The following is a 203,738-nucleotide window of genomic DNA, read 5'->3' as shown; positions in this document are numbered from 1 at the left end:
ATCTGGCAGATACTGCTGGCGTCCGAATTGGCCGTTTCCACGTCGATCGCGATGAACCTGTAGGTCTTCGACAAGACGGCCCCGAGGGCGCGGAAGGAGTCCGGCGCCGAAGCGCGAAGAGCATTTGTGACCATGTCGGACCCGGTTCGGATTTCAGTGGCTTGAATGCGCAATGCATCCTCCGGGCGTTGCAGAGTCAACCGGCGGCGGTACCGCCGCCGCAAACGTCGGGCAAGCGCGCCGCACCGAGCCCCGGCGTTGCTGCTTGTGCCCGGTGCAGGACACCCTGGGCGCGGTCCTCTCCGTAGGGCGGAATGTGGCCGTGGGCCGAGAAGCAGACACCCGCGAAGTCACGAGCCAGAAGGGTCGTCTGGCCAGGGTTCGATATGATCGCCGCCGCTACGACCGATGTCCGAATGTCTTCCTCTCAGCCATTGCCCCGCCGCTACCGTCTTTCCCTGGCTCTGGATACCAATGGGTCTGAACCCTCGAAAAGACTGCGCAAGGCCCCCCTACCCAGCAGATCAACCGTGACGCCGTTCCAGGAAACCGCTGAGGAAATCCAGCACCTGCCGTGCGGCGAAGCTCTGGTGACGGGTCACGGAATGGCTCAGCTCGATCAGCGTTTCGATTCGGCTCCTCGGCTCGAACGCCCGCATCACCAGATCGCCATCGTCGAGCTCGCGCTGCACCGTCATCTGCGGCAGGATCAGGATCGCCGAACCGCGCCGGGCCAGTTCCTTCTGCAACTCCAGCGACGAGGTGGTGAAGGCCGCCTCGAAGGGATCGAACCCATGCGTGCGCAGCCGCGTGTCGAAGATCCGGCGCACGCCGAAGCTGCGGTCGGGAAGCGCGAGCCGATGGCCGACGAGGTCCGCGATCGAGAGCCGCTCCTGCGCCGCCAGCGGATGGTTCGGAGACAGGATCGGCTCGTGGCGCACCGGCATGCGGAAGCGCGTCATCACGCGCGCATCGGCCGGGGCGAACATGGTCACCGCCATGTCTGTCTGGCCGGTCGCCACCGCATCGAGCGCCCCCTGCGCCGAGGAGACCACCACTTCGATCGAGATGTTGGGATGCATTCCCGAGAATTCGGACAAAGCTGGCGCCAGGATCGAGCTGATCGCCGCGCCGTTCACATGCACAGACACATGGCCCCGCCGCAACCCCTTCAGCTCGTCGATCATCTGCTTGGCCGTGGCCAACTCCCGCGCCACGTCACGTGATTTCGCGGCGATCACCTCACCCGCTGCGGTCAGCCGCACTCCGCGCGGGGTGCGCTCGACCAGCGGCGTGCCGAACGCGCGCTCGAGCTTGTCGAGCTGCCGGGCCACCGCGGTGGGCGACACGCCAATCGCCTCGGCGGTCTGGCGGATCGACCCAGAGCGCGCCAGCTCCTGAAACAGCTCGATGGTCATCATATCCATGGCGCTCTCCGGTCAGTGCAACGATTTTCGTAGCACAGTGACTTTGTAATTTCAGTTTTCAGGACACTCGATCTGCTCTTTCATCTGTCGTCAAGATGTGACGAAGACCACACTGACACTCATAACGACAGGGACCCCAATGACTCTTACGCTCCGCGCTCTTGCCGGCTCCATCTCGGCGGCTGCCCTCATCGCTGCGGCACCGCTTGCGGCCCATGCCGCCGGCGACGTCAGCTTCATCCAGGCGGTCGAGCCTGCCGGTCTCGATCCGACCGTCGGCTCGCCGGTCGCCGCAGGCCAGGTCACCTGGCAGAACATCTTCGAGGGTCTCGTCACCATTGATCGCGACGGTGCGTTGCAGCCGCAGCTCGCCACCAGCTGGGAGATCTCGGAGGATGGCCTGACCTATACCTTCCTCCTGCGCGAGGGCGTCACCTTCCACAACGGCGCGGTCTTCGACAGCAGCGTCGCCAAGTTCAGCCTGGAGCGCATCCTCGCCGAGCAGTCCACCAACGGTCAGAAGGCCCTCTTCACGGTGATCGAGGCGGTGGAGGCCCCGGACGCACAGACCCTGGTGCTGCGCCTGTCCGCCCCCTCCTCCGATCTGCTCTATTGGCTCGGGTTCCCGGCGGCGGTGATCGTCGAGCCGGGCTCGGCCGAGACCAACACCAGTGCCCCCGTCGGCACCGGCCCGTTCAAGCTCGACGAGTGGCGTCAGGGCGACCGCGTGATCATGAGCGCCTATGACGGCTACTGGGGCGAGGCCCCGGCGCTCGACCGGGTGACCGCGCGCTTCATCGCCGACCCGCAGGCCCAGGTCGCGGCGCTGCGCTCGGGACAGGTGGATGGCATTGCCGAGTTCGGCGCGCCCGAGCTTTTCGAGCAGTTCACCAAGGATGCGGGCTTCGTCACCCATGTCGGCACCGGCGAAATGGAGATCGTCGCGGGCATGAACACGGCCAGGCCGCCCTTCGATGACGTGCGCGTGCGCCGCGCGCTGATGATGGCGGTGGACCGTAACATGCTGATCGAGGCGGTGAAATCCGGCTACGGCACGCCCATCGGCTCGCATTTCTCGCCTGCCAGCCCGTTCTACGAGGATCTGACCGGCGCGTTCCCCTACGACCCCGAGGGCGCGAAGGCGCTGTTGGCCGAGGCGGGCTACGGCGACGGCTTCGAGTTCACCTTCAAGGTGCCGACCCGCACCTATGCGCAGCGCTCGGCCGAGATTCTTCAGGCCTATTTCTCGCAGATCGGGGTGACAGCGGAGATCGAGAGCTCGGACTTCCCGGCGGCCTGGATCCAGGACGTGTTCAAGGACACCAATTACGACATGACCATCATCGGCCATGCCGAGCCGCTGGACATCAATATCTACGCTCGCCACCCCTATTACTTCAACTACGAGAACCCCGCGTTCGACGCGACCATCGCCGAAATCGCCGGGGCCGCAACCCCCGACGCCCGCGCCGAGGGCTACCACAAGGCGCAGGAGATCATCGCGCAGGACATGCCCGCGCTCTTCCTCTTCTCCGAGCCGAAGCTGGGCATCTGGAAGGCCGGTCTCGAAGGCGTCTGGGAAAACGGCCCGGTGCCGTCCAACGACATGACCGAGGTGCACTGGGCCGAGTAAGGCCGGCGCATCGGGGCGGTCCCCCATCCCTGGCCGCCCCGCCCTTTTCCCGAAAGACCACAACGACAAGAACTGGCCCCTTTCAGGGGCCGAGAGGTACCATGCTTGCATTCAAGAGATTGGCACGGCAGATCGGCGGCCTCGCGGTCGTTCTCGCGATCGCGTCGCTGGTGATCTTCCTGCTGATCGAGGCCGCCCCCGGCGATCCTGCCTCGATCATGCTGGGCACCAACGCCTCGCCCGACACCGTCGCCGCGCTGCGCGCGGAGCTGGGGCTCGATCGCCCGCTGCTGCTGCGCTACCTGTCCTGGCTGGGCGGGGTATTCACCGGCGATCTGGGCAACTCCTACACCTATGGCGTGCCGGTGGCGCAGTTGATCGGCGACCGGCTGGCGGTGACCGTGCCGCTGACGGCGATCGCCACGCTGCTGTCGATTGTCATCTCCCTGCCGCTCGGAGTCTGGGCCGCCAACCGCCCGAACGGGCCGGTGGACACGCTCGCCTCGCTGTTCTCGCAGGTCGGCATCGCGGTGCCGAACTTCTGGATCGGCCTGCTGCTGATCCTCGGCGTCGCCCTGGGTCTCGGCTGGCTCACCCCTGGCGGCTTTCCGGGCTGGCAGGCCGGTGCCTGGCCCGCACTCGAGGCGTTGATCCTGCCTGCCATCGCGCTTGCCATCCCGCAGTCGGCAGTGCTCACGCGGGTGACCCGCGCGGCGGTGATCGAGGTCACCAACGAGGACTTCGTGCGCACCGCCCGCGCCAAGGGCATGAGCCGCACGCGCGCGCTCTGGCGTCACACGGTGCCCAATGCGCTGCTGCCGGTGGTCACCATGCTGGGGCTGCAAATTCCCTTCCTGATCTCCGGCGCGGTTCTGGTCGAAAACGTGTTCACCCTGCCGGGCATCGGCACGCTGGCCTATCAGGCGCTGTCCCAGCGCGACCTCATCGTGGTGCAGAACGTGGTGCTCATGTTCACCCTGATCGTGATGGTCGTGAACGTCATCGTCGACGCGCTCTACGCCGTGCTCGACCCGCGCCTGAGGGGCCGGACATGAGGAAACTTCCCTTTTCGCTGATCGCGGGCGGGATGATCACCGGCGGACTGCTGGCCGCGGCGCTGCTGAGCCGGGTCTGGACGCCGGCCGATCCCACCGCGATGAACATTCTCAACCGCCTCAAGGCTCCGGGCGAGGCCGGGCTGCTCGGCGCCGACCAAATCGGCCGCGACGTGCTCTCGATCATCATGGCCGGGGCATGGACCTCGCTGGGCATCGCCGTCACCGCGACGCTGGTGGGCGGCGCCATCGGCACGCTGGTGGGCGTCTCTGCCGCTGCCAAGGGCGGCGCCTTCGAGCGCGTTTCGATGGCGGTCAACGGCGTGCTCTTTTCCTTTCCACCGATCCTCTCGGCGATCCTTCTGGGCGCGCTGATGGGTCCGGGAGCGCTGACGTCGATCACCGCCATCGGCGTCTTCATGATCCCGGTCTTCGCCCGCGTGACCCGCGGCGCGGCGCTGCAAATCTGGTCGCGCGACTTCGTGCAGGCCGCGCGCATGGCGGGCAAGGGTCCGGCGCTGATCACACTTCAGCACATCCTCCCCAACATCTCGGCGCAGATCATCGTGCAGCTTGCGATCCAGACCGGCCTTGCGATCCTGTCGGAGGCGGGGCTCAGTTTCCTCGGCATGGGTGTCGCCCCGCCAACCCCGAGCTGGGGCCGGATGCTGGCGGATGCGCAGACCTTCATCTCGGCCGCGCCGCACCTCGTGCTGGCTCCCGGCCTTGCCATTGCCGCGGCGGTGCTCGGGCTGAATCTGCTCGGCGACGGGCTGCGCGACCTCACCGACCCAAGACGGAGGCAGGCATCATGATGCTGTCTGTTCACGACCTGCGCGTCTCCTTCGCGCGCGAACATGGCGATCCGGTCGAGGTCGTCCACGGCATCAGCCTCGATCTGGCCAAGGGCGAAACGCTGGGCATCGTCGGCGAAAGCGGCTCGGGCAAGTCGGTGCTCTCGCTGGCCACCATGGGGCTGCTGCCGCGCACCGCAAGGGCAACGGGGAGGATCCTGCTCGACGGCGAGGACATCCTGACCATGTCCGAGCGCCAGCTCTGCCGGGTCCGCGGCCGCAAGATCGGGATGATCTTCCAGGAACCTATGACCGCGCTCAACCCGTCGATGCGGGTCGGCGCGCAGATCGCCGAGGGACTGCGGCTGGCCCAGGGCCTGTCGCGGCGCGACGCCCGCATCGAGGCGCTGCGTCTGCTCGAGATGGTGAAGATACCGCGTGCCGCCGAGCGCATCGACAGCTTCCCGCACGAGATGTCGGGCGGACAGCGCCAGCGCATCGGCATCGCCATCGCGCTGGCGCTGAAGCCGGAGCTGCTGATCGCCGACGAGCCGACCACCGCGCTTGACGTGACGGTGCAGGCCGAGGTGCTCGACATCCTCGACGAGCTGGTCGCCGAGCTGGGGATCGCGCTGATCCTGATCTCGCACGACCTGGGCGTCATCGCCCGCATCGCCGACCGCACGCTGGTCATGTACCGCGGCGACGAGATGGAACAGGGCGAAACCGAGCAGGTGCTGCGCCGTCCCACCCACGCCTACACGCGCAAACTCCTCGCGGCGATGCCGGGACGGGTGCGCGCCTCGCTGGAGCTTTCCGATGGCTGAAATCCTCAAGGTCCAGAACCTCTCGCGCCACTACACGCTGAACGGCAGCACCATCCGGGCGCTGGATGACGTGACGCTCGGTCTCGACGAGGGGCGCATCCTCGGCGTGGTGGGCGAAAGCGGGTCGGGCAAGTCGACGCTGGCGAAGCAGGTGATGGCACTCGACACACCGACCTCGGGCGAGGTGCTGCTCGACGGGCGAAGCCTCTTTGCCCTGTCGCCGCGCCAGTTGCGCGCAGCGCGGCGCAATTTCCAGATGGTCTTCCAGGACCCTTACAGCTCGCTCGACCCGCGCCACGACGTGGGCCGCATCATCGCCGAGCCGCTGCACCTCGACCCCGCCGCACCGAAGGGCGCCGAGCGGCGCGAACTGGTGGGTGAACTGCTCGAGGACGTCGGTCTCTCGGCCTCGGACGTGACCCGCTACCCGCACGAATTCTCCGGCGGCCAGCGTCAGCGCATCGCCATCGCCCGCGCGCTGATCACCAAGCCCCGGCTGCTGGTCGCGGACGAGGCCACCTCGGCGCTCGATCTGACGGTGCAGAAGCAGATCCTCGAACTGATCCTCAAGCTGCGCGAGGAGCACGGCATCAGCGTGCTCTTCATCACCCACAACATCGGCGTGGTCGACGAGATCTGCGACGAGGTGGCGGTGATGCAGCACGGCAGGCTGGTCGAGACCGGTCCCGCACGCGCTGTCCTGGATGCCCCCCGCGAAGACTACACCCGCCGTCTCCTTGCGGCCGAGCCGACCCTCGAGGTCATCGGCCGCAGGTCCCGCCGCGTGGCGGCACGCTGACCGCCCTCCTCCCAGAAAGGTCCCTTCCATGTCTGACATCCTGGACAAATCCGCGCGCGAGACGCTGGCCGCCTTCGCCGCCAAGAGCCTGTCGCCGGTCGACTACATGACGGCGCTGATCGCCCGCGTCGAAGCCAGCGAGCCGAAGGTCGGCGCGCTTTACGCCTTCGAACCCGAGCGCTCGCTGGCCGAGGCGAAGGCCGCCGAGGCGCGCTACATGGCCGGTGCGCCGAAGGGCGCGCTCGACGGCATGCCGGTGACAATCAAGGAGCTGATCGCGGTGAAGGGCGAGCCGGTCCCGCTCGGCACCGCCGCCATCGACCTCGTCCCCGCCGAGGACGATGCCCCCACCTCGGCACGGCTGCGCGAGGACGGGGCGATCATGTTCGCCAAGACCACATGCCCCGACTACGGGATGCTCTCCTCGGGACTGTCGAGCTTTCACCAGCTGGCGCGCAACCCCTGGAAGCTCTCCGAGAACCCCGGCGGCTCTTCGGCCGGGGCCTCGGCGGCCGGCGCGGCGGGCTATGGCCCGTTGCACGTCGGCACCGACATCGGAGGCTCGGTGCGGCTGCCGGCGGGCTGGACCGGCCTCTTCGGCTTCAAGCCCACGCTGGGGCGGATCCCGATCTATCCCTATTACACCGGCCGTGCCGCCGGCCCGATGACCCCCACGGTGGATGACGCCGCCCTGCTCATGCAGACCATCACCCGCCCCGACTGGCGCGACGCGACCTCGCCGGCCTACGAGCCGATCAATTGGGACGTGGCCCCCGCGGATGTGCGCGGCATGAAGATCGGCCTGATGCTCGACGCGGGCTGCGGCATCGACGCCGAGCCAGAGGTCATGGCCGCCGTGCAGGCCGCCGCCGAGGCCTTCGCCGCGCATGGGGCAGAGATCGTACCGATCGCTCCGGTGTTGAGCCGCGAGATGCTCGACGGGCTCGACGTGGCCTGGCGCGCGCGGTTCTGGGGCATGATGGAGGCGCTCTCGCCCGAGAAGCGCGCGATGATCCTGCCCTATATCCGCGAATGGGCCGCCTCGGGGGCCGCAGCCTCGCCGGTGCAGGTAGCGCAGGGCTTCGACCAGACCTTCGCGATGCGCAAGACCGCGGCAGAGGCCTTCCAGAAGGTCGATGCGATCCTGTCGCCGGTGAACCCGAACGTCAGCTATCCCGCCGATTGGGCCTCTCCGACCAACGACCCCATCCGACCCTTCGAGCACATCTGCTTCACCGTGCCGTGGAACATGGGCGAGCAGCCGGCCTGCTCGATCAACTGCGGCTTCTCGGCAAGCGGTATGCCCATCGGCCTGCAGATCGTCGCCCCCCGCTTCCAGGACGCCAAGGTCTTCGCGCTGGCCAAGGCCTACGAGGGCTGGCGTGGGCCGATCACCAGCTGGCCGCGCTACGACCGCGAGCTGGCGCTGGCCTGACGGCTCCTCGGGCGCACCCTCCCATGCGTCGAGAGCCCCCGCCGGGGCTCTCGACAATGCGCCTCAGGAGGCGCGCGCTTGAGCGCGGCGCAGCATCGGCCTGAGATAGGGCCAGACGATGCTCAGCACCGCCGCGGCCAGAAGCGCCGCCGAGATCGGCCGGGTGAAAAAGGCCAGCGCCCCGTCCGCCGAATAGGTGAACCCCTTGCGCAGGTTCGATTCCAGCATCGGGCCGAGGATGAAGGCCAGCAGGAAAGGGCTTACCGGCAGGCGCACCATGTCCATCACGATCCCCAGCGCCGCAAAGCCAAGCAGGAACAGGAAGATATAGGTCCCGCCGACGTTGACGAAGACGCCGACGAAGCTCAGCACCACGATCGGCGGGTAGAGGTAGTGGTAGGGCACCTTGAGGATCGCCGGGAAGAGCCGCATCCCGAAGAACTGCACCAACACCACCAGCACCGCCGAAAGCAGCGCCGTGCCGAAGACCATGTAGACGATCTCGGGGTTGTTGGTGAACAGCAGCGGGCCGGGCTGCACGCCGTGGATCATCAGCCCGCCGAGAAGGATCGCGGTGGTGCCATCGCCGGGTATCCCCAGCGCGATCATCGGGATGAGCGAGCCGCCGACGCTGGCGTTGTTCGAGATCTCCGAGGCAAAGACCCCGTCGATGCACCCCTTTCCGAACTTCTCGGGGTGCTTCGAGGCGCTCTTGGCCTGCGCATAGGCGACCATGTTCGACAGCGCCGCCCCCATGCCCGGCAGGAATCCGATCCAGATGCCGATGCCGAAGGAGCGCACGAGGTTCCACAGGTTGTCGCGGTACTCGCGCAGGCTGACCCCGAACCCAGAGATGCGCCCGGCATCGACGCTGGGCAGGTCCTGCGTGCCCTTGGCGAAGTCCATGACGATCTGTTTCAGGGCGAAGATGCCCAGCATCATCGCAATGAGGTCGAAGCCGCTCGACAGGTACATGTTGTCAAACGAGAACCGCGCCGTGCCGTCGATCGGCGCGAAGCCGACGCAGGCGAAAAGCAACCCGAGCGAGGCCGAGGCCATGCCTTTGCCGACGTTCTCGCGCGAGAGCGAGGCGACAAGCGCGATGGCACAGAAGCCGAGCGAGAAATACTCCCACGGCCCCAGCTTCAGCGCGAGATCGGCCAGCACCGGGCTTGCCACCGCGGCGACCAGGATCGAGAAGAACGTGCCGAGGAAGCTGGCGGTGATCGCCGCGCCAAGGGCTTTCACGGCCTCGCCGTTGCGGGTCATCGGGTAGCCGTCGAAACAGGTGGCGATCGCAGAGGGCGAGCCGGGGATGCCAAGCAGGATCGACCCGATCATCGCGCCCGACACGCCGCCGATCCAGATCGCCACCAGCATGGCCAGGCCGGTACCGGGCTCCATGCCGAAGGTGACTGGCAGCAACAGCGCCACGCCAAGGCCGCCCGAGAGGCCCGGGATCGCTCCGAGGATGACGCCGAGGATCGAGGCACCGAGGATGATCGCAAAGGTGACCGGGTCGAAGAGGCTCAGGACTACATCGAACATGGCGGCCTCAGAACATCGAGGCTTCGGGCAGGTAGGACCCCAGCCCGAGCGTGAAGAGAAGATAGACGGCCAGGGTGCAGCCAAGGCCCAGAACCGCACCCCGCCAGACCGCGCGCCGCTTCGGCCCGGCGATCAGCCAATAGACGGCGAAGACCAGCAGCGGCGTCACCGCGTAGAACCCGAAGAGCTTCATCGCCAGCGCGTAGAGTGCCAGCAGCACGAAGAAGATGCCGCCGCGGCGGATCTGCGCGCGGTCCACCGGGATGGTTTCCTCAGCGATCTCGCTGCGCCCGGCGCGCAGGAAAATCCCAAGGCCCGACAGGATCAGCACCGCCGCGCCGAAATAGGGAAAGAGGCGTGGTCCGGGGTCGTCGGTGAAAGACGTGTAGGTGATCCGGCTGGTCAACCAGACCACGATCAGGCCGAGCCCGATCAGCGCGAGGCTGGTGATACGATCCGTGCGTTGCATCTGTGTCTGCTCCTCCCTTGCGGCGGCCGGTCCCGAAGCGGGGCCGGCCCCTGTTCGTCACTTGCGGGCCAGTCCGAGGTCCTGGGCAAGCGTGCCGATCTTCGCATCCTCGGCGGCGATCAGCGCCTGCGCCTCCGCGACATCGTAGGCGCGCACCTTGCTCGACATCTTGTCGAGCTGCTCGATAACCTCGTCATTCTCGGCCATGCCCTTCACCGCGGCGTTGATCTCCTCCACGAGCGCCGGGTCCATACCCGCCGGCCCCCAGAGCACGAGCGGCGCGACCCAGCTGGCATTCACCCCCTGATCCAGCGCCGGCACGAAGTCGGGATACTTGGGATCGGCCTCGGCATCGATCATCGCCAGCACCTTGAGCTTGCCCGCCTCGACATATTGCGCCGCGGCGCCGGCCCCCATGTTGCCGATGTCGATATGCCCGCCCTGCAGTGCCGCGACCTTATCGACCTCCGAGGACGCCTCCACCAGCTTGAACGCCACATCCTCGGCGTCCATGATCTGCCCGGCGATGAAATGCGAGGTACCGCCGAGCGCCACGCCAAAGGTGTACTCGCCGGGATGCGCGCGGGCGTCCTCGACGAAGTCCTTCATGTCGGACCAGGGCGCATCGGGGGCCACCGCGTAGACCTGCGGCGGGTAGCTCTGGCCGATGGCGATGGTGGTGAACTCCGAGAGCGGATGGTCGTAGCGCCCGGTGTGATAGTTCACCAGCAGCCCGGTGTGGGTGAAGATCAGCGTCTGGCCGTCGGGCGTGGCGTTGCGCACGGTCTCGAAAGCCACGGTGCCGCCGCCAGCAGGCTGGTTGACCACCACCACCGGTTTGCCGATCTGCGATTGCAGGTAGTCGGCAAAGACGCGGCCCATGACGTCAGAGCCGCCGCCGGCCTTGGCCGGGATCAGCAGCTGCACCGGCCCCTTCGGCCAGTCTCCGGCCAGCGCCGCGCTGCCGACGACAAGACCGAAGGTCGCGGCGGCAAGTGTCTTCAGGTACTTCATGGTTTTCTCCTCCCCTTGAAAATGATCGTGATTGCCGCCTCAGGACGCCCGCCGAAAGGCCCCGATCAGCGCATCCACGATGAGGCCGCGGGCCTCCGCCGCCTCTTCCAGACCGTTGGTCACGAAGCCGTGCCGGCTGTTCAGAAACTTGCGCAGGCGCACGTCCACTCCGGCCTCGATCAGCATTTGGCCGTAGCGCAGCGCCTCGCCCGCGAGCGGATCCCGTCCGGCCACCAGCACCACGGCGGGCGGCATTCCCGGCAGATCCGCGGGATCGGCGCGCACAACCGAAAGGTAAGGGTTCAGCGCATCCTCGGGGCTGCGCAGGATCAGCTTGTTGAAGGAGCGCATCCGCTCGTAGGGCAGCACCTCATCCTCTGATCCCGGCGTCTTGTCGGCGGGATCGGTGGCCGCGTCGAGAAACGGATAGTCGAGCACCTGCAGCACCGGGACGAAATCGCCGGTCTGGTTGGCGCGCAGGTTGATCGCCGCGGTCAGGTTGCCCCCCGCACTGTGCCCGCCGATGGCGATGCGGGCGGCGTCGACACCGAGTGCCGCGGCATTGCCGAAGGCCCAGGCGCAGAGGTCGTAGCATTCCTCGAAGGCGACCGGGAAGCGGTGTTCGGGGGCCAGCCGGTAGTCCACATCGAGCACCTTCGCCCCGGTACGCAGTGCGACGTCAGCGCAGAAGATCGTGTCGCGCACCTCGTAGCCGCGCACGAAGCCGCCGCCGTGGAAGTTGATGAAGAGCGGCGCGTCCTCGCTCGCGCCCGGCGGCGCCACCAGCATCGCGCGGCAGTCACCGTGGCGGGTCGGGATCGCCAGCTCGGAGACCGTGACACGGTCGAGCAATGCCCGTTTCTCCGGCGTATTCTCGAACACCAGCGTCGGGTTGTTGCGCAGTCTTTCGGCCAGCTTTCCGCGGTCCTGTTCGGTCATCTCTGTGGTGCTCACGTCGCTCTCCTGTCTGGCATCGGGCATGGGGCGTCCGGCCCCGCGCGCGGCGCGGCCGGAAGGGTCTGGAAATCATGGGTTACTTGAAGCCGAGCAGCCGCGCCGTTGCGGCCATGCCGGCATCGGCCTCCGCCAGCCGCGCCTCGCCTTCCGCGCGGCCATAGATGCCGAGCGGCATCTTCATCTTGTCGAACTGCGCGACGATCTCGGGATCGGTCAGGACCTCGGCAAAGGCGGCGTTGATCGCCTCGGCAATGTCCTCGGGCAGGCCCTTCGGCGCCAGTGCGAAGAAGGTGAAGCCGAACACAACGTCCGGATAGCCCTGCTCGTCGAGCGACGGCAGGTCGGGCGTCATCGGATCGCGGCCCGGCTCGCCAGAAAGCGTGCCAAGGATGCGCACCTTGCCCGCCTCGGCGTATTGCAGCGCCCCCGCGGTGTTGACGAAGGCCGCGTCGACCTGCCCGCCCTGCACGGCGATCAGCTTGTCACTGTCCGAGCCGGCATCAACCACGCGGAAGGCGGCACCGCTGTCCTTCTGGAGCAGCCCCGCCATGAAATGCGAGGCGCCGCGGATCTGCACCGCAAGCGTCACCTCGTCGGGAAGCGCCTTGGCCCGCGCCACAAGGTCGGGCACGCCCGCGGTCTCGCTGTCTGGCCCGGCCACCAGCGCATAGCTGCCGCCGATCGGCATGACCGCGGGGGCGCTGAACTCTTCGGCCGGAGAATGCGCGTATCCGCCCGTGTGAAAGGCCGACAGCAACCCCGAGTGATAGAACAGCAGGGTCGCGCCGTCGGGCCTTGCATTGCGCACCGTCTCGGCGGCCACCGCCCCGCCGCCGCCGGGCTGGTTGACCACGATCACCGGGCGGCCGATCACCGACTTCAGCTTGGCCGCAACGACCCGCGCGGCGGAATCCGTCCCGCCCCCCGGTTTCGCGGGCACCACGAGCTGCACCGCGCCCTGCGGCCAGTCGGCCGCGGCGGCTGGCGTCAGCGAGGCCGCCAAAGCGATCCCCGACAGGATCAGCGTCCTGCGCGTCAGCCGCGCCACGAATTGCAATGACATGGTCACCTCCTCCTTTTCTCCTCCGGTTCGAAGCTGTAAGGACAAAAGGCATAAATGAATAATAAAGAATGACGCGCATGCATAAGAGAGTGTGATGACCAGAGACATCGATACCCATGCCCTGGTCCAGCGCCTTATGTCGCGTGGCAAGTTCCGCCACATGCAGGCGCTCATCCGGCTGTGCGACCTGCGCAGCATGGGGCGCGCCGCCGAGGCGATGGGGATTACCCAGCCCGGCATGTCGCAGCTTTGCTCCGAGCTGGAACGGCTCGTCGGCCTGCCATTGTTCCTGCGCCATTCGCGCGGCGTGGACCCGACCGAACTGGCACGCGATCTCGAGCAGGTGGCCCGGCGCATCGTCACCGCGGTCGAGGAAAGCGCCGAGACCATCGTGCTGCGCCGCGACTTCGACGCGACGCTGGTGCGCGTCGCCACCACCGTTGCCGCCGCCGGCGGGCTGCTGCACGACCTGCTGCCGCTGTTCGTGCACCGCCACCGAAGCGTGCAGGTGCAACTGAGCGAAGTCATGGGCATGGGGCAGGAAGCCGCATTGGCCAGCGGCGAGATCGACCTGCTCTGCTGCCGGTCGCCAGAGGTCCTGCCCGATGGCTGGAGCTTCCTGCCGTGCCGCGTCGACCAGATGGTGGTGATCGCCGCGGCGAACCATCCGCTCGCCCGGAAGGCGCGGATCAGCAGCGACGATCTGGCCAGCGCCCTGTGGCTGCCCAACCATATCTCGACCCTCGCGCGGCACGAGTTCGAGCGGCTCGCGCGTGAACACGGGTTCGAGAAAGCACCGCAGGCGCGCGTGGTGTCGCGGCAGATGGCGCTGTCGTGGATGCTGCTGCGCGAGGGCACGATGATCACGCTGATGCCCCGCAGCGTGGCGCTGCCCTGGATCGTCACCGGACAGATCGTCGTTCTGCCGACCGGGATCGACGCCCCGCTTGCGCCGCTGGGGTTGGTTTGGGACCCCGCGCGGGCGCAACGCGCCACCCGCACCTTCGTCGATTTCATCACCGCGCAGAGCCGGCCCCAAGACAGCGCGCCGGCAACAGACAGGACAGCAGAATGACCGACAGCCTCAGCCATTTCGACCGCGTGCCGCCCGCCGCCCCCAGCGCCCATCTCGTCTGGGAGGCGCTGGTGGACATCGCGCCGCGCGAAGACCTCGGCACCGGGCCGGCGGGTCACCGCTTCATCGTGCCGATCACCGGCGGCAGCTTTCGCGGCGCGGCGGGCTACGAGGGCTTTCGCGGCACGGTTCTTGCGGGCGGTGCCGACCGGCAGCTGCTGCGTCCCGACGGCTGCAAGGAACTGGATGCGCTTTACGAGATGCGGTTGGAGGACGGTGGCGTCATCACCGTCCGCAACAGCGTGGTGATCGACGAAAGCAGCGCCGGCCCGCGCTACGCCATGTCGCGCATCACCCTGACGGTGCCACAGGGACCATGGGAAGGGCTCAACAAGCGGCTGTTCATCGGCACCCTGCAAAGCGCCCGTCCGGAGCGCGAGGCGGTGATCATCCGCGGCTGGTGCGTCGACACCGGCCCCAACGCAGCCACGACCTGAACGGAGACCAGCGGGCCCGCGCGCCAGGGGCGCGGGTCACTCCACCATGCGCGGCTGCGGCGCGAAGACGCTGAGCTTCAGCCAGGTCTTCAGCCGTGCCTCGAGTTCCGGGACCGCATCGATCTGGATGTGGCCCCCGGCGATCTCGTCCCGGAGCTTCGACAGGCCCATCCAGACCGAGGTCATCGCCCTCAGGTCGGCGGTGACGAGGATGTCGATCTCGAAGCCGGGATCGAATTTGCACAGGTCCGTGTCATCCTTGCCGACGACCAGCCACCAGTCGCGCAGATTTTCCCCGATTTCCGGGTACAGAAATTGAATCGTGCAACGTCTGTCGGGGCGCGGATCGGGCTCGAAGTTGCGCCTTATGTCCCACATCAGCAGCGAAGGATCGAGATTGCGCAGCGACAGGCGCGATTCGACCCAGCGCTGCCCCCAGGAGCCTATGCCGAGCACGATCGGGCGCAGTTCCTCGCCAGCCTGGGTCAGGTGGTATTCCTGGGTGCCGCGCTCGCCCGGCACCGTCTTGATCACACCGGCCAGTTCCAACTCCTTGAGTCGTTTCGACAAAAGGCTGGGCGACATCTTTGGCACGCCCTTGCGGATGTCGTTGAACCGGGTCGATCCGCAGAGCAGCTCGCGCACGACCAACGGCGTCCATCGCGTGCAGAACACTTCTGACGCCATCGAGATCGGGCAGAACTGGCCATAGAGGTTGGTGATCTCCATGCCCCGACTATAGCAGAGCAGGTACATTTCCTGAACTATCGCGGCGCGCAGCCTTCTGCATTCTGAAGGGACGACAGGGAATGAAAGGATCACCGACATGACCCAGATCGATACAATCCACCGTCCCGTGGCGCGCGACCTTGCCACCATCGCGGACGCATTCGCCGAGCACTGCGGACAGAAAGCCATGGCCCGCGACACCGAGGAGAGCTTCGTCGCCGACAGCTACGTCAGGGCGGCCGAGCTCGGGCTGCTTGATGCCGGGGTGCCCACGGAGCTTGGTGGCGGCGGCGCGGACATCCGCGCGCTCAGCGACATGCTGCGGCGGCTTGCGCATGGCTGCTCGTCGACCGCGCTTGCCTTGTCCATGCACACCCACCAGGTCGCCTTTCCGGCATGGCGCTGGCACCATCAGCAGGCCACGCGGGACAAGACCGAACCCCTGCTGAAGCGGGTGGCGGCCGAAAAGCTGGTGCTGCTCTCCTCGGGGGGCGGCGACTGGATCGGAGGGTCGGGCAAGGCCGAGCCGGTCCCGGGCGGATACCGGATCACCGCGCGGAAGATGTTCGTCTCGGGCGCGCCCGCGGGCGATCTGCTGATGACCAGCGCGATCTCGCCCGAGAACGGCGGAACCATCCTCCACTTCGGCTGCCCGATGGCCGCGCCAGAGGTCACGGTGCTCGACACCTGGCACACGCTGGGGATGCGCGGCACGGGCAGCCACGACGTGATGATCGAGGGGCTTTTCGTCCCGGAAGACAAGGTGGCCGTGAAACGGCCGCGGGGCAAATGGCATCCGCTCTTCTTCATGCTCGGCACCATCGCCTTCCCGCTGATCTACGCGGTCTATCTCGGCGTTGCCGAGCGGGCGCGCGACCTTGCGGTGGAGATCGCCGCGCGGCGCCCCGCGACCGCGCTGCTGCGCGACCGGGCCGGGCGGATGGAGACGGCGCTCATTACGGCGCGGCTGGCCCATGCCCACATGGTGGCGACCAGCGAGCTGAACGCGCCCTCGGCCGACACCGTCGCGCAGGTGATGACCGGGCGGCGGCTGGTCGAGGAAAACGCGATCCGCACGGTCGAGTTGGCGATGGAACTTGCCGGTGGCGCAGGCTTCTACCGCAAGGCCGAGCTTGAACGGTTGTTCCGCGACATCCAGGCCGCCCGCTACCACCCTCTGCAAAAGGAGATACAGGCGGAGTTTGTCGGCGCACTTGCGCTCGGTCACCCCGTCGAGAGCATCTTCTAGGCACCCGGCGCGGTCGAGCGGGGTGCACAGCGACCGGCCTGGCCCGATCACTGGGCCGGGCCACTATTGCCAGAACCCGCGATGCCCCTCGGCGACCTCTTCCTCGATCTCTGGAAAGGGGCCGCGCGTCTCGACCCTGCGCTGCCCCGCCGCGAAAACCGTCTCGCAGGACAGATCGAGCGTGAGGTTCTCGGGGTTGTCGCCGGTCAGAACCGCCAGGCGCTTTTCGGTCATGCCGTAGACAACCGTGCCGATCCCCGCCCAGTAGCAGGCCCCGGCGCACATGCAGCAAGGTTCGACCGAGGTGTAAAGCGTGCAGCCTTCGAGGACCTCTGGCGCATAGAGCCGGCTGGCCTCCTGCGCGACCAGCAATTCGGCGTGCCCCACGCCCCGGTCTTCGCCGTAGGCATTGCCCCGCCGGATCAGCACCGCACCGTCCGGCCCGACAAGCATCGCGCCAAAGGGGTGATTTCCGGCTTCGCGGCTTTGGTGCGCGATGCGGATCGTTTCGCGCAAATGCCTTAGATCGTCGTCTTTCATGACCACTCCTGTCTCTGGATCGTGCGAGCCCTAGCGCATCGCGGTGCCCTGACAGGAATAGAATATATCGCACCCGCTGCGCGGAAATTCAGTACGCGCCGCGCGACCTCCGAGATCCCCGGCCTTTGGTCCGGCCTGCGCGACGGGGCTGCGCACCTTCAAGACGCGCGCAGCCCCCGGTCGGCTCAGTCGCCTGCCGCCAGCTGGCAGAGCGTCAGGCACAACTCGGTGGCGACAGCCATGTCCTGTACAGAGATCCATTCCAGCGGTCCGTGGATGTTCTGCATGCCGGTGAATAGGTTCGGCGTCGGCACGCCCATCTCGGTCAGCCGCGAGCCGTCGGTGCCGCCGCGGATGGGGATCGACACCGGCTCGAGGTCGAGCGCCCGGCAGGCCGCGCGCGCTAGATCGATCGGCCGCGTGTCGTCCTCCAGCCAGTAGCGCATGTTGCGGTACTGCGGCCGGATCTCGCAGGTGATCGTGGCGCGCGGCTCGGTGGCCTGCACCGCCTCGCAGACCTGACGCAGCAGCGCGCCCTTGGCCGCGAGACCGTCGCGCTCGAAGTCGCGCAGGATCAGCCGGATTTTCATCTCCGACGAGCCGCCGGTCATGTCGGTGACATGCACGAAGCCCTCGCGACCGCTGGTGGTTTCGGGGGTCATCACCGCCTGCGGCAGCGTCTGGACGATCTTCGCGGCCAGATGCGTGGCATTCACCATCTTGTCCTTGGCGAAGCCGGGGTGGATCGACACGCCGGTGACCGTGACCTCGGCGGCATCGGCCGAAAAGGTCTCTTCCTCGATCTCGCCGACGCGGCCACCGTCGAACGTATAGGCGAACTCCGCCCCCAGATCCTCCGGCAGCGCCGGTGAAACGCCGCGGCCGATTTCCTCGTCGGGGGTGAAGGCGATGCGGATCGGGCCGTGCGGAATATCGGGGGTGGACAGCAGGTGGCGCACGGCAGTCATGATGATCGCGACACCGGCCTTGTCATCGGCGCCCAGCAGCGTGGTGCCCGACGCGGTGATGATGTCATGGCCCTGCTTTTCCGCCAGATAGGGGAAATCCTCGGGCGAGAGCCGCAGCGCAGGATCGTCGGGGAAGGTGATCTCGCCGCCGTTGTAGCCCCGGATCACCCGCGGTTTCACGCCGCTGGCGTTGAACTGCGGCGCGGTGTCCACATGCGCCAGAAAGCCGATCGTAGGGCCGGGCACCGTGCCGGGGATGGTCGCCAGCACCACACCGTAATCGGTCAGCCGCACGTCCTGCGCGCCCATGGCGGCAAGTTCGGTTTCGAGCAGCCGAAGAAGGTCGAGTTGGATCGCGGTGCTGGGAGAGCTGGGGGAATCCTCGTCGCTCTGGCTGTCGATGGCCGCGTAGCGGACCAGCCGCCCTCGAGCTCCCGGTCGAAATCCTGTGGCATCTGCGCTCCTGCCTGGTGATGTCTTCGGAGCCGACAGGGACGCGCGCAAGGCCGAGAGTCAAGCTTTCCGCAACTGCGGGCGCGCCCACATTGCCCGGCGCTTGGATCAGACCTGCGGCGCTGCGCGGTTGAGCCAGCCACGCAGCGCGTTCACGTCTTCCTGCCGCAGCGAATGCCCGGCTCCGGGGTAAACCCTTTGCGTCACATCGGCCCCCAATTCCTGCAAGCGCGCCGTGCTTTGGGCAAAACGGGCCAGCGGGATATGCGGATCGCGCTCGTGGCAACTCATGTCGATCCGCAGGCCATCCACGTGGTCCGGGTAGTCGAAGCGCTTGGGCGCAAAGCCGTAGAGCGCTTCGCTCGGCGGGCCCGCGTCGTCACCGGTGCCGACCAACGCGCCGGAATGGCAGAAAACCGCGGAAAGACCCTGCCCTTCGCGTGCTGCGAACTCCAGCGCCAGACAGCCGCCTTGGCTGAAGCCGAGCAGGCAGATCGCGCTGCGCGCCAGCCCTTCCTCCTCGAGTGCGGCGATGCTGTTCCGGACGGCGGCAAGGCCGCGGTCGAGCCAGGGCGCGATCTCTGCACTGGGAGCCAGGAAACTTGTCGGCCACCAGGAGCGCCCCGGTGCCTCTGGTGCCAGAAGCGCCACCTGCGGCAGCGCCAATGCCTCGCCCAGCCCCAGCATGTCCGCTGCTGAACTGCCGCGACCGTGCACCAGCACCAGCCCGGCGCTGGCCTTGCTGGCCGGAGCACCCGCGCGCCTCATCGCACCGGCCTCAGCTCGGGCAGGACGCGCTCGAGCCGATCGCGGATCGGCTCGTATTGCGCCGGCAGCTTGAGCCCGCTGCCAAGGGCCTCGGGAGCCTCGTCCACCGCAAAGCCCGGCGGATCGGTGGCGATCTCGAACAGCACGCCGCCCGGCTCGCGGAAGTAGACCGCGTTGAAATATTGCCGGTCGATCACCGGGGTCACGTCGAAACCGGCGCTGGCGAGGCGGTCGTGCCAGTCCAGCTGGACCTCGTCGCTTTCGGCGCGGAAGGCGACTTGGTGAATGGTGCCCGCGCCGCTGCGGGGCAATGTCGGCGCGTCAGAGCGGATAATGTCGATCACCGATCCGCGCCCCGCCCCCTGCGCGACGAAGCGCAGCCGTTCGACACCGCCGGTCGTCTCGCCACCCGCGGCACTGTAGCCGAAGTGCTCGGTCAGCACGCGTGCCGTGACATCGGGATCAGCCTCCCAGAGCGTCACCGAGTGAAGCCCCGCCAGCGCCTCGCCGGAGGCCTCCGTTTCGATCAACTCGACCGGCGCGCCATCGGCGTCGCGCAGCAGGAGCATCCGCGCGCCGAAGCGCTCGACCGGCCCGTCGAAATCCACCGCGGCAAGCGCGAGCCGCTCCATCCATCCCTCGAAACTCTGCCCCGGCACCGCATAGGCCACGGCGCTGGCCATGCCGGGACCGGCCCGGCCGGGTCCCGCATCGGTGAAGGGAAAGAAGGTCATCAGCGTGCCTGGGCTCCCCGCCGTGTCACCGTAGTAGAGATGATAGGTGTCCGGCGCGTCGAAATTGACGGTCTTCTTGACCAGCCGCTGGCCGAGGCATCCCGCATAGAAATCGAGATTTGCCTGCGGGTCGCTGCAGATGGACGTGACATGGTGAAGTCCGGGTATCGCACCTTGGGGCATGGCTCGCCTCCTGTCCTCGCTTGGCGCGGAACGCGCCCGCCGCCGAAGAGGTAGCAGCCCGCGCGTCTTCGGTCGACGCATTGCGTGGCTGCCGGAGACGAATTCCGGCGAATTCCGGCGAATTTTGCCGGACCCGCCCGCGATCGGTCTGTTCCAGACCATGCGCACCCGGCGAAAAAAACTGCCATCGGCCCGGCTCGGCGATCCACCGGACGTGAGCGCCGACGCGGGCGGCGCAGCGGGGCCACCACCGGCGGCGCGGCGCAGCGGCCGCACCGTCAGGACCGCCCCCGCGCAGGTGGTTCGGCGAGGTGACGCCAGACCTCGGGCACCACCACCGATCGCTCGCCCACCGTCGAGGCCACGCGCTTGACCGATCCTGCACGGATGTCGCCGACGGCGAAGATGCCCGGCTGCGTCGTCTCGAACGACAGGTCGCGCCGGGCGGCAGCACCCGTCACAATGTACCCGCCCGCGTCCAGCGTGACCAAATCGCCGAGCCAGCGGCAGTTCGGCGCGGCCCCGGCCGTGACGAAGACCGCGCAGGCCGGAATGCGCCAGCGCCCCGGCACCACGGGTTTCAATCGTGACCTCCTCGAGCCGGTCCTTACCGGCAACGCCGCAAGTCCGGCTTTCCAGATGGACGCTGACGCGGGGATCTGCTGCAAGTCTGCTGGAGAGGTGGTGGGACATCGACACGGCCAGAGAGGTCCCGCGCGCCAGCAGGTGAAGGTGGCTCGCCGCGCGTCAGGAACATCGCCGCCTGTCCGGCGGAATTGCCGCCGCCGACCACCACCGCCTGTGCATCGCGGCAATGGCGGGCCCCGATCTCGGTCACGGCATGGTAGACGCCCCTGCCCGCGAAGCGCGTCATCCCCGGCCCCGCAATCTGGCGATACTGCACGCCGGTGGCCACGAGCCACGACCACCGCGCGCGCGCAGACACGGGTCCGGCAGTCGAGCGTGGCGCAGAACAGGCCGTCCTTCTGCCGCTCAAGCCGCGTGACCCACCGCGGCCAGGCAAAGCGGGTGCCGAACTTCAGCGCCTGCACCTCGCCGCGCCAGATCAGGTCGGCACCGCTGATGCCGGTGGGGACCCCCATGTAGTTCTCGATCCGGCTGGAAGTGCCCGCCTGCCCGCCGATGGCCAGTTCCTCGATGACCAGCGCGCGCAGGCGCTCGGCCCCCGCATCGACGGCGACCGCAACCCCGGCGGGACCGCCACCGACGATCAGCGCATCGAAGACCTGGCCCGGATCGGCCCGGAGATCGAGCCCGAGGCGCTGCGCCACCTTGAGCGGCTTTGGCACCTCGATCATGTCCCCTTCGCCGAAGACAACGGCCGGCACACCGGGCGCGATCCCGCAGTCGCGGGCAATCGCCTTGGACTGGGTACCGGCAAGGTTGAACGAGCGCAGCGGGATGCGATTGCGTCCGGCGAACTCCTCGATCCGGCGCAGCGCCTCGTCCTGATCCGCGCCGATCAGCGTCAGCGGCGTCCCGGCGTAGGGATGCAGCATCTCGACCTCGTCCTCGAGCACGAACAGAAACCGGTCGGCAGGATCGACGAGCCGTGCGATCCGCGCTCCAGCTTCAAAACGCACCTCCGCGCCCGGCGCGCGCAGCGCCGCGATAGGCTCGGGATGCAGCGGGGTGCGCTGCATCTGCCGCAGGTCAGGGCCAAGACTGTCCATCACGCACCTCCAGGAACAGGCAGGCAGATCGTCGACATCGCGCCGTAACCGGCGCTCGTCCGCGTCGAGCGAGCGGCGCACCGAATGGCCCGTCGCTGTCCGATGCCGCGAAAGGCGGTTGGCCGACCTGTCTCGGCTGTTGCGCTGTTCCCGCTGCGCACATCGTGGCACGCGCCCGCTCATTGCCCGCGCCGCCGCAAGCGTCCCGGAGATATTCCCTCCAGCCTTATGAAGATGCGGGTAAAATGGTTGTGGTCCGAAAACCCGCAGCTCAGCGCGATCTCGACCAGCGGCAGCTTTGTCATCAGCAGCAGTTGCCGCGCCTGCGCCACCCGCGGCCGGAGTACCCATTGATAGGGTGACAGGCCAACGGTCTCGCGGAAGGACTTGGCGGTCACCGCATCCGAGGGATGCGACAGCTCGGGAGCGGACCGGATGACCTGAGGAGACTTCATCTCTGCAGGGAGTACGCGCATCCACATGCGGAGGTGGCCCGCTTCGGGCGAGCCGAGGGCGGTTGTCGCGATGTCTCGCGGGGTAAACTCGCACGGCGGGCAATATGGCTGGACCGGGGATCGGCTCGCCGGGCTTGGGTTCACGGCTTGCGCTTGACCTGCGTGGACGCGACCTGTCCGACAGTGAGAGGTTCTACGTCGAGGACATCGCGGACTCTGTGGCAGACCTGCGCGGGCTGCTCCAGATCGCGCGCTCGCGTCACCCGGATGTGCCGCTCTTTGTGCTTGGCCACAGCGCCGGCGGCGTCATCTGCTGCACCTACGCGCTCGACCACCCGGACGAGATCGACGGATTTATCCGCGAGAGCTTCGCGTTTCAGGTGCCCGCCCCCGGAGTCGTGCTTTCAGCGGTCAGGGGGCTCAGTCATCTGGCACGAAAGCTTGGCGTCCTAACGCTGAAGAGGAAGGATTTCACCTGCGATCCCGAGGCCCTCCACGTACTCGAAGCGGACCCGCTGACCAAGGACGAGCGCCAGCCCGCCGCGACGGTGGCCGCGCTGGTTCTCTCGGGCGAGAGGCTGCATGACAGTTTCGCGCGGATCGCCCTGCCGGTGCTCATCCTGCATGGCACCGAGGATCGCGCGACGGTCTGCCGGGGCAGCGAGTTTTTCCTCACCAATGCAGGCTCGAAGGACAAGACCCTGAAGCTCTACGACGGGCATTTCCACGACTTGCTGAACGACATCGGCAAGGAACAGGTGCTGGGAGACATCGTGGGTTGGATCGAGGCCCGCCTGCCGGACGGAAGCCCGCGGCAGCAAGGCGCTGGAACGGGGCAGACGCGAGGTGAAAAGCGCGGTGGGCTGCTGGCAGTGGCTCAGGCTGGTTCGAAACGGCGCATCAAATTCGCCCGATTTCGTACGGTTCGGCGTGCGCATGCCCGGCGGCGCAACTTTACAGTTGACAGAATCCCCCTGAATGCGCGCCATTAGATCAAATCAAATGACCATTCAATTTACATGACTTAACTTTCCGATCCCGAAAGGGGAGCACTTGGCGCTATCGGGCACGAACCAGGGGCAGGCACGGCCGCACAACCGCCGGACGGTGCTCGAGGCAATCCGGCAGCATGGACCAATTTCGCGCGCGGACATTGCACGGCGCGTCGGACTGACGACCCAGACGGTCTCGACGATCACCTCAGAACTGCTCGATCACGGCTTTCTCAGCCTGCGGCCAGGCGCGCGCAAGGGCCGCGGCTTCCCGGCCCCCTGCTTCGAGATTGCCCCCGAAGGTGCCTTTGCGATCGGGGTCTCGATCTCGCCGCGCGGGCTCGAGGCCGGCTTGATGGACCTGGCAGGCAACCTGGTCTCGGGTCGCCGGGTGGCGGCCTCGCGTCTCTCGGCGAAACAGGCCTTCGGAGCGATCCGCGAACTGGTCGATGACCTGGCATCGGGCCATGCAGAGGAGCGGATCCTCGGCGTCGGCATCTCGCTGCCAGGTCCCTTCGGGATCGAGGCGATGAGCTTCGTCGGCTCGACCACCATGGAGGGTTGGAGCGAGGCCGACATCCGCGAGGGGCTGCACGACACACTGCCCTACCCGACCTTCGTAGATGGCGACATGTCGGCCGCCGCCCATGGCGAGCGGCTGTTCGGCCGGGGCACGGAGTTTCGCGATTTCTTCTATCTCTACATGGGCGTCGGACTTGGTGGCGCGATGATCTACAACAACCAGGTCATGCGGGGCGCGCATGGCAATGCCTCGGAAATCGGTCACATCCCGATCGTGCTGAACGGCGAGCCTTGCTCCTGCGGCAACCGCGGCTGTCTCGAGCGCTACTTCTCGCTGGAGGCCTACGACCGCCGCGTGCCCGAGATCGGCGAAGCCGCCTGGCTCGACGAAATCCGCCCGATCTTCTGCGCCGCCATCGTCACGATAGAGAACATGTACGAGCCCGAAACCATCGTGCTGGGCGGACAGGCTCCCGACGGGCTGCTCGCCCGCCTGCTCGCGCTCGCGGACGATCTTCCCGTGTCGCTGGGCGCGCGCTCGGACCGCAAGGTGCCGCGGATCGTCCCCTCACTGGCGGGGTCCGACGCGGTCATCCGGGGGGCCGCCTCGCTCGCCGTCAACCGCGTCTTCGCACCGGGCGAAACCCCGCCCGACCGCAGCGGCAGGGACGCCGCGCCCGACCTGTTCTCCAGCCGGATGGAAAGAGAGACCCGATGACCGAGCCGCTTCTCAGCCTGAGCGCCATCACCCGCAACTACGGTGCCGTGCAGGCGTTGCGCGGCATCGACATGGATGTGCGCGCGGGCGAGGTCGTGGCGCTGCTCGGCGACAATGGCGCGGGCAAGTCCACCCTGGTCAAGATCATCTCGGGCGGGCTGAAACCCACCTCGGGCAGCATACGCTTCGACGGCCAGGAGCGTCATTTCACCGACCCTTCCGAGGCCAAGGCGGCCGGAATCGAAACCGTCTACCAGGACCTTTCGCTGTGCCTGAACGTCGATGTCGTGGCGAATTTCTTCATGGGTCGCGAAATCACCCGCAAGGTCTGCGGCATCCCGATCCTCCAGGAAAAGGAAATGGAGCGCGTCACCGGCAAGGCGATCTCGGACGCGGGCACGCGCATCCCCTCGCTGCGCACCAACGTCGAGCATCTGTCGGGCGGGCAGCGCCAGGCGATCGAGCTGAACCGTTTCGTGCATTTCGGCGGCAAGCTGGTGCTGCTCGACGAGCCCTTCGCCGCGCTGGGGGTCGAACAGACCGCGCGCGGGCTGAAGATGATCCGCGACGTTGCGGCCCGCGGCGTCGGCGTGATCGTCATCACCCACATCATGGCGCAGGCCTTCCAGGTCGCCGACCGGATCGTCGTGATCCGTCACGGCCGGGTCGCCGGCGACATCGAAACCGCAAAGACAACCCCGGATCACGCCGTCGAGCTGATCACCGGGGGAACCTTGTCCCTAGCCGGGAGGGACACGGCCAAGCTGGATCATATCCCGGTCCAACAGGAAGAGGACTGACGACGATGAAGATGACACGACGATATCTCATGGGCGCGGCGGCAGCCGTCGCGTTGGCATCATCCGCCCAGGCCCAGGACAAGGGGACCGTCTACTATATGGTCCCGACACTGCTGGACGAGTTCCAGACCACTTCGGTCGACGCGATCGAGAGCTTCTTCAAGGATGTCGGCTACGAGGTGGTAACGCTGAACGCCGACAACAAGACCGACGTGCAGCAAAGCCAGATGGCCGACACGATCCTTCTCAAGCCGGCGGCGATCGTCCTCGCCGCGGTGGACTTCAATGCGCTCACCCCCTCGATCGAGGAGGCACGAGCGGCGGGCATCCCGGTGATGCAGTTCGACCGGCAGATCACCTCGACCGTCTCGGACCTGACCTCGGTCGCCGGCACCATCGAGATCGGCCATGTGGCCGCCGATGAGATCAAGCGGCTGCTGACCGAGAAGAAGGGAGCGGTCTCGGGCAAGATCCTTCAGGTGCTGGGCGATCCGGGCGACCCCTACACATTGGATATCCAGAAGGGCTTCGAGGAGATGATGGACGGCACCGACGTCGAGATCATCACCCATCCCGCCATGCAATGGGAGGCGTCCAACGCTGGCTCCATCGTTGCCGATGAGCTGTTGGCGACGCCCGACATCGACCTGATCTTCGTCCATGCAGCGCATCTTGCGGTGGCGGCCGTGGCCTCGCTCGAGGCGGCGGGCAAGCAGCCGGGAGACGTCATGCTGGTCTCGTCGAACGGCGCGCCGGTCGGGCTCGACCTGATCAGGCAGGGCTGGGAGCAGGTCGAGGTCGAGCAGCCGCTCTTCGCACAGGCCGCGGCGCTGGCGATGTTCGCCGACAAGGTGGTGAACGGCGAGGAGATCGCGCCGGGCACCTATGACGTGCTGGGGCTGGAGTCGGTGGTGACGATCGAGGACTGGGGTCCGAACATCAAGATCCCCGGCGCCGCGATCACCGCCGGGAATGTCGACGACTCCAGGTTCTGGGGCAACCTGCAGGCCCCAAGCGATCCGATTTCGCCCGTCGAGTGAAAGGCGCTTGCGCAGGGTGCCGGGCCGACCAGCGTTGGTCCGGCGCCTCTCTCCCCTTGCTGATCTCTGCGAAAGGCCCCCGATGACGCCCGCGCGCCGCCGCACCTTCGAGTTCCTGCTCGACAATCTCGTCTGGCTCATGCTGATCACCGTGCTGGTGATCTTCTCGCTGACGATCCCGCACTACTTCCAGTTCGGCATCTTTGCCAACATCCTCGAACAATCCACCTACGTCGGCGTGATGGCGATCGGCCTGGCCATCGTGATCATTGCCGGGCACCTCGATCTGTCGGTGGAATCGACCGCCGCGCTCGCTGCAATGGTCACCGGGCTGCTCTTCGCCTCCTCCGGCATCGGGCTTGGCCTGTCCTTGGGGCCACCCATCGTGATGATCCCTGTCTCGATGGCCATCGCCGTCGCCGTCGGCGTCGTCATCGGCTTCATCAACGGCTTCTTCGTGATCAAGGTCGGCATGTCCGCCTTCATCGTCACGCTCGCCTCCTTCATCTGGGTGCGCGGGCTGGTGGTCGCGATCTCGGGCGGGCGGTCAGCCCAGAGCCTGGACAGCGCGATCCGCATCATCGGCGTCGAGCGCATCTTCGGTATCCCGCTGCTCGCCTGGATCTCGATGCTCTGCTTCGTGGTCTTTTCCTTCATCATGGCGAAGACCCCGTTCGGCCGCTACGTCACGCTGGTCGGCGGCAACGAGACAGCCACCTACCGCGCCGGCATTGCTGCCCCGAAAATCCTGTGGAGCTCGTTCATCCTCGCCGGGGCGCTCGCGGGCCTGGCCGGATGGCTGCTCGCGATCCGCACCTCGGGGGCCACGGCGAACCTTGGGACCGGCATGCTGTTCAATGCCTTCGCCGCTGTGGTGATCGGCGGCGTGTCGCTGAAGGGCGGCATCGGCAAACTGCCGGGCGTCTATGCCGGCGTGCTGCTGATCTATTCCATCCACACCGCGATCAACCTGATGCGGCTGCCCGCGCATTGGACCCAGGTCATCCTCGGTCTGCTGGTGCTGGCGGCGGTGCTGCTCGACACGCTGAAACTGCGACTGAGGGAGAAACTGCTGTGACAGGTCGGCTCGACGGGCGCGTGGCCCTCATCATCGGCGGCGCAAGGGGGATCGGCGGAGGCATCGCCACGCGCTTCGCCGCCGAGGGCGCTAGGATCGTCATCGCCGATCTGGAGGATGCGGACGGCATGGCGCTGGCCGCGAAGCTGGGGGCGTCCTATCATCACGCGGATGTTTCTGACCCGGCGCAGGCCGAGGCCATCGTCGCCGCTGCGCTCGACCTGCACGGCAGGCTCGACATCCTCGTGCAGAACGCCGGCATCTACCCCTGGACGCTGATCGAGGACACCAGCCCCGAGGAGTGGAACCGCGTGCTCGGCGTCAACCTCGGCGGGTGCTTCCTGGCCACGAAGGCGGCGGTGAAACCGATGAAGGCGCAGGGCTACGGCCGGATCGTCCTGACGTCCTCGATCACCGGACCGCGCGTGACCTCGCCGGGGCACGGTCACTACTCGGCCTCCAAGGCGGGGATCAACGGCTTCATCCGCGCCGCGGCGCTGGAATTTGCCGGCTGCGGCATCACCGTGAACGGCATCGAGCCTGGCAATATCCTGACAGAGGGGATGCAGGCGCACCGCTCGGCCGCTTTCATCCGCGACATGGAAAGCGCCATCCCCGTGGGCCGCATGGGAACGCCGAAAGACATCGCCGCCGCCGCGACCTACCTCGCCTCGGAAGAGGCGGCCTTTGTCACCGGCACCACCATCGTGGTCGATGGCGGCCAGCTTCTCCCAGAGGGCAACGATTTCCGGCTGACCGTGGGATGAGCCCCGCTGCGCGGCTCATCAACGCGGCGGGCACCCTGACGCGGCTCTCCGGCGCGCCGCTTGCACCCGGAGTGCTCGAAGCGATGATCGCGGCGGAACGCTTTGCCGTCGACATGGTCGAACTGCACGCCGATGCCGGCGCCCGCATCGCCGGGGCGACCGGGGCCGAATCCGGCCTTGTCACCGCCGGGGCATCCGCCGGGCTACTGCTTGCCGCAGCCGCCTGCCTGGCGCGCGACGACGTGGCGCGGATGAACGCCCTGCCCCGCACCGGCCCTCTGCGCGAGATCGTCGTCGCCCGCTCGCAGCGCAATGGCTACGACCACGCGCTGCGCACCGCCGGAGCGCGCCTTGTCGAGGTCGGCTTGCCCGACCCCGCGGCCGGGGCAGGCACACGCGATGCGGAGCCTTGGGAATACGCCGCCGCGCTTGGCCCGCGCAGCGCCGCCCTGCTCTTCGTCGCGCGGCCCGGCAATCACGATGCGCTCGCCGAGGTCGCGGCGGTCGCCCGCGCGCACGCCGTGCCGATCATCGTCGATGCTGCCGCGGAACTCCCTCCCGCCGCGAACCTGCGCCGCTTTCTTGCAGATGGGGCCGACCTCGTCGTCTTCTCCGGCGGCAAGCTTCTTGGCGGGCCCGCCGGGACCGGAATGCTGGCCGGTCGACGCGATCTTGTCGCCTCAGCCGCGCTGCAATGCCTGGACCTCGACCTGCCGATCTCCGAGTTCTCGCCCCCGGCGGGCTTCATCGACATGTCCCGCTACCGGGGGCTGCCCCGGCATGGGGTTGGCCGCGCCGCCAAGCTGGGAAAGCATGAGATCGCCGGATTAATGGCCGCGCTCGATCACTTCCTCTCGGTTTCGGACGCACAGCGCCACGCGCACTGGCTGAGCGTCTGCGACCGGATCGCCGACGCGCTTCCAGAGCCCCGCATCCGTGTCGTGAATCGCGACAACCCTGACCGTATCCCCTTGCTTGAGATCGATTTTTCCAGTCCCGCGAAGGCCTGCGAAATGGACTGCAGGCTGCGGACCCTGTCCCCGCCGGTCCATCTTGCCAAGACCCCTCGCGCGCCCTCCTCCCTCGTCTTGAACCCGGTCTGCCTGCGAAACGAGGATATCGCCGTGGTCAGAACGGCCCTCCGCGCCGTGCTGCCGCGCCCCTGGGACACCTGAGCCGGCGCCCGAACGCCACTACTGCGATCTTGCCCCTCCTGGACGGAGGAGCCTGTTTTGGAGCGGCCCGTCCGAGCGGTGTTCAAGCCACGCCACGGCGCAAGCCCGTGCCGCGCGGCCAAGCGATCGACGCGGCCCGGCCACCTGTGGGTGCCCCCTGAGGGGCCTCACGGGCGCGCCCATTGGCGGCCGCGGGAAGACGGACCCGAGGACACAAGCCCTCCGGCACTTTGCCCGCAGACAATCCAGAAGGCGGCTTACCCCGGCGTCGTCACTTCTTGCCGAGAAACTGCCCGACGATCGCGGTCAGAACGCCGCCGCCGGCCGCGCCGCCCAGCAGCTGGCCGATCAGCGCCCCGATATCCATGCCCCCGGCGGCAGTCGCCGCATCGGCCGCCGCCGTTGGATCGCCACCTCCCAGGATCGCGCCAATGGCCGAGCCACCGAGAATGCCGCCGATGGCCCCCGACAGAAGCTTGGGCAGGACGGCCATGCCAACGGTCTTGACCAGCTGGCCCGCAACGCCGCCGCCGACCATACCTGCAATTGCCTGAACAATAAGAGCTGCAATACCTTCCATGAAATTCGTCCTTGTGGTTGCCGCGATCACAAATTGATCGCCCCATGATAGCGCAGCGGTTTCATTGCCGTAAGGTAAACATTATTTTCACAATCCCTTTCCGCCCTGGACTGCCGGTGAGCCGTGCCTGCGGATCTCTCGGTGTTCGCATGAGCCACGACGGACTTCTCCCCGCGCGGAGTGCCAACGGCCCGCAGGGCACGGCAACCCGCTACGCACGAGCCGCTGGCCGCAGACGTGACGGCGCGTATACTAAGGCTTGGCGGCTCGCCAGATCGACGCAGAAACGGGTCCGAGAGACACGGGATCGTGGTTTTGAATTGAAAAAATCTAGAAGAGCATCGCTCGGGCAGAAAATTCCATACCCGCGGCTCAAACGCATAAACCACTGCCTAGAGCAAGGTTTATGGCGGAGAGGAAGGGATTCGAACCCTCGAGACGGTTCCCCGCCTACACACTTTCCAGGCGTGCGCCTTCGACCACTCGGCCACCTCTCCGCCGACCGCTTTACCGGAAAGTCGCGACCGGGTGCAAGAGCCGTAATCCGAAAAAATTTGCCCCGGCACATGGCCGGGGCATTCCGTAACGTCAGCGCTTACAACCCAAATCACATGTTTGGATAGTTCGGGCCGTCACCGCCCTGCGGAACGGTCCAGGTGATGTTCTGCGAGGGATCCTTGATGTCGCAGGTCTTGCAGTGCACGCAGTTCTGGAAGTTGATCACGAACTCCGTCCTGCCGTCCTTCTCGACGAACTCGTAGACCCCCGCCGGGCAGTAGCGCTGCGAGGGACCCGCGTATTTCGGCAGGTTGTCGAGCACCGGCACCCGCGCGTCCTTCAGCTTCAGATGCGCCGGCTGGCTCTCCTCGTGGTTGGTGAAGGAGAAGGCGACGTTGGTCAGCCGGTCGAAGCTCAGCTTGCCGTCGGGCTTGGGGTAGTCGATGGGCTGGTGGCCCGCCGCCATCTCGGTCGAGGCGGCGTCGCTCTTGCCATGCTTCACCGTGCCGAACAGCGAGAAGCCGAAGCTGTTGGTCCACATGTCAAGCCCGCCCAGCGTCAACGAGCCCAGCAGCCCGGTCTTCGACCACAGCGGCTTGACGTTGCGCACCTTCCACAGGTCCTTGCCGATCGCGCCCTCGCGCACCTCGGTCTCATAGGCCGTCAGCTCGTCCGAGGCGCGGCCCGCGCTGATCGCGGCATAAGCCGCCTCGGCCGCCGCCTTGCCCGAGAGCATGGCGTTGTGGTTGCCCTTGATCCGCGGCACGTTGACCATGCCCACCGAACAGCCCAGCAACGCGACGCCGGGCGCCACCATCTTCGGCATCGACTGGAAGCCGCCCTCGGAGATCGCCCGCGCGCCATAGGCCACGCGCTTGCCGCCCTCGAGCAGCGCCGCCACATGCGGGTGATGCTTGAAGCGCTGGAACTCCATGTAGGGGTAGAGGTGCGGGTTCTTGTAGTTCAGGTGCACCACGAAGCCGACGTAGACCTGGTTGTTGTCGAGGTGGTAGATGAACGCCCCGCCCCCGGCATTGCCCCCGAGCGGCCAGCCCATGGTGTGCTCGACCCGGCCCTCGCTGTGCTTGGCGGGGTCGATCTCCCAGATCTCCTTCATGCCGAGGCCGAACTTCTGCGGGCAGTGACCGTCGGAAAGGTTGTATTTCTCGATCACCTCCTTCGAGAGCGAGCCGCGCACACCCTCCGACAGGAAGACATATTTGCCCAGCAGTTCCATGCCCGGCTCGTAGCCCGGCCCGGGGGTGCCGTCGGCTTCCTTGCCGAACTCGCCCGCGACCACGCCGCGAATCTCGCCCTTCTCGCCGTAGACCAGCTCCGAGCAGGCCATGCCGGGGAAGATCTCGACCCCGAGCGCCTCGGCCTGTTCGGCCATCCAGCGGCAGACGTTGCCCATCGAGACGATGTAGTTGCCCTCGTTCGACATGAACTTCGGCATCGGCCAGTGCGGGATGGTGACCTTGCCGGCCGCGCCCAGCAGGTAGAACTTGTCTTCCCGGACGGGCACGGTGATCGGCGCGCCCTTCTCCTTCCAGTCGGGAATCAGGGCGTCGAGCCCGCAGGGATCCAGAACGGCGCCCGACAGGATGTGCGCGCCCACTTCCGAGCCCTTCTCGAGCACAACGACGGAGAGATCCGCATCGAGCTGCTTCAGCCGGATCGCGGCCGAGAGCCCCGCCGGCCCCGCCCCCACGATCACAACATCATATTCCATCGACTCGCGCTCGACTTCGGCCATGCCGATCCTCCGCTGGCTGCTTGCTGTAATTATCTTGCGCATTGGCGTAGCGCGGCACCGCGGCACAGGTCAATCTAAAGGCGGCATAAAAGGTATCTGTCGCGACCTTCGGAAAATAATAGTGGACAGCGCCGCCCCGGCGAACCACCCGCAGGCCCGTGACGCCCCAGGCGCAGCCCGCCCTTGCCAAAGACGTGGACAATCCCCACTCTTGCCAGAACCGACCACACATGGTTTTAGACGGCAAACGCAAAGGGGCCGGGGACAGGCCCCCGGGACAGTTCCGGAAAGACTCAATGGAAAAGATACTGATGACCCGCGCGGGCTTCACCGCGCTCGAAACAGAATTGAAAACGCTCAAGTCCGTCGAGCGTCCCGCCATCATCAAGGCCATTGCCGAGGCGCGCGAGCACGGCGATCTGTCAGAGAACGCCGAGTACCATTCCGCCCGCGAAAAGCAGAGCTTCATCGAGGGCCGGATCAAGGAGATCGAGGGCGTGATCTCGCTGGCCGAGGTGATCGACCCGACCAAGCTCTCGGGCTCGGTGAAATTCGGCGCGACGGTCACCGTCGTCGACGAGGACACCGACGAGGAGAAGACCTGGCAGATCGTCGGCGAGCACGAGGCCAACATCGAGAAGGGCCTGCTCAACATCAAGTCGCCCATCGCCCGCGCCCTGATCGGCAAGGAGGAAGGCGACAGCGTCGAGGTCCGCACGCCCGGCGGCGAAAAGAGCTACGAGATCCTCTCGATCGCCTACAAGTAACCTCCGCAGCTAAGGGTCGCGCCCCATCATGGCAGACAGCAACGACAGCCGTTCCGCGCCGCTCGGCATGCTCGACGGCACCGGCAAGCGCCGCCTGAGCGCGGTCGAGATCGCCGCGCTCCTGGCCAGCCTGCTCTGGCTGCTGCTCTCGGGCGGCTACGTGTTCGTGCTCGGCACCGAGGTGCCGGGCGGGCTGGGCTTCGTGCTGGCGGTCATGGTGGTGTTCCTGCCGGTCGCGATGATCTGGGTGGCGGCGCTGACCGCCCGCGCGGCGCGTATCATGCGCGAGGAAAGCACCCGCCTGCAGGCCGCCATCGAGGCGATCCGCAAGTCCTACCTGACCCAGGCGCAGACCGGGCGCAACGACCCCTCCGCCAGCACGCTTGCGCGCAAGCTCGACGAGATCGGCGCAGCGCAGCGCAAGATCGAGACCACGCTGGCCATGCTCGGCTCGACCCGAGCCGCCCAGGCGGCGCTGCAGCAGGTTCAGGCTCCGGCGGCGGCCGCGCCCGCTCCGGCCGATGACCAGCCGGCGCTCTCGCTCGGCACCCCGGCCGAGGCGCTGGAGCCGCCGCTGGTCAATGCCGACTTCATCCGGGCGCTGAATTTTCCCGACACGGCCGAGGATCTCGAGGGATTCGCCGCCCTGCGCCGGGCGCTGAAGGACCGGCAGGCGGCGCAGCTCATCCAGGCCTCGCAGGACGTGCTGACGCTGCTGTCGCAGGATGGCATCTACATGGACGACCTGCGCCCCGACCTTGCCCGCCCCGAGGTCTGGCGCGACTTCGCCAAGGGCAGCCGCGGCCGCGCCGTGGCCGCGCTCGGCGGGGTCCGCGACCGCAGTTCACTGGCCCTCAGCTCGGGCCGGATGAAACAGGACGCGATCTTCCGCGACGCCGCGCATCACTTCCTGCGCCTCTACGACCGCGCCTTCGTGCGCTTCGCCGAGACCGCCTCGGACAGCGAGATCGCAGAGCTTTCGAACACCCGCACCGCCCGCGCCTTCATGCTGCTCGGTCGCGTCGCCGGTGCCTTCGACTGATCCCTGCGCCCGCACGCCTGCACGTTTTCTTCTAGGTCCAAATATCCCGGGGGAGACCGCCGCAGGCGGGCGGGGGCAGCGCCCCCCCTGCTTCACGCCTGACCAGGGTGCTCGCGGCAGCTTTGCGGCGCTGACACCTCCCGCGCCGCAGCAGACCGGAACCTGCATCAGCGCAGATTGCATCTCCCCCGGCCCTTGGCTAGGCCTTGCCCGGCAGATCGACCGGAGACCACAATGGCCGCGCCCACCCAAAGTTCCGACTACTGGCAAGGCGTGCGCGCCGGGCTCCCCTTCCTGCTGGTGATCGCGCCGTTCGGCACGCTTTTCGGGGTTCTGGCCACGGAGGCCGGGCTCAATCTCTTCGAGACGCTCACCTTCTCGGTGGTGGTGATCGCCGGGGCCGCGCAGTTTGTCTCGCTGCAGATGCTCCAGGAGCATGTGCCGGCGCTGATCGTGCTGGCCTCGGCGCTTGCGGTGAACCTGCGCATGGCGATGTATTCCGCCGCAATCACACCGCATCTCGGCGGGCTGCCGCTGTGGAAACGGGCGCTCGGCGCCTATTTCCTCATCGACCAGACCTACGCGGCCTCGGCGCTGCATTTCGAACGTCACCCCGGGAAGACCCTGTCCCAGAAATTCGCCTTCTTCCTGGGGACGATGACCCCGACCTGCCCGCCTTGGTACGGGTTCACCCTGCTCGGCGCCTGGCTGGGCGAGGCGGTGCCCGCCGACTTCGGCCTGGACTTCGCGCTGCCCATCGCCTTTCTCGCGATGATCGCCCCGGCACTGCGCACCGGCGCGCATGTGGTGGCGGCCTTCACCGCCACGCTTGGCGCGCTGCTTCTGGCCTGGATGCCCTACAACCTCGGGGTGCTCTGCGCCGCCGCACTCGGCATGATCGCCGGGGCCGAGACCGAACGGAGGATGCAGAAATGATCGATCGCACAGACCTCTGGCTGGTGATCCTCGGACTGGGGTTCGGCAGCTACACGCTGCGCTTCCTGTTCCTCGGGCTGGTCGGGAACCGCCCGCTGCCCGAATGGCTGACCCGGCACCTGCGCTACACCGCCGTGGCGATGATGCCGGCGCTGGTGGCGCCGCTGGTGGCCTGGCCAGCCGCAACCGGCGGCCAGACCGACCCCGCGCGGCTGCTCGCCGCCGCGGCCACGCTGGGCGTCGGCCTGATCAGCAGGAACGTGATCCTGTCGATCCTCAGCGGCGCGGTGACGCTTGTGGCGGGCAGTTACTGGTTCGGCTGACCGTCCGGACCGGCGCTCTGCTCGAAGGCGGCGACGGCAAGCTGCTTGTCGTCCGAATCCTCTTCGCGCAGCACCCGGTCGGTGACGCCGGGAAATTGCGCCAGCTGGTCTGCAAGGCTGTTGGGGAACCAGGTCCGGCTGATGCCCTCGAAGCCGGGCAACTGGCTCAGAATCGTGGACGTCGCCTGGGTGCAGCGGGTCTGCGACACCGGGCCATAGGCCTGCACCGCGCGCAGCGCCTGCTCCGCGACCTCGGGCGGGACCTCGACGCTCTGGATGCGGACGCGGTAGGTCTCGCGCGCGTGGGCACGGGCATAGAACTCGGCGACCTCTGGGGTCACGCCGTAGAGCACGTCGTCCACCTCGGGGACATTGCGCGCGCGCACCGATCCTGCCGGATCGAAGACCACACGCTGCGAGGGCGCGCTGATCATCAGGCTTGAATGCGCCCCGCTGTCCGAGCGGTTGTTGATCATCGTGTAGAGCGTCAGCCTGCTTGGCCCGCTGTCGACGTAGCGCGCTGCAGCCACCTCTTCGGGCGTGGCATTGGGATAACGCATGGCCGGCGTAGAGCAGCCCGCAAGCGTCAACGCTGCGAGGCCCGCCAGGAACGTGGCACGATGGTACATGGAAGCCGACTCTCTCTGGTCAGCGGGCGGCTCCTCCGCCGCCCGGCCGTGGCTGAATTTCTCCTCCCGCGATCCCGAGGGATCAGGAGTTGAAGACCGCCAGGAACAGGAGGATCGCGATGATCACATAGACCGTGCGGATCACGAACTTGATGAAGCCGTTAAAGGTCTGTTCCTGCGTGGTGATGTCCATGCTGCCAGGCTTGTAGTCTGCCATGTGTCCGTCCATTCCTCGGGCGTTTCTTCTCCGCTCAGAGGCTTAGCGGATTCTGCATCACCTGTCACCTGTTCTTGAGCCGCCGTGAGCCCCCGCGCCGGCTCAGCCGCGTGCTGCCTGCCACAGCCAGGCACCGGTCTCGCTCAGCGTTCGCGTGGCCCGCCCCTCGCGGTAGAGATGCTGGCAATGCGCCATCGCCTCGACCAGCGCGAGCCCGTATTCCGCGTCGCCGATGCTGCGCTTGAACAGCGGCGCAAAACAGTCTCCGGCACTCTTCGGCCTGTCCAGATAGGCCTCCAGCCGCTCCAGCGCACCGTGGTGATTGTCGATCAGCTGGCGCATGCGGAAGGGCAGCCCGGTAAAGGGCAGCTTGTGCCCGCCGAGCACGAAATGCGCCTCGCGCGCCAGCGTGGCAAGCCGTTCGCAGGCCTCGAGCCACTCGCCCACGGGATCGGCCTCGGGTTCGGTTGCATAGACGCCGAGGTTGGAGCTGATGGTCGAGAGGATCTGGTCCCCCGCCAGCACAAGGTCGTCATCCATCGACCAGAAGGTCGCGTGTTCCGGGGCGTGGCCATTGCCGATGTGCACCTGCCAGTTGCGCCCCCCCATGCGCAGCGCGTCGCCCTGCCGGATGCGGCTGAAGCCAAGCGGCATCGGCCAGACGCAATCGGCGAAGTTGAAGGGCCGTTCGGTCCGGCGCCGCTCCAGCACCTGCGGCTCCATGCCGCAGCGCTGCCAGTAGGTCACCTGCTCGGGTGGCGGTGCCTCCTGCGCGTCGAGCTGCAACATGCGCGAGAACAGCCAGGCGGTGCGCGTGGTCACGAGCTCTGCGCCGCGCTGCTGGAACCACCCCGCGAGCCCCATGTGATCGGGATGGTGATGGGTCACCACCACACGTCGCACCGGCTTGCCACCGAGCGGCCCGGCAAGCAGCGTCTCCCAGACCCGCAGCGCCCGCGGGGTGTGCATCCCGGTGTCGACCAGCGTCCAGCCATCGCCATCGTCCAGCGCGTAGACATTGACGTGGTCGAGCTTCATCGGCAGCGGCAGGCGCATCCAGAGCACGCCCTCGGCAACTTCCAGGGCCTCACCCCAGGCGGGGGGTGCGTCGTAGGGGTAGTGCAGCGCAGGCTTCATCAGGCAGCAAGATCCTCGGCAGTAATGGACATCAGCTCGGCATCCCCCCGCGAGACATGGGCCAACAGGCTGGCGTGTTCGGGCAGGAGCCGCGTGACGTAGAAGAGCGCAAGACGCGCATGGGCTCCCGAGGGGTCTGCCATGGCAGCGCGCAGATGGAAATGCCCCCCGAGTACGCGGGCAAAGGCGCGCAGGTAGGGCACCGCCACGCCGAAGCGCTCCGCCGCCGGCCGGGCGACCAGGGATTCGGTGGCCTCGCGCAGGCTTTCGGCGGCCTCCCAGACCGCGGCGGCAAGGTCGGGCATCACCACCTTGGCCGCTTCGGCCTGCGCCTCGATCTCGTCGAGCAGCCGCGCCGCCGCCTCGCCGCCGTCCATCAGCTTGCGCCCCACGAGATCCATCGCCTGAATGCCATTGGTGCCCTCGTAGATCGCGGTCACCCTCACGTCGCGATAGAATTGCGCGGCGCCGCTTTCCTCGATGTAGCCCATGCCGCCATAGACCTGCACGCCTGCCTCGGCCGCCTCGCAGCCGACATCCGTGCCGAACGCCTTGGCGATGGGCGTCAGGAAGGCCGCACGCGCCATCCATTCCTCCTCGCCGGTGGCGCGGCCCATGTCGATGGCCACGGCACAGGCCAGCGCGATCGACCGCGCCGCGAGGATATCCGCCTTCATCCCCGCCAGCATCCGCCGCACATCCGCGTGGCCGACAATGGTCCCGTCGGGCGAGCGCCCCTGTCTGCGCTCCATCGCGTAGGCGAGCGCGTGCTGATAGGCGCCTTCCGCCGCGCCGATGCCCTGCCCGCCGACGCCCAGCCGGGCGTTGTTCATCATGGTGAACATGGCGCGCATGCCATCGCCCGCCTCGCCGATCAGCCAGCCGGTCGCGCCCTCGAAGCTCATCACGCAGGTCGGCGAGCCGTGCAGGCCCATCTTGTGCTCGAGGCTGACCACCTTCAGCGCGTTCGCCACACCCGGCGCGCCATTTGCGTCCGGGATGTACTTCGGCACGAGGAAGAGGCTGATGCCCTTGGTCCCCGCAGGCGCATCCGGCAGCCGCGCCAGCACAAGGTGGCAGACGTTGCCGACGAAATCGCAATCCCCCCAAGAGATGAAGATTTTCTGCCCGGACACCGCGTAGGTGCCATCGCCGCTCGGCACCGCCTTGGTTGAGAGCGCGCCGACGTCCGAGCCCGCCTGAGGCTCGGTCAGGTTCATCGTGCCCGACCATTCGCCGGAAATCAGCCGTGGCAGGTAGAGCGCCTTGATCTCCGCGCTGGCGTGATGCTCGAGCGCCTCGATCTGGCCCTGCGTCAGCAGCGGGTTGAGATGCAACGCCAGGCAGGCCCCCGACATCATCTCGTTGACCGCCGCGCCCACCGCCACGGGCAGCCCCATGCCGCCGAACTCGGGCGGCGCCGAGACCGAGACCCAGCCGCCCTCCGCCAGTGCCGCATACCCCTCGGCGAAGCCGGGCGAGCTGCGCAGCACGCCGTTCTCCAGCACCGCGCCCTGCAGGTCGCCCGCGCGGTTGAGCGGGGCCAGCACCGCGTCGCAGATCCGCCCCGCCTCGCCCAGGACGGCCTCTACCATATCCGCGCTCGCCTCCTCGTAGCGCGGCGTCGCGGCCACCTCGTCGTAGCCGACCACCTCCTTCAGAAGAAAGGTCATCTCAGCGACGGGCGCACGATAGGGCATGGCAGGTCCTCCGATCCTAGTTGGCAAGGCGGGTCCCCTCGGGTAGGGAGGATCCCACGATTTCGGTGCGACCCTAAGACTATGGCTCGCCCCGAACCAAACGGAACGCAGCGTCACGGATAGCCCGATGCCCGATACCTCCACCCTGCGCCTGCCCGCCGATGACGCGGGGATCGCCCGCGCCGCAGACCTGCTGCGCGCCGGCGAGCTCGTCGCCTTCCCGACCGAGACGGTCTACGGGCTCGGCGCGGATGCCCGGATCGACGCGGCCGTTGCAGCGATCTACGAGGCCAAGGGGCGCCCCAGCTTCAACCCGCTGATCGTGCATGTGCCCAGCATCGAGCACGCCAAGCAGCTGGTGCATTGGTCCGGTACCGCCGAGAATATCGCGCAGGCCCTCTGGCCCGGCCCGCTGACGCTGGTGCTGCCCCTGCGCGAGGATGCCGGCATTGCCGACCGCGTGACCGCGGGCCTCAGCACGCTTGCCGTGCGCCTGCCCGCCGCGCCGCTGGCGCGCCGGTTGCTGACTGAATTCGGCGGCCCGCTGGCCGGCCCCTCGGCCAACCGCTCGGGGCTGATCAGCCCGACCACCGCCGACCACGTCCTAGGCACGCTCGACGGGCGCATCTCGGCGGTGCTCGACGGTGGCCCCTGCCCCGTCGGCGTCGAGAGCACCATCCTCGGCCTCGCCGGCCGACCGACCCTGCTGCGCCCCGGCGGAATCAGCGCCGAGCAGCTCTCCGAGGCGCTCGGCCACCCGGTCATGCGTCGGCAGGAGCGCGAGGCCATCTCGGCCCCCGGCCAGACCGCCTCGCATTACGCGCCGCGCGCGCGGTTGCGGCTGAACGCCGCCGACTGGCGCGAGGGCGAGGCCCGGCTCGGTTTCGGTGACATCGACTGCGATCTGAACCTCTCGGTCGCCGGCGACCTCGACGAGGCGGCCTCGAACCTCTTCGCGCATCTTCACACGCTTGACGCGGAAGGGGCCGAGGTGATCGCCGTAGCCCCGATCCCGCATGTCGGCGCGGGCGTGGCGATCAACGACCGGCTGAGCCGCGCCGCCGCGCCGCGCTGAGGCGCGGCGCCTCTCTTTCAACTTTCGACAAATACTCGGGCGCCGCGCGGGCCAGTGCCTCCGGCGGGAGCTTTTGCAGAAAGATGAAATGAGGTCGGTGGCGAGGGGCGCGCCCCGCCCGAGCGAAGAGGCCGCGCGCTTTCAGGCCCGGCCGCCCTCGCCAGAGAGCGCCAGGGCCGCGATGCCAAGGCTGTCCAACGCAGCGCCCCACTTGGCGGCGTCGGGCGTGCCGAAGACCAGCTCGCGGCTCGCCGGGCAGACCAGCCAGGCGTTGTCGGCAAGTTCGCCTTCGAGCTGTCCCGGTCCCCAACCCGCATAGCCGAGCATGGCGATCCACTCGTGCGGGCCGTCGCCGCGCGCGATATGTTCGAGCACGTCGAGCGTGCCGGTCATCGAGAATCCGTCGTCGACCTGAAGCGTGGTCAGCTCCGAACGGTAGTCGTCGCTGTGCAGCACGAAGCCGCGGCCCATCTCGACCGGGCCGCCGAAGTGTACCGGCACCTGTCCGGACCCCGGCTCTGCCTCGATTCCCAGCTGCTCGAACAACCCCTCCAGCGTCACGTCGGCCGAGGGCTTGTTCAGGATCAGCCCCATCGCGCCCTCGTCGGAATGGGCGCAAAGGTAGATCACCGCATGTTCGAAACGTTCATCGCCCATGCCGGGCATGGCGATCAGCACGGAGCCGGTGAGGTCGGTGGCGCCGGAGGCGATCTGGGCGTGCGTCATGAGGACCTTTCTGCGATCTGCCCAGCGAGTGTGACCTTCCGGCACTGAGGGTGCAAGCACACATCCCGCTTGAAACACCGCGCTCTCGCTGCAATGTGACTTGGCAGGAGCGCGGAGAGGGACCATTTGACATCTATGATCCGCAATATCTTCAGAGTCCTGACCTGTCTTGGCGTGCTCGGCATGGTGCCGCTTGCCGCACCGGCGGCGCGCGCCGAGGAGCCCGTCGTGGCCGAGCTGCGTCCCGGCTGGCGCCTTCCCGATGGCGACCACATGGCGGCGCTGCACCTGCGTCTTGCGCCCGGCTGGAAGACCTACTGGCGCGCGCCCGGCGAGGCCGGCATCCCGCCGGTCTTCGACTGGAGCGGCTCGGACAATGTCTCGCGGGTCACCGCGCTCTGGCCGACGCCGCATGTGTTCCGCCAATCCGGTGCGCGCTCCGTCGGCTACAAGGGCGAGCTGGTGCTGCCGCTGCGGATCTCCGGAAACGGCGGGCCGGTGACGCTTGAGGCCAACATGATGATCGGCGTGTGCAGCGACATCTGCGTGCCGCAGACGCTGCATGTGGAAGCTGTGCTGCCCGACAGCACCAGCGTTGATCCGATGATCGCCGCCGCGCTGGCAGAGGCGCCCTTCACCGCCCGCGAAGCCAAGGTGAGCGCCGTGCGCTGCACCGTGAGCCCGGCCAAGGGTGGCATCAAGCTGCGCGCCGAGATCGACATGCCGGCCATCGCGGGCTCCGAAGAGACCGTGGTCGAGGCCGGCCACCCCGAGGTCTGGGCCTCTGAGCCGAAGACCCGGCGCAGCGGCGGCACGCTGGTCAGCGAGACCAAGCTGATGCACATGGAGGGCAAGCCCTTCGCGCTCGACCGCTCGAAACTGCGGTTCACAGTGCTCGGCCACGACCAGGCGGTCGATATCCAGGGCTGCGGCTGAGCAAGCTCCGTCGGCGGAAACTAAGGGCGCGTCAGCCCTCGGCCCGGCGCCTGCGCAGCCCCATCGCCAGCACCGCCAGCCATACCAGCCCCAGCAGCAGCGCCACACCGCCGACGAAGAGCGCAAAGCCAGCCACCTGCTCGGGCAACCCTGCAAGCAACGGAAGGCGCAGCGCCTGGGGCAGCGCGCCATGAACCAGCAGGCTGCCCATGGTGGCCCCTAGCCAGCCCAGCACGATCAGGCCAAGCCCCAGCACCAGTGCCCGCACGCGGCGGTGACGGTGGCGCGCGCCGCGGCGGGCGGCGGCGACGCGGCGGGCGATGTCATGCTGCGCCGCCAGCAGCGCCGGCACCACCAGCAGCACCAGCAGCATTCCGAAGCCCAGCCCGTAGACCAGCGTGATCACCGTGGGCTTGAGGAACTGCGCGTCCGAGCTGCGCTCGTAGAGCAGCGGCGCAAGGCCGAGGACGGTTGTCGCGGTGGTCAGGAAGACCGGGCGCAGCCGGTCTGCCGCGCCGTCGATGATCGCCTGGAAGATCCCGCGGTCCGGCGCGTATTCATCGATCTGGCTGACCAGCACGATCGAATCGTTGATGATGATCCCGGTCATGCCCAGCAGCCCGACCACGGTGAACATCGACAGCGGCACATCCCAATGCGCATGGCCGTAGATCGCCCCGACAAGGCCGAAGGGAATCACCGCCATCACCACGAGGGGCCGCGTCCAGCTGGCGAAGACCCACGCCAGCACCAGGTAGATGCCCAGCAGCACCAGCACCAGCCCAGTGCCCGCGTCGGCGAGGAAATCCTGCTCATCCTCGGCCAGGCCCGCGACGTGGTACTCGACCTGACGCTCGGCAGCGATGGCGGGGAGGATCTCGTCCTGCAGGGCTTTCATGATCTCGGCGGCGCGCTCGGCATCATCCTCGGAGATGTCGCCGGTGACCGAAACCGTCCGCAGCCCGTTTTCGCGGCGCACGGTGGAGAACCCGCTCGAGCGGTCAACCCGCACGATGTCGGCAAGCTGCACATAGGCCCCCTCGGGCGTGCGGATCTGCGTGCGTTCAAGGAAATCGGCGGTCTGCTCGCTTTCGGGCAGCTCCACCCGCACCTCGGCGCTGCGCGGGCCGACCGGGAAGGTCGCCGCCTCGATGCCGCCGATGCGGTTGCGCAGCACCCGGCCCAGATCATCCACCGTCAGCCCCAGCGCCTGTCCCTGTGGCGTCAGCTCGAGCACCAGCTCATCCTTGTCGTAGGACAGGTTGTCCTCGACCGCCGAGACCTCGGGGAACCGCATCACCGCGGTCTTCAGATCCTCGGCGGCATGTTTCAGCGTCGCGGCAACGGCACCGTAGAACTGCACGTCAAGCGCATCTCCGCCCGGCCCCGAGCGCCAGCCGCGGAAGCTGATCACCTCGACCAGCGGGTGCTGCTCGACCCGCTCCTGCAGGTCGGCGACAAACTGGAAGCTGGAGTAGGGGCGGAAGTCGGGCTCGATCAGCTCGATGGAGATCGCGCCGAGCTGGTCGGCTTCCTTGTTCTCGGCCTCGGCCAGGGCCCGGCCCGAGTTGCCACCGATCTCGGCGATCACGTAGTCGAGCGGGTTGCGGCCGTATCGCTCTTCATACTCGGCCCCCAGCGCCTCGGTGGCGCGTTGCAGGGCGCGCATCTGTTCCAGCGTGTCCTCGCGCGTGGCCCCCGGTGCCATGGCGAAGTTGCCGCTGACCGAGGGCTGCTCGGGCGAGTTGAAAAAGCGCCAGACCACATCGCCGCGGATGAAACTCGCGGCCTGCGACGCCAGCAGCAGCACCGCCGCGGCAAGCACCACGTAGCGTGCTGCGATAACCCCCGCCATCAGCGGGCGGAACAGCGTCTCGCGCATCCATCGGAAGCCGCGGTTCACCATGCGCGAGGGCCAGTCGTACCAATGCTCCTCGGTCGACTTGGCGATGGCATGGGCCATGTGGTTGGGCAGGATCAGGAAGCATTCGACCAAGCTCGCCAGCAGCACGACGATCACCGTGAAGGGAATGTCCGAGATCATCTCGCCGAAGCGTCCGCCGATCACCGTCAGGCCGAAAAAGGCGATGACCGTGGTCAGTGTCGAGCTGAACACCGGCAGCGCCATGCGCCGCGCGGCGGTCTCGGCGGCCTCGACAGGGCCAAGCCCGCGCCGCCGGTGCAGGTGATCGGCGTGCTCGCCCACCACGATGGCGTCGTCGACCACGATGCCCAGCGTGATGATCAGCGCAAAGAGCGAGATCATGTTGAGCGTCAGGCCCGAGGCATACATCAGCGCCAGCGCCGCCAGCATCGAGGTCGGAATCCCCGCCGCCACCCAAAGTGCGGTGCGCGCGTTGAGAAAGAGGAACAGCAGCCCCACCACCAGCGCGAGACCCGACAGGCCGTTGTGCAACAGCAGATCGAGCCGGTTGGTGATCGCCTCGGCGCGGGTGCGGATCAGATCGACCGTGGTTCCCTCGGGCAACACCGACTGGAACTCTCGCGCCACCTTGGCCACGGCATTCTGGATCTTGATCGCGTCGCCCTCTGCCGAGCGCTCCACCTGCACCGAGATCGCCGGGTGGTCGCCGACGTAATAGGCGCGTTCACGGTCGATCCCCTCCTCGCGCAACAGCGCCACGTCGCCGACGGTCAGCTTCGTGCCGTCCGGCTCCGAGCGCAGCACGATGGCAGAGATGTCGCGCAGGGCGCGCTTCTCGACACCGGCGCGGACGCGGGCATTGGCGCCGCTCACGTCGCCCGCCGGGGCAGCATCCACTTCGGCCGAGATCGCCTCGGCGATCTGCTGCATGGTGACGTCGTAGCCGAGCAGATTGGCGGTGGGCACCTCGACCACGATCTGCGGCGCCGCGAGGCCGCGGATGGTGGTGCGCGTGACCCCCTCGGCAAAGAGCCGGACGACGAACTCGTCGGCGAAACGCCCGAGCTGGCCCACCCCCACCGGGCCGGTGATCACCACATCGGTCACCCGGTCGCGCCAGCCGCCCGAGGTCACCTGCGGATCGTCGGCCTGCTCGGGCAGGTTGTCGACGGAATCCACCGCCGTCTGCACATCGTCCAGCGCCCTGGCCATGTTGTAGTTGGGCTCGAACTCCAGCTCGATCCGCGCCGAGCCCTCGCGCGAGAGGCTCTCGGTCGCCACCACGCCCTCGACCGCCAGCAACACCGGTTCCAGCAGCTGCACGATGGCATTGTCGATGTCCTGCGCCCCGGCGCCCTCCCAGGCGACGCGGACATCGACCTCGTCCTCGATCACGTCGGGAAAATACTGCGCCCGCATGTTCGGCACGGCCAGCAGCCCCGCCCCGATGAGGATCACCAGCAGAAGGTTGGCGACCGTCCGATGGCGGGTGAAATAGCTCAGGATGCCGCTCGCTTGGCCGGCAATCGGTCCGGGGAGGTGCCGCATCGGCTCAGCCTCCCATGCGCGCTTCGAGCCGTTCGATCACCTGCGCGGGGACCATCGGCTCGGAAATCTGTGCCAGCAGGCGCTGCTTGGCCTCGGCGGGCATGCGCTCGTTGCCCTCGATGAAGGCCACCAGCCGCGCGCGGCGTTCCTCGGTCAGCTCGAGCATGCTTGCCTCGGCCTGCACATCGGGGCCGGTCGGCCCGCTCGGCGCATCGGTGTTGAGCGGGCGCACCTTGATGCCGGCACCGAGCAGCGGTGAGCGCTCGGCCACCACCAGCCGCCCGCCCAGCCCGGCGGCGCGGATGATCACCGCATCCCCCTGGCGCCGCAGCAGTTCGACTTGGACCGCCTCCAGCCGGTCCTCGCCGTCCAGCACAAGCACGTCGCCCGTCGGGCCGAGCGCCGTGGCGGGCAGCAGCGCGACCTGCTCAAGCGCCGGCTCGGCGATCTTGACCGTGACGAAATCCCCCGGCTTGAAGCCACGCGGAGCGTCCAGCGCGGCGAACAGCAGCCGCCCCGTCTGACCCTCGCCGACGGCCGCGCCCTCGCGCGTCAGCGTCCCCTCGCTGCTGACCGAGGCACCGTAGAAATCCAGCGTCACCGTCACCGGCAGCTCGCGCGGGCGATCCGAGGCGTTGAGCAATTGCAGGTATTGCTGGGTCGAGACGCGGAAGGCCACTTCCAGCGCGGCGGGATCGACCAGCGTCGCCAGCTGTTCGTTGGCCGAGACCCGCCGCCCGCCAACCACCGCGACATCCTTGAGCTGGGCATCAAAGCCGGCGCGGATCTCGGTCTCGTCGAGCCGCCGCTGCGCCTCGTCGAGCGCGATATGCGCACGCGCCAGCGAGGTCGTGCTCTGGTCCACCCGCGCCTCGGCCTGCGCCAGCGCCTGCCGCCGCGTGACCACCGCCTGCCGCGCCGAGGAGGCCGAGAGCTCGGCCTCTTCGACCAGCGCCGAGGTGCCGACACCGCGGGACTGAAGATCGGCCTGCCGCTGGTAGGCGCGCTGGCGCAGCTCGGCCTGCTCTTCGGCGGCGGCGAGCGCATCCTTTTCCAGTTCGACCGAGCGCAGCGCCTCGCGCCGTTCGGCCTCGGAGTCCTGCAAGGCGCTCTGCGCCCGCTCCAGTTCCGCCTGCATGTCGGCCGGGTCAATCCGCGCGAGCAGCGTTCCCGCCTCGACCCGCCCCCCCTCGACGAACTCGGGGGCGAGATCGATCAGCGTGCCGCCCACCGCGCTGCGCAGCTCGAGCGTGCGCCGGCTCTGGATCTCGCCGAATGCGGTCATCACCGGCGCGACGCTCTCCAGCCGCACGGGAACCGCATTGACCGCGAAGACCCGCTCGCGCGCCTGCGGAATGCGCGGGGCGTCGGTCAGATAGACCTGCACCGCATCGCGGACCAGTATTCCGGCCCAGGCCAGCAGGCCCAGCGTCAGCGAAAGAAGAAAGAGCCCGACGAGGCTCCGGCGTAGAAACCGCATGTGATCGTCCCGCGAAATGGAGAGGCACTGCCCCCCTGTCTGGCTGTCTTCACTTTACGCCCACGGCCCGGCGCAATCCAAGCCGTCACTGTGATACGCGGGACCGTATCATTTCCGTCGCTTGTGCTCCTCGAGGCGCGGAAAAATCTCGACGAAGTTGCAGGGCATGTGCCGGTAGTCGAGTTGCCAGCGCAGGATCTCGTCCCAGGCGTCCTTGCAGGCGCCGGTGCTGCCCGGCAGCGCAAAGAGGTAGGTGCCCCCCGCGACCCCTCCGGTTGCCCGCGACTGCACCGCGGAAGTGCCTATTTTCTGCATGGAAACCATGGTGAAGACCGTCCCGAAAGCGTCGATCTCCTTTTCGTAGACATCCCGATGCGCCTCGACCGTGACGTCGCGCCCGGTCAGCCCCGTACCGCCGGTCGAGATGACAACATCCACCTCGGGGTTCGCGATCCAGCTGCGCAGCCGGTCCGAGATCGCCGCGCGGTCGTCCTTCACGATTGCGCGATCCGCCAGCAGATGCCCCGCATCGGTCAGCCGCTGCACCAGCGTGTCGCCTGATCGGTCCTGATCGAGGCCACGGGTGTCGCTCACGGTCAGCACCGCGATGCGGACGGGGATGAACTCTCGGGTTTCGTCGATGCGGCTCATGCGGGCTCTCTCTGGGCAGGGGGGGCAGGTCTGCCGACATCCATAGCGTCAGGGACAGGGCTGCGCCACAGGCAGCCGAGGTACGGCGAAGATATGGGCGAAGCGGCGGGCGGCCTCGTCGGTGGCGAGGCTGCGGGCAAAGCGCACCCAATCTGCCTCGGTCTCGGGCAGCGGACAGCTGCCGCCCTGCGCCAACCGCGCCTTGGCGAGCGCCGCGGCGAGCGCATCCTCGCGTTCTTCCAGCGTCAGGGGCGGATAGGTGTTGTCGCCGGCGAAGGCCGCCGCGCGCAGCAGCAGGCTGGCCAGCCGATCGCGCTCGGCCAAGCTCAACAGCTCTGGACAGAGCTGCACCGCCGCGGTGATCTCGACCAGCCGGGCCAGCGCGCATCCGGCGGGGCCATGCCCGCTCTGATCCTCGGCCCGGACGCCGCTGCCGTCGCGGCGGGTGACGATGACCGGCCCCGGCAGTTCGAGGATCTCCAGTCCCGGCGACGGCTCCTCGACATCATCCATGTGGTCGCGGAAGAGCGCGGTGTAATCTGGCGTGAAACCGTCGGCGGCCGCGGGGCCCGCCATGGCCAGCAGCAGCGCGCTGATCGCGGCCCCGGCACCCCTGCGCCCGGCCCGCACCGGTCTCATCCCAGCGCCTTCAGCTTGGCCTGAAGTTCCAGCAGGTCGGCCCAGGCCTGGCGCTTTGCCGCCGGCTGGCGCAGCAGGTAGGCCGGATGGAACATCGGCAGCGCCGGGCGGCCCTCGGCCTCGGCCCACTTGCCGCGCAGGCGCGTGATGCCGCGTTGGCCAAGCAGCGCGTCGCAGGAAATGTTGCCCATGACCACCAGCAGGTCGGGATCGGCCAGCTCGATGTGCCGCGCCAGGAAGGGCGTCATCATGGCAATCTCGTCGGGACGCGGATCGCGGTTCTGCGGCGGACGCCAGGGCAGCACGTTGGTGATATAGACCGACGCGGCGCGGTCGAGGCCGATGGCCGCCAGCATCCGGTCGAGCAGCTGCCCGGCCCGACCGACGAACGGTTTGCCCTGAAGGTCCTCTTCACGGCCGGGCGCTTCGCCCACGATCATCACCCGCGCACCCGCGACACCATCGCTGAACACCAGGTTGCGCGCACCGCGCTTCAGCTCGCAAAACTCGAAATCCGCCATCGCCGCCCGCAGCGCTTCGAGGCTGCCGGCAGCCTTGGCGGCCTGCTGCGCCACCATCACGGGATCGGGACCCGCGGGTTCGGCCGGAGGCAGCGGCACGGCGGATCTCTCGGGCGTCGCCGCAACGGGCCGAGCCCGCGCCGCCTGCTCCGCCGCCTCCAGCGCAAAACGGTCCACCGGCGCTTCGCCGATCGCCTCGTCGGCGCCCAGCTCAAGCTGCCAGTCCAGCGCCGCGCGCGCCCAATGCCAGTCGATCCCCGAATCCATGCGCCGACACTAGCCGAGCGCGGCGGCAGAGCAAATCTCCTCTGGCTTCATTGTTCCGAAAATACGCATGTCCCGCCCCGCGGTCTGGGCGGCGCCCTGCGTATTTGGGGGACAATGAACGGGGCGGCCGCGCGCCGGCCTCAGGACCGCGGCTTCTTGCGGGCGCGGATCAGAGTATTGTGGCTAATGATCTCGTAGCCCAGCCGCTCGACAAGTTCGCGCCGGAGCTGCTCGATCTCGGCGCTCTCGATCTCGATCACCTCGCCGGTGTCCACGTCGACAAGGTGGTCGTGTTCGGCCGCCGGGGTCACCTCGAAGCGCGCCGGCTCGTGCTCGAAGCTGAGCTTGCGGATCAGCCCCGCCTCCTCCAGCGCCGCCAGCGTGCGGTAGACCGTGGCGAAGGAGACCGAGCCGTCGATGACCTTGGTGCGGGCGAAGAGTTCGTCGGCGTTCGGGTGGTCCTCGGACTCCATGAGCACGGACATCACGATCATGCGCTGCTGCGTCACGCGCAGCCCCGCATCGCGCAAGGCCTGGGCAAAGTCCGTTGAGACCGCGGTCATGGGCAACTCCTGTTCAGAGCAGTTTGATAGCCCCGGACCCGCCACGAGGCAACCACGCCGCCAAGGGAGCGGCACAAGCATGCACATAAATGAGAACGACTCGCAACTACCTTGACTTTTGCGAATGCCTCGCATTTACATTTGAAGACAGTTCCCCGACGGAGACCCCAGATGCCCGCGACGCCCCGGTTCATTCCCGCATGTGCCACCCTCGGTCTGCTGCTTGCCCTGCCCGTCGCCGCCGAGGCGAAGATGAAGGTCGTCACCACCTTCACGGTCCTGGCCGACATGGCTGCGCAGGTCGCCGGCGACGCCGCCGAGGTGGTCTCGGTCACCAAGCCGGGGGCAGAGATCCACGGCTACGAGCCGACCCCGCGCGACATCGTGCGGGCGCAGGGGGCCGACCTCATCCTGTGGAACGGGTTGAATCTCGAGCTGTGGTTCGAGCAATTCCTGTCGAACCTTCGGGATGTGCCCTCGGTGACCCTGTCCGAGGGGATCGACACCATCCCGATCTCGGCGGGTGCCTACGAAGGCAAGCCCAACCCCCATGCCTGGATGGGGCTTGGCAACGCGGAAACCTATATCGACAACATCGCCGCCGCCTTCGCCGCGCATGACCCCGACAACGCCGCGATCTACGCGGCCAACGCCGAGACCTACAAGGCCGAGCTGCGCACCACGCTCGAGCCGCTGCGCGACCGCATCGCCGCCATCCCCGAGGACAGCCGCTGGCTGGTCACCTGCGAGGGGGCATTCAGCTACCTCGCCCGCGATTTCGGCATGAAGGAGCTCTACCTCTGGCCGATGAACGCCGACCAGATGGGCACGCCGCAGCAGGTGCGCGCGGTGATCGACGGGGTGACAGAGAACCATATCCCGGTGGTCTTCTGCGAGAGCACCGTCAGCACCCGCCCCGCCGAGCAGGTGGCGCGCGAAACCGGCGCGGCCTATGGCGGCGTGCTCTACGTCGACAGCCTCTCGGAGCCGGACGGGCCGGTGCCAAGCTACCTCGAGCTGCTCGCCGTCACCGCGCGCACCATCGCCGAGGGGCTCGAGGCCGGGCGCGCAGCGAAATGACCGGGGCGGAGCGCGCAATAACCAACACGGGCACCACGATGGACGGCATCCGCGTCTCCGACGTCACCGTCACCTACCGCAACGGCCACACCGCGCTGCGCCGCGCCAGCTTCGAGATCCCGCGCGGCACGATCACCGCGCTGGTCGGCGTCAATGGCGCGGGCAAGTCGACGCTGTTCAAGGCGATCATGGGCTTCGTGCCGGTGGCGCAGGGCGGGATCACCCTGCTTGGCCTCTCGGTCAAGGAGGCGCTGAAGCGCAACCTCGTCGCCTACGTGCCGCAGTCAGAAGAGGTCGACTGGAGCTTCCCCGTGCTGGTCGAGGACGTGGTGATGATGGGCCGCTACGGCCACATGGGTTTCCTGCGCCGTCCTGCAAAAGCCGACCATGCCGCGGTGGACGCCGCGCTGGCCCGCGTCGGCATGACCGACTTCCGCTTGCGCCAGATCGGCGAGCTCTCGGGCGGGCAGAAGAAGCGCGTCTTCCTTGCCCGCGCGCTGGCGCAGGAGGGGCAGGTGATCCTGCTCGACGAGCCCTTCACCGGCGTCGACGTGAAGACCGAGGAGCAGATCATCGCGCTGCTGCGCGAGCTCAAGGAAGAGGGCCGGGTCATGCTGGTCTCGACCCACAACCTCGGCACGGTGCCCGAGTTCTGCGACCGCACGGTGCTGGTCAAGGGCACGGTGCTGGCCTTTGGTCCGACCGAGACCACCTTCACCCGCGCCGCGCTGGAAGAGGCCTTTGGCGGGGTGCTGCGGCATTTCACCATCGAGGGCGCCGACCTGCACGACGACGCCGACCCGCGCCGCCTGTCGATCCTCACCGACGACGAGCGCCCGCTGGTGCGCTACGGCGGCGAGATGCGGCGGGCCCGCCGGGAGGAAAGGGACCGGGAGGAGACGGAATGAGCCTGCTCGAGCCCTTCACCTATGGCTACATGACCAATGCCATGTGGGTTTCGGCGCTGGTGGGCGCGGTCTGCGCCTTCCTGTCGAGCTACCTCATGCTCAAGGGCTGGTCGCTGATCGGCGACGCGCTTTCGCACTCGGTGGTGCCGGGCGTCGCGGGGGCCTACATGCTCGGCCTGCCCTTCGCGCTCGGCGCGTTCATCTCCGGCGGGCTGGCGGCGGCGGCGATGCTGCTGCTCTCGGACCGATCCGGGCTGAAGAGCGACGTGATCATCGGGCTCATCTTCACCTCCTTCTTCGGGCTCGGGCTGTTCATGGCCTCGGTGAACCCGATGGCGATCTCGATCCAGACCATCACCATGGGCAATATCCTCGCGATCACGCCCGCCGACACGTTGCAGCTCGCGATCATCGGTGTCGTTTCGCTCGCGGTGCTGCTGGCGAAATGGAAGGACCTCATGGTGGTCTTCTTCGACGAGGGCCACGCGCGCTCGATCGGGCTGCGGCCGGGGCTGCTGAAGGCGCTCTTCTTCACCCTGCTCTCGGCCTGCGTGGTGGCGGCGATGCAGACCGTCGGGGCCTTTCTGGTGATCGCCATGGTGGTGACGCCCGGCGCCACCGCCTACCTGCTCTGCGACCGCTTCCCGCGGCTGATCCTGACCTCGGTGGCGATCGGCACGGTGACCAGCTTCGCGGGGGCCTACCTCAGCTATTTCCTCGACGGTGCCACCGGCGGGATCATCGTGCTCTTGCAGACGGCGATCTTCCTGCTGGCCTTCACCTTCGCCCCCAAGCACGGACGGCTCGCCGCGCGCCGCAAGGCCCGCGCGGCGCTGGAGGAGGCCGCATGATCGAGACCCTCACCCTGCCCTTCCAGTTTCCCTTCATGCAGAACGCCTTTCTGATCTGCGCCATCGTCGCCATCCCCTGCGCGCTGCTGTCGTGCTTCCTCGTGCTGAAGGGCTGGGCGCTGATGGGGGACGCGATCAGCCACGCGATCCTGCCCGGCGTGGTGCTGGCCTATCTGCTGAACCTGCCGCTGATCCTCGGCGCCTTTGCCGCGGGCATGGTCACGGCGCTGGCCACCGGGTTCCTTGCGGGCAACAGCCGGGTCAAGCAGGACACGGTGATGGGCGTGGTCTTCTCGGGCATGTTCGCTCTGGGGATCGTGCTCTACACGCAGGTCCACACCAACGTGCACCTCGACCACATCCTCTTCGGCAACATGCTGGGCGTCGGCACCGGGGACCTCTGGACCGCGGGGCTGATCTCGCTCTTCGTCGCGGGGGTGCTGCTGCTGAAATGGAAGGACCTGCTGCTGCACGCCTTCGATCCGGCGCAGGCGCGGGCGAGCGGCCTGCGTGTGGGGCTGCTGCACTACGGGCTCTTGACGCTGATCTCTCTGACCATCGTGGCGACGCTGACCGCGACCGGGCTGATCCTCGCCGTGGGGCTGCTGATCGCGCCGGGGGCCATCGGCTTCCTGACCGCGCGCAGCTTTGGCAGGATGATGGCGGCGTCCTGCGCGGCCTGTCTGACGGCGATGCTGGCGGGGACCTACCTCAGCTTCTTCCTCGACAGCGCCCCGGCCCCGACGATCATCCTGATCCTGACGGCGTTCTTCCTTCTGGCGCTGGTCCGGCGCGCGATCCTCACGCGCCGGGCCTCGGCCCAGATCTGATCAGGGCGCCGGGAAGGCGATCTGCACCTTCATCGCGCGGCTCTTGTCGGCGGCCAGTTCGAAGGCCTCCTGTGCCTGCGCCACCGGCAGCACGCCGGTGAGCAGCGGCTTGAGATCGAGCCGCCCGCTGTCGATCAGCCGCGCCGCCGTGGCGAACTCGGGATCGAAGCGGAAGCTCCCCATGAGCCGCAATTCCTTGGCGACGATCACCGTCATCGGCAGCGGCGTTTCCGGCCCGAGGCCCACGGTCACCATCTTGCCCCGCGGGCGCAGGATCGCGCAGCCCGCGACCACCGCCGCCGGTGCCCCCGAGCATTCGAACAGCACGTCCACCTGCCCCTTGCCCGCCTGCAACGGCTCCAGAGCGCCGTCAGTCCCGGCAAGGTTGATCACCCGGTCCGCGCCCATCACCTTCGCCACCTCGAGCGCAGAGGCGGAAATATCCGTCGCCACGATCTCCTCGGCTCCGGCGAGCTTCGCCGCCGCGATGGTCAGGCACCCGATGGGACCGCAGCCCGAGACCGCCACGCGCTTGCCGATCAGGCTTCCCGCCTGCGCCACCGCGTGCAGGCAGACCGCCAGCGGCTCGGACATGGCGGTGAGCGCAAGGTCGGCCTTGTGCGACAGCCGCACCGCCTGCCGCGCCGGCAGCGTCAGCTGCGCGCGGAAGAACCCCTGCTCGTGCGGAAAGCGCATGGCCGAGCCGGCAAAACGCATGTCGAGGCAATGGTTGGCCATACCGCGCAGGCAGTACTCGCAATCATTGCAAGGGCGCGAGGGGTTGATCGCCACGCGGTCGCCTTCCGACAGCCCGCTGACCCCGGCGCCAACGTCGGTAATGATCCCCGAGACCTCGTGCCCCAGCGCCATGGGCTCGCGGATGCGGATCGTGCCGAAGCCACCGTGCAGGTAGTAGTGCAGATCCGAGCCGCAGATGCCGCCATGGCTGACCGCGATACGCACCTCGCCCGGTCCGGGGGTCGGGGCGCCCTGCATGGTGTCGAGCCGCAGGTCCTTCGGGGCGTGGATGACGACGGCCTCCATCAGGCGCGTCCTGCGGGCATCGGGGTCGCGGATCGGGTCATGGGCTGTCTCCTCTGCGGCGCGACGGGCGCCTGTTCTCGCGGACAGCTAGACAGGCGCGGGGACGGGTTTCAAGGCGAAAGACCGGGCGCACCCCGGCTCACGCCAGAGGCGTGACCACCGCCTTGATCAGCGCGTCGCGGTCCTTGGCCAGCAGCGGAAAGCGCTCCGGCAGATCGGCCAGCGCGATGCGCTCCGAAAGCAGCGCATCGGTGTCGATGTCGCCCGCCGCGATCGCCGCCATCACCCGCTCGAAATCGGACTTCAGCGCGTTGCGCGAGCCGATGATCCGGGTCTCGCGCTTGTGGAACTCCGCGTCCTCGAAGGTGATCTGATCCTTCACCACGCTGACCAGCACGTAGGTCGAGCCATGCGCCAGAAGCGGGAAGCCCGCCTCGATGGCCCTGGCGTTGCCGGTGGCATCGAAGATCAGGTCGAAGCCGTCCGACAGGTCTCCTTCCAGAATGGGCTCACCCGCCACATGCAGGTGCTCGAACCCGAAGAGCCGCTGCGCCTGTTCGAGCCGCGCCGGGCTGAGGTCCATCAGGTGCACCTCGGCCCCTTCGAGCCGGGCAAAGAGCGCGGTGCCGAGACCGATCGGTCCCGCCCCGGTGACCAGCACCCAATCCCCGGCCTGAATCCCCGAGCGGCTGACCGCATGGGCGCCGATGGCGAGGAATTCGACCATCGCCGCCTGCTCGGGCCGCAGCCCCTCGGCGGCATAGAGGTTGCCCGCCGGCACCGCGATGCGCGCACAGAGCCCGCCGTCGCGGTGCACGCCCAGAACTTCGATGGACATGCAGCAGTTGGGCTTGCCACGCTTGCAGGCCCGGCACTCGCCGCAGGAAAGATAGGGGTTGATCACCACCAGATCGCCCGCCGACCAGCCCGCCGCATCCTCGGCGACATGGCCCGAAAGCTCGTGACCGATCACCCGGGGATAGTTCAGGTAGGGGTGCTTGCCCTCGAGGATGTGATAGTCGGTACCGCAGAGGCCCACCGCCGCGATGTCCACCAGCACCCAGCCCTCGGGCGCGCTGGCAGGCTTCGGCCGCGCCTCGAGCGCGAATTTTCCGGGCTCCACGCAGGTGCCGCAGAGCATGGTCTCGGTATGGCTGTTCATTGCGCCGCCTCCAGGTTGCGCGGCCGCCAGTCGGTCGGCAGCTCGCCCTTGATGATCAGCGACAGGATATCATCCTTGTGCACCTCGTCGATGGGGTGGGCGCCGACAAGCTTGCCCTTGTTCATCACCACCACCCGGTCGCAGAGGTCGAAGACGTCGTGCATGTCGTGGCTGACGAGGAAGATGCCGATCCCCTGCGCGCGCAGCTTGCGGATGAGATCGGCGACCATCGCCGTCTCCGACGGGCCGAGCGCCGCGGTGGGCTCGTCCATGATCAGGATCTTCACGTCGAAATAGATCGCGCGGGCAATCGCGATGACCTGCCGCTGGCCGCCCGAGAGGCTCGACACCGGGTCCTTGAGGTTGGTGAAATTCGGGTTCAGCGTCGCCAGCACCTTGCGCGCCTCGGCCAGCATGCGCTTGTCGTCGAGGTTGCCGAAGCGGGTCTTCAGCTCGCGCCCAAGGAACAGGTTCGCCGGTGCGTCAAGGTGATCGGCCAGCGCCAGCGTCTGGTAGATGGTCTCGACCCCATGCGCCCGCGCGTCCTGCGGCGAGCCCATCTCGACCACCTCGCCGCCGATGCGGATCTCGCCGTGGCTCGGCGCCATGGCCCCCGACAGGATACGCATCAGGCAGGACTTGCCCGCGCCGTTGTGGCCGAGCACGCCGACCACCTCGCCGGGCATCAGATCGAGCGAGACGCCGTTGACGGCCACCACGCCGCCGAAATGCTTCTCGATGCCGCGCATCTCGACAAGGGGGGCCGGAGCCCCGGGGGCGGGCTGTGTCTGGCTCATGCTGGGCAGTCCTCGAATGGGGTCTTCAAACGGATCGGCCGGGGCCGCGCGGGCCCCGGCCGGATGGCTCAGTAAAGGACGTTCTGCGCCTCGGGGGCGTCGATGTTGTCCTTGGTGACCAGCACCACGCCGGTGTCGATGAAGCTCTCGACGGTCTTGCCCGCCAGCACGTCCATCACCGCGTTGACGCCCAGCTCGCCCATCTGGAACGAGCCCTGCACCGCGATGGCGTCGAGCGTGCCCGAGCGCACGAACTCCTGCAGGTCGGCGTTGCCGTCGAAGCCGAAGGCGGCGATCTGACCCGCCTTGCCCGCCTGCTCGATGGCGCGGCCCATGCCCACGGCGGTGGGCTCGTTGGCGCCGAAGATGCCCACGAGGTCGGGGTTCGCCGCCAGCACGTCGGTGGTCTGGTTCAGCGCGTTGGCCATCTGCGACTGCGAGTAGTACGGCCCGACGATCTCCAGCGAGGAGTTGGCCTTCAGGTAGTCGCTGAAGCAGCCGACGCGCCCGATCTCTGAGCCGACGCCCGCGACATAGGACATGACCGCGACCTTGCCCTCGGTGCCGACCTTGTCGATCATCGCGCTGGCGACCAGCTCGCCCGCGGCGCAATTGTCGGTCGAGAGGAACGCCTGGTAGGTGCCCTTGGCGCTATCGGCCAGCGCAGAGTCGATGATCACCACGGGGATCGCCGATTCAAAGGCGCGCTTCACCGCCGGGGCCAGCGCCTCGGGGTCCGAGGGGGCCAGCACGATGCCCGCGACGCCGCGGTTGATGGCGTTCTCGACGAGGTTCACCTGATCGGCGATGGCGCTCTCGGTGGCCGGGCCGTCGAAGCTCATCGTGTGCTCGGACTGGCCCTCGATCGCCGCCGTGGCGCCGAGGTTCACGTTCTGCCAGAAGTTCGAGCTGGTGGTCTTGACGATCACCGCGATCTCGCCCGCCTGGGCGGCGCCCGCCGCGGTGAGCGCCAGCGCGCTTGCCGCCATGAGCTTGGTCAGTCTTCCGTTCATCCTGTCTTTCCTCCCTAGATGACAGTCTTCGTTGGAAAATTCTGGGATCTTCAGCACCGCGCCACGCCTCAGCGGCGGTTGCGCAGCTGGTCGATGTAGACGGCGCCGATGACGACGAAACCGATGACAATCTGCTGGATGAAGGACGACACGCCGCCCATGTTCAGCCCGTTCCGCAGCACGCCGATGATGAAGGCGCCGATCATCGTGCCCGAGATGCCGCCGACGCCGCCCATCAGCGAGGCACCCCCGATCACCGCCGCGGCGATGGCGTCGAGCTCGTACATCACGCCCTCGCTTGGCTGGGCGGTGATCAGCCGCGACATCAGCACGTTGCCCGCCACCCCTGCCAGGGCGCCCGAGAGCGTGTAGGCAATCAGCTTGGTGCGGTCGACCAGCACGCCCGAAAGCCGCGCCGCCTCCTCGTTCGATCCGGTGGCATAGATGTGACGGCCGATGGCCCGGCGGCGCAGCATGTAGGAGGCCACGATGGCGACGATGACCAGCAGGATCGCCGGATAGGGGATGCCGGGGAAGATCACCTTCGGAAAGCCATTGGGCTGCATCTCGACCACGCGGAAGAGCGCGCCGTTGCCAAGCACGCCAAAGGCCTCGCCCAGTTGCGAAATCGGTGCCGCGCCGGTCAGCTGAAGCGCCGCGCCGCGGGCGATCAGCATCATGCCGAGCGTCGCCACGAAGGGGGTGATCTTCATCTTGGTGACGACGAAGCCGTTGAAGAGACCGCAGGCCGCGCCCATGCAGACGCCGAGCATCATCGCGGGCACCACCGGCACGCCCGCCTTGACCATCATGCCGGTGACGGTGCCCGAAAGCGCCAGCACCGACCCCACGGAAAGGTCGATCCCGCCGGTGATGATCACCATGGTCATGCCGATGCCGAGCAGCCCGATCACCGAGGTCTGCAGAAGGATCGTCAGCGTGTTGTTCACTGACAGGAAGGCGGGGCTGGCGAAGGCGAAGGCGATCACCAGGATCGCCAGCGTCAGCAGCGCCGAGACGCGATGAAAGGCGGTCGCCGAGTTGCTGGGCAACAGACGGCTCCAGGCGCCTTGCGACGGCTGCGAGATATTTGCCATGGGTCCTCCCGGTGTCTTCCGACAGTGCCGATCCGCGGCGCCTCCTCCGCTCGGCACAAAATTATTAAAAACAGGGTGTCGCGATGCTTGACCGCGGTCAAGTGTTTTTAATAATTTAATTCATCGGTAAAAAACCAACCGGAAAGACGGGCAGCCACCGAGGAAGACCAGATGACATTCGTTCCGCCACACCGCATTGCAGGCCGCTGACGCATGGCCCGCAGTGACAACCGCTTCCGCGAGACCTACAACGCCCTGCTCGACTTCTGCGCCGAGCTGTCGCCAACGGACACTCTGCCGTCGGAAAACCTGCTCGGCGACCGGCTCGGCGTCAGCCGAACGGTGGTACGCGCTTGCCTTCAGCGGGCGTCGGACGACCGGCTCATTCGCTGGGACGGGCGTGACAAGACCCTGCTGCGCGCGCCGCTGCCCGGCGACCGGATGCCGCTCGACATGCAGACCGAAGACCCCGAGACGCTGGAGCAGCGCTTTCTCGAATGGATCCTGCGCTTCGACGTCCCGGCGGGAACGCCGCTCAACGTTGCCGCCCTGTCGCGCGAGTTCGGCGTGACGCCGCAGCTCTTGCAGGAGTTCCTTGCCGGACTCAGCCGCTTCGGTCTTGTCGAGCGGCGCAAGAAGGGCGGATGGCTGCTGCTCGGCTTCACCGCCAGCTTCGCCGTCGAGCTGTCCGAGTTCCGCAGCCTGCTGGAGCTGAACGCGGTGCAACAGCTCGTCACCCTGCCCGGCAGCCACCCGATCTGGCCGAGGTTGGAGGCGCTGCGCGAGGACCACCTTTCCCTGCTCGACCGGATCGAGACCGACTTCCATGACTTCTCGCCGCTCGACGAACGCTTTCACGCAACGATCAACTCGGTGGTGCAGAACCGCTTCGTGGCCGAGTTCCAGAAGGTGATCGCGCTGATTTTCCACTACCACTACATGTGGGACAAAACATTGGAAAGACACAGGAACCAAGCCGCGATCGGCGAACACCTGGCGCTGCTCGACGCGCTGCTTCTGCGCGACGCGGCGGCCTCGGAGCGGGCTGCGCGGCGGCATCTTCTGACGTCGAAGACAACGCTGCTCTCCTCGCTTCGAGACCACCGGCTCGGCTGAGGGTCAGACGAAAAGCGCCTCTGCGCCCGCGGGCAAGTCGCGCTGGATCGCATCGAGGTTGCGCGTCAGGCTCGACGCTTTTGCCGTGCCCAGCAGCACCGAGGCGGTGGCCGGATGGCGCAGCGCGAAATGCAAGGCGGCGGTGGCAAGCGGGATGCCGTGGCTCTCGGCTTCGGCCTGCAGTGCGGCGACGCGGTCTAGCACCTCCTTCGGCGCGGGACCGTAGTCGTAGGTCGCGCCCTCGACCGGGCCCGTCGCAAGGATCCCCGAGTTGAACACCCCGCCCAGCACAAGACTCGTGCCCGCTTCACGGCAGCGCGGCACCAGCGCCTCCTCGGCCGAGCGGTCGAGCAGGGTCAGCCGCCCGGCCAGCAGGATGGCGTCGATCGGCCCGTGATCCATCACGTCGAGGCAGACCTGGCACTCGTTGACACCCAGTCCGAAGGCGCCGATCTTTCCCGCCTCCTTGAGCGTGACCAGCGCTTCGTAACCGCTCCCGAAAAACGCCTCCATATGCCGCGCGTTGGTGTCTTCGCCATGGGTATAGGCCCCGATATCGTGCACGTAGGCGATGTCGAGCCGAGTAACCCCGAGCCGCCCGCAGGCCTGTTCAAAGCTCTCACGGATGCCGTCGCCCGAGTAGTCGTAGCGCATCAGGTTGGGCAGCGGCTCGATGTAGCTGTCGGCCTCGGCGATGGGCTCGGGCGCGGGCGAGAGCACCCGGCCAAGTTTCGACGACAGCGCGTAGCTGTCCCGGTCGCGCCCCTTCAGGAAGCGCCCGAGACGGGTCTCGGACAGGCCCCGGCCGTAGTGCGGTGCGGTGTCGAAATACCGGATGCCCGCGTCCCAGGCGGTTTGCAGGACCGCTTCGGCCTCGGCATCGCTCACCTTCCGGTAAAGATTGCCGATGCTGGCACAGCCGAAGGAAACTTCGGTCACCTCGACGCCCGTCTTGCCGATCTGTCTGGTCTTCATGCGGTTTCCTCCCTGCCTGCCAGCGCGGCCTCGAGCCGCGGCTTTGCCGTGCGATCCCCCTGCCCGCGCGCCCAAGTGACAAAGGCGGCGATCCGGCGATCAAGTTTCTCGGAATGGTTCTGCGCGATGTCTGCCAAGGCGTGGTCGAGGAAAGGGTTGGCGAAGCGGTCCAGCGTCTCGGCCACATAGGCAGCCGCGGCCGCGCCCTCTCCCGCCGCGGCAAAACCGGGCAGCACCTCGTCTTGATAGAGTCCCTCGAGCGCCGCGCGGCGGCTGGGATCGGCCAGCACGTCGCGCACCAGCGCCGGGCCGTCGCACCCCTCGTCCAGCCAGCGCGAGACCATCCAGCTGTGACCGAGGTTGAGCACGAAAAGCTTCAGCCGCGCCACTTTGTCCAGATCGCCAACCACCTGCACATCGGGATGGGCGCAGGGCAGGATCAGGCCGGGGCGGTCCTCGATCGCCCAGAGCGCATATGGCTCGGCCACGGCCCCGGCGGGCTCCAGCGGCTCCGAGACGATGCGGTCCACCAAGGAATTGACCCAGAGCACATCGGTACTGAGCCAGTCACGGAATGCCTGCGGCAGGTGCGCCGAGGCGGCGAGCACAAGTTCGCGCAGCACGTCGCCGTTGTTCTGCACCAGCTCGGTCGGCATCACCTGGATCCGCGTGCCGCCCGCCTCGTGGCGCGCCAGCAGCAGCCGGGACAGCTTGCCCGGAAAGGACATCTCCTGAAGCGGGCGCGTCTCGCCGGATGCATCGGCGGGCTGGGCGCGGAAACCCGCGTCGGCGGTGTTGGACAGGATGATTTGCACCTCATCCACCATCATCTCCAGCAACAGGTCCATATCGCTGGCGGTAGAGAGCGTCCGGGCGACGCTCGTGACGCGCCGCTCCTCGTCCACCGTGCGACCGTCCCGCAGCCCCTTCAGGCGCACCGGATAGCCGCCGGGCTGAAGCAGGCCACCCAGCCGCGCGGCACGCGCGGGGTCCCCCGAAGATTGCACCACCGTGACCGGACCCAGCGCCTCGCCATGCGCCAGCGCCTCGGACAGGAAAAGATCGACATGGGCCTGAAGAAAACGGCTCGTCCCGAATTGCAGGATCGGCGTACTGAGCATGGTTCTCCTCCTCCCTGCTCCGCGGGGCGCACCCGCATTTGGTTTTTTATTATTGAGTACCTACGTCGGGTCAAGGGCTAGTTTCCACACCCAAACCCCCCGCAGCGACGGCAGGACCTGCGCGGGCCGGCGATGCGACGCGATATGTCGCAGGATTGTCATGCAGGCGTCACGTGGCTGTGATCACCCTCCTGTCTGAAGCGCCCGACACCCAAAACCGTGCAACGGGCCAAGCCCTCCAGACTTCGGAGCATTCCTGTCGTGAAAACGATCTTCTCCACCACCTCTCTCGCCCTGATCCTCGCCACGGGGGCCGCCAGCGCGCAGGAGCTTCCGCAGGCGAACGACGCCTGGTTCACCGCTGGTCAGGACGCCATCCAGGCGATCATCGACCGCGAGATCAACACCGGCCGCGCCAAGAACGTCATCCTGCTCGTTGCAGACGGCAATGGCGTCGGCACCAACTACGCCACGCGCCTCTATGCCGGTCAGCAGGAAGGCCAGTTCGGCGAAGAGCACGTGCTGCCCTACGAGACCCCGGACTTCCACAGCGCGCTGGTGAAAACCTACAACATCAACGCCCAGACCCCGGACTCGGCCCCGACCGCGGGCGCGATGAACACCGGCGTGAAGCAGCGTTTCAACCTGATCAACCTCGGCGGTGACGCGATCCACGACGATTGCGCGACCGTGACCGGCAACGAGCTGACCACCTTCGCCGAGATCGTCTCGGGCATGGACAAGTCGGTCGGCATCATCTCGACCGCGCGCCTCACCCACGCCACCCCCGCCGCCGTCTATGCCAAGACCGCGAACCGCGACTGGGAAGACGAGGTCCCCGAGGGCTGCACCGCGCAGAAGGACATCGCCGCGCAGCTGATCGACCAGATGGACGCCGGGGTCATCGACCTCGCCATGGGCGGCGGCCGCCGCTACTTCGCGGGCAAGGACGTGACGCTGGACGAGGGCGGCACCGGCCACCGTCCCGACGGCCAGAACCTGATCGAGAAGGCCACCACCCTCGGCGCGCAATACGCCTGGAACACCGAGACCTTCAGCAGCCTGAACCTCGACGGCTCGAAACCGGTGCTGGCGCTGTTCAACGACAGCCACATGGAATACGAGGCCGACCGCGCCGAGGACGACGAGCCCTCGCTGGCCGAGATGACCAAATCGGCGATCGAGTACCTGTCGAACAACGAGAGCGGCTACTACCTCGAGATCGAGGCCGGTCGCGTCGATCACGGCAACCACGCCGGCAACGCCAAGCGCACCATGATCGACGGCGTCGCCTTCGCCGAGGCCGTCGCCATGGCCGACGAACTGACCGACGATGCCGACACGCTGATCATCGTCACCGCCGACCATGAGCACGGCATCGCCTTCAACGGCTACTGCGGCCGCGGCACGCCGATCGATGGCCTGTGCTACGCCGTCGCCCAGACCGGCGACAAGCACAGCGACGAGCTGCTGCTCGCCGATGATGGCAAGCCCTACACCGTGGTCGGCTTCCTCAACGGCCCCGGCGCGGTGCTGAAGGCGGGCGAAGGCAACGACTACACCGGCAGCCGCGACGAGCTCACCCAGGACGAAGCACAGGACCTCGACTACATCCAGCAGGCGCTGATCCCCTCGTCCTCCGAGATGCACTCGGGCGTGGATGTCGCGGTCTACGCCAAGGGTCCGTGGGCACATCTCTTCGACGGCACGATCGAGCAGAACGTGATCTTCCACGTGATGAACCACGCCGTCGCCGCCGAGTGATGCCTGCCTGATAGACTTCGCGGGGGCGGGCTGACCGCCCCCGCAGCCGTTCCTGCCCGAAAGCCCCTTGCCATGCTGACCCGCCGCACTTTCCTTGCCTCCGCGCTCGCCGCGCCCTGCCTCGCCGCGCCCGCCGCTGCCGATCTTCTGAAGGTACGCGACCTCTACCAGGTCAAGGGGCGCGGTCTGTCCGATCTCGCGCAGCAGAGTGTCGGCCAACGGCTCGAGATCGAAGGCTTCATGGCCCCGCCGCTGAAAGCCGAAAGCCGTTTCTTCGTGCTCACCAAGATGCCGATGGCGGTCTGCCCGTTCTGCGAAACCGAGGCGGAATGGCCGAACGACATCATCGCCGTCTACACCAAGCGCATCGTCGACGTGACGCCGTTCAACGTGAAGATCACCACCAGCGGCGTGCTCGAAGTCGGCGCCTACACCGATCCCGACACCGGCTTCGTCAGCCTGCTGCGGCTGGTTGACGCGACCTACGGCTGACCTGCGCATGTCCCTTCCGCTGATGATTTCAGGCCTTGCCGTGCGCAGTCCGCGCGGCCGCATCCTGCTCGAGCTGCCCGCGCTCGCTGCCGCGCCCGGCGCGTTGATCGGCATCCGCGGCGCCTCGGGCGCTGGCAAGACCACGCTGCTCTATGCCCTCGCCGGACTGCTCGACCGCGCCGAGGGATCGGTGCGCTGGGGCAGCACCGACGTACTGGCGCTGGGATCCGAGGGACGCGCCCGCTTCCGCGCCGGGAATATCGGAATGATCTTTCAGGATTTCATGCTCTTCGAGGAGCTGAACGCACAGGACAATGCGGCGCTGACAGCGCTGTTCCGCCCACGCGCGGAGCGCGCCGCGCTGCGGGACCGCGCCAAGGCCCGGCTGGCGTTGCTCGGACTGGCTGAAGCGGAACATCGGGTCACCAGCTTTTCGGGTGGCGAGCGCCAACGCGTGGCCATTGCCCGCGCCATGGCCTCCGAGGCCCCGGTGCTTCTGGCTGACGAGCCTACCGCAAGCCTCGACCGCGGCACCGCCGACCGGCTGATCGACGACTTGGTGGCGCTGGTCCGCACACAGGGGACCACGCTGATTGCGGTCAGCCATGACGCGACCCTGCTGGAGCGGATGGACCGGGTGCTGACCATTGCAGGCGGCAGGCTGGTCTCCGACGAGGGAGGGATATGCGCGTGATCTGGGACTCCCTGCCCGGTGCGGCGCAGGACCTTGCGTTGCTGATTGCCCTGCTGGTGCCGGCGCTGATCACCGGCCTTTTGGTGCTGCGCGGCTACGCCCCCTGGCCGCTGCTGCGCGGCTTTCTCGGGCGGTTCCGCTGGAGCGCCCTGCTTTTCGTGCTGCTCATCGCCATCTCGACCGGCATGGGCATCGGGCTTCTGGCGCAGGAACGCGGCCTGCGCCGCGGCACGGCGCAGGCCGCCGACAAGTTCGACCTGATCGTCGCCGCGCCCGGAAGCGAGTTGACCGCGCTTTTTGCCTCGGTCTTCCTGCAGCCCTCGGACATGGGGCTGGTCTCGGGCAACGCCTTCGCCGAGATCGCCGGGCACTCAGAGGTCGAGATTGCCGCGCCGCTGGCCTTCGGCGACAGCCATGGCGCGGCACCGGTGGTCGGCACGACGGCCGAGTTCCTGCGCCATCTCTCCGGAAACCGCGTCGAAGGACGGCTCTGGCACGATCATGCCGAGGCGGTGATTGGCGCGCTTGTACCGCTGGAGATCGGCGAAGGCTTCACCCCCGCACATGGCATCGGCGATGCCGCCGAGCCCGAGGCACACGGCGGGGCACCGGACGGAGATGAGGTGGATCACGGCCAGACCGATGCGCATGCGCACAGCCATGACCATGGCGGCGCCCTCACCGTTGTCGGCCGCATGGCACCGACCGGCTCGCCCTGGGACCGCGCGATCCTGATCCCGGTCGAATTCGTCTGGGAAATCCATGGGCTGGCAAACGGTCACGCACCGGAGCGCGAAGCGCAGATCGGCCCGCCCTTCGACGCCGAATATTTCCCCGGCACCCCCGCCGTGGTCGTTCGCGCGCGCGCGCTCTGGGCAAATTACGCCCTGCGCTCCGAGTTCACCCGCGACGGCGAGACCATGGCCTTCTTCCCCGGCGCGGTGCTTTCCGGCCTCTACCGCGTGATGGGCGACGTGCGGCAGGCGATGTCGCTGATGGCGCTGGTCACCCAGGGTCTGGTTGCGGCAAGCGTTCTGACCGGGCTCTTCATCCTCACCCGACTGTTCCGCCGCCAGATCGCCTTGCTGCGCGCGCTCGGCGCGCCGCGGCGCTTCGTCTTCGCCACGGTCTGGGTCTTCTGCGCCGCGCTGCTGCTGTGCGGCGCGCTGCTCGGGCTGCTGGTCGGCTGGGGGGCCGCAGAGCTGCTGTCCCGTGTGGTCAGCGCGCGCACGGATATCGCGATATCGGCGCTGCCCGGCTGGACCGAGCTGCATCTGCTGGCCGGCTTCGTGTCCCTGTCGATGCTGCTCTCGCTGCTGCCCGCCGCGGTGGTGTTGCGCCAGCCGGTGGTCGACGGGCTGCGCAGCTAGGAGACCCGCCACGCGCGCAGGGGTCTCGGCACCCCTGCGCCGTCCCCTCCGCCCCGCCCTATGTGCCCCGCTCCCTTCGCCCTGACCGAAGCTGGACGTTGCGCCCTGCGCGGCGAGCGGCTATGCCGTTTCTGCTTCGGTTCCGGGCGGCCTGCCGTCCGGTGAATAGGGAATGCGGTGCGGGCCCCGGCCCAACTCCGCGACTGCCCCCGCAACTGTAGGCGGAGAGCGACGCCGGACCCAAGTCACTGCCCTTTTCGGGCGGGAAGACCCGGCCAAGCGATGACCCGCGAGTCAGGAGACCTGCCGAAGCCGATCACCCAGTCCCGGTGCGGGGAGCGCCGCGGGCAACGGACCTTCCGTAGAGGTGGCATCGCGCTAACCGTCTGCGGGAGAGGACTCCCTTCCGACGACAGAAAAAACGGAGAAGGGACAATGAAGCAACCTTATCTTTCGGGCCTGCGCGCCGCGACTGCCCTAACGGCAGTCAGCCTGTGCGGCGCGGCCTTCGCTCAGGACGGCTACGACCTCGGCACGCTCACCCTCAGCGCCAACCGGGGCGAGAGCACCGAGCTTTCGCGCAGCGGCGTGACGGTGGAAGTGGTCACCAAGGAAGACCTCGACCAGAGCGGCGAGACGCTTCTCGCCGACTACCTCGCGCGGCTGCCCGGCGTCAGCGTTTCGACCAACGGCGGGATCGGCGGGCTCACCTACATGCGCATTCGCGGCCTCTCGAGCCGCTATGTCGGCGTCTATGTCGACGGCATCGACGTCACCGACACCTCGGCACCGCAGATCCAGTACGACTTCGGCACGCTGACCACCGCCGGCATCAGCCGCATCGAGGTGCTGAAGGGCTCGCAGTCGGCGCTCTACGGCTCGGAGGCGATCGGCGGCGTGGTGAACATCACCACCAACCGCGCAACCGAAGAAGGGCTGACGCAGAGCGTCGAAGCCGAATACGGCAGCTATGACACCCGCAAGCTGGGCTACAACCTCAGCTACCTCGGCACGCGCGGCAGCTTCGCCTCGTCGCTGAGCTACATCAAGACCGACGGCTATTCCGCCGCCGACGAGGATGCCGGCAACGACGAGGCCGACGGCCACGAGGCTACCCGCCTCAGCTTCTCGGGCGATTACGCACTGACCGACACGGTGACCGTGGGCGGCGCGGCCTTCTGGGAAGAGAGCACCCACGATTACGACGAGTTCGGCCCGATGGACGGCGTCACGCATGACGAGAAGGTCGAGGGCGAGCAATATGGCGCGCGGGCCTTCGCGCGCGTGGAGACCGGCGCCGTCAGCCACGAATTCTCGGCGCAGATCTTCGAGAACGACCGCACCGACACCTACGAGGGCTCGGATACCGACTATCTCGGCCAGCGCAGCGGGCTCGGCTACGAGGGCCAGACCGAACTTGGCGCCGCAACCCTCACCTTCGGCGCCGACTACATGCGCGAGAAGTTCGAGGTTCTCAGCGCATGGGGTGACAGCGATGGCGACTACGAGACTTTCGGCATCTGGGCACAGGCCGACTGGCACCTGAGCGACAAGCTGGAGCTGGTCACCGCCCTGCGCCATGACGATCACTCCGAATTCGGCGGCAAGACCACCGGGCGGATCTCGCTGGCCTATCTTCCGAACCCCGACCTCACGCTGCGTGCCAGCGTCGGCACCGGCTTCCGCGCGCCCTCTCCATACGAGCTCTACTCGACCGGCTCGGGCGACCCGGACCTCGAGCCAGAGACCTCGGTGAGCTACGAGCTCGGCGTCGAGCAGCGCTTCGGCACCGGCTTTGTCGGGGCGACCCTGTTCCGCACCGAGATCACTGACCTCATCGACTACAACTATCCAGGCTACGTCCAGATCGACGGCGACAGCTGGACGCAGGGCGTCGAGCTGACCGGCGGGCTGCAGTTGACCGACCGGATCGACCTTGCCGGGGCCTACACCTGGACCGACAGCGAGGATGCGCAGACCAAGGACCGGCTCATCCGCGTGCCGCTGCGCGACCTGTCGCTCTCGCTCGATGCCGAGGTGACCGATGGCTTCCGCGCCGGGTTCACCGTGCAGCATGTCTCGGGGTTGACCGACTCCACGGGCGATCTGGACGACTACACCGTCGCGAACATGAACCTGCGCTACGAGCTCTCGGATAGCGCCGAGCTTTACCTGCGGGTCGAGAACCTCTTCGACGAGGACTACCAGGTGGTGACCGGCTACGGGACCTCGGACCGCGCCGCCTACTTCGGCGTCCGGGCGAGCTTCTGATGCTGCGGCGCGCGCTGATCGGCCTCCTGCTCGCCGCGGCTCCGGCCGCGGCGCAGGACGCACCGGCGCGCGTCGTCTCGATGAACCTATGCACCGACCAGTTGGCCATGCTGCTTGCCGCCCCCGGCCAGCTGGTCTCGGTCTCGACCCTGGCGCGCGACCCGATGAGTTCCGCGATGGCGCGCGAGGCCCTGGCCTACCCGGTCAACCACGGCCAGGCCGAGGAAGTCTGGCTGATGCAACCCGAACTCGTGGTGGTCGGCGCCTTCACCGCGCAGGCCGCGGCGCAGATGCTCGAACGGCTCGGCACTCCGGTGCTGCGCCTTGAGCCGGCCTACGGGCTGGCGGATGTGCCAGCGCGGCTGCGCACTCTGGGCGCGGCGATGGGCCGGCAGGCGCGCGCCGAGGCGCTGATCGCCGATTTCGAGACCCGGCTGACGGCGCTGCGCGAAGAGCTGCTGCGCCGCCCCTCCGCCGCGCTCTACTATGCCAACGGCTACACCACCGGCGATCAGACGCTCGCCGGGGAAATCCTGCTGGCCGCCGGTTTCGACAATATCGCGGGGGACCGCGGCGGCGGGCAGCTGCCGCTCGAGGCGCTGGCCATGGCCGAACCCGAGGCGCTGATCACCGCCCGCCCCTATCCCGGTGCCTCGCGCTCGGAAGAGATCCTGATGCACCCCGTGGTTCGACGCCTGCGCGCCGCCCATGCCGCCAGCGCGACCACCGGCAGCGACTGGATCTGCGGCACGCCGCATGTGCTCGGGGCCATCGACCAGCTCGCGGCGTTCCGCCGGGAGCTTGAAACGGAGACCGAATGACCCGCGCCCTCGCGTTTCTTCTGCCGCTGGTGCTGGCGCTCTCGGCGCTGTCGCTGTCGCTTGGCCCGGCCGACGTGAGCCTGCCCGAAAGCCTGCGCGCGCTGCTTCTCGGCGGCGACGGCCCCCTGCCGCTGGTGATGCGCGAGATCCGCCTGCCGCGGGTGCTGCTGGCGCTGATGATCGGCGGCACACTCGGGCTGGCGGGCGCGGCGATGCAGGGCTACCTGCGCAACCCGCTGGCCGAGCCCGGCCTGCTCGGCGTCAGCGCCAGCGCGGCGCTGGGGGCGGTGCTGGCGATCCAGACCGGGGTTTCCGCCGCCTTTGCGCTCGCGCTGCCCCTGAGCGCCCTTGCCGGCGCGGTGGTGGCGGTGCTGATCCTCATCGTGCTTGCCGGGCCGCGCGCCGAGACGCTGACCCTGATCCTCGCAGGGGTCGCCCTGTCGGCGGTCGCGGGGGCGCTCACGCAGCTGGTGCTGAACCTCTCGCCCAACCCGTTCGCCGCCAGCGAGATCGTGTTCTGGATGATGGGCTCGCTCGCCGACCGCTCGATGCTGCACGTCTGGCTGGCCTTGCCCTTCATGGCCGTGGGCGTGCTGCTGCTGGCCGGGGTCGGGCGCGGGCTCGACGCGCTGACGCTGGGCGAGGACGCGGCCTCGTCGATGGGGATCGACCTTGCGCGCCTGCGGCTGCGGGTGGTGCTGGGAACCGCCTGCGTGGTCGGCGCGGGCACCGCTGTGGCGGGGGCGATCGGCTTCGTCGGCCTGGTCGTGCCGCACCTGCTGCGCGGCGTGGTGGGCGGGCGGCCCGGCCCGCTGCTCTGGGTCTCGGCGGCGGGCGGAGCGGCGATGCTGCTGGCGGCCGACATCGCGGTGCGCCTGGTGGCCCCGGACCGCGACCTGAAGCTCGGGGTTCTGACCGCGCTGGTCGGCGCGCCCTTCTTCCTCCACCTCGTCTGGCGCAGCCGGGGAGAGCGGGCATGAGCCTTCTGTCCCTCGAAAACCTCTCGGTAACCCTGCGCGGGCGCAAGGTGTTCTCCGATATCTCGCTGACCATCGGCCCCCGCGAAGTGGTCGGCCTCATCGGCCCCAATGGCGCGGGCAAGACCAGCCTGATGCGCGCCGCGCTGGGGCTGATCCCCTCGGGCGGTCGCAGCTCGCTGGCCGGTCTGACACCGCAGCAGCGGGCCAAGGCCGTCGCCTGGATGCCGCAGGCGCGCGAGATCGCCTGGCCGGTGAAGGTCGAGGACCTGGTGTCGCTCGGCCGTCTGCCGCATGGCGATCACGCGCAGGCCCCGGTCGAGGCGGCGATCGCCAAGATGGGGCTGGAGGGGTTGCGCAAGCGGCGCTCCACCAACCTCTCGGGCGGCGAGCAGGCGCGGGCGCTGCTGGCCCGCGCGCTGGCGCAGGAGACACCGCTGCTGATGGCCGACGAGCCGACGGCGGGGCTCGACCCGGCGCATCAGATCGCCACGATGGAGGTTTTTGGAACCCTCGCGGCCGAGGGCCACGGAGTGCTGCTCTCGCTGCATGATATCGGCCTGGCGGCGCGGCATTGCACACGGCTGGTGCTGCTGGCCGAGGGGCGGCTGCTGGCGGATGGCGCGCCGGAAGCGGTGCTGACCGATGAGCTGCTGGCACGGGGCTTCGGGATCACCGCCTACCACGCGCAGACGCCCGACGGGCCGGTGTTCCAGCCGATGCACCGGGCGCGCTAGGCGCAGGGCTTGCCGGGTGCGCCTTGGGCGATACCTTCCATGCAGGGCCAGACCGGAGGACCAGCGCGATGAAACACCACGAAGGCGGCTGCCTCTGCGGCGCGGTCCGGATCCGGGCAGAGGGTGAACCCTACCGGGTCGGCCTCTGCCATTGTCTCGACTGCCGCAAGCATCATGGCGCGCTGTTCTATGCCGCCGCGATGTTCCCGGACCACGCGGTCACGGTGACCGGCGAGACGCGCGGCTACAACGGGCGGCACTTCTGTCCGCTCTGCGGCTCATCCGTGTTTGCGGTGGACGGGGACGAGATCGAGCTGCATCTCGGCACGCTCGACGCGCCGGGACAGCTGGTTCCGAGCTACGAGAACTGGACGGTGCGGCGCGAGCCGTGGCTGCCGGAGTTCCCGCTGGCGCATCACTACACGGGCAACCGAGAGGGCACGGGGCGGCGCGAGGATTAGGCTGGTGATCCGGGCGATGATCCGCCCGGACCCGATGCGTGGGCCGGAGCCTCAGGCGATCTCGACGCCGAGGTGCTTGGCGACGGCGAAGATGTCCTTGTCGCCGCGGCCGCACATGTTCATGACGATGATGTGGTCTTTCGGCAGATCGGGCGCGATCTTCATCACGTGGGCCAGCGCATGGCTCGGCTCGAGCGCCGGGATGATCCCCTCGAGCGCGCAGGAGAGCTGGAACGCCTCGAGCGCCTCCTTGTCGGTGATCGCCACGTATTCGGCGCGGCCGGTGTCATGCAGCCAGGCGTGTTCCGGCCCGATGCCCGGATAGTCGAGACCCGCCGAGATCGAGAAGCCCTCGAGGATCTGGCCGTCGTCGTCCTGCAGCAGGTAGGTGCGGTTGCCATGCAGCACGCCGGGGCGGCCGCCGGTGAGAGAGGCGCAATGCTCCATCTTCTCGTTGACGCCCTTGCCGCCGGCCTCGACGCCGATGATGCGCACGTCCTTGTCGTCGAGGAACGGGTAGAACAGGCCCATGGCGTTCGAGCCACCGCCGATCGCGGCGATGATCGTGTCGGGCAGTCGGCCCTCCTGCTCGAGGATCTGCTCCTTGGTTTCCTTGCCGATGATCGACTGGAAATCGCGGACCATCGCCGGATAGGGGTGCGGACCCGCCACCGTGCCGATGCAGTAGAAGGTGTCGCGCACGTTGGTCACCCAGTCGCGCAGCGCGTCGTTCATCGCATCCTTCAGCGTGCCGCGGCCGGAGGTCACCGGGACCACCTCGGCGCCCAGAAGGCGCATGCGGAAGACGTTGGGCTGCTGGCGCTCGACGTCATGCGCGCCCATGTAGACGACGCACTTCAGGCCGAACTTGGCGCAGACCGTCGCCGTCGCCACGCCGTGCTGGCCGGCACCGGTCTCGGCGATGATGCGGGTCTTGCCCATGCGCTTGGCGAGAATGATCTGGCCCAGCACGTTGTTGATCTTATGCGCGCCGGTGTGGTTCAGCTCGTCGCGCTTGAAGTAGACCTTGGCACCGCCGAGGTGGTCGGACAGGCGCTCGGCGTAGTAGAGCGGCGAGGGGCGGCCGACATAGTGCTTCCACAGCCAGTCCATCTCGTCCCAGAAGCTCTGGTCGGTCTTGGCGCGCTCGTACTGATCCTCGAGCTCGAGGATCAGCGGCATGAGCGTCTCGGACACGAAGCGCCCGCCGTAGATGCCGAACCGGCCCTTCTCGTCGGGGCCCGTCATGAAGGAATTGACCAGATCGTCCATCGCGTCTCTCCCGCAGAATTTTCTCCTCTCTAAAGCAAGCGCGCGGCCAATGACCAGAGGTCACGCGCGTGGCCAGCGGAAATGGCGCGGGATTTGTCCCGCGCCCCGCGCCTCCGGTCCGCAGCCGCTGCGCCCCTAGCCCTCGCTGGCCTGGTCGAGAAGGTAGCTCTGGATCTCCGCGCCATCGGTGCCGCCGGGATTGCCGCGCAGCTCGTCGGGCACGATCCATCCCGGCTCCACCCCGGTCATGTCGGGAAGCTGGTGGGCGATGCCCTTGTGGCAGTCGATGCAGGTGCGCTGGCCGGTCAGCATGTACTGGCTGTGGATGTTCGCCGCCCGCGGCGACTGTTTCGACAGGTCCATGGCCACCGCGGTGTGACAATTGCGGCATTCCAGGCTGTCGTTGGCCTTCAGCCGCGCCCATTCGCGCTTCGCAAGAACGATCCGGTGCTCGAGGAACTTCTGGCGCGTGTCGATGGTGCCGAAGATCTTCCCCCAAACCTCCTTCGAGGCCTGCATCTTGCGGGCGATCTTGCGCGTCCATTCGTGCGGCACGTGGCAAGCCGGGCATTCGGCGCGCACCCCCGAGCGGTTCGAGAAGTGCACGGTATGCGAGAGCTCTTCGTAGACGTTGTCCTTCATCTCGTGGCACGAGATGCAGAACTCCTCGGTGTTGGTGATCTCCAGCGCGGTGTTGAAGCCGCCCCAGAACAGCACCCCGCCGATGAAGCCGCCAAGCACCAGAAAGCCTAGGCCGAGCGTGGTGGCGGGGGTAGTGACCACCCCCCAGAACCAGCGGAATATTCCCGTGATGAAGCGCATGTCATTCGCTCCCCGCGCCGGTCGCGCCCATCTCGGCCATGTCGGTGAAGCTGTTGCCGATCAACGCCGCGGTGTCGGCCTGCGGCACGTGGCACTGGGTGCAGAAGTAGCGCCGGGGCGAGACGTCGGCGAGCATCTGTGCGTCGCGCGTCATGTAATGGGTGATCGAGATCATCGGTGCGCCGGTGCCCAGCGAGGTTTCGCGCTTGTGGCACGACAGGCAGCGGTTGGCATTGACCGAAAGCTCGTAGCCCTCGATCGAATGCGGGATGATCGGCGGCTGCTCGGGATAGGCCCGCATGAGCCGCACGTCGTCGGTCACCATGCGTTCGAGCGGGGCCGCTGCGACCGGCTCCATCGGGTTGGGGCTGGGGCCGGTCAATTCGCTGACCGGCTCGCGGACGGATTGAGCAAGGGCCATGCCGCCGACAAGCGCGACGACGAGACCGAGGGTCGTTGCCAACTGTCGCATCACACTGCCTCCACCCGGACCGCGCATTTCTTGAAGTCGGTCTGTTTCGAGATCGGATCGGTGGCGTCGAGCGTCACCTTGTTGATCAGCTGGCTGGCGTCGAACCACGGCACGAAGATCACGCCGGGCGGCATCCGGTTGCGCCCGCGCGTCTCGATCCGGCTGCGGATTTCGCCGCGGCGCGAGATCACCCGTACCTCCATGCCCTGATTGAGCCCGCGCTCGCGCGCGTCCACCGCGTTCATGAAGACCTTGGCCCCCGGAAACGCCTTGTAGAGCTCGGGGACGCGCAGGGTCATCGAGCCCGAGTGCCAGTGCTCCAGCACCCGGCCGGTGACCAGCCACATGTCGAACTCGTCGTCAGGGCTTTCGGCGGGCGGCTCGTAGGGCACCGAGATGATCACCGCGCGCCCGTCCGGCCGGCCATAGAACTCGACGTCGGCCCCCGCCTTCACGTAGGGGTCGTAGCCTTCGCGGAAGCGCCAGAGCGTCTCCTTGCCATCGACCACCGGCCAGCGCAGGCCCCGCGTCTCGTCGGCCTGGTAGACGTCGTAGGGCGCAAGGTCATGGCCATGGCCGCGTCCGAAGGCGGCGTATTCCTCGAAAAGCCCCTTTTGCAGGTAGAAGCCGAAATCCCTGGACTCCTGGTTCTCGTAGTCCTCGCGCAGTTCGCTCAATGGGAACTGGTCGACCTGCCCGTTGGCATAAAGCACGTCGAAAAGGGTCTTGCCCTTGTACTCGGGGTTGGCCTCGAGAAGCTCCGCCGGCCAGACCTCGTCGGTGGTGAAGCGTTTCGAGAACTCCACCAGCTGCCAGAGGTCCGAGCGCGCTTCCCCCGGCGCGTTCACCATCTGGTGCCAGGCGGCGGTGCGGCGCTCGGCATTGCCGTAGACACCCTCTTTCTCGACCCACATGGCAGCGGGCAGCACGATGTCCGCCGCCATGGCGGTGACCGTGGGATAGGCATCCGAGACCACGATCATATTGTCGGGGTTGCGGTAGCCGAGATAGGTCTCGTTCGACGAGTTCGGCGCGGCCTGCAGGTTGTTGTTCACCTGTACCCAGTAGAAGTTGAGCTTGCCGTCCTTCAGCATCCGGTCCTGCAGCACAGCATGGTAGCCCGGCACGGTGTTGAGCAGCCCATGCGGCAGCTTCCACAGCTCCTCGGCATGTTCCACATGCTCGGGGTTGGTCACCACCATGTCGGCGGGCAGCCGGTGGGCAAAGGTGCCCACCTCGCGCGCCGTGCCGCAGGCCGAGGGCTGGCCGGTCAGAGAGAAGGGCGAGTTGCCCGGCTCCGAGATCTTCCCGGTCAACAGGTGGATGTTATAGACAAGCTGGTTGGCCCAGACGCCCCGCACATGCTGGTTGAAACCCATGGTCCAGAGCGACATGACCTTCTTGTCGGGGTCTGCGTAAAGCTCGGCCAGATCTTCGAGGAACCCCGGCTCGACCCCCGACAGCTCGCTCACATAGTCGAGCGTGTAAGTCGAGAGGTGCTGCCTGTAACTGTCGAAATCCGTCGGCTCCATCTTCGCGGCGTTCTGGTTGCCCGTCGCCGCCTGCTCCAGCGGGTGCTCGGGGCGCAACCCGTAGCCGATGTCGGTCTGACCCTTCATGAAGGTCGTGTGCTTGTCGACGAAGTCCTGGTTCACCCGGCCGGTTTCGATGATGTGATGCGCGATGTAGTTGAGGATCGCCAGGTCGGTGCCCGGCTTGAAGACGATGGGAATGTCGGCCAGGTCCATCGAGCGGTGGGTGAAGGTCGACAGCACCGCGCATTTCACCCCCGGCGTGCCGAGCCGCCGGTCCGCCAGCCGGGTCCAGAGGATCGGATGCATCTCGGCCATGTTCGAGCCCCAGAGGACGAAGGCATCGGCATGTTCGAAATCGTCGTAACAGCCCATGGGCTCGTCGATCCCGAAGCTGCGCATGAAGGCGACGGCGGCCGAGGCCATGCAGTGCCGCGCGTTCGGATCGAGGTTGTTCGACCGGAAGCCGCCGCGCATCAGCTTGCTCGCGGCGTAGCCCTCGAGCACCGTCCACTGCCCCGAGCCGAACATGCCCACGGCCTCCGGCCCCTTCTCCTTGAGCAGGGACTTGACCCGCTCCGCCATCGTGTCGAAGGCCTCGTCCCAGCTCACCGGCTCCAGCTCGCCGTTCTTGTCATAGACGCCGCCCGACTTGCGCATGAGCGGCGTGGTCAGCCGGTCCTCGCCATACATGATCTTGGACAGGAAATAGCCCTTCACGCAGTTGAGGCCGCGATTGACCTCATGCTGCATGTCGCCGTGGCTGGCGACGACCTTGCCTTCCTTGACCCCGACCATGACGCCGCAGCCGGTACCGCAGAAGCGGCAGGGGGCCTTGGACCATTTGATCTGAAGCGCCTCGACCCCGCCCGACACGGGCTGGGCCAGCGCCTCCTGCGGAAGGCCCGCGGCACTGGCCGCCAGCGCGGCGGCCTGCGCCTTGAGAAGTTGTCGACGTGTAAGGTCTAGGGGCATGTGTCGTCCTCCCGGTCTTCCGCGTGCTCGAAGACCATGTTGGCTGCCAGGACACCCGGCATCAGGTTGATACGGGTCAGCGTGTCGCCAAGCTGGCCGGTGCTGGTTCCTTCGATGGTGACAATGAGCCGTGTGGCATCGCCGCCGTGCACCTCGACCCCATCGATCGCGAGCACCTGCGCCCGCACCGCCTCCATGTCGCTCGGCGCGGCGGTGACGACGGCAGAAGAGACATGCCAGCGCGGCCCGGGGGTACGAGGGTCAGGCATCGGCGGGAGCCTTGATGGGAACGGCTTCGATGGCATCCGCCGGACAAGGCGCGATGCAGGCGTTGCACCCGGTGCAGGCCGACGCGTCGAGGTGGGGCAGGAACGGCCCGCCGATGCGCGGGATCAGGGTGATCGCCATTTCGGGGCAGGCATCGCGGCAGGTCATGCAGGTGATGCCCGCCCGCACCAGGCAATCCGGACCGATCTGCGCCACATGCACCATCACGGGGATTGCATCGAACACCGGCTCGGGGCAGATCTCGGCGCAGGCGCCGCAAAAGCTGCATTCGCCCGCCCCGGGCAGCAGCATGACCCCATCGACCGCCAGCCCGAGCACGTGCTGCGGGCAGGCTTCGACGCAAAGCCCGCAACGGGTGCAGGCGCTCAGGCCGTCATGGCTCACCGCTGGCGGCAGCGGGTGCCACGGGGGTGGGACAGGGTTGCCCCGGAGAAGCTGGCGACGGGATATGCTGGCTTTGGCAGTCACGACACGGCACCGGCAGCGCTAGTGAACCGGCGGGCCTGGCGGCCCGGTCAGAATCTGGAACATCCACACAAGAAACCCGTAGCCGCCGACCACCGCGATCGCGGCAATGGGCCAGACACCGAAAGCGAGCAGCAGAAAATAGAACCACTCTTTGAAAGAACGCTCCCGCTTCGGAGGATCCTGTGGGCGCACGCTATCGATCATAGCGGAGCTCCCAATTTGTTAAGCAAAGGTATTGGTACGTCAGGCGAAATGCGACTCAACCGTAACAGAGGGCGGCGCAGCTGAACAGCAAACAGTGGTTGCATCAGATCCGGTGGCTCCGATCCGCTCATGCTACTGCGGCGCGCTCTTTCTGCCCGGATTGGCGCGGTCCGGCGGCAGTCCGCACCTGCATGGGCAGCCGGAACCGCTTCGCGGCCATGTGCGGCTTGCCAAGCCGCGCGCCACTTTCTACCTTCGCCGAGGCGCCGGCCTTTTCGCCGAATTCCGCGCTTCAAACACTTTGTCACAAGTCATTTGCCTGCGCGCCCTGCCCCGGCGCCATGATAACGATTGGAGCCACTTGGATGCGCTTGAAGATTTACACCGATCCTGCCTACGCCTCCCCGGTCAACCCGATGCGTTGCGCCATGCTCCTGCCGTTTCACGGCAACGAGGAGAGCACCTTCTGGTCGGCCGGCACCAATGTCTTTGACAAGTACAGGAAGAACGGCGCGGGGTATTTCGAGCTGACCGACACGATGGAGGAAGCGGAATACGTGGTGTTGCCCAGCACCTGGCACCGCTATCTTGCCGACGGCACCACCGAGGTCGCCCTGCGTTTCGCCCAGAAGGCCGCCGATGCCGGCAAGCGGATCATCGTGTTCCACGAACGGGACCACGACTACAAGTTCCCTGCCTCCAATGCGCTGCTGTTCACCCCGACCATCGAAAAGGACCGGCAACCGCACGAATACGCCCTGCCCGCCTGGATGCCCGATCACACCAACGGACCCGCGCCGCTGCGCCAGAAGCAGGAGCGCCCGTCGATCGGCTTCTGCGGGTTGGTTCTCAGGCCCAACGCGAAATCCCGAGCGGTGCAATTCGCCCGCAGGCAGCTGCCCTATTTTTCCGAGCGGCGCATGGCGGGCTATTCCGCCTCGCTGAAGAAAAGCTACGAGTACAAGTTTCTGCGTGCCAAGGCGGTGCAGACCCTGCTCGACCATCCCGGCATCGACACCAACTTCGTGCTGCGCGGCAACTTCTTTGCCGGAGCCACGAAGAAGGCGACCGAAGCCGCGCAGATGGAGGCCAAGAAAAGCGCGCTCGAGGAGTTTCTCGGCAATCTGGCGGACAGCGACTACAGCCTCTGCGTGCGGGGTGTCGGGAATTACTCGCTGCGATTTTACGAGATCATGGCCGCGGGCCGCCCGCCGCTGTTCCTCGACACGACCTGCATCCTGCCCTACGACTTCCTGCTCGACTGGCCGAAGGAACTGGTCTGGGTGCCGCTGGAGGACCATCACCGCGCGGGTCAGATCCTCGCGGACCACCACGCCGCACTCAGCCCCGAGCAATTCGTCGACCAGCAACGGCGCATGCGCGAGATCTGGGAGGAGTGGCTTTCGCCCGACGGCTACTTCCGCAACTTCTACCGCCACTTCCGCCCGCAATGAGCCTTCAGAGGTAGATCAGTTCGTAGACGTAGGACTTCGGACCCTTGCGGCTGACCCAGATGCCTTCGGGCGGGGCGGCCTCGGGCTGCACCTGCGCCTGGTCCCAGGGCCGTCCGAAAACCTCATCGCTGTCCCAGTGACCGGCGATCCACCCGAGCCGCTCGTGGCGGAAGATCCAGTGTTCGCCATCGGTCCGCTTGAAACCGACACGCCCATGCGGCCCGGTGTGGCGCTCGAAACGATAGATCAGCCCATCGATCTGCCGGTGCAGCTCGAAGCAGGCGGGGGACATGGCAGAGGCGTGTTCGCGGTTCATGCGGTCAGCTTCGCCCTCACCGTCCGCCAAGACCAGCGCAAACAGAGCGACCCGCGGCGTTCCCCCGCCGGGCGCGCGCGCCGATCACATGGCCCAGGCTTCGGTGAAACTCTCGACCCCGAATTCGCGGTCAATGTTCGGCAGGTCATGCGGGCTCAGCAGCAGCACCCCTGTCGTCGCGGCCAGCCGTCGCGCGCTCGGGGTGAACCCGGCGGTGGCCAGCACCCCCGCCCCGGCAAGCCCGTAGTAGTTCTTGCCGGTGAAAGCCTCCTGGATCGCCTTGTTGCCGACGGGCGAATTGTAGCGCTTCACCTGGAGCCCGATCACCAGCGCGCCCTTGCGCGCCACGATGTCGATGCCCTGATCGTAGCCGCGCTTGGTGACATCCGCATCCCATCCGAAATGACGCAGCTGCGCGGCGCACCAATGCTCGAACTCGGTGGGGTCGCTGGGATAGTCATTGGCGTCAAAACCGCCCTCGCGCGCCTCGCCCTCGACCCGCTCGACCTCTGCCAGAACGTAGTCGACCACCGCCGGCTCGATCCGGCGGTAGTCGAAGGAGAGATCGACGCTGTCGAGGAATTCGAGCACCGTTTCCTGCCGCTCGTCGGCCACCACGCGGTTGTAGTCGTTCTTCTTCACCGCCAGCCGGAGGTTGCGTGACAGCGCCGGGGCATGGGCCTCGACGTGACGGGTCAACTCCTGCCGCTTCGCGCGGGTGAGCGACAGGCCGAGCGCCTTGAACACCAGCACGAGCACCGCGACATACCCCATGACGATCACCGGCAGCGCCCGCGTCGTGGCCACATGCGCCTCCAGCGCATAATAGGCATACCCCGCGCAGAGCAGCGCCAAGAAGGTCACCGCGCCCAGGATCGTTTCGTACTCTTTCCTCATCTGCTGCCGCCTCGGTACGTTGTTTTCCGCCTCCTAACGCGAGCGGAACATTACAGCAACATATGACGTGAGAGTCGGCATCTAAGCGCTTATCACTAAGGGGTGAATCCCCTTGGATGGTATGCCGGGAGAATTCTTCTTCCAAAGCTCCGGCGGACCCGGCGGAGGCCGCCGGATCCGCGCTTTGATCACGCCTTGGCGGCCAGTCCGCCGGCGCGGATTTCCGACAGCGTGCGATAGGGCGTCAGCGCCTCCGCGGCGATGTCGAGCTCGAGCACGGCGCCATGCGGCGCGGCCAGTGCCCGCTGGAAGGCGGCAGCAAACTCCTCGGTCCGCGTGACGTGTTCGCCGTGCATCCCGTAGGCCCGTCCCAGCGCCGCGAAATCGGGATTGACGATGGTCGTTCCGCTGACCCGCGCGGGGAACTCCCGTTCCTGGTGGGCACGGATGGTGCCGTAGGTGCCGTTGTTGAGCACCAGCACGATCACCGCCGCCCCGGCCTGCCGCGCCGAGGAGAGCTCCTGCCCGTTCATCTGGAAATCCCCGTCCCCGGCAAAGCAGATCACCGTCGATTCGGGTCGCGCCAGCTTGGCGGCAATGGCGGCCGGAACCCCGTAGCCCATCGCGCCGGATTGCGGTGCGAGCAGCCGCATTCCCGGGCGGAACCGGAAGAAGCGCGTCGGCCAGACGGTGAAATTTCCTGCGCCGTTGGTCAGCACCAGATCGGTGCCCAGCACCGCGCGCATGTGCTTGCAGACCGCCACCATGTCGACCGGGCCAGGCTGCGCCGGAGCCTTGTCGATGAAGCCGAGATAGGCCGCCCGCGCCTCGGCGCGCCAGGCTTTCCAGGTGCCGGCGACCTTGGCGGGGAGCGCCTGCGCGAAGCGCCCCGGATCGGCGTGGACACCGAGTGTCGGCTGGTAGACCTTGCCGATCTCGCGGTCCGAGGCATGGACATGGATGATCTTCTGCAGCGGCTGCGGCACAGAGAGCAGCGTGTAGCCGTCGGTCATGTTCTCGCCGAAGCGCGTGCCGAGCGCCAGCACCACGTCGGCGTCCTTCAGCAGCGCGCGCACGCCCGCCGTCATGCCCACACCCGCGTCGCCGCAGAAGCAGGCACAGGCGCTGTCGACCTGGTCCTGGTACCGGAACGAGGTGATGATCGGGATGTCGGAGGCCTCGGCGAAGCTCTGCAGGGCCGCACGCGCCGGGCCGGTCCATTCGGCACCGCCGACCACGATCAGCGGCCGCTCGGCGCCCTTCAGCAGGGCCACAGCCTCGACCACGGCGTCGGCCGCCGGCTCGGCTTCGTAGACCTTTGCCGGACCGCTCAACGGCGGCGTGTCGGTCTGCGCCATGAGCACGTCCTCGGGAAGCGCCACGACCACCGGGCCGGGCCGGCCGGTGGTGGCGGTGATCCAGGCGCGCGAGAGGATCTCCGGGATCCTTTCGACGTGCTCGATCTCGGTCGCCCATTTCGCCATTGTGCCAAAGACCGCGCGGTAGTCGACTTCCTGGAAGGCCTCGCGCTCCTTCATGTCGGTTGCCACCTGGCCGACCAACAGGATCATCGGCACGCTGTCCTGCATCGCCGTGTGTACGCCGATCGCCGCGTTGGTGGCCCCCGGCCCGCGGGTGACCATGCAGATGCCGGGGCTGCCAGTCAGCTTGCCATGCGCCGCCGCCATGAAGGCCGCGCCCCCTTCCTGCCGGCAGAGCACGAAATCGAGCTTGCCGCCGGTGTCATGCAGCGCGTCGAGCACGGCCAGATAACTCTCTCCCGGAACGCCGAAGGCCCGCGTGGCTCCCAGGGCCATCAGGCTCTCGACCACCAATTGTCCACCGTTGCGCATCGTCTCCCGCTCCCTCTCAGATCGCTTTTCGAGATTTCTGCGCGCTGCATCGGGGGGATGCAAGCACCACCGCACGCCGATCCGCCACCGCTTTGCGCGGCACGCGGAAATGCCGCCGCTCAGAACGCTTTGTTCCGGTGTATATGGCACATCCCAAATGGCGGGGTGCGCCGGGGTCTTATTTATAAGAGCTTTAGGAGCCGTTGGCTTTACGCAGGGGCACCACATTGCCCCCCGGTTCCGCCGCTGGTGTGCGTGTCTGTGTGCGTGTCTGCCCTTTTTGCTGGCCCGTGTGCGCGCCGCCAAGCAGACCAGCCAATGCCTGCCCCCATGCCGCACCGGCAGCATCAGCGGCAGCGGCCATGTGGGTTTCATCCGGGTGGGTGTAGATGCTCATGGTAATTGCCGGGCTGCTGTGCCCGAGGCGCTTGGCCAAAATGGCCGTGGGCACCCGGCCAAGCATCTGCGTGGCGCTGGCGTGGCGCAGCCCGTGCATGGGGCTTACATCCGGCGATATACCTGCCGCGTCACGCATGCGGGCCAAGCGCCGGGTCATGCTCTTGGGGTTCTGAGGCTCGTGCTGTGCGGTAAAGGCGCGCGGCCATACGTAGGCGTTGGGCGACCAGTCGGCCCGGTTGCGACGGGCGGCTGCTACCATCTCGTCATGCAGGCTGCGCAGGATTGCGGCCTCGGGCTCGGACAGGGGAAAGGCGCGCAGGGAGCTATCGGTTTTGCCCACGTTCTGCACGGCAACGTAGGGCTTGCCCTCGGCATCATATTGCAGCGTCACGGTGCGCCTGATGTGCATGTGCGGCTGCTCGCCAAGGTCTAAGTCGCACCAGCGCAGACCGGCCAGCTCTGAGCGGCGCGCGCCGGTTGAGGCGGCTATAAGGACCAGCGCACGGTCGGGCATGTTGGTGGCTTGCTGCGCCATGGCCATCACTTGGTCGGGCGTGGGGCACTTGAGCTTCTGGCGCTGCGGCCCGCTGGTGCGGAACTCAGCTGAGGTGGGCATGGGGTTGGTCTGGTAGGTGCCGCGCGCCACCAAATCGCCGAACATTTTGCGGGCGCAGGCGCGGGTGAGGCGCACGGTAGCCGGGCTCTTGCAGCGGGCCACATGTTGTATGGCATTGCGGCAGTCTGCGTTGGTTATGTCACCTAGCTTCATGTCGCCCAAGGTGGGCAGCAGATGCGCGCTGGCAAGCCGGTATGCGGCGACGGTGCTTGGTGACAGCCCGCGCTGCCCGCTTCCTGTTGCCTCTGTTTGGGCGAACTGGGAGGCCAGCCATTGCTCCCGGTACTGGGCAAAGGTCATGCGGCCTTCGCTCCCCTTGCCCGGCTGTAGCTCCAACGTGGCGGCGAACTTTTTGGCTGCGGCCAGTGTAGGGAACGTCTTGGCGCGCGCCTTGCTGTCGCGTGTGCCCGCAGGTCGCCAGCGCACTTGGAAGGTGGTTTTGCCCGCTTTGGTGTGCGTCCGTGAGATACTCGCCATGGGTTTTAGCCTTATTTTGTTATGCTTTGAGGCCAAGTGTGGGTCTAAACATGTGTGCGTGTAAAGGCTGAAGGTTACAACACGGGAAAGGTCGAGCAACAGCGCAACTGAAAGCTGATTGTGCTATTTTATCAGTTGTATACCGGGCCTGTCAGATTGCCCCATGGTTGCATTAAGGCCACACTGTGAAAGCGCCCCTGATGTGGTGTCAGGGGCGCCTTCTGTAACCGCTGGGGGCAGCGGCGATGCATGTGAACGTTGGTGAGCCCAATGTGCATCTGAACCCGCCTCCTGCGCAATCGCAGCGGAGGCTGAATTATGAACAACACGCAGATGCATTATGGGCGCTCCCCCAGTGCCGTTCACATTGGCCTGTCGCACCGTGAGGTGCTGGCTCTGTTTTCTGCCAAGGCGCGGGGCAAGCGGCCCGGTGTGCAGATGGCACTTGCCACGGCTCATAGCTGGCTACCCAAGGCGAAGGGGGTCACGTGCAGCGCCGCCGACGTCCTCGGGCATCAGCTTGTGGGTGGGCATGGCCAGCCTATCCAGTGCGGCAAGTGTGATTGCTACGTCTCAGCCGATGGCGTTCTGGCTTACGTGGGTCTGTCTGCCGCCGAGGTGGTACTTGGTTTCAGCGGCAGTCCTGTGCGGCTCCTGCCGCGCACCCTCGGCCTGCCGGTTTGCTCGTCCTGTGTGGCCAAGTATGGCGGCGCTAGTGAGCGGTTGGCCAACTCGGTCCTGGGGGTGGCGCTGAAACGCAAGGCCGCCTTTTGTGGGATGCGCCCTGCGGTTCCGGTTCGGATTACCAAGGGGGAGCCGCAGGGGGTGTGCAAGGGCAATGTCGTGCCGCTGCATGCGTGAGACGGGCGGCGGTTACGCACACGCCTACAGTCGCGCCCGCAGGCCACGGCCTCAATACGGCCCGAACAAGTCTCCAGAATTTCTGAAACGCGCACCCTAAGCTATCGCATACGGCCCACTGATCCCTTAGGATTCGCGCAAGTGATATTTCTGGGGTGCGCAATGGGATTTAGTAGGTTGGCGTGTTTGCGCTCGAAGGCGCGATCTATGGGCCAGAAGCTCACGCAGCTAGCGAGACAGCTGAGATTTCGGTTTCTTCAGGAATACGCCCTCCTCTGCCACAAACTTGCAAAGATGCACTTCAGGTTTGCCGAATGGCGCAAGCACAATAGCACTCGCCTAGTTATTGTGATCTGGGCTGCTCTAGCAGCCCTCTCGCTAGCCACTGTCACCGACGTGCAGCAGCATCTCGGCCCGTTGTTCACAACTGAGGCGCGCTTAGCTGCGTTCACGTCCGCCCTGATCACTCTGGGCGGCGCTCTGGTTGGTGCGGCTGCGATTGTGTCCTCGCTCGTCTTGTTTTCGATGCAGGTCAACATTGAGCGCATGCCACATGGCCTATTCCGAAAGCTGAGCCAAGACCCGCGCCTGCTGGCTGCCTTCGCTGGAACCTTCATATTTGCGCTGGCGATCTCTGGCATCTCGCTCTTTGTGAGTCAGGAGAGGATTGGTCTCGTTACGCTCGGAACCGTATGGCTGATCGGACTGATTTTAGCACTCTTTCTATACGGCTACCGCCGCGCACTCCTCCTGGTTAACCCACTTAAACAGCTTGAAATAATTGTACTCCAATCCGAGCGCGATCTCCGCATGTGGGGCAAGCGCGCGACACGAACCGGCCCCCTCATTGCTGGTGAGGCACCACAAGTCGGGGAACCTGAAAAGCATAAGTTCGACACCGCGCGTCTGATCTTCTTTCAGAAGAACCCAAGCTGGACGCTCGAGGCCACGAAAAGTGTTCAATATGCTGTCTCGTTTGCACGGCGCTACGCCGAGCAAGGCGACCACGAGGTCAGCGCCGCAGCCATCAATGCAATATTGGCCATAAACAATGCCTACATCAGCACGAAGGGGAGAACGTTTATTGCGAGCAATCCCTTTGCAGACGCAGACCTCTCAACTGATGCCTTCATCAACCACACTCTGGAGTGCCTTCGGCAAACAGGCCATATAGCGGTAGCACGGGGCGACGAACAACTTACCCGCCAAAACCTCCAAGCAATAACGCGCTTGGCCATCTTGTATCTCAACATCAGCTATTCTTCTTCGCGCGCATCGCGAACCCACACGCATCTAGCGACCAACTATCTTACTAATGAAGTCCAGCAGCTACTTCCGCTGAACAGACCTGATATCATTATGGAAGGCGTCCGCCAAATGGGGACGTGTGCTGCAAGACTGATGCGAACAGAGGAACCCGACAGCATTCTCGATCTCGTGCGTGACATAGGAAGCATCGCTTGCACGGGTGTCACACGCGAGAACTACCGACCGATCATCTCCACCGGGGTCGCACAATTGGCAATGCTAAGCGGTCAGCTCCTAACGCTCAAAGAGCATGACGTTGGTTTAGCCGCCGACGCGATACGCAATGCCATGGCGAACATCTCGCGTCTTGTCATCAGCCTTCCGAGTGTCGGGCCGTTCGATCATTCCTCGCACTACCTGTCTCCCTTCTACTCTGGTGCGCTGTTGAACAGGCTGGTGAAAATCGCAAACGGACTGGCCGAAGCGCCAGCGGACGACGAAGCAGCCAAGAACGTTATCTGGAATCTGAGCAACTGGGCAGATGGCACCCAAAGCTCAGCGAAGGAGCAGATGCTCTACGCTATCGAGAAACGCTCGAACTTTGCCTTTGAGACCTTCACCTGGCTCCACCATATGGCGAATGTCCTTATTTCCGCCGCCGCCTCTCCCGCCTGCGATGCATCTTTGAGCAATGACCTTCGAAATATAGCACAGCGACTCTTAGGGGTCTTTACCTTCATCCCAACAGACAAAGAAACTCTCGGGTTCGTCGGCTCTTACGACATAGCAGAGACGCTGTATGAAGCGGCATCCTTTGCCGAAGATAACGATGCCTCTGAAGTTTCCGAAGCGGTCGCCGGCTACCTGCTTTCCTGGGCATTTCGTGCAAGTACGCACAAAACGGGATGGCACACGTTGGAACATGCAATCTACGCACTAGCTACGCTTGCTCTAAAATCTCCTGACCCGACTTTCCGATCGGCTGTGCTGTTGGGAAATATCAAGAAGAAGCTCGATTTGGGAGCCGCACCAGATCCTGCCATAAGAACTGACGTAGCGAAAAATATTCGAGACTGCGCGAATACGCTCCACTCTGGCGCACACCATACTTCACTCATTGAGGAGGATATGTTGGAGGTGGACCATAGCAAGCTTGAGCCACTCCTGCGGGATATTGCTGATCTTCTTGCCCCCTTACCCTGAAGTAATTTGCAACCTTTATGAATCGCATCTCCACACCAACCAAACGAACTTAGAAGTCGAAAATTTGGCGAACGCCACACGAGTCAGATTAGCAAACCCAGTTTCCACAGTCGGCATCGTTCGATGACTAAACCTCATCACCTACAATTCGTGTCTCATGCAGCGGCGTCATACTAAGGCTTGGCTTTGCAGCTAAGGTTCGGCCAGCCCCACGATGCCAGAAACTTATTGTAGCCCAGACACTTAAATGCCAATTGGCCGGGCCAATTTGGGTGATTTTGTGTTGCCAAGGGAGGGGCGGCGCGGCACCATATGCGGGCTTTCGGTTCTTATGGGACCACCGGGCGACGGCCCGCCAAAGTACTTCTCACACCCATCGCCGCTAAATGGTAGCGGCCCTGAGCGTATGCCGCGCTCAGGGCCGCGATCATAAACCTTGTCACAACCAAGGAGAATGACTTGCCTAGCTCCCATATTGCCTCAGCCAAAACAGCCAAGCAACCTGATATAGCCGCGTCTATACAAAAAGGCGGCAATGGCGGCGGCATGCTTGAGGCCGCGCTGGCATTGGTTGCTTTCGGCTTCCGGGTGTTTCCGACCTACGTAACCAAGGCAGGTCAAAAGGCGGGCATCATTGGCAAGCGCAATCGCCTGTACAACGGCCAGCGGTGGTCTAACACCGGGGATGCCGAGGTGGTGCGCCGGTACTGGGAATACAGCCCGCGCGCCATGATTGGCATCCCCACCGGCGAACTTCTCCCCTGCGGCAACCGTCTCATGGTCATTGATGTGGATGTGCCCTCACCGGGCGGTCACAAAGCCGATGGCGTTGCAGCCTTCAAAGCCCTCTGCGAGCCCCATGGCGTTGCCCCTGTGACCGTAACCGCGCGCACGGCAAGCGGCGGCTGGCACCTGTATTTCACCGTCCCGGAATCCTGCCATGTGGTTAACGGTACTGAGGTGTTGCCGGGCGTCGATGTCCGCGGCATGCGCGGCATGGTTATAGCCCCGCCCTCGCGTCACAGGCGCACGGGGTCATACCATTGGGTAAGAGGCCGTGCGCCCGGCGAGGTGCCCATTGCCCCCGCCCCCGCATGGCTGCTCGCCGTGCTCAAACAGGAAGGGCAGCGCAAGCCCAATGGCGTCGGCTCTGACCTGGGGAATACGATCACCCAACAGGTCATGCTTGAGCCCACGCCCATCGTCCTGCCCGCTCCCGCTGCGCATGCCGAAATGCTGTGGGCCGATCAGGGCCATGGGTATGTGGGCGTCACGCGCTTCGATGCCCTGCCGTGGGTCACCACGGCTGAGATGGCTGCGCTGCTTGACCTGCTGGATCCCGATCTCGGCCACGACAACTGGTATCAGATCGGCATGGCCCTGCACCTCATGACCGGCGGTGGCCCCGCTGGCCTTCAGCTTTGGGAGCAGTGGTCAGCCAACGGCGACAAGTACAAGCCCGCTGACGCGGAAAGGGCCGATCCGTCAGAGTGTGAGTACCGCTACGGCACCTTTGAGACGGACAAGGATACCATGGTCGGCTTCGGCACCATCGTACGCGTCCTTAAACAGGAAGCGGCCGATGCCATGACGGCATACGAGCTTCTGGCCGAGGTGGGTGTCGTGCCCAGCTTGCGCACTGCGGCGCTGGCCGACCGCTGGCATCGTGCCCAGCAACAGGCCGCCGCACACGCGGCTATGGATGCCATTTCAGCGAAACTTAGCGGAGGTAGCGCCATGGCGTAGCACAGGCAGGGACGGCCCCCGTGTCCTTAAACCGTGGGCAAACAAAGGGCCGCAACTAGTGCGGCCCCAAGTAGCTCATCTTTCACACGGATATAGTACCCACCATGTCTGCAAATGAAAACACCCCCGAGGGTCAAGTTGTGCTGCCCGATGGCCGTATCATTTATGCACAAAACACGCGTCTTAACTTCAACCGGGTGCGCGACACCCACATGCACATCAACAACCTTAGCGGCAACAACGCCATCCTCACGCCCGGCAACGAGTTGGACACGCTGCTGGCGGCGATGAACGGCATCTTCCACGTAATACGGTCCCGTGGCGGAAAATCATGTGTGCTCATGGCGAAAGCCAAGCGCATGAAGCACCTGCGCTTCACCCAGTTTGAAGCAATGACGGTCGGAAACTTTCGCAGCGCGTGGGGCAATATCACGGTTCTTACCAACCCGGAGGAGGAGGAGAATAAGCACAAGTACGTGCCTCTCAGTTCCTACTGGTACAACCGCACCCGGAACTTCTACACCAGCATCGGCTTCTATCCCGGCGAGGCTCCCAGCGTTGACGGAAACTTTAACCTCTGGCGCGGCTTCGGCTATGCCCCCAAGCACAGCGACTGGTCGCTTATGGCATACCATATCCGTGAGGTCCTGGCCGGGGGAAACAAGGAGTACGCCGAGTATATTCTAAATTGGGCCGCATTCACCTTGCAGAACCTTAACCGCAAGGCCGAGGTCGCACTGGTCTTCCGTGGCAACAAGGGCAACGGCAAGGGCACCTTCGCCAACGCACTGGTCGCCCTGTTCGGAATACACGCCATGCACGTAACCAGCTCGCAGCATGTCACGGGCCGCTTCAACAGCCACATGCAGGACAAGAAGCTGATCTTTGCCGATGAGGCGCTGGCACCCGATGACCGGCAGGCCGAGGCCGTTCTAAAGGGCCTCATCACGGAGAACGTGCTCGCGGTGGAAGCCAAGGGGGTGGATATCATGTCGGATGAGAGCCACGTGAACTTGGTTATGGCAGCGAACCAGCGCACCGTTGTACCCGCCACGCTGGGGGAGCGCCGCTTCGCCTGCTTCGATGTGTCGGACAAGCACAAGCAAGACCATGCGTACTTCGGGCGGCTGAACGAACAAATGGAGGCGGGCGGCTACGAGGCCATGCTGTACGACCTGCTCATGCGCCCGCTGGCCAACTGGCACCCGCGCTCACATATCCCCATGACCGCTGCGTTGCGTGAACAGATGTTCAGCGGCATGAGCAGCGTCGAGCAGTTCGTCCTCTACATGCTGGAAATGGGCACCTTGCCCACGGGCACTGTGGAGAACGCCAGGACCAAGGAACTTCAGGTGCCGGTAAGCTGCCGGGGCAAGAAAGAGGTGGAAGGGCTGGAGGAAGCCTACGGCAGCTTCTGCAAGCTGCACGGCATCGGACGTAAAGATAAGAACCCGTTCACCAAGGAACTTAAGACCATTTTTGAGAACATCGGCTTTGCGCGGAAGCGTGTCAGGCAGGGACCGCTCTATCTGGCCCCCCTGCTTTCCGAAGCCCGCTACGCATGGGACATGAAGTACCAGCCCTACCCGTGGGATGACGGCGGGGAGTGGTCCCAGAGCATGCAGTGGGAGGAGGACGGCTCAGACGGCGTTTCGGCCAGCTACGCCCCGAACAAGCGCCGCCACTGATACCTTGGCAGCTCCCTCGGTTTTTGCTTGCTTGCAGGGTGCAGCCATGCCCTACTAAAAAGGCAAAGCTTCTCAGGACATTTTGGCCACCGGGTGTCGGGGGTGTCGGGGCGGTGTCAGCAGACCAAATTTGCTGACACCTTTTTTGCTGCGCAAGTACAACCATTTACATCATCGGGTGTCGGGGGTGTCGGCACAGGGACTTTTCTCGGTTTTTTGCTAATAGAGCAGCCGCTGCACCACTGGCTGCGTTTTTTCTATTTACTCTATTCTCCTGACACTCCTAACACCAAATAGAATAAGTATAAGAAAAGAAGGACAAAAAAGGGTGTCGGTAAAATCCGTGTACCGACACACTACCGACACCCCCGACACCAAACATGGTTAAGCCGTTGTAAAACCAATGGCTCCGACATTGGCACGGCCCCTGCTTCACTCGTTCCCCTGCACCCGATAGGCTGGTCGCGCTACGGTGATGTCAGCCAACCTTGGCGGGCCCGCCAGCATCCGCTTCCTGTGGCCGGTTGCTGGCGGGTTTCGTGTCTCGCAGTTAGGCACACCGTCCTCGGCCTACACCACCCCTGCCGCGCCCCTTGGTCTTTGGCTTGCCATGTGCTCGCCTCACATCGTCACCGCTTCGCTTGCCGGGTGTACGCCGGGCGGCGGCAGCGGACAGCGCATGCAGTGGCCCTGTTCTTGGTGTTCGGCTTCACTATGCTGGGCGGGGTCACCGAGGACGCGGGTATGCGCGCCCGTGGGACGGTGACCTTAAGCTAGGTGGGGCGGGCTAGCCCCGCCACGCTGCCCTCTGTGCGCGCCGCCTGTGCGTTGTGCTGCGCGCCCGCCCCTGCCTGCCTGCCATGCCCTAGCATCGGCCATGCGATGCCCGCCTTGCTTGCCGCTGCACTGAGGCCCGACGCCGTTGCGCTGCGCACGAGGTCACGTGTTGCGCCAGAGCAACTGATCGCAGCGCGGCCGAGCATGGGGCTTCAGATAGACGGGGGGGCGTCCAAATTATAGGGGCCTCGGGGGTGTCCACACCGCGCAGGGGGCTCTTCTTTGCACTTTGAAGAGTGCCAAAAGGCTCGGCTCTGCCGAACCCCAAGCAAGCCTTTCCCGCACTCAAAACCAGTTCAGGCTAACTCACCCCACCATGGGACGGCGCGCCCGGCAATTTCGCTATAGTCAAAGGTGTCCTTAGGGCCGCTTTTCGCTGCAAACCCCTCAATTATCCCAGAGAGCTGATAACCATGGTATTTCTCCTCGACCGATAGCCTGATGCCCTCTCGGATAGCATCTATTTCGTACCATCTGAGGCAAGATTCGAACTCAGCATAGCCCACAAGAGCAACAGGAATCCTACGCGCCTTCGGAATTCCCAACCTATCGGCTTTATCTCCTGCCTTCACGAATATTTCCTGAATGAACGCGTTCCCCATCACTGTCCAAGGATCATATTGCAGCACCACTCCGACCATCTCTGGTCTTGATATGGCATAAAGCTCTGCCTGAGTGCGCCAAATCTGCACAATACCCTTTACGATATCATCAAACGCGTCGGCGCAATCTCGCCAAGGGTCAGGAGACGTCAAAACTCTCTGCGGAATTCTTCTGATCTTGCATTCAACGGTGATGCCCGCCTCACCATTGCGATCAAGAAGAAAAAGATCCGCACTTTTCCCATATGAAGTTTCCCGTTCTCTCTCCACATAGTTCTCAGGCCCCGCGAAGTGCTCCAACAACTGGAAACACAAATCTTCAAATTTATCCCCCGAAACCCTACGCGCATCAGGATCACTAACTATGTCGTAGTACAGGCCATCGGTTATTCGCAGAAGCAAACACTCTCTGGACGGAACGAAGAAACCCTTACTTCCATCACGCGCCAAATACTCGAAGAGTGGCCTCTCCTTAATGACACTGCGTCGAAACACTCTGGGCAAATCCGAGTCCCTCAACTCGACAGAATATCTCATCTGCCCCTCAAAGTTAGAACCGATCACGCGAGACACGCTTGCAATTTCTGCCCTACTAGCCCCGACACCCTCAATCCGAGCATAACTAACGCCGGGACTATCTTCAGTTCCGGCATAAATTGCCAGCACGACCTTCATAAATAGGTCCAACTCGATATCGTACTTCGCCTCGAACACCTCCCTAGCTTCTGGTGTTACATATACATGCCAAGCCCGAGCCAAACGGAACATGTTGTCATAGCCAATCTGCCAATCGTACTGTGGCCAAAACAGCCTAGGCAAAGCCGCAACTATTTTATTATCCTCTATATCCTTGACACTTTCCACATTTGCGAGAGCGTTGTACGTACCCAATAATTTAGCAATACTCCCCCAAGCCTTTAAATCAAGACGCCGAACTGGTTGCCCACCTGCGCCGCCCAGAACCAACTTCTCGTTGAGCACAGCATCCACGCTCCAAGGCGGCACAAATAACCTGCCACCTATAGCGTGATCAGCTGGCGCACCAGGAAGCGCAGCATGCTTGAGTGCAGCCTGATCTCGACCAGTCCTGAATGCCTCGATTGCCCACGCCATGATAAGCAAATCTTCCAGCGAAAGAGGGGTTAGTAGGTCCCAAAGTTTTTCCTCCCAATACCGTTGTTTTTGACGAAACGGACTTTTGCCAGACACCAAGGACTCTCCTGCGGACGCAACTCTGAAATCCTCCGGACGCTACTGACTCGGTGGCCCGGAAACAAGCAGCCGCCTCTACTCAGTTTGCAAAGCGAAATGGGTGACGTAATGTTGTACCAATGGTACGCGAGACACCTTCAATGCCCACCAACAAGCCGCCCAAAAAGTCTGGTCGCCCATCCGGCCCCGCCGCCCGCGCCCGCAAGCTGACCGATCACCTCGGCATTGACCTTCCTTCTGACCTCACCGCCAACGGCAAGCTCCGGTTCGCGATGCTGGCCAGCGAGGTTCAGCGCACCTACGACAACCTAACCCCGGCTGACATTGAGATGGTCCGCAAGGCCGCGCTCGGCCGTGACGAGGCTGATTTCTGCAAGGCTCAGGCCGATGCCGCAAAGGCGGCGGGTGACGTCAAAACCTACTTGGCGATGAGCAGTGCGATGCGGCAGCAGCTTCGCGTGATGCAAAGCGCGCTGGAATGCCTCGGCCTTACTGGCAGCCGCCGTGGGGTGGTCAGCCGCAGTCGCGCCAACGCCGCAGGCGTCTTGGCGGAGACCAAAGATGCCGAAAGTGGGTGGGCAAGCATCCTAAACTAGCCTCCACAGGAGCCGCCCATGGGTCGCACCCGTCCTAGCAAGCGCATACGAGACGCAGAGGAGGCCCCCGGTGTTCCACCCGCAGGAGAACCCTGAGACGGTGCGCAGTCACACCTCCCAGAGCCGCCAGCACCGCCGCAAGTTGCAACATGGCACGGCGCGCGCACTCACCTTGCGCGAGGCGCACTGGCTGGTTCGTGAGGCGGCAATTCGCGATTGGCCCCTGTCGCTGGTGCGCGCCTCGCCGGGGGAGGCTTACGAAGACCTATACGCTCTTGCCGCGCAGGAGGAGGCACCCGAAGTCAGGCAGCGGTATCGGATCTTCAATGACCGGGCCAGAGTTGGCGGTATTGGGCGCTAGTGTAAACTAACACCCTGAGTATACAGCATTATTCATTCACGCCCTTTGCCCATTGAAGTACCCTTTTGTTAGCCCCCGCAACATTAGGTGTGCCAGATGGGACCACAGTTTGCGTCACTTATCCCTGCCCAACCGACCGCAGCCGATGCCATTGCGCTTGCGCAGTATCAGGCCGATGCACTGCACACGTTGGAGCGCGTCAGGTATCTCCTGCGTCACAGCAAGAACGCGCCCAAGCTGGTAAAGCCTCAGCTACGGGAGGTTGAGGAGGTTCTGCTCGGCGACCTCCTAGCCACTGGCATGGACCCGGCGCTCTTGGCTGATACGGGGGTTAGCAAATGCTCCTAAAGAAGCTGCGTCCGCTTTCGTACGATCTTGGCGATGGCTGGGTCATTTCTGCCAGTGCTCATGTTGCGCGGCATATGAGCGGTGAGCTGCGGCGGCAGTGCTTGGCTTTGGGCATCCGCAACAAGACACCGCTTGATGACGTCATGGGCATTCTTGAGCAAGGGCACCAACTGGCAGACTTGGTGCTGCGTCTGCTGGTCGAAATTGACGCGGCCATCTTGGAAATCCAGCAGGTTATGAACACGCTTGGCGCGGCGGCTGCGGGCGAGGAGTGGCAGCCAATAGATGAATCTGCTGTTGGCCCGCCTAGCGAGAGCGTCCCTTTGGCAACGGATGTTGAGGCATCGCTGCGCACCCTGCGCATGATGCAGCCCGATGCCGATGTGCCCGAGCTTTCCGAGACGCTTGAGGTGCTTAAGGTGGCCCTTGGCCATCTTACGCAAGAGCGGGACATTGTTGCCGCCCGCGCGGAGGAGATGGACGCGCACATGCGCGAACAGGTTACGCATGCGGTGGCGCTGTCTGACGATCCTAGCGCGGCAGAGCGCAGCCATATGCTCCAAGCAGCATTTGAGATGGCACGGGAAAAAGGCGTCTCCACGCAATCCGCTTGGCAGAAAGTATTAGAGGTGGGCCGACCGACTCTGCCTGCCCGCGAAATCCTGGCCAAATACGAGCCGGTTGCGGACATGGAGAATGTTCTGCCTCGCCTCCCAGTGTCTGAGGCCAAGAAAGCCGCAAAAGCTTGGGTGCAGGCTCGGGCGAGCGAGCGCAACGCACTTCTGAAACGGCGCAAGGCCACGGCTCAAAAGGCTGTGCTGGATAACGTGGCGACAATTTGGGAGGGGTCACGCGCATGAGGGGACAAATATCGCAAAAGGCCATGCTCGACGCCATTACCGAAATGTTCATAGAGGAGCGGGATTGGACCAAGCAGCAACTGGAGAACATTGACGGTAACGCCCTTTTACGCAGTGCGGCAATGACCATGGCGCGCGAGAACCTTAAATCCATCCGAGCCCGCTTCGAGCCCGTTGGCACCCGCAAGTCTGAGACGGTAAAGGGCCATCCCCCCGCCTCTCTCAAGCGGCATTGGGAGGGGTCTAGCCGTGGGTAATTCGGCCGTCTCCATAAGCAAGCACGAGCTTCGGCATTTGCTCAGCACTGCCGCTGCGGTGTGTGAGTTGGCCCCTTCGCGTTATAGCGAGGCCACGGTTGAGATAGCCATTCGCAGCGCCAGCGGGCACGTGATTTGCAAGGTGGGCGACGTGTTGGCCAGCACTGCGGATTTCGAGGTCAGCCGCCGCATTGCTGCGTTGTGTGCCATTGGCCCGGCTGCGGCGGTAAAGGATGCCGTGCAGTATCTCCGAAACGACGAGTTTGGGGCGCTGGCTGAGAAGGCCGGGTTGTCGCCTGCTGACGTTGTCTTGGTGCGCAGCATGCCGGGGGCCAACGCTGACGTGCGCTTGGCCAAGAATGTTTTGGCGGTGCAGCACATGGAGGATCAGCTTGGCGTGAGCCGGTTCCAGCGGTTGGCCAAGGCGCTGCGCGATGGCTTCAACCAAGGCATACTGGAATGGCGGCTGTGCGATCTGGTGCCGCAGGAGGTTGCCCAGCGCGCATGCACGGCGGCGGCTGACGCGCTGGCCGAGGTCATGGGGGCGGAAAGCCAAGAGGACACCTCACGTAAGGAAGTTGCCAAAATCGTTGCGAGAACAAACGCCGAACAAGCTGTGCGAGAAGCAAAGGGCAAGCCATGACCAGCACCGCCATACCGGAACAAATTGACCTCGCCTTGGCCATCCACGAGGCGGCGCATGCGGTCGCTTACGCTACCCAACTTCCCGATAGGCCGGGGGCGGATCGTATTACGATCCACTGCGGCACGGACGCGCGCGGGTTTTACGCTGAGTGCAACGGCTACTGGCGCAACAACGATGGCAGTATGCGCAAGATGCCGTTCCACCCCTTAGGCGTCTGTGCTGGCCCTGCGGCTACCGCGCTGTTTGACCCACGGGTGCAGCTTACCCGCCATGAGGCGCTGCGGCTTGGCGCGGGTCTGTTTCCTGCGCTGGCTCACGAGCGGGTGGCCATTGCGCCTGACGACTGGGAGCAGGCGCAGGCCATGGGTCTCAGCCCGGCGGTGCTTAACGCGCACATGCGCGCTGCTCTGCTTATGTGCATCACCTTTGAGACGCTTATCCTCACCGTGGGCCGCGTCATAGAGCGCCAGTTGGTTACCGAGGGTCTGCCGGTGGCTGAGGTCTGCCCGGTGTTCTTGCGGCAGCACGTTACGGGGGTGGCCAACCTTATAAACTTGGGTAGCACGACGCTGTTCTACAGCAGCGCCGAGGTCTGTCAGCACTTGGCCTCCGAGATAGGCAAAGCGGCTGCGGTTTACACGCTGGCCTTGGCGAAACCCTTCACGGAGGCGGTGCAATGAGTACGGAACTCAACTTCGTGCAGGAGCTCGAACCTGGGGATGTGATTCAGCTATGGGCTCGCGCGCCCATAGCCGGTGGCGGCACCGTCACAGGGGTGGTGCGCGGGAGTAATTACTACGGGATCACTGTGCAGCACACGCAGGGGCAAGGCGGGGCAGAGGTCACCTACCCATGGGCGCGCGGCAAGGAATGGTGCGCGGCACGTCGGCCTAATCCTGCCCCGCTTGGCGGGGAGGGCGCGCAATGAGGCGTGTGGCAATCCTTAAAGCCCGCCTTGGCAGGCTCCGTCACATGGTGCCCAGCAATTACCGTGCGCGTCTGACGGAATGCGATGGCCTGCCGGTGGTTGAGGTAACCAACTTACTTACAAACAAGCTCGTGGAGGTTGTGCCCGCCGAGCAGTATCTGGCGCGGCTTGCGGGCAGCGATGCCCGAGGGTCTTACCGCAAAATGCTGCGCCCGGAGTGGCGTGGTTCGCAGCTTACACCGCGCGGCAGGATGACGGCATGGGGGACTGAATAGCCATGGCTGACGTACACCACAGGCTACAGATTGACGTTGTGGGCGCGGAACGCCTCAACGACGTGCGCAAGACGCTCACTGCGTACAACACCGTGATCCGCAAGGTGAACGGGCAGACGCAGCAGTTTGGCAAGAACCAAGATGGTCTTACGCGCAAGCAGCGGCAGTTCAACCAAGCCATGCAGAACACCGGCTATCAGGTGCAGGATTTGGCTGTTCAGCTTGGGGGTGGTGTAAGTGCCACGCAGGCACTAGGGCAGCAGCTCCCACAGCTATTGTCTAGCTTTGGCGCGTTGGGCATTGGCATTGGCGCATTCGTGGCGGTTGCTGCCGCGCTGGCCCCTGTGTTGTTGGACATGGGCAAGAGCATTGAGGAGATTGCGGCGGCGTCTGAGAAGGCGTCCAAAAGCTTGGATACCTACACCAGCAGCCTCAACAACAACCTTGGCAGCATCACCAATGTTGTGAAGCAGACGGGCACGTTCAACGAGGATTTGGCGGACCTCGATAAGACGCTGTTGCAGATTGAGAAGCGGCGCGCGTTCCTTGATATGACGGAGCAGCTTAAGGCGCTTGGCGATTTTAACCCTGACACGGGGTGGTTTGATTTCCTTGACTACCGTTGGGAGCGCATCAGGGATTCCATTGGTGGCACCAATGAGCAGGCGCAACAGCTTGAGTATAGGTTCCGCGATCTTGCCAAGGCGTCTAGCCTTACGGAGATGGATGCTGCTCTAGCTGGCATCGAAGGCCAGATGCTTCGCATAGCTGGCAGCACGGACAAGATGAACGCGGCGCAGCTTGAGGCGTACAATCAGGTTGCTAATGCGCGGCGCAACATCGCGCGCTACGAGGCGACTGAGGAAGCCTTGCGGGCGCGCAATACCAACTTGCTCAAGGAGCAGGTTGGTCCTGCCAAATTGGTCCGCGACTACTTTCAGGACATTATTGATATTGAGGGCAGCATTGGCGGCCAGCTCAGCGGGTTGGTGTCTAACGTTGACGCTATTCTCAACAACCAGAAGCTTTCCAGCGAGGAGATTGCGGCATCTGTTGCCAGCCTCCTTACCTCTTACGATGGCATGGAGCTTTCGGCGCGTGAGCGTATAGTTATTGAGCGCGCGCTCTCGCTGGTAATGGACCAGCAGGTAGGCACCAGCGCCGCCATTGCTGAAAACTTCAACCGTGCCGCCGCTGCTGTCTCTGCGCTTAAGGCCAGCTTTGAGGGGCTGGCGCTTCAGAACATCATTGACGAGACGCAGCTACAGGTTCTCGAGGCTGGCGGTGACGCTATTGACGTGCAGATTGCTGGTCTGCGCAAGGCGGTGGATCTCAAGTACGAAGAAGCCATGGCCAACGCCAAACTTGAGGAACAAGCGGCGGCTGCGGCGGCTTACCGGGACAAGGCGTATACGGAGCTTGAGAAGCAGGAGGAAATCCTGCGGCGGCGCAAGAAAATTGAGGACGAGGCGGCTGCTGCCAGCAAGGCGGCATCTGCTGCCACTGCGGCTGCTGCCAAGGACGCTAAGGAGCGGGTGCAGGAGACCACCAAGGCGCTTGAGGCGTTCCGCAATAACATCAAAGCCACCCTTACTCCCATTGGCAAGGTGCGGGCTGAGATTGACCAGCTTGAGATGGATTACGACGCGCTACGCAAGGCCAAGCTGTTGGATGACGCAGACGTGGAGGCGTACAAGGCCAAGCTGGCAGAGCTGCATGCAGAACTGGGGCGGCTTGAGTTGGAACTTAGCGGGGTCACCGACGTAGTTGGCATTTTTGCCGATGGCATTACCGGCATGTTCGACAGCCTCATTGATGGCACCAGCACGGTTGGCGATGCCTTTAAGGATATGCTCAACAACATCCTGCGCGACATTGCCCGGTTCCTGCTGAGCCAGCAGGTGCAGCAATTTAGCAATCTGCTTCTTAGTGCACTTGGCGCGGCCTCGGGCTCTGGCACGGTGACCACCAGCCCCTCGCCGGTGCCTAACGCTGCCACGGCAATATCCCCCTTGGCTCGGGTTGCCGTACCGGCGCTGCCTGAGTTTGCCATCCAGCCCGCCGCCCGGCGCATCTCGGCCTCGGCGTTTATAAACTCGGCTGGCACCCCGCGCACGGCTGAGGCGGGCGTTGTTATTAACGTGAACAACAACAATGGCAGCCAAATCACCATGGCCGAGGGGCAGGACAGCATGGGCCGCAAGACCGTTGATATGTATATAGATAACCGTGTGCGCACCGCCATGGCCAACGGCAGCATGGATCGCACCATGCGGGCCACCTATGGCTTGCGGAGGATCGTCTAGTGGCCAGCCACAGAGACCTCCTACAGCGCCGCCTAGAGGCTCTGCGCGCCCGTGTGTCCCTGCCCTACGACGCGCGCTTGGTTCAGGTAGGTACGGGCATGTATGCGGTTGACCTCTACCAAGGCGGCTGGCGGTTGTCCCGGCAGGAAGCCAACGCTTGGCTTACCGAGATGGAGCGGTTGGCCAAGGCGGGCGTGTGATGCACCCCGCCACGGCATATCATATGTTAACTGCGGTCTGGCATACGCGACCCCGCCCTTTGCCGCATACGGGCGGCGCGCACACGGAACCTTGTGTGCGGGTTTGGTGCGTGTGGGGCTCCCACCCTCAGCTCTAAGTTCATTCCCTGTTAAGGCTTATTTTGCCCAACGTGTCCTCACGCTTTGTTAAGACCCCGGCTGTAGTTCTCGAAGCCATCCCAGCGGCCATCACGCTGGCGAAAGGGACGGTTCGGGCGCGCCGCAGATGTGTCCTTCCGACCACCCGGCACCGGCGCCGTCGCCGGGGCGTAGGCTCGACGATCACTTGGCGACCGGCATCCGACAGGGCGCAGGTTGTCCCCGCTCTCCTTTGGCAAAGGACCGATATCGCGATGACAGAGCTTCATAGCCACGTGCTCGATCCCGGGCGCAACCGCAACGGCGAGGACCCGCTCGTGCCTTTCCTGCTCGGGGCCCGGCACATGCCCGTGGCGATCTCGGTGCGTGACGTTCTGCGGCTCGATGCGCATCGGCTGCAAATCCTGCTCGTCGCGCAGAGGCAATGGCGCGCCGAGCAGCTGCCCTTCACCCTCTGCGATATCACTGAATCCTTCCGCACCGGACTGCAACAGCTCGGGTTGCCGCCCGACCACTTCGACAGTCAGGGCCTCAAGACTGGTGAGGAGCTCGTGCAATGACGACGAAGGTTCTCGCAATCGACGATTCCCGCACGATCCGCAACCTGCTGCGCATCTCGCTCGAGGGCGCCGGGTTCGAATTCCATTCCGCCTGCGACGGCGTCGAAGGGGTCGAACAATTCTCCGAGGTCGAGCCCGACGTGGTGATCACCGACATCAACATGCCGAACATGGACGGCTTTGGCGTGATCGAGACGCTGCGCAGCGGCCCCAACCGCACGACCGTGCCGATCATCGTGCTGACCACCGAGAGCGGCGCCGACCTCAAGGCCCGCGCCCGCGCGGCCGGCGCCACCGGCTGGATCGTGAAACCTTTCGACGACGCATCGCTGGTCTCGGTGCTGCGCCGGCTCACAGGACACATGGTGTAAAGATGTCGGGAAATTCGATCCGCGATACATTTTTCGAAGAGTGCGAAGAGCTTCTTGAAGCGCTTGTCGAAGGGCTCTCCTCGATGGAGCAGGACCCTGACGACATGGATGTTGTCAACGCCGTGTTCCGGGCGGTCCATTCGATCAAGGGCGGGGCCGGTGCCTTCGCGCTCGACCGCCTGGTCAGCTTCGCCCACACCTTCGAGACGGTGATGGACAAGGTGCGCAGTCAGGAACTGAAAGTCACCGAGGCACTGATGCACCTGTTCCACCGTTCCGGCGACCAGCTCGCCGATCTGGTGGAAGCGGCACGCGACGACCGCGAACCCAATGCCGAATCCGAAGCCGCCATCCTCAAGGAACTCGACAGCTATCTCGGCGAGGCGGACAAGGATGACAGTTTCAGCTTTGACGCAGTGACGCTCGACTTCGGAGCCGCCCCGGCGGATCCCGACCTGGCCGACGACGCCACAGAGACCGAGGCGGCGCTGCGGCTCTTCCACATCCGTTTCAAACCCAGCCCGGCGCTCTACGCCAACGGCCATGAGCCACTCCTGCTCTTCGATGCGCTCGCCGAACTCGGCGATCTCCGCGCTGCCGCCGACCTCTCCGGGCTGCCGGATTTCGACGCCTTCGATCCCAATGACGCGGTCATCGCCTGGACGCTGCAGCTCGAAACCTCCGAGCCCGAGACGGTGCTGCACGAAATCTTCGAGTTCGTCGAATCGCTCTGCGACCTCGACATCCGCGAAGACGACGGCGACGCGCAACCGCCGCTCAGCGTGGTACCGCCCGACGACGAGGGCATAGCGCCTCCGCCGCCGTCCCCGGTCCGGGACGGGCCCGCACCGGGTGCCGAGATTCTTGACCCCCGCGCCGATTCCCAGCGCGGCGAGGCGCGCGGCCCCCGCCCCACCCTGCGGGTCGATCTCGAACGGGTGGACCGGCTGATCAACACGGTGGGCGAGCTGATCATCAACCAGGCGATGATCTCGCAGCGCATCGAGGAACTGGACCTGCCCGCGGTGGCCCATCTCACCAATGAGCTCGAAGCCTACAAACTCCTTGCACGGGACATCCAAGAGGGGGTCATGGCGATCCGCGCTCAGCCCGTTAAGCCCCTGTTCCAGCGCATGTCACGCATCGTGCGCGAGGCGGCGGAAGCGACGGGCAAGAAGGCAAGGCTGGTCACGGTCGGTGATTCGACCGAGGTCGACAAGACGGTGATCGAGCGGCTGGCCGATCCACTGACCCACATGGTGCGCAACGCCGTCGACCACGGCCTGGAAAAGGCCGATGTCCGCGCCGCCGCCGGAAAGGAAAGGGTGGGCACGATCCGCCTGTCGGCCTCCCACCGCTCGGGCAGTGTCTTCATCGAGATCGGCGACGACGGCGCCGGGCTGAACCGCGCGCGAATCCTGGAAAAGGCCATCGAGAAAGGGCTTGTCTTGCCCGAGGCGGAGCTGTCGGAATCCGAAATCGACAACTTGCTCTTCCTGCCCGGCTTCTCGACCGCAAGCGAAGTGTCGAACCTTTCGGGCCGCGGCGTCGGCATGGATGTGGTAAAGAATGCCGTTGCCGCGCTCGGCGGCCGGGTGTCCATCGCCTCGACCCCCGGTTCCGGCACCACCTTCACCATCGTGCTTCCGCTCACCCTCGCGGTGATGGATGGCTTTGTGATTTCGGTCGCCGATCAGACCATGGTGATCCCGATCGCCTCGATCATCGAAACGATCCGCCCCAGCCAACGTGACCTGCACGCGGTGGGAACCAAGGGGGTGGTGATCCTCGTGCGCGGCGCTTACGTCCCGGTGGTCGACGTCGCCTTCAATCTCGGCCTTGCCGCGACGCGCAAGGAGGCGGGCGAAGGCGTGCTGCTGCTGGTGAGCACCGAAAGCCAGGGGCTCACCGCCCTGCGGGTCGAGGCGATCCATGATCAGCGCCAGGTGGTGATCAAGAGCCTCGAGAGCAACTATGCCGCCATCCCCGGCGTTTCAGCCGCCACCATTCTCGGTGACGGCAAGATCGCACTGATCCTTGACCCCGAAGAAGTGGTCAAGTTGCAGCCCGCCGCCCCCTATTTTCCCGCAATTACCCCCCCGAAACTGGAGCTTCACCATGCTTGACGCCAACGAGGGACCGACCGAGGCGCAGTTTGAATTCATCACCTTCTCGGCGGGCAACCAGAGCTTCTGCCTCGAGATCATGCAGATCCGCGAGATCCGCAGATGGACCCCGGTCACCAAGCTGCCGCACACGCCCGACGATGTGCTGGGGGTGATGAACCTGCGCGGCGCGGTGATCCCGATCTTCGATCTTTCGGCGCGCTTCGGGCTCGGGGTGACCGCGGACAATGAGCGCAACGTGGTGATCGTGGCCGCCGCGGGCGGGACGACCATCGGTCTCCTGGTTGAATCGGTCTCCGAAATCCTCTCGGTTGCCAAGTCGTCGATCCAGGAAACGCCCGACATGAAGTCCGATGCGGCGCGTCAGGCCATCCTCGGCGTGATCTCGGTCGGGGAATCCATGGTGCGGGTCGTCAATCTCGACGCGGTGCTCGATCAGGAAGGCGGGGCCGCCGCATGAGTCTCGTTGCCGCTGACGCGCTGCCGGGGGAATTTGCTTTCACCGATGCGGACTTCGAGGCGCTGGCCCGGCTCGCGCGCAGCGAGTTCGGCCTCAGCCTCGCCGTCAGCAAGAAGCCCCTGGTCTACTCCCGGCTCGCGCGGCGTTTGCGGGCACGCGGGCTCGGCTCCTTTCGCGATTACATGGCATTGCTCGACCTCGAGAGTGAGAGCGCGGAGCGGCTCGAACTGGTCTCGGCGCTGACAACGAATGTCACCAGCTTCTTCCGCGAGAAGCACCATTTCGAAACCCTGTGCGAGGCGCTCATCCCCGAGCTTGGGCTTCAACGGCGCGTCCGCATCTGGTCCGCTGGCTGCTCGTCTGGACAGGAACCCTTCTCGATCGCCATGACATTGCTGAACTTCCTGCCGCCTGGCACGCGCGACACCCGGATTCTAGCCACCGACATAGACCCGGCGATCCTGCGCAAGGCGCGCCAGGGACGCTACGCCGCGGAGGATTGCGAGACGGTTCCTGCTGACTACCGGCACCGCTGGCTGCGTCCCGTGGCCGGCGAGCCCGAGATGGTGGAAACGGGCCCAGACCTCAGGGCGCTGATCAGCTTCGCGGAGCTCAACCTGATCTGCGATTGGCCCTTCAACGGACCTTTCGACGCGATTTTCTGCCGAAACGTCGCGATCTACTTCGACCAAGAAACGCAACAACGGCTCTGGACCCGTTTCAGCGGCATGTTGCGCGCCGGAGGCTTTCTGTTCATCGGCCACTCCGAACGTCTGTCCGGCCCAGCCCTGGCAGAATTCACCACCGCGGGTGTGACCACCTATCGCAAACGCGCCTCGCATGGCCCGTCACGGCCAACCTAGGAGAATAAGATGAGTTTGAAGGATTCGCTGCGCATCATGGTGGTCGATGACATGGCCACGAGCCGCGGGCTGATTACCCAGGCGCTCGATGAGATCGGCATCAAGAACTACCTGACCGAAAACGATGGCAGCAAGGCCCTTGCCCGTATGGCCGGCAGTCCGGTTCACCTGGTGCTGTCGGACTTCAACATGCCAAATATGGATGGCCTTGCCCTGCTGAAAGCTGTTCGGCAAAACCGCGCAACGCAGAAGGTCGGCTTCATCCTGGTTACCGGAAAACCGACGCCAGACATGGTGGCGCAGGCGAAACAGCTCGGTCTCAACAACATGATAAAGAAACCCTTCACTTCCCTTGCGATGAAGCAATGCATCGAAAGCGTCGTCGGAAAGCTCTGAAGCCATGACCGCCTCGACCTCGGCCCCGATGACCGCAAATGAAGCGACATGGTTGCTGTCTCGCGAGATCAGACACCTCCAGCAGCGTCTGGAGAGGCTCGAGCATGGCATGGAGCATATCTATTCGGGCAATGCGGATTCGCGCCTCGGGTCCGTGGCGATCACCGCCTTTCAGGAACTAGATATGCTGGCGCAATCGACTGACGCGCTTGCCGGCTATGTCGAACGCCTCGCACGCCTTCTGGACGGGGAAGCCGCGTTGGATCTTCGCGAGGCGCTCTCGATCATTCCCCTTCGTGATCTCCGGCACCGGCTCGGCGGCGCGCAGGGGGACGGGCTGGAACCCAATGCCCCCGAGCTGTTCTGACGTGGCCGTGCATCTGGACATCGCGGCGATGCCTGCACTTGCTCCGATGCGCGACCGGCGGCGACCGATGGAAGCCGCAGGTCGGGACTGGCAAACGCCCGAGCCGCGCCGTGACCCGCGAAGCGGGGTCCTGCCACGCAGTCTCTGCGCGATGTGGATGGGCCTTCCTGCCGCAAACTGCGTCTCCTGCGCCCTGCCGCCGTGGCGAAGGCGGGCCGCCATGACCCCGGCGACCGCACGGCATGGCCCGGGCGAGACGAATTCCGTGCCGCGATCACAGCCGACACCACAGGCCGCAAAGGAAAAGACCGATGTCGAAGATATCCCTGATCCTGGCCCATCCGGACCTGGGACTGCGGCGGCAGATCGCGGCCGGGCTGCGTCCATCTCCGCATATCGAGCTGATCGCCGAAACACATGACCTCATGACCACCTACACCGCGGTCGAAGAGCAGGAGCCGATGGCGGTCCTCATCGCCGAGCGGCTCGCCATGCTGCCCGAATTCGAGGTCATGCGCGCGCTCTTCGCCACGCTCGACGTGCGCTGGCTGGTCATCAAGACCCGCAGCGTGACCGGGGCCGCCCTGCCTGCAAGCCCCTGGGACAAGCGCTCCGATCTCTTCGCAATCGATCCCGAAGTGCCCTCCGAGGAACTCATCGGCACGCTGCGCTCGCTGACCCGCACGGCACGGCGACGCGGCATCCTGCCGGAACCACCGGCGGCGCCGAGCCTGCCAGGCGGGGCGCTGAGCAATCGTTTCATACTGCTGGGGGCTTCGACCGGCGGCGTCGATGCGCTGCTGACCGTCCTCTCCTATTTTCCCGCCGACTGCCCGCCCACTTTCATCGTGCAGCATACCGGCGGCGGCTTTGGCGAAAGCCTCACGCGGTTGCTCGACCGGCAATGCGCCGCACAGGTGCGGCCCGCGCGGGACGGCGAGCGGGTGGATCACGGCCAGGTCGTGATCGCCGCCGGCAGCCGCGCGCATCTGCATCTGGCCGGTGGCGCGCCGATGAAGATCGCCTTGCGCGCGGGAGAGCCGATTTCCGGACACATGCCCTCTGTGGATGCGCTTTTCACCTCCGCGCTGCCCGGCGCCCCGCGCGCCGTGGCGGCGCTGCTGACCGGCATGGGCCGCGACGGCGCCCAGGGTCTCAAGGCGTTGCGCGACGCCGGAGCCAGGACCTTCGCGCAGGACGAGGAGACCTGCATCGTCTATGGCATGCCCCGCGCCGCGCGCGATCTCGGCGCGGTCGAGACCAGCCTTCCGCTTCCGGGGATCGGCCCCGCGCTGCTGCGCGCCTGTGCCACCCCGGCCCCCGCCTCGCATGGAAGGATGACCGCAAGATGACCGAAGCCGCTGAAAAGCTCGTGAATGTGATCCAGGGAGAATACCGGATCTCCTCGTCGCGCTCCGAAGTGCTGTCGACAGTTCTGGGGTCCTGCGTGGCGGTGTGCCTGACCGATATCGAGGCCGGGGTCGGCGGCATGAACCATTTCCTGCTGCCGCAACGCGCCGGCAAGGAGGGGGAGAACGTGCGCTATGGCGCCTACTCGATGGAACTGCTCATCAACGGGCTGCTCAAAAGCGGGGCGCATAAGACCCGGCTGGTCGCCAAACTTTTCGGCGGTGCGAACATGCTCAGCCAGTTGCGTGACATCGGCGGCTCGAACGTCGCCTTCGCCAAGGAGTTCTTGCAGAACGAAGCCATTCCGCTGGCTTCTGAGAGCACCGGCGGCACCTCGGCCAGGCGCATCCGCTTCTGGCCCGCCGACGGTCGCGTGCGGCAGTTCATCGTGCCCGGTGAAATCGAGGCAGTGGCCCCGATCACCCCACCGAAACCGCCGCAGACCGAAATCACCCTGTTCTGAACCGTCGCGGCAGGCCGCGGCACGACCGGGCAATCTTGTCGGCGCAGCCTTGCCCGGTCAGATCGGATCGATCTCGGCGAAGGCGTTGCGCAGCGCCTCGGACCAGTCGTGGCTCATCTTCTGGAAAGCCTCGTCGCTGGGTTCGATGCGCCGCCGCCGGGTTACCGCCAGCGCGTCGCGCTCGATCACCGCGAAATCGAGCGGCATGCCGACGCTCAGGTTCGAGCGCAGCGTCGAATCCATCGACAGCAGAACCGCCTTCTCGGCGTCGGCCAGCGTGGTCTCGGAGGAGATCACCCGGTCGAGGATCGGCTTGCCGTATTTGTGCTCGCCGATTTGCAGGAAAGGCGTGTCGGGCGTCGCTTCGATGAAATTTCCTTCGGGATAGACGAGGAACATCCGCATCGGCCCGCCCTTGCGCTGCCCCGCGACGATCATCGAGGCGGTGGCGCTCTGGTTCATCCGCTCCATCTTGGACGACACTTCGGAGGTGACATCCGAAAGCGTCGCCCCGACGATCTCGGCGACCTGCAGCATGCCCGGCGCGCGCAGGATCGCGCGCGGCGAGTCAGGCTCCTCGTTGGCTTCGGTCAGCCGGGCGATCACCGTCTGGGTAATCGACAGCGAGCCCGCGGTCATGATGCCGATGGCACGGTCGCCTTGCTTCTCGAAAAGGAACATCTTGCGATAGGTCGCAATATTGTCGAGCCCGGCATTGGTGCGCGTGTCGGACAGCAGGACCACGCCCGCATCCAGCAGCAATCCCACGCAATAGGTCATCTGTCCCCGAGTCCCTTCCGATTGGCAACGCACCGATATACCGCCGCCCCCCCGCCCCCGCAATCCTGCTCTAAGGGATAGGGTTACGGCGCCGTGAGTGCCTGTTCATGATTGCGGCGGCCAGCGGCACCTATTGCTGTTGTTGCTGCCCGGACTGGACCGCGGTCACCATGACCTCGACGTCGAGGTGTTCCTCGGGCGTGGCGCCTTGCACCAGCCCCCGGATCGGCGCCGCGTCGAGCGCATCGTAGCCCGATCCCAGGCGCACGTAGCGCGCGTCGGGGCAGCAGGCATTGGCAGCGTCGAACCCGACCCAGCCCAGTTCGGGCACCCAGATCTCGGCCCAGGCATGGCTGGCCTCATGCGGGCTTCCGTCCGCGCTCGCCTGCAGGTAGCCGGTCACATAGCGCGCCGGCATCTCCGCCACATGGGCAACTGAGATCAGCGCATGGGCGTGGTCCTGGCAGACGCCGACCCCGCCCGAGAGCGCCTCCGAGGCGGTCGTGTGGGGCTGGGTCTCGCCGGGCTTGTAGGCAATCGCCTCAGAGACAGCACGGCTGAGCGCATGGGCGCGGTCGAGCGCGCTGGCGCCGTCCAGCCCCTTCAGCGCGACGGCGGACAGCATCTTCAGCTCGGCATCGGCTTCGACCTGGCGCGTCGGCCGCAGGTAGGCCGAGGGCGGGATGCGTTCGCGGTGCTCGCGCAGCACGCCGTAGAGGTCCGCCGTCTCGACCTCACCCTCGACTTCGACGGTCAGCTCGGTGAGCGGACCGCGCCAGGTCGCAAGGCGGATCATGTCGCCCGCCCCGTCGACGAATTCGGCCCCGGTCTGCGCCCCGTGCGAGGTGACGGTCCACGCCAGGACGCGCTGGCTTGCGCAATCGGCGGGCCAGAGTTTCTGCGACTGGACGATACCGCGCACCGGTTCGTCGAACCGGTAGCGCGTGATATGACGGATCGAGAGTCTCATGTCGGCATCCCGCTCAGGTAGACCTCGTGCACCGTGGTCGCGACCTCGGCATTGCGCGACATGAAGCGTGCGAGGAATTCGTGCAGCCCCTCCTCGAAAATTTCCTCGACGGTCGCCGCACGCAGATCGTCGAGCAACTTGTGCGCCACCTCCTGCGCCGCAGTGGCAGTCTGGTAGCTCTCGGCGAGATTGTCGAGATGCTCGCAATACCATTGCACGCAGGCGCGCAGCGAGCGCGGGAACCGGCGGTTGAGGATCAGCAGGTGCGCGATCTTGGCGGCGGTGATTTCGCCCTGATAGCTCCAGTTGAAGGCGCGCTGCGCGGTCATCGACTGCAGCAACAGTGCCCATTGGCTCTGATCGAGCCCAGAGCCGACGTAATTCACCGTGGGCAGCAGCACGTAGTATTTCACGTCGATCAGCCGGGCGGTGTTGTCGGCGCGCTCGATGGTCGTGCCGATGCCGGAGAAATCGTAGCCGTCGTTGCGCAACTGGGTCGACATGAAGGCGCCGCGGATCAGCTGGCAGGCGCGCAGCGTCCATTCGGTCAGATCGGTCACCATCAGCTTGCTGCGCTCGGTGCGGTGCAGCTGCTGGAGTTCCTGGAAGGATCCGTTGATCGCGTCCCAGACCGGCGCGGTCAGCGCGGTGCGCACCACGCGGGCATTCTCGCGCGCCGCCGACAGGCACGAGTAGACCGACGAGGGGTTGTCGGAGTCGAAGAACAGCCAGGTCTCGATATTGCGCTGGTTGGTCTCTCGATACTTCTCGAGGAAGGGCTCGAGCGTGCCTTTCGCCAGCAGCACAGCCTCCCAGTCGTTGCGGTACCCGCCCGTGGCATTGGGCAAGAGCGCGTTGCGCGCCCCGACCTCAAGCAGGCGGGCGGTGGTTTCGGTGCGCTCGATGTAGCGCGCCATCCAGTAAAGATGTTCTGCAGTCCGGCTCAACATGTCGTCACTCCGCCAATACCCAGGTGTCCTTGACCCCGCCGCCCTGCGACGAGTTCACCACCAGCGAGCCTTCCTTCAGTGCCACGCGGGTCAGCCCGCCCGGCACCAGTTCGATGGTCTCGCCGACCAGGCAGTAGGGACGCAGATCGACGTGGCGCGGTGCGATCCCCTCCTCGACGAAGGTGGGACAGGCCGAGAGCGCCAATGTCGGCTGGGCAATGTAATTGTCGGGGTTCTTGCGGATCTTCGCGGCAAAGGACTCGATGGTCGACTTGTCGGACTTCGGCCCCACGAGCATGCCGTAGCCCCCCGAGCCGTGCACCTCCTTGACCACCAGCTCGGACAGGTTCTCGAGCACGTACTTGCAGTCATCTTCCTTGGCACATTGCCAGGTCGGCACGTTTTCGAGGATCGGCTCCTCGCCAAGGTAGAAGCGGATCATCTCTGGCACATAGGTGTAGATCGCCTTGTCGTCGGCAACCCCGGCACCCGGGGCCGAGCAGATGGTGACCCCGCCCGAGCGGTAGACGCTCATCAGCCCCGGCACGCCCAGCATCGAGTCTGGCCGGAAGCACAGCGGATCGATGAAGGCGTCGTCGATCCGTCGGTAGATCACGTCGACCTTGCGGGGGCCCTCGGTGGTCTTCATCCAGACGAAATCGCCCTCGACAAAGAGGTCCTGCCCCTCGACCAGCTCGACGCCCATCAGGTCGGCAAGGAAGCTGTGCTCGTAATAGGCCGAGTTGAAATGGCCCGGCGTGAGGATGACAATGTTGGGCTCGCCCTGGCATTTCTGAGGGGCGACCGAGGCCAGCGTCTTTTTCAGCAGCCCGGCGTAGCCATCCACCGGGCGGATGCGACTTTCCATGAAGAGCTGCGGGAACATGCGCATCATGATCTCGCGGTTCTGCAGCATGTAGCTGACCCCCGAGGGCGTGCGGCAGTTGTCTTCCAGCACGTAGAACTGGTCCGGCCCGGTGCGCACCAGATCGACGCCGACGATATGGCTGAACACGCCGCGCGGCGGGCGGAAGCCGATGGCCGCCTTCTCGAAGGCCTCGTTGTTGGTCACCAGGTGCTCGGGGATCCGGCCCGCGCGGATGATCTCGCGCCGGTCGTAGACATCGGCCAGGAAGGCATTCAGCGCCGCCGCCCGCTGCCGCACGCCGCGGTCGAGCTTGCGCCACTCCTCGGCGGTCATCACGCGCGGGAACATGTCGAAGGGTATCAGGCGCTCGGGATCCCCGCCCTCGCCGTAGACCGCAAAGGTGATCCCGACCCGGCGAAACAGCGCCTCGGCCTCGTTCTGCTTCAGGCTTCGCAATTCGGCCGGCATCGACCGATACCATTTCTCCAGGTTCTGATAGGCCGAGCGAACCTGCTCGCCGTTCAACATCTCATTGAAAATCGCTGGCTTCGTGGCGCTCATGACAATCCCTTTGCTCTGAGGCTCACGTTCTCCGTTTCGCAGGCAGAGGAAAAGCCCCCCGCGCGCAAAATAGAACACTGCCCCATTTTACTTGCCCAAAAAACCGGCAAATAGCCCGTCACGAATCTGATCTCCTGAGCATTCGCCTTAGTTTAGCCGGATAGCCCCCCAATTCCCCATATATTTCGACCAAATATTAAGCACACGGAGTGGCGAAAGCCCTCGGATTAATCACACCCCGCCAGCGCCCGTCTCCACCACGGAAAGCGCGTGGCGGCGGGTCACGGCTCCGTTATCCGAAAGGAGCGCCGAGTGTCGGCGCGTCAACGGGGAGCCGTGGCGGCCCAAGCTCAACAGGGCAGCCGCCTGTGGCACAACGATAATCGAAGCGGAGGAGGACCCGCCCAGATCGCCGAACACGAGCCGATCCGCGCGGAGCCCTGACCCCGCTCTATAGGGATGTTGAACATGATCAAAGCAATGAAGTTTTCTACCGTTGCAGCGCTGGCACTGATTTCCGCCGGTGCCGCTCAGGCGGCCGATTGCCCGATCAAGGTGGGCGTGCTGCACTCGCTCTCCGGCACCATGGCGATTTCCGAGACCACTCTGAAAGACACCATGCTGATGCTGATCGACAAGCAGAACAAGGCCGGCGGCCTGCTGGGCTGCCAGCTCGAAGCCGTCGTGAAGGACCCGGCCTCCGACTGGCCGCTCTTCGCGGAAAAGGCGCGCGAGCTGATCTCCAACGACAAGGTCGACGTGATCTTCGGCTCCTGGACCTCGGCCTCGCGCAAGGCCGTGCTGCCGGTCATCGAAGAGCTCAACGCGCTCTACTTCTACCCGGTGCAATACGAGGGCGAGGAAAGCTCGAAGAACGTCTTCTACACCGGCGCCGCCCCGAACCAGCAGGCGATCCCGGCCACCGACTACTTCCTCGACGAGCTTGGCGTCGAGAAGTTCGCGTTGCTCGGCACCGACTACGTCTACCCGCGCACCACGAACCGCATCCTCGAGGCCTACCTGAAGTCGAAGGGCATCGCCGAAGAGGACATCTTCGTCAACTACACCCCCTTCGGCCACTCCGACTGGTCGACCATCGTGTCGGACGTGAAGGCGCTCGGCGCCGACGGCAAGCAGGTCGGCGTGATCTCGACCATCAACGGTGACGCCAACATCGGCTTCTACAAGGAACTCGCGGCGCAGGGTGTCTCGGCAGACGACATCCCCGTGGTCGCCTTCTCGGTGGGCGAAGAGGAACTCTCGGGCCTCGACACCTCGAACCTCGTCGGCCACCTCGCCGCGTGGAACTACTTCATGTCCGCCGAAGGCGAGGCCAACGCCGAGTTCATCAAGGAATGGCATGCCTTCATCGGCGACGAGAAGCGCGTGACCAACGACCCGATGGAAGCCCATTACATCGGCTTCAACATGTGGGTGAACGCGGTCACCGCCGCCGAGACCACCGATGTCGACGCCGTGCGCGGGCACATGTGGGGCCAGGAGTTCCCGAACCTGACCGGCGGCACCGCCGTGATGGGCGTGAACCACCACCTCTCGAAGCCGGTGCTGATCGGCGAGATCCGCGCCGACGGCCAGTTCGACATCATCTCCTCGACCGAGCCGGTGCCGGGCGACGCCTGGACCGACTACCTGCCCGAGTCCGCGGTGCTGGAGTCCGATTGGAAAGACCTCGAGTGCGGCATGTACAACACCGAGACCAAGACCTGCGTGCAGATTCAGTCCAACTACTGATCTGAGCCGAACGACAGCGGGCGCGCGCCAGATCGCGCGCCCGCTGCACCACTCCGCCAATGTCTGAACTCTGTTCCCGGGGGCCGTCCATGCCGCGCGCGCTTCTCTCTTTTCTCGCGCTCCTGCTCTGCCTGAGCCTTGCGCCGCTCGCAGCCACCGCGCAGAACACGGGCCTCAAGGCGATCCTCCAGCAATATTCCGGCGAGGTTGCCAAGCCCGGCCGCCAGACCGTCGACACGCTGATCGCTGCACTGGTTGCCTCCGGCGACGCCGCCGTGCCCGCCTTCCTGCAAAACTGGGCCGATCGCGAGGTCTACCAGCGCAGGACCGACGGAGAATTCTTCTACGCCGAGAAGCAGGGCGACGCCTACGCGTTGACCGACATCGCCACCGGCGCGCCCGCCGGCACCGCCCCCGCCGCCGAGATCGAGCAGATCCGCCCCAACGGCGGCGTGCGCCGCACGATCAGCACCGCGCTGGTGCAGTTCCAGCTCTCCGACCCCAATATCGCCAGCCGCATCGCCGCGCTCGACGCCATCGCCCGCAGTCCCTCCGCCGACCAGATCGAGCCGCTGCGCGCCTCCATCGAGACCGAGCAGGACCCCGGCGTGCTGGCCCGCAAGAAACGCCTCGACGGCATGCTCACCGCCAGCTTCGGCACCACCCCCGAGGCGCGCATCGCCGCCATCGGGGCACTGTCCTCCGAGCTCAGCGTCGACGTGCGCGCGGTGCTCAACCAGATTCTCACCACCCGCGCCGGCGTCGCCGAGAGCCTGCCCGAGGGTGCCAATATCGCCCGGGTTCTGAAACCCGGCAAGGCGCTGACCGAGGCCGAGGCCTACGCCCGCCTCGTCTCCGCCGAACTCGCCCAGCCGGTGCAGAGCCGCGAGCAGATCAAGGCCGCGCTCACCGCCAACCTCGTGGATGGTGCCGTCGGCGGCGTGCCGCTCGGCCAACTGGTCTCGGAAGCGGGCCGCGACCGCGCCTATGCCGCCCTCGCGGCAGAGGGGCTCGTGCCGGCCCGCGTCACCGCGGAGGACCGCGCCGCCGCCCTCGCTTCCCACGTCTTCTATGAGGAATACGCCGAACCGGACGCGGCCATCACCGGAGCCGCCGAAGACGCGCTCGGCGCGGTGCGCACCCGCGTCGGCCTCTGGCAGGCGGTGGACTTCGGGCTCGACTCGCTGTCGCTGGCCTCGATCTACTTCCTCGCCGCCATCGGCCTTGCGATCACCTTCGGCGTCATGGGGGTGATCAACATGGCCCATGGCGAGTTCATCATGATGGGGGCCTATACCGGCTACGTCGTGCAGCAGCTCATCCCCGACTACACGCTGTCGCTGATCGTCGCCCTGCCGCTGGCCTTCGTGATCACCTTTGCCGCCGGCGTCGCGATGGAGCGGCTGGTGATCCGCTGGCTCTACCACCGTCCGCTCGAGACGCTGCTCGCCACCTTCGGCATCTCCATCGCGCTGCAGCAGCTTGCGAAGAACATCTTCGGCACCCAGGCCCGCCCGCTCACCTCGCCGCATTGGCTCGACGGGGCGTGGATCATCAACGACGTCGCCGGCATCGCCAATATCCGCATCGCGATCTTCGTGCTGGCGCTGGTGTTCCTGTGCCTGATCCTCTTCATCCTCAACAAGACCCGCATCGGGCTCGAGGTCCGCGCGGTCACCCAGAACCCCGGCATGGCCGCCTCGATGGGCATCAACCCCGACAAGATCAACATGCTGACCTTCGGCCTCGGCTCCGGCATCGCCGGTATCGCCGGCATCGCCATCGGCCTCTATGCGCAGGTCACCTCCGAGATGGGCGGCAACTACATCGTGCAGAGCTTCATGACCGTGGTCGTCGGCGGCGTCGGCAACGTCTGGGGCACGCTGGCGGGTGCCGCGCTGATCGGCATCCTGCAAAAGGGCATCGAGTGGATGAACCCCAGCAACACGCTGGCGGCGCAGACCTACATGATCCTCTTCATCATCCTCTTCATCCAGGTCCGCCCCAAGGGCATCGTCGCCCTCAAGGGCCGCGCGGCAGGAGACTGACCATGCCCTGCACCCAACACCCGCCCGTTCTTCTAGGCAGAAATATCCCGTCGGAGAGCCGCACCGCGGCTCGGGGGCAGCGCCCCCTCCCCCGCCTGGCCAAGGGAGCCGCCGCATGACCAGTTTCTTCGCGCAGAACAAGTCCGTGGCCTGGGTCCTGCTGGCGCTCGCGCTCTTCGTGCTGCTTGTCACCGTGCTGGCACCTGCCACGGGGACCGGGGTCCTCTCGACCTCCTTCGTCAAGACGCTGGGCAAGACGCTCTGCCTGATGCTCGTCGCCGTGGCGATGGACGTGGTCTGGGGCTACACCGGCATCCTCAGCCTCGGGCACATGGCCTTCTTCGGGCTCGGCGGCTACATGATCGGCATGTGGCTGATGTATGCCCGCACCGAGCTGATCATCGCCGAGAGCCTGCGCGCCGCGCCGATCCCGCCCACCCCCGAGGAGATCCACGACGCCATCGGCCAGCAGATCTTCGGCGTGGTCGGCAGCGCCGACTTTCCCTGGCTCTGGGGCTTCGCGCACAGCCTGCCGCTGCAGCTTGCCATGGTGGTGCTGGTGCCGGGCCTGCTGGCGCTGGTCTTCGGCTGGCTCGCCTTCCGCAGCCGCGTCACCGGCGTGTACCTGTCGATCCTGACGCAGGCGATGACCCTGGCGCTCTCGCTCTACCTCTTCCAGAACGAGGCCGGGCTGCGCGGCAACAACGGGCTGTCGGGACTGCAGAACCTGCCTGGGCTCGACGTGGTGCCGCAGGCGACGATCTCGATCTGGTTCTTCTGGGCCTCGGCGGCGGCGCTCGGACTTGGCTACCTGCTCTTTGCCTGGGTGGTCTCGGGCAAGATGGGCTCGGTGATACGCGGCATCCGCGACAACGAGAACCGGGTGCGTTTCCTCGGCTACCATGTGGAAAGCTACAAGCTTTTCATCTTCACGCTCACCGGCATCGTCTCGGGCCTCGCCGGGGCGCTCTACTATCCGCAGGCGGGCATCATAAACCCGGCAGAAATCGCCCCCATCGCCTCGATCTACCTCGCGGTCTGGGTCGCCATAGGCGGGCGCGGGCGGCTCTACGGCGCGGCGCTCGGGGCTGCCGTGGTCTCGCTGCTGTCGAGCTGGTTCACCGGCGGCGGCGCGCCGAACGTCAACCTCGGCTTTTACACGATCAACTGGACCGACTGGTGGCTGGTGCTGCTCGGCCTCAGCTTCGTCGCCGTGACGCTGCTTGCGCCCAAGGGCATCGGCGGCATCTTCGATCTCTTCAGCCGCCGCCACCCGGTGCCCGAGCGCGTCGGAGACTTCGGCCCTGATCAGGGCGCACGCCGCACCGTCGAAGGGGAGGAAGAGAAATGAGCACCCTGCTCGAAATGTCCGGCGTCTCCGTCAGCTTCGACGGGTTCAAGGCGATCAACAACCTCTCCTTCCGCATCGGCGAGCCCGAGCTGCGCGCCATCATCGGCCCCAACGGCGCAGGCAAGACCACCTTCATGGACATCATCACCGGCAAGACCCGCCCCGACGAGGGCCGCGTGCTCTGGGGCGAGAAATCCGTCTCGCTGCTGAAGATGAGCGAAAGCCAGATCGCCCGCGCCGGCGTCGGGCGCAAGTTCCAGAAACCCACGGTCTTCGAGGCCCAGACCGTGCGCGAGAACCTCGCGATGGCGCTGAAGAACAAGCGCGGACCGTTCGACGTGCTGTTCTACAACAAGACCCGCGCCGGGGCCGAGCGGATCGACGCCATCGCCGAGGAGATCGGCCTGTCGGACCAGCTTGGCCGCATTTCGGGCGAGCTCAGCCACGGCCAGAAGCAATGGCTCGAGATCGGCATGCTGCTGGCGCAGGACCCGCGCCTCTTGCTGGTCGACGAGCCCGCCGCAGGGATGACGCCGGCCGAGCGTGAACACACGACGGACCTCCTGCGCCGGGCGGCGACGAAACACGCGGTGGTGGTGGTCGAGCACGACATGGAATTCGTGCGGCGGCTCGATTGCAAGGTGACGGTGCTCTGCGAGGGCTCGGTGCTGGCCGAGGGCTCGCTCGATCACGTGACCGCCAACCAGGACGTCATCGACGTCTACCTGGGACGATGAAGACACACGCGGAACTGCAACGTCCTTCGAAGGACGTTGCAAATCTCTTCGAAGAGATTTGCGGACGGAGCGAGACGCCATGCTGAAGGTCGACAACCTCACCCTGCACTACGGGCAGAGCCAGATCCTGCACGGGATCGGCCTCGAAGCGGAGCCCGGCAAGGTCACCGCGGTGATGGGCACCAACGGCGTGGGCAAGACCTCGCTGCTCAAGGCCATCGCCGGGCGCCACCCCTACTCCAGCGGGACGATCAGCCTCGACGGCAAGCCGCTCGAGCACCTCAACGCCTATCTGGCCGCCCGCGCCGGCATCGCCTACGTCCCGCAGGGGCGCGAGATCTTCCCGCTGATGACCGTGCAGGAAAACCTCGAGTCGGGCTTTGCCTGCCTGCCGCGCGCCGAGCGCGGCGTGCCGGCGCATATCTTCGAGCTTTTCCCCATTCTCAAGGACTTCCTGCACCGCCGCGGCGGCGATCTCTCGGGCGGCCAGCAGCAGCAGCTCGCCATCGCCCGCGCGCTGATCACCCGCCCGCGCGTGCTGCTGCTCGACGAGCCGACCGAGGGCATCCAGCCCAACATCATCCAGCAGATCGGCCGGGTCATCGCGCAGCTGCGCGACCAGGGCGACATGGCGGTGGTTCTGGTCGAACAATACTTCGATTTCACCTGGGGGCTGGCCGACAGCTTCTATGCGGTCACCCGCGGGGCCGTATCGCTTTCCGGACAGGCCGGGCAGATCGATCGCGAGGCTCTGCTCGAAAAAGTCTCGATCTGATCCCGAAACCCCCTAAGTTGCCGCGTCGCGGCGTCTTTTTTCCTTGCCTAAAGCGCTTTGAGCCTCAAGTCTCCCCTCAGGAGATTGTTCATATGTTTATGGTGGTGAAGGGGTTATCCAGGGAGGAGGACTTGCCGCATTGTGGCAACCACGCGCTTCGGCGCCCGTCCTCGTTCATGTTTTGCGTCTCGCGCGCCCATCCCCTTCCGCCCGCTGGTTTGACGACCAACATCAGGAGGAAAACGATGACACCCATCAAACGCCGCGCTCTCGGCGGCACCGCCATGCTATTGGCGCTGACCGCCGGGATGGCCCATGCCGACACCATCCGGTTCTGGACCATCGAGGAGCAGCCCGAGCGGCTCGCCAAGCAGGAGGCCATGGCCGCCGCCTTCACCGAGGCCACCGGACATGAGGTCGAGGTGATCCCGGTCACCGAGAGCGAGATGGGCACCCGTGCCACCGCCGCCTTCGCCGCCGGCGACATGCCCGACGTCATCTACCACCCGCTGTCCTACGCCCTGCCCTGGGCCGAGGCCGGCATCCTCGATCCCGATGCCGCCACCGACGTGATCGAGGAACTGGGCGGCGCCACCTTTGCCCCCGGCGCGCTGAAGATGGCCGAGTTCGACGACGGCTTCGCCTCGGTGCCCGCCGACGGCTGGACGCAGATGATCATCTACCGCAAGGACCTCTTCGACGAGGCCGGGCTGGAGCCGCCGACCAGCTACGCCGCGGTCGAGGCCGCGATCGAGAAGCTGCACAACCCGCCCGAGATGTACGGCTTCGTCGCCGCCACAAAGGTGGACGAGGCCTTCATGAGTCAGGTGCTGGAACATGTCTTCCTCGCCAATGGCGTCTCGCCGGTCGGGTCGGACGGCTTTGCCGAGCTCGACGAGGCCACCACCATCGAGGTGCTCGACTTCTACAAGGCAATCGCCAAGGCCTCGCCGCCGGGCGATCTCTACTGGGACCAGGCGCGGACGATCTACTTCTCGGGCAATACCGCGATGACCATCTGGTCGCCCTTCATCCTCGACGAGCTGGCCGGCCTGCGCGACAGCGCGCCCCCCACGATCACCGATGATCCGACCTCGGCCGAGCTCGCCGGGAAGACCGGCATCGTCACCAATTTCTCGGGCCCGTCCAACCCCGACGGCGCCGCCTTTGCCGAGCTGAACTTCCTCGGCATTACCGGCGATGCCAATACCGACGTCGCCGAGGAATTCGTCAAGTTCTCGATGGACGAGGGCTATCTCGACACGCTGGCCATCGCCCCCGAGGGCAAGTTCCCGGTCCGCCGCGGCACCGACGAGGACCCCGAGATGTTCGTCACCGAGTGGTCGAAGCTGCCGGTCGGCGTTGACCGTCAGGCGGCGCTTGGCGACCTCTACGGCGAAGACACGGTGAACGAGCTTGTCGCCGGCCTCGACGTGGCGCAGCGCTGGGGTGCCGACGTCGGCCAGATGGCACTGGCCTCGAAGATGGTCAACAGCCAGGCGGTGAACCGCGTCGTCCGCGCCTTTATCGACGACGAGATCGACGCCGCCGAGGCGGTCAGCCAGCTCAATGAAGAGCTGGGCGCGATCCAGTAAGCGATTGATACGGCGGGGCGCTTTCCCGGCGCCCCGCATCTGTTGACGTGCAAGACCGGAGGGTGTCCATGATGGAACCCGTTCCACCGAAGGGCATGGGCCCGCTCGCCCGCCGCGAGGCGCGGCTAGCCTGGGGCCTGCTCTTTCCCACCCTCGCCGCCGTGGCGCTGGTGGTGATCCTGCCGCTGCTGGCGGTGTTCTGGATCGCCTTCAAACCCATCGGCCTCGCCGAGCTGCGCCCGCCCGCGCCGGTGGTGCGCGAGGACATCCGCGGCGACCTCGAGGAGGGCGATCCGGACGCCTACCTGCGCTACCGGCTGCGCAATTCGTCCCAAGATCAGGCGATCACCGGCGTCACGCTGACCGACACATGGCCCGAAGGGCTGAGTGCCACCGAGATGGATCCGCGCTGCACGCTCGACGGCGCCACGCTCACCTGCGATCTCGGCGACTGGGAGGGCGGCTTCCGCGACCAGATCCGCATCCCTGTCGCGGCGGACCCGTCTTATTTCGAGGGGCCCGACGTCGAGGCGAGCGAGCCGGTCATCACCGGACGCGCCAACAACGTCCTGACCTCCTTCTCGGGCTTCACGCTGGAGAACTTCGCGCGCATCTTCAACGGCGCCGAGTTCTGGTCGGTGCTCGGCGTGACGCTGTTCTACACCGTTTTCGGCACCGCCGGCGCGCTGATCCTCGGGCTCTTCGCCGCGATGCTTCTGGACAAGAGCTTCACCGGACAAGGCATCCTGCGCGGGCTGTACCTCTTTCCCTATGTTGCCCCGGTGATCGCCGTGGCCTTTGCCTGGATCCTGCTTTTCGACCCCTACTCCGGCTCGGCCAACGCCCTGCTGATGCAGATGGGCGTGACCAGCCAGGCGATCAACTTCTTCGGCGAGCGGCCGCTGGCGCTGATCATGGTGACCCTCTTCGAGATCTGGCGCTACTTCCCGCTGTCGTTCCTCTTCATCCTGGCCCGCATGCAGTCGATCGACACCGACATGTACGAGGCCGCGGACATGGACGGCGCCTCGCCCTTCCAGAAGTTCCGCGACCTGTCGCTGCCGCAACTGCTGGGGATCCTGTCGGTGCTGTTCCTGCTGCGCTTCATCTGGACCTTCAACAAGTTCGACGACATCTTCCTGCTCACCGGCGGCAACGCCGGGACGCGCGTGCTGACGGTCAACGTCTATGAGCAGGCCTTCGCCCTGTCGAACATCGGCGCGGGCGCGGCGGTGGCGGTGGTGATCTTCCTGTCGCTGATCCTCTTCTCGCTCCTCTTCTTCCGCGTGATGAGCCGGGAGGAGGGGCTGTGAGGCGCTTTTGCCATGAACCTGCGGGCGTGACCGGCACCGGACCGGGGGCCAGCCCCCGGACCCCCGGGATATTTCCGCCTAGAAGAACGAGGGCGCGCGCATGAAACTGCTGCGTTTGGGATATGTCACCGCGCCGCTGCTGGGGGCGCTCTGGGGGTGCGTCATCGCGACCACCGTGGCGGTTGCCATGAGCTTTGCCACCGGCGCGGGATTTCGCCCCTCCTGGCAAGCGCTGCCCTGGGGCGCGGTGATGGGGCTGGCCTGCCTGCGCGGCGGCCGCGGCACAGCCGTGCTGCCGCTGGCGGTCGGGGCGGTCATGCTGCTGGCCGCCGGGCTCGCCGGCGTCTCGCCCATCGCCATCGATCCCGAAGCCGCGCTGCTGGCACGCTGGTCCGGAACCTTCGCCACGGTGCTATTCAGCGGGCTGGGGCTTTGGAAGATCCTCGTCAAGGTGACTCCCGGCAAGCTCACCCGCCATGTCTTCGAGGCGGCGGTGATCCGGTTCCTCACCGGCTTCGGCTACATCTTCTTCACCGCCATCGTGGTCATCCCCTTCTACGTGATGGTGATGACCTCGCTGAAGAACCAGGCGGCGCTGGTGCAGAACCCGCTGGATTTCTCGCTCGACCTGGATCAGGGGCTGGGTCTCTTCCGGTCCTACGTCGAGCTGATGCGGGATTACGATTTCGGCAGCTACCTCTGGACCTCCTTCTACGTGTCGGTGCTGACCGTGCTGATCACCCTCGCCTTCGCCATCCCCGGCGCCTACGCCGTCGCGCGGCTGCGCTTCCGCGGCCAGACGCTGTTCTCGCGCTCGATCCTGCTGATCTACATGGTGCCGATGATCGTGCTGGCGCTGCCGATCTACATCGCCTTCTCGATGACCGGGCTGCGCAACACGCTCTTCGGCATCGTGCTGATCTACCCGGTCACCACCATCCCCGTGGCGCTCTACATGCTGCAGGGCTACTTCCGCGGCCTGCCGTCCGAGGTCGAGGAGGCCGGGCTGATGGACGGGCTGTCGCGGCTTCGGGTGATCTGGAGCATCACCCTGCCGCTCTCGCTGCCGGCGCTGGCCTCGGTCTCGCTCTACGTCTTCATGATCGCCTGGAACGAGTTCCTGCTGGCCTTCATGCTGCTCGACGATCCCGGCAAGTTCACCCTGACCCGAGGCATCGCCTCGCTGAACTCGTCCGAGGTGCCGCGCCAGCACCTGATGGCCGGCGCGGTGATCGCCACGCTGCCGATCATGGTGCTGTTCCTCGGACTCGAGCGCTTCATGACCAAGGGGCTGACCGCCGGCTCGGTGAAAGGATGACCCGGGCAGCGCCCCGCCCCGGACCAACGAGGAAAGACTGACATGGCAGGCATCGAGCTCAAATCCGTCGAGAAATGGTACGGCGACGCGCAGGTGATCAAGGGCGTGGATCTCGCCGTCGAGGAGGGCGAATTCATCATCTTCGTCGGCCCCTCGGGCTGCGGCAAGTCCACGCTGCTGCGGATGATCGCCGGGCTCGAGGAGACCTCGCGCGGGCAGATCGTGATCGGCGGGCGCGACGCCACCGCCGCGCCGCCCGCCGAGCGCGGCCTGGCGATGGTGTTCCAGAGCTACGCGCTCTACCCCCATATGTCGGTGCGCGAGAACATGGGCTTCTCGCTGAAATCCGCGGGCGCGCCGAAGCAGGAGATCGCGGCGAAGGTGAATGAGGCGGCGCGGGTGCTGAAGCTCGAGCCGCTGCTCGAACGCCGCCCCAAGGATCTTTCGGGCGGCCAGCGCCAACGGGTGGCGATCGGCCGATCTATCGTGCGCGATCCCACCGCCTTTCTCTTCGACGAGCCGCTGTCGAACCTCGATGCGGCGCTGCGCGTCGAGATGCGCTACGAGATCGCCAAGCTGCACCAGGCACTCGGCGCGACGATGATCTACGTCACCCATGACCAGGTCGAGGCGATGACCCTCGCCGACCGCATCGTGGTGCTGGAAGCCGGGCAGATCAGCCAGGTCGGCAGCCCGCGCGCGCTCTACGAGCGGCCGGGCAACCTCTTCGTCGCGCAGTTCATCGGCTCGCCGAAAATGAACGTCCTGCCCGCCGAGGTGGCGGGTCTCCGGCTTGCCGAGCCGCTGCCGGATGCCGCACGGCACCTCGGCATCCGCCCCGAGCACATCGCGCTCACCGCGCCGGGCGCGGGCCAGCTCGACGGCACCGTCGACGTGCTCGAGTATCTCGGCGCGGACACCTACGTGATCGTCGACTGCGGCGCGGCGGGCAGGCTCACGGTGCGCGCCATCGGCAGGACCGACCTCACCCCCGGCACGCCCTGTGGCCTCGCCTTCGAGCCGGCGCGGATCCACGGCTTCGATGCCGAGGGGTGCGCGCTGCGCTGAGGGCTTTCTTCTAGGCGAAAATATCCCCGGGGGAGTCCGCGTCAGCGGACGGGGGCAGAGCCCCCGATTGCGCCGCTTGCCGCAAGGCCCGCCCGCGTGCCATCACTATTCCAGCGAGGGGGAGGAGAGGACAATGCGCAAGATGGGCATGGCGCTTGTGGGGCTGACCCTGCTGGCGGGTCCCGGAGCCGCGGCCGAGTTGCGGCTGCCGCGCGCCGTGGGCGATGCGGATTACATCGAGACGACTGCCGAGGAAGTCGCGCTCGGGCAGCTGCTCTTTTACGACCGCATCCTCTCGGGCAACCGCAACATTGCCTGCGCCACCTGTCACCACCCGCGCTTTGCCACCTCGGACGGGCTGAGCCTCGGGCTCGGCGAGGGCGGCGTCGGGCTCGGCCCCGACCGCCACGCGACCGCGGACGATACGCCCGAACAGCGCATCCCGCGCAACGCCACCGCGCTCTTCAATCTCGGTGCGCATGAGTTCACCGTGCTGTTCCACGACGGCCGGATCGAGGCCGACCCGTCGCGCCCCGGCGGTCTGCGCACCCCAATGGCCGAAGACATGGAGCGGGGGTTCTCGGGGGTGCTCTCGGCGCAGACCATGTTCCCGGTGCTCTCGCCGGACGAGATGGCCGGGCACTATTCGGAAAGCGACGTCTCCAAGGCGGTGCGCTCGGGGCGGATCACCGGCGCGGGCGGGGCCTGGGATCTCATCTCGCAGCGGGTCGCGGCGATCCCGGACTACGCCGCGCGGTTCGAGGCGGTCTACCCGCATGTGGGCGCGGGCGCGCCGATCCATTTCACCGACATCTCCAACGCCATCGCCGCCTTTGTCGCCTTCGAGTGGCGCTCCGACGCCAGCCCCTTCGACGCGGCCCTGCGCGGCGAGACGCCGCTTGCAGGCACCGCGGCTGACGGCGCGGTGCTGTTCTACGGCACAGCAGGCTGCGCGGAATGCCACTCCGGCCCCTTCCTCACCGACCATGATTTCCATGCCATGGGCGCACCGCAGCTTGGGCCGGGCAAGGCCGAGCGCTTCGAGCGCCACGCCCGTGACGACGGTCGGATGCGGGTGACCGGGCGCGAGGCGGACCGTTTTGCCTTTCGCACGCCCTCGCTGCGCAATGTCGCGAAGACGGGGCCGTGGGGCCACGCGGGCGGCCATGACGACCTGACGGCCTTTCTCGCCGATCACGCCGCGCGCGCCGGGGGACTGGGTCGCTACGCGCGCCATGTCGTCCTGCCGGATCTGCCCGAGACCAAGCCCGACTGGGCGGTGATGGATGACCCGCAGGAGGTGCAAGCGCTGGTCGCGGCGGCGGGTCCGGGTGTGACCCTCAGCTCGGGCGAGGTTGCGGCGCTGCTGGCTTTTCTCGAAACGCTGACCGATCCGGTTGCGCTGGCGGGCCGCCTCGGCGTGCCCCAGACGGTGCCTTCGGGCCTGCCGGTGGATCGCTGAGCCGCTATCGCCGCTCGATCCGCATCACCTCGCCGGGACGCACGGGCTGCCAGTCGCCCTGCGTGCCATCGGGCCAGATCACCCGCAGCTCCGCGCCGCTCTGCCCGCCGAGCCCGAAATGCAGCGGCAGCGCGCTGCCACCCGCGTGGCCGCCCCCCACGGTGATCTCTTGCGCCTGGATGCCCGCCGCGCTGCGCAGCTCGACCCAAGCGCCGACGGCCAGCCGGTTGACCCCGGACTGCACGGCCGCGACCCCGACCCAGCTACCCGCCCCCGCGGTCACGTTGCGCCAGAGCTCCATTGGCGCACGGCGGTTGACGACCGCGATATCAATGAGCCCGTCGCCGTTCAGATCGGCCAGCGCCGCACCGCGCGCGCGGTGCATCGTGGCGATCCCCGCTTCGAGCCCGGCTTCGCTGAACTGCCCGTCCGGCCCCTGCACCAGCAGCGAGTTGGGATCATCCATCGCCATGCCCGGCATCTGGTCGACGTTGCCCTTCGCGATGAAGAGATCGGCCCGCCCGTCATTGTCCACGTCGCCAAACTCGGCGTGCCAGCCGGTCGAGGGCCGGCCGTCGCCGCCGGTATAGGGCCGGTGCGCCGTCGCCCCCTGCGCGTAGGGCGCGTCTTCGAAACCGCTGCCCCGGTTGAACTGCAGCAGCTGGTCGCCCATCGAGGTCATCATCACCTCGGGCAACCCGTCGCCGGTCAGGTCGCGCGAGGCGATGCCCATGCCCCAGAGCGAGACCTTCGCCCAGTCGCTGCGCTCTGCGAGCGGCGCGAGGCGGAACATCTGCTCGTAGCCGCCCTTCACGTAGTAGTGCCGGTCGTTCGACAGCCGCAGTTCGGGCGTGCCGCTGCGCTGCCAGTCCGAGATCAGCGCCGAGAGCGTGCACCAGCCGGGCTCGATGGTCTCGACCTTGCCGAAGCTGCCCTTGCCGGGGCGGATCAACTCGCTGCTGTCGCAGGCCTCGAAGGGGCCATCGGGATCGAAGCGGTCGACGTAATTGCCGGTGAAGAGCGTCGGCCAGTCCTGTCCCGGCTGCCAGGTGGCGGTAAAGGCGGTGGACCAGGCGTCGCGCTGCGGCAGCTGCCAGGCCTCGGTGACATCCTCGAAGCGGCAATCGCCAAGCCCGCGCAGCACGCGGTTCGGCCCGACGCGCAGCACGAAGAGGTCGAGGTGACCGTCGCTGTCGATGTCCAGCGGGTAGGCCCCGGTGACCCCGGTCATCTGCGGCAGCGCGCCGTGCTCGAAGCGCAGCGCCCCGCCCGTCTCGGAGCGGTTGACGAAAAGCCCGGCAGAGGAGGTGCCCCCGGCAGCGAAAAGTTCGGGCAGATCGTCGCCATTGCAGTCGAAAGTCGCGACACCGCCGCCGACGAAATGCTCCCAGCCGCCCGAGTAGATGTGCTCGGCCGGCAGACCGGCACTGTCATCGACAAACCTCGGCCCCGCCGCCGCCAGCGACGGCACCAGCGCAAGACAAAGCACCGCCCGGATCATTGTGCCGCCATGTCGCGGCCCGCGCCGAGCATCTGCTCGGTCAGCGTCTCCAGCGCCAGCGCCGCCGCACCGCGTGCCCAGACCATGTCACCCCAGGCATGGATCTCCACCTTCGGGGCCTCGCGGCCGGTCTCGATCATCATCGTCTTCATCTCCGTCAGCGTGCCCTCGGCATAGAGGTAGTCGTAGCGCATCCGCTCCCCCGACAGGATGATCAGTTGCGGATCGAAGAGGTTGGTCACATTGGCCAGCGCCAGCGACAGGTAGCGACCGGCGCGGCGGAAGATCGAATGCGCCGCCGGGTTGCCCGCCTTGGCCTGGCTGAACAGGCTCTCGAGCAGCGCCCGCACCGAGCGGGTCTCGAGGTCGGGCAGGTTCAGCGCGGTGCGCGCCTCGCGCACCAGTGCGTAGTCCGCGACATAGGCCTCGAGGCAGCCGCGCTGGCCGCAGCGGCAGAGCGCACCGTCGAGGTGCACCTTCATGTGGCCCAGCTCCATACCCATGCCATGCGCGCCGCGATAGAGCCGGTGGTTCATCACGAAGCCCATGCCGACGCCGTGCTCGATGGTCACCACGGCGAAATTCGACATCGTCCGCCCCGCCCCGAACCAGAGCTCTGCAAGGGTCACGAGGTTGGCGTCATTGTCGATATGCACGGGCAGTCCGAGCCGCTGTGCAAGCGCCGGGCTCAGGTCGGTGTCGCGCAGGTCGAGGATCGGCGACCAGCGCACCAGCCCGGTTTCGGCATCGACGAAGCCGGGCACGCCCAGACCGAGAGCGCGCAGCGACCCGGCATCGATCCCCGCCGCGGTGCAGAGCTCGGTCATCAGCGCCTCGGTCACATCGCCCACGATCGCCACCGACAGCTGCCCCGGCGTCCGCGGCATCGAGGCGGTCGCGATCACCCGTCCGGACAGGTCGGCAAGCACGGCCGTGTGCTGGATGTCCGAGAGCTTCACTCCCATCACGTGATGCACGCCCGGTCGAACCTGAAGCGCCACCGCCGGACGGCCGCGACCGCTGTCGCCGATCCGCGCGGCCTGCACCTCCTCCAGAAAGCCGGTCTCGATCAGCTCCGAGGTGATCGTGGTCACCGAGGCCGGGCTGACACGAAGGTCCTTGGCGACCTGGACCCGCGGCACGCGGCCAAGCGCGCGCACGTGCTCGAAGACCTGCTGCCGCAAGGGGCGCTGCACCGAGTCCGGGGACTGAAGAAGGGGGCCGCAGCCGATGATGTCCGCTTCGTCGCTCATGCCTCAGCTGTATCCAGAATTCATTTAAGTCGCGAACAAAATTCATCTTCAAATCCGCGATACGAGTGCCAGATCGGCACTTCATAGCGGCTCATGGCCAAATTTTGCTCTGCACGGCAATATGCGCGGGTAAATTTAATTTGACAACTGAATTTAAGAGGCTCAGGCTGACGCAGCGTCGAGGGAGAACGACGCAGCCCCACCGGGGCACCTAGGGAGGAAAACATGTACAAGACTTTGCTGGCCTCTGCGGCCATCACACTCGGGCTTGCCGTGACGGCATCCGCCCAGACCGTCGGCGTGTCCTGGTCCAACTTCCAGGAGGAGCGCTGGAAGACCGACGAGGCGGCAATCAAGTCTGCGCTGGAGGCGGCGGGGGCGACCTATATATCGGCCGACGCGCAATCCTCGTCCTCGAAGCAGCTGTCGGACGTCGAGTCGCTGATGGCGCAGGGCGTGGACGCGCTGATCATCCTCGCGCAGGACACCCAGGCCATCATCCCCGCCGTCGAGGCCGCCGCCAACGAGGGCGTGCCGGTGATCGCCTATGACCGGCTGATCGAGGACAGCCGCGCCTTCTACCTGACCTTCGACAACGTCGAGGTTGGCCGGATGCAGGCCCGCGCCGTGCTCGAAGCGGCCCCCGAGGGCAACTACGTGATGATCAAGGGCTCGCCCACCGATCCCAACGCCGACTTCCTGCGCGGCGGCCAGCAAGAGGTGCTGCAGGAGGCCATCGACAGCGGCAAGATCACCATCGTCGGCGAGGCCTATACCGACGGCTGGCTGCCCGCCAACGCGCAGCGCAACATGGAACAGATCCTGACCGCCAACGACAACAAGGTGGATGCCGTGGTCGCCTCGAACGACGGCACCGCCGGCGGCGCCGTGGCGGCGCTGACCGCGCAGGGCCTCGATGGCATCCCCGTCTCGGGGCAGGACGGCGACCATGCCGCGCTGAACCGCGTCGCACGCGGCACGCAGACCGTCTCGGTCTGGAAGGACGCACGCGAGCTGGGCAAGGCGGCGGGCGAGATCGCCGTGCAGCTGGCCGGCGACACCATGGCCAGCGACATCGATGGGGCAGCGGAATGGACCTCTCCGGCGGGCACGACGCTCTGGGCGAAGTTCCTCGAGCCGGTGCCGATCACCAAGGACAACCTCAGCACCGTCGTGGATGCGGGCTGGATCAGCAAGGACGCGCTCTGCCAGGGCGTGTCGGGCGGCCCGGCGCCCTGCAACTGATGCAGGCACCTGCCTGACGCATCTGCCCCCGCCGCGAACCACGCGGCGGGGAACCCGACCACAGACACCGCTCCAACACCCAGAGGTCACCATGGCAGAGGCGAATGCCTCCGGCGCAGGGGCCGGCCGCAGGAACATCTTCAAGACCCTCGAGTTCGACACCCGCCTGCTCGGCATGGTCGGCGCGTTCATCCTGGTCTGCATCGTGTTCAACGTCCTGACGGACGGCCGTTTCCTGACGCCGCGCAACATCTTCAACCTGACGATCCAGACGGTCAGCGTGGCAATCATGGCCACCGGCATGGTCTTCGTCATCGTCACCCGCAACATCGACCTGAGCGTCGGCTCGCTGCTCGCCACCTGCTCGGCAATGATGGCGATCACCCAGACACAGGCCCTGCCCAGCCTCGGGCTCGATTATGGCAACCCGGTGATCGCGCCGGTCGCGATCCTTGTCGGGCTGCTCACCGGCGGCCTCATCGGCGCCTTCCAGGGCTGGATCGTCGGCTACCTTTCGGTGCCGGCCTTCATCGTCTCGCTCGGCGGGCTGCTGGTCTGGCGCAACGTCGCCTGGTACCTGACCAGCGGCCAGACCATCGGACCGCTCGACGACACCTTCCAGACCCTCGGCGGCATCGGCGGCACACTCGGCGTCACCGGCAGCTGGATCTTCGGCGTGCTCGCCACGCTGGTCGCCTGGGCCGCCATCGCACAGGCCCGCAAAGCCCGGATCAATCACGAGTTCCCGGTGAAGCCGCTCTGGGCCGAGGGCGTTCTCATGGCGCTTTCGGCGGCGGCGATCCTCGGCTTCGTCGCCATCCTCAACGCCTATGAGGTGCCCAGCCGCGTGCTGCGCCGCGCCTTCGAGGCGCGCGGCGAGACCATGCCCGAGGGCTTCACCGCAGGCTACGGCATCCCCTTCTCGGTGTTGCTGCTGATCGCCGTGGCGGTGGTGATGACCGTCATCGCCCGCCGCACCCGGCTCGGACGCTACATCTTCGCCACCGGCGGCAACCCCGAGGCGGCGGAGCTTTCCGGCATCAACACGCGGCTGCTGACGGTCAAGGTCTTTGCCCTGATGGGCGTGCTCTGCGCGCTGGCGGGCATGGTCGCCTCGGCGCGCCTGTCGTTCCACTCCAATGACATCGGCACGCTCGACGAGCTGCGCGTCATCGCCGCCGCGGTGATCGGCGGCACCGCGCTGGCGGGCGGCATCGGCACGATCTACGGCGCCATCCTCGGCGCGCTGATCATGCAATCCTTGCAATCGGGCATGGCCATGGTCGGCGTCGATGCGCCCTTCCAGAACATCGTCGTGGGCGTCGTGCTGGTGCTGGCCGTGCTCATCGACATCCTCTACCGCAAACGCACGGGAGACAGATGATGGTCAGCAGAACCGGAGCGCCCCTCGTAGAGATGCGTGACATCTCGGTCTCCTTCGGCGGCATCAAGGCGGTCGACCACGTCACGGTCGATCTCTACCCCGGCGAGGTGGTCGGCCTGCTTGGCCACAATGGTGCGGGCAAGTCGACGCTGATCAAGTGCCTGTCGGGCGCCTACCGCATGGACAGCGGCGAGATTCTCATCGACGGCGAGAAGGTCGAGATCACCAACCCCCGTGACGCCCGCCGCTACAACATCGAGACGATCTACCAGACGCTGGCGCTGGCCGACAATCTCGACGCCGCCTCGAACCTCTTTCTGGGGCGCGAGCTGGTCTCGCCCACGGGGCTCGTGGACGATGCGCAGATGGAGGCCGAGACCCGCAAGATCATGGCGCGGCTCAACCCCAACTTCCGCAAGTTCCAGGATCCGGTGAAGGCGCTCTCGGGCGGGCAGCGGCAATCGGTGGCCATCGCCCGCGCGGTCTATTTCAACGCCCGCATCCTGATCATGGACGAGCCCACCGCCGCGCTCGGCCCGCAGGAAACGCAGATGGTCGCCGAGCTGATCGAGCAGCTGAAGGCGCAGGGCATCGGCATCTTCCTCATCGAGCATGACATCCACAACGTGATGAAGCTCTGCGACCGCGCCTCGGTGATGAAAAACGGCCAGCTCGTCGGCACGGTGAACGTGGCCGAGGTCACCGACGAGGACATTCTCGGGATGATCATCCTCGGCAAGCAGCCGCGCCCCCACGGCGCGCAATGACACACCCCCATTTCCACACGAGGCATTCATGACGGGCTTCTTCCGAGACATCCCGAAACTCACCTACCAGCCGGACGCAGACAGCGACTTCGCCTTCCGCCACTACGATCCCGACGAGATCGTCATGGGCAAGCGGCTGGAGGACCACCTGCGCTTCGCCGTCGCCTACTGGCACAGCTTTGCATGGGAGGGCGGCGATCCCTTCGGCGGGCGCACCTTCGACCGGCCGTGGTTCGGCTCGGAGATGGAGAAGGCCAAGCTCAAGGCCGACGTCGCCTTCGAGATGTTCGACCTGCTCGGCGTGCCGTTCTTCTGCTTCCACGACGCCGACGTGCGCCCCGAGGGCGCGGATTTCGCCGAGACCACCCGCAACCTCGAAGAGATAACCGACTATTTCGCGCAGAAGATGGAAGGCTCGAAAACCCGGCTGCTCTGGGGCACGGCGAACCTCTTCACCCACCGCCGTTTCATGTCGGGCGCGGCCACCAACCCCGACCCCGAGGTCTTTGCCTGGTCCGCCGCGACGGTGAAGACCTGCATGGACGCCACCCACAGGCTCGGCGGCGAGAACTACGTGCTCTGGGGCGGGCGCGAGGGCTACGAGACGCTGCTCAACACCGACCTTTCGCGCGAGGCCGAGCAGGCCGGGGCCTTCCTGTCGATGGTCGTCGATTACAAGCACAAGATCGGCTTCAAGGGCACCATCCTGATCGAGCCGAAGCCGCAGGAGCCGTCGAAGCACCAGTACGATTACGACGTCGCCACGGTCTACGGTTTTCTCAAGCGCTTCGGGCTGGAAAACGAGGTGAAGCTCAACATCGAGCAGGGCCACGCCATCCTTGCCGGGCACAGTTTCGAGCACGAGCTGGCACTGGCCGCCTCGCTCGGGCTCCTTGGCTCGATCGACATGAACCGCAATGATTACCAGTCCGGCTGGGACACCGACCAGTTCCCCGACAATGTGCCAGAGGTCGCCCGCGCCTATTACGAGGTGCTGAAGGCGGGCGGCTTCACCACCGGCGGCACCAATTTCGATGCCAAGCTGCGGCGGCAGTCACTCGACCCCGAGGACCTGATCCTCGGCCATGCCGGGGCAATGGATGTCTGTGCCCGCGGGCTGAAGGCGGCGGCGGCGCTGCTCGAGGATGGTGCGCTGGAAGCGCGGCGCGCCGAGCGCTACGCCGGCTGGAACCGGCCCGAGAACAAGGCGCTGCTCACCTCCGACCTTGCGAGCATCGAGGCGCGGGTGCGGGACGGGGGCCTCAACCCTGAGCCGCGCTCGGGGCGGCAGGAGCGGCTCGAGAACCTCTGGAACCGCTACGTCTGAGGCCAGCACCCGGCGCGTCACACTTCTGCCGACTTGCCCCGCGAAGTTCGGGCTTGCGCCCGGAGTGCGACTCGCATGTCATTCTGGGACCGACACTTTTCCAACCGGAGGTCGCCCCGATGTGCAGGATCGCCTGTCTTGTCCCGCTGCTGATCAGCCTTGCCGCCCCGCTCTGGGCGCAGGGGACGGTGGTCGATCTGGACGCCGCGGAGCGCAGCCGCCCATTCCGCTGGCCCGAGCGTCCCGGCTGGCCCGCGCGTCCCGACCGTCCCGGACATCCGCATCGTCCCGGCTGGCCGGGATCGGGCGGCATCACCGGCTGGGGGGGCTATGGCGGGCTTGGCCTTTCCATCGACCTCGGCACCCGCGTGCCCGGCGCCGATGGCTCGGTGCGCGAGCCCGTCATGACCATTGAGCGCGACAGCCCCGCCCGCACCAAGCAGATCCGCAACTCGCCCGGCGCACCCGTCGTCAGCGGCCCGGCCGCCGATGCGCCGCAGCTCGCCGCGCGTGCCGCGCAGCCGCCCATCGTCGAGCGCGCCCCCGCCACCACGTCCCCGGCCCTGCCAGCGCAGGCGCTTCAAGGGGTCGGCGAACTCAACGGCGGCGGCTCGGCGCTCGGACAGGTGCTGAGCTCGGACGGCGAGAACTACGTGCTGCTGCTCACCCTGCCCGACACCCGCATCACCTGCCTCGGCCAGCTCGACGGACCGCCCGCGCTCTTTCCCAGCATGGGCTCGGCGCTGGCCTGCACCGACGGGGCGCAGGGCAACGCGCTCTTCGCCACGCCCGAGGAAGGCATCGGCAGCAGCGCCAGCTTCACCCTCGACGGCGGACGCGGCGGCTACCTGATCTTCCCCTGAGCTAGGCGTCCGCCAGCGCGAAGCTGCGCGGGAAGGACGCGGCAAAGGTCGCGCCATGGCCAAGCCCTTTCAGCACCTCGAGTTGCACATGCAGGTCGGCCCGCGCTGCGAGACGCGCGCCCGTCGCCATCGTGTCGGGGTTGGGGCGCGGCTCCGCCGGCTCCGGCGTGCCCGAGCGGTGCTCGCTGTCGCCGAGCATCATGAGCACCTCGGCGCCCCCTTCCGCCAGCCTTGGCGCCCCGGCCTCCATGGCCTGCAAGGCGCCGCCACCGAAGCCGCTGGACGGGCTGATCGCCATGTAGGCACGGAAGGCCTCGGGCGCCGAGAGCAGCGTGGCCAGCACGAAGACGCCGCCGTAGGAATGACCCCAGAGACTCCGCCGCGCCGGATCGAGCGGCGCGCGCTCGGCCAGTGCCTGCGCCAGCGGACCAAGCAGACGGGCGCGGAATGCCTCCTGCCCCCCGAACTGCCAGTCGCGGCCGCGGCCGTGCGTCGGCTGTTCCAGCGGCACGGGTGTATAGTCGCGGGCGCGGGACGCGCCGTCGAAGGCCGCTTCCACAGGGTAGCCAATGCCGATCACCGCCAGCCCCGGATGCGCCGCGAGCCGCGCGGCATCCAGCCGGCTGAAGGCGGCGTTGCCGTCCAGCATCCAGAGCGACGGCCAGCCCTGCGCCGGGACCTCGCCATGGGGACACGCCAGGAACAGCCGGTAGCTCAGCCCCTCTGCGACCACGTCGAACTGCGTCAGCGTGTGGCTGGCGGGCGGGGCGTCGAACAGCGGGAACTCGGCGGGGCCTTGCCGCATCTGCGCCACGGCCGGAACGGCGGGGCAGGATGCGAAGGCGGCAAGCGTGGTCAGAAAGCGTCGGCGACCGGGGATCATTCACCATCTCCTTGATACGGAAGGGGCTGGCGAAAGGCTGGCTCTGCGCCCGCTCTATCCGAGCGGTGACGGGCTGGCAATCGTCACGGCTACGGTCAGTCGACGTGGCGCAGGAACAGCGCGGCGCAGCGCGGCGCCTGCAGGGCCCAGCCCATCTGCGCCTCGGTTTCCACGGCGCAGGGGCGCAGGTGGCGCAGCCGGGCCAGCGCCTCGTCGGTGGCCTCGCCGGCCTCGATCATCAGCCGCAGCGCCACCATGCCGGACCGCCCGCAGCCGCCCCGGCAATGCACCAGCACCCGGCCACCGCCCGAGAGCGCCTGCCGCGCCTGCGCGCTGACCTCGGGCCAGCGCCTGAGCATCTCGTCGGGAGGGGTGCCGAAGTCGGGGATCGGCAGATGCACCCAGCGCGAGCCGTGGTCCTCCACGTGAATGCCGAGCGCCGCCGCCCCAGCCGCCTCCAGTTCCGCGCGCGTGACGAGCGTGATCACCATGGCCGGGCGCCACTCGGTCACATGCTCCATGTCGCCCGGGAAGTCCCCACCCGACCCCGGCAGGGGCGAGATGGCGAGAATGCCATCGAGGACAGAGAGCGCATGGATCATCATCGGATCAGATATCCCCGGAGAAAGTGTCGCAGGCAGCGATATTGCCCGCCTCGTAGCCGCGCGCGAACCACCCCGAGCGCTGCGCGCTGGTGCCATGGGTGAAGGTATGCGGCTGCGGCACCCGTCCGGCCCGTTTCTGCAACAGGTCGTCGCCGATCATCTTGGCGGCATTCAGCGCCTCTTCGACGTCGCCGGGCTCGAGGATGCCGTCCACATGGGTCGCCCAGACGCCGGACAGGCAGTCGGCCTGCAACTCCAGCCGCACGGTCAGCGCGTTGGACTGGGTCTCGCTCGACTGCTGCCGGATCTCCTCGACCTGCGGCAGGATGCCGAGCAGGTTCTGCACGTGGTGCGCCACTTCATGGGCGATCACATAGGCGGCGGCGAAATCGCCCTCTGCGCCGAGCTGCTGCTCGAGCGTGGCGAAGAACTCGGTGTCGAGATAGGCCTGCTGGTCGAGCGGGCAGTAGAACGGTCCCGTCGCGCCGCTGGCACCGCCGCAGGGCGAGGCGGTCTGACCGGAGAAGAGCACCAGCACCGGCGGCACGTAGTCGCGGCCCGCCTGTTCGGGCAGCAGCTGGCTCCAGACCTCCTCGGTTGTGGCCAGCACCTGCGAGGCGAACTCGCCGGCCAGCTTCTCCTGCGGCGTCAGTTCGCGCGGCTCGCTCGAAGTCTGCACCGTGCTGTTGTTGAGCAGCGGGGTGACATCGACGCCTGCGAAATAGCCGATGGCCAGGACGATCAGCAGCGCGATGCCGCCGAGCCCGCCGCCCATGGCGACGCGGCCCCCGGACCGGCGCCGGTCCTCGACATTGCTGCTTCGGCGCACTCCTCTGAGACGCATGACAAAATTCCTTTTATGAAAATACGTGCGGCAGCCCAGATTGTAGGGCGTGCCGCGGTTTTGTGAAACAGAATTTCCCGCCTTGGGCGACCCGTCCCTCCGGCGGGCGGGATCAGACGAGCTGCCCCGGATGCGCCTTGGCCCAGTCCCCCAGGAACCCGGCGAGATCGGGCCTGCCGACCATCGCCATGGCCTTGCGCGGCAGCGCAACCCCATGCTCGAGCAGCAGCTTCAGACAGGCGAGATGGTCGCGCTCCGCGGTCTTCGGCGCGTTCTCGGCCCCGTGCAGCAAGGTGCCGAGCAAGGTGCCGCCATGGGCGTTCACGTGGCTCAAGTCCGGCCGCAGGTCCAGGAAATACGCCATCACCTCGGGATACCCCTCCCAGGCGGCCGCCTGTACCGGCGTCACGCCATCGCCGGCATCCGCTGCGTCATAGGGCAGCCCGAGCGCCACCAGCGCGGTGATCTGCGCCAGCCGGTCCGGGCGGCCCGCAAGCCCGCGCAGCAGCCCGTCGTAGGCCGGTGGCAGCGCCTCGGGATCGATGTAGGTGCCCGTGGTGATACGCCCCTCGGCGGCCTCGGCCAAAAGCGCCTCTTCCCGCGACAGAGCAGCGGCGAGGCCGCGCGCCTCCAGCGCCTCGACCAGCGGGCGGCACCCCATCACCTTGGCATAGGCATAGGGCGAGACCCAGCGCCACTCGCGCGCGGGGTCCGCCCCGGCCTCGAGCAGCAGGTCAACCATGCGCCGGTCGCAGCCCCGCCGCGCCGCCTGATGGAGCGCGGGAATGGTCTGCGTGTCCTCATCGAGCCGCGCGCCATGGGCGAGCAGAAGCTCCACCGCGCCATGGTCGTTGAAGTCGAGCGCGCGCAAGAGCGCGTTGGTGCCCCGCGGCCTTGCGCCATGGTCGAGCAGCAGCTTCAGCCCGTCCGGTGCGCCCATTTCCACCGAATGGTAGAGCGACTCGCCATCGTCGGGAGAGGCCCCCTGCTCCAGCAGCCAGCGCGCCAGATCAAGGTTGCGCGCGACGCAAAGCGCGCCGTAGAGCGCCGAGAGCTTCTCTCCCCCTGCGCCCTCCTGCGCGTCGTTCACATCCGCCCCCTGCGCGACCAGCAGGGCGGCGATCTCCCGCGTCGCGGGGCGCAGTTCGGGATGCACCTGATGCCAGCGCGAGAAGGCGAGGTGCAGGATCGGGCTGCGCGGCCCGAACCGCTCGGTGGCCAACCGGGGCATCTGCGCCAGCGCCCTGCGCACACCGGGCAGGTCGGCCAAAGCGCATTGCAGGCCGAAGTGGCCCTCGGCAAGGTCGGGTGTCTCGGCCAGCAGCGCCTGCACCACCGGCATCTGCCCGTGAAACAGCGCAATCTTCAGCCGTTGGATTCGCGCCGCGCGGTCAAGACCCTGCGTTTCGGCCGCCAGCTTGAGCTTGGGCCAGCTTTCAAAGCCGCGTTCGCGCGCCACGACCTGCAGGAAGTCGGCGCGCTTGAGCACCCGCCCGTCATTGCGCGGCGGCAACGCGCGCAGGCGTTCGCGCGCGCCGCGCTCGCCAGCCTCGTAGGACTTGTGAAGTCGGCGCGCCTCGCGGCGCAGGTCGTCGATGGATGGGGTCGGCCCCCAAAAGGGCTCAGCAAAGAGCATGCCGGTATCCTCCGTCATCGCCCGAGTGTCCGCTGGTCTGGGCAGGAGTGAAACCGAAGATTTGGGATCGGCTCTCAAAGGCAGGTGCGCGCGCTTTCCGCGGACGGGGCGGCCCCCTGCGATCGGGCCTGAGGGCGTCATACCAGAGCGGCGGCGCATGGGGAAGTCCCCGCGCAACACATGTGGAGGGATCGTCGCCGCCCCGACGCCCGGCTTTACCTCGCCCCTCCCCCACCTTACCTTGGCCGCAACCGAAGGAGCGCCACGGATTCCATGACTGACGACAGCCCCAAGTACCAGGTACTCGCGCGCAAGTACCGCCCCGAGACCTTTGCCGATCTCGTCGGGCAGGATGCCATGGTGCGCACCCTGAAGAACGCCTTCAAGGCGGACCGCATCGCGCAGGCCTTCATCATGACCGGCATCCGCGGCACCGGGAAGACCACCACCGCGCGGATCATCGCCAAGGGCATGAACTGCATCGGACCGGACGGCACCGGCGGGCCGACCACCGAGCCCTGCGGTCAGTGCGAGCATTGCAAGGCGATCATGGAGGGCCGTCACGTCGACGTGCTGGAAATGGACGCGGCCTCCAACACCGGCGTCGGCGACATCCGCGAGATCATCGACAGCGTGCACTACCGGGCGGCCTCCGCGCGCTACAAGATCTACATCATCGACGAGGTGCACATGCTCTCGAACAGCGCCTTCAACGCGCTGCTCAAGACGCTGGAGGAGCCGCCCGCCCACGTGAAGTTCATCTTCGCCACCACCGAGATCCGCAAGGTGCCGGTGACGGTGCTGTCGCGCTGCCAGCGGTTCGATCTGCGCCGCATCGAGCCCGAGGTGATGATCGCGCTGCTGCGCAAGATCGCCACTCGCGAAAGCGCCGAGATCACCGATGACGCGCTGGCGCTGATCACCCGCGCCGCCGAGGGCTCGGCCCGCGACGCCACCTCGCTGCTCGATCAGGCGATCAGCCACGGCGCCGGGGAGACCACCGCCGACCAGGTCCGCGCCATGCTCGGCCTCGCCGACCGCGGCCGGGTCATGGATCTTTTCGAGAAGATCATGCACGGCGACGCGCCGGGCGCGCTGACCGAGCTCTCCGAGCAATATGCCGAGGGCGCCGACCCGCTGGCGGTGCTGCGTGACCTGGCCGAGCTGACCCATTGGATCTCGGTGGTGAAGATCACCCCCGAGGCCGCCGAGGATCCCACCGTCGGCCCCGACGAGCGGCTGCGCGGCTCGGCGCTGGCGGCCAACCTCGGGATGCGGGCGCTCACCCGCATGTGGCAGATGCTGCTCAAGGCGCTGGACGAGGTCTCGCAGGCGCCCAACGCGATGATGGCCGCCGAGATGGCGGTGATCCGGCTGACCCATGTGGCCGAGCTGCCCTCGCCCGAGGAGCTGCTGCGCAAGCTGCAGGACACGCCGCCCCCGCCGCCCGGCCCGAACGGCCCCGGCGGAGGTTATGCCCATGCGCCCGCGGGCGCCGCGACGGGCGGCAGCACGCAGGCCTATGGCTCCCAGGTGCAGCCGACCCATCCCGGCCCCTCCGGTCCCAGCGCGATCTACGGCAACGCCGTGCCCGCGGTGGCACAGAACAACGCCCTCGCCCGCTATCCCACCTTCGAGCACGTGCTCGAGCTGATCCGCGCCAACCGCGACGTGAAGCTGCTGGTCGAGGTGGAAAGCGGCCTGCGCCTGGCCGCCTACCAGCCCGGCCGCATCGAGTTTACCCCGGCTCGCAACGCCGCGGGCGATCTGGCGCAGCGCCTCGGCACCGCGCTGCAGCGCTTCACCGGCGCACGCTGGGGGGTGTCGCTGGTCAATGGCTGCGAAACGCCGACCATCGTGGAAAAGCGCGACGCCGCCGAGTTCGCGCTGCGCGCCGAAGCCGCGCAACACCCGCTGGTGCAGGCCGCCATCGCCGCCTTCCCAAAGGCGAAGATCGTCGCGATCCGCACCCCCGAGGCCGAGCAGCAGCAGGCCGCGGTCGAGGCGCTGCCCGAGGTCGAGGACGAGTGGGATCCCTTCGAGGAGGAGTGATCGGCACCTGAAGCGGGAACCCGCGCGCCGCTGCCGGGTTTGACTTCTGTCATATCCCGGAGGACCCGCCATGAGTTTCGACCCGCACAAGGCCGTGCACAAGGCCACCCTGCCCGCCCTGCGCGACCGCCTCGGCGATGCGCTGCCCGCCTCCCGCCGCGACCGGCTCGCCCCGATCGTCTTCGCCGGCGGGCTGCTGGCGATCGGCGCGCTGCTGATCAAGGCCAAGCCGCGCATCGGGCACGTGCCCCAGCCCAAGCAGTTCGGCGACCTGCCCCGGCGCTCGCGCGCGCGCCGCGCCGCGCTGACCACCCGCGATCACGTCGCCCCCTTTGCCCCCACCAATGTCACCGACTCCCTTGGCCGGTCGCTGATGCTGGGCGGCGCGGCGCTGCTGCTGACGCGCCTGCTCGACGAGGCCGCGGGACGCGACGGCAAGTAGAGCCGCCGCAACCGCGCGCAGCAGCGCCATGCCGTTCACCTTTGCGCAATTTCGCGCGGCGCGGCCTGTCGCGACCGCGCCCGGCCCTTCATTGTTCCGCAAATACGCCTGCCCCTCCCTTGCCGCCTGCCCCCGCCACCCGTATCTAGAAGGCAACATCCGCACAGGACCCATTACAGGAGAAGACACATGTTCAAAGGATTGGGCGGTCTTGGCGACATGGCCAAGATGATGAAGGCCGCGCAGGACATGCAGAGCAAGATGGCCGAGCTGCAGGAAGGCCTGCATACCACCATGGTGACCGGCGAGTCCGGTGCCGGTCTGGTGAAGGCGACCGCCACCGCTAAGGGCGAACTCAAGGGGCTCGACATCGATCCGTCGATCTTCAACAGCGACGACAAGGAAGTGGTCGAGGACCTGATCCTGGCCGCGATCAAGGACGCGCAGTCCAAGGCGCAGGACCGTGCCGAGCAGGAGATGCGCAAGCTCACCGAAGAGCTGGGCCTGCCCGCCGACATGAAGATGCCGTTCTAAGACGCCTGCCTCAGGCACCGGGACCGGCCGGACAGAGCGGAGCGCCGCGGGCCCTCTGCGCAGTCCGGCGGGTCGTGGTCTGCCGCCCATAAGGTCACTCCCCCATGCCCGACCGCAGCGAGATCGATGCGCTGATCGAGATGATGGCCCGCCTGCCGGGCCTCGGACCGCGCTCGGCGCGGCGCACCGTGCTGCACCTCATCCGCAAGCGCGAGTTGCAGCTCAAGCCGCTGGCCGAGCTGATGACCAAGGTCGCCTCGACCGCGCGCGAATGCCTCAACTGCGGCAACGTGGGCACCGCCGAGATCTGCCCGATCTGCGCCGACGAGCGCCGCGCCAACGGGCAGATCTGCGTGGTCGAGGACGTGGGTGATCTCTGGGCGATGGAGCGCGGCGGCAGCTTCAAGGGCCGTTACCACGTGCTTGGCGGCACGCTCTCGGCGCTCGACCGCGTCGGCCCCGAGGAACTGCGCATTCCGCAACTGGTGGCTCGGGTGGACAGCGAGGCGGTCACCGAGGTCATCCTCGCGCTCAACGCCACCGTCGATGGGCAGACCACGGCGCATTACATTGCCGACCAGCTCGAGAGCCGCGTGGCGCTCACCTCGCTGGCGCAGGGTGTGCCGATCGGCGGCGAGCTGGATTACCTCGACGACGGCACGATCACCGCGGCGCTGAACGCCCGCCGCAAACTCTGAAACGCGCTGCCCGCGGGTAACACGCCTGTGACCCCCGGCATCTGGGCGGAGCGCCTGCTTGGAGCTAAAGCCAGACCATGACATCCGCGCCCTCCCTCCTCCGCCTCGCCCTTCTCGCCGCTCTCGTGCCGCTGGCCGCACGCGCCCAGGAGGCCAGCGTCCCCGCGCTCGACCCCGCGCCGCTGACGCAGGCCGATCTGCTGTCGCGCGAGATCGGCTTCGGCATCGGCCATACCGCCCTGTCCAGCCGGCAGGACGGCTTCTTCCTTGGTGGCTACGCCGCCGGCGGCAGCAGCGCAGCCGACCATGCCCAGGACTCGGATTACAACAGCCGGGGCCTGGTGCTGGGCTGGGGCTGGAGCAACGGCCTGTCGGCCTTTGCGGGCTATGGGCAGGGTGTCTCCTACCTCGAGGATGATGTGCACGAGGCGCGCATCCGCTCGTATTTCCTCGGCACCGGTTACAGCGGCGAGTCGAATGGCGTCAGCTATGGTGGCACGCTCTACATGGGGCGCACCCACAACAAGCTGTCCAGCCCCGCTTCGGCGAGCGGCAGCACCGACCATGACGGCCGCATCCTCGGCCTCAGCCTGCGCGGCGAGACCATGCTGAAAGAGGGCGATGCGCCGGGCACGGGACTCGACTTCGTGATGACCGGCGACGTGCTGCGCCACGCCACGGGGAATTATGATCTGGTGCGCAAGGGCGGCGAGATCGAAAGCCGGGTGACCTATTCCAGCGCCTTCCGTGCCGAACTCGGGGCACCGATGCGCGCCGTGGGCGGCACGCTGCGCCCCTATGCCGCCTACACCGTCTTCGGCGGTGATCAGGACAAGCTGACCTATGTCACCGAGGCTGGGAGCCGCAGCTTCGTGGCCAGCGAGCTTCTCGAGCAGGACCAGCTGGCGCTGGGTGTCGACTATGGTGCCGCGGGCGGCCACGGGCTGGGCGGGCGACTGGAGGCGGCATCGAACCTCGATGGCGACGCCGCCCTTCGGCTGAACCTCAGCTTCAACTTCTGACCCGCAGGGGCAGGCGCTCTAGACGAGCGCCTCGGCCTCGCCGTCGCCCTCGCGATCCAGCACCCGCGACGCGGCCCGCGCGGTGACCAGAAGTGCGGCCACATCCTGCCCGCGGTCCTGCCGCAGCACGCAATCCGCCAAAACGACCCCGGCAAACCCCGCCTCGGCCAGAAGGCCCTGAACATAGGCGCGCGAATGCGCGAAGCGGCGGCTTTCCCGCAGCTGCACAGGCGCCTCGCCGAGCTCCAGCGTGAACGCCAGATGCCCACCCGGAGCCAGCGCCCCGGCGCACCAGCCGATCACCCGCTCCAGCGCCCCGAGGTAGATGAACACATCTGCCGCGACGATGAGGTCGAAGCGCGGCAGGATCGCCGACATCGCCCCGATGTCACGCTTTTCGAGCCCGTCGTAGAGACCTTTGACCTCGGCCTCGGCCAGCATGCCCGACGAGATGTCATAACCGTCAAGACGGGTGCAGGAGGAGCGCAGGACCTCGCCCATGAGCCCGGTGCCACAGCCAAGATCCAGCGCGTGTCCAGCCTGCGTGAACCCCTGCGCCCGCAGCGCGGCAAGCAACAGTTCCGGTCCGCGGTAGTTCAGCTTGCCCACCAAAGAGCGCTCGAAGCGCGGCGCGTATTGGTCGAACAAGAGCTCGACAAAGGCCGGAGGCATGCTTTCGGCCACCGGCACGCCGCGCAGCAAGTCTCGGCGCAGCCCCGCGCCAAGCGGGTCGCGCGGATCGGCGACAACCGCCTTGTCCCAGGCCTCGGCCGCAGCCTCGACCTCGCCCACCGCCTCGAAGTATTCGCCAAGCCGGAACCAGCCGGCCGCCCAGCCCGGCACGATGTCCATCGCACCGCGCAGGACTTCGATCGCCCCGCCGTAGTCGCCCAGATGGGCCATCGTTTCAGCAAAACCCGCGCGCCGTTCGGCAAGCGGATCACCACAGGGAAAAGACGTTCCCAGCATCGTTCATCTGTCCAAAGGGCCCGCTCATTTGCCGGTAATGGCCACGCGGCGGGCGACACGCTGCACCGTGCTCGGGTGCATCTTTTGCAGCCGATATCCGCTTGCGCGAAACCCGTCAATCCGCCGCATCGGCGCGTGACGCGAGGACGCGGACGCCGTGTCGGCGCTGCCCGCAGAGAGGCTCTTCCGGAATGGAAAAAGCCCGGCGCATCGCTGCGCCGGGCCTGCATAGTTCGGGACGATCCGGGATCGGAACGCGCGTTAGCGGCGCGGATCCTCGTCGTCCTCGTCCTCGTCATCGTCGTGACCGCCGGAGGGCAGGTTGAAGAAGCTGTCGGCATCCGAGAAATCGCTCGGACCGGTGTCCTCTTCCTCGTCGTCCTCGCCACGCGGATCGGAGAGCGAGAAGGTCTCGAGCCCCTCGATCGCGGTCGGCAGACGCGGCTCGTGGCTGTCCATGCCGAGGCTCTGCTCGGTCGACACCAGCTTGCGGCGCTCGTCGTCGGTCATCACCTCGGCGCGGTTCTTCGCGGCCTTGGCCACGGCGGCGTCCAATTCGGACTGGCGGCAGAGGCCAAGCGCGACCGGATCGATCGGCTGCATGTTCTGGATGTTCCAGTGGGTGCGCTCGCGGATCGACTGGATCGTCGGCTTGGTGGTGCCCACCAGCTTCGAGATCTGGCCGTCGGAAAGCTCGGGGTGGAATTTCACCAGCCACAGGATCGCGTTCGGACGGTCCTGGCGCTTCGACAGCGGGGTGTAGCGCGGGCCACGGCGCTTGTCTTCGTCGACAGCGGCGGGGTTGTACTTGAGCTTGAGCTTGGCGAGCGGGTTCTTCTCGGCCTTGTCGATTTCCGACTGCTCGATCTGGTTGTTGGCGACCGGGTCGAAACCCTTCACGCCGCCAGCCACGTCACCGTCGGCGATGCCCTGAATTTCCAGTTCGTGCATGCCGGTGAAGTCGGCAATCTGCTTGAAGGTGAGGGTGGTGTTGTCGACGAGCCAGACAGCGGTCGCCTTGGGATGCAGCAGTTTTGCCATGGATCATCTCCTTACGTAAATCTTCTCCCCTCCCCCAAGGCGCTTGCCTCGGGAGGTCCCGGATTACTTCTCCAGGACGGGTTACCGTTGTCGGGGAACTTCGGGCCTATATAGTCGCGGCGAACCCAAGAGGAAAGAGAAAATGCGCTGGCTGCCCATCCCGCTCTTCTTTGCCGCATGTCTTGCCGCCTGTGCACCGGCGGCCCGCGCCGACGGCGAGCGGCCGGGCGAGTTCGACTATTACGTGCTGTCTCTGAGCTGGTCGCCGACCTGGTGCGCGCTTGGCGGCGAGGCCAAGAAGTCGCCGCAATGCGACCGCGACCTGGGATGGGTGCTGCACGGGCTCTGGCCGCAGTACCATCGCGGCTATCCGTCCTATTGCGCCAGTCCGGCGCGCCCGCCAAGCCGGGCCGAGACCGCGGCCATGGCCGACATCATGGGCACGCAGGGGCTCGCCTGGTACCAGTGGAAGAAGCACGGCGTCTGCGCCGGGCTGTCCGCGCAGGACTACTTCGCGCTCGCGCGGCGCGCCTTTGCCGCGGTGAACCGGCCCGAGGTGCTGCGCCGGCTCGATGCGCCGGTCACCCTGCCTGCACAGGTGGTCGAGGACGCCTTTCTCGAGGCGAACCCCGGATGGCAGCCGGACATGCTGACCATCACCTGCCAGTCCGGGCGCATTCAGGAGGCACGGCTGTGCCTGTCCAAGGACCTGGAGCCGGTACCCTGTGGCCAGGACGTGGTTAAGGACTGCCGCCTGAAGAACGCGCTTCTCGATCCGATCCGTTGAGATCCTCGTCAGGCAGCCCAGAAGGCGCGCGCGACCAAGCCAGCACAGGCCTGCGCGGAACGGTCCGAGATTGCCGGGATAAAAAGCGCCAGAGGGTGTACCCGATCCAAGATCAAATGCTTGCCAGCATACAGAAAACGGAAACGATCATAGGGCGGTTCACCCCCTGGCACGGCCGCCAGTAGACGAAGGCGCGACCGTGCCGACAGTCAAATCGGCAAGCTCTTAACAATTGGTTAACGAAACTCTTAATGGCCCTTTACTCGGCATAATTTTTCCAATCATCGCCACAAAGGTCACGCGCCGCTGTCCCCGTCGAAGCCATAGCCGAAGCGGGCGATCTCCAAAGCGCAGATTTCGGCGAGATGGTCCGCGGTGCGCGCATCGTAGTAGCCCCGGTAGTCGCGGCGGCGGGCCGAGGCGTTTTCATGGCCGATGTCGAGCCGGAAACCCAGATGCGCCTCGAAGGGCGCGAGATCACCTTCAAGCTGCTCGAGCCGCAGCCAGATGTCGCCCCGATCCGCCCCGGTGGCATCGCGCAGGTAGCGCTCGGCGGGCCAGGCGCGCAGGCTGGCGGTGGTCTGCGGATGCAGCAGGAAGGCCCCGAAGTCGAGTTCCTGCGAGAGCCGCACCGCGGGGTGCTCGAAGCGCTGCCCGCGCAGCCAGTGATAGTAGCTCACCATCCGGTCCCACGGGTTGCGCACCAGGGCAACGCGGCGCATCCCGGCGATCTGCACCGGCGTCAGGATGCCATCGATGTCGGCCAGCGTGGAATGCTTCCAGAGTCGCCCACGCGGTGTCAGCCCCTTCAACCGCCCCCGGCGCCGCAGTGCCTTCGGCGTATCGCCGACCAGGATGTCGTCGCGGTGGGCGCGCGCCTCCAGCGCCCGCGCCAGCGAGGTGCCCCCGGTCTTGGGGATATGCACGAAGATGTAGCCACGGCCGGGCGAGATGATCATGCCGGCGAGCCTAACCGCCACCGGCCGCGCTGAACATCCGTAACCCCCATCCAGGCCGCGTCTTTTTCGCCACCTTATCGCCTTCTCGGGGCCCCGAGTGCCGCCAGTGGCGCGGCAGCGATTGCTCCTGCGCGGGGAGCTTGCTAATCAGGGGCGGAACAAGGCCCGGGCAGGTCGATGTCCGACCCTGAACAGCGCCCGTGACCGCCCCTGACCGCCCCCGAGATCGCCCCGAGAACGCCTCAAGCATGACAGCCCTCAAGGAGTACCAGCGCCTCGAAGCCACCGCGCTCTGGCGGCCCGAGCCGGATGCGCAGCGGCGCGAGGTGATCCTGTCGATGGGCGACGCCACGCTGACCGTCTCGGATATTTCCGGCCGCGCGCTGTCGCATTGGTCCATGGCCGCGGTGGTGCGCGCCAACAAGGGCCGCAGCCCGGCGCTCTATCACCCCGACGGCGACCCTGGCGAGACACTGGAGCTGTCCGAGGACGAAACCACGATGATCGATGCCATCGACCGGGTGTTGCGCGACATCGAGCGGCGGCGTCCCAAGCCAGGCAAGCTGCGTCTGCGCATGGTGATCGGCATCGCCGCGTTGGTCGCGGCCGGGGTACTGCTCTGGCTGCCCGGCGCGCTTCTCGATCACGCGGAGCGCGTCGTGCCACGCGCCAAGCGGGTCGAGATCGGCCAGGCGCTGCTTGGCCAGATCAGCCGCGTTTCGGGGCGTCCCTGCGGCACCGACGAGGCGGTGCGTCCGCTGCGCCACCTCGCGGCGCGTGTGCTTGGCGAGAGCCGCCGCGGCGACCTCGTGGTGCTGCGTGACGGGCTGCGCGACACGGCACATCTGCCCGGCGGGCTCATCCTGATCAGCGACGAATTGCTGGAGGATTACGAGGATCCCGACGTCGCGGCCGGATACATCCTCGCCGAGTCGCTGCGGGCCAAGCAATCGGACCCGCTGGGCGACCTGCTGCGCCACGCCGGCCTATGGTCGAGCCTCAAGCTGCTGACCACCGGTTCATTGCCGCGCGGCACGCTGGAAAGCTACGCCGAGGCGCTGCTCACGAGGCCGCAGACCCCCGTCCCGACCAACGAGCTGCTGGCCGGCTTCGCGAAAATCGAGCTGCGCAGCTCGCCCTATGCCTACGCCCGCGACATCACCGGAGAGTCGGTGCTGCCGCTGGTCGAGGGCGACCCGCGCGCCGCCGAGGGCAGCGTGCAGGTGCTCAGCGATGCGGATTGGGTAAGGTTGCAGGGCATCTGCGGCGGCTGACGACGCGCTGGCAGAGCGGCTTTGGTCCCGTGTCTTCTCAGACGATCCATCCCGCGGGCTTTTCAGCGCGGCAAATGACGGCAGCGCCCCGACCGTAGCGGCGGTCTCTCCCGAGATATCCTGCCTAGGCGAATGTCACGCTCAACGCAGGATCGCACCCCGATAGCCGGTGGCGCGGACCTTCGCCAGCGCGAGACCCGCGTCCCGTGCATCGGAATAGGGGCCGACGCGCAGGCGGCGCATGCCGTCGGATTTGCGCAGGAGTTCTTCGACCGGCAGCCCCGCGGCGCGCAGGCGGCGTGTCGCCTCGCCGGCGCGATCCGCCGTCGAGAAGACCCCGATCTGAACATAGCGCGGCGCGGAGCCGGCGTCGGAGGCGCCGTCCGAGGCCGCGGCGATCATCGTGGTGGCGGTGGTCGATTGCGCCGGCTTCAGCGCCGGGTCCCCCTCGAAGCGCACGCGCGGGGCCTGGGCGACGACCACCGTGCCGGCGGTGGAGGCACGCGGCACCTCCTGGGTCCAGACCCGCTGGGTGTCGTAATAGCCCTTCACCGTTTGCAGGGCGCGGTTCGGATTCAGCCGATCATCTTCCCAGGCGGGGCGATAGCCCGCCGGAACGACGGTGCGCTCGGCCGGGCCTTCCTCGAAGACATGGCGCGGCAGAATGCGGGTACTTCCCGGCACCATGAGCTTGCCGTCCTGCCAGCTGCCAAGGCCGCCGCCGTGATTGTAGTAGACGTTCTTGCCCGGAGCCGGTGCTTCGCCGCGCCGCACTTCGGTTGCATAGGGGCTGGTCTGCGGACCGCAGCGCACGCTGCGCCCGTCGCTGACGATCTGGCCGCTGAAGCCCGGAGCGCAGGCGCCGCCGACAAGTTGGCCACGGGTCGGCGCGGGCACGGCGGTCGCAGACGGGGCACGGGTTGGGGCCGGCTTCGCCGCCGGCACGCTGGCCACGACACGCGGTGCCGGGGCGGCGGGTGGCTTCGATGCGGGCGCCTTCACCACGGCGACCGGTGCCGGGGCAGACGCCGGCTTCGAGGCGACGGTGGCCATCGGAGCGCCGGTGGGCGCGGCACGGGCGCTGCGTGTCTGGGTGGTCGGGGCGGGGGCCGGAGCGGGCGCGGCGGGGGCCTCGACGCTGCGGCTCTGGCCGGCAAGGCTCGGTGCGTAGCCGCAGACCGGCGCGCCCGCACGGCTGACCCGCGGCACCCAGATCACCGCATCGTCAAAGCCGGCGCGGATGAACACGCAGCCACGGCTGTCGACATATTGCGGGCCAGTGAAGCTTGATGGGGGCAGTTCTGCCGGCTCGCTGATCGTGTCGATCCGCTGTGCCAGCACCGGCGCGGCTGCGAGAACCGACCCGAGGGCCGTGCCGAGTGCCAGAATGGCGTGACGTGCCAGAACCGTGATACGCATGTCGCCCCCAGGAAGCTGCGCGGCCAGTCTTGCATGACCGCCGCGCAGCTGTAAAGCGTTGAGAGGGCTTATTTTGTGCCGAACATGCGGTCTCCCGCATCCCCTAGTCCAGGAACGATATAGCCTTTTTCATTGAGCTTCTCATCGAGCGAGGCGGTGATGATCGGAACGTCGGGGTGCGCCTCTTTCATCCGCGCCACGCCCTCGGGCGAGGCCAGCAGGCACAGGAAGATGATGTTCTTCGCGCCCGCCTGTTTCAGCAGGTCGATCGCCGCGGCCGAGGAGTTGCCCGTGGCCAGCATCGGGTCCACCGCGATCACCGTGCGGTCCTCGAGGTTCTTGGGAACCTTGAAGTAATACTGCACCGGCTCCAGCGTCTCCTCGTCGCGGTAGAGGCCGACAAAGCCGACGCGGGCCGCCGGGATCAGCTCGAGGATGCCGTCGAGCAGCCCGTTTCCGGCGCGCAGGATCGACACCAGCACCAGCTTCTTGCCCTCGATCGTCGGGGCGGCCATCTCGCAGAGCGGGGTCTCGATCTGCTTGCTGGTCACCGGCAACTCGCGGGTCACCTCATAGGCCAGCAGCAGGGAAATCTCGCGCAGCAGCTGGCGGAAGGAGGCAGTCGACGTGTCCTTTTCCCGCATGAGGGTGAGTTTGTGCTGCACCAGCGGGTGATCTACGACGGTCAGGTGTTTCATGCGCTCTCCAGTCTCTTCAGCAGCGCCTCGCGCGTGTCGGCCGAGCAGAAGGCCGAGGTCGCGGAGGACTTGGCGATCTCGATGAAGTCCTCTTCCTCCCATCCGAAGGTGCGTGCAAGGTTTTCGTACTCCTGCACCATGGTGGAATGGAAGAACGGCGGGTCATCCGTCGAGACGGTGACCTTTGCCCCGCGATCGCGCAGCTTCTGGATCGGATGCGCGGCAAGCGAGGGGAAAACGCCAAGCCGCACGTTGGAGCCGGGGCAGACCTCGAGCGTGATGCCGCGCTCGGCGATGAGGTCGACCAGCGCGAGATCCTCGATGGCGCGCACGCCGTGGCCGATGCGCTCGACGCCCAGATCCTCGATCGCCCGCCGCACCTCGGCCGCGCCGCGCCATTCGCCGGCGTGGGTGGTCAGCCGCAGCCCGGCCTCGCGCGCCATGTCGAAACTGTAGGCAAAGTCGCGCTGCTCGCCGCGGTTCTCGTCGCCGCCCATGCCGAAGCCGACAATCCAGTCGCCGGCGGTCTCCGCCGCGCAGAGCGCCGCCGCCTTGGCCTTCTCGGGGCCGAAGTGGCGCACGCAGGTGACCACGCCGCGCAGGGTGATGCCCATGTCGCGCTCGGCGCGGTCCGCCGCATCCTGCATCGCGTGCAGATATTCACGCCACGCGCCGACGTCGCCGCCGCCGCAGAAGTCGGGCGAGATGAAGGTCTCGGCGTAGATCACGCCGTTCGAGGCGCATTCCTCGAGCACCGCCGTGGTCAGCCGGGCGTAATCCTCGGGCGACCTCAGAACCGAGGTGGCCGCCTCGTAGACCTCGAGGAAATGCACGAAGTCGCGGTAGATGTACGAGCCGTCCTCGGCGAAGACGCCGTCGAGCCGCACCTTCTTTTCCTGCGCCAGCCCGCGAATGAAGGACGGCGGTGCCGCGCCCTCGATGTGCAGGTGCAGTTCGACCTTGGGCAGCCCCTTGATCCGGTGCAGGCTTTCCTCGTCGTGGTCTCTTGGGTCTCTCAAAGGAAGCTCCTTCCCGGTCCTTGCGCGGGCACCCCCAGGTGCGCCGCGATACTTGCCGCCACATCGGCGAATGCGATCCGCCCGATCTGCCCTGCCCCGCGCCCGTGCACAAGCACCGGAACGCGCTCGCGCGTGTGGTCGGTGCCGGTCCACGTCGGGTCATTGCCATGATCGGCGGTGATCAGCAGCAGGTCCCCCGCACGCAGGCGCGGCAGCAGCCGGCCCAGCCCGGCGTCGAACCACTCGAGCGCGCGGGCGTAGCCAGAGACGTCGCGGCGGTGACCGTAGAGGCTGTCGAACTCGACGAAATTGGCGAAGGTGAGCGAGCCCTCCTCGGCCTCGTCCACGAGATCGTTCAGATGGCGCATGAGCGTGGCATCGTCGCCCTTGCGGACCTCGTCGATGCCCTGCATCGAGAAGATGTCGCCGATCTTGCCGATGGCGTAGACCCGCCGCCCGGCATCCTGCACCCAGTTGGTGAGGATCCGCTCCGGCGGCATGATCGCGTAGTCGTGCCGGTTGGTGGTGCGCCTGTAGCTGCCCGGCTCCCCGAGGAAGGGTCGCGCGATGACCCGGCCCACCTTCATCTCGTGCAGCACCGGGGCGATCTTCTCGCAGAGGTCGAGCAGGCGCTCCAGCCCGAAGCTCTCCTCATGCGCGGCGATCTGGAAGACGCTGTCGGCCGAGGTGTAGCAGATCGGCCATCCCGTGCGCTGGTGCGCCTCGCCATATTCCTCAAGCATCACCGTGCCCGAGCCGTGGCAATTGGCCAGCGTGCCCTCTGCGCCGGCGATCTCGCAGACCCTTGCCAAGAGCTCCGCCGGGAAAACCGGCGGCGCTTCGGGGAAATAGTGCCAGTCCCAGGGCACCGGCAGCCCCGCCAGTTCCCAATGGCCCGAGGGCGTGTCCTTGCCCCTCGAGCGCTCCGACGCCGCGCCCCAAAGCCCCGAAGGCTCCGCCCCCAGCCCCGGCACCGCGTCGCCGCTGGCCAGCCGCACGGCTGCGCCCAGTCCCAACGCATCCAGCACCGGCAGGCGCAGCGGCCCGCTGCGACCCTCCTCGGCCCGGCCCCCGGCACAGGCCTGCGCGATATGGGCCAGCGTATTGGCCCCGGTGTCGGGCACGCCTGCGTTGAAATACGAGGCCGCATCCGGCGCGCCGCCGATCCCCACCGAATCCATCACCACCAGGAAGGCCCGCATCACGCGATCCTTTCCCGCACCAGCGGCGCCACTTCGGGCGCCTCGCCGATGCGGATCGCCGCCTGCACCGCCCGCGCCGCGAGCCGTGCCGCCGCCTCGTTCGCGGCGTGCACCCGCGCCAGCGGCTGTCCCGCCTCGAGCGCCTGCCCGAGCCGCACCACATGCGACAGGCCGACGGCGGGGTCCACCGGATCGCTCTCGACCTCGCGCCCGCCACCAAGGTGCACCACCGCCAGCCCCAACGCCTCGCCGTCCATGGCCGCCACATGCCCGGCCTCGGGCGCGGCCACGTCGATCACCACCGGGGCCTGCGGCAGCATCTCCCGCCAACGCTCGACGAGATCCGCCGGGCCACCCAACCCGCGCACCATGCGCCCGAAGCGCTCCGCCGCGGCGCCGCTGGCAATGCTCTCGCGCAGCCGTGCCTCGCCCTGCGGGATCCCGGCGCCGGCCAGCAGCTCCGCCCCCAGCGCCACGGAGAGCTCAAGCAGCGGCCCGCCCGCGCCTTCGGTCAGAACCTCGAGCGACGCGCGCACCTCCAGCGCATTGCCCAGCGCATCGGCAAGCGGCTGGTCCATGTCGGTGATCAGCGCCGTCGTCGGACAGCCCGCGGCATTGGCGGTGCCGACCAGCGAGCGCGCCAATGCCCGCGCCTCCTCCATGGTCTTCATGAAGGCCCCGGATCCCACCTTCACGTCCAGCACCAGCCCCTCCAGTCCCGCCGCCAGCTTCTTCGACAGGATAGACGCGGTGATCAGGTCGAGCGACTCCACCGTCGCCGTGACGTCCCTTATGGCATAGAGCCGCTTGTCGGCCGGGGCGATCCCCTCCGAGGCCGAGACGATGGCGCAGCCTGCATCCCGCAGCACGGCACGCAACCGGTCCTCCGACGGGCTTGTCTCATAGCCGGGGATCGCCTCGAGCTTGTCGAGCGTGCCGCCGGTGTGCCCCAGCCCCCGACCCGAGATCATCGGCACGTAGACCCCGCAACTCGCCAGCATCGGCGCCAGCACGAGGCTCACGCAATCGCCCACCCCGCCGGTCGAATGCTTGTCGAGCACCGGTCCCGGCAGGTCCCAGCGCAGCACGTGGCCGCTGTCGCGCATCGCCAGCGTCAGCACCGCCCGCGCCGCCTCGGGCAGGCCGCGCAGGCAGACCCCCATGGCAAAGGCCCCGGCCTGCGCCGCGGTCACCGTGCCGTCCGCGAGCCCCGCCGCGAACCAGCGCAACCCTTCGTCCGAGGGTGCCTCGCCCCGGCGCAGCGCCGCGATGACGGTGCGGGCATCCATCAGACGCGGTCCATGTGCCCCGTGCCGAAGGCGCCGGGAAGCAGCTCGCCCACGGTGGTCTCCAGAGTCGCCCCGTCGGTGGTGGCCAGCGTCACCTTGGCATGGGACTTGCCGAACTCTGCCAGCTTCTGTCGGCAGCCGCCGCAGGGCGGCAGCGGGTGCGCGCAATCGGCAATGACATAGGCCTCGATGATCTCGGTCTCGCCCGCGGCCACCATGGCGGCAATCGCCCCGGCCTCGGCGCAGGTGCCTTCGGGATAGGCGACGTTCTCGACGTTGCAACCGGCATAGATCTTGCCCGAGGGTGCCAGCATCGCGGCCCCCACCTTGAACTTCGAATAGGGGACATAGGCGTTTTCACGCACCGCGCGGGCGGCTTTCTCGAGCGACATGGCGCACCTCTTTCAACTTGCTGGCCGCAGTTTGCTGGGCGGCCAAGGGGAATGCAATCCCGCAGCCGCGGCGCGCTTTCTTCTAGGCCGAAATATCCCACGGGGGTCCGGGGGTGTGAAACCCCCGGCGCGCGGCGATGCCTCAGACCGAGCCCTTGGGCAAGGGCGTGCGCGCCCTGTTGTAGGCGGACCAGTCCTCGATCTCGGGGTACCATGTCCGGCGCCAGGCCCTGACCTTCGGATTCATCACCCGCCGCCACACCGGCGGCACCATCGCCGCCATGGTCATCAGCGGATAGCCATAGGGCAGCTGCGGCGCCTCGCTCTCGGCGTAGGTCTGCAAGAGCGGAAAGCGCCGGTCGGGCTTGTAATGGTGATCGGAGTGGCGCTGCAGGTTGATCAGCAGCCAATTGGTCGCGGTATGGGCCGAGTTCCACGAATGGTGCGGCTTGACGTGCTCGTAGCGCCCCGCGCCGAGGTACTTCCGGGTCAGCGCATAGTGCTCGACGTAATTGGTCAGTTCGAGCTGCCAGATCGCCACCCCCGCCTGCACGAGGAACAGCACCAGCCCGCCCCAGCCGCCGAGCAACAGAGCCAGTGCCAGCATGGCAGCCTGCAAGAGCAGGTAGAGCCAGAACGGGTTGCGCCGGTGCCACCAGGGCAGCCCGCGCCGGGCCAGGAGCTTTCTCTCGGCGCGGAACGCCGAGACCGGGCATTGGCGCAGCACCCGCGCGTAGTAGCGGTGGAAGCCCTCGTTATAGCGCGCGGTGACCGGATCGCGCGGCGTGCCGACCCAGAGGTGATGCACCAGCAGGTGCTCGGAGCGGAAATGCGAATAGAGCACCATCGCCAGCAGCCAGTCCCCGAGCCGCCGCTCGAGGTTGTTGCGCTGGTGCAGCAATTCGTGGGAATAGACGATCCCCACCGTGCCGGTCATCACCCCGGTGCCGAAGAAGACGCCGAACTTCTCCCAGTTGGTCAGTCCCTCGTTGCCGGATACGTACCAGATCAACGCGAACAGCGTGACGCATTGCACCGGCGCCCAGAGCATCACCCCGGCGCGATACCAGAAGAGGTCGCTCTCCTCGGCTTGCGGATCGGCATTGGCGGTGTTGAGCCCCAGCGCCGCATCGAGCGCCGAGAAGAGGTACCAGGTGGCCAGCGGCGGCAGCAGCACCCAGAGCCCGCCCTTCAGCGCGCCAATCCAGACCAGCGCCGGCAACAGGTAGACCAGCCAGAAAGGCGCAGCGGCGGTCCAGCGCGCCAGCCTGGCCGGGGAAATCGTCAAACCCGTGTGCATCGTCACCTACCCATGATCTCGCCCGGCTGGCACGGCGCGTGGCAAGGGCGGCTGCGGGCAGACTGTGCCGATCGCGCCGCCCTGGTCAATGCGGCGCGCGCTCCGGTCAGGACGACGTCAGGGTAAAGGCCTTGCGCATGACCGTCGGCAGGTCCTCCGGGTCGAAGACCTCGGGCGCGACGAAGGTGCCGCGCTCGGGCTGGCGTTCCATCGGCACCAGCGCGGTCTTCACCGTCAGGCACAGGTGGAAATGGGTGAAGGTGTGGCGGGCCTCGACGTTGAGCGTCTTCCACTCGGCGCGGATCGGCGGCATGTCGGCGGGCGCCTCCTCGGACCACTCCGAGCCGGGCCAGCCGAGCATGCCACCCAGCAGCCCGCTGTCGGGCCGCCGCTCGAGCAGCCAGGCGCCGTCCACCCGCTTCACCAGGTAGGCGATGCCGTGACGGGTCGGCTTGCGCTTCTTCGGCGCCTTCTTCGGCAGCTCTGCCTGCGTGCCGCGGTCCCAGCCGGCACAGGCGCTGCGCCAGGGGCAAAGGCCGCAGGCCGGGTTGCGCGGCGTGCAGATGGTGGCCCCGAGGTCCATCACCGCCTGGGCGTAATCCCCCGGACGCTCCTGCGGCGTCAGCACCGCGGCGTAGCCGGTCAGCACGGGTTTCGACTGCGGCAGCGGCATGTGCTCGTCATGCAGCCGCGCCATGACCCGCTCGACGTTGCCGTCGACCACCGTCTCGGGCAGGTCGAAGGCAATCGCCGCCACCGCCGCCGCCGTGTAGGGCCCGACACCCGGCAGGGCGCGCAGACCCTCCAGGGTCTGCGGGAAGACCCCGCCATGCTCGTCGGCGACCGCGCGGGCGCATTTCAGCAGGTTGCGGGCGCGGGCGTAGTAGCCGAGCCCCGCCCAGGCGGCCATGACGTCGGCATCCTCGGCGGCGGCGAGCTCCGACACCGTGGGCCAGCGCGCGGTGAAGGCCTCGAAATAGCTCTTTACCGCCGCGACGGTGGTCTGCTGCAGCATGATCTCGGACATCCAGACGCGATAGGGATCGGGCCTCACCCCCGCCGCCCGCGCCGCCGGGCTGACCCGCCAGGGCAGGTCCCGGGCATGGCGATCGTACCATGTGAGCAGATCTGCGGCCTGCGCCGTGTCACGCGTGGCTGACATTCCCTTGATCATCGACGACAAAAGCGATTCCCTGCTGGCATGCGGATGCGGGGTCACTAGAATAGGTCCGCAGAGAGGGATTCAAGATGGCACGGCGCAACACCTCAACATACGGCTTCGCCAAGACCTCGGGCCTGCTGAACGCGCAGATCCGCAAGGCCAGCGAGAGCCGCGGCTTCGCGCAGTCGCGCCTGCTGACCCATTGGGACGAGATCGTCGGCGCCGACATCGCCGCCATGGCCCGCCCGGTCGAGGTCAGCTACGCGCGCCAGCAGGGGCTCGGCGCGACGCTGACGCTGCTGACCACCGGCGCCAATGCGCCGCTGCTGGAGATGCAGAAGGAGCAGCTGCGCGAGAAGGTCAACGCGGTCTACGGCTACAACGCCATCGCCCGCGTCCGCATCACCCAGACCGCCGCCACCGGCTTTGCCGAGGGCCGCGTCGCCTTTGGCCACGCGGCCAAGGCGGAAAAGCCCGAGCCCTCGCCCGAGATCAAGGCCGAGGCGCACCGGGTGGCAGAAGACATCCATGACGAGGGCCTGCGCGCCGCGCTCGAGCGCCTCGCAGGCAACGTCATTTCGAAATCGCGGCAATAGCGCCGTGAGGCAATTGGCGGCGGAAACGCCGCAGGCAAGGCAACCACAAGAGGACCTTACATGACCCGCATTCTTCCCGTCGCCGCGCTCGCGGCCGCATTCGCCCTCGGGGGCGTCGCCCTGCCCGGCGCGGCCAGCGCGCAGGAGGCGAGCAGCGAGGCCAGCGCCGCGGAAACCACGCCCGAGATCGTCGAGATGGTGAAAGGCGATGTGAACGCCCCGGTCGAGATCATCGAGTACGCCTCCTTCACCTGCCCGCACTGCGCGCGCTTCTCCAATGAGGTGCTGCCGCAGATCGACGAGAACTACATCAAGACCGGCAAGGTGAAGCTGGTCTACCGCGATGTCTACTTCGACAAATACGGCATGTGGGCGGCGATGGTCGCGCGCTGCTCGCCCGAGAAGTTCTTCGGCATCTCCGACATGATCTACAAGACCCAGGGCGACTGGATCAAGGCGGGCTCGGACCAGGGCATCGCCGACGGGCTGCGCAAGATCGGCCTGATGGCCGGCGTCGGCAAGGACCAGCTCGACGCCTGCATGAACGACGGGGCCAAGCTGAAGGCTCTCGTCGGCTGGTACCAGGAGAACGCGACCCGCGACAACATCACCGCGACGCCCTCCTTCATCATCGACGGAAAGCCCTATTCGAACATGTCCTACGACGAGTTCGCCAAGGTGCTCGACGAGCACTACGAGGCAGCGCAGTAAGCACGCCCCGCAAAGCACAAAGGCGCGTCCCCCCGGGGCGCGCCTTTTGCATGACGGCACGCCCCGCATCAGGGGCGAAGGTCATGGCAGCATTGCGATTTCTGCTGTGGCCTTCGAAACGCTGCCACGCTATAGCCGCGTATGTATTTCGCCTATTTTTCGATCACAACCCGTGTGTCCCGTGGCCAAAGAAATCGAGCGCAAGTTCCTTGTCGCCAGTGATGACTGGAAATCCGGCGTCTCCCACAGCGAACGGCTGCGCGACGGGCTCATCGCTGCCGAGGACGGGCGCAAGGCGCGCGTGCGCTTCTACGACGACCGCGCGACGCTCTGCATCAAGGGCAGGCGCGACGGCCTGGCCCGAGACGAGTTCGAATACCCGATCCCGGCGCAGGACGCCGAGGAGATGCTCGCCGCCCATTGCACCGATGTTGTCGAGAAGACACGAGCCTATGTGCCCGCAGGCGATCTGACCTGGACGATCGACCTCTATACGGGACTTCTTGCCGGGATCGTCATCGCCGAGGTGGAACTGCCAAGCCTCGACACCCCCCTGCCCCTGCCCGGCTGGATCGGCCGCGAGGTCACCGGGCTGCAGGAGTTCCGCAAGGTGAACATGGTCGCAGCCCGCAAGGCGCTGCGCGCTTCAAGCGTCGCCTGAGCCGCGCGCACGGCGCGCCGCCGGGCAGATTCAAAGAACCTGCCCGGCCGTTGCCGCTTAGCCGGCCTCGGTCACCCGCATCATCCGCTGCGCCAGGCCCTCGACGTCGCCGAGCCAGCGCGCCACCAGCCTGGGATCGGAGGGCGCCGCCGAGACGCCCGGAGTGATCTCGCGGCTGAGCACCGCCTCGACCGCCCAGGACACCGGCATCGACACCAGACGCGCCATGGCCGAGCCGCGCGCGTCGCCCCAGGCGTCCATCACCCAGGTCTTGTGCCAGACCGCCTTGCCCGCCTTCTCGGCCTTGAGCGTCACGCAGAGCACCACCCGGTCGGGCTCGCCCTCTGCGTATTTGTTCTTGGCCAGCAGGTCCGAAGCCATCTGCGCCAGCCGTGCGTCGTCGGCGGTCTCGACCTCGGCGAGGATCTCCTTCCACGCATCGGACCAGCCATTGAGGCGCAGCGTGCCGCGCACGAAGTCCTTCACTTTCCAGTCCTGGCCGAACTCGTACTGCTCGATGAAGGGCAGCGAGTCGCGGTTGGGATAGACCTCGAAGCTCTCGGGCGGATCGAGCGGCGCGTCGTAGCGGGTCAGCGCATCCCAGGGGCGCTGCACGGTCAGCTCCTCGAAGTGGCGGATCGAGCGCGAGGGCGAGCGCAGCGCCTTCAGCACGCCGACCGGCGCCCAGGAGAACTTGTAGCGGAAGGCATTCGCCTCCTTCGGCACGCCGCCGCAATAGCTCAGGAAGCTGATCTCGTTCTCGGGATCGAAAGCGTCGGACGCCCGGTAGGCCGCGACCAGGTCATGCGCCATCAGGTGGTCGATGCCGGGATCGAGCCCGACCTCGTTGACCAGCGCCACCCCGGCCTCCCGCGCCTTGGCGTCGAGCCCGCGCATCTCGGGCGAGATGTAGGAGGAGGACACGAAATGCGCCTTCTTCCTGATGGCGATCTCGGCCAGCTTCACGTGCCAGTCGCCGGGCAGCATCGAGACGATCACGTCGCCCTCCTGCACCGCGGGCTCCAGCACCTCGGGCGCGAACGAGAGAATGCGATTGGTAATGTCGCCCACGGCCTCGCGGGCCTTGGTCTCGGTCCGGTTCCATACCATCACGTCGTGGCCGGCCTCGATCAGCCGCCGCAGGCCGGGAATGGATGAAAGCCCCGTTCCGCACCAATGAATCATGCAAGTTCCTCCTTGAGGTATCTGTCGTAGGTCGCCGCCGCCCGGCCCCAGACGCCCGCGTTCAGCGCGGGCAGGGTCAGCAGATGCGGCAGCAGTTGCGCGGCGAAATCCTCCGAGCTCTCCCGCGGGAGAAGCGACGGAAGGTTGTCGATCGCCATGACGTCGAGCGGCGGCTCCTCGTGAACCCGCAGCGCGGGGGCCTGCCAGTCGGTCACGCGGTCATAGACCTTCACCGGCGAGAAGTCACTGTCCGGATCGCAGGCAATGTCGCCGATGGCCCGCAACCTGCGCGGATCGGTGGTCGCCGAGGCGGGCACGAAGACCGGCGTGCCGGGATGCGCGAGGATGCAGTTGAAGAAGACCTCATGCTCCAGCACCTCGGGGAAGGGCCCGCCGTGAGCGGTCTCGGCCATGTCCCAGCCGGTGATCTCGACGCCGACCTTGCGGCAGAGATCCGACGCCCCGGTGCCGACCCGCCCGAGCGCGCCGATGACCAGCGCCTTCGGCCGCGCCGCGCCCGCCGCGTCGAGCGCGTCGGTGACCGCCGCCTCCATCGCCGCCGCCCCCGGCCAGACCGAAACCGGCGCGCAAGTTCCGCCCTGCACCTGCGCTGCATAGGCCAGCAGCGTCACCGCCGCCCCGGCGTAGCCCGCCCAGTAGCCGAAGGCCGCCACCCGGCGCCCGTCCTCGCCGACGAGGTATTCGAGGTCGTAAAGCGCCCCGCCCCCGGCGACGAAGCGCTTCAGCAGCACCTGCCCGGCGGGCTGGCCCTTGAAGGCATGGCCGAACATGATGTGGCGGTGGCGCAGGGGCGTTCCGTCCTCGGGCAGCTCCTTGAGGCCGAAGATGATCGCGTCCCCGGGCGCCTCGGGCCAGCTGTTTTCCGGCGCGATCTCGGCCCCGGCGGCGCGGTAGCCCTCGATGCCGATGACCCGCGCGCGGCTCTCCTCGACGGTGACGCGCAGCCCCGCGGCGATCAGCGCCTTCACCCCCTCGGGGGTCACGCCCACCCGGTCCTCGTTCTGGCGCTGCTCCGCGCGCACCCAGAGATGTGTCATCGGTCTCTCCACAGCCAAAGTCCCCGCCTAGCTACCGAAAACCGGCACTCGGGGAAACCCGGCTGTCAGAGATGCGTGCGTGCCAGTGACCTCTCCGCCCCTTCGAGGTGCGGCACCGCGTTGAACAGCGTCAGGCACAGCCCCGTCGAGATCGGCTGGAAGCGGTGCAGCGAAGTGTTCTCTATCGCAAGGCAGGCATGGGCGAGCGCCTGCATCTCGAGCCCCATGGTCACCCGCATCGCCATGCCGATCAGCCCGCCCGAGGTGACCACCACGGCCCGGCCTTCACCCGCGGCGATCTCATCCAGCACGTCGCGGACGCGGCTCTCGAAATGCCTGAAGCTCTCGGGCGCGCCCTCGAGCCGACCCTCGCGCCAGTAGGTGAACAGCGTCGGCAAATGACGGATGAAGCCCTCGCGGTCCGGTGGCAGCGCGATGCCGTGCTGCTGGTGCATGAGCTGCGCCATGGTGAAATATTCCAGCTCGTTGAGGCGGGCGTCCTGCACCACCTCCAGCGCGAGCCCCATCTCCGCGGCGGTCTCGCGGTGGCGCTGCAGCGTGCCCGAGTAGGCGCGGGCAAAGACCTCGCCGGTGCCACGCAGGTGATCGCCGAGCCAGCGCGCCTGCTGGCGCCCCAGATCGCTCAGCCGGTCATAGTTGATCTCGTCCTTGGCATGGGTATTGGCCTGCCCGTGCCGAACAAGGGTGACATGAGACATGTGCTGCCCCTTTCATTGTTCCGTCAAATACGCCGGGGGTGAGCCGCGCAGCGGCGAGGGGGCAGCGCCCCCTTCACGGCGACGCCTCGCACCGGCAACTTCAGCAGAAATACTCCGGACCGACGCGCTGCGCCTCGGAGTAGCGGTCGCCATGCGCCCAGCCCAGCGGAAGCACCTGATCGATCCGCGCCAGATCGTCCGCGCTCAGCTTGGCACGGGTGCCGGTCAGCAGCTCTTCGAGATGCGCGACCGAGCGTGTGCCGGGGATCGGGATCACGTGATCGCCGCGGGTCAGCAGCCAGGCAATCGCCAATCCCGCCGCCGGCAACCCCATCTCGGCGGCCAGCGCCGCGAAGCGCGCGGTATAGGCGCGGTTGGCCGAGAGGTTCGGCGCCATGAAACGCGGATTCGTCGCGATGAAGGGGTTGGCGGCGATGGCCTCGGCCCCGATCGGGCTGTCGGTCAGCAGCGAGCGGCCGACCGGCGAGAAGGCGACCAGAGCGGTTCCCAGCTCGGCGCAGGCCTGCACCAGCCCGAGCTCGACGAAGCGCGTCGCCAGCGAGTACTCCGACTGCACCGCCGCCACCGGGTGCACCGCCGCGGCCCAGCGCAGCGAGGCGGGGGCGATCTCGGAGAAGCCGAAGCTCTTGATCTTGCCCTTTTTCACGAGCCCGGCCAGCGTCTCTGTCACCTCTTCGATGGGCCGCGCCTGCTCGCGCCTGTGCACGTAGAAGAGATCCACCTGCTCGACCCCGAGCCGCGCCAGCGAGCCGTCGAGTTCACCCTCGAGATGCTCGGGCGCGTTGTCGTAGCAGCGCCGGCCCTGCGCGTCCTTGGTGATGCCGGCCTTGGTGGCGATGTGCAATTTCTCGCGGGCACCGGGGTTGGCTTTCAGCCAGGCACCGATCGCCTTTTCCGAGCGCCCCATGCCGTACACGTTGGAGGTGTCGATATGCACCACCCCGGCCGCCGCCGCGGCGTCCAGCACCGCGTAGGAATTCTCTTCGGTGGTCGGCCCGTAGAAATCGGCGAAGGACATCGCGCCAATACCGAAGGCGGGAACCTCGGGGCCGCCTGCCCCCATGCGAACTGTCTTCATGGTCATCCCTTCAGCCGCTCCAGGCTCCGAGCCTCGACCGCCGAGATGGCGGCGGCCACGGCCGCCTCGACATCCAGCTCCGAGGTATCGATCATCAGCGCATCCGCCGCCGGCTTCAGCGGCGCATCGGCGCGGGTGGCGTCGCGGTGGTCGCGCTCGCGGGTCTCGGCCAGGACGGTCTCGAAATCGGTCACGGCTCCGCCGGCCAACAGTTCCTCGTAGCGGCGGCGGGCGCGCACTTCGGCGCTGGCGGTGACGAAGAGCTTGGCCTCGGCTTCGGGGCAGATCACCGTGCCGATATCGCGCCCGTCGAGCACAGCGCCGCCGTCGCGGCGGGCAAAGGCGCGCTGGAAGTCGAGAAGCGCCGCGCGCACCTCGGGAAGGACCGCCACGCGCGAGGCCGCCTGCCCCACCGCGGCGGTGCGCAGACCGTCTACCCCGAGGTCCTCGGGCCGAAGCTGCTGCGCCGCGAGGATCGGCTCGACCCCATCCAGCATCTTGCGCCCGACGGCGCGGTAGAGGAGCCCGGTGTCGAGATGGGCGAACCCGAAATGCGCCGCAACGGCGCGGCTGATCGTGCCCTTGCCGGCGGCTGCCGGCCCGTCGATGGCAATGGTGAAGGCCATGGCGGTCCCTTTCTGTCAGATCGCGGCCTTTATGGACGTCGCCAGCAAGGGCCGCAAGTTACCCGCCCCGCCGCTGCCGCCACAGGCCGAAGAGCGCCACGCCGCAGACCGCCAGCAGCACGAACTTCAGCCGGGTGAACAGGCTCGCCCAGTCCACCAGTGCGCGATCCAGCGCCACCGGGCCGCGCAGCAGCATCTCGTTGACCAGCAGGTTCTCGGCCGCATCCGCGCCCATCCAGGCGAGCGCCAGGAACAGAAAGACACCGCGCCGCCAGGCGGCCCGACCGCGCGACAGGTGCCAGGACCCGAGCAGCAGCGCACTGCCAAGCACGACGCGGAAGGCCAGCCCCAGCCAGCGCATCTCCAGCAGGTAGACCGCGCGTGCGTCGTCACTCAGGGCGAGCAGGTAGCGCTGCGCCTCGGTCGCCGAATACCCCAGCACGCGCAGGTCGAAGGGCAGCTGCCCCCCGGCACCGGGCCAGAGCACCGTCCAGGCGTAATAGCCCATGCAGATGAGCAGCGCGGCCGCGAAGGCCGCGACCAGCGGCAGGAGGCGCGTCACGCCTCGCGGCCCAGATCCGCCCCGAGCCCGGTCATCAGCGTCTCGAAGATCGGGAAGGAGGTGGCGATCGGTCCGCCGTCATCCACCCGTACCGGCGCTTCCGTGGCAAGCCCCATCACCATGAAGGACATGGCGATGCGGTGATCGAGATGGCTTTGCACCGTGGCGCCGCCCTTCACTTCGCCGAAGCCGCGGCCGTGCACCGTCCACCAGTCCTCGCCCTCGTCGACCTCCACACCGTTGAGCCTCAGGCCGGTCGCCATGGCGTCGATCCGGTCGCTTTCCTTGACGCGCAGTTCCTTGACGCCGGGCATGTGGGTCTTGCCGCTGGCAAAGGCCGCCACGACCGAAAGCACCGGGTATTCGTCGATCATGCTCGCGGCGCGTTCCGCGGGCACTTCGATCCCCTTGAGGTTCGGCGAGAACTTTGCACGCAGGTCGGCGACGGGTTCGCCGCCCTCTTCGCGCATGTTCTCGAAGGTCAGGTCCGCGCCCATGTCCTGCAGGGTGAAGAACAGCCCGGCGCGGGTCGGGTTCAGGCCGATGTTCGGCACCAGCACCTCCGAGCCCTCGGTGATCAGCGCGGCGCAGACCGGGAAGGCGGCCGACGAGGGATCGCGCGGCACGATGATCGTCTGCGGCTTCAGCTCGGGCTGGCCGACAAGGGTAATCACCCGGCCCTCGGGGGTCTGCTCGGTGGTGACGGTCGCGCCAAAGCCGGTCAGCATCCGCTCGGAGTGGTCGCGGGTCGCCTCGCGTTCGATCACCACGGTCTCGCCGGGGGCGTTGAGCCCCGCCAGCAGCACCGCGGATTTCACCTGCGCGGACGGAACGGGGGTGGTGTAGCGCACCGGGATCGCCGCCTCGGCCCCGACGATGGTCATCGGCAGCCGCCCCCCCTTGCGCCCGTAGGCGCGCGCGCCGAAGAGCGCCAGCGGGTCGGTGACGCGGGCCATGGGCCGAGAGTTCAGCGAGGCATCGCCGGTGAAGGTGGCGGTGATCGGGGTGGTCGCCATGGCCCCCATGATCAGCCGCACGCCGGTGCCGGAGTTGCCGCAGTCGATGACGTTGCCCGGCTCGGCGAAGCCGCCGACGCCGACGCCATGCACGTGCCAGGTGTCGCCGCGCTTCTCGACCTCGGCGCCGAAGGCGCGCATCGCCTTGGCGGTGTCGAGCACATCCTGCCCTTCGAGCAGGCCGGTCACCCTGGTCTCGCCCACGGCCATCGCGCCGAGGATCAGCGAGCGGTGCGAAATGGACTTGTCGCCCGGCACATGCGCCTCGCCCTTAAGGCCCGCGGACTTGCGGGCAATCATCGGAATCGGGTCCCCGTGGCTCGACATGGCGCCTCTCCTGTTATCGCTCGCGCGCCTGATAGCAGCGTGCTGCGGCTGCGTCCATCGCCCGCGCGCCGCACTGTGCCCTCGCGGCAGGCACTGTTGTGCGCAAACCCCCCGAGCCGCGCCGGCAAGCCTTGCCACCCCTGCCGCTGCGTCCTAGGTGTGATCTCAGGGAGCGAGGCAGACCCGGAATCCCTCCCGATTCCCGACAGACCAGATGGATTGGCATGACCGACAGAGCGGCCCAGACCGCGCCTGCCTCGATGGCTGGCAGCGAGAGACAGATTTCCGCGCGCACGGTGCTCTTTGCACTGGCCATGGGCGGCTTTGCCATTGGCACCACCGAATTTGCCGCGATGGCGTTGCTGCCCAGCTTCGCGCAGGATCTTGGCGTCAGCGAGGCCCGCGCGGCGGATGCGATCAGCGCCTATGCGCTTGGCGTGGTGGTCGGCGCGCCGGTGCTGGCCGTGGCCGGCGCGAAGATGCGCAAGCGGATGCTGCTGATCTGGCTGATGCTGGCCTTTGCCACCTTCAACACGCTTTCGGCGCTGGCGCCGACCTTTGGGCTCTTCACCCTGTCGCGCTTCGCCTCGGGCCTGCCGCATGGTGCCTATTTCGGCGTGGCGGCGCTGGTCGCCGCCTCCATCGTGCCGCGCAACAAGCGCGCCACGGCGGTCTCGCGGGTGTTCCTCGGGCTGACCATCGCCACCACCATCGGCGTGCCCGCCGCGAGCTGGCTGAGCCAGTTCATCGGCTGGCGCTCGGGCTTCGTCATCGTCGGCGCGCTGTCGCTGGCGACGGCGCTGGCGGTCTACCTGAAGGCGCCGCGCACCCCGGCCGATCCCGATGCCAACCCCCTGCGCGAGCTTGGCGCGCTGAAGAACCGGCAGGTCTGGCTGACGCTGGCCACCGGCGCCGTCGGCTTCGGCGGCTTCTTCGCGGTCTACACCTATATTGCCTCGACCGTGCAGAGCACGCTCGGTGCCTCCGACGACATGGTGGCGCTGATGCTGATGGTCGCGGGCTTCGGCATGACCATCTTCAACCTGCTGATGGGCGCGCTGGCGGACCGCAATCTCAACCTCACCGCCTTCGCCTCCTTCGGCGGGGGCGCGATCGTGCTGGCGCTTTTCCCCGCCGCCGTCGCGGGCGGGCTCTGGACCATGGCTCTGGCGGTGCTCTGCATGAGCATCCTCGGCGGGGTCTCGACGGTCATGCAGACCCGCCTGATGAACGTCGCGGGCGAGGCGCAGCAGCTGGCCGCCTCGCTGCACCACGCGGCCTTCAACGTCGCCAACGCGGTCGGGCCGTTCCTTGCAGCGCGGGTGATCGCGGCGGGCCACGACTTCCCCGCCGCAGGCTACGTCGGCGCGGCACTGAGCGCGGGCGGCTTCCTGCTCTTCATGCTCACCCTGTGGGACGCCCGGCGCAGCGGACTGGAGTGAGGCACACGGAACGCTGTCCCGACCCAACCGGCCAAACCGCCAGGTGAATAAGAACAACGTTGCCCTGCGCTGCCATCGGAGAGGATGATGTTCCTCTTTCGATGCCGCAGGCAATCAGCAGTCCCCGTCGCGGACGCACGCCGGAGCGCTGTTCTGCCGCGGCAGTCCCCGGCACCGCGCGCGGCCCTTGCCGCCCGCGCCTGATCGACCGAAATACTTCCCGAAAACGAACACCTGTCCCGAAGAGGCCCCACCATGCGCTACAAAGCGATTGCCCTCACCGCCGCGATCAGCGGGTTTGCCGCGACCGCGGCACTGGCCGCCGACCTCGCCCCGCTGGTCAGCCCCGCCGAGCTCGAAGGCGCCCTGGCCGGAGCCGAGACGCCGCAGATCCTCGACATCCGCGGCGATGCCTATGCCGACGGCCATATCGCCGGTGCCCTTTCGGCACCCTATGGCCTGTTCCGCGGTCCCGAGGACAACCCCGGCGCCGTGGTCCCGGCAGACCAGCTCGAGACCACCTATGAGACGCTGGGCCTGTCGCCCGACGCGCCGGTGGTCATCGTCGCGCAGGGCGATACGGATACCGACTTCGGTGCCGCTGCACGCGTCTACTGGACCCTGAAAAGCTCGGGCTTCACCGAGCTGTCGATCCTCAACGGCGGCTCTCAGGCCTGGGTGAACTCCGGACTGCCGCTCAGCAAGGACGCGGTGACCCCCGAGCCCACCGAGCTCGACATCACCTGGAACGACGCCTGGACCGCCGAGACCGCCGAGGTCGCAGACGTGGTCGATGGCGGCCACGAGGCGCTGCTGCTCGACGCCCGCCCCGCCGCCTTCTTCGAGGGCAAGAAGGCGCATGGCGCCGCGGCCAAGCCCGGCACGCTGCCCGGCGCCCAGAACTACGCCTACACGCAGTTCTTCCAGAGCGGCGCCACCGCCATCGGCCAGATCTCGGACGTGCAGGCGCTGAAGGCCTCGCTCGGCGTGACCGAAGGCGAAGAGATCGTCTCGTTCTGCAACACCGGCCACTGGGCGGCGACCAACTGGTTCGCGCTGAGCGAGATGGCGGGGATCGAGAACGTCAAGCTCTACCCCGGCTCGATGGTCGAATACTCGCAGACCGGCCGTGACATGCAGAACTCCCCCGGCCTGTTCAAGAACCTGCTGAACCAGGTCACCGGGGGCAACTGATGAGCCAGACCGCCACCAACGGCGCGGCAGGGGCCGCGCCCGCAGGGGCCATGGGAAAGCGCGCCGGGCTGATCCTCGGCGCGCTTGTCGTCGTGGCGCTTGTCGCGCTCTTCGCCGGGGCCCGCTACGGCCTTCTGCTGGCCATCGGTCTCGGCTTCGGCATCGCGCTGGAAGGGATGCGCTTCGGCTTCGCCGGGCCGTGGCGCGCGATGATCCTGCGCCGCGAGCCCTCGGGCGTCCTGGCGCAGCTGCTGTCGATCGCGCTGGTTGCCGTGGTCGCCATCCCGCTGCTGTCGAGCCATGCCGGGGAACTGGTCGGCGCGCAGGCCCCCATCGGCTTTGCCATGGTCGGCGGCGCCTTCGTCTTCGGCGCCTGCATGCAGATCGTGCTCGGCTGCGGCTCGGGCACGCTGGTCAACGCGGGCAGCGGCAACCCGGTGAGCCTGCTGGCCCTGCCCTTCTTCGCGCTCGGCAGCTTCGCCGGGGCGTGGAACCTGATCTGGTGGACCGACCTCGGCGCACTGCCGATCCTGACGCTGTCGGGCGGTGCGGGGCTTGGTGTCACGCTGGTGCTGCTGGCCATCGCCGCCGCGATCTTCCTGTGGCGCGCCGCACCCGGCACCGTGAAACTGAGCCGCCGCCACGCCATCGCCGCCGTCATCCTGGCGCTGCTCGCCATCGGCAACCTGCTGGTCGCGGGCCAGCCCTGGGGCGTGGTCTACGGGCTCGGTCTCTGGGCCGCGAAGGGCTACGCCGCGCTTGGCGGAGACCTCTCGGCCTCGGCCTTCTGGGCAGCCCCCGGTTCGATGGAGCGAGTGCAATCGAGCGTGCTGACCGACTACACCTCGCTCACCGACATCGGCATCATCCTCGGCGCCTTCGGCGTGGCCGCCTGGCGCCGCGGCGCGCTGGCGACAAAGCTGCCCGCCTATCCGGCACGCGCCTGGGTGGCGACGATCATCGCCGGCTTCCTGCTGGGCTATTCGTCGCGGCTGGCCTTCGGCTGCAACGTCGGGGCCTTCTTCTCGGGCATCTCCACCGGCAGCCTGCACGGCTGGGTCTGGTTCGTCGCCGCCTTCGCTGGGGCCTTCCTCGGCATCCGGCTGCGCCCGGCGCTGGGGCTGGAGGCGCGGAGATGACCCGCACCGTCACCGCCGCGCTTGCCTTGGCCTTCGTTGCCGCGCTGCTGGTTCTCGACCTGGCCCGCACGCCGCCAAACCCCTACCAGGCCCCCGCGCTGCTGGCCTTCGGCTCCGGCGCCGCGGCCTCGGGCGGCTTCTGCGGCGCCCTGCCGAACTGACCGCCAGACACCGTCTACCAATCACCGGCTACCAATCACCGGCTACCAGACACACGCACGGCCGCCCCTCGGGCGGCCGTGCCCGCTTTGCGCGCCGCTTGATCAAAGACCCTGCCCGCCCGAGAGTTCCACCCGCTGGCCACTCATCCACCCGAGGCCGCCGGCAAGCAGCGCCGCGACGCCCGCCCCGATGTCCTCGGCTTCGCCAACCCGGCCAAGCGCGATCATCGCGGCGACACGTTGGTTCAGCTGTGCATTGTCGCGCACCGCGCCGCCGCCGAAATCCGTGGCAATCGCACCGGGTGCGAGGCAGTTCACCCGGATGCCGCGCGGTCCGAACTCCTGCGCCGCATAGCGGGTCAGCACCTCGACCGCGCCCTTCATCATCGCATAGGCGGCATGGCCCGGCAGGGTGAAGCGCGCCAGCCCCGACGACACGAAGAGCACCGAGCCGCCCTCGGCGATCCGCGGCGCGAGCGCTCGGGTGAGCAGGAAAGGCGCGCGCACGTGCACCCGGTACAGCAGGTCGAGCTGATCGGGCTCGGTCTCGGCGATGCTGCGGTTCAGGCCCAGACCTGCGTTGTTCACCAGGTAGTCGAAGCTGTCCCGGTCGAATGTCTCCTGCAGGAGCGTGCCGACCTCAGCGGCAAAGCGCGTCATGTCGGTCCGCTCCGCGTCGAAGGGCAGCATTGCCGCGCGACCGCCATGCGCCTCGATCTCCTTCGCCACCTCGGCGGCAGCCTCGGGCGAGCTGTTGTAGGTGCCGATCACCGCGACACCCGCGCGGGCGAGGTGCAGCGCGGCGGCGCGGCCGAGGCCGCGGCTTGCGCCGGTTATGAGGGCAATCTTGCTGGTCATGTCGAAATCTCCTGTGGCCGGGACGAAACCTCCGCCCCACTGGGCGCAGAGATAGGTTGCGCAGCACATTCGATAAATCGTACAGTTCCGCATAGTCTATACGGATTTCCGAACAGTGCAGCCCCCCGACCTGAACACCCTCGCGCAGTTCGTCGCGGTGGCGCGGCATCTCAACTTCCGGCGCGCCGCGGCGGAACTTGCGATGTCGCCCTCGACCTTGAGCGAGCGCATTCGCGAGCTCGAAGCACGGCTCGGGGTGCGCCTGCTCAACCGCAACACCCGCAGCACCTCGCTGACAGAGGAGGGCGAGCGCCTGCTCGACCGGACACGCGACGCGATCGCTGTGCTGGAGGGGGCCGCCGCCGCGCTCGGCATTGCGCCGGACGCGCCGCTCACCGGGCGTATCCGCATCAACGGCCCTGCCCCGGCGATCGAGCTGCGGCTGATGCCACTCGTCGCGTCGTTTCTTGCCGCACATCCCGGCGTTCGGGTCGAGGCGGTCAGCGAGGGCGATCTCGTCGATGTGGTCGAGCGCGGGTTCGATGCCGGGTTGCGCTATGACGAGGCACTGGCGCAGGACATGGTGGCGGTCCGCCTCGGCCCCGACCAGCGCATGGTGGTGGCCGCCGCGCCGGGGTACCTTGCGCGTCATGGCCTGCCCGCAACGCCCGAAGACCTGTCCCGCCACAGCTGCATCGGACATGTGTTCGGTTCCGGCACCCGGCTGCCCTGGTCCTTCGAGAAGAACGGGCGCGCCATGGACCTCCGCCCCGAGGGACGGCTGGCGGTGAACAGCACGGCGGCGGCGCTGGTCGCCGCACGCGCCGGGCACGGGCTGATCTATGCCTTCGATGACTATCTCGCGGCCGATCTCGCCTCGGGACAGCTGGTGCAGGTGCTGGACGACTGGACCCCGCCCTTCCCCGGTCCGTCGCTCTACTTCACCGAGCGCCGGCTCATGCCTCCGGCGCTGCGCGCCTTCATCGACCACGTGAAGGCCCACGCCCCGCGGAGCTGAGGCGGCTTGTTCCCGCGCCGCAAATCCCTATGTTTGGAGGACCATTCTCTGAGCCATCGGGACCCGCCATGAAAAGCTTTGCCGTCGTCTTCGTGATCAGCGCCATGCTGGTTGTCGTTGGGCTCGCCGCGGCCAATCGCAGCCGCAGCGCACTGCCGGGTGACGTGGCCGCCGCGCCGCGCAGCGATGCGGAAGGCGAACGCTACGCGATGAGCGTCGGCCGACCGGTCGAACTCACGCAGGGCGAAGCCCAGGATCTGCGGACCATTGCCCCCGGCATCGATCCCGCGATGGTCCCGCCGCAAAAGGTCGGCAAGATCCGCGCCATCCTCTATGGTCCGGGCAACACCGCCAACAAGCGCAGCCGCATCGAGAGCCTGCTGAACTAAGGGCCACAGCGGCTCAGATCTCGATTGCCGCGATATCCTCGGCGACGCGCGACCCCAGCTTGCGCGCCACCTGAGGCCCGGCGATGCCGAACACCTGGGCGTTCACCGACATGGTCTGGCTGAACTGGCGCAGCGTGGCATCCGACGTCCCGAAGCGGAAGAACAGCACCTGGGTGACCGAGCGCTGCGCATCGAGCTCGAAAGCGACGAGTCGCACCACCGGCGTGCCCGCCTCGATGCTCGCCGTGCTGATCTGGAACTGGTTGGCATTGGCGCGCTGGCTGCGGCGCTGAAAGAGCGTGATCCACGGCGCATCCTTGTCCATGTTCGCAAGCCCGTTCAGCACCGCGATCACACCCGCCGCCGCGCCGGCCGCCGCGCCAAGCAGCACCGTCACCACCGAAACGATCTCGCGGTGCACCTCGGCCGATCCGCCCGCCACCACGCGCATCGACCGATCGGCACTTTCGGCGGTCCAGCCGAGCTTGCCCAGTGTCGCGACGTAGCTGTCGTACCACTCCGCTCCGCCGCCACCCGCTTCAATCGCCTTGTTGGCCGCGAGCTGCGCCAGCAGGAAGGCATCGGCGATATGCGCGCGCAGGGTCGGTGGCACGCTCTCGGCAAAGCTGGCGATCTGCGACCCCACGGCGACCGACAGCCCGCCCGGCCGGTCGAAATCGGGCGGTGGCAGGTCGTTCTCTTCGGCCATTTCAAAGCCGTCTCGGCGCGGGCGTACGGGAAGCTCGACGCTTTCGACAAAGGCCAGCGCCTCGGCAACAGGGTCGGTCATGGCAAGATCCCCTCCTATGGGTCCGCGCGGATCACGTGGTCAGGTCCTCGAAAAGCGCCCGCGCGTCGAGCACGCCGTAGCCCGCCCCGACGTGGTGATGCAGCGGGCTGCCGCGCACCGTGCGGATCAGCGCGGTCTGGAACTGCACCGCGTTGAGCGGCGCCAGCCCGAGCTTGCGGCGACGCGACATGACCAGCGCGATCGCCCCTGTCACATGCGGCGCGGCCATGCTGGTGCCGCTCTTGGCCACGACCGCCTGCAAGTCGCTGCCGCCGGCCTGCGCCGAGCGGATCTGGAAGCCCGGCGCGCAGAGCTCGGGCTTGCGCCGCCCGTCGCGCGTCAGCCCCCAGGACGAGCTGTCATTGAGCCGCGAGGGGACCTCGGAGTTGCAAGCCCCCACCGCGATCACCGTGCGCGCGGTGCCGGGCACCGAAAGCGTCATCTCGGGGTCCTGGGTGTCGAAGCGGATCGGCCGCTCCTGCGTGCGCTCGACCCAGATATGCACTTCGCGCGCGGCGCTCACCATGCGGCGGCCATGCATCTCCAGCCGCCACGCGCCGGACTGGATCGCCTCGGGCTGGGCGAGGATCGAGATCACCAGCCGGTGCGCGCCATTGTCGGGATGCAGTTCCTTGAGGTGCAGGCGGCAGAGGTTGCCGCCCAGGGTCACCTCGGTTTCGGGCGCGTCGAAAGAGGTGAAGACGGAAGCCTCGCCGGAGGGCGCGATCAGCCGGAAGGCCACATCGTCCATGCCGTCGATCCAGGCCTCGAAATAATCGGCCTCGCGGAAGCGGGACGAACTGGTCCAGCTGAGGTCGGCCAGCAACCCGTCGGCCACGGAGACCTTCGCGTGGCCCGCGTGGCCGCGCTCGTTTCCGGCCGACTTCACGATCACGCAATCCGGGTCGCGCCCGCCCCCGGTGATCGCATCGAAGGCCGCCTCGAGCGTGGTGGACCCGTCGTGCGCCCCGGCGTTCATCCCGAGACTGACGTTGATCGCGATCGGCAGCGGCGGCGCCAGCACCGCCGTGCCGCCCTGCGCAGCCCGCCGCAGGAAGGCCAGCGCATCCACATGGCTCATGGAATAACCGACGCTCGGCGGCTCGTCCGGCCGCTGGGTGATGGCCGCCACGACGCAGAGGATGGCCGCCTCGGGCGCCATGCCATCGGCCATGCCACCCACCGCCCGTCCGGCCGCGATCCCGGCGACATGCGTGCCGTGCCCGGCAAGGTCGCGCAGCCGTTCCGGCACCTCTTGCCGGCCCGCCTCATGCGCCGCGATCAGCGCGTCGATCTCTGCGCCGAGATAGAGCCGGCCGTGGTCCTGCGTGAAGGCGGCATCCTGCGCCGCCGGGGTCGCGCCGCCGCTGCCGCGCTGGTCCCAGAGCGCCAGCAGGCGCGTGCTGCCATCGGGCCTGCGGAACGCCTGGTGCAGGATGTCGACGCCGGTGTCGATGAGCCCGACGATCGCCTGATCGCCGCGCTCGTCGATCGGCGGACGGTGGATGTCGGCCGCGCCGACGAAACGCACAGACTCGTCAAGCTCCTCGATCCCCGCCTCGCGGCTCACCTCGATCGCGCCCACCATAGGATCCCGGCGCAGCGCGTCGATATCCGCCGCGCTGGCACGCCCCGTGGCGAATTGTCCGAAGCGCGACGAGACCGGCATTCCGGCGGGCGGCACCCAAGCCTCGCTCCGCAGGCGGATCACCACCGGCTGGCGCGCCGACCGCGGCGAGGCGCGGGGCGTCTGCGGGGGCGGTGCCGCGTCACCGCTTTCGGCATCATCCGCCTCGAAACCCATCTCGAAGCTGGACTCGAGCCCGCCCTCGGTGTCGTCATCGCGCGGGCGCAGCAAGGCTCCCGCACCATCGTCGAACGTGTCATCTTCCGCCTCGGTCGCCAGGGCGCGCACCCGCATGAGCTGCACATAGGCGTCGATCCGATGCGCCGGCACTCCGGGGATCACCCCTTCGATCGCCACATCGGCCCCGCGCGCGACCCGCCCTTCCAGGCCGTCGAACTCCAGCTCGCCGCCCGGCACCGCCGCATCCACCGCGCGGGCGGTCCGCTCGATCGCCGCCTCCTCCTCGGGACTGACCCGCGCCGGCCCGTCGTTCTCGGCGGCAACCTCTGCGGCGACGCCGCGACCGTCGGGGCCCGCGCCCTCGCTCTCCAGCGCCCCGGCGAAATCGAAGTGCAGCAGCCGGCCGGAATGACGATAGATGATCGGGATGCGCGCCACGACATCGTCGTCGTTGACCACCCGCACGTAGCTGCTGCCGAAAGCGGACGTCATGAAGCCCGCCGCCCCGTCCGACAGCATGCGCGGCTGCCCGAAGGTGACCACGCCGGCCGGGTGGCGCGCGCGGTGGTGCGCGGCGGCGATCACCGCGATGGCCCCACCCAGGCTGTGGCCGGTGAACCAGAGCGTGCGCCCGCCCGCCTCCTGCACCGCCCTGTCCACCAGATGCGCCACCGTGGCATAGGCCGCGAGAAAGCCGCTGTGCACCGCGGCACCGAAGGCCGCGGAGTGCGCCGGCGGGATTTGCAGGTTGCTCATCCAGTCGGCCAGCCCCTGCGTGCCGCGAAAGGCGATCACCGCGGACCGCGGACCCATCGCCAGCAGCCCCTCGGTGCTGCCGGCGCGAAACACCCGGCCCTGCACGCGCCAGACCTGTCCCAGGACCCGGCGCGACTCGGCCGTGGGCTCGTAGGACAGCCTGCAGGCCGAGACCAGCGCATAGGCTGCCTTCCAGGAAAACCCGCGCTGCGCGACCCACTCATCCGTGAATTGCATGGTGCCGCTCCTCGGTTTGCGGCCCAGGGGCGATGACCTGTCCGGCGGTCCTCGGGCATTGGCCGGGTGCGGAACGGCGCATCACACGCCTCTTGGGAAAACGATTTCGCAATGGAATGGAGATGATTGTAGCATGAAACCCCACACCAAAGAAGCGAGCCGACGTGATCCGCGCACGCTTTGAGGGACGACGGCCCGCCCCCCGGACAGGCACGCATTGGCCCAGAGCGGTGCAGTGCTTGTGAATTGACAGCCCTCACACCGCCGCGCTAGGTGCGGAGCAGAGACTGCGCGGCGTCGCGCACCTGATCACTCACAGCACCCACCGAACCGGCAGGCAGCTCCTAGAACAGGATTTGTTCCTTGAGCGAACTTGCATTTCCCCTGGCCGCGGCTGCCACCTGCCTAGGCCTTTCGCTGCGTCTTGGTGCGCAGAGCGGTGTCATCGAGGCTTCCCATAGCGCGCCTTTGTCCGAGCTTGCCGCGCGCGGCCCGTCATTGACGCGGCGGATGTACGGAGCCTTTCCCTTCAAGCGGCATCTGCCCGGCTGGCTCTACGCCATCCGCCCCGAGCCGAAGCAGGCACAGCCGCCCGCCCCGCCGAGCGCCGCCGAGGCCCGCCCGCTCGCCCTGCAACGGCTGCCCTCGCAGGACGGATACGCCCGTGCCGTGGGTGCCACCGCGGCGCAGGTCGCCGACCCTGCCGGCCCGCTCCGAAAGGCCGTGCTGGCACGGGCGCTCGACCTGCGCACCGATCGCGCCCTTGACCCCTTTGCCGTGGCGGACCGGCTGGGCAGCGATCCGCATGTGACCGCCTATTGCCTGCCCCTGCCCGGCGCGCATGCCGAGCCGCGCTGGCTGGTCGGAGCGACGCCGGAGCTTCTGCTGCGCAAGACCGGCGCCGCGATTCGCTCGCACCCGCTGGCCGGATCGGCGCGCCGCCGCGAGGAGGCCAGCGAGGACGCGCAGGCGAAGGCGGCGCTGCTCGGCTCGGAAAAGGACAACGTCGAGCACCGCGTGGTGGTCGAATACATCCACGACATCCTCGCCCCCTATTGCGCCACCCTCAGCGTGCCCGCTGCGCCGCAGCTCGACCGGACCGCCAGCATGTGGCACCTTGGCACGTGCATCGACGGCATCCTGCGCGACGCCGACACGCCCTGTCTCGAGCTGCTGGCTGCGCTGCACCCGACCCCCGCGGTCGCCGGCGCGCCGCTGTCCGAGGCGCTGCGGGCGATCGCCGCGGCCGAGCCCTTTGAACGCGAGTTCTACGCCGGGACGCTGGGCTGGGTGGACGCCCGCAACGATGGCGAATGGCATGTCACCCTGCGCTGCGCGATGATCGAGGGCCGTGCGGCGCGGCTCTTTGCCGGGGCGGGCATTGTCGCCGCCTCGGATCCGCAGGCCGAGGTCGCCGAGACCCGCGCGAAGTTCATTGCCATGCGCCGCGCGCTCGGCATCGCCGAAAGCCTCTGATCTCCGATCCCCGACCCCCTCAAGCCAGACCTTGGAAGCGACACGATGGCCCTACCGAAGATCCCCGACTACCCGCTGCCCACTGCCGCCGAGCTGCCGCAGCCCCGCGCGCCCTTCGAGCTCTCCGCCGGGCGTGCCGCGCTGCTGGTGCATGACATGCAGCGCTATTTCTGTGCCGCCTACGGCGCCGACGCCCTCACCCGCGAGGGCAGCACCATCGCGGCCGCCGCGCGCAATATCGCGCGGCTGCTGCAGATCGCCCGCCGCGCCGGGGTGCCGGTCTTCTACACGGCGCAGAAAGGCAACCAGTTCCGCCCCGACCGCGGCCTGCAGGCCGACCTCTGGGGGCCGGGCATGTCGGCGATCCCCGAACACGAGGATATCATCCCGGTGCTCGCCCCGTCCGAGGGCGATATCACCCTCGTCAAGCACCGCTACAGCGCCTTCCAGCGCTCCAACCTCGCCGAGCTGATGCGCGCGCGCGGGCGGGACCAGCTGATCATCACCGGCATCTACGCGCACATCGGCTGCCTTGCCACCGCGGCGGAAGCCTTCCAACGCGACATCCAGCCGTTCTTCGTGGCAGATGGCCTCGCAGACTTCAGCCGCGACAAGCACGACATGGCCCTGAGCTGGGTCGCCGCCTGCACAGGCGTGCCGCTGACCAGCGACGCGGCCGCGGCAACGCTCGCGCGCGGCACACCGCACTGAGGCTCTCGGGCGTGCCCAGCCACGCGCCACGCAGCGGCGTCCGGATGCGCCCGAGCGCGCCTTATCGGGGTGGCCCGGACCCCATGGTACCGTGATTGACCAAGCGCTCGCAAAGCTCCGCCGGACCGCTTCCTGACGTCACGTCTCGCGCCAGCCCCACCACAGCCGGGGGCTGGTTCGGCGCCGACAGAGCCGTCTTCGACACGATGAACGACATGGACGGACTGGACGGTCGGGGAAATCGCCCCCGAAGATCAACGTGGCGGTCGGGACGCTGCGCGAGGGCGACCTGGGGGACGAAACCGGAACCGCGGGCCACAGCTCTGCTGTGCCGCCGACAGAGGAGGTTCAGCTTCCGGCCCGGCGCACCCCGGAACAGCAACGCGAGCTTCGGCTGACCGGGGAAAGGCTGCACCAGGTGACCGAGCGGCGCGAGGCCAGCGTCAAGGCGCTACGGGCTTCGAACGAAGAGCTGCTTGCGGTCCCCGAGGAGCTGCTTGCGATTAGCTCAGGGCACGAAGGCCAAATCGAGAGGTTCTCGGAGCTGGACCGCAGCACCGGACTGGTGCCGGAACCCGCGATGCTCGCGTCACCGCGCCGGACCGGGACTGCCGCATCCTGCGCCTCAGCCGGGTCATTGCCGGCAAATTCAGCTGGATCCGCATGACACCTCTCGCAAGCTGGCGGTGGTCGGGCCGCGGCGCACCCAGCAAGACCGGGCACCCCACGACCCCACCTCGAGCGCGGCGGCAGGCCCGGCGCGCCCGGCGCTCAGCTGAGTCGGCCGGGTTCCGGCGGCTGCCCCGAGAAATGGACCGATGCGCTTTTTTCCATGCGCCGCAGATGCTCGACGGCGCGCTTGTTGAACTCCGGCTTCCGGCTGCCGGGAAAGAAGCCGCTCGGAACCCGGTGCGCGTCTTCCCGCGTCACCGCGGCCACCAGATCGACACGGTCGGGCAGCGCCGGTGTCTCCGGCCGCTGGCGCGCGGCGACAGGCGGCCGGTCGCCCGGCGCGTGTTCGGCAAGCTTCGCCTGCGACCGGCGGGCGGCGATGAGCGCCGCCTCCGTGCGGTTCTTCGCACCGAGCTTTCGCATCACTTGGCGCACATGAAGCTTGACCGTGGCCTCGGTGGTGTCGAGCGCCCTTGCGATTTCCTTGTTCGATCGCGCCTGGCCGAGATTGTCGAGCACGGCGAGCTGCCGAGGCGTCAGCTCGCCAAGGTCCGGCTCCTCCGCGCCCGCCCCGATATCGGTTGCGTCGATCTCCTTCAGAAAAGTGTCGGCCCGGCGGGACTGCGGTGCAGCGGTGGGCCGCGGCGCTGCACCATGTTCGCCCGAAGAGCCGCCGGACAGGTCTGGCAATTGCTCCGGCCGCGAGGGTGGCGCATCGTCCGGCTCGCGCGAGGGCTCGGAACTATGCAGCAGATCCAGCACCGATGGAGGTACGAAGATGCCGCCATGCAGTGTCAGGTCCAGCGACTTCAGGGCCACCGCCGGATCGGTTGCAGCAGGCACCACGCCGCGCGCCCCCGCTTCGAGCGCACCGCGGACGAACTCCGCGCTGGCCATTTCGCAAAAGACGACAACCGGACCAAGCCGGGCCGTCTGGCTCAACTTCTGCACGATCGCGAACCAGATGGACGTGCTCGTGCTCGCGCCTGTGTTGATGACGCACATGCCGCCCTGAGCCTGCGGAAAGATATCATCCGTGTTGCTCGCGGAGACTTCCTCGATCCGCAATCCGTGCAGACGCGCGAAGCCGGACAGAAACTGCGAAAGCTGTGCCCGCGTCAGCGGCATTTCGTCCACGATGTAAAGGATCGGTTCGCTTGAGTTGGAAATACTCATCTCACCGCTCCCTCGAAGAGGAAAGCCGCAGCCTTTTGAATATGATTTAACATGACCCCCAGAAACTTCTTTTTTTGGAAATGTTTTCCAGATTTCAAATAACCCCATTTTTGCGCAAACGACTATAACACCGGGTCATCGCCGAATACTCGGCAATAAATCTCTTGATGAACACTTGGCGGATTATTGCTGAGAACACGGAAGCGAGACGAGAGAATATGAAATTCCGGAACGCAGCGGCACCACATCCACCGGGCCGACAACCGGGCAGGAATTTTCGGTCGCGCGCATCCCACTTTCCCGGAACTCTCGCAAAGGTTGAGACCTAGCTCACTGATTTCGCGTCATTCCCACCGCGTCCGGATCGGTCGGCACCTGAGCCCGGAAGACAGGTGCATGTCCTTTTGCATTGGGGTATTTCCGTTTCATGCCTGCCGCTTAGGAAAGTCCATGTTGCATAGGCGGAAAAGTGCACTTGCGCAGGTTGTGCCCCGTCTGCGCGGCAATGCCGCTGGGGACAGCGTGCCCTTGCACGGCATCGACTCGGATAGAGCCACAACCTCGGGAATCAGGGATTCTGCTCGCGCTATCATGCCAGCGCTGCGGACCCGCCCGCCGAAAAGCCCCGGTCCGTCGGCGCAATTGGTCAGCGCGGTTCAAGAAGGCTTCCCGCGGCACCGCGAGGGATCAATTGCAGGACGCGCCCGGCAATCTCGGCGGCACGCCCACCGCCACCCGCTGGAACAGCACCCGCCGCGGCGGGTGCTGAAGCGAAGTCAGAAAGTGAAGGCCGCGCGCCGGCAGCCTCAGCCGATCGCCAGGGTCGCTTCGATCAACGAGCCTGAATAGCTGTCCTCGATTGTCAGCGCCCCGGCATAGACGTCCGCGTAGGTGTGCTCTGCCCGGACCTCGACATCGAAGTCGACCTCGGCCACGTTCCCATCGGACACATGCTGATAGCTGCCGACCCGGTAACTGCTTTCCGGCGTGATGATGAGCGGGTTCCTCAGCGTGAGATCGGCAAAATCCACGGCAAACACCTGGGTCGTGGTTTCTTCCCAGTTCTTTCCGGTGACCGTCCTCGTCTTGGTAAAGACGAAATCCGCGCCATCCACCTCGCAAAAGGCGTCGGTCGTGGCGTATTGTGCCCCTCCCTCCGCGGCGGCCAGGAAGCTTGCGCTGCCAATCGCGAAAGACGCACGCCCGGTATCGACGATCTTCGCGTCCAACTCCGCCGAAGCGAAAGTGTGCTCACCCACCGCTTCGGCGCTGCCACCGAGCACCATGTCGATCGAGGTCTCGCCTCGCGCATCCTCGTCGCAGCGAGAATGCAGCCGCCCGCCGCGATGCCCCGTCGCCGCGCGTTCGACAAAATCTTCGAGAAAATCTAGCGCCCTATCCAGCGCTCTATCCGACCAGCTTCCCCGTTCGAGGATTTTGCTGACACGCGCCAAAACTGCCGAATACAAATCGTGGCCCTCCAATATATGTATCTTATCCAAAAGATGTGACGTCACAAATTTGACACGATCACTTTGCCCGCCGAATATGGAAAAATACATACACCTTACGATAGGCAATATATTCGAGATGCGGCACGCGACAGGATGACATGCCTCGCCCGTAATCATTTGCTTTTTTCCGACGCCTCTCGAAAATACCGCGCCGATAGAGATACCGCCGGTCTCGCACAAGGATATCGAAAGTGCCGCCGGGAACTTTCGATATCCTGCCGAGCTATCCCATCGGAGCATCGCCGCCCGGACGCGGCCGCGATGCGCCGCCGCCGCCACTGCGCGCCGCAACCTATGCGCGTCCCCCCGGTCCCCAGCCCTGGAAATTTTTCGCGGCAATTTCCGGAGACGGGCGCGGCCGGCGCGTGCTGGAAATAGCTGTTGTCTCGCCGCGGATCTTGTTGGCATTCTGAAGTGCCGCCCCCTGCCGGACGCGCTTCGCGGAAATGTCCCTGACGAGAAGACGTGTTCGGATGAAACCCAGCGCAATGACCCTCACCGCCCTCGCCCTGAGCGCCGGCATCGGCCTCTGGGGCATTCTCGATCCGCGCGGCCTGGGCACGGGCGCAGCGGCCATCGTCGCCGCCCAGTTCGAAAGCCTAGGCTGGTTCATCATGCTGACCGCCAGCGGGATGCTGCTTGCGGCGATCTACCTCGCCGTATCGCCCTTCGGATCGGTGCGGCTCGGGCCCGAGGAGTCCCGGCCCGATTTCTCGACACCCTCGTGGATCGCCATGCTCTTCGCCGCCGGGATGGGCGTCGGCCTGCTGTTTTACGGAGCCGCCGAGCCGCTCACCCATTTCGCCACGCTCAGCGCGCATTATCCGCCGTCGCGCGCGGCGGGGCTGGCGCTTTTCGTCACCTATGTGAACTGGGGGCTGCATGCCTGGGCGATCTACGGGATGGTCGGCCTTGCCATCGGCTTCTTTGGCTTCCGGCGCGGGCGTCCGCTTCTGCTCAGCGCCTCGGTCGAGGACAGTTTCGGGACCGCACGCTGGACCCGGACCCTGGGCTGGCTCTTTGACCTCATGGCCATCGTCGCCATCGCCGTGGGGCTCGCCGGTTCGCTGGCCATGGGCGTCTTCCAGATCCAGGCCGGACTGGCCAGGCTGCTCGGTCTCGCCCCCTCGCCGCAGCTCACCGGGGCCGTCTTTGTCGCGGTGTGCCTTGGCTTTGCGATCCCCCTTCGGCGCGAGCTTGGCGACGGCATGGCGCGCCTGTCGAACATCGCCATGATCCTCTCCATCGGCCTGCTGCTCTACCTGCTGATCATGGGACCGACGTCCTATCTGATGAATGCGATGGTCACCGGCTTCGGCCGCTACCTCTTCAACGTCCTGAAGGCAGGCTTCGCCACGGCCGAATTCCTCGAGGACGACGTGGTTGGCTGGTTCAAGGGCTGGACGCTGAACTACATGATCTGGTGGCTGGCCTGGTCGCCGTTCGTCGGGGTCTTCATCGCCCGCATCTCGCGCGGCCGCACGATCCGCGAGTTCCTCTTCGGGGTGATCCTCGCGCCGACGCTGTTTTCCGTCATCTGGTTCGGCGTCTTCGGGGGGCTGGGCTTCTACGACAGCCTGCGGATCGAGGGCGCGCTGGCGGCGGTCACCACCGAGAACCTCGACGCCACCACCTTTGCGCTGCTCGAGCGCTTCCCGCTGTCGGCGCTGACCAGCGGCGCGTCGATCGTCGCGGCCTTCCTGTTCGTCGTGACATCCGTGGTCAGCGCCGCCTTCGTGCTCGCGATGTTCGCCACCGGCGGTGCCGAGAACCCGCCGGTGCGCCTGCGGCTCACCTGGGGGGCGGTGCTGGCCGCGCTTGGCCTGGCCATGGTGCTGGTGGGTGACGTCACGCTTGTCCGCTCGGTGATCGCGCTGTCGGCCATCGTCTTCATCTTCATTGCGCCAATCCTGGTGCTCTGCCTGCTGCGGGCGCTTCGGCGGGAAGCCCGAGGATGAGCGCGCAACTGGTCGACACCCTGCTGAACCTCGCGGTCTTCGCTTATATCGGGGTGCTGATATGGCTCGCCCTGCGCCCGGATCCCTGACGGCAGCGGCAGGCGCGCGCCGCCATCGCGGCCCGGCAAGGAGACGCCGAGGCCCCTTTCATATCTTGCACGACATTGCAAATTGCAGCACAACTCGGCGCAAAGCGGAACAAAACGGCAGGCCCCTCGATGCCCCCATTCCTCCCGGACGCGCGCCAGGACGCCCTGCGGCTGCGGCTCGAACGTGGCAGCGCCCTCGAACTCTCGGCGGTCGCCAGCGAGTTCGGGGTCTCGATCGACACCGTGCGGCGCGACCTGAAGGCGCTCGAGGCGCAGGGCGTCGCACGCTGCGTGCGCGGTGGCGCGATGCCGGTGAGCCGGCCCTCCGGTGCCGCGCTCGAAAGGATGGCCGCTGCCCAGCCCGGCCACGAGGCCATTGCCGCCGCCGCCCTCGCGCTGATCGAGGACGGCATGGTGCTGCTGCTCGACGGCGGTGCCACGGTGCATGCGCTGGCGCAGGCGCTGCCGCTGCTGCCCAACTGCCTGGTGGTGACACCCGCGCCGGCGGTCGCGCTGGCCTGCCTTGCGGCCGGGCTGGACACGCAGCTTGTCGGCGGTCGCATGTCACCGGCAGGCGCGGTCTGCGTCGGGCATGGCGCGGTCGCGGCGCTTTCCGACATCGCGGCGGACATCGCCTTTCTCGGCGTCTGCGGGCTGGACCCGGTCTTCGGCCTCGGGGCCGATGACCTCGACGAGGCCGAACTGAAACGGGCCATGGCGGCGGCGAGTCACCGCGCCGTCGCGCTTGCCGGTGCCGGCAAGCTGGGGCTGCGCGCGCGTCACCGCGTGCTGCCCTGCAAGGCGCTGGACCTGCTGATCACCGATGCCGCCCCAGGCACCACCTCCCCTTATGCTGAACTTGGAATCGAGGTCCGTCATGCGTGATCCCAGAACCCCCTGGCGCGCGGTCGCCGCCGCCTTTGCGCTGAACGGCGTGCTGCTGGGCTGCTGGGCCTCGCGCATCCCGGCCTTCGTCGATCGGCTCGGCCTGGACGAGCGCACGCTCGGCGGGCTGCTGCTGGTCATGGGAGCCGGCGCGCTGACCTCCTTCCCGCTGGCCGGACGGCTGTCGGACCGGTTCGGCGCAGTGCGGCTCACGCGCTGGATCGCCCTTGCCTACCTGGGATCAGCGGTTTTCCTCGGCCTGTCGCAAACGCCGGCCATGCTGGCCGCCGCGCTGTTCTTCTTCGGCATGTGCCACGGCTCGATGGACGTGGCGATGAACAGCTGGGCCAGCGAGGTCGAGCGGCACATGCGGCGTTCGGTCATGTCCTCCTTCCACGCCATGTGGAGCCTGGGCGCCGGCCTCGGCGCGGCGGGCGGCTATCTCGCGGCGGCCAGCGGAACCTCCACCGGCCTGCATTTCGCGCTCGCTGCGGCGGTCTCGGCCGCGCTCTTCGGTCCGTTCCTGCGCCTGCCATGGCAGTCCGTCGCCCGCCGAGATCCCGCGCGCGCGCCGATCTTCGCCCTGCCCCGCGGCCCGCTGCTGTTGGTGGCGCTGATGGCGCTGGCCGCCGGGCTCGGCGAGGGCGCGGCGGTGGACTGGAGCGCCGTCTTCCTGACCGAGACCTTGGGCACCCCCGAGGCCCGCGCCACCTTCGCCTATGCCGCCTTTTCCGTCACGATGGTGGCGATGCGCCTGTCGATCGACACGATCATCACCCGTTTCGGCGCGGTGACGGTGGCCCGCGTCGGCGGACTTCTCGGCGCGGCGGGCTACGCGATCTGTGCCACGACCGGACTTCTGCCCGTCGCCCTCTTCGCGTTCATCCTGATGGGGATGGGCTATGCCGCGGTGATCCCCATGGCGTTCACCCGCGCCGCCAACGATCCCGAGGTGCCGCCGGGCCAGGCCATCGCCTCGGTCGCGACGCTCGGCTACGGCGCAATGCTCTTCGGCCCGCCGATCATCGGCTTCATCGCCCATGCCACCTCGCTGCGGGTGCCCTTCGCCATGGTCGGCGGCGCGGCGCTGCTCATCACCCTCTGCGCGAGTGCCCTAAGCACAACACGCGCGGCCCCTTCCGCACGTCCGGAGACTTCCGCCTAGGTAGAATGCCGTGATTGCAGTACCCTAGGGCAAGCTCCCGCTCTGGGGGACCCGCGCTGGCCGATGATCGGCGCGCGGCTGACACGGTGCGGTCAGTGCAAGAGAGCGTCGGTCCGCATCGCGGGACGGCAAGCCCGCGTAAGCGTTTCACCATGTCCTGAACAAAGGATCTCTGGAATGTCCCATACATCGTCCGGCCGCTTGGCCCCGCTGATGCTGAGTGTCCTGCGCATCGTCACCGCGCTCATCTTCCTGCTGCACGGAACCCAGAAGCTGTTCGGCTTCCCCGCCACCGAACAGCAACCCCCGCTGTTCTCGCTGATGGGTCTTGGCGGCGTGCTGGAACTCGTCGGCGGGCTGCTGATGCTGATCGGCTTGTTCACGCGCCCCGTGGCCTTCGTGCTGTCGGGCATGATGGCGGTCGCCTACTGGATGTTCCACGCGCCGCAGAACCTCTACCCCACGCTGAATGGCGGCGATGCGGCAATCCTCTATTGCTTCGTCTTCCTCTACTTCGCCGTGGTCGGCGGCGGCAGCCTGAGCCTTGATGCGCTGCGCGGGACCGGCGGCAAGAGGATCTGACACCCACCCCGGCCGCGTCATCGATCCGGCCCTGTCGCACCCTGCGTGGTGCAGGGCCGGAAGCCGTGGATATGCCGACACCGGGCGGGGACTCGCGCTGCGGCAGAGGCGTCCCCGCGCGGCGCCATGCCCCAAGGAAAACAATTCAAAGGTGTCTTGTGATGAAAGGCATCAACCCATCAGAGAAGAGCTTCCTTGGGTGGACCATTGGCCGGGACACCCGATCTGCCGACCGCGATTGTTGACAATATTTCCAAAGAATTCGCCATATCCATGAAATGGAATAACATTCCCGCAATCTTACATTTCCGCCCCACCTTAAACCCACTTATCTTCGCCAAAACCTCTGATTTTGTTGATCCATATCATGGCTTTAAAGTACCATTTCCGGCATAGGACTTCGGCATCCGCCAACGGCACCCACAGGTGATCGGAGGACTCACCTGACACAAGGCAGTCGCGCATGCCGCAGGGCGGGACGCGCATTGCCCTTCGCTCGAGACCACATCGTTCCAAGCACTCCCACAGGGCCACGCGCGGAACTGCTATCCCGTCTGATCGACCGTATTTCCAGCGTCCCGGTTTTCCTCGTCTCCTCGGTCTTCAGGCCAACACCCCGCGCGCCGGATGTCCCGGCCTGTGTAATGAGGAGGTTCGATCACATGACACCTGCAGCCGTGTACGGCGGCCTTTTGACAGCCCTCGCGGTGATGGGCCCGGCCCTGCCGTCCCACGCCCAGAGCGACTGGGACGTCCGCATCACCCCCTACATGTGGGCAACCGGCTTCGAGGGCGATCTCGGCACGATCCCCGGCTTCCCGGCGCAATCGCTCGACCTGTCGTTCGGCGACATATGGGACGAGCTCAATTACGGCCTGTTCCTGTTCGGCAGTGCCCGCAACGGGCCCTGGGTGATCTATTTCGACGGCTCGGTGGTACAGACGGATAGCACGGAGAAGATCGGCGGCCCCGACATCGACAAGGTGAACATCAAGAGCGACACCTCGACCCTGACCCTGGCCTTCGGCCGCACGGTGTCGCAGTCCTCCAGACACACCCTCGATGTCTTCGGCGGCATCCGCTACTGGCATCTCGAAAACAGCTACAGCGTCTATACCCCTTTCGGCCGGCAGAAGCGCGACACCGACACCGATTGGACCGACCCGATCGTCGGCATCTCCGGGCGCTATGCGCTCAACGACCGCTGGCAGGCCTTCGGGGCGGCGGACGTCGGCGGCTTCGGCGTCGGCTCGGAGTTCCAGGGCTCGCTCACCGCCGGCCTGGGCTACAGCATGTCGGACGCATTCTCGCTTGCCCTCGGCTGGCGTCTTCTGGACGTCAACTACGACACCGACGGGATCGTCTACGATGCGCGGCAGACCGGCCCGATCATCGGCGTGACGTTCAAATACTGACACGAAGCACGGTGCCGGACGGCGCTCGCCCGGCCCTGATCACCCAAGGGAGGAAGCTATGCGGTATCTCTATCTGACCGGAGCCTTGATCGCCGGGACGCTTTTTGGCGGCTGTAGCGACAATCAGGGCATCAACGCCGCCACCGGCGGCCTTGCCGGGGCGGCCATCGCGCATGAGGTGAGCGGCGGCAACAAGACCGCCGCCGCCCTCGGCGGCGCGGCCATCGGCACCGCCATCGGGGCCAATGTGCCCACCAGTTCCAGCGGCACCAAGCTCTGCAACTTCTACAACCCGCAGACCGGGGCCTCCTACAAGGCGGAATGCCCGAGGTAAGCCCCCACCACGCCGCCGCACCGCGCAGGTCCCTCTCCCTCGGCGCGGCCAGACCCCACGCAGCCCCGCTTGGCAGCGACACGCCCTCAGGCGGGGCCCGGCAAACGAAAGGGAGACCCATGAAACCTGCATCGCTCTGGACCACGCTGCTGCTGACGGCCGTCCCGGTCGCGGCATCCGCGCAATTCATCCCGTCAGAGGAGTCCCTCACCGGGCTCTATCACGGCAAGACCTACTCGCCCTACGCCCAGCGCTCCTTCCCCAGTCAGGTGTTCTGGGGGGACAGCCACCTGCACACGGCGCTCTCGGCCGATGCCGGGCTCTTCGGCAACACGCTGGGGCTCGAACCCGCCTATCGCTTCACCCGCGGCGAGGAGGTCACCTCGGCCACCGGTCTGCCGGTGAAGCTGGGACGGCCGCTCGACTGGGTGGTGATCGCCGACCACTCGGACATGATGGGCTTTTCCACCGATCTCGCCTCCGGCGCCCCCAACATCCTCGCGGTGCCCGAGGGCAAGCGGTGGTTCGACGGGCTGCAGGCCGGCGGACAGGAGGCCGCGGACGCCGCGCTCGATCTCATCACCAACTTCGCACAGGCAACGCTGCCCGAGAAGCTGCTGAAGGACTACGCGCCCGGCTCGAAGATCTACAACTCCGTCTGGGGCGATGTCATCGACGCCGCCGAGCGGTTCAACGACCCCGGCAACTTCACCGCCTTCATCGGCTACGAGTGGACCGCGCTCGACAAGGGCAACAACCTGCACCGCAACGTGATCTTCCGGGACGGCGGCGAGAAGGCCTCGCAAGTCGTGCCGATGGTCACCCAGCCGCCCTACGGCAGCACCGACCCGCTCGACCTCTACCAGTACCTCGAGGATTACGAGGCCAAGACCGGCGGCTCGGTGCTGGCCATCGCGCACAACGGCAACCTGTCGAACGGGCTCATGTTCCCCTTCGAGCAACAGTTCACCGGCAAGGCCATCGACGAAGGCTACGTGCAGAAGCGTGCCAAGTGGGAGCCGCTCTACGAGGCCACCCAGATCAAGGGCGATGGCGAGGCGCACCCGCTCCTCAGCCCTGACGACAAGTTCGCCGATTACGAGACATGGGACGTCGGCAACCTCGACCTGACCGAAGCCAAGACCGACGCCATGCTGAAATACGAGTACGCCCGCTCGGCGCTGAAGATGGGGCTCCAGCTCGAGGACAAGTTCGGCACCAACCCCTACAAGTTCGGCATGGTCGGCTCGACCGACTCGCACACCTCGCTGCCGGCGATCGAGGAGGACAACTTCTTCGGCAAGGCGGCCACCGCCGAGCCGTCTCCGACGCGGATGGAGCATCCCTTCGCCAAGTCCGACAAGGGCACCTACGAGGGCTACCAGCTCGTCGCATCCGGCCTCGCCGCTGTCTGGGCCAAGGAGAACACCCGCGCCGCGCTCTTCGACGCGATGGCGCGCAAGGAGGTCTATGCCACCACCGGGCCGCGCATGATGGTGCGCTTCTTCGGCGGCTGGGACTATACCGACGACGACCTGCGCTCGCGCCAGCCCGCCTTCATCGGCTATGAAAAGGGCGTGCCCATGGGCGGCGACCTGCGCGCCGCCTCCGAGGGGGCAACCGCCCCGAGCTTCATGGTCTACGCGCTGCGCGACCCGGTCGGTGCCAACCTCGACCGCATCCAGATCATCAAGGGCTGGATGGATACGGCGGGCGAGACCCACGAGAAGGTCTATGACGTCGCCTGGTCCGAGGGGCGCGAGATGGGCGCTGACGGCACCCTGCCCGAGGTCGGCAACACGGTCGATATCCCCGCCGCCACCTGGTACAACACCATCGGCGCGTCGGAGCTGGCGACGGTCTGGACCGACCCCGAGTTCGACCCGGCGCAGAAGGCCTTCTACTACGCGCGTGTGCTGGAGATCCCGACGCCGCGCTGGGTGGTCTACGACGCGCAGCGCTTCGGCGTGGAAATCCCCGAAGGCGCCGAAACCATCGGTCAGGAGCGCGCCTATACCTCGCCGATCTGGTACACGCCGTGACCTGAGAGGCTTACGGGCGGGGCGGCAGGACGCCCCGCTCTTGCAGAAGCTTGAGCAGCGCGATGATCGTGGCCGCGCTCAGATCTACCGATCCCGCAAGATGGATGCCCAGCCCGCCGTCGCCGATCTCCTGCGGCGCACCCTCATCGAAACGGGGATCGAGCATGCGCAGCTCCTCGGGCAGTTCAGGGCAGAGCGGGCGAGCCTTCAACAGGAGATCAACTGCATCGATGAACAGCGTCCGCGCCGCCTCTGTTCGCGCGCCCTGCCGGCCCTGGGACACCAGCGGAAGCGGTGGATCGCGCGCCAGATCGACCAGGTGGAACACCGCGCAGTTGCGGACAACCGAGGCGGACACCTCGGCCCGGACATCCACCTGCTCGCGCTGCTCCAACGCGCCGCGTTGCCAGGCGCTGTCGCCGACCCTGTCGCAGGTGAAACTGCGTGCATCGAGCCGGGCCAGCACGACAACCGTGGCCTCCTGCGCCGTCGCCTCGATGTTCTCCACCGAGACGCGCGCGCGGCAATCGTCGACCAGAACCGCCCCCTCGGCCAAGTCGGGCAACTGCTGCTGCACGGCGCGCAGGTCAAGCATCGCTGCGAGCCCGATGCGTGTGGGCGACTGCGGCCACATCCGCAGGTCGAGGCGATAGGGCACCGGCGGCGCTTGCTCGCCCAGGCTGCCCTCGAGACGCAACCGCAGTTCATCGGATCCCACGGGCTCTTCCCCGCCCTGCGGCAGCAGGCCCTTGCGCTGCCAGAGCGCCAGCAAGGCCACGATCCGCGCCGCGTCAGAGGCCACCGTTCCCACCAGCGCCGCCCCTAGCCCGCCATCGCCGATCTCGATGGCACCGCCAGAGCTGAACTCCGGCGACAGCAGCGACAGCGCCTCGGGCATGTCCGGGCAGACCGGGGCCGCGCGCAGCGCCGCGTTGCCCTCTTCGAGCAGCGCGCGGCGGACCTTCTCGGTGAGCCCGAGCAGCGTGCCAAGCCCTCCCACAATGCCGCGCGGGTCAAGCGCCAGGTCGCGCAAGTCGAAGACGACGCAATCGTCCCTCAACCCCGCGCCGACAAGCGCGTCGAAATCCACCATCTGCGTCCAGAGATGGGCGCCGCGCCTCTCACCGGCGGTGCCCCGCCCCTTGCAGCGGAAGAGCTCGGCGCGCACCGCGCCACGGGCGCGCACGGCATTGCCCTCTGCCTCGGCGCTTGCCAGCCCGAGCGTGAGACCAAGCCCGCAATCCGGCTCGACGCTGCCCGAAAGCAGGGTTGGAAGGAGGCTCTGGATCTCCCGCAGATCGGCGGCAGCCCTCACCGCGATGCGGGTCTCGCCGCCCGGCGCAAGCCCCATGTAGGCCCGGAAAGGCAGCGGCCGACCGGCGGTGTCGATCTCTTCCGCGATGCCGAAGACGAGATCGCCCTCATAAAGCGCGCGGTCAAGCGGGACGGTCGAAACCTCTTGCGCGACCGGCAAGGGCAACTCGCTGCTGCCGCATCCGGCCAGGACCAGCAACGCGGCGATCCCGGCCCTGACGATCCATGCCCCCGTTCTTGCCATGCGCCCTCCGCATCACGCCGGGCAGAAGCGACTGCGCGGCGGATTCTTCCCTTGGGGAAGCATCGCACAAGTTCGCTCGCCGGGACATGGCGGTGCGCGCGCGAAGGTGGACGCGCGGCCTGTCGCATCACCGGCCGCGACCCTTGCGCCCGGTTGGCAACGGGCACGTCGCGGTCATTGCCCCCAGGCGCGTTCCAGCGTGGCGATCCAGTTGCGATGGGCGATCTTGGCGAGATCCTCTTCGTCATAGCCTGCGGCCCTCAGGGCCTCCAGCAGGCGCTGCACCCCGGACACGTCGCCGATGTGCCGCGACATGAAGGTGCCGTCGAAATCCGAGCCAAGGCCGACGTGATCGATGCCGACGCGCTCGACGAGGTAGTCGATATGGCGCAGCATGACATCAAGGCCCATCTCCGGATCGCGTATGCCCTCGGGGTGCAGGAAGCGCACGCCGAAATTCAGCCCGATCAGCCCGCCGGTCTCGCGGATCGCGTCCAGTTGCCGATCGGTGGCGTTGCGGCTGTGCGGGCAAAGCGCGAAGGCGTTGGAATGCGAGGCGACGAGCGGCGCGTCGGAGATCTTCGCGACGTCCCAGAACCCGGCATCGTTCATGTGCGACAGATCGACGAGGATCCGCAGTTCGTTGCAGAGCCGGACCAGATCCTTGCCGGCCTCGGTCAACCCGCCGCCGAGATCCGGATCGTGGCCCATCACGAAGGGCACACCATGGGCGAAGATGTTCGGGCGGCTCCAGACCGGGCCGAGCGTGCGCAGCCCGGCGGCGTGGAGCACGTGCAACAGGTCGAGATCCTCGGTTGCGGCCTCGATGCCCTCGACATGGAACACCGCGGCAAAGCTGCCCTCTGCCATGGCGGCGCGGATCTCTGCCGCGCTGCGGCAGAGCCTGACTGCCCCGCCCGAGCGGCGCACGATGCGCTGCAGCAGCGCAGCCTGCGCGATGGTCTGCTGAAGCGCCGACTCCTGCGGCACGCGCGGCAGGTCGCCCTGGTCGTCAAGCGTCTGGTCCGGCGTGCTGACCCAGATCGCGCAGAGCCCGCCCGCAAAGCCCGAGGCCCGCGCCCGCGGCAGGTCCACCTGCATCTCCGGCGCGCCGGTCAGAAAGCGGCTCTCGGCCCCGTCCCGCGCGCGCAGCAGCTTGGACAGAACGTCGTTGTGGCCGTCAAAGACGGGGATCATCCCGTTCACAGCCGCACCTCGTGGATGTCTTCATGCGTGGCGACGAAGGCACGGCCCTCGGGCGTGACCCAGCCGCGGAACATGCCGGCGGTGTTGAAGGGCGCGCTGACCTGTCCTGCCGCATCCAGCGCCACCAGCCCCGCGCCGACGATGCCGCTGGTCTGCGAAGAGCCCGCCAGATCCACATGCACCACGTGTTCGGACGCCTGCCCCACGCTTTCGCCAAGATAGGCCATGCGTGCAGCGATCTCGTGGCCGACCACGTGGCGGATGAAGAATTCGCCCTTGCCGGTGCCCGAGACGGCACAGACCCCGTCGCGCGCATAGGTGCCCGCGCCGATCACCGGGCTGTCGCCGACCCGGCCCGCGGGCTTGTTGGTGTAACCGCCGGTCGAGGTGGCGGCGGCAAGATGCCCCGCCGCGTCGAGCGCCACCGCGCCGACGGTGCCGTGCTTCTCGTTCTCGGTGGCCTCGGTGCCCGCCGCCGCATGGGCCTTCATCGCCGCCAGCGCCTCGATCCGCTTCGGCGTGGTGAAATACCCCTGTGGCTCCACCGCAAGACCGGCTCCGGCGGCGAAATTGTCAGCCGCAATTCCGGTCAGGAACACTGCCCGACCGTCCTGCATCAGGGCGCGCGCCGCGCGGACAGGATTGCGGATGCCGCGGGCGGCGCTGACCGCCCCCGCTTCCAGCGTCGCGCCGTCCATGATCGAGGCATCGAGCTCGTGGACGCCCTCCTCGTTCAGCGCCGCCCCGTGCCCGGCGTTGAAATGCGGGCTGTCTTCCATGACCACGACAGCGGCTTCCACCGCGTCGACCGCAGAGCCACCTCCGGTCAGTTCCGCCCAGCCCGCCGCCAGCGCGCGCGCAAGGTCCCGCCGCGCCTCGGCCCAGTCCTCGGCGCTCATGCTGTCGAGAGGCAGCACGCCGCAGCCCCCGTGAATCGCCAGTGCAATCGTCGTCATCACCGTCATCCCGTTGTCATGCTGGGCGGCGCGCGATTTTCGCCCGCGCCGCCCGGTGCTCATCCAAAGCTGATATCACCGATCACCCGCACGCGCACACGCCGCGCGCCGCCGGGCAGGTAGGCGATCGGGATGTCCTCGACCTCGAGCACCTGAAGGCTGGTCTCGTCGGCTCCGGCGGCAACGGCGGCGGATTTCGCCCCGGCCTCGGCGGCCGAGAGCGCCTGATCGCGGCTCATGTCCGAGAACACCTGATCGACCTCGCCCGAGACCTGCGCCATGGCCGCGCCGAGGGCATTGGCGACGCCCGCATTCTCGACCCGCAGCACTTCGGAGGCGCCGGGCACCGCCTCGGGGATCAGGAAGGCCCCGCCGCCCACCGCGATCAGCGGCACGTCCTCGGCAGAGGTCTTCATCTGATCGAAGTTCTCAGCCACCATGGCGCGCATCCGCGCCAGCGTCTGCTGCACGAAGGCCGGGTCGAGATCGCGAACCCGGTCCGCGTCGCCCATCTCGATCATCCCCGCGGCCACAGCGATGTCCGAGGTGGTCAGCGTCTCGCCGCCGAAGACCCGGGCCTCCTGCAGGATGCGGTAGCCCACCGAGCGCGGGCCGATGGCGCCGGTCTCGGGATCGACCATCGTGCCGCCTCCGAGCGCGATGGGCAGCAGGTCGGGCATGCGGAAGAGCGTGCGCACGCCGCCGATGTGGACGATGTTGTTGGCTTCGCGGGGGAAGCCGCCGATCAGGCAGCCGATGTCCGAGGTCGTGCCGCCGACGTCGACCACCATCGCGTTGTCGAGCCCGGTCAGGAAGGCCGCCCCGCGCATCGAATTGGTCGGGCCCGAGGCAAAGCTGAACACCGGGTTCGCCGCCGCCACATCGGCCAGCGCCACCGTGCCGTCGTTCTGCGTCAGGAAGAACGGCGCATCGAGGCCGATCTCCGAAAGCGCCGTCTTGAAGGCCTGCACCGTGGTCCTGCCGAGCGATTGCAGCGAGGCGTTCAGCAGCGCGACGTTCTCGCGTTCCAGCAGGCCGATCCGGCCAAGGCTGTTCGACAGGGTGATCCGCGCCTCGGGGATGACCGAGCGCACGATCTCGGCGGCGCGGTCCTCGCATTCCGTGGTCAGCGGAGAGAAGGTCGCCGAGATCGCCACCGAGGTTACCCCGGCATCGCGGATCCTCATCGCTGCCTCGCGGATCTCGTCCTCGCGCATCGGCACCAGCAGGCTGCCGTCGTATTCGTGCCCGCCATGCACCATGAAGATCAGCGGATCGACCGCGCGATAGAGGTCCTCTGGCCAGTCGCACATCGGCGGCAGCGACGCCCCGGTCGGCATGGCGATGCGGATCGCGGCGACCCGTTCGAGCCGGGCGCGTTCCACCACGGCATTGGTGAAATGGGTCGTGCCGATCATCACCGCGTCGAGCGGACGCGGCGTGTCGCCGATATGCGCTGCGACATGCGCGAGCGCGGATTTCACCCCCGACAGCACGTCCTGCGTGGTGGGAACCTTGATCGAGGCGGTGATCTTGTCGCCGTCGATGAGCACCGCGTCCGTGTTGGTGCCGCCGACGTCAATGCCGATACGCTTCATTGGAATACCGATCTGAAGTCAATGTCATAGCCGAAGGCACGGGGGCCGACGGCCGCCACGCCCGCGGGCGTCGTGAGGATCTCGGGCGCCGGAAGCGCCACCACGCTCACGCGCTGGCCGTAGCGCACGGACTCGGTGCCGATCGCGCTGCCCGACACGCTGTCGAGCAGGCACAGCAAGTCCGGCGTCATGGCAACGGGCGCACCGTCGCGGAAGGCCACGGCCCATTCGTTCTGGAACGCCAGTTCGAGCGTCGCGCCGCGGTCCGCGTCGATGCCCTCGATCACCGTCTTGCCGCGCAGGAAGCCGCCGGTGGTGGTGCGGTCCACGTCGACGATCTTGCCGCGGAAGATCTGCTTGCCCTTGGCGTGGTCCAGCACGGCGGCCACCGGGTCGTCGTGACGGGCGCGCGCCTCGAGCACCACGCGGCCAAGCTCGGTCGCCTGCGTGATGGTGTCGTGGATGCCCCAGTCCTTGACTTCGCGGCCGGTGCGGGGCGCCTTGCAGGTGGCGGCGGTCGAGCCCACGGCGGTGCAGACCGCGCGCGAGATCTTCTCCATCCATTTCCAGCTTTCGGCGCGGGTGACGATCACCTCGTTGTCGCGCACGTCCACCAGCGAGAGCGGAAACATCGACAACCCGCCGATCGCGAAGGAGGTCATCTGCGCCTCGGGATAGGCGCGGCCCATGCAGTCGGCGTTGACCACCGGCCGCCCCAGCAGCGCCGCGGCGAGGAAGGGCGAGAGCGCGTTCGCGCCGCCGATCTCCAGCGCCATGATCGCGCGGAACGGACGGCCGAGGTAATCCTCCATCAGCTCGACGGCGCGGGCCATGTGGCGCGGGTCCTTGAGCCGTTCCTGCCCGACCAGCGGCGCGCCCATGCCCGAGACCACCGCGACCATGTCGTCATCGGCCAGGTCCTCGGGCTGCATCACCTGCACACGCGCGCCCTCGGCATAGAGCCGGCGCAGGTTCAGGGTTGAAAGATAGGGGTTGCCGCCGCCGCCCGTACCCAGAATCCACGCGCCGGTCGCGAGGGCTTCGATATTCTCTTCCGGAAATTCCTGGAGCATCTGTCCACCTTGGGCCTTGCTTGTGCCGGCCCCGCGCGTCGCGGGATCGGTCGATGTCATCGGGTGTCGCCGTCGATCAGTTCGACGGGCATTCCCAGGTGAAGTTCCAGAAGTTCAGGTCCCAGCTCTGCATCGGGACGAACTCGTAGCCCTGAAGGCAGGCGTTGGCCGCGTAGCGGCGCATCGGGGCCACGGCCCAGACGGCGGGCTGCAGGTCGTAAATCGACTGCTGCAGTTCCTTGTAGGTCGCGTTGATCTCGGCCGGGTCGGTCTGGGCGCGCGACTGGTCGATCAGCGCGTCGATCTCCGGGTCCTGCAGCCATTCCATCGACCACCAGGTGCCCGAGGCCTTGGAGTGGTACTGGTTGAAGAACATCGCGTCCGGCGAGGGGTAGCTCGGGCTCACGTTGACCTGCGTCGAGGCCGGGGTGGTGTCGGGGTTGGACGCCAGCTCGACGATGCGGTTCCACGGCTCGGGACGGATGTCGAGCGTGATGCCGATCTGCTCGAGGTTGGCCTGCATCAGCAGCGCCACTTCCTGCTCGAAGGCCAGCGAGGCGACGTAGCTGTTGACCAGCGTGATGTCCTCGCCCGCGTATTTGGACAGCGCCAGCTCTTCCTTGGCCTTCTCCAGATCGTAGACGCCGGTCGGGATCTCGGTGTTGAAGGCGGTCTCGAAGGTGTCCGAGAGCGGGCCGTGCATCGGAACGCCGGGGTAGATGATCTGCTGGATGGTCTCGTAGTCGGTCGCATAGGCGATGGCGCGGCGCACGTGCACGTCGTCGGTCGGGTAGACCTTGGTGTTCAGCTTGATCTGGAAGCCGCCGGCGGTGCGGGTCTGCAGCAGCTTGTAGCCGGGCATGTTGCCGATGGATTCAAAGGTGTCGTTGCCGAGACCATGCGAGGAGAGACCCAGCTCGCCCTTTTCCGCCAGCGCGCGCACGGTGGCGTCGTCCGAGGTCTGCACGAAGCGCACTTCGTCGATCGGCGTGCCCTTGTCCCAGCCGAGGAAGTAGTCGGGGTTGCGCTCGATCACCATGTCGGCCGAGCGGTTGTAGCTGACCAGCGCGTAGGGACCCGACCCGACCGAGTGCTCGCCCACGTAGGCCTCGCCGAGCGCATCCTCGGCGGCGGCGTTGGCTTCGACCAGCTTCTGGTTCAGCACCAGCAGGATCGGGGTCGAGGCAAGGAAGGGCGAGAACGGGCGGTTCAGCTTGATCTCGACGGTGGTCGCGTCGGGCGCGGTGACATTGGCCGGATCGATCAGGTCGACGAGCAGGTTCGACGGGCCCTTGTTGATCTTGATCAGGCGCTGGATCGACCAGACCGCATCCGCGGCGCTGAGCGCCGAGCCGTCCTGGAAGGTGACATCGTCGCGCAGGTGGAAGGTGTAGGTCAGCCCGTCCTCGGAGATCTCCCAGGATTTCGCCAGATGCGGCACGATCTCGCCCGAGGGGGCGACGGTGGTCAGGCCGTCGTACATGTTCACGACCGCCATGTAGCCGGTATAGTCGGTGACCTTCGCCGGATCGAGCGAGCTGAAGATCTGCATCGTGTTGACCACGGTCGAGACCTTTTCCTGCGCCAGCACGGCGGGCGCGGGACCAAGTCCGAGCACAGCGGCGAGCGCAAGGGCCGACAGCCCGCGTTGCTTTGCCAGAATAGACATCTTGTTACTCCTGTTGGGTTTTCTTCTTGGGCTCAGGCGGCCTGCCCCAGCGGGGCAAGCGGCGCAAAGGGGATATCGGGGTAGCCGAAGGCGGCGGGGCCGACGACGTCGAGCGCGCGCGCGGAGCGCAGCAGGTCGTGGCAGGGCACGGCCAGAACCGCGACGCGCTGGCCGTAGCGCAGCATCTCGGTGGTGATCGGGTAGCCGGTGTCGACGTCCAGCACGATGATGAGATCGGGCACGGTCACCTCGACCTCGCCCTCGCGGCGGAAGATCAGGAACTCGTTCTGGATCGCGATGCTGGCGGTCTGGCCCTGGAAGCCGTCGAAGCCGCCGAGTTCCAGGTCGCCCACGGCGAAGCCGCCGCGCAGGTGGCGCTTCAGGTCGGTGATCTTGCCGGTGAACACGTGCCGCCCGCCTTCCAGCGCGCAGACCGTCGCAACGGGATCGTCACCGTTGCGGCGCGCGTCCAGCACCGCCCGGCCGAGGCGGATCGCCTTGGTGTAGCTCTGGGGAATGGCATTCTGGCGCACGAAGCTCGCCGGCATCGGCGCGGTGGCCAGCATCGCCGCCCCGCCCTGCGCCACCACGCAGGCCCGCGCCATGCGTTCGTGGAACACCTCGGTCACCGCGTGCTGGAACACCACGCGGTTGCCGTGCAGGTCGCACATCACCGACGGCGTCGAGCTGTGTCCGTAGATCGAGAAGGTGGTCATCTGCATCTCGGGGAAGGCCCGGCCCATGCCGTCGCAATCCAGCACCGGCAACCCGCCGAGCGCCGCGGCGACCAGCGGGTTCATCGAGTTCGCGCCGCCGATCTCCTCGCAGACGATGGCGTCCATCTTGCGACCGGTCAGCTCTTCCATGCCCTGCAGGCAGCGCAGCCCCTCGCGGCCCTCGCGGATCCGCTCGGTGCCCACCACCGGTGCGCCGATGCCGCCGATGGACATGCAGAGCGCGTCATCGGCGATCTTGTCCGTGGCGAGGATGGTCATCTTGTGACCGGCCTTCATCGCTTCGCGGGTCAGCAGCTTGCCCTGGTAGGGGTTGCCGCCGCCGCCGGTGCCGAGGATCCCGGCGCCGACTTCCAGCGCCTCGAGATCGTCGAGTGTCAGCTCCCACAGGTCGGCGGGATCGTAGCTCAGCTCACGGGTATCAGGCATTTTCGACTTCCATTTCTGCGAGGGCCCCCATTTCCCCCACGACCTTCACGTGGATGCGGGTGGCATTACCGGGCAGGTAGGCGAGGGGCATGTCCTCGCGCTCGATCACCTCGAGGGTCTCGGCGACGGCCCCGGCGGCGATGGCCTGGGCCCGGGCTTCCGCCTCGGCCTCGGCCAGCGCGCTGTCGCGGGTGACGCCATCGGTCAGGCTGAAGATCCGGTCGGTCTCGCCCGAGATCTGCGCGATCGCCGCGCCCACCGCGTTGGCCACGGCGAAGTTCTCGGGGCGGATCACCTGCAGATCGCCGATCTGGTCGGGCATCAGCACCGAGCCGCCGCCGACCGCGATCACCGGCACCGGCTCGGCCGAGATGCGCGCCCGCTCGACACAGGTCTCGAACATCTCGGTCATGCGGGCTGCCGCCGCGGTGACCAGCGCGGGATCGAGGCTGGCCAGCAGCGCGGCATCGCCGATCTCGGCCTTGCCGGTGGCCACGGCGATGTCGGTCGCGGTCAGGGTCTGACCGCCGAAGACCAGCGCCTCCTGGCGGACACGGTAGCCGACGGACTGCGGGCCGATCACCACGCTCTCGGGGGTGCCCTTCACCAGCGAGCCGCCCCCGAGGCCGATCGAGAAGACGTCGGGCATGCGGAAGTTCGTCCGGACCCCGCCGATGTCCACCGAGGTGGAGGCCTGCCGCGGGAAGCCGTGCGACAGCGCGCCGACGTCCGAGGTGGTGCCGCCCACGTCGACCACGATCGCTTCCTTGAGGCCGGTGAGGAAGGCCGCGCCGCGCATCGAGTTGGTGGGACCCGAGGCGAAGGTCAGCACCGGGAACGCCCGGACCGTGTCGGCGGCCATCAGCGTGCCGTCGTTCTGGGTGATGAAGAAGGGCGCCTTCACGCCCGCCTGCTCCAGCGCGTGGCCGAAGGCATGCACCGTCTTGTCCGCGAGCCGCAGCAGCGAGGCGTTCATGATCGCCGCGCTCTCACGCGCCAGCAGCCCGTGACGGCCGATGTCGCGCGACAGCACGACGCTGAGGCCGGGGCATTCTTCCAGCAGGATCTCGCGGGCGCGCAGCTCCATCGCGTCGTTCACACCGGAGAAGACGCCGGTGACCGAGGCCGCCCGGATGCCCTTCTCACGAATTTCGCCCGCGATCCTGCGGATCTCCGGCTCGTCCAGCGGCGACAGGACACGGCCGTCGAACTCGTAGCCGCCCTTCACCTGGTAGCCGTGGTCGCCGACCATCTCGCGGATGTCCTCGGGCCAGTCGACCATCGGCGGCAGACCCGCTCCCGAAGGCAGGCCGAGGCGGATGGCGGCCACCGGGTCGAGGTGCCGGCGCTCGATCACCGCATTGGTGAAATGGGTGGTGCCGATCATCACCGCGCCGATACGGGCGCGGTCGATCCCCGAGGCGGCGATCACCTGTTCCAGCGCCTCGAACACGCCCGAGGTCACGTCCTCGGTGGTCGAAGCCTTGATCCCGGCGAGCACCTCACTGCCCTTCAGCACGACGGCATCGGTATTCGTGCCGCCTACGTCGATTCCTACGCGATACACCAAAGGCTCCTTCATCAATCAGTGGTTTTGACCAGGAAGGCTGCACGCTCTTCCGGGCTGACCGCGGGCTTGTAGCGTTCCTCGTCGTCGGTAACGACCGGGATCGCCGCGATCAGCGCGCGGGTATAAGGGTGTTTCGGGTCGGCGAAGATCTCGGGCGTGGCGCCTTCCTCGACGATCTCGCCGCGCAGCATGATCGCCAGGCGCGAGCAGAAATTGCGCATCAGCGACAGGTCGTGCGAGATCATGAAGTAGGTCAGCCCCAGCTCCTCGCGCAGGTGCAGCAGCAGCTCGATCACCGTCTTCTGCACCGACACGTCGAGCGCCGCCGTCGGCTCGTCGAGGATCAGCACCTTGGGATCGGCGGCCAGCGCGCGCGCGATGGCGACGCGCTGCTTCTGCCCGCCCGACAGCTCGTGCGGATACTTCGCCAGGTAGGACACCGGCAGGCGCACCAGCGCCATCAGCTCGGCCATGCGGGCGTCGCGCGCCGCGCCGGTCAGCCCGGCGTATTTCAGCGGCAGGCCCAGGCTCTGCTTCACCGTCCGCTTGGGGTTCAGCGAGGTGCCGGGGTTCTGGTAGACGATCTGCGCCAGCGGACGGCCGGGGTTCGGCGTGCCCTCGACGGTGACCGTGCCAGAGGTCGGGCGGCTGAGCCCCATCATCATCCGCGCGACCGTGGTCTTGCCCGAGCCCGACTCCCCGGCAAGGCCGAAGATCTCGCCCTCGCGCAGGGCGATCGACACGTCCTTAACCGCGGTGAAGCGCTTGCCGTGGCGGCCGAATTGCTTGCCGAGCCCGGTCGCCCTGACGATGGGCGCCTGCGCGCTGATCTTCTGGGTCTGCACCCGCGGCCCGTAGAGCGGCGGCACCGCGTCCAGCAGGCCGATTGTGTAGTCATGTTCGGGGGCCGCGAGGATCTTCTCGCAGGGACCGGCTTCGACGATATCGCCGTGCCGCATCACCACCACGCGGTCGGCGACCTTGCGCACCACCCCGAGGTTGTGGGTGATCATCAGCAGCGCCATGCCCTCTTCGGCCACCAGCGTGTTGATCAGGTTGAGGATTTCGTCCTGCGTGGTCACGTCGAGCGCGGTGCCCGGCTCGTCGGCGATCAGCAGCTTCGGCTGGTGCAGCAGGGCCAGACCGATCAGCACGCGCTGGCGCATGCCGCCCGACAGTTCCGACGGGTAGGCATTCATCACCCGGTCCGGATCGGCCAGCTGCACGCGGCGCAGCACGGCGGCGATACGGGCGCGCCGCTGGGCACGGCTCGATTTCACCCCCTCGCGGCTGTCGGCGAAGCGCAGCACGTCGTCGAGGTGGGTGCCGATCTTGAACACCGGATTAAAGGACGACAGCGGGTCCTGCATGATCAGCGAGAAGGCCGAGCCCTTGAGGGCATCGCGCGCGCCGCGCGGCAGTTCCAGCACGTTGCGCCCTTCCACCTCGATCCGCCCGGCGCTGACCGTGGCATTGCGTGGCAGCGTGCCGAGGATCGCCTTGGCGGTGACGGACTTGCCCGAGCCGGTCTCGCCGATCAGCGCCACGCGCTCGCCCGCGCCGACGGTGAACGAGATGTCGCGCAGAACCTGCCGGGTCTGGCCGTAGGAGGTGAACAGGACGTCGAGTCCCTCGACTTTCAGAAGTGCGTCGCTCATCTCAGCCCTCCATATCGAACATGTCGCGCAGACCGTCGCCCAGAAGGTTGAAGCCGAGCGTGACGTAGAGAATGACCGCGCCGGGGCACAGCACCTCCCACCAGAAGTCGGGCATGAACTGCCGCCCGTCGGCCACCATCGAGCCAAGGTCCGGGGTCGGGGGTTTCACGCCGAACCCGAGGAAGCTGAGGGTTGCGCCGAAGAGGATCACGAAGGCCGCGTCCAGCGTCGTCTTGACCGAGATCACCGAGACGCAGTTGGGCAGGATCTCGCGGAAGAGGATGTGCATCGGGCCAGCCCCGGCGATGCGGGCGGCCTCGATGTAGTCCTCCGAGGCCACGGATTTCGACACCGCGTAGATCAGCCGTGCGTGCCAGGTCCACCACAGCAGGGTGATCGCGATCATCGCGTTCATCAGCGTCGGCTCCAGCAGGTTCGACACGGCCAGCGCCATCACCAGCGGCGGCATCGCCAGCATCACGTTGGTCAGCCCGGTGATGATCCGCTCAGTCCAGCCGCCGAAATAGCCAGCGGCGAGGCCGAGCACCGTGCCGATCGGCACCGAGATCCCGAGCACGCCGATGACCAGCAGCAGCGAGATGCGCAGGCCGAAGACGGCGCGCGAGAAGATGTCGCGCCCGACCTTGTCGGTGCCGAACCAATGCGCCGCGTCCGGCGGCAGGTGGCGCGCACGGAAGTTCACCACGGCGCCTACGTCTTCCGGCTTCGGGGTGATGTAGGGCGCGAGGATCGCGAAGATCACCGCCGAGAGCACGATCAGGGTGCCGATCACCGCCGCGGGATTGCGGCTGAAGCGGTACCACATCATGTAGCTTGCGCTGAGATCCTTGTTGTCTCCGTCCAGAGCCATCTTCACCTCGGACATCAGCGGGCCTCCTTGCGGCGCATGCGGGGGTCGATGATCGAGATCAGGACATCGACGATCAGGTTGGCGACGATGAAGAACAGGCCCGACACCAGCACCACGGCGGTGACCGCGTTCAGGTCCTTCTGCAGGATCGCGTTGAGCCCGTAGGAGGCGAAGCCGCCCCAGGAGAAGACCATCTCGATGACGAAGGCATTGCCGATCAGCGAGGCGAACTCGAGCCCCATGATGGTCAGCGGCGCGATCGACGAGAGCTTCAGCAGGTAGCGGAAGATGATCACCCGTTCCGGCACGCCGAAGCTCTGCAGGGTGAGCACGTGGTCCTTGCGGCGGTTCTCCAGCATGGCCGAGCGGGTGATCCGGGTGATCTGCCCGATCCCGGCCATCGACAGGGCGACGGCGGGCAGCGCGAGATGCTGGAGCGCGCTGAGAAAGACGTCGATCCGCCCGGCGAGCAGGCTATCGACCAGCATCAGCCCGGTCGGCCCGCCCGCGAAGCCAAGCCCGTGATCCATCCGCCCGATGATCGGCCAGTCGCCGAAGTAGCGCGCGGCCAGAAGCTGCAGCGAGATGGCGAAGAGGAAACTCGGGATGGTCACCCCGACGAGCGACAGCAGCCGCCCGACGTGATCGACCCAGAGGTCGCGGAAATGCGCGGTCATGACACCGAGCGGAATGGCCACGGCGAACATGATGACCACCGCGACCAGCACCAGTTCCACCGTCGCGGGCACTGTCTGGGCAAGGTCCGTGGCGACCGGGCGCTGCGACAGCAGCGACATGCCGAGATCGCCCTGAAGGGCGCGCCCCATGTAGGAGACGTATTGCACCGGCAGGGAGTCATCGAGCCCCATCTCGCTGCGCAGGGCGCTGACCTGTTCCGGCGTGGCGGTGGGGCCGAGCGCCATGCGGGCCGGGTCGCCCGGAACCACCCTGGCCAGCACGAAGATCATGATCGACAACACGACCATGACCAGCACGAAGGTGCCGAGCCGCGTCAGGATGGCAGTGAATGGGTTTTGCTGCATCAGCCGGAAAGCTCCCGCTTGGTCTCTTTCGGGCGACTATTCTGCAGCGGCCGGGGTCCGACAATTTGAGGATGGTATGGGTTTTGACAAAAATGGTATAGGTCTTGGAATGACCAAGACCCCCCTCCCTTCGGCAAGATTGTTGCGTCCTCGGCTCGTCGATCGCATCGTGAGCGATCCGACCGGCTCGGTTTTCCTGCGCGCCCCGGCCGGGGCCGGGAAGTCGGTCCTGATGCAACAGGCGGCGGAGCGGGTCGGTGCGGCGGTCTGCGCGCTGCACGCCCCGCGCCCGAGCGACGTGCAGGATGGCTGGCTGTTCTGGGACGTGCCGAGCTCGGCGCGCACCGCGCGCCTGTCCGCGCAGGTGGCGGATACGGTGGCGCATCTGGTGATCGCGCATCGCCCGAGCCAGAAGATCACCGGGCTGGCCCGGCGGGTCCTGCACGGCGGGGCACAGACCATCGACGCGCGCGCGCTCAGCTTCAGCGCCGAGGAGATCGACACGCGGCTTCCCGCGCCGGTGATACGGCGGCTGATCGAGCAGTACGCTGGCTGGCCCGCGTTCCTGCCGCTGGCGGACACAGCCGATCACGAGCTGGCCGCGGCCTATGTCGGCGAGACCTTTCTCAGCCAGCTCTCTCCCGCGCCGACGACACGGCTGTCGCTCTGGCTCGAGGCCCCTGCCCCGGACCCGGAAGACGACTGGTGCGACGCCCTGCCGCCATTCCTGCTTGCCGCCCCCGACACGCAGGCCGAGCTGATCGCCGCGCTGCGCAGTGCCACGGCGGCGCGGCTCGAGGGATTCTCGAAGTCCGCCGCGGTCACCGAGGTCGCCACCGCACTCGAGGCCGCGCACCATCCGCTCGCGGCGATGCAGCTGCTGCTGGATCACGGCCACGAGGCGCATGCGGCACAGATCCTCGCCCATTCCCGCGGGCTCGAGCTGATCTACGAGTCAAACCTCGACGAATTCAGCCGGATCATCCTGCGTTTCTCGCAGGAGACCGTCGCCACCAATGAAACCGTGCTCTTCGCGATCACCCGCACGCTGATGAAACAAGGAGAGTTCCAGCGCGTCCGCCAGCTGGTGGCAAAGCACCTTGGGTCGGACTACCTCGACCCGCTGAAAGTGTTGTCGCGCGGCACGCGCTTTTCCTTTGCCGCCCGGCGCTTCCGCCTGAACATGATGATCAGCGAGGACATGACCCCCTCGGACGCGATGTTGCAGCGGCTCGGCGAGTTCATGGCCGATTACCCGGTGGGCGACGACCAGAAGTGGGCGGCTTTCTACAATGCGCTGCTCGAGTTCGAGATTCGGCGGCGCAACTTCCGCGAAGCCGAGGCCGCCGCGGCCCGCGCCCTGATCTACTTCCGCAAGATCGGCGGCCACCCGTTGCTCGAATTCTTCATCCACCTGCATCTGACCGTCCTGCATCTGACCAACGGCGATGCCCGCATGGCCCGTCCCGCGGCGCGAACGGCGCGCGAGAGGCTCCACTCGGTCACCCATCCGGTCGAGCAGGAGTTCCGGATGCTCCGCCTCGTCGAAGCCGCGCTGGCCTACGAGGAGGGCCAGCCGCAAAAGCTGGTTGCCTTTCTGCAGCAGGATTTCGACGCCTTCGCCCGCGCCGAGATCTGGCCGAGCCTGTTCCATTTCGCCATCCAGTACAGCTCGCAGGCGGTGATGGACCATTACCCCGCGAGCATCCGTCCGCGGTTTCTCGACGGACTTTGGCTGCACCTCGCGGAGCGGATGGACCTGTTGCAGACAATCCAGATCCGCACCGCAACGGCCTATCAAAACGAGGGCCGGATCGGCGATGCCGAGACGGCGCTGCAGAACCTGCGCGCCACGCAGGCGACCCCGGCCGAGGCCATGACGCCCGACTGGCTCTGCGCGCTGCAAGAACGCGACCAGATCACCCTTGCCACGGCGCGCCTGCGCTGCGCGGTGCAGCACCCCGCGCCGGGGCCGCAGATCGACCGGCAGGTCGCCGCGCTCGAGAGCAATCCGAAGGCGACCTTGCGAGAGAGCGTCGCGCTGAAGATCTGGCGCGCCCACCTTGCCCACAAGCGGCGCGACACCGCCGCGGCGCGCAGCCATCTACACTCCGCGCTGATATCCGCCTCTCGGCTCGGCTGCTTCGGGGTGCTGTCGGAGCAACGGATCTTCCTCGCACCGCTGCTGCGCGAAGCCCGCATCCGCCAGCATCTCGAGACCTCGCCCGACATCCGCGCCACCCTGGCGATCTACGCCGGATCGATCTCCACCCCGAAGGCGAAGGCGCGCGCCGGGGGGCTGACCGAGCGCGAGGCCCAGCTTCTGCAGCTGATCGCGAGCGGCAACCCCAACAAGCGGATCGCGCAGACGCTGAACATCGCCGAGCCGACGGTCAAGTTTCACCTCTCCCGTCTCTACGCGAAGCTTGGTGCCAAGAAGCGCGGCGAGGCGATCCAGTCCGCGCACGCGCTGGGGTGGCTGTAGCGCAGGCGCAGGATCAGGCCGCCGGCCCGTGTTCCTGCCGCAGCGCCTGCGGGGTGCAGCCGAAGCGGCGGCGGAACATGCGGCTCAGGTGCGACGAGTCGCAGAAGCCGCAATC

Annotated in this window: 188 protein-coding genes, 1 tRNA gene, 1 pseudogene and 1 riboswitch; of the genes and pseudogenes, 99 read left to right on the top strand and 91 right to left on the bottom strand. The window is 67.1% G+C overall.

Annotation, left to right across the window (positions count from 1 at the left end; translation table 11 throughout):
* Positions 1 to 524 precede the first annotated feature (524 nt).
* Positions 525 to 1,427 carry a LysR family transcriptional regulator gene (locus IQ782_RS16025; RefSeq protein WP_194135662.1) on the bottom strand — a complete coding sequence of 301 codons (903 nt, stop codon included), beginning with the start codon at positions 1,425 to 1,427 and terminating at the stop codon, positions 525 to 527.
* 139 nt (positions 1,428 to 1,566) lie between these two features.
* Here IQ782_RS16025 and IQ782_RS16020 point away from each other — a divergent pair, with 139 nt between their 5' ends.
* The 6 genes from IQ782_RS16020 (at position 1,567) to IQ782_RS15995 (ending at position 7,970) form a co-directional block, all read left to right on the top strand.
* On the top strand, positions 1,567 to 3,060 hold the full coding sequence (locus tag IQ782_RS16020; RefSeq protein WP_194135661.1) for an ABC transporter substrate-binding protein: 1,494 nt from the start codon (positions 1,567 to 1,569) through the stop codon (positions 3,058 to 3,060).
* A gap of 101 nt (positions 3,061 to 3,161) precedes the next feature.
* Positions 3,162 to 4,115, top strand: coding sequence for an ABC transporter permease (locus IQ782_RS16015; protein ID WP_194135660.1), 954 nt, complete (start codon positions 3,162 to 3,164; stop codon positions 4,113 to 4,115).
* The gene (locus IQ782_RS16010; protein ID WP_194135659.1) at positions 4,112 to 4,930 is read left to right on the top strand and encodes an ABC transporter permease; all 819 of its coding nucleotides are present in this window, start codon (positions 4,112 to 4,114) and stop codon (positions 4,928 to 4,930) included. The genes IQ782_RS16015 and IQ782_RS16010 overlap by 4 nt, the downstream gene beginning before the upstream one ends.
* Positions 4,927 to 5,736, top strand: coding sequence for an ABC transporter ATP-binding protein (locus tag IQ782_RS16005; RefSeq protein ID WP_194135658.1), 810 nt, complete (start codon positions 4,927 to 4,929; stop codon positions 5,734 to 5,736). The genes IQ782_RS16010 and IQ782_RS16005 overlap by 4 nt, the downstream gene beginning before the upstream one ends.
* The gene (locus IQ782_RS16000; RefSeq protein WP_194135657.1) at positions 5,729 to 6,535 is read left to right on the top strand and encodes an ATP-binding cassette domain-containing protein; all 807 of its coding nucleotides are present in this window, start codon (positions 5,729 to 5,731) and stop codon (positions 6,533 to 6,535) included. Before IQ782_RS16005 ends, IQ782_RS16000 begins: the two co-directional genes overlap by 8 nt.
* A gap of 28 nt (positions 6,536 to 6,563) precedes the next feature.
* Entirely contained in the window at positions 6,564 to 7,970 is a 1,407-nt protein-coding gene (locus IQ782_RS15995) for an amidase (RefSeq protein ID WP_194135656.1), read from the top strand.
* Positions 7,971 to 8,033: 63 nt separating this feature from the next.
* Here IQ782_RS15995 and IQ782_RS15990 read toward each other — a convergent pair whose 3' ends face one another.
* The 5 genes from IQ782_RS15990 to IQ782_RS15970 all read right to left on the bottom strand — a co-directional run bounded on the left by IQ782_RS15990 (position 8,034) and on the right by IQ782_RS15970 (position 13,021).
* Positions 8,034 to 9,518, bottom strand: coding sequence for a tripartite tricarboxylate transporter permease (locus IQ782_RS15990; RefSeq protein WP_194135655.1), 1,485 nt, complete (start codon positions 9,516 to 9,518; stop codon positions 8,034 to 8,036).
* Between the two features lie 7 nt (positions 9,519 to 9,525).
* Complete coding sequence (locus IQ782_RS15985) at positions 9,526 to 9,987, bottom strand: tripartite tricarboxylate transporter TctB family protein (RefSeq protein WP_194135654.1); 462 nt, start codon at positions 9,985 to 9,987, stop codon at positions 9,526 to 9,528.
* A 57-nt stretch (positions 9,988 to 10,044) separates the two neighbouring features.
* Positions 10,045 to 11,001 (bottom strand): Bug family tripartite tricarboxylate transporter substrate binding protein, encoded by a 957-nt coding sequence (locus IQ782_RS15980; RefSeq protein ID WP_194135653.1) that lies wholly within the window; start codon positions 10,999 to 11,001, stop codon positions 10,045 to 10,047.
* A gap of 39 nt (positions 11,002 to 11,040) precedes the next feature.
* Entirely contained in the window at positions 11,041 to 11,955 is a 915-nt protein-coding gene (locus tag IQ782_RS15975) for an alpha/beta hydrolase fold domain-containing protein (protein WP_194135652.1), read from the bottom strand.
* Positions 11,956 to 12,034: 79 nt separating this feature from the next.
* Positions 12,035 to 13,021: a tripartite tricarboxylate transporter substrate binding protein gene (locus tag IQ782_RS15970; protein WP_194135651.1), complete on the bottom strand. Its 987-nt coding sequence runs from the start codon at positions 13,019 to 13,021 to the stop codon at positions 12,035 to 12,037.
* 94 nt (positions 13,022 to 13,115) lie between these two features.
* On the opposite strand from IQ782_RS15970, the gene IQ782_RS15965 reads away from it, so the two are divergent.
* Entirely contained in the window at positions 13,116 to 14,096 is a 981-nt protein-coding gene (locus tag IQ782_RS15965; RefSeq protein ID WP_194135650.1) for a LysR family transcriptional regulator, read from the top strand.
* On the top strand, positions 14,093 to 14,593 hold the full coding sequence (locus IQ782_RS15960) for a DUF3237 domain-containing protein (protein ID WP_194135649.1): 501 nt from the start codon (positions 14,093 to 14,095) through the stop codon (positions 14,591 to 14,593). The genes IQ782_RS15965 and IQ782_RS15960 overlap by 4 nt, the downstream gene beginning before the upstream one ends.
* Positions 14,594 to 14,629: 36 nt before the next feature.
* On the opposite strand, the gene IQ782_RS15955 is transcribed toward IQ782_RS15960, so the two are convergent.
* Positions 14,630 to 15,322 carry a winged helix-turn-helix transcriptional regulator gene (locus tag IQ782_RS15955; RefSeq protein WP_194135648.1) on the bottom strand — a complete coding sequence of 231 codons (693 nt, stop codon included), beginning with the start codon at positions 15,320 to 15,322 and terminating at the stop codon, positions 14,630 to 14,632.
* Between the two features lie 97 nt (positions 15,323 to 15,419).
* On the opposite strand from IQ782_RS15955, the gene IQ782_RS15950 reads away from it, so the two are divergent.
* Positions 15,420 to 16,571: an acyl-CoA dehydrogenase family protein gene (locus tag IQ782_RS15950; protein ID WP_194135647.1), complete on the top strand. Its 1,152-nt coding sequence runs from the start codon at positions 15,420 to 15,422 to the stop codon at positions 16,569 to 16,571.
* 63 nt (positions 16,572 to 16,634) lie between these two features.
* Here the strand turns inward: IQ782_RS15950 and IQ782_RS15945 are convergent, their stop codons facing one another.
* The 6 genes and pseudogenes from IQ782_RS15945 to IQ782_RS15920 form a co-directional block, all read right to left on the bottom strand.
* Positions 16,635 to 17,111, bottom strand: a complete 477-nt coding sequence (locus IQ782_RS15945; RefSeq protein WP_194135646.1) for a nucleoside deaminase — start codon at positions 17,109 to 17,111, stop codon at positions 16,635 to 16,637.
* A gap of 185 nt (positions 17,112 to 17,296) precedes the next feature.
* Positions 17,297 to 18,534, bottom strand: a pseudogene (pepT, locus tag IQ782_RS15940) (peptidase T).
* A gap of 106 nt (positions 18,535 to 18,640) precedes the next feature.
* Positions 18,641 to 19,300, bottom strand: a complete 660-nt coding sequence (locus IQ782_RS15935; RefSeq protein WP_194135645.1) for an alpha/beta hydrolase — start codon at positions 19,298 to 19,300, stop codon at positions 18,641 to 18,643.
* Positions 19,297 to 20,217, bottom strand: coding sequence for a ring-cleaving dioxygenase (locus tag IQ782_RS15930; RefSeq protein WP_194135644.1), 921 nt, complete (start codon positions 20,215 to 20,217; stop codon positions 19,297 to 19,299). The genes IQ782_RS15935 and IQ782_RS15930 overlap by 4 nt, the downstream gene beginning before the upstream one ends.
* Before the next feature lie 278 nt (positions 20,218 to 20,495).
* A complete protein-coding gene (locus IQ782_RS15925) occupies positions 20,496 to 21,911 on the bottom strand; it encodes an NAD(P)/FAD-dependent oxidoreductase (RefSeq protein ID WP_240989331.1) in 1,416 nt (471 codons plus the stop codon).
* Between the two features lie 179 nt (positions 21,912 to 22,090).
* A complete protein-coding gene (locus IQ782_RS15920) occupies positions 22,091 to 22,366 on the bottom strand; it encodes a helix-turn-helix transcriptional regulator (RefSeq protein WP_194135643.1) in 276 nt (91 codons plus the stop codon).
* 104 nt (positions 22,367 to 22,470) lie between these two features.
* Here IQ782_RS15920 and IQ782_RS15915 point away from each other — a divergent pair, with 104 nt between their 5' ends.
* From IQ782_RS15915 to IQ782_RS15885, 7 genes are all read left to right on the top strand, one after another.
* On the top strand, positions 22,471 to 23,358 hold the full coding sequence (locus IQ782_RS15915; protein ID WP_194135642.1) for an alpha/beta fold hydrolase: 888 nt from the start codon (positions 22,471 to 22,473) through the stop codon (positions 23,356 to 23,358).
* Positions 23,359 to 23,419: 61 nt separating this feature from the next.
* Positions 23,420 to 24,598: an ROK family transcriptional regulator gene (locus tag IQ782_RS15910; protein ID WP_194135641.1), complete on the top strand. Its 1,179-nt coding sequence runs from the start codon at positions 23,420 to 23,422 to the stop codon at positions 24,596 to 24,598.
* Complete coding sequence (locus tag IQ782_RS15905) at positions 24,595 to 25,398, top strand: ATP-binding cassette domain-containing protein (RefSeq protein ID WP_194135640.1); 804 nt, start codon at positions 24,595 to 24,597, stop codon at positions 25,396 to 25,398. Before IQ782_RS15910 ends, IQ782_RS15905 begins: the two co-directional genes overlap by 4 nt.
* A gap of 5 nt (positions 25,399 to 25,403) precedes the next feature.
* On the top strand, positions 25,404 to 26,438 hold the full coding sequence (locus IQ782_RS15900) for a sugar ABC transporter substrate-binding protein (RefSeq protein ID WP_194135639.1): 1,035 nt from the start codon (positions 25,404 to 25,406) through the stop codon (positions 26,436 to 26,438).
* Between the two features lie 82 nt (positions 26,439 to 26,520).
* A complete protein-coding gene (locus tag IQ782_RS15895; protein ID WP_194135638.1) occupies positions 26,521 to 27,516 on the top strand; it encodes an ABC transporter permease in 996 nt (331 codons plus the stop codon).
* Positions 27,513 to 28,283, top strand: coding sequence for a glucose 1-dehydrogenase (locus IQ782_RS15890; protein WP_194135637.1), 771 nt, complete (start codon positions 27,513 to 27,515; stop codon positions 28,281 to 28,283). Before IQ782_RS15895 ends, IQ782_RS15890 begins: the two co-directional genes overlap by 4 nt.
* Complete coding sequence (locus tag IQ782_RS15885) at positions 28,280 to 29,458, top strand: aminotransferase class V-fold PLP-dependent enzyme (RefSeq protein WP_194135636.1); 1,179 nt, start codon at positions 28,280 to 28,282, stop codon at positions 29,456 to 29,458. The genes IQ782_RS15890 and IQ782_RS15885 overlap by 4 nt, the downstream gene beginning before the upstream one ends.
* Positions 29,459 to 29,729: 271 nt before the next feature.
* Here the strand turns inward: IQ782_RS15885 and IQ782_RS15880 are convergent, their stop codons facing one another.
* The 3 genes from IQ782_RS15880 to IQ782_RS15870 form a co-directional block, all read right to left on the bottom strand.
* Complete coding sequence (locus tag IQ782_RS15880) at positions 29,730 to 30,038, bottom strand: hypothetical protein (protein WP_194135635.1); 309 nt, start codon at positions 30,036 to 30,038, stop codon at positions 29,730 to 29,732.
* A 407-nt stretch (positions 30,039 to 30,445) separates the two neighbouring features.
* Positions 30,446 to 30,535, bottom strand: a tRNA-Ser gene (locus IQ782_RS15875).
* Positions 30,536 to 30,645: 110 nt separating this feature from the next.
* Positions 30,646 to 32,292, bottom strand: a complete 1,647-nt coding sequence (locus IQ782_RS15870) for an electron transfer flavoprotein-ubiquinone oxidoreductase (protein ID WP_194135634.1) — start codon at positions 32,290 to 32,292, stop codon at positions 30,646 to 30,648.
* 296 nt (positions 32,293 to 32,588) lie between these two features.
* Between IQ782_RS15870 and greA the strand changes: the two genes are divergently transcribed.
* From greA to IQ782_RS15850, 4 genes are all read left to right on the top strand, one after another.
* Positions 32,589 to 33,059 (top strand): transcription elongation factor GreA, encoded by a 471-nt coding sequence (gene greA / locus IQ782_RS15865; protein ID WP_194135633.1) that lies wholly within the window; start codon positions 32,589 to 32,591, stop codon positions 33,057 to 33,059.
* Between the two features lie 28 nt (positions 33,060 to 33,087).
* On the top strand, positions 33,088 to 34,101 hold the full coding sequence (locus tag IQ782_RS15860) for a hypothetical protein (protein WP_194135631.1): 1,014 nt from the start codon (positions 33,088 to 33,090) through the stop codon (positions 34,099 to 34,101).
* A gap of 234 nt (positions 34,102 to 34,335) precedes the next feature.
* Entirely contained in the window at positions 34,336 to 35,037 is a 702-nt protein-coding gene (locus IQ782_RS15855) for an AzlC family ABC transporter permease (RefSeq protein ID WP_194135630.1), read from the top strand.
* Positions 35,034 to 35,360 carry an AzlD domain-containing protein gene (locus IQ782_RS15850; protein WP_194135629.1) on the top strand — a complete coding sequence of 109 codons (327 nt, stop codon included), beginning with the start codon at positions 35,034 to 35,036 and terminating at the stop codon, positions 35,358 to 35,360. Before IQ782_RS15855 ends, IQ782_RS15850 begins: the two co-directional genes overlap by 4 nt.
* Here the strand turns inward: IQ782_RS15850 and IQ782_RS15845 are convergent.
* The 4 genes from IQ782_RS15845 to IQ782_RS15830 all read right to left on the bottom strand — a co-directional run bounded on the left by IQ782_RS15845 (position 35,345) and on the right by IQ782_RS15830 (position 39,043).
* A complete protein-coding gene (locus IQ782_RS15845) occupies positions 35,345 to 35,989 on the bottom strand; it encodes a hypothetical protein (RefSeq protein ID WP_194135628.1) in 645 nt (214 codons plus the stop codon). The two genes, IQ782_RS15850 and IQ782_RS15845, sit on opposite strands and share 16 nt — an antisense overlap.
* 82 nt (positions 35,990 to 36,071) lie before the next feature.
* Complete coding sequence (locus IQ782_RS15840) at positions 36,072 to 36,206, bottom strand: aa3-type cytochrome c oxidase subunit IV (protein WP_194135627.1); 135 nt, start codon at positions 36,204 to 36,206, stop codon at positions 36,072 to 36,074.
* Positions 36,207 to 36,308: 102 nt separating this feature from the next.
* Positions 36,309 to 37,343 (bottom strand): MBL fold metallo-hydrolase, encoded by a 1,035-nt coding sequence (locus IQ782_RS15835; RefSeq protein WP_194135626.1) that lies wholly within the window; start codon positions 37,341 to 37,343, stop codon positions 36,309 to 36,311.
* Positions 37,343 to 39,043: an acyl-CoA dehydrogenase gene (locus IQ782_RS15830; protein WP_194135625.1), complete on the bottom strand. Its 1,701-nt coding sequence runs from the start codon at positions 39,041 to 39,043 to the stop codon at positions 37,343 to 37,345. The genes IQ782_RS15835 and IQ782_RS15830 overlap by 1 nt, the downstream gene beginning before the upstream one ends.
* Before the next feature lie 127 nt (positions 39,044 to 39,170).
* Between IQ782_RS15830 and IQ782_RS15825 the strand changes: the two genes are divergently transcribed.
* On the top strand, positions 39,171 to 40,118 hold the full coding sequence (locus IQ782_RS15825) for an L-threonylcarbamoyladenylate synthase (RefSeq protein WP_194135624.1): 948 nt from the start codon (positions 39,171 to 39,173) through the stop codon (positions 40,116 to 40,118).
* A gap of 141 nt (positions 40,119 to 40,259) precedes the next feature.
* Here the strand turns inward: IQ782_RS15825 and IQ782_RS15820 are convergent, their stop codons facing one another.
* A complete protein-coding gene (locus IQ782_RS15820) occupies positions 40,260 to 40,844 on the bottom strand; it encodes a YqgE/AlgH family protein (RefSeq protein ID WP_194135623.1) in 585 nt (194 codons plus the stop codon).
* A 135-nt stretch (positions 40,845 to 40,979) separates the two neighbouring features.
* Between IQ782_RS15820 and IQ782_RS15815 the strand changes: the two genes are divergently transcribed.
* Entirely contained in the window at positions 40,980 to 41,780 is an 801-nt protein-coding gene (locus IQ782_RS15815) for a protein-disulfide reductase DsbD domain-containing protein (RefSeq protein WP_194135671.1), read from the top strand.
* Positions 41,781 to 41,811: 31 nt separating this feature from the next.
* Here the strand turns inward: IQ782_RS15815 and IQ782_RS15810 are convergent, their stop codons facing one another.
* The 6 genes from IQ782_RS15810 to IQ782_RS15785 all read right to left on the bottom strand — a co-directional run bounded on the left by IQ782_RS15810 (position 41,812) and on the right by IQ782_RS15785 (position 49,334).
* Positions 41,812 to 45,213 (bottom strand): efflux RND transporter permease subunit, encoded by a 3,402-nt coding sequence (locus IQ782_RS15810; protein WP_194135622.1) that lies wholly within the window; start codon positions 45,211 to 45,213, stop codon positions 41,812 to 41,814.
* A 4-nt stretch (positions 45,214 to 45,217) separates the two neighbouring features.
* The gene (locus tag IQ782_RS15805; protein ID WP_194135621.1) at positions 45,218 to 46,693 is read right to left on the bottom strand and encodes an efflux RND transporter periplasmic adaptor subunit; all 1,476 of its coding nucleotides are present in this window, start codon (positions 46,691 to 46,693) and stop codon (positions 45,218 to 45,220) included.
* A gap of 108 nt (positions 46,694 to 46,801) precedes the next feature.
* Positions 46,802 to 47,344 (bottom strand): molybdenum cofactor biosynthesis protein B, encoded by a 543-nt coding sequence (moaB, locus tag IQ782_RS15800; RefSeq protein ID WP_194135620.1) that lies wholly within the window; start codon positions 47,342 to 47,344, stop codon positions 46,802 to 46,804.
* A 48-nt stretch (positions 47,345 to 47,392) separates the two neighbouring features.
* A complete protein-coding gene (locus IQ782_RS15795; protein WP_240989329.1) occupies positions 47,393 to 47,983 on the bottom strand; it encodes a hypothetical protein in 591 nt (196 codons plus the stop codon).
* Entirely contained in the window at positions 47,980 to 48,771 is a 792-nt protein-coding gene (locus IQ782_RS15790) for a uracil-DNA glycosylase (RefSeq protein WP_194135619.1), read from the bottom strand. The genes IQ782_RS15795 and IQ782_RS15790 overlap by 4 nt, the downstream gene beginning before the upstream one ends.
* A gap of 140 nt (positions 48,772 to 48,911) precedes the next feature.
* Positions 48,912 to 49,334: a Fur family transcriptional regulator gene (locus tag IQ782_RS15785; protein WP_194135618.1), complete on the bottom strand. Its 423-nt coding sequence runs from the start codon at positions 49,332 to 49,334 to the stop codon at positions 48,912 to 48,914.
* A 171-nt stretch (positions 49,335 to 49,505) separates the two neighbouring features.
* On the opposite strand from IQ782_RS15785, the gene IQ782_RS15780 reads away from it, so the two are divergent.
* From IQ782_RS15780 to IQ782_RS15765, 4 genes are read left to right on the top strand one after another with little or no spacing between them, the layout of a single operon-like run.
* Complete coding sequence (locus tag IQ782_RS15780; RefSeq protein WP_194135617.1) at positions 49,506 to 50,414, top strand: metal ABC transporter substrate-binding protein; 909 nt, start codon at positions 49,506 to 49,508, stop codon at positions 50,412 to 50,414.
* Complete coding sequence (locus IQ782_RS15775) at positions 50,411 to 51,322, top strand: manganese/iron ABC transporter ATP-binding protein (RefSeq protein WP_420832669.1); 912 nt, start codon at positions 50,411 to 50,413, stop codon at positions 51,320 to 51,322. Before IQ782_RS15780 ends, IQ782_RS15775 begins: the two co-directional genes overlap by 4 nt.
* Positions 51,319 to 52,173: a metal ABC transporter permease gene (locus tag IQ782_RS15770; protein WP_194135616.1), complete on the top strand. Its 855-nt coding sequence runs from the start codon at positions 51,319 to 51,321 to the stop codon at positions 52,171 to 52,173. The genes IQ782_RS15775 and IQ782_RS15770 overlap by 4 nt, the downstream gene beginning before the upstream one ends.
* Entirely contained in the window at positions 52,170 to 53,003 is an 834-nt protein-coding gene (locus tag IQ782_RS15765) for a metal ABC transporter permease (RefSeq protein WP_194135615.1), read from the top strand. Before IQ782_RS15770 ends, IQ782_RS15765 begins: the two co-directional genes overlap by 4 nt.
* On the opposite strand, the gene IQ782_RS15760 is transcribed toward IQ782_RS15765, so the two are convergent.
* The 5 genes from IQ782_RS15760 to IQ782_RS15740 form a co-directional block, all read right to left on the bottom strand.
* Entirely contained in the window at positions 53,004 to 54,047 is a 1,044-nt protein-coding gene (locus tag IQ782_RS15760) for an L-idonate 5-dehydrogenase (protein ID WP_194135614.1), read from the bottom strand.
* A 139-nt stretch (positions 54,048 to 54,186) separates the two neighbouring features.
* On the bottom strand, positions 54,187 to 55,209 hold the full coding sequence (locus IQ782_RS15755) for a zinc-binding alcohol dehydrogenase family protein (RefSeq protein WP_194135613.1): 1,023 nt from the start codon (positions 55,207 to 55,209) through the stop codon (positions 54,187 to 54,189).
* Complete coding sequence (locus IQ782_RS15750; protein WP_240989328.1) at positions 55,206 to 56,006, bottom strand: ATP-binding cassette domain-containing protein; 801 nt, start codon at positions 56,004 to 56,006, stop codon at positions 55,206 to 55,208. The genes IQ782_RS15755 and IQ782_RS15750 overlap by 4 nt, the downstream gene beginning before the upstream one ends.
* Positions 56,007 to 56,074: 68 nt before the next feature.
* Positions 56,075 to 57,019, bottom strand: coding sequence for an ABC transporter substrate-binding protein (locus tag IQ782_RS15745; RefSeq protein ID WP_194135612.1), 945 nt, complete (start codon positions 57,017 to 57,019; stop codon positions 56,075 to 56,077).
* 68 nt (positions 57,020 to 57,087) lie between these two features.
* Positions 57,088 to 58,116 (bottom strand): ABC transporter permease, encoded by a 1,029-nt coding sequence (locus IQ782_RS15740; protein WP_194135611.1) that lies wholly within the window; start codon positions 58,114 to 58,116, stop codon positions 57,088 to 57,090.
* 213 nt (positions 58,117 to 58,329) lie between these two features.
* Here IQ782_RS15740 and IQ782_RS15735 point away from each other — a divergent pair, with 213 nt between their 5' ends.
* On the top strand, positions 58,330 to 59,232 hold the full coding sequence (locus IQ782_RS15735) for a GntR family transcriptional regulator (RefSeq protein WP_194135610.1): 903 nt from the start codon (positions 58,330 to 58,332) through the stop codon (positions 59,230 to 59,232).
* Between the two features lie 3 nt (positions 59,233 to 59,235).
* On the opposite strand, the gene IQ782_RS15730 is transcribed toward IQ782_RS15735, so the two are convergent.
* Both IQ782_RS15730 and IQ782_RS15725 read right to left on the bottom strand, forming a co-directional pair.
* Positions 59,236 to 60,207 carry an aldo/keto reductase gene (locus IQ782_RS15730; RefSeq protein ID WP_194135609.1) on the bottom strand — a complete coding sequence of 324 codons (972 nt, stop codon included), beginning with the start codon at positions 60,205 to 60,207 and terminating at the stop codon, positions 59,236 to 59,238.
* Positions 60,204 to 61,328 (bottom strand): mannitol dehydrogenase family protein, encoded by a 1,125-nt coding sequence (locus tag IQ782_RS15725; RefSeq protein ID WP_194135608.1) that lies wholly within the window; start codon positions 61,326 to 61,328, stop codon positions 60,204 to 60,206. Before IQ782_RS15725 ends, IQ782_RS15730 begins: the two co-directional genes overlap by 4 nt.
* Before the next feature lie 261 nt (positions 61,329 to 61,589).
* On the opposite strand from IQ782_RS15725, the gene IQ782_RS15720 reads away from it, so the two are divergent.
* The 9 genes from IQ782_RS15720 (at position 61,590) to IQ782_RS15680 (ending at position 70,915) form a co-directional block, all read left to right on the top strand.
* On the top strand, positions 61,590 to 63,092 hold the full coding sequence (locus IQ782_RS15720; protein WP_194135607.1) for an alkaline phosphatase: 1,503 nt from the start codon (positions 61,590 to 61,592) through the stop codon (positions 63,090 to 63,092).
* A 72-nt stretch (positions 63,093 to 63,164) separates the two neighbouring features.
* Positions 63,165 to 63,584, top strand: a complete 420-nt coding sequence (locus tag IQ782_RS15715; RefSeq protein ID WP_194135606.1) for a hypothetical protein — start codon at positions 63,165 to 63,167, stop codon at positions 63,582 to 63,584.
* Between the two features lie 7 nt (positions 63,585 to 63,591).
* Positions 63,592 to 64,278 (top strand): ABC transporter ATP-binding protein, encoded by a 687-nt coding sequence (locus tag IQ782_RS15710; protein ID WP_194135605.1) that lies wholly within the window; start codon positions 63,592 to 63,594, stop codon positions 64,276 to 64,278.
* Complete coding sequence (locus IQ782_RS15705) at positions 64,269 to 65,648, top strand: FtsX-like permease family protein (RefSeq protein ID WP_194135604.1); 1,380 nt, start codon at positions 64,269 to 64,271, stop codon at positions 65,646 to 65,648. The genes IQ782_RS15710 and IQ782_RS15705 overlap by 10 nt, the downstream gene beginning before the upstream one ends.
* Positions 65,649 to 65,768: 120 nt before the next feature.
* Positions 65,769 to 65,973, top strand: a riboswitch (cobalamin riboswitch).
* 110 nt (positions 65,974 to 66,083) lie between these two features.
* On the top strand, positions 66,084 to 67,919 hold the full coding sequence (locus IQ782_RS15700; RefSeq protein WP_194135603.1) for a TonB-dependent receptor plug domain-containing protein: 1,836 nt from the start codon (positions 66,084 to 66,086) through the stop codon (positions 67,917 to 67,919).
* On the top strand, positions 67,919 to 68,740 hold the full coding sequence (locus tag IQ782_RS15695; protein ID WP_194135602.1) for an ABC transporter substrate-binding protein: 822 nt from the start codon (positions 67,919 to 67,921) through the stop codon (positions 68,738 to 68,740). The genes IQ782_RS15700 and IQ782_RS15695 overlap by 1 nt, the downstream gene beginning before the upstream one ends.
* Complete coding sequence (locus IQ782_RS15690) at positions 68,737 to 69,720, top strand: FecCD family ABC transporter permease (protein ID WP_194135601.1); 984 nt, start codon at positions 68,737 to 68,739, stop codon at positions 69,718 to 69,720. The genes IQ782_RS15695 and IQ782_RS15690 overlap by 4 nt, the downstream gene beginning before the upstream one ends.
* Positions 69,717 to 70,454, top strand: a complete 738-nt coding sequence (locus IQ782_RS15685) for an ABC transporter ATP-binding protein (protein WP_194135600.1) — start codon at positions 69,717 to 69,719, stop codon at positions 70,452 to 70,454. Before IQ782_RS15690 ends, IQ782_RS15685 begins: the two co-directional genes overlap by 4 nt.
* 68 nt (positions 70,455 to 70,522) lie before the next feature.
* Positions 70,523 to 70,915 (top strand): GFA family protein, encoded by a 393-nt coding sequence (locus IQ782_RS15680; protein ID WP_194135599.1) that lies wholly within the window; start codon positions 70,523 to 70,525, stop codon positions 70,913 to 70,915.
* A 51-nt stretch (positions 70,916 to 70,966) separates the two neighbouring features.
* On the opposite strand, the gene trpB is transcribed toward IQ782_RS15680, so the two are convergent.
* The 7 genes from trpB to IQ782_RS15645 form a co-directional block, all read right to left on the bottom strand.
* The gene (gene trpB, locus IQ782_RS15675; RefSeq protein WP_194135598.1) at positions 70,967 to 72,187 is read right to left on the bottom strand and encodes a tryptophan synthase subunit beta; all 1,221 of its coding nucleotides are present in this window, start codon (positions 72,185 to 72,187) and stop codon (positions 70,967 to 70,969) included.
* A 135-nt stretch (positions 72,188 to 72,322) separates the two neighbouring features.
* Entirely contained in the window at positions 72,323 to 73,009 is a 687-nt protein-coding gene (locus IQ782_RS15670; RefSeq protein ID WP_194135597.1) for a NapC/NirT family cytochrome c, read from the bottom strand.
* A 1-nt stretch (position 73,010) separates the two neighbouring features.
* Positions 73,011 to 73,481, bottom strand: a complete 471-nt coding sequence (locus IQ782_RS15665) for a nitrate reductase cytochrome c-type subunit (RefSeq protein ID WP_194135596.1) — start codon at positions 73,479 to 73,481, stop codon at positions 73,011 to 73,013.
* Positions 73,481 to 75,988: a periplasmic nitrate reductase subunit alpha gene (napA, locus tag IQ782_RS15660; protein WP_194135595.1), complete on the bottom strand. Its 2,508-nt coding sequence runs from the start codon at positions 75,986 to 75,988 to the stop codon at positions 73,481 to 73,483. The genes IQ782_RS15665 and napA overlap by 1 nt, the downstream gene beginning before the upstream one ends.
* Positions 75,979 to 76,257: a chaperone NapD gene (locus IQ782_RS15655; RefSeq protein WP_194135594.1), complete on the bottom strand. Its 279-nt coding sequence runs from the start codon at positions 76,255 to 76,257 to the stop codon at positions 75,979 to 75,981. The genes napA and IQ782_RS15655 overlap by 10 nt, the downstream gene beginning before the upstream one ends.
* On the bottom strand, positions 76,250 to 76,660 hold the full coding sequence (locus IQ782_RS15650) for a 4Fe-4S binding protein (RefSeq protein ID WP_194135593.1): 411 nt from the start codon (positions 76,658 to 76,660) through the stop codon (positions 76,250 to 76,252). Before IQ782_RS15650 ends, IQ782_RS15655 begins: the two co-directional genes overlap by 8 nt.
* A 102-nt stretch (positions 76,661 to 76,762) precedes the next feature.
* Positions 76,763 to 76,948, bottom strand: a complete 186-nt coding sequence (locus tag IQ782_RS15645; RefSeq protein ID WP_194135592.1) for a periplasmic nitrate reductase, NapE protein — start codon at positions 76,946 to 76,948, stop codon at positions 76,763 to 76,765.
* 365 nt (positions 76,949 to 77,313) lie between these two features.
* Here IQ782_RS15645 and IQ782_RS15640 point away from each other — a divergent pair, with 365 nt between their 5' ends.
* Positions 77,314 to 78,402: a hypothetical protein gene (locus tag IQ782_RS15640; RefSeq protein ID WP_194135591.1), complete on the top strand. Its 1,089-nt coding sequence runs from the start codon at positions 77,314 to 77,316 to the stop codon at positions 78,400 to 78,402.
* 4 nt (positions 78,403 to 78,406) lie between these two features.
* Here the strand turns inward: IQ782_RS15640 and IQ782_RS15635 are convergent, their stop codons facing one another.
* From IQ782_RS15635 to IQ782_RS15620, 4 genes are all read right to left on the bottom strand, one after another.
* Positions 78,407 to 78,718 (bottom strand): hypothetical protein, encoded by a 312-nt coding sequence (locus IQ782_RS15635; RefSeq protein WP_240989327.1) that lies wholly within the window; start codon positions 78,716 to 78,718, stop codon positions 78,407 to 78,409.
* 84 nt (positions 78,719 to 78,802) lie between these two features.
* The gene (locus tag IQ782_RS15630) at positions 78,803 to 79,615 is read right to left on the bottom strand and encodes a restriction endonuclease (RefSeq protein WP_194135590.1); all 813 of its coding nucleotides are present in this window, start codon (positions 79,613 to 79,615) and stop codon (positions 78,803 to 78,805) included.
* A gap of 188 nt (positions 79,616 to 79,803) precedes the next feature.
* Positions 79,804 to 81,468, bottom strand: coding sequence for a thiamine pyrophosphate-dependent enzyme (locus IQ782_RS15625; protein WP_194135589.1), 1,665 nt, complete (start codon positions 81,466 to 81,468; stop codon positions 79,804 to 79,806).
* A 193-nt stretch (positions 81,469 to 81,661) separates the two neighbouring features.
* Positions 81,662 to 82,960, bottom strand: a complete 1,299-nt coding sequence (locus IQ782_RS15620) for a tyrosine-type recombinase/integrase (protein ID WP_194135588.1) — start codon at positions 82,958 to 82,960, stop codon at positions 81,662 to 81,664.
* 318 nt (positions 82,961 to 83,278) lie between these two features.
* On the opposite strand from IQ782_RS15620, the gene IQ782_RS15615 reads away from it, so the two are divergent.
* The 4 genes from IQ782_RS15615 (at position 83,279) to IQ782_RS15600 (ending at position 89,706) form a co-directional block, all read left to right on the top strand.
* Complete coding sequence (locus IQ782_RS15615) at positions 83,279 to 83,821, top strand: hypothetical protein (RefSeq protein ID WP_194135587.1); 543 nt, start codon at positions 83,279 to 83,281, stop codon at positions 83,819 to 83,821.
* A gap of 207 nt (positions 83,822 to 84,028) precedes the next feature.
* The gene (locus tag IQ782_RS15610; protein WP_194135586.1) at positions 84,029 to 86,272 is read left to right on the top strand and encodes a hypothetical protein; all 2,244 of its coding nucleotides are present in this window, start codon (positions 84,029 to 84,031) and stop codon (positions 86,270 to 86,272) included.
* 459 nt (positions 86,273 to 86,731) lie between these two features.
* Positions 86,732 to 88,018 carry a bifunctional DNA primase/polymerase gene (locus IQ782_RS15605; protein ID WP_194135585.1) on the top strand — a complete coding sequence of 429 codons (1,287 nt, stop codon included), beginning with the start codon at positions 86,732 to 86,734 and terminating at the stop codon, positions 88,016 to 88,018.
* Positions 88,019 to 88,122: 104 nt separating this feature from the next.
* Positions 88,123 to 89,706 carry a DUF5906 domain-containing protein gene (locus IQ782_RS15600; RefSeq protein WP_194135584.1) on the top strand — a complete coding sequence of 528 codons (1,584 nt, stop codon included), beginning with the start codon at positions 88,123 to 88,125 and terminating at the stop codon, positions 89,704 to 89,706.
* Positions 89,707 to 90,839: 1,133 nt separating this feature from the next.
* Here the strand turns inward: IQ782_RS15600 and IQ782_RS15595 are convergent.
* Positions 90,840 to 92,354: a hypothetical protein gene (locus IQ782_RS15595; protein WP_194135583.1), complete on the bottom strand. Its 1,515-nt coding sequence runs from the start codon at positions 92,352 to 92,354 to the stop codon at positions 90,840 to 90,842.
* A 143-nt stretch (positions 92,355 to 92,497) separates the two neighbouring features.
* Between IQ782_RS15595 and IQ782_RS15590 the strand changes: the two genes are divergently transcribed.
* From IQ782_RS15590 to IQ782_RS15520, 15 genes are all read left to right on the top strand, one after another.
* Entirely contained in the window at positions 92,498 to 92,953 is a 456-nt protein-coding gene (locus tag IQ782_RS15590; RefSeq protein ID WP_194135582.1) for a hypothetical protein, read from the top strand.
* A gap of 70 nt (positions 92,954 to 93,023) precedes the next feature.
* Complete coding sequence (locus IQ782_RS15585) at positions 93,024 to 93,314, top strand: hypothetical protein (protein ID WP_194135581.1); 291 nt, start codon at positions 93,024 to 93,026, stop codon at positions 93,312 to 93,314.
* A 338-nt stretch (positions 93,315 to 93,652) separates the two neighbouring features.
* Complete coding sequence (locus IQ782_RS15580; protein ID WP_194135580.1) at positions 93,653 to 94,522, top strand: hypothetical protein; 870 nt, start codon at positions 93,653 to 93,655, stop codon at positions 94,520 to 94,522.
* 249 nt (positions 94,523 to 94,771) lie between these two features.
* Positions 94,772 to 95,422: a hypothetical protein gene (locus tag IQ782_RS15575; protein WP_194135579.1), complete on the top strand. Its 651-nt coding sequence runs from the start codon at positions 94,772 to 94,774 to the stop codon at positions 95,420 to 95,422.
* Positions 95,419 to 96,105 carry a hypothetical protein gene (locus tag IQ782_RS15570; protein WP_194135578.1) on the top strand — a complete coding sequence of 229 codons (687 nt, stop codon included), beginning with the start codon at positions 95,419 to 95,421 and terminating at the stop codon, positions 96,103 to 96,105. Before IQ782_RS15575 ends, IQ782_RS15570 begins: the two co-directional genes overlap by 4 nt.
* Before the next feature lie 525 nt (positions 96,106 to 96,630).
* Positions 96,631 to 98,934 carry a phage tail length tape measure family protein gene (locus IQ782_RS15565; protein ID WP_194135577.1) on the top strand — a complete coding sequence of 768 codons (2,304 nt, stop codon included), beginning with the start codon at positions 96,631 to 96,633 and terminating at the stop codon, positions 98,932 to 98,934.
* 592 nt (positions 98,935 to 99,526) lie between these two features.
* Complete coding sequence (locus tag IQ782_RS15560) at positions 99,527 to 99,832, top strand: hypothetical protein (protein WP_194135576.1); 306 nt, start codon at positions 99,527 to 99,529, stop codon at positions 99,830 to 99,832.
* A complete protein-coding gene (locus IQ782_RS15555) occupies positions 99,829 to 100,203 on the top strand; it encodes a response regulator (RefSeq protein ID WP_095882021.1) in 375 nt (124 codons plus the stop codon). Before IQ782_RS15560 ends, IQ782_RS15555 begins: the two co-directional genes overlap by 4 nt.
* Before the next feature lie 2 nt (positions 100,204 to 100,205).
* The gene (locus tag IQ782_RS15550) at positions 100,206 to 102,329 is read left to right on the top strand and encodes a chemotaxis protein CheA (RefSeq protein ID WP_194135575.1); all 2,124 of its coding nucleotides are present in this window, start codon (positions 100,206 to 100,208) and stop codon (positions 102,327 to 102,329) included.
* Positions 102,322 to 102,789, top strand: coding sequence for a chemotaxis protein CheW (locus IQ782_RS15545; protein WP_194135574.1), 468 nt, complete (start codon positions 102,322 to 102,324; stop codon positions 102,787 to 102,789). The genes IQ782_RS15550 and IQ782_RS15545 overlap by 8 nt, the downstream gene beginning before the upstream one ends.
* Positions 102,786 to 103,652 (top strand): CheR family methyltransferase, encoded by an 867-nt coding sequence (locus tag IQ782_RS15540; RefSeq protein ID WP_194135573.1) that lies wholly within the window; start codon positions 102,786 to 102,788, stop codon positions 103,650 to 103,652. Before IQ782_RS15545 ends, IQ782_RS15540 begins: the two co-directional genes overlap by 4 nt.
* Positions 103,653 to 103,661: 9 nt before the next feature.
* Positions 103,662 to 104,048: a response regulator gene (locus IQ782_RS15535; protein ID WP_194135572.1), complete on the top strand. Its 387-nt coding sequence runs from the start codon at positions 103,662 to 103,664 to the stop codon at positions 104,046 to 104,048.
* 4 nt (positions 104,049 to 104,052) lie between these two features.
* Positions 104,053 to 104,415, top strand: a complete 363-nt coding sequence (locus tag IQ782_RS15530; protein WP_194135571.1) for a chemotaxis protein — start codon at positions 104,053 to 104,055, stop codon at positions 104,413 to 104,415.
* 311 nt (positions 104,416 to 104,726) lie between these two features.
* Positions 104,727 to 105,767 carry a CheB methylesterase domain-containing protein gene (locus IQ782_RS15525; RefSeq protein ID WP_194135570.1) on the top strand — a complete coding sequence of 347 codons (1,041 nt, stop codon included), beginning with the start codon at positions 104,727 to 104,729 and terminating at the stop codon, positions 105,765 to 105,767.
* Positions 105,764 to 106,288, top strand: a complete 525-nt coding sequence (locus IQ782_RS15520; protein WP_194135569.1) for a chemotaxis protein CheD — start codon at positions 105,764 to 105,766, stop codon at positions 106,286 to 106,288. Before IQ782_RS15525 ends, IQ782_RS15520 begins: the two co-directional genes overlap by 4 nt.
* A gap of 57 nt (positions 106,289 to 106,345) precedes the next feature.
* Here the strand turns inward: IQ782_RS15520 and IQ782_RS15515 are convergent, their stop codons facing one another.
* The 4 genes from IQ782_RS15515 to IQ782_RS15500 all read right to left on the bottom strand — a co-directional run bounded on the left by IQ782_RS15515 (position 106,346) and on the right by IQ782_RS15500 (position 110,417).
* The gene (locus tag IQ782_RS15515) at positions 106,346 to 107,068 is read right to left on the bottom strand and encodes a proteasome-type protease (protein WP_194135568.1); all 723 of its coding nucleotides are present in this window, start codon (positions 107,066 to 107,068) and stop codon (positions 106,346 to 106,348) included.
* 130 nt (positions 107,069 to 107,198) lie between these two features.
* Positions 107,199 to 108,038, bottom strand: a complete 840-nt coding sequence (locus IQ782_RS15510; protein ID WP_194135567.1) for a transglutaminase family protein — start codon at positions 108,036 to 108,038, stop codon at positions 107,199 to 107,201.
* Positions 108,035 to 108,988, bottom strand: coding sequence for an alpha-E domain-containing protein (locus IQ782_RS15505; protein ID WP_194135566.1), 954 nt, complete (start codon positions 108,986 to 108,988; stop codon positions 108,035 to 108,037). The genes IQ782_RS15510 and IQ782_RS15505 overlap by 4 nt, the downstream gene beginning before the upstream one ends.
* A 4-nt stretch (positions 108,989 to 108,992) precedes the next feature.
* Entirely contained in the window at positions 108,993 to 110,417 is a 1,425-nt protein-coding gene (locus tag IQ782_RS15500) for a circularly permuted type 2 ATP-grasp protein (RefSeq protein WP_194135565.1), read from the bottom strand.
* Positions 110,418 to 110,897: 480 nt separating this feature from the next.
* On the opposite strand from IQ782_RS15500, the gene urtA reads away from it, so the two are divergent.
* From urtA to IQ782_RS15450, 10 genes are all read left to right on the top strand, one after another.
* Positions 110,898 to 112,169, top strand: a complete 1,272-nt coding sequence (urtA, locus tag IQ782_RS15495; protein ID WP_240989326.1) for an urea ABC transporter substrate-binding protein — start codon at positions 110,898 to 110,900, stop codon at positions 112,167 to 112,169.
* An 89-nt stretch (positions 112,170 to 112,258) separates the two neighbouring features.
* Positions 112,259 to 114,217 carry an urea ABC transporter permease subunit UrtB gene (urtB, locus tag IQ782_RS15490; protein WP_194135563.1) on the top strand — a complete coding sequence of 653 codons (1,959 nt, stop codon included), beginning with the start codon at positions 112,259 to 112,261 and terminating at the stop codon, positions 114,215 to 114,217.
* Positions 114,218 to 114,332: 115 nt separating this feature from the next.
* Positions 114,333 to 115,568: an urea ABC transporter permease subunit UrtC gene (gene urtC / locus IQ782_RS15485; RefSeq protein WP_194135562.1), complete on the top strand. Its 1,236-nt coding sequence runs from the start codon at positions 114,333 to 114,335 to the stop codon at positions 115,566 to 115,568.
* On the top strand, positions 115,565 to 116,305 hold the full coding sequence (gene urtD, locus IQ782_RS15480; protein WP_194135561.1) for an urea ABC transporter ATP-binding protein UrtD: 741 nt from the start codon (positions 115,565 to 115,567) through the stop codon (positions 116,303 to 116,305). The genes urtC and urtD overlap by 4 nt, the downstream gene beginning before the upstream one ends.
* 79 nt (positions 116,306 to 116,384) lie before the next feature.
* Positions 116,385 to 117,080: an urea ABC transporter ATP-binding subunit UrtE gene (gene urtE, locus IQ782_RS15475; RefSeq protein WP_194135560.1), complete on the top strand. Its 696-nt coding sequence runs from the start codon at positions 116,385 to 116,387 to the stop codon at positions 117,078 to 117,080.
* Positions 117,081 to 117,325: 245 nt separating this feature from the next.
* The gene (locus IQ782_RS15470; protein WP_194135559.1) at positions 117,326 to 118,675 is read left to right on the top strand and encodes an ABC transporter substrate-binding protein; all 1,350 of its coding nucleotides are present in this window, start codon (positions 117,326 to 117,328) and stop codon (positions 118,673 to 118,675) included.
* A gap of 68 nt (positions 118,676 to 118,743) precedes the next feature.
* Positions 118,744 to 119,988, top strand: coding sequence for a carbohydrate ABC transporter permease (locus tag IQ782_RS15465; protein ID WP_194135558.1), 1,245 nt, complete (start codon positions 118,744 to 118,746; stop codon positions 119,986 to 119,988).
* Positions 119,989 to 120,088: 100 nt separating this feature from the next.
* Positions 120,089 to 121,306, top strand: coding sequence for a carbohydrate ABC transporter permease (locus IQ782_RS15460; protein WP_194135557.1), 1,218 nt, complete (start codon positions 120,089 to 120,091; stop codon positions 121,304 to 121,306).
* A gap of 42 nt (positions 121,307 to 121,348) precedes the next feature.
* Positions 121,349 to 122,374: an ABC transporter ATP-binding protein gene (locus IQ782_RS15455; protein ID WP_194135556.1), complete on the top strand. Its 1,026-nt coding sequence runs from the start codon at positions 121,349 to 121,351 to the stop codon at positions 122,372 to 122,374.
* A 133-nt stretch (positions 122,375 to 122,507) separates the two neighbouring features.
* Positions 122,508 to 123,836, top strand: coding sequence for a cytochrome-c peroxidase (locus IQ782_RS15450; protein WP_194135555.1), 1,329 nt, complete (start codon positions 122,508 to 122,510; stop codon positions 123,834 to 123,836).
* Between the two features lie 4 nt (positions 123,837 to 123,840).
* Here IQ782_RS15450 and IQ782_RS15445 read toward each other — a convergent pair whose 3' ends face one another.
* Positions 123,841 to 125,337 carry a CRTAC1 family protein gene (locus IQ782_RS15445; RefSeq protein WP_194135554.1) on the bottom strand — a complete coding sequence of 499 codons (1,497 nt, stop codon included), beginning with the start codon at positions 125,335 to 125,337 and terminating at the stop codon, positions 123,841 to 123,843.
* The gene (locus IQ782_RS15440; protein WP_194135553.1) at positions 125,334 to 126,590 is read right to left on the bottom strand and encodes an ROK family protein; all 1,257 of its coding nucleotides are present in this window, start codon (positions 126,588 to 126,590) and stop codon (positions 125,334 to 125,336) included. The genes IQ782_RS15445 and IQ782_RS15440 overlap by 4 nt, the downstream gene beginning before the upstream one ends.
* 225 nt (positions 126,591 to 126,815) lie before the next feature.
* Here IQ782_RS15440 and xylF point away from each other — a divergent pair, with 225 nt between their 5' ends.
* From xylF to IQ782_RS15415, 5 genes are all read left to right on the top strand, one after another.
* Positions 126,816 to 127,835 (top strand): D-xylose ABC transporter substrate-binding protein, encoded by a 1,020-nt coding sequence (xylF, locus tag IQ782_RS15435; protein ID WP_194135552.1) that lies wholly within the window; start codon positions 126,816 to 126,818, stop codon positions 127,833 to 127,835.
* 91 nt (positions 127,836 to 127,926) lie between these two features.
* Entirely contained in the window at positions 127,927 to 129,219 is a 1,293-nt protein-coding gene (locus tag IQ782_RS15430) for a sugar ABC transporter permease (protein WP_194135551.1), read from the top strand.
* The gene (locus tag IQ782_RS15425) at positions 129,219 to 129,986 is read left to right on the top strand and encodes an ATP-binding cassette domain-containing protein (protein ID WP_240989325.1); all 768 of its coding nucleotides are present in this window, start codon (positions 129,219 to 129,221) and stop codon (positions 129,984 to 129,986) included. Before IQ782_RS15430 ends, IQ782_RS15425 begins: the two co-directional genes overlap by 1 nt.
* Before the next feature lie 28 nt (positions 129,987 to 130,014).
* Complete coding sequence (xylA, locus tag IQ782_RS15420) at positions 130,015 to 131,313, top strand: xylose isomerase (RefSeq protein WP_194135549.1); 1,299 nt, start codon at positions 130,015 to 130,017, stop codon at positions 131,311 to 131,313.
* 119 nt (positions 131,314 to 131,432) lie between these two features.
* On the top strand, positions 131,433 to 132,176 hold the full coding sequence (locus IQ782_RS15415) for a hypothetical protein (protein WP_194135548.1): 744 nt from the start codon (positions 131,433 to 131,435) through the stop codon (positions 132,174 to 132,176).
* A gap of 1 nt (position 132,177) precedes the next feature.
* On the opposite strand, the gene IQ782_RS15410 is transcribed toward IQ782_RS15415, so the two are convergent.
* From IQ782_RS15410 to IQ782_RS15395, 4 genes are all read right to left on the bottom strand, one after another.
* A complete protein-coding gene (locus IQ782_RS15410; RefSeq protein ID WP_194135547.1) occupies positions 132,178 to 133,059 on the bottom strand; it encodes an alpha/beta hydrolase in 882 nt (293 codons plus the stop codon).
* 95 nt (positions 133,060 to 133,154) lie between these two features.
* The gene (locus IQ782_RS15405) at positions 133,155 to 133,664 is read right to left on the bottom strand and encodes a protein-tyrosine phosphatase family protein (RefSeq protein WP_194135546.1); all 510 of its coding nucleotides are present in this window, start codon (positions 133,662 to 133,664) and stop codon (positions 133,155 to 133,157) included.
* Between the two features lie 4 nt (positions 133,665 to 133,668).
* Complete coding sequence (ypfJ, locus tag IQ782_RS15400; RefSeq protein WP_194135545.1) at positions 133,669 to 134,508, bottom strand: KPN_02809 family neutral zinc metallopeptidase; 840 nt, start codon at positions 134,506 to 134,508, stop codon at positions 133,669 to 133,671.
* A gap of 112 nt (positions 134,509 to 134,620) precedes the next feature.
* Positions 134,621 to 136,162 carry an ankyrin repeat domain-containing protein gene (locus tag IQ782_RS15395; protein WP_240989324.1) on the bottom strand — a complete coding sequence of 514 codons (1,542 nt, stop codon included), beginning with the start codon at positions 136,160 to 136,162 and terminating at the stop codon, positions 134,621 to 134,623.
* Positions 136,163 to 136,417: 255 nt separating this feature from the next.
* On the opposite strand from IQ782_RS15395, the gene IQ782_RS15390 reads away from it, so the two are divergent.
* The 5 genes from IQ782_RS15390 to IQ782_RS15370 all read left to right on the top strand — a co-directional run bounded on the left by IQ782_RS15390 (position 136,418) and on the right by IQ782_RS15370 (position 140,892).
* Positions 136,418 to 138,196: a DNA polymerase III subunit gamma/tau gene (locus IQ782_RS15390; protein WP_194135544.1), complete on the top strand. Its 1,779-nt coding sequence runs from the start codon at positions 136,418 to 136,420 to the stop codon at positions 138,194 to 138,196.
* 70 nt (positions 138,197 to 138,266) lie between these two features.
* Positions 138,267 to 138,638, top strand: a complete 372-nt coding sequence (locus tag IQ782_RS15385) for a hypothetical protein (protein ID WP_240989323.1) — start codon at positions 138,267 to 138,269, stop codon at positions 138,636 to 138,638.
* Positions 138,639 to 138,827: 189 nt separating this feature from the next.
* Positions 138,828 to 139,172, top strand: coding sequence for a YbaB/EbfC family nucleoid-associated protein (locus tag IQ782_RS15380; protein ID WP_194135543.1), 345 nt, complete (start codon positions 138,828 to 138,830; stop codon positions 139,170 to 139,172).
* A 104-nt stretch (positions 139,173 to 139,276) separates the two neighbouring features.
* A complete protein-coding gene (gene recR, locus IQ782_RS15375; RefSeq protein ID WP_194135542.1) occupies positions 139,277 to 139,870 on the top strand; it encodes a recombination mediator RecR in 594 nt (197 codons plus the stop codon).
* Positions 139,871 to 139,947: 77 nt separating this feature from the next.
* Positions 139,948 to 140,892, top strand: a complete 945-nt coding sequence (locus IQ782_RS15370) for a hypothetical protein (protein ID WP_194135541.1) — start codon at positions 139,948 to 139,950, stop codon at positions 140,890 to 140,892.
* 18 nt (positions 140,893 to 140,910) lie between these two features.
* Here IQ782_RS15370 and IQ782_RS15365 read toward each other — a convergent pair whose 3' ends face one another.
* Together IQ782_RS15365 and IQ782_RS15360 are read right to left on the bottom strand one after the other, a co-directional pair.
* Positions 140,911 to 141,861, bottom strand: coding sequence for a class I SAM-dependent DNA methyltransferase (locus tag IQ782_RS15365; RefSeq protein WP_194135540.1), 951 nt, complete (start codon positions 141,859 to 141,861; stop codon positions 140,911 to 140,913).
* A gap of 261 nt (positions 141,862 to 142,122) precedes the next feature.
* Positions 142,123 to 142,902 carry a DUF1013 domain-containing protein gene (locus IQ782_RS15360; RefSeq protein WP_194135539.1) on the bottom strand — a complete coding sequence of 260 codons (780 nt, stop codon included), beginning with the start codon at positions 142,900 to 142,902 and terminating at the stop codon, positions 142,123 to 142,125.
* Between the two features lie 142 nt (positions 142,903 to 143,044).
* Between IQ782_RS15360 and IQ782_RS15355 the strand changes: the two genes are divergently transcribed.
* On the top strand, positions 143,045 to 143,689 hold the full coding sequence (locus IQ782_RS15355; protein ID WP_194135538.1) for a ribonuclease T2 family protein: 645 nt from the start codon (positions 143,045 to 143,047) through the stop codon (positions 143,687 to 143,689).
* A 296-nt stretch (positions 143,690 to 143,985) separates the two neighbouring features.
* Here the strand turns inward: IQ782_RS15355 and IQ782_RS15350 are convergent, their stop codons facing one another.
* Positions 143,986 to 144,648 (bottom strand): sulfotransferase family protein, encoded by a 663-nt coding sequence (locus IQ782_RS15350; protein WP_194135537.1) that lies wholly within the window; start codon positions 144,646 to 144,648, stop codon positions 143,986 to 143,988.
* A 248-nt stretch (positions 144,649 to 144,896) separates the two neighbouring features.
* On the opposite strand from IQ782_RS15350, the gene IQ782_RS15345 reads away from it, so the two are divergent.
* Positions 144,897 to 145,922: a hypothetical protein gene (locus IQ782_RS15345; RefSeq protein ID WP_194135536.1), complete on the top strand. Its 1,026-nt coding sequence runs from the start codon at positions 144,897 to 144,899 to the stop codon at positions 145,920 to 145,922.
* Positions 145,923 to 146,063: 141 nt separating this feature from the next.
* Here the strand turns inward: IQ782_RS15345 and IQ782_RS15340 are convergent, their stop codons facing one another.
* The 8 genes from IQ782_RS15340 to mutY all read right to left on the bottom strand — a co-directional run bounded on the left by IQ782_RS15340 (position 146,064) and on the right by mutY (position 154,403).
* A complete protein-coding gene (locus IQ782_RS15340) occupies positions 146,064 to 147,341 on the bottom strand; it encodes an SPOR domain-containing protein (RefSeq protein WP_194135535.1) in 1,278 nt (425 codons plus the stop codon).
* 68 nt (positions 147,342 to 147,409) lie between these two features.
* Entirely contained in the window at positions 147,410 to 148,039 is a 630-nt protein-coding gene (gene upp / locus IQ782_RS15335; protein ID WP_194135534.1) for a uracil phosphoribosyltransferase, read from the bottom strand.
* Positions 148,036 to 149,058 (bottom strand): adenosine deaminase, encoded by a 1,023-nt coding sequence (locus IQ782_RS15330; RefSeq protein WP_194135533.1) that lies wholly within the window; start codon positions 149,056 to 149,058, stop codon positions 148,036 to 148,038. Before IQ782_RS15330 ends, upp begins: the two co-directional genes overlap by 4 nt.
* Entirely contained in the window at positions 149,055 to 150,263 is a 1,209-nt protein-coding gene (locus tag IQ782_RS15325) for a phosphopentomutase (protein ID WP_194135532.1), read from the bottom strand. Before IQ782_RS15325 ends, IQ782_RS15330 begins: the two co-directional genes overlap by 4 nt.
* A complete protein-coding gene (locus IQ782_RS15320) occupies positions 150,260 to 151,549 on the bottom strand; it encodes a thymidine phosphorylase (protein ID WP_194135531.1) in 1,290 nt (429 codons plus the stop codon). The genes IQ782_RS15325 and IQ782_RS15320 overlap by 4 nt, the downstream gene beginning before the upstream one ends.
* Positions 151,549 to 151,941 carry a cytidine deaminase gene (locus IQ782_RS15315; protein ID WP_194135530.1) on the bottom strand — a complete coding sequence of 131 codons (393 nt, stop codon included), beginning with the start codon at positions 151,939 to 151,941 and terminating at the stop codon, positions 151,549 to 151,551. The genes IQ782_RS15320 and IQ782_RS15315 overlap by 1 nt, the downstream gene beginning before the upstream one ends.
* A gap of 142 nt (positions 151,942 to 152,083) precedes the next feature.
* Positions 152,084 to 153,241, bottom strand: a complete 1,158-nt coding sequence (locus IQ782_RS15310) for an alkane 1-monooxygenase (RefSeq protein WP_194135529.1) — start codon at positions 153,239 to 153,241, stop codon at positions 152,084 to 152,086.
* Between the two features lie 106 nt (positions 153,242 to 153,347).
* On the bottom strand, positions 153,348 to 154,403 hold the full coding sequence (mutY, locus tag IQ782_RS15305) for an A/G-specific adenine glycosylase (RefSeq protein ID WP_194135528.1): 1,056 nt from the start codon (positions 154,401 to 154,403) through the stop codon (positions 153,348 to 153,350).
* A gap of 86 nt (positions 154,404 to 154,489) precedes the next feature.
* On the opposite strand from mutY, the gene IQ782_RS15300 reads away from it, so the two are divergent.
* The 3 genes from IQ782_RS15300 to IQ782_RS15290 all read left to right on the top strand — a co-directional run bounded on the left by IQ782_RS15300 (position 154,490) and on the right by IQ782_RS15290 (position 156,371).
* The gene (locus IQ782_RS15300) at positions 154,490 to 154,999 is read left to right on the top strand and encodes a DUF721 domain-containing protein (protein ID WP_194135527.1); all 510 of its coding nucleotides are present in this window, start codon (positions 154,490 to 154,492) and stop codon (positions 154,997 to 154,999) included.
* 60 nt (positions 155,000 to 155,059) lie between these two features.
* Complete coding sequence (locus IQ782_RS15295; protein ID WP_194135526.1) at positions 155,060 to 155,710, top strand: DsbA family protein; 651 nt, start codon at positions 155,060 to 155,062, stop codon at positions 155,708 to 155,710.
* Between the two features lie 181 nt (positions 155,711 to 155,891).
* Positions 155,892 to 156,371, top strand: a complete 480-nt coding sequence (locus IQ782_RS15290) for a CYTH domain-containing protein (protein ID WP_194135525.1) — start codon at positions 155,892 to 155,894, stop codon at positions 156,369 to 156,371.
* A 57-nt stretch (positions 156,372 to 156,428) separates the two neighbouring features.
* On the opposite strand, the gene IQ782_RS15285 is transcribed toward IQ782_RS15290, so the two are convergent.
* The 7 genes from IQ782_RS15285 to aroA form a co-directional block, all read right to left on the bottom strand.
* Entirely contained in the window at positions 156,429 to 157,556 is a 1,128-nt protein-coding gene (locus IQ782_RS15285) for a saccharopine dehydrogenase C-terminal domain-containing protein (protein WP_194135524.1), read from the bottom strand.
* Positions 157,553 to 158,614 carry a saccharopine dehydrogenase gene (locus IQ782_RS15280; protein WP_194135523.1) on the bottom strand — a complete coding sequence of 354 codons (1,062 nt, stop codon included), beginning with the start codon at positions 158,612 to 158,614 and terminating at the stop codon, positions 157,553 to 157,555. Before IQ782_RS15280 ends, IQ782_RS15285 begins: the two co-directional genes overlap by 4 nt.
* Positions 158,615 to 158,679: 65 nt before the next feature.
* Entirely contained in the window at positions 158,680 to 159,333 is a 654-nt protein-coding gene (locus tag IQ782_RS15275) for a histidine phosphatase family protein (RefSeq protein WP_194135522.1), read from the bottom strand.
* Positions 159,334 to 159,433: 100 nt separating this feature from the next.
* Positions 159,434 to 160,432, bottom strand: a complete 999-nt coding sequence (locus IQ782_RS15270) for an aldo/keto reductase (protein WP_194135521.1) — start codon at positions 160,430 to 160,432, stop codon at positions 159,434 to 159,436.
* A 2-nt stretch (positions 160,433 to 160,434) separates the two neighbouring features.
* Positions 160,435 to 161,058 (bottom strand): (d)CMP kinase, encoded by a 624-nt coding sequence (locus IQ782_RS15265; RefSeq protein WP_194135520.1) that lies wholly within the window; start codon positions 161,056 to 161,058, stop codon positions 160,435 to 160,437.
* Positions 161,059 to 161,116: 58 nt separating this feature from the next.
* A complete protein-coding gene (locus tag IQ782_RS15260) occupies positions 161,117 to 161,620 on the bottom strand; it encodes a hypothetical protein (RefSeq protein WP_194135519.1) in 504 nt (167 codons plus the stop codon).
* Positions 161,617 to 162,963 (bottom strand): 3-phosphoshikimate 1-carboxyvinyltransferase, encoded by a 1,347-nt coding sequence (gene aroA / locus IQ782_RS15255; protein ID WP_194135518.1) that lies wholly within the window; start codon positions 162,961 to 162,963, stop codon positions 161,617 to 161,619. Before aroA ends, IQ782_RS15260 begins: the two co-directional genes overlap by 4 nt.
* Before the next feature lie 224 nt (positions 162,964 to 163,187).
* Here aroA and IQ782_RS15250 point away from each other — a divergent pair, with 224 nt between their 5' ends.
* The 4 genes from IQ782_RS15250 (at position 163,188) to IQ782_RS15235 (ending at position 166,899) form a co-directional block, all read left to right on the top strand.
* Positions 163,188 to 164,405 (top strand): MFS transporter, encoded by a 1,218-nt coding sequence (locus IQ782_RS15250; protein ID WP_240989320.1) that lies wholly within the window; start codon positions 163,188 to 163,190, stop codon positions 164,403 to 164,405.
* A gap of 255 nt (positions 164,406 to 164,660) precedes the next feature.
* A complete protein-coding gene (locus IQ782_RS15245; RefSeq protein WP_194135517.1) occupies positions 164,661 to 165,599 on the top strand; it encodes a sulfurtransferase in 939 nt (312 codons plus the stop codon).
* Complete coding sequence (locus IQ782_RS15240; protein WP_194135516.1) at positions 165,599 to 166,738, top strand: YeeE/YedE family protein; 1,140 nt, start codon at positions 165,599 to 165,601, stop codon at positions 166,736 to 166,738. The genes IQ782_RS15245 and IQ782_RS15240 overlap by 1 nt, the downstream gene beginning before the upstream one ends.
* Positions 166,735 to 166,899 (top strand): hypothetical protein, encoded by a 165-nt coding sequence (locus tag IQ782_RS15235; protein WP_194135515.1) that lies wholly within the window; start codon positions 166,735 to 166,737, stop codon positions 166,897 to 166,899. Before IQ782_RS15240 ends, IQ782_RS15235 begins: the two co-directional genes overlap by 4 nt.
* A gap of 102 nt (positions 166,900 to 167,001) precedes the next feature.
* Here the strand turns inward: IQ782_RS15235 and IQ782_RS15230 are convergent, their stop codons facing one another.
* The gene (locus IQ782_RS15230; RefSeq protein WP_194135514.1) at positions 167,002 to 167,757 is read right to left on the bottom strand and encodes an SDR family NAD(P)-dependent oxidoreductase; all 756 of its coding nucleotides are present in this window, start codon (positions 167,755 to 167,757) and stop codon (positions 167,002 to 167,004) included.
* Positions 167,758 to 167,872: 115 nt separating this feature from the next.
* On the opposite strand from IQ782_RS15230, the gene IQ782_RS15225 reads away from it, so the two are divergent.
* Together IQ782_RS15225 and IQ782_RS15220 are read left to right on the top strand one after the other, a co-directional pair.
* Positions 167,873 to 168,775, top strand: coding sequence for a LysR substrate-binding domain-containing protein (locus IQ782_RS15225; RefSeq protein WP_194135513.1), 903 nt, complete (start codon positions 167,873 to 167,875; stop codon positions 168,773 to 168,775).
* Positions 168,776 to 168,843: 68 nt separating this feature from the next.
* A complete protein-coding gene (locus tag IQ782_RS15220) occupies positions 168,844 to 169,164 on the top strand; it encodes a hypothetical protein (RefSeq protein ID WP_194135512.1) in 321 nt (106 codons plus the stop codon).
* 13 nt (positions 169,165 to 169,177) lie between these two features.
* Here IQ782_RS15220 and IQ782_RS15215 read toward each other — a convergent pair whose 3' ends face one another.
* Both IQ782_RS15215 and IQ782_RS15210 read right to left on the bottom strand, forming a co-directional pair.
* Positions 169,178 to 169,954 carry a hypothetical protein gene (locus IQ782_RS15215; protein ID WP_194135511.1) on the bottom strand — a complete coding sequence of 259 codons (777 nt, stop codon included), beginning with the start codon at positions 169,952 to 169,954 and terminating at the stop codon, positions 169,178 to 169,180.
* A 31-nt stretch (positions 169,955 to 169,985) separates the two neighbouring features.
* Positions 169,986 to 172,754: a S8 family serine peptidase gene (locus IQ782_RS15210; protein ID WP_194135510.1), complete on the bottom strand. Its 2,769-nt coding sequence runs from the start codon at positions 172,752 to 172,754 to the stop codon at positions 169,986 to 169,988.
* Positions 172,755 to 173,117: 363 nt separating this feature from the next.
* Between IQ782_RS15210 and IQ782_RS15205 the strand changes: the two genes are divergently transcribed.
* The 3 genes from IQ782_RS15205 to IQ782_RS15195 all read left to right on the top strand — a co-directional run bounded on the left by IQ782_RS15205 (position 173,118) and on the right by IQ782_RS15195 (position 175,608).
* Positions 173,118 to 174,230: an isochorismate synthase gene (locus IQ782_RS15205; RefSeq protein ID WP_194135509.1), complete on the top strand. Its 1,113-nt coding sequence runs from the start codon at positions 173,118 to 173,120 to the stop codon at positions 174,228 to 174,230.
* A 45-nt stretch (positions 174,231 to 174,275) separates the two neighbouring features.
* Positions 174,276 to 174,941, top strand: coding sequence for an isochorismatase family protein (locus tag IQ782_RS15200; RefSeq protein WP_194135508.1), 666 nt, complete (start codon positions 174,276 to 174,278; stop codon positions 174,939 to 174,941).
* Between the two features lie 259 nt (positions 174,942 to 175,200).
* Entirely contained in the window at positions 175,201 to 175,608 is a 408-nt protein-coding gene (locus IQ782_RS15195; protein ID WP_194135507.1) for a hypothetical protein, read from the top strand.
* Positions 175,609 to 175,712: 104 nt separating this feature from the next.
* Here IQ782_RS15195 and IQ782_RS30320 read toward each other — a convergent pair whose 3' ends face one another.
* Together IQ782_RS30320 and IQ782_RS15185 are read right to left on the bottom strand one after the other, a co-directional pair.
* Entirely contained in the window at positions 175,713 to 176,789 is a 1,077-nt protein-coding gene (locus IQ782_RS30320; RefSeq protein WP_194135506.1) for a LuxR C-terminal-related transcriptional regulator, read from the bottom strand.
* 806 nt (positions 176,790 to 177,595) lie between these two features.
* Positions 177,596 to 178,273 carry a hypothetical protein gene (locus tag IQ782_RS15185; RefSeq protein WP_194135505.1) on the bottom strand — a complete coding sequence of 226 codons (678 nt, stop codon included), beginning with the start codon at positions 178,271 to 178,273 and terminating at the stop codon, positions 177,596 to 177,598.
* Positions 178,274 to 178,776: 503 nt separating this feature from the next.
* On the opposite strand from IQ782_RS15185, the gene IQ782_RS15180 reads away from it, so the two are divergent.
* From IQ782_RS15180 to IQ782_RS15145, 8 genes are all read left to right on the top strand, one after another.
* Positions 178,777 to 180,261, top strand: a complete 1,485-nt coding sequence (locus tag IQ782_RS15180; protein ID WP_194135504.1) for a BCCT family transporter — start codon at positions 178,777 to 178,779, stop codon at positions 180,259 to 180,261.
* 218 nt (positions 180,262 to 180,479) lie between these two features.
* On the top strand, positions 180,480 to 181,235 hold the full coding sequence (locus IQ782_RS15175) for a DeoR/GlpR family DNA-binding transcription regulator (RefSeq protein ID WP_194135503.1): 756 nt from the start codon (positions 180,480 to 180,482) through the stop codon (positions 181,233 to 181,235).
* Positions 181,228 to 182,400: an MFS transporter gene (locus IQ782_RS15170; protein ID WP_194135502.1), complete on the top strand. Its 1,173-nt coding sequence runs from the start codon at positions 181,228 to 181,230 to the stop codon at positions 182,398 to 182,400. The genes IQ782_RS15175 and IQ782_RS15170 overlap by 8 nt, the downstream gene beginning before the upstream one ends.
* Positions 182,401 to 182,577: 177 nt before the next feature.
* Positions 182,578 to 182,982, top strand: coding sequence for a DoxX family protein (locus IQ782_RS15165; RefSeq protein WP_194135501.1), 405 nt, complete (start codon positions 182,578 to 182,580; stop codon positions 182,980 to 182,982).
* Between the two features lie 195 nt (positions 182,983 to 183,177).
* Entirely contained in the window at positions 183,178 to 183,378 is a 201-nt protein-coding gene (locus IQ782_RS15160; RefSeq protein ID WP_194135500.1) for a hypothetical protein, read from the top strand.
* 266 nt (positions 183,379 to 183,644) lie between these two features.
* Complete coding sequence (locus tag IQ782_RS15155; protein ID WP_194135499.1) at positions 183,645 to 184,397, top strand: hypothetical protein; 753 nt, start codon at positions 183,645 to 183,647, stop codon at positions 184,395 to 184,397.
* A 58-nt stretch (positions 184,398 to 184,455) separates the two neighbouring features.
* Entirely contained in the window at positions 184,456 to 184,731 is a 276-nt protein-coding gene (locus IQ782_RS15150) for a hypothetical protein (protein WP_194135498.1), read from the top strand.
* A 119-nt stretch (positions 184,732 to 184,850) separates the two neighbouring features.
* The gene (locus tag IQ782_RS15145; protein WP_194135497.1) at positions 184,851 to 186,773 is read left to right on the top strand and encodes a DUF3604 domain-containing protein; all 1,923 of its coding nucleotides are present in this window, start codon (positions 184,851 to 184,853) and stop codon (positions 186,771 to 186,773) included.
* Positions 186,774 to 186,783: 10 nt separating this feature from the next.
* Here the strand turns inward: IQ782_RS15145 and IQ782_RS15140 are convergent, their stop codons facing one another.
* The 11 genes from IQ782_RS15140 to IQ782_RS15090 form a co-directional block, all read right to left on the bottom strand.
* Positions 186,784 to 188,331: a hypothetical protein gene (locus IQ782_RS15140; protein ID WP_194135496.1), complete on the bottom strand. Its 1,548-nt coding sequence runs from the start codon at positions 188,329 to 188,331 to the stop codon at positions 186,784 to 186,786.
* A gap of 174 nt (positions 188,332 to 188,505) precedes the next feature.
* The gene (locus tag IQ782_RS15135) at positions 188,506 to 189,528 is read right to left on the bottom strand and encodes a dipeptidase (RefSeq protein WP_194135663.1); all 1,023 of its coding nucleotides are present in this window, start codon (positions 189,526 to 189,528) and stop codon (positions 188,506 to 188,508) included.
* Positions 189,529 to 189,533: 5 nt separating this feature from the next.
* On the bottom strand, positions 189,534 to 190,493 hold the full coding sequence (locus IQ782_RS15130) for an isoaspartyl peptidase/L-asparaginase family protein (RefSeq protein WP_194135495.1): 960 nt from the start codon (positions 190,491 to 190,493) through the stop codon (positions 189,534 to 189,536).
* 59 nt (positions 190,494 to 190,552) lie between these two features.
* Positions 190,553 to 192,091, bottom strand: coding sequence for a hydantoinase/oxoprolinase N-terminal domain-containing protein (locus IQ782_RS15125; protein WP_194135494.1), 1,539 nt, complete (start codon positions 192,089 to 192,091; stop codon positions 190,553 to 190,555).
* Positions 192,088 to 193,164 carry a DUF917 domain-containing protein gene (locus IQ782_RS15120; protein ID WP_194135493.1) on the bottom strand — a complete coding sequence of 359 codons (1,077 nt, stop codon included), beginning with the start codon at positions 193,162 to 193,164 and terminating at the stop codon, positions 192,088 to 192,090. The genes IQ782_RS15125 and IQ782_RS15120 overlap by 4 nt, the downstream gene beginning before the upstream one ends.
* A gap of 76 nt (positions 193,165 to 193,240) precedes the next feature.
* A complete protein-coding gene (locus tag IQ782_RS15115; protein ID WP_194135492.1) occupies positions 193,241 to 194,833 on the bottom strand; it encodes an ABC transporter substrate-binding protein in 1,593 nt (530 codons plus the stop codon).
* 32 nt (positions 194,834 to 194,865) lie between these two features.
* Positions 194,866 to 195,996 (bottom strand): DUF917 domain-containing protein, encoded by a 1,131-nt coding sequence (locus IQ782_RS15110; RefSeq protein WP_194135491.1) that lies wholly within the window; start codon positions 195,994 to 195,996, stop codon positions 194,866 to 194,868.
* Positions 195,989 to 197,563, bottom strand: coding sequence for a hydantoinase/oxoprolinase N-terminal domain-containing protein (locus IQ782_RS15105; protein WP_194135490.1), 1,575 nt, complete (start codon positions 197,561 to 197,563; stop codon positions 195,989 to 195,991). Before IQ782_RS15105 ends, IQ782_RS15110 begins: the two co-directional genes overlap by 8 nt.
* Positions 197,564 to 197,577: 14 nt before the next feature.
* The gene (locus IQ782_RS15100; RefSeq protein WP_194135489.1) at positions 197,578 to 199,224 is read right to left on the bottom strand and encodes an ATP-binding cassette domain-containing protein; all 1,647 of its coding nucleotides are present in this window, start codon (positions 199,222 to 199,224) and stop codon (positions 197,578 to 197,580) included.
* 1 nt (position 199,225) lies between these two features.
* Positions 199,226 to 200,110: an ABC transporter permease gene (locus tag IQ782_RS15095; RefSeq protein WP_194135488.1), complete on the bottom strand. Its 885-nt coding sequence runs from the start codon at positions 200,108 to 200,110 to the stop codon at positions 199,226 to 199,228.
* Positions 200,110 to 201,138 carry an ABC transporter permease gene (locus IQ782_RS15090; protein ID WP_194135487.1) on the bottom strand — a complete coding sequence of 343 codons (1,029 nt, stop codon included), beginning with the start codon at positions 201,136 to 201,138 and terminating at the stop codon, positions 200,110 to 200,112. Before IQ782_RS15090 ends, IQ782_RS15095 begins: the two co-directional genes overlap by 1 nt.
* A 169-nt stretch (positions 201,139 to 201,307) precedes the next feature.
* Between IQ782_RS15090 and IQ782_RS30315 the strand changes: the two genes are divergently transcribed.
* A complete protein-coding gene (locus IQ782_RS30315; RefSeq protein ID WP_338092594.1) occupies positions 201,308 to 203,623 on the top strand; it encodes a helix-turn-helix transcriptional regulator in 2,316 nt (771 codons plus the stop codon).
* A 13-nt stretch (positions 203,624 to 203,636) separates the two neighbouring features.
* Here the strand turns inward: IQ782_RS30315 and IQ782_RS30190 are convergent.
* The coding region (locus IQ782_RS30190) for a helix-turn-helix domain-containing protein (protein WP_194135485.1) at positions 203,637 to 203,738 on the bottom strand (102 nt) is incomplete at its 5' end.

Source organism: Salipiger mangrovisoli, from assembly GCF_015223355.1.
GTDB lineage: Bacteria > Pseudomonadota > Alphaproteobacteria > Rhodobacterales > Rhodobacteraceae > Salipiger > Salipiger mangrovisoli.
Note: the sequence above shows the minus strand (reverse complement) of the source record. Positions and strands in the feature narration are given on the sequence as shown.

Coding starts and splice junctions, on each gene's coding strand:
- IQ782_RS16025 (WP_194135662.1), bottom strand. CDS start 1,427: ATGGATATGATGACCATCGAGCTGTTTCAGGAGCTGGCGCGCTCTGGG.
- IQ782_RS16020 (WP_194135661.1), top strand. CDS start 1,567: ATGACTCTTACGCTCCGCGCTCTTGCCGGCTCCATCTCGGCGGCTGCC.
- IQ782_RS16015 (WP_194135660.1), top strand. CDS start 3,162: ATGCTTGCATTCAAGAGATTGGCACGGCAGATCGGCGGCCTCGCGGTC.
- IQ782_RS16010 (WP_194135659.1), top strand. CDS start 4,112: ATGAGGAAACTTCCCTTTTCGCTGATCGCGGGCGGGATGATCACCGGC.
- IQ782_RS16005 (WP_194135658.1), top strand. CDS start 4,927: ATGATGCTGTCTGTTCACGACCTGCGCGTCTCCTTCGCGCGCGAACAT.
- IQ782_RS16000 (WP_194135657.1), top strand. CDS start 5,729: ATGGCTGAAATCCTCAAGGTCCAGAACCTCTCGCGCCACTACACGCTG.
- IQ782_RS15995 (WP_194135656.1), top strand. CDS start 6,564: ATGTCTGACATCCTGGACAAATCCGCGCGCGAGACGCTGGCCGCCTTC.
- IQ782_RS15990 (WP_194135655.1), bottom strand. CDS start 9,518: ATGTTCGATGTAGTCCTGAGCCTCTTCGACCCGGTCACCTTTGCGATC.
- IQ782_RS15985 (WP_194135654.1), bottom strand. CDS start 9,987: ATGCAACGCACGGATCGTATCACCAGCCTCGCGCTGATCGGGCTCGGC.
- IQ782_RS15980 (WP_194135653.1), bottom strand. CDS start 11,001: ATGAAGTACCTGAAGACACTTGCCGCCGCGACCTTCGGTCTTGTCGTC.
- IQ782_RS15970 (WP_194135651.1), bottom strand. CDS start 13,021: ATGTCATTGCAATTCGTGGCGCGGCTGACGCGCAGGACGCTGATCCTG.
- IQ782_RS15965 (WP_194135650.1), top strand. CDS start 13,116: ATGACCAGAGACATCGATACCCATGCCCTGGTCCAGCGCCTTATGTCG.
- IQ782_RS15960 (WP_194135649.1), top strand. CDS start 14,093: ATGACCGACAGCCTCAGCCATTTCGACCGCGTGCCGCCCGCCGCCCCC.
- IQ782_RS15955 (WP_194135648.1), bottom strand. CDS start 15,322: ATGGAGATCACCAACCTCTATGGCCAGTTCTGCCCGATCTCGATGGCG.
- IQ782_RS15950 (WP_194135647.1), top strand. CDS start 15,420: ATGACCCAGATCGATACAATCCACCGTCCCGTGGCGCGCGACCTTGCC.
- IQ782_RS15945 (WP_194135646.1), bottom strand. CDS start 17,111: ATGAAAGACGACGATCTAAGGCATTTGCGCGAAACGATCCGCATCGCG.
- IQ782_RS15935 (WP_194135645.1), bottom strand. CDS start 19,300: ATGAGGCGCGCGGGTGCTCCGGCCAGCAAGGCCAGCGCCGGGCTGGTG.
- IQ782_RS15930 (WP_194135644.1), bottom strand. CDS start 20,217: ATGCCCCAAGGTGCGATACCCGGACTTCACCATGTCACGTCCATCTGC.
- IQ782_RS15925 (WP_240989331.1), bottom strand. CDS start 21,911: ATGGACAGTCTTGGCCCTGACCTGCGGCAGATGCAGCGCACCCCGCTG.
- IQ782_RS15920 (WP_194135643.1), bottom strand. CDS start 22,366: ATGAAGTCTCCTCAGGTCATCCGGTCCGCTCCCGAGCTGTCGCATCCC.
- IQ782_RS15915 (WP_194135642.1), top strand. CDS start 22,471: ATGGCTGGACCGGGGATCGGCTCGCCGGGCTTGGGTTCACGGCTTGCG.
- IQ782_RS15905 (WP_194135640.1), top strand. CDS start 24,595: ATGACCGAGCCGCTTCTCAGCCTGAGCGCCATCACCCGCAACTACGGT.
- IQ782_RS15900 (WP_194135639.1), top strand. CDS start 25,404: ATGAAGATGACACGACGATATCTCATGGGCGCGGCGGCAGCCGTCGCG.
- IQ782_RS15895 (WP_194135638.1), top strand. CDS start 26,521: ATGACGCCCGCGCGCCGCCGCACCTTCGAGTTCCTGCTCGACAATCTC.
- IQ782_RS15885 (WP_194135636.1), top strand. CDS start 28,280: ATGAGCCCCGCTGCGCGGCTCATCAACGCGGCGGGCACCCTGACGCGG.
- IQ782_RS15880 (WP_194135635.1), bottom strand. CDS start 30,038: ATGGAAGGTATTGCAGCTCTTATTGTTCAGGCAATTGCAGGTATGGTC.
- IQ782_RS15870 (WP_194135634.1), bottom strand. CDS start 32,292: ATGGCCGAAGTCGAGCGCGAGTCGATGGAATATGATGTTGTGATCGTG.
- greA (WP_194135633.1), top strand. CDS start 32,589: ATGGAAAAGATACTGATGACCCGCGCGGGCTTCACCGCGCTCGAAACA.
- IQ782_RS15860 (WP_194135631.1), top strand. CDS start 33,088: ATGGCAGACAGCAACGACAGCCGTTCCGCGCCGCTCGGCATGCTCGAC.
- IQ782_RS15855 (WP_194135630.1), top strand. CDS start 34,336: ATGGCCGCGCCCACCCAAAGTTCCGACTACTGGCAAGGCGTGCGCGCC.
- IQ782_RS15850 (WP_194135629.1), top strand. CDS start 35,034: ATGATCGATCGCACAGACCTCTGGCTGGTGATCCTCGGACTGGGGTTC.
- IQ782_RS15845 (WP_194135628.1), bottom strand. CDS start 35,989: ATGTACCATCGTGCCACGTTCCTGGCGGGCCTCGCAGCGTTGACGCTT.
- IQ782_RS15840 (WP_194135627.1), bottom strand. CDS start 36,206: ATGGCAGACTACAAGCCTGGCAGCATGGACATCACCACGCAGGAACAG.
- IQ782_RS15835 (WP_194135626.1), bottom strand. CDS start 37,343: ATGAAGCCTGCGCTGCACTACCCCTACGACGCACCCCCCGCCTGGGGT.
- IQ782_RS15830 (WP_194135625.1), bottom strand. CDS start 39,043: ATGCCCTATCGTGCGCCCGTCGCTGAGATGACCTTTCTTCTGAAGGAG.
- IQ782_RS15825 (WP_194135624.1), top strand. CDS start 39,171: ATGCCCGATACCTCCACCCTGCGCCTGCCCGCCGATGACGCGGGGATC.
- IQ782_RS15820 (WP_194135623.1), bottom strand. CDS start 40,844: ATGACGCACGCCCAGATCGCCTCCGGCGCCACCGACCTCACCGGCTCC.
- IQ782_RS15815 (WP_194135671.1), top strand. CDS start 40,980: ATGATCCGCAATATCTTCAGAGTCCTGACCTGTCTTGGCGTGCTCGGC.
- IQ782_RS15810 (WP_194135622.1), bottom strand. CDS start 45,213: ATGCGGCACCTCCCCGGACCGATTGCCGGCCAAGCGAGCGGCATCCTG.
- IQ782_RS15805 (WP_194135621.1), bottom strand. CDS start 46,693: ATGCGGTTTCTACGCCGGAGCCTCGTCGGGCTCTTTCTTCTTTCGCTG.
- moaB (WP_194135620.1), bottom strand. CDS start 47,344: ATGAGCCGCATCGACGAAACCCGAGAGTTCATCCCCGTCCGCATCGCG.
- IQ782_RS15795 (WP_240989329.1), bottom strand. CDS start 47,983: ATGAGACCGGTGCGGGCCGGGCGCAGGGGTGCCGGGGCCGCGATCAGC.
- IQ782_RS15790 (WP_194135619.1), bottom strand. CDS start 48,771: ATGGATTCGGGGATCGACTGGCATTGGGCGCGCGCGGCGCTGGACTGG.
- IQ782_RS15785 (WP_194135618.1), bottom strand. CDS start 49,334: ATGACCGCGGTCTCAACGGACTTTGCCCAGGCCTTGCGCGATGCGGGG.
- IQ782_RS15780 (WP_194135617.1), top strand. CDS start 49,506: ATGCCCGCGACGCCCCGGTTCATTCCCGCATGTGCCACCCTCGGTCTG.
- IQ782_RS15775 (WP_420832669.1), top strand. CDS start 50,411: ATGACCGGGGCGGAGCGCGCAATAACCAACACGGGCACCACGATGGAC.
- IQ782_RS15770 (WP_194135616.1), top strand. CDS start 51,319: ATGAGCCTGCTCGAGCCCTTCACCTATGGCTACATGACCAATGCCATG.
- IQ782_RS15765 (WP_194135615.1), top strand. CDS start 52,170: ATGATCGAGACCCTCACCCTGCCCTTCCAGTTTCCCTTCATGCAGAAC.
- IQ782_RS15760 (WP_194135614.1), bottom strand. CDS start 54,047: ATGGAGGCCGTCGTCATCCACGCCCCGAAGGACCTGCGGCTCGACACC.
- IQ782_RS15755 (WP_194135613.1), bottom strand. CDS start 55,209: ATGAACAGCCATACCGAGACCATGCTCTGCGGCACCTGCGTGGAGCCC.
- IQ782_RS15750 (WP_240989328.1), bottom strand. CDS start 56,006: ATGAGCCAGACACAGCCCGCCCCCGGGGCTCCGGCCCCCCTTGTCGAG.
- IQ782_RS15745 (WP_194135612.1), bottom strand. CDS start 57,019: ATGAACGGAAGACTGACCAAGCTCATGGCGGCAAGCGCGCTGGCGCTC.
- IQ782_RS15740 (WP_194135611.1), bottom strand. CDS start 58,116: ATGGCAAATATCTCGCAGCCGTCGCAAGGCGCCTGGAGCCGTCTGTTG.
- IQ782_RS15735 (WP_194135610.1), top strand. CDS start 58,330: ATGGCCCGCAGTGACAACCGCTTCCGCGAGACCTACAACGCCCTGCTC.
- IQ782_RS15730 (WP_194135609.1), bottom strand. CDS start 60,207: ATGAAGACCAGACAGATCGGCAAGACGGGCGTCGAGGTGACCGAAGTT.
- IQ782_RS15725 (WP_194135608.1), bottom strand. CDS start 61,328: ATGCTCAGTACGCCGATCCTGCAATTCGGGACGAGCCGTTTTCTTCAG.
- IQ782_RS15715 (WP_194135606.1), top strand. CDS start 63,165: ATGCTGACCCGCCGCACTTTCCTTGCCTCCGCGCTCGCCGCGCCCTGC.
- IQ782_RS15710 (WP_194135605.1), top strand. CDS start 63,592: ATGTCCCTTCCGCTGATGATTTCAGGCCTTGCCGTGCGCAGTCCGCGC.
- IQ782_RS15705 (WP_194135604.1), top strand. CDS start 64,269: ATGCGCGTGATCTGGGACTCCCTGCCCGGTGCGGCGCAGGACCTTGCG.
- IQ782_RS15700 (WP_194135603.1), top strand. CDS start 66,084: ATGAAGCAACCTTATCTTTCGGGCCTGCGCGCCGCGACTGCCCTAACG.
- IQ782_RS15695 (WP_194135602.1), top strand. CDS start 67,919: ATGCTGCGGCGCGCGCTGATCGGCCTCCTGCTCGCCGCGGCTCCGGCC.
- IQ782_RS15690 (WP_194135601.1), top strand. CDS start 68,737: ATGACCCGCGCCCTCGCGTTTCTTCTGCCGCTGGTGCTGGCGCTCTCG.
- IQ782_RS15685 (WP_194135600.1), top strand. CDS start 69,717: ATGAGCCTTCTGTCCCTCGAAAACCTCTCGGTAACCCTGCGCGGGCGC.
- IQ782_RS15680 (WP_194135599.1), top strand. CDS start 70,523: ATGAAACACCACGAAGGCGGCTGCCTCTGCGGCGCGGTCCGGATCCGG.
- trpB (WP_194135598.1), bottom strand. CDS start 72,187: ATGGACGATCTGGTCAATTCCTTCATGACGGGCCCCGACGAGAAGGGC.
- IQ782_RS15670 (WP_194135597.1), bottom strand. CDS start 73,009: ATGCGCTTCATCACGGGAATATTCCGCTGGTTCTGGGGGGTGGTCACT.
- IQ782_RS15665 (WP_194135596.1), bottom strand. CDS start 73,481: ATGCGACAGTTGGCAACGACCCTCGGTCTCGTCGTCGCGCTTGTCGGC.
- napA (WP_194135595.1), bottom strand. CDS start 75,988: ATGCCCCTAGACCTTACACGTCGACAACTTCTCAAGGCGCAGGCCGCC.
- IQ782_RS15655 (WP_194135594.1), bottom strand. CDS start 76,257: ATGCCTGACCCTCGTACCCCCGGGCCGCGCTGGCATGTCTCTTCTGCC.
- IQ782_RS15645 (WP_194135592.1), bottom strand. CDS start 76,948: ATGATCGATAGCGTGCGCCCACAGGATCCTCCGAAGCGGGAGCGTTCT.
- IQ782_RS15640 (WP_194135591.1), top strand. CDS start 77,314: ATGCGCTTGAAGATTTACACCGATCCTGCCTACGCCTCCCCGGTCAAC.
- IQ782_RS15635 (WP_240989327.1), bottom strand. CDS start 78,718: ATGAACCGCGAACACGCCTCTGCCATGTCCCCCGCCTGCTTCGAGCTG.
- IQ782_RS15630 (WP_194135590.1), bottom strand. CDS start 79,615: ATGAGGAAAGAGTACGAAACGATCCTGGGCGCGGTGACCTTCTTGGCG.
- IQ782_RS15625 (WP_194135589.1), bottom strand. CDS start 81,468: ATGCGCAACGGTGGACAATTGGTGGTCGAGAGCCTGATGGCCCTGGGA.
- IQ782_RS15620 (WP_194135588.1), bottom strand. CDS start 82,960: ATGGCGAGTATCTCACGGACGCACACCAAAGCGGGCAAAACCACCTTC.
- IQ782_RS15615 (WP_194135587.1), top strand. CDS start 83,279: ATGAACAACACGCAGATGCATTATGGGCGCTCCCCCAGTGCCGTTCAC.
- IQ782_RS15610 (WP_194135586.1), top strand. CDS start 84,029: ATGGGCCAGAAGCTCACGCAGCTAGCGAGACAGCTGAGATTTCGGTTT.
- IQ782_RS15600 (WP_194135584.1), top strand. CDS start 88,123: ATGTCTGCAAATGAAAACACCCCCGAGGGTCAAGTTGTGCTGCCCGAT.
- IQ782_RS15590 (WP_194135582.1), top strand. CDS start 92,498: ATGCCCACCAACAAGCCGCCCAAAAAGTCTGGTCGCCCATCCGGCCCC.
- IQ782_RS15580 (WP_194135580.1), top strand. CDS start 93,653: ATGCTCCTAAAGAAGCTGCGTCCGCTTTCGTACGATCTTGGCGATGGC.
- IQ782_RS15570 (WP_194135578.1), top strand. CDS start 95,419: ATGACCAGCACCGCCATACCGGAACAAATTGACCTCGCCTTGGCCATC.
- IQ782_RS15565 (WP_194135577.1), top strand. CDS start 96,631: ATGGCTGACGTACACCACAGGCTACAGATTGACGTTGTGGGCGCGGAA.
- IQ782_RS15560 (WP_194135576.1), top strand. CDS start 99,527: ATGACAGAGCTTCATAGCCACGTGCTCGATCCCGGGCGCAACCGCAAC.
- IQ782_RS15555 (WP_095882021.1), top strand. CDS start 99,829: ATGACGACGAAGGTTCTCGCAATCGACGATTCCCGCACGATCCGCAAC.
- IQ782_RS15550 (WP_194135575.1), top strand. CDS start 100,206: ATGTCGGGAAATTCGATCCGCGATACATTTTTCGAAGAGTGCGAAGAG.
- IQ782_RS15545 (WP_194135574.1), top strand. CDS start 102,322: ATGCTTGACGCCAACGAGGGACCGACCGAGGCGCAGTTTGAATTCATC.
- IQ782_RS15540 (WP_194135573.1), top strand. CDS start 102,786: ATGAGTCTCGTTGCCGCTGACGCGCTGCCGGGGGAATTTGCTTTCACC.
- IQ782_RS15535 (WP_194135572.1), top strand. CDS start 103,662: ATGAGTTTGAAGGATTCGCTGCGCATCATGGTGGTCGATGACATGGCC.
- IQ782_RS15530 (WP_194135571.1), top strand. CDS start 104,053: ATGACCGCCTCGACCTCGGCCCCGATGACCGCAAATGAAGCGACATGG.
- IQ782_RS15525 (WP_194135570.1), top strand. CDS start 104,727: ATGTCGAAGATATCCCTGATCCTGGCCCATCCGGACCTGGGACTGCGG.
- IQ782_RS15520 (WP_194135569.1), top strand. CDS start 105,764: ATGACCGAAGCCGCTGAAAAGCTCGTGAATGTGATCCAGGGAGAATAC.
- IQ782_RS15515 (WP_194135568.1), bottom strand. CDS start 107,068: ATGACCTATTGCGTGGGATTGCTGCTGGATGCGGGCGTGGTCCTGCTG.
- IQ782_RS15510 (WP_194135567.1), bottom strand. CDS start 108,038: ATGAGACTCTCGATCCGTCATATCACGCGCTACCGGTTCGACGAACCG.
- IQ782_RS15505 (WP_194135566.1), bottom strand. CDS start 108,988: ATGTTGAGCCGGACTGCAGAACATCTTTACTGGATGGCGCGCTACATC.
- IQ782_RS15500 (WP_194135565.1), bottom strand. CDS start 110,417: ATGAGCGCCACGAAGCCAGCGATTTTCAATGAGATGTTGAACGGCGAG.
- urtA (WP_240989326.1), top strand. CDS start 110,898: ATGAAGTTTTCTACCGTTGCAGCGCTGGCACTGATTTCCGCCGGTGCC.
- urtB (WP_194135563.1), top strand. CDS start 112,259: ATGCCGCGCGCGCTTCTCTCTTTTCTCGCGCTCCTGCTCTGCCTGAGC.
- urtC (WP_194135562.1), top strand. CDS start 114,333: ATGACCAGTTTCTTCGCGCAGAACAAGTCCGTGGCCTGGGTCCTGCTG.
- urtD (WP_194135561.1), top strand. CDS start 115,565: ATGAGCACCCTGCTCGAAATGTCCGGCGTCTCCGTCAGCTTCGACGGG.
- urtE (WP_194135560.1), top strand. CDS start 116,385: ATGCTGAAGGTCGACAACCTCACCCTGCACTACGGGCAGAGCCAGATC.
- IQ782_RS15470 (WP_194135559.1), top strand. CDS start 117,326: ATGACACCCATCAAACGCCGCGCTCTCGGCGGCACCGCCATGCTATTG.
- IQ782_RS15465 (WP_194135558.1), top strand. CDS start 118,744: ATGATGGAACCCGTTCCACCGAAGGGCATGGGCCCGCTCGCCCGCCGC.
- IQ782_RS15460 (WP_194135557.1), top strand. CDS start 120,089: ATGAAACTGCTGCGTTTGGGATATGTCACCGCGCCGCTGCTGGGGGCG.
- IQ782_RS15455 (WP_194135556.1), top strand. CDS start 121,349: ATGGCAGGCATCGAGCTCAAATCCGTCGAGAAATGGTACGGCGACGCG.
- IQ782_RS15450 (WP_194135555.1), top strand. CDS start 122,508: ATGCGCAAGATGGGCATGGCGCTTGTGGGGCTGACCCTGCTGGCGGGT.
- IQ782_RS15445 (WP_194135554.1), bottom strand. CDS start 125,337: ATGATCCGGGCGGTGCTTTGTCTTGCGCTGGTGCCGTCGCTGGCGGCG.
- IQ782_RS15440 (WP_194135553.1), bottom strand. CDS start 126,590: ATGAGCGACGAAGCGGACATCATCGGCTGCGGCCCCCTTCTTCAGTCC.
- xylF (WP_194135552.1), top strand. CDS start 126,816: ATGTACAAGACTTTGCTGGCCTCTGCGGCCATCACACTCGGGCTTGCC.
- IQ782_RS15430 (WP_194135551.1), top strand. CDS start 127,927: ATGGCAGAGGCGAATGCCTCCGGCGCAGGGGCCGGCCGCAGGAACATC.
- IQ782_RS15425 (WP_240989325.1), top strand. CDS start 129,219: ATGGTCAGCAGAACCGGAGCGCCCCTCGTAGAGATGCGTGACATCTCG.
- xylA (WP_194135549.1), top strand. CDS start 130,015: ATGACGGGCTTCTTCCGAGACATCCCGAAACTCACCTACCAGCCGGAC.
- IQ782_RS15415 (WP_194135548.1), top strand. CDS start 131,433: ATGTGCAGGATCGCCTGTCTTGTCCCGCTGCTGATCAGCCTTGCCGCC.
- IQ782_RS15410 (WP_194135547.1), bottom strand. CDS start 133,059: ATGATCCCCGGTCGCCGACGCTTTCTGACCACGCTTGCCGCCTTCGCA.
- IQ782_RS15405 (WP_194135546.1), bottom strand. CDS start 133,664: ATGATGATCCATGCGCTCTCTGTCCTCGATGGCATTCTCGCCATCTCG.
- ypfJ (WP_194135545.1), bottom strand. CDS start 134,508: ATGCGTCTCAGAGGAGTGCGCCGAAGCAGCAATGTCGAGGACCGGCGC.
- IQ782_RS15395 (WP_240989324.1), bottom strand. CDS start 136,162: ATGACGGAGGATACCGGCATGCTCTTTGCTGAGCCCTTTTGGGGGCCG.
- IQ782_RS15390 (WP_194135544.1), top strand. CDS start 136,418: ATGACTGACGACAGCCCCAAGTACCAGGTACTCGCGCGCAAGTACCGC.
- IQ782_RS15385 (WP_240989323.1), top strand. CDS start 138,267: ATGAGTTTCGACCCGCACAAGGCCGTGCACAAGGCCACCCTGCCCGCC.
- IQ782_RS15380 (WP_194135543.1), top strand. CDS start 138,828: ATGTTCAAAGGATTGGGCGGTCTTGGCGACATGGCCAAGATGATGAAG.
- recR (WP_194135542.1), top strand. CDS start 139,277: ATGCCCGACCGCAGCGAGATCGATGCGCTGATCGAGATGATGGCCCGC.
- IQ782_RS15370 (WP_194135541.1), top strand. CDS start 139,948: ATGACATCCGCGCCCTCCCTCCTCCGCCTCGCCCTTCTCGCCGCTCTC.
- IQ782_RS15365 (WP_194135540.1), bottom strand. CDS start 141,861: ATGCTGGGAACGTCTTTTCCCTGTGGTGATCCGCTTGCCGAACGGCGC.
- IQ782_RS15360 (WP_194135539.1), bottom strand. CDS start 142,902: ATGGCAAAACTGCTGCATCCCAAGGCGACCGCTGTCTGGCTCGTCGAC.
- IQ782_RS15355 (WP_194135538.1), top strand. CDS start 143,045: ATGCGCTGGCTGCCCATCCCGCTCTTCTTTGCCGCATGTCTTGCCGCC.
- IQ782_RS15350 (WP_194135537.1), bottom strand. CDS start 144,648: ATGATCATCTCGCCCGGCCGTGGCTACATCTTCGTGCATATCCCCAAG.
- IQ782_RS15345 (WP_194135536.1), top strand. CDS start 144,897: ATGACAGCCCTCAAGGAGTACCAGCGCCTCGAAGCCACCGCGCTCTGG.
- IQ782_RS15340 (WP_194135535.1), bottom strand. CDS start 147,341: ATGCGTATCACGGTTCTGGCACGTCACGCCATTCTGGCACTCGGCACG.
- upp (WP_194135534.1), bottom strand. CDS start 148,039: ATGAAACACCTGACCGTCGTAGATCACCCGCTGGTGCAGCACAAACTC.
- IQ782_RS15320 (WP_194135531.1), bottom strand. CDS start 151,549: ATGGATGCCCGCACCGTCATCGCGGCGCTGCGCCGGGGCGAGGCACCC.
- IQ782_RS15315 (WP_194135530.1), bottom strand. CDS start 151,941: ATGTCGCTCGAGAAAGCCGCCCGCGCGGTGCGTGAAAACGCCTATGTC.
- IQ782_RS15310 (WP_194135529.1), bottom strand. CDS start 153,241: ATGCACACGGGTTTGACGATTTCCCCGGCCAGGCTGGCGCGCTGGACC.
- mutY (WP_194135528.1), bottom strand. CDS start 154,403: ATGTCAGCCACGCGTGACACGGCGCAGGCCGCAGATCTGCTCACATGG.
- IQ782_RS15300 (WP_194135527.1), top strand. CDS start 154,490: ATGGCACGGCGCAACACCTCAACATACGGCTTCGCCAAGACCTCGGGC.
- IQ782_RS15295 (WP_194135526.1), top strand. CDS start 155,060: ATGACCCGCATTCTTCCCGTCGCCGCGCTCGCGGCCGCATTCGCCCTC.
- IQ782_RS15285 (WP_194135524.1), bottom strand. CDS start 157,556: ATGATTCATTGGTGCGGAACGGGGCTTTCATCCATTCCCGGCCTGCGG.
- IQ782_RS15280 (WP_194135523.1), bottom strand. CDS start 158,614: ATGACACATCTCTGGGTGCGCGCGGAGCAGCGCCAGAACGAGGACCGG.
- IQ782_RS15275 (WP_194135522.1), bottom strand. CDS start 159,333: ATGTCTCATGTCACCCTTGTTCGGCACGGGCAGGCCAATACCCATGCC.
- IQ782_RS15270 (WP_194135521.1), bottom strand. CDS start 160,432: ATGAAGACAGTTCGCATGGGGGCAGGCGGCCCCGAGGTTCCCGCCTTC.
- IQ782_RS15265 (WP_194135520.1), bottom strand. CDS start 161,058: ATGGCCTTCACCATTGCCATCGACGGGCCGGCAGCCGCCGGCAAGGGC.
- aroA (WP_194135518.1), bottom strand. CDS start 162,963: ATGTCGAGCCACGGGGACCCGATTCCGATGATTGCCCGCAAGTCCGCG.
- IQ782_RS15250 (WP_240989320.1), top strand. CDS start 163,188: ATGACCGACAGAGCGGCCCAGACCGCGCCTGCCTCGATGGCTGGCAGC.
- IQ782_RS15245 (WP_194135517.1), top strand. CDS start 164,661: ATGCGCTACAAAGCGATTGCCCTCACCGCCGCGATCAGCGGGTTTGCC.
- IQ782_RS15240 (WP_194135516.1), top strand. CDS start 165,599: ATGAGCCAGACCGCCACCAACGGCGCGGCAGGGGCCGCGCCCGCAGGG.
- IQ782_RS15235 (WP_194135515.1), top strand. CDS start 166,735: ATGACCCGCACCGTCACCGCCGCGCTTGCCTTGGCCTTCGTTGCCGCG.
- IQ782_RS15230 (WP_194135514.1), bottom strand. CDS start 167,757: ATGACCAGCAAGATTGCCCTCATAACCGGCGCAAGCCGCGGCCTCGGC.
- IQ782_RS15220 (WP_194135512.1), top strand. CDS start 168,844: ATGAAAAGCTTTGCCGTCGTCTTCGTGATCAGCGCCATGCTGGTTGTC.
- IQ782_RS15215 (WP_194135511.1), bottom strand. CDS start 169,954: ATGACCGACCCTGTTGCCGAGGCGCTGGCCTTTGTCGAAAGCGTCGAG.
- IQ782_RS15210 (WP_194135510.1), bottom strand. CDS start 172,754: ATGCAATTCACGGATGAGTGGGTCGCGCAGCGCGGGTTTTCCTGGAAG.
- IQ782_RS15200 (WP_194135508.1), top strand. CDS start 174,276: ATGGCCCTACCGAAGATCCCCGACTACCCGCTGCCCACTGCCGCCGAG.
- IQ782_RS30320 (WP_194135506.1), bottom strand. CDS start 176,789: ATGAGTATTTCCAACTCAAGCGAACCGATCCTTTACATCGTGGACGAA.
- IQ782_RS15180 (WP_194135504.1), top strand. CDS start 178,777: ATGAAACCCAGCGCAATGACCCTCACCGCCCTCGCCCTGAGCGCCGGC.
- IQ782_RS15175 (WP_194135503.1), top strand. CDS start 180,480: ATGCCCCCATTCCTCCCGGACGCGCGCCAGGACGCCCTGCGGCTGCGG.
- IQ782_RS15170 (WP_194135502.1), top strand. CDS start 181,228: ATGCGTGATCCCAGAACCCCCTGGCGCGCGGTCGCCGCCGCCTTTGCG.
- IQ782_RS15165 (WP_194135501.1), top strand. CDS start 182,578: ATGTCCCATACATCGTCCGGCCGCTTGGCCCCGCTGATGCTGAGTGTC.
- IQ782_RS15155 (WP_194135499.1), top strand. CDS start 183,645: ATGACACCTGCAGCCGTGTACGGCGGCCTTTTGACAGCCCTCGCGGTG.
- IQ782_RS15150 (WP_194135498.1), top strand. CDS start 184,456: ATGCGGTATCTCTATCTGACCGGAGCCTTGATCGCCGGGACGCTTTTT.
- IQ782_RS15145 (WP_194135497.1), top strand. CDS start 184,851: ATGAAACCTGCATCGCTCTGGACCACGCTGCTGCTGACGGCCGTCCCG.
- IQ782_RS15140 (WP_194135496.1), bottom strand. CDS start 188,331: ATGGCAAGAACGGGGGCATGGATCGTCAGGGCCGGGATCGCCGCGTTG.
- IQ782_RS15135 (WP_194135663.1), bottom strand. CDS start 189,528: ATGATCCCCGTCTTTGACGGCCACAACGACGTTCTGTCCAAGCTGCTG.
- IQ782_RS15130 (WP_194135495.1), bottom strand. CDS start 190,493: ATGACGACGATTGCACTGGCGATTCACGGGGGCTGCGGCGTGCTGCCT.
- IQ782_RS15125 (WP_194135494.1), bottom strand. CDS start 192,091: ATGAAGCGTATCGGCATTGACGTCGGCGGCACCAACACGGACGCGGTG.
- IQ782_RS15120 (WP_194135493.1), bottom strand. CDS start 193,164: ATGCTCCAGGAATTTCCGGAAGAGAATATCGAAGCCCTCGCGACCGGC.
- IQ782_RS15115 (WP_194135492.1), bottom strand. CDS start 194,833: ATGTCTATTCTGGCAAAGCAACGCGGGCTGTCGGCCCTTGCGCTCGCC.
- IQ782_RS15110 (WP_194135491.1), bottom strand. CDS start 195,996: ATGCCTGATACCCGTGAGCTGAGCTACGATCCCGCCGACCTGTGGGAG.
- IQ782_RS15100 (WP_194135489.1), bottom strand. CDS start 199,224: ATGAGCGACGCACTTCTGAAAGTCGAGGGACTCGACGTCCTGTTCACC.
- IQ782_RS15095 (WP_194135488.1), bottom strand. CDS start 200,110: ATGTCCGAGGTGAAGATGGCTCTGGACGGAGACAACAAGGATCTCAGC.
- IQ782_RS15090 (WP_194135487.1), bottom strand. CDS start 201,138: ATGCAGCAAAACCCATTCACTGCCATCCTGACGCGGCTCGGCACCTTC.